The sequence below is a fragment of the Actinomadura sp. 6N118 genome, assembly GCF_044326415.1.
Taxonomy (GTDB): domain Bacteria; phylum Actinomycetota; class Actinomycetes; order Streptosporangiales; family Streptosporangiaceae; genus Spirillospora.
In genome coordinates this window covers 54,768-285,453 of record NZ_JBIRAZ010000002.1, presented here as the reverse complement: position 1 = coordinate 285,453, position 230,686 = coordinate 54,768, and the positions used below count along the sequence as shown (strand labels likewise).

Annotated in this window: 180 protein-coding genes and 2 tRNA genes (2 of these 182 only partly in view); 76 read left to right on the top strand and 106 right to left on the bottom strand. The window is 69.8% G+C overall.

Annotation, left to right across the window (positions count from 1 at the left end):
• Positions 1-682, top strand: partial view of a type VII secretion protein EccE gene (locus ACH34W_RS05095; RefSeq protein ID WP_395959519.1) — the 3' portion only. It extends 1,040 nt beyond the left edge of the window; only the last 682 of its 1,722 coding nucleotides appear in the window; its start codon lies beyond the left edge, outside the window; the stop codon is at positions 680-682.
• A gap of 54 nt (positions 683-736) precedes the next feature.
• Here ACH34W_RS05095 and ACH34W_RS05090 read toward each other — a convergent pair whose 3' ends face one another.
• The 18 genes from ACH34W_RS05090 to ACH34W_RS05005 form a co-directional block, all read right to left on the bottom strand.
• The gene (locus ACH34W_RS05090) at positions 737-1,078 is read right to left on the bottom strand and encodes a hypothetical protein (protein WP_395959518.1); all 342 of its coding nucleotides are present in this window, start codon (positions 1,076-1,078) and stop codon (positions 737-739) included.
• 22 nt (positions 1,079-1,100) lie between these two features.
• Positions 1,101-1,574 carry a YbaB/EbfC family nucleoid-associated protein gene (locus ACH34W_RS05085; RefSeq protein ID WP_395959517.1) on the bottom strand — a complete coding sequence of 158 codons (474 nt, stop codon included), beginning with the start codon at positions 1,572-1,574 and terminating at the stop codon, positions 1,101-1,103.
• A 10-nt stretch (positions 1,575-1,584) separates the two neighbouring features.
• On the bottom strand, positions 1,585-3,030 hold the full coding sequence (locus tag ACH34W_RS05080; protein ID WP_395959516.1) for a hypothetical protein: 1,446 nt from the start codon (positions 3,028-3,030) through the stop codon (positions 1,585-1,587).
• 26 nt (positions 3,031-3,056) lie between these two features.
• Entirely contained in the window at positions 3,057-4,835 is a 1,779-nt protein-coding gene (locus ACH34W_RS05075; protein WP_395959515.1) for a hypothetical protein, read from the bottom strand.
• Between the two features lie 31 nt (positions 4,836-4,866).
• Entirely contained in the window at positions 4,867-5,232 is a 366-nt protein-coding gene (locus tag ACH34W_RS05070) for a hypothetical protein (RefSeq protein ID WP_395959514.1), read from the bottom strand.
• 125 nt (positions 5,233-5,357) lie between these two features.
• The gene (locus tag ACH34W_RS05065; RefSeq protein ID WP_395959513.1) at positions 5,358-5,672 is read right to left on the bottom strand and encodes a WXG100 family type VII secretion target; all 315 of its coding nucleotides are present in this window, start codon (positions 5,670-5,672) and stop codon (positions 5,358-5,360) included.
• A 33-nt stretch (positions 5,673-5,705) separates the two neighbouring features.
• Positions 5,706-6,038: a WXG100 family type VII secretion target gene (locus ACH34W_RS05060; protein ID WP_395959512.1), complete on the bottom strand. Its 333-nt coding sequence runs from the start codon at positions 6,036-6,038 to the stop codon at positions 5,706-5,708.
• A gap of 85 nt (positions 6,039-6,123) precedes the next feature.
• Positions 6,124-31,401 carry a hypothetical protein gene (locus ACH34W_RS05055; protein ID WP_395959511.1) on the bottom strand — a complete coding sequence of 8,426 codons (25,278 nt, stop codon included), beginning with the start codon at positions 31,399-31,401 and terminating at the stop codon, positions 6,124-6,126.
• Positions 31,401-32,633, bottom strand: coding sequence for a hypothetical protein (locus tag ACH34W_RS05050; protein WP_395959510.1), 1,233 nt, complete (start codon positions 32,631-32,633; stop codon positions 31,401-31,403). Before ACH34W_RS05050 ends, ACH34W_RS05055 begins: the two co-directional genes overlap by 1 nt.
• A 98-nt stretch (positions 32,634-32,731) precedes the next feature.
• Positions 32,732-33,751, bottom strand: a complete 1,020-nt coding sequence (locus tag ACH34W_RS05045; protein WP_395959509.1) for an asparaginase — start codon at positions 33,749-33,751, stop codon at positions 32,732-32,734.
• A gap of 114 nt (positions 33,752-33,865) precedes the next feature.
• The gene (locus tag ACH34W_RS05040) at positions 33,866-35,998 is read right to left on the bottom strand and encodes a bifunctional polysaccharide deacetylase/glycosyltransferase family 2 protein (RefSeq protein WP_395959508.1); all 2,133 of its coding nucleotides are present in this window, start codon (positions 35,996-35,998) and stop codon (positions 33,866-33,868) included.
• Positions 35,999-36,024: 26 nt separating this feature from the next.
• Complete coding sequence (locus ACH34W_RS05035; RefSeq protein WP_395959507.1) at positions 36,025-36,264, bottom strand: hypothetical protein; 240 nt, start codon at positions 36,262-36,264, stop codon at positions 36,025-36,027.
• Positions 36,261-37,862, bottom strand: a complete 1,602-nt coding sequence (locus ACH34W_RS05030) for a LysM peptidoglycan-binding domain-containing protein (RefSeq protein ID WP_395959506.1) — start codon at positions 37,860-37,862, stop codon at positions 36,261-36,263. The genes ACH34W_RS05035 and ACH34W_RS05030 overlap by 4 nt, the downstream gene beginning before the upstream one ends.
• Positions 37,863-37,973: 111 nt before the next feature.
• Positions 37,974-41,303, bottom strand: coding sequence for a right-handed parallel beta-helix repeat-containing protein (locus ACH34W_RS05025; protein WP_395959505.1), 3,330 nt, complete (start codon positions 41,301-41,303; stop codon positions 37,974-37,976).
• Between the two features lie 106 nt (positions 41,304-41,409).
• The gene (locus ACH34W_RS05020) at positions 41,410-42,636 is read right to left on the bottom strand and encodes a S8 family serine peptidase (protein WP_395959504.1); all 1,227 of its coding nucleotides are present in this window, start codon (positions 42,634-42,636) and stop codon (positions 41,410-41,412) included.
• 14 nt (positions 42,637-42,650) lie between these two features.
• On the bottom strand, positions 42,651-45,185 hold the full coding sequence (locus ACH34W_RS05015; RefSeq protein ID WP_395959503.1) for a hypothetical protein: 2,535 nt from the start codon (positions 45,183-45,185) through the stop codon (positions 42,651-42,653).
• Entirely contained in the window at positions 45,182-46,222 is a 1,041-nt protein-coding gene (locus ACH34W_RS05010; protein WP_395959502.1) for a hypothetical protein, read from the bottom strand. The genes ACH34W_RS05015 and ACH34W_RS05010 overlap by 4 nt, the downstream gene beginning before the upstream one ends.
• Positions 46,223-46,352: 130 nt before the next feature.
• Entirely contained in the window at positions 46,353-46,583 is a 231-nt protein-coding gene (locus ACH34W_RS05005) for a hypothetical protein (RefSeq protein WP_395959501.1), read from the bottom strand.
• A 357-nt stretch (positions 46,584-46,940) separates the two neighbouring features.
• On the opposite strand from ACH34W_RS05005, the gene ACH34W_RS05000 reads away from it, so the two are divergent.
• On the top strand, positions 46,941-47,729 hold the full coding sequence (locus ACH34W_RS05000) for a polysaccharide deacetylase family protein (RefSeq protein ID WP_395959500.1): 789 nt from the start codon (positions 46,941-46,943) through the stop codon (positions 47,727-47,729).
• Positions 47,730-47,777: 48 nt separating this feature from the next.
• On the opposite strand, the gene eccCa is transcribed toward ACH34W_RS05000, so the two are convergent.
• Positions 47,778-51,743, bottom strand: coding sequence for a type VII secretion protein EccCa (eccCa, locus tag ACH34W_RS04995; protein ID WP_395959499.1), 3,966 nt, complete (start codon positions 51,741-51,743; stop codon positions 47,778-47,780).
• Positions 51,744-51,896: 153 nt separating this feature from the next.
• Between eccCa and eccD the strand changes: the two genes are divergently transcribed.
• Both eccD and eccB read left to right on the top strand, forming a co-directional pair.
• The gene (gene eccD / locus ACH34W_RS04990) at positions 51,897-53,288 is read left to right on the top strand and encodes a type VII secretion integral membrane protein EccD (protein ID WP_395959498.1); all 1,392 of its coding nucleotides are present in this window, start codon (positions 51,897-51,899) and stop codon (positions 53,286-53,288) included.
• Positions 53,289-53,291: 3 nt separating this feature from the next.
• Positions 53,292-54,710, top strand: coding sequence for a type VII secretion protein EccB (gene eccB / locus ACH34W_RS04985; RefSeq protein ID WP_395959497.1), 1,419 nt, complete (start codon positions 53,292-53,294; stop codon positions 54,708-54,710).
• 138 nt (positions 54,711-54,848) lie between these two features.
• Here eccB and ACH34W_RS04980 read toward each other — a convergent pair whose 3' ends face one another.
• The gene (locus ACH34W_RS04980) at positions 54,849-55,925 is read right to left on the bottom strand and encodes a CHRD domain-containing protein (protein WP_395959496.1); all 1,077 of its coding nucleotides are present in this window, start codon (positions 55,923-55,925) and stop codon (positions 54,849-54,851) included.
• Positions 55,926-56,106: 181 nt separating this feature from the next.
• Between ACH34W_RS04980 and ACH34W_RS04975 the strand changes: the two genes are divergently transcribed.
• Together ACH34W_RS04975 and ACH34W_RS04970 are read left to right on the top strand one after the other, a co-directional pair.
• A complete protein-coding gene (locus tag ACH34W_RS04975; protein ID WP_395959495.1) occupies positions 56,107-56,574 on the top strand; it encodes a hypothetical protein in 468 nt (155 codons plus the stop codon).
• 119 nt (positions 56,575-56,693) lie between these two features.
• On the top strand, positions 56,694-57,413 hold the full coding sequence (locus ACH34W_RS04970) for a C40 family peptidase (RefSeq protein ID WP_395959494.1): 720 nt from the start codon (positions 56,694-56,696) through the stop codon (positions 57,411-57,413).
• A gap of 58 nt (positions 57,414-57,471) precedes the next feature.
• Here ACH34W_RS04970 and ACH34W_RS04965 read toward each other — a convergent pair whose 3' ends face one another.
• From ACH34W_RS04965 to ACH34W_RS04955, 3 genes are read right to left on the bottom strand one after another with little or no spacing between them, the layout of a single operon-like run.
• Positions 57,472-58,131, bottom strand: a complete 660-nt coding sequence (locus tag ACH34W_RS04965; RefSeq protein WP_395959493.1) for a hypothetical protein — start codon at positions 58,129-58,131, stop codon at positions 57,472-57,474.
• Positions 58,132-58,170: 39 nt separating this feature from the next.
• Complete coding sequence (locus ACH34W_RS04960; RefSeq protein WP_395959492.1) at positions 58,171-59,139, bottom strand: DUF1996 domain-containing protein; 969 nt, start codon at positions 59,137-59,139, stop codon at positions 58,171-58,173.
• 58 nt (positions 59,140-59,197) lie between these two features.
• Positions 59,198-59,587 carry a hypothetical protein gene (locus tag ACH34W_RS04955; protein ID WP_395959491.1) on the bottom strand — a complete coding sequence of 130 codons (390 nt, stop codon included), beginning with the start codon at positions 59,585-59,587 and terminating at the stop codon, positions 59,198-59,200.
• A 271-nt stretch (positions 59,588-59,858) separates the two neighbouring features.
• On the opposite strand from ACH34W_RS04955, the gene ACH34W_RS04950 reads away from it, so the two are divergent.
• Positions 59,859-61,328 (top strand): amino acid permease, encoded by a 1,470-nt coding sequence (locus ACH34W_RS04950; RefSeq protein ID WP_395959490.1) that lies wholly within the window; start codon positions 59,859-59,861, stop codon positions 61,326-61,328.
• Positions 61,329-61,469: 141 nt separating this feature from the next.
• Here the strand turns inward: ACH34W_RS04950 and ACH34W_RS04945 are convergent.
• A tRNA-Ile gene (locus ACH34W_RS04945) sits at positions 61,470-61,543 on the bottom strand.
• Positions 61,544-61,714: 171 nt separating this feature from the next.
• Here ACH34W_RS04945 and ACH34W_RS04940 point away from each other — a divergent pair.
• The 6 genes from ACH34W_RS04940 (at position 61,715) to ACH34W_RS04915 (ending at position 69,588) form a co-directional block, all read left to right on the top strand.
• Positions 61,715-62,428, top strand: coding sequence for an LppX_LprAFG lipoprotein (locus tag ACH34W_RS04940; RefSeq protein WP_395959489.1), 714 nt, complete (start codon positions 61,715-61,717; stop codon positions 62,426-62,428).
• Between the two features lie 3 nt (positions 62,429-62,431).
• Positions 62,432-63,961, top strand: coding sequence for an MFS transporter (locus ACH34W_RS04935; RefSeq protein WP_395959488.1), 1,530 nt, complete (start codon positions 62,432-62,434; stop codon positions 63,959-63,961).
• 87 nt (positions 63,962-64,048) lie between these two features.
• Positions 64,049-65,428 (top strand): wax ester/triacylglycerol synthase family O-acyltransferase, encoded by a 1,380-nt coding sequence (locus ACH34W_RS04930; RefSeq protein WP_395959487.1) that lies wholly within the window; start codon positions 64,049-64,051, stop codon positions 65,426-65,428.
• 366 nt (positions 65,429-65,794) lie between these two features.
• Positions 65,795-67,237 carry a wax ester/triacylglycerol synthase family O-acyltransferase gene (locus ACH34W_RS04925; RefSeq protein WP_395959486.1) on the top strand — a complete coding sequence of 481 codons (1,443 nt, stop codon included), beginning with the start codon at positions 65,795-65,797 and terminating at the stop codon, positions 67,235-67,237.
• Between the two features lie 131 nt (positions 67,238-67,368).
• A complete protein-coding gene (locus ACH34W_RS04920) occupies positions 67,369-67,983 on the top strand; it encodes a hypothetical protein (protein ID WP_395959485.1) in 615 nt (204 codons plus the stop codon).
• 159 nt (positions 67,984-68,142) lie between these two features.
• On the top strand, positions 68,143-69,588 hold the full coding sequence (locus ACH34W_RS04915) for a flavin-containing monooxygenase (protein WP_395959484.1): 1,446 nt from the start codon (positions 68,143-68,145) through the stop codon (positions 69,586-69,588).
• Positions 69,589-69,626: 38 nt separating this feature from the next.
• Here ACH34W_RS04915 and ACH34W_RS04910 read toward each other — a convergent pair whose 3' ends face one another.
• The 3 genes from ACH34W_RS04910 to ACH34W_RS04900 are packed head-to-tail and all read right to left on the bottom strand — an operon-like array spanning position 69,627 to position 72,606.
• Positions 69,627-70,463 carry an ABC transporter ATP-binding protein gene (locus tag ACH34W_RS04910; protein ID WP_395959483.1) on the bottom strand — a complete coding sequence of 279 codons (837 nt, stop codon included), beginning with the start codon at positions 70,461-70,463 and terminating at the stop codon, positions 69,627-69,629.
• Positions 70,460-71,557, bottom strand: coding sequence for a FecCD family ABC transporter permease (locus tag ACH34W_RS04905; RefSeq protein WP_395959482.1), 1,098 nt, complete (start codon positions 71,555-71,557; stop codon positions 70,460-70,462). The genes ACH34W_RS04910 and ACH34W_RS04905 overlap by 4 nt, the downstream gene beginning before the upstream one ends.
• Positions 71,554-72,606, bottom strand: a complete 1,053-nt coding sequence (locus ACH34W_RS04900; RefSeq protein WP_395959481.1) for a FecCD family ABC transporter permease — start codon at positions 72,604-72,606, stop codon at positions 71,554-71,556. The genes ACH34W_RS04905 and ACH34W_RS04900 overlap by 4 nt, the downstream gene beginning before the upstream one ends.
• Positions 72,607-72,734: 128 nt before the next feature.
• Between ACH34W_RS04900 and ACH34W_RS04895 the strand changes: the two genes are divergently transcribed.
• The gene (locus ACH34W_RS04895) at positions 72,735-73,775 is read left to right on the top strand and encodes an ABC transporter substrate-binding protein (RefSeq protein WP_395959480.1); all 1,041 of its coding nucleotides are present in this window, start codon (positions 72,735-72,737) and stop codon (positions 73,773-73,775) included.
• Positions 73,775-74,629: a siderophore-interacting protein gene (locus ACH34W_RS04890; protein ID WP_395959479.1), complete on the top strand. Its 855-nt coding sequence runs from the start codon at positions 73,775-73,777 to the stop codon at positions 74,627-74,629. The genes ACH34W_RS04895 and ACH34W_RS04890 overlap by 1 nt, the downstream gene beginning before the upstream one ends.
• A 14-nt stretch (positions 74,630-74,643) precedes the next feature.
• On the opposite strand, the gene ACH34W_RS04885 is transcribed toward ACH34W_RS04890, so the two are convergent.
• Positions 74,644-75,708, bottom strand: a complete 1,065-nt coding sequence (locus ACH34W_RS04885; RefSeq protein WP_395959478.1) for a DUF6528 family protein — start codon at positions 75,706-75,708, stop codon at positions 74,644-74,646.
• Positions 75,709-75,983: 275 nt separating this feature from the next.
• Positions 75,984-76,505 (bottom strand): pyridoxamine 5'-phosphate oxidase family protein, encoded by a 522-nt coding sequence (locus ACH34W_RS04880; RefSeq protein ID WP_395959477.1) that lies wholly within the window; start codon positions 76,503-76,505, stop codon positions 75,984-75,986.
• Between the two features lie 99 nt (positions 76,506-76,604).
• Between ACH34W_RS04880 and ACH34W_RS04875 the strand changes: the two genes are divergently transcribed.
• Together ACH34W_RS04875 and ACH34W_RS04870 are read left to right on the top strand one after the other, a co-directional pair.
• Positions 76,605-77,252, top strand: coding sequence for a sterol desaturase family protein (locus ACH34W_RS04875; protein ID WP_395959476.1), 648 nt, complete (start codon positions 76,605-76,607; stop codon positions 77,250-77,252).
• Between the two features lie 233 nt (positions 77,253-77,485).
• Positions 77,486-78,478 (top strand): hypothetical protein, encoded by a 993-nt coding sequence (locus tag ACH34W_RS04870; RefSeq protein ID WP_395959475.1) that lies wholly within the window; start codon positions 77,486-77,488, stop codon positions 78,476-78,478.
• A gap of 44 nt (positions 78,479-78,522) precedes the next feature.
• On the opposite strand, the gene ACH34W_RS04865 is transcribed toward ACH34W_RS04870, so the two are convergent.
• Positions 78,523-78,595, bottom strand: a tRNA-Asn gene (locus tag ACH34W_RS04865).
• A 138-nt stretch (positions 78,596-78,733) separates the two neighbouring features.
• On the opposite strand from ACH34W_RS04865, the gene ACH34W_RS04860 reads away from it, so the two are divergent.
• A complete protein-coding gene (locus ACH34W_RS04860; protein ID WP_395959474.1) occupies positions 78,734-79,027 on the top strand; it encodes a YtxH domain-containing protein in 294 nt (97 codons plus the stop codon).
• Here the strand turns inward: ACH34W_RS04860 and ACH34W_RS04855 are convergent.
• From ACH34W_RS04855 to ACH34W_RS04805, 11 genes are all read right to left on the bottom strand, one after another.
• Positions 79,024-79,479: a hypothetical protein gene (locus ACH34W_RS04855; RefSeq protein WP_395959473.1), complete on the bottom strand. Its 456-nt coding sequence runs from the start codon at positions 79,477-79,479 to the stop codon at positions 79,024-79,026. The two genes, ACH34W_RS04860 and ACH34W_RS04855, sit on opposite strands and share 4 nt — an antisense overlap.
• A gap of 17 nt (positions 79,480-79,496) precedes the next feature.
• A complete protein-coding gene (locus tag ACH34W_RS04850; protein ID WP_395959472.1) occupies positions 79,497-80,816 on the bottom strand; it encodes an MGH1-like glycoside hydrolase domain-containing protein in 1,320 nt (439 codons plus the stop codon).
• A 38-nt stretch (positions 80,817-80,854) separates the two neighbouring features.
• The gene (locus tag ACH34W_RS04845; RefSeq protein WP_395959471.1) at positions 80,855-81,856 is read right to left on the bottom strand and encodes a TIGR03617 family F420-dependent LLM class oxidoreductase; all 1,002 of its coding nucleotides are present in this window, start codon (positions 81,854-81,856) and stop codon (positions 80,855-80,857) included.
• A gap of 120 nt (positions 81,857-81,976) precedes the next feature.
• Entirely contained in the window at positions 81,977-82,825 is an 849-nt protein-coding gene (locus tag ACH34W_RS04840; RefSeq protein ID WP_395959470.1) for an HAD family hydrolase, read from the bottom strand.
• Positions 82,822-83,970, bottom strand: coding sequence for a cysteine protease StiP family protein (locus tag ACH34W_RS04835; RefSeq protein ID WP_395959469.1), 1,149 nt, complete (start codon positions 83,968-83,970; stop codon positions 82,822-82,824). Before ACH34W_RS04835 ends, ACH34W_RS04840 begins: the two co-directional genes overlap by 4 nt.
• A complete protein-coding gene (locus ACH34W_RS04830; RefSeq protein ID WP_395959468.1) occupies positions 83,967-85,487 on the bottom strand; it encodes a phosphoribosyltransferase family protein in 1,521 nt (506 codons plus the stop codon). The genes ACH34W_RS04835 and ACH34W_RS04830 overlap by 4 nt, the downstream gene beginning before the upstream one ends.
• 50 nt (positions 85,488-85,537) lie before the next feature.
• Complete coding sequence (locus tag ACH34W_RS04825; protein WP_395959467.1) at positions 85,538-86,695, bottom strand: HpcH/HpaI aldolase/citrate lyase family protein; 1,158 nt, start codon at positions 86,693-86,695, stop codon at positions 85,538-85,540.
• A gap of 201 nt (positions 86,696-86,896) precedes the next feature.
• Positions 86,897-87,478 carry a TerD family protein gene (locus ACH34W_RS04820; RefSeq protein ID WP_395959466.1) on the bottom strand — a complete coding sequence of 194 codons (582 nt, stop codon included), beginning with the start codon at positions 87,476-87,478 and terminating at the stop codon, positions 86,897-86,899.
• A 93-nt stretch (positions 87,479-87,571) separates the two neighbouring features.
• Positions 87,572-88,657: a DUF475 domain-containing protein gene (locus ACH34W_RS04815; RefSeq protein ID WP_395959465.1), complete on the bottom strand. Its 1,086-nt coding sequence runs from the start codon at positions 88,655-88,657 to the stop codon at positions 87,572-87,574.
• 80 nt (positions 88,658-88,737) lie between these two features.
• Positions 88,738-89,316, bottom strand: coding sequence for a TerD family protein (locus ACH34W_RS04810; RefSeq protein WP_395959464.1), 579 nt, complete (start codon positions 89,314-89,316; stop codon positions 88,738-88,740).
• A gap of 40 nt (positions 89,317-89,356) precedes the next feature.
• Positions 89,357-89,932, bottom strand: coding sequence for a TerD family protein (locus ACH34W_RS04805; RefSeq protein WP_395959463.1), 576 nt, complete (start codon positions 89,930-89,932; stop codon positions 89,357-89,359).
• A gap of 277 nt (positions 89,933-90,209) precedes the next feature.
• On the opposite strand from ACH34W_RS04805, the gene ACH34W_RS04800 reads away from it, so the two are divergent.
• Positions 90,210-91,469, top strand: a complete 1,260-nt coding sequence (locus tag ACH34W_RS04800) for a molecular chaperone DnaJ (RefSeq protein WP_395959462.1) — start codon at positions 90,210-90,212, stop codon at positions 91,467-91,469.
• A gap of 114 nt (positions 91,470-91,583) precedes the next feature.
• On the opposite strand, the gene ACH34W_RS04795 is transcribed toward ACH34W_RS04800, so the two are convergent.
• From ACH34W_RS04795 to ACH34W_RS04765, 7 genes are all read right to left on the bottom strand, one after another.
• Positions 91,584-92,039 (bottom strand): YbjQ family protein, encoded by a 456-nt coding sequence (locus ACH34W_RS04795; protein WP_395959461.1) that lies wholly within the window; start codon positions 92,037-92,039, stop codon positions 91,584-91,586.
• Between the two features lie 37 nt (positions 92,040-92,076).
• Entirely contained in the window at positions 92,077-92,466 is a 390-nt protein-coding gene (locus ACH34W_RS04790) for a hypothetical protein (RefSeq protein WP_395959460.1), read from the bottom strand.
• A 134-nt stretch (positions 92,467-92,600) separates the two neighbouring features.
• Positions 92,601-93,746 (bottom strand): RNA polymerase sigma factor RpoD, encoded by a 1,146-nt coding sequence (gene rpoD / locus ACH34W_RS04785; RefSeq protein ID WP_395960046.1) that lies wholly within the window; start codon positions 93,744-93,746, stop codon positions 92,601-92,603.
• Between the two features lie 71 nt (positions 93,747-93,817).
• Positions 93,818-95,701: a DNA primase gene (gene dnaG, locus ACH34W_RS04780; RefSeq protein ID WP_395959459.1), complete on the bottom strand. Its 1,884-nt coding sequence runs from the start codon at positions 95,699-95,701 to the stop codon at positions 93,818-93,820.
• A 177-nt stretch (positions 95,702-95,878) separates the two neighbouring features.
• Complete coding sequence (locus ACH34W_RS04775) at positions 95,879-97,414, bottom strand: M20/M25/M40 family metallo-hydrolase (protein WP_395959458.1); 1,536 nt, start codon at positions 97,412-97,414, stop codon at positions 95,879-95,881.
• Positions 97,415-97,443: 29 nt separating this feature from the next.
• Entirely contained in the window at positions 97,444-98,091 is a 648-nt protein-coding gene (locus ACH34W_RS04770) for a Rid family hydrolase (protein ID WP_395959457.1), read from the bottom strand.
• A 116-nt stretch (positions 98,092-98,207) separates the two neighbouring features.
• Positions 98,208-99,815 carry a flavin monoamine oxidase family protein gene (locus ACH34W_RS04765; protein ID WP_395959456.1) on the bottom strand — a complete coding sequence of 536 codons (1,608 nt, stop codon included), beginning with the start codon at positions 99,813-99,815 and terminating at the stop codon, positions 98,208-98,210.
• Between the two features lie 210 nt (positions 99,816-100,025).
• Here ACH34W_RS04765 and ACH34W_RS04760 point away from each other — a divergent pair, with 210 nt between their 5' ends.
• The 6 genes from ACH34W_RS04760 to ACH34W_RS04735 are packed head-to-tail and all read left to right on the top strand — an operon-like array spanning position 100,026 to position 104,629.
• A complete protein-coding gene (locus tag ACH34W_RS04760) occupies positions 100,026-100,328 on the top strand; it encodes an urease subunit gamma (protein ID WP_395959455.1) in 303 nt (100 codons plus the stop codon).
• Positions 100,329-100,363: 35 nt separating this feature from the next.
• Complete coding sequence (locus ACH34W_RS04755; RefSeq protein WP_395960045.1) at positions 100,364-100,675, top strand: urease subunit beta; 312 nt, start codon at positions 100,364-100,366, stop codon at positions 100,673-100,675.
• A complete protein-coding gene (locus ACH34W_RS04750; protein WP_395959454.1) occupies positions 100,668-102,437 on the top strand; it encodes an urease subunit alpha in 1,770 nt (589 codons plus the stop codon). The genes ACH34W_RS04755 and ACH34W_RS04750 overlap by 8 nt, the downstream gene beginning before the upstream one ends.
• Complete coding sequence (locus tag ACH34W_RS04745) at positions 102,437-103,123, top strand: urease accessory protein UreF (RefSeq protein ID WP_395959453.1); 687 nt, start codon at positions 102,437-102,439, stop codon at positions 103,121-103,123. The genes ACH34W_RS04750 and ACH34W_RS04745 overlap by 1 nt, the downstream gene beginning before the upstream one ends.
• A 43-nt stretch (positions 103,124-103,166) precedes the next feature.
• The gene (ureG, locus tag ACH34W_RS04740; RefSeq protein WP_395959452.1) at positions 103,167-103,865 is read left to right on the top strand and encodes an urease accessory protein UreG; all 699 of its coding nucleotides are present in this window, start codon (positions 103,167-103,169) and stop codon (positions 103,863-103,865) included.
• Complete coding sequence (locus tag ACH34W_RS04735; protein ID WP_395959451.1) at positions 103,862-104,629, top strand: urease accessory protein UreD; 768 nt, start codon at positions 103,862-103,864, stop codon at positions 104,627-104,629. Before ureG ends, ACH34W_RS04735 begins: the two co-directional genes overlap by 4 nt.
• On the opposite strand, the gene ACH34W_RS04730 is transcribed toward ACH34W_RS04735, so the two are convergent.
• The gene (locus ACH34W_RS04730; protein ID WP_395959450.1) at positions 104,554-105,267 is read right to left on the bottom strand and encodes a class I SAM-dependent methyltransferase; all 714 of its coding nucleotides are present in this window, start codon (positions 105,265-105,267) and stop codon (positions 104,554-104,556) included. The genes ACH34W_RS04735 and ACH34W_RS04730 overlap by 76 nt on opposite strands.
• A gap of 133 nt (positions 105,268-105,400) precedes the next feature.
• On the opposite strand from ACH34W_RS04730, the gene ACH34W_RS04725 reads away from it, so the two are divergent.
• Positions 105,401-106,651 (top strand): ABC transporter ATP-binding protein, encoded by a 1,251-nt coding sequence (locus ACH34W_RS04725; protein ID WP_395959449.1) that lies wholly within the window; start codon positions 105,401-105,403, stop codon positions 106,649-106,651.
• Between the two features lie 134 nt (positions 106,652-106,785).
• On the opposite strand, the gene ACH34W_RS04720 is transcribed toward ACH34W_RS04725, so the two are convergent.
• The gene (locus ACH34W_RS04720; protein ID WP_395959448.1) at positions 106,786-107,145 is read right to left on the bottom strand and encodes a MerR family transcriptional regulator; all 360 of its coding nucleotides are present in this window, start codon (positions 107,143-107,145) and stop codon (positions 106,786-106,788) included.
• A gap of 109 nt (positions 107,146-107,254) precedes the next feature.
• Here ACH34W_RS04720 and ACH34W_RS04715 point away from each other — a divergent pair, with 109 nt between their 5' ends.
• Positions 107,255-108,667 (top strand): MFS transporter, encoded by a 1,413-nt coding sequence (locus ACH34W_RS04715; RefSeq protein ID WP_395959447.1) that lies wholly within the window; start codon positions 107,255-107,257, stop codon positions 108,665-108,667.
• 175 nt (positions 108,668-108,842) lie between these two features.
• Here the strand turns inward: ACH34W_RS04715 and ACH34W_RS04710 are convergent, their stop codons facing one another.
• Together ACH34W_RS04710 and ACH34W_RS04705 are read right to left on the bottom strand one after the other, a co-directional pair.
• Positions 108,843-109,700 carry an SDR family NAD(P)-dependent oxidoreductase gene (locus tag ACH34W_RS04710; RefSeq protein ID WP_395959446.1) on the bottom strand — a complete coding sequence of 286 codons (858 nt, stop codon included), beginning with the start codon at positions 109,698-109,700 and terminating at the stop codon, positions 108,843-108,845.
• The gene (locus ACH34W_RS04705; protein ID WP_395959445.1) at positions 109,697-110,260 is read right to left on the bottom strand and encodes a nuclear transport factor 2 family protein; all 564 of its coding nucleotides are present in this window, start codon (positions 110,258-110,260) and stop codon (positions 109,697-109,699) included. The genes ACH34W_RS04710 and ACH34W_RS04705 overlap by 4 nt, the downstream gene beginning before the upstream one ends.
• Positions 110,261-110,346: 86 nt before the next feature.
• On the opposite strand from ACH34W_RS04705, the gene ACH34W_RS04700 reads away from it, so the two are divergent.
• The 3 genes from ACH34W_RS04700 (at position 110,347) to ACH34W_RS04690 (ending at position 113,164) form a co-directional block, all read left to right on the top strand.
• A complete protein-coding gene (locus ACH34W_RS04700; RefSeq protein ID WP_395960044.1) occupies positions 110,347-111,243 on the top strand; it encodes a LysR family transcriptional regulator in 897 nt (298 codons plus the stop codon).
• 95 nt (positions 111,244-111,338) lie between these two features.
• Positions 111,339-112,250, top strand: coding sequence for an aldo/keto reductase (locus ACH34W_RS04695; RefSeq protein ID WP_395959444.1), 912 nt, complete (start codon positions 111,339-111,341; stop codon positions 112,248-112,250).
• Between the two features lie 41 nt (positions 112,251-112,291).
• Complete coding sequence (locus ACH34W_RS04690; RefSeq protein WP_395959443.1) at positions 112,292-113,164, top strand: LLM class F420-dependent oxidoreductase; 873 nt, start codon at positions 112,292-112,294, stop codon at positions 113,162-113,164.
• 72 nt (positions 113,165-113,236) lie between these two features.
• Here ACH34W_RS04690 and ACH34W_RS04685 read toward each other — a convergent pair whose 3' ends face one another.
• A complete protein-coding gene (locus tag ACH34W_RS04685) occupies positions 113,237-113,962 on the bottom strand; it encodes a DUF4389 domain-containing protein (protein ID WP_395959442.1) in 726 nt (241 codons plus the stop codon).
• A gap of 164 nt (positions 113,963-114,126) precedes the next feature.
• Between ACH34W_RS04685 and ACH34W_RS04680 the strand changes: the two genes are divergently transcribed.
• Positions 114,127-115,422 (top strand): alpha/beta fold hydrolase, encoded by a 1,296-nt coding sequence (locus ACH34W_RS04680; RefSeq protein ID WP_395959441.1) that lies wholly within the window; start codon positions 114,127-114,129, stop codon positions 115,420-115,422.
• A gap of 96 nt (positions 115,423-115,518) precedes the next feature.
• Here ACH34W_RS04680 and ACH34W_RS04675 read toward each other — a convergent pair whose 3' ends face one another.
• Positions 115,519-116,184, bottom strand: coding sequence for a DUF305 domain-containing protein (locus ACH34W_RS04675; protein ID WP_395959440.1), 666 nt, complete (start codon positions 116,182-116,184; stop codon positions 115,519-115,521).
• Positions 116,185-116,408: 224 nt separating this feature from the next.
• Here ACH34W_RS04675 and ACH34W_RS04670 point away from each other — a divergent pair, with 224 nt between their 5' ends.
• Complete coding sequence (locus ACH34W_RS04670) at positions 116,409-117,797, top strand: LVIVD repeat-containing protein (protein ID WP_395960043.1); 1,389 nt, start codon at positions 116,409-116,411, stop codon at positions 117,795-117,797.
• A 300-nt stretch (positions 117,798-118,097) separates the two neighbouring features.
• On the opposite strand, the gene ACH34W_RS04665 is transcribed toward ACH34W_RS04670, so the two are convergent.
• From ACH34W_RS04665 to ppdK, 5 genes are all read right to left on the bottom strand, one after another.
• Positions 118,098-118,520 carry a GtrA family protein gene (locus ACH34W_RS04665; RefSeq protein ID WP_395959439.1) on the bottom strand — a complete coding sequence of 141 codons (423 nt, stop codon included), beginning with the start codon at positions 118,518-118,520 and terminating at the stop codon, positions 118,098-118,100.
• A 125-nt stretch (positions 118,521-118,645) separates the two neighbouring features.
• The gene (locus ACH34W_RS04660; RefSeq protein ID WP_395959438.1) at positions 118,646-119,869 is read right to left on the bottom strand and encodes an NAD(P)/FAD-dependent oxidoreductase; all 1,224 of its coding nucleotides are present in this window, start codon (positions 119,867-119,869) and stop codon (positions 118,646-118,648) included.
• 183 nt (positions 119,870-120,052) lie between these two features.
• A complete protein-coding gene (locus ACH34W_RS04655; RefSeq protein WP_395959437.1) occupies positions 120,053-121,309 on the bottom strand; it encodes a deoxyguanosinetriphosphate triphosphohydrolase in 1,257 nt (418 codons plus the stop codon).
• 75 nt (positions 121,310-121,384) lie between these two features.
• Positions 121,385-122,140: a YdcF family protein gene (locus tag ACH34W_RS04650; protein WP_395959436.1), complete on the bottom strand. Its 756-nt coding sequence runs from the start codon at positions 122,138-122,140 to the stop codon at positions 121,385-121,387.
• Between the two features lie 182 nt (positions 122,141-122,322).
• Positions 122,323-125,013: a pyruvate, phosphate dikinase gene (ppdK, locus tag ACH34W_RS04645; protein WP_395959435.1), complete on the bottom strand. Its 2,691-nt coding sequence runs from the start codon at positions 125,011-125,013 to the stop codon at positions 122,323-122,325.
• Between the two features lie 268 nt (positions 125,014-125,281).
• On the opposite strand from ppdK, the gene ACH34W_RS04640 reads away from it, so the two are divergent.
• Positions 125,282-127,159, top strand: coding sequence for a glycoside hydrolase family 15 protein (locus ACH34W_RS04640; protein ID WP_395960042.1), 1,878 nt, complete (start codon positions 125,282-125,284; stop codon positions 127,157-127,159).
• 101 nt (positions 127,160-127,260) lie between these two features.
• Here the strand turns inward: ACH34W_RS04640 and secD are convergent, their stop codons facing one another.
• Together secD and ACH34W_RS04630 are read right to left on the bottom strand one after the other, a co-directional pair.
• Positions 127,261-129,543 carry a protein translocase subunit SecD gene (secD, locus tag ACH34W_RS04635; protein ID WP_395959434.1) on the bottom strand — a complete coding sequence of 761 codons (2,283 nt, stop codon included), beginning with the start codon at positions 129,541-129,543 and terminating at the stop codon, positions 127,261-127,263.
• Between the two features lie 26 nt (positions 129,544-129,569).
• Positions 129,570-129,992 carry a hypothetical protein gene (locus ACH34W_RS04630; RefSeq protein WP_395959433.1) on the bottom strand — a complete coding sequence of 141 codons (423 nt, stop codon included), beginning with the start codon at positions 129,990-129,992 and terminating at the stop codon, positions 129,570-129,572.
• 246 nt (positions 129,993-130,238) lie between these two features.
• On the opposite strand from ACH34W_RS04630, the gene ACH34W_RS04625 reads away from it, so the two are divergent.
• A complete protein-coding gene (locus ACH34W_RS04625; RefSeq protein WP_395959432.1) occupies positions 130,239-130,922 on the top strand; it encodes a hypothetical protein in 684 nt (227 codons plus the stop codon).
• A gap of 92 nt (positions 130,923-131,014) precedes the next feature.
• On the opposite strand, the gene ACH34W_RS04620 is transcribed toward ACH34W_RS04625, so the two are convergent.
• The 3 genes from ACH34W_RS04620 to ACH34W_RS04610 all read right to left on the bottom strand — a co-directional run bounded on the left by ACH34W_RS04620 (position 131,015) and on the right by ACH34W_RS04610 (position 134,399).
• Positions 131,015-132,403 carry a glycine--tRNA ligase gene (locus ACH34W_RS04620; protein WP_395959431.1) on the bottom strand — a complete coding sequence of 463 codons (1,389 nt, stop codon included), beginning with the start codon at positions 132,401-132,403 and terminating at the stop codon, positions 131,015-131,017.
• Positions 132,404-132,663: 260 nt separating this feature from the next.
• Entirely contained in the window at positions 132,664-134,001 is a 1,338-nt protein-coding gene (locus ACH34W_RS04615; protein WP_395959430.1) for a DUF1906 domain-containing protein, read from the bottom strand.
• Positions 134,002-134,087: 86 nt separating this feature from the next.
• Positions 134,088-134,399, bottom strand: a complete 312-nt coding sequence (locus ACH34W_RS04610) for an antibiotic biosynthesis monooxygenase family protein (RefSeq protein ID WP_395959429.1) — start codon at positions 134,397-134,399, stop codon at positions 134,088-134,090.
• A gap of 45 nt (positions 134,400-134,444) precedes the next feature.
• Here ACH34W_RS04610 and ACH34W_RS04605 point away from each other — a divergent pair, with 45 nt between their 5' ends.
• The 6 genes from ACH34W_RS04605 (at position 134,445) to ACH34W_RS04580 (ending at position 138,378) form a co-directional block, all read left to right on the top strand.
• On the top strand, positions 134,445-134,750 hold the full coding sequence (locus ACH34W_RS04605) for a DUF6703 family protein (RefSeq protein ID WP_395959428.1): 306 nt from the start codon (positions 134,445-134,447) through the stop codon (positions 134,748-134,750).
• A 43-nt stretch (positions 134,751-134,793) separates the two neighbouring features.
• Positions 134,794-135,765: a metal ABC transporter substrate-binding protein gene (locus ACH34W_RS04600; RefSeq protein ID WP_395959427.1), complete on the top strand. Its 972-nt coding sequence runs from the start codon at positions 134,794-134,796 to the stop codon at positions 135,763-135,765.
• The gene (locus tag ACH34W_RS04595; RefSeq protein WP_395959426.1) at positions 135,762-136,520 is read left to right on the top strand and encodes a metal ABC transporter ATP-binding protein; all 759 of its coding nucleotides are present in this window, start codon (positions 135,762-135,764) and stop codon (positions 136,518-136,520) included. The genes ACH34W_RS04600 and ACH34W_RS04595 overlap by 4 nt, the downstream gene beginning before the upstream one ends.
• A complete protein-coding gene (locus ACH34W_RS04590; protein ID WP_395959425.1) occupies positions 136,517-137,401 on the top strand; it encodes a metal ABC transporter permease in 885 nt (294 codons plus the stop codon). The genes ACH34W_RS04595 and ACH34W_RS04590 overlap by 4 nt, the downstream gene beginning before the upstream one ends.
• Positions 137,398-137,778 carry a Fur family transcriptional regulator gene (locus ACH34W_RS04585; RefSeq protein ID WP_395959424.1) on the top strand — a complete coding sequence of 127 codons (381 nt, stop codon included), beginning with the start codon at positions 137,398-137,400 and terminating at the stop codon, positions 137,776-137,778. The genes ACH34W_RS04590 and ACH34W_RS04585 overlap by 4 nt, the downstream gene beginning before the upstream one ends.
• Positions 137,779-137,952: 174 nt before the next feature.
• On the top strand, positions 137,953-138,378 hold the full coding sequence (locus ACH34W_RS04580; protein WP_395959423.1) for an OsmC family protein: 426 nt from the start codon (positions 137,953-137,955) through the stop codon (positions 138,376-138,378).
• Positions 138,379-138,446: 68 nt separating this feature from the next.
• Here the strand turns inward: ACH34W_RS04580 and ACH34W_RS04575 are convergent, their stop codons facing one another.
• Both ACH34W_RS04575 and recO read right to left on the bottom strand, forming a co-directional pair.
• On the bottom strand, positions 138,447-139,244 hold the full coding sequence (locus ACH34W_RS04575; protein WP_395959422.1) for an isoprenyl transferase: 798 nt from the start codon (positions 139,242-139,244) through the stop codon (positions 138,447-138,449).
• The gene (gene recO, locus ACH34W_RS04570) at positions 139,241-140,005 is read right to left on the bottom strand and encodes a DNA repair protein RecO (RefSeq protein ID WP_395959421.1); all 765 of its coding nucleotides are present in this window, start codon (positions 140,003-140,005) and stop codon (positions 139,241-139,243) included. Before recO ends, ACH34W_RS04575 begins: the two co-directional genes overlap by 4 nt.
• A gap of 129 nt (positions 140,006-140,134) precedes the next feature.
• Between recO and ACH34W_RS04565 the strand changes: the two genes are divergently transcribed.
• Both ACH34W_RS04565 and ACH34W_RS04560 read left to right on the top strand, forming a co-directional pair.
• Positions 140,135-141,163: a M4 family metallopeptidase gene (locus ACH34W_RS04565; protein WP_395959420.1), complete on the top strand. Its 1,029-nt coding sequence runs from the start codon at positions 140,135-140,137 to the stop codon at positions 141,161-141,163.
• Between the two features lie 21 nt (positions 141,164-141,184).
• Positions 141,185-141,439: a protealysin inhibitor emfourin gene (locus ACH34W_RS04560; RefSeq protein ID WP_395959419.1), complete on the top strand. Its 255-nt coding sequence runs from the start codon at positions 141,185-141,187 to the stop codon at positions 141,437-141,439.
• Positions 141,440-141,789: 350 nt separating this feature from the next.
• On the opposite strand, the gene leuA is transcribed toward ACH34W_RS04560, so the two are convergent.
• The 3 genes from leuA to ACH34W_RS04545 all read right to left on the bottom strand — a co-directional run bounded on the left by leuA (position 141,790) and on the right by ACH34W_RS04545 (position 145,194).
• On the bottom strand, positions 141,790-143,496 hold the full coding sequence (gene leuA / locus ACH34W_RS04555; protein ID WP_395959418.1) for a 2-isopropylmalate synthase: 1,707 nt from the start codon (positions 143,494-143,496) through the stop codon (positions 141,790-141,792).
• A 289-nt stretch (positions 143,497-143,785) separates the two neighbouring features.
• Positions 143,786-144,586, bottom strand: coding sequence for a dimethylargininase (ddaH, locus tag ACH34W_RS04550; protein WP_395959417.1), 801 nt, complete (start codon positions 144,584-144,586; stop codon positions 143,786-143,788).
• Positions 144,583-145,194 carry a TerB family tellurite resistance protein gene (locus tag ACH34W_RS04545; protein WP_395959416.1) on the bottom strand — a complete coding sequence of 204 codons (612 nt, stop codon included), beginning with the start codon at positions 145,192-145,194 and terminating at the stop codon, positions 144,583-144,585. Before ACH34W_RS04545 ends, ddaH begins: the two co-directional genes overlap by 4 nt.
• A 120-nt stretch (positions 145,195-145,314) precedes the next feature.
• Here ACH34W_RS04545 and ACH34W_RS04540 point away from each other — a divergent pair, with 120 nt between their 5' ends.
• Positions 145,315-146,157, top strand: coding sequence for a hypothetical protein (locus ACH34W_RS04540; protein ID WP_395959415.1), 843 nt, complete (start codon positions 145,315-145,317; stop codon positions 146,155-146,157).
• Here the strand turns inward: ACH34W_RS04540 and era are convergent, their stop codons facing one another.
• The 3 genes from era to ACH34W_RS04525 form a co-directional block, all read right to left on the bottom strand.
• Positions 146,158-147,066, bottom strand: a complete 909-nt coding sequence (gene era / locus ACH34W_RS04535; protein WP_395959414.1) for a GTPase Era — start codon at positions 147,064-147,066, stop codon at positions 146,158-146,160.
• Between the two features lie 78 nt (positions 147,067-147,144).
• Positions 147,145-150,588 carry a BTAD domain-containing putative transcriptional regulator gene (locus ACH34W_RS04530; protein ID WP_395959413.1) on the bottom strand — a complete coding sequence of 1,148 codons (3,444 nt, stop codon included), beginning with the start codon at positions 150,586-150,588 and terminating at the stop codon, positions 147,145-147,147.
• Positions 150,589-150,694: 106 nt separating this feature from the next.
• On the bottom strand, positions 150,695-152,824 hold the full coding sequence (locus tag ACH34W_RS04525; RefSeq protein WP_395959412.1) for an MMPL family transporter: 2,130 nt from the start codon (positions 152,822-152,824) through the stop codon (positions 150,695-150,697).
• A gap of 119 nt (positions 152,825-152,943) precedes the next feature.
• On the opposite strand from ACH34W_RS04525, the gene ACH34W_RS04520 reads away from it, so the two are divergent.
• Positions 152,944-153,270 carry a cytidine deaminase gene (locus ACH34W_RS04520; RefSeq protein WP_395959411.1) on the top strand — a complete coding sequence of 109 codons (327 nt, stop codon included), beginning with the start codon at positions 152,944-152,946 and terminating at the stop codon, positions 153,268-153,270.
• Between the two features lie 15 nt (positions 153,271-153,285).
• Here the strand turns inward: ACH34W_RS04520 and ACH34W_RS04515 are convergent, their stop codons facing one another.
• The 5 genes from ACH34W_RS04515 to ACH34W_RS04495 all read right to left on the bottom strand — a co-directional run bounded on the left by ACH34W_RS04515 (position 153,286) and on the right by ACH34W_RS04495 (position 157,643).
• Complete coding sequence (locus tag ACH34W_RS04515) at positions 153,286-153,933, bottom strand: hypothetical protein (protein WP_395959410.1); 648 nt, start codon at positions 153,931-153,933, stop codon at positions 153,286-153,288.
• A gap of 81 nt (positions 153,934-154,014) precedes the next feature.
• Positions 154,015-155,295, bottom strand: a complete 1,281-nt coding sequence (locus tag ACH34W_RS04510) for a hemolysin family protein (protein WP_395960041.1) — start codon at positions 155,293-155,295, stop codon at positions 154,015-154,017.
• Positions 155,296-155,411: 116 nt separating this feature from the next.
• On the bottom strand, positions 155,412-155,888 hold the full coding sequence (gene ybeY, locus ACH34W_RS04505) for an rRNA maturation RNase YbeY (RefSeq protein ID WP_395959409.1): 477 nt from the start codon (positions 155,886-155,888) through the stop codon (positions 155,412-155,414).
• A gap of 165 nt (positions 155,889-156,053) precedes the next feature.
• Positions 156,054-157,127 carry a PhoH family protein gene (locus ACH34W_RS04500; RefSeq protein ID WP_395959408.1) on the bottom strand — a complete coding sequence of 358 codons (1,074 nt, stop codon included), beginning with the start codon at positions 157,125-157,127 and terminating at the stop codon, positions 156,054-156,056.
• Between the two features lie 171 nt (positions 157,128-157,298).
• The gene (locus tag ACH34W_RS04495; RefSeq protein ID WP_395959407.1) at positions 157,299-157,643 is read right to left on the bottom strand and encodes a histidine triad nucleotide-binding protein; all 345 of its coding nucleotides are present in this window, start codon (positions 157,641-157,643) and stop codon (positions 157,299-157,301) included.
• Positions 157,644-158,005: 362 nt separating this feature from the next.
• Here ACH34W_RS04495 and ACH34W_RS04490 point away from each other — a divergent pair, with 362 nt between their 5' ends.
• On the top strand, positions 158,006-158,548 hold the full coding sequence (locus tag ACH34W_RS04490) for a SigE family RNA polymerase sigma factor (protein ID WP_395959406.1): 543 nt from the start codon (positions 158,006-158,008) through the stop codon (positions 158,546-158,548).
• Positions 158,545-159,225: a hypothetical protein gene (locus ACH34W_RS04485; protein WP_395959405.1), complete on the top strand. Its 681-nt coding sequence runs from the start codon at positions 158,545-158,547 to the stop codon at positions 159,223-159,225. Before ACH34W_RS04490 ends, ACH34W_RS04485 begins: the two co-directional genes overlap by 4 nt.
• A gap of 116 nt (positions 159,226-159,341) precedes the next feature.
• Here ACH34W_RS04485 and ACH34W_RS04480 read toward each other — a convergent pair whose 3' ends face one another.
• The 3 genes from ACH34W_RS04480 to hrcA form a co-directional block, all read right to left on the bottom strand.
• The gene (locus ACH34W_RS04480; RefSeq protein ID WP_395959404.1) at positions 159,342-160,073 is read right to left on the bottom strand and encodes a 16S rRNA (uracil(1498)-N(3))-methyltransferase; all 732 of its coding nucleotides are present in this window, start codon (positions 160,071-160,073) and stop codon (positions 159,342-159,344) included.
• 99 nt (positions 160,074-160,172) lie between these two features.
• Entirely contained in the window at positions 160,173-161,306 is a 1,134-nt protein-coding gene (dnaJ, locus tag ACH34W_RS04475; RefSeq protein WP_395959403.1) for a molecular chaperone DnaJ, read from the bottom strand.
• Positions 161,307-162,320 (bottom strand): heat-inducible transcriptional repressor HrcA, encoded by a 1,014-nt coding sequence (hrcA, locus tag ACH34W_RS04470; RefSeq protein WP_395959402.1) that lies wholly within the window; start codon positions 162,318-162,320, stop codon positions 161,307-161,309. It lies immediately after the preceding gene.
• 158 nt (positions 162,321-162,478) lie between these two features.
• On the opposite strand from hrcA, the gene ACH34W_RS04465 reads away from it, so the two are divergent.
• Together ACH34W_RS04465 and ACH34W_RS04460 are read left to right on the top strand one after the other, a co-directional pair.
• Complete coding sequence (locus ACH34W_RS04465; protein WP_395959401.1) at positions 162,479-163,360, top strand: DUF3097 domain-containing protein; 882 nt, start codon at positions 162,479-162,481, stop codon at positions 163,358-163,360.
• A 40-nt stretch (positions 163,361-163,400) separates the two neighbouring features.
• Positions 163,401-164,135 (top strand): DUF4870 domain-containing protein, encoded by a 735-nt coding sequence (locus ACH34W_RS04460; RefSeq protein ID WP_395959400.1) that lies wholly within the window; start codon positions 163,401-163,403, stop codon positions 164,133-164,135.
• A gap of 16 nt (positions 164,136-164,151) precedes the next feature.
• On the opposite strand, the gene hemW is transcribed toward ACH34W_RS04460, so the two are convergent.
• Entirely contained in the window at positions 164,152-165,360 is a 1,209-nt protein-coding gene (gene hemW / locus ACH34W_RS04455; protein WP_395959399.1) for a radical SAM family heme chaperone HemW, read from the bottom strand.
• Positions 165,361-165,455: 95 nt separating this feature from the next.
• The gene (locus ACH34W_RS04450; protein ID WP_395959398.1) at positions 165,456-165,848 is read right to left on the bottom strand and encodes a hypothetical protein; all 393 of its coding nucleotides are present in this window, start codon (positions 165,846-165,848) and stop codon (positions 165,456-165,458) included.
• Positions 165,849-166,140: 292 nt separating this feature from the next.
• On the opposite strand from ACH34W_RS04450, the gene ACH34W_RS04445 reads away from it, so the two are divergent.
• From ACH34W_RS04445 to ACH34W_RS04435, 3 genes are all read left to right on the top strand, one after another.
• The gene (locus ACH34W_RS04445; protein WP_395959397.1) at positions 166,141-167,004 is read left to right on the top strand and encodes a hypothetical protein; all 864 of its coding nucleotides are present in this window, start codon (positions 166,141-166,143) and stop codon (positions 167,002-167,004) included.
• A gap of 70 nt (positions 167,005-167,074) precedes the next feature.
• Positions 167,075-168,529 carry a hypothetical protein gene (locus ACH34W_RS04440; protein WP_395959396.1) on the top strand — a complete coding sequence of 485 codons (1,455 nt, stop codon included), beginning with the start codon at positions 167,075-167,077 and terminating at the stop codon, positions 168,527-168,529.
• Positions 168,530-168,614: 85 nt separating this feature from the next.
• Positions 168,615-169,115, top strand: a complete 501-nt coding sequence (locus ACH34W_RS04435) for a DUF4870 domain-containing protein (protein ID WP_395959395.1) — start codon at positions 168,615-168,617, stop codon at positions 169,113-169,115.
• A gap of 84 nt (positions 169,116-169,199) precedes the next feature.
• Here the strand turns inward: ACH34W_RS04435 and ACH34W_RS04430 are convergent, their stop codons facing one another.
• Complete coding sequence (locus ACH34W_RS04430; RefSeq protein WP_395959394.1) at positions 169,200-169,958, bottom strand: Uma2 family endonuclease; 759 nt, start codon at positions 169,956-169,958, stop codon at positions 169,200-169,202.
• A gap of 91 nt (positions 169,959-170,049) precedes the next feature.
• Entirely contained in the window at positions 170,050-171,894 is a 1,845-nt protein-coding gene (gene lepA, locus ACH34W_RS04425; RefSeq protein WP_395959393.1) for a translation elongation factor 4, read from the bottom strand.
• 314 nt (positions 171,895-172,208) lie between these two features.
• Here lepA and rpsT point away from each other — a divergent pair, with 314 nt between their 5' ends.
• The 3 genes from rpsT to ACH34W_RS04410 all read left to right on the top strand — a co-directional run bounded on the left by rpsT (position 172,209) and on the right by ACH34W_RS04410 (position 173,563).
• A complete protein-coding gene (gene rpsT, locus ACH34W_RS04420; RefSeq protein ID WP_395959392.1) occupies positions 172,209-172,478 on the top strand; it encodes a 30S ribosomal protein S20 in 270 nt (89 codons plus the stop codon).
• 97 nt (positions 172,479-172,575) lie between these two features.
• Complete coding sequence (locus ACH34W_RS04415) at positions 172,576-173,124, top strand: RNA 2'-phosphotransferase (protein ID WP_395960040.1); 549 nt, start codon at positions 172,576-172,578, stop codon at positions 173,122-173,124.
• 13 nt (positions 173,125-173,137) lie between these two features.
• Entirely contained in the window at positions 173,138-173,563 is a 426-nt protein-coding gene (locus ACH34W_RS04410) for an SRPBCC family protein (RefSeq protein ID WP_395959391.1), read from the top strand.
• 322 nt (positions 173,564-173,885) lie between these two features.
• Here ACH34W_RS04410 and holA read toward each other — a convergent pair whose 3' ends face one another.
• Positions 173,886-174,845, bottom strand: coding sequence for a DNA polymerase III subunit delta (gene holA, locus ACH34W_RS04405; protein WP_395959390.1), 960 nt, complete (start codon positions 174,843-174,845; stop codon positions 173,886-173,888).
• A gap of 199 nt (positions 174,846-175,044) precedes the next feature.
• Positions 175,045-175,968 (bottom strand): LysR family transcriptional regulator, encoded by a 924-nt coding sequence (locus ACH34W_RS04400; RefSeq protein ID WP_395959389.1) that lies wholly within the window; start codon positions 175,966-175,968, stop codon positions 175,045-175,047.
• 123 nt (positions 175,969-176,091) lie between these two features.
• On the opposite strand from ACH34W_RS04400, the gene ACH34W_RS04395 reads away from it, so the two are divergent.
• Complete coding sequence (locus ACH34W_RS04395; protein ID WP_395959388.1) at positions 176,092-177,357, top strand: MFS transporter; 1,266 nt, start codon at positions 176,092-176,094, stop codon at positions 177,355-177,357.
• 281 nt (positions 177,358-177,638) lie between these two features.
• On the opposite strand, the gene ACH34W_RS04390 is transcribed toward ACH34W_RS04395, so the two are convergent.
• The 5 genes from ACH34W_RS04390 to hflX form a co-directional block, all read right to left on the bottom strand.
• Positions 177,639-179,714 (bottom strand): ComEC/Rec2 family competence protein, encoded by a 2,076-nt coding sequence (locus tag ACH34W_RS04390; protein WP_395959387.1) that lies wholly within the window; start codon positions 179,712-179,714, stop codon positions 177,639-177,641.
• A gap of 314 nt (positions 179,715-180,028) precedes the next feature.
• Positions 180,029-180,577: a helix-hairpin-helix domain-containing protein gene (locus ACH34W_RS04385; protein WP_395959386.1), complete on the bottom strand. Its 549-nt coding sequence runs from the start codon at positions 180,575-180,577 to the stop codon at positions 180,029-180,031.
• Between the two features lie 347 nt (positions 180,578-180,924).
• A complete protein-coding gene (locus ACH34W_RS04380; RefSeq protein WP_395959385.1) occupies positions 180,925-181,776 on the bottom strand; it encodes a DegV family protein in 852 nt (283 codons plus the stop codon).
• 58 nt (positions 181,777-181,834) lie between these two features.
• Complete coding sequence (gene hutI / locus ACH34W_RS04375; protein WP_151564577.1) at positions 181,835-183,049, bottom strand: imidazolonepropionase; 1,215 nt, start codon at positions 183,047-183,049, stop codon at positions 181,835-181,837.
• 1,069 nt (positions 183,050-184,118) lie between these two features.
• Complete coding sequence (gene hflX, locus ACH34W_RS04370) at positions 184,119-185,498, bottom strand: GTPase HflX (protein WP_395960039.1); 1,380 nt, start codon at positions 185,496-185,498, stop codon at positions 184,119-184,121.
• Positions 185,499-186,032: 534 nt separating this feature from the next.
• Here hflX and aceB point away from each other — a divergent pair.
• The 8 genes from aceB to ACH34W_RS04330 all read left to right on the top strand — a co-directional run bounded on the left by aceB (position 186,033) and on the right by ACH34W_RS04330 (position 197,611).
• Complete coding sequence (aceB, locus tag ACH34W_RS04365; protein WP_395959384.1) at positions 186,033-187,640, top strand: malate synthase A; 1,608 nt, start codon at positions 186,033-186,035, stop codon at positions 187,638-187,640.
• 105 nt (positions 187,641-187,745) lie between these two features.
• Positions 187,746-189,194 carry an FAD-linked oxidase C-terminal domain-containing protein gene (locus tag ACH34W_RS04360; protein ID WP_395959383.1) on the top strand — a complete coding sequence of 483 codons (1,449 nt, stop codon included), beginning with the start codon at positions 187,746-187,748 and terminating at the stop codon, positions 189,192-189,194.
• 25 nt (positions 189,195-189,219) lie between these two features.
• Positions 189,220-190,443, top strand: a complete 1,224-nt coding sequence (locus ACH34W_RS04355; protein WP_395959382.1) for an FAD-binding oxidoreductase — start codon at positions 189,220-189,222, stop codon at positions 190,441-190,443.
• Complete coding sequence (locus ACH34W_RS04350) at positions 190,443-191,792, top strand: heterodisulfide reductase-related iron-sulfur binding cluster (protein ID WP_395959381.1); 1,350 nt, start codon at positions 190,443-190,445, stop codon at positions 191,790-191,792. The genes ACH34W_RS04355 and ACH34W_RS04350 overlap by 1 nt, the downstream gene beginning before the upstream one ends.
• A 253-nt stretch (positions 191,793-192,045) precedes the next feature.
• Positions 192,046-192,768 (top strand): hypothetical protein, encoded by a 723-nt coding sequence (locus ACH34W_RS04345; RefSeq protein WP_395959380.1) that lies wholly within the window; start codon positions 192,046-192,048, stop codon positions 192,766-192,768.
• Positions 192,769-193,013: 245 nt separating this feature from the next.
• Positions 193,014-193,628 (top strand): TetR/AcrR family transcriptional regulator, encoded by a 615-nt coding sequence (locus tag ACH34W_RS04340; RefSeq protein ID WP_395959379.1) that lies wholly within the window; start codon positions 193,014-193,016, stop codon positions 193,626-193,628.
• Between the two features lie 410 nt (positions 193,629-194,038).
• Positions 194,039-195,994 carry a histidine kinase gene (locus ACH34W_RS04335; RefSeq protein WP_395959378.1) on the top strand — a complete coding sequence of 652 codons (1,956 nt, stop codon included), beginning with the start codon at positions 194,039-194,041 and terminating at the stop codon, positions 195,992-195,994.
• Positions 195,995-196,420: 426 nt separating this feature from the next.
• Complete coding sequence (locus tag ACH34W_RS04330) at positions 196,421-197,611, top strand: hypothetical protein (RefSeq protein ID WP_395959377.1); 1,191 nt, start codon at positions 196,421-196,423, stop codon at positions 197,609-197,611.
• An 18-nt stretch (positions 197,612-197,629) separates the two neighbouring features.
• On the opposite strand, the gene dapF is transcribed toward ACH34W_RS04330, so the two are convergent.
• Positions 197,630-198,478, bottom strand: coding sequence for a diaminopimelate epimerase (dapF, locus tag ACH34W_RS04325; protein ID WP_395959376.1), 849 nt, complete (start codon positions 198,476-198,478; stop codon positions 197,630-197,632).
• A 17-nt stretch (positions 198,479-198,495) separates the two neighbouring features.
• On the bottom strand, positions 198,496-199,407 hold the full coding sequence (miaA, locus tag ACH34W_RS04320) for a tRNA (adenosine(37)-N6)-dimethylallyltransferase MiaA (protein WP_395959375.1): 912 nt from the start codon (positions 199,405-199,407) through the stop codon (positions 198,496-198,498).
• 98 nt (positions 199,408-199,505) lie between these two features.
• Between miaA and ACH34W_RS04315 the strand changes: the two genes are divergently transcribed.
• Entirely contained in the window at positions 199,506-199,730 is a 225-nt protein-coding gene (locus ACH34W_RS04315; protein ID WP_395959374.1) for an antitoxin, read from the top strand.
• Positions 199,731-199,859: 129 nt separating this feature from the next.
• On the opposite strand, the gene miaB is transcribed toward ACH34W_RS04315, so the two are convergent.
• The gene (gene miaB / locus ACH34W_RS04310; RefSeq protein ID WP_395959373.1) at positions 199,860-201,392 is read right to left on the bottom strand and encodes a tRNA (N6-isopentenyl adenosine(37)-C2)-methylthiotransferase MiaB; all 1,533 of its coding nucleotides are present in this window, start codon (positions 201,390-201,392) and stop codon (positions 199,860-199,862) included.
• 388 nt (positions 201,393-201,780) lie between these two features.
• Between miaB and ACH34W_RS04305 the strand changes: the two genes are divergently transcribed.
• The 4 genes from ACH34W_RS04305 to ACH34W_RS04290 all read left to right on the top strand — a co-directional run bounded on the left by ACH34W_RS04305 (position 201,781) and on the right by ACH34W_RS04290 (position 205,127).
• The gene (locus tag ACH34W_RS04305; protein WP_395960038.1) at positions 201,781-202,503 is read left to right on the top strand and encodes an amino acid ABC transporter ATP-binding protein; all 723 of its coding nucleotides are present in this window, start codon (positions 201,781-201,783) and stop codon (positions 202,501-202,503) included.
• A 41-nt stretch (positions 202,504-202,544) separates the two neighbouring features.
• Positions 202,545-203,378, top strand: coding sequence for a glutamate ABC transporter substrate-binding protein (locus tag ACH34W_RS04300; RefSeq protein WP_395959372.1), 834 nt, complete (start codon positions 202,545-202,547; stop codon positions 203,376-203,378).
• A gap of 79 nt (positions 203,379-203,457) precedes the next feature.
• Positions 203,458-204,147, top strand: coding sequence for an amino acid ABC transporter permease (locus ACH34W_RS04295; protein ID WP_395959371.1), 690 nt, complete (start codon positions 203,458-203,460; stop codon positions 204,145-204,147).
• Positions 204,144-205,127, top strand: coding sequence for an amino acid ABC transporter permease (locus ACH34W_RS04290; RefSeq protein ID WP_395959370.1), 984 nt, complete (start codon positions 204,144-204,146; stop codon positions 205,125-205,127). Before ACH34W_RS04295 ends, ACH34W_RS04290 begins: the two co-directional genes overlap by 4 nt.
• Before the next feature lie 78 nt (positions 205,128-205,205).
• Here the strand turns inward: ACH34W_RS04290 and ACH34W_RS04285 are convergent, their stop codons facing one another.
• Entirely contained in the window at positions 205,206-205,655 is a 450-nt protein-coding gene (locus ACH34W_RS04285) for a hypothetical protein (RefSeq protein ID WP_395959369.1), read from the bottom strand.
• A 272-nt stretch (positions 205,656-205,927) separates the two neighbouring features.
• Between ACH34W_RS04285 and ACH34W_RS04280 the strand changes: the two genes are divergently transcribed.
• Both ACH34W_RS04280 and ACH34W_RS04275 read left to right on the top strand, forming a co-directional pair.
• Positions 205,928-206,971, top strand: a complete 1,044-nt coding sequence (locus ACH34W_RS04280) for an NAD(P)-binding domain-containing protein (RefSeq protein WP_395960037.1) — start codon at positions 205,928-205,930, stop codon at positions 206,969-206,971.
• 88 nt (positions 206,972-207,059) lie between these two features.
• A complete protein-coding gene (locus ACH34W_RS04275) occupies positions 207,060-209,021 on the top strand; it encodes a prolyl oligopeptidase family serine peptidase (RefSeq protein WP_395959368.1) in 1,962 nt (653 codons plus the stop codon).
• Positions 209,022-209,219: 198 nt separating this feature from the next.
• Here the strand turns inward: ACH34W_RS04275 and ACH34W_RS04270 are convergent, their stop codons facing one another.
• The 5 genes from ACH34W_RS04270 to recA all read right to left on the bottom strand — a co-directional run bounded on the left by ACH34W_RS04270 (position 209,220) and on the right by recA (position 215,309).
• Positions 209,220-210,143, bottom strand: a complete 924-nt coding sequence (locus tag ACH34W_RS04270) for a trypsin-like serine peptidase (protein WP_395959367.1) — start codon at positions 210,141-210,143, stop codon at positions 209,220-209,222.
• Between the two features lie 105 nt (positions 210,144-210,248).
• Positions 210,249-211,817: a ribonuclease Y gene (gene rny / locus ACH34W_RS04265; protein WP_395959366.1), complete on the bottom strand. Its 1,569-nt coding sequence runs from the start codon at positions 211,815-211,817 to the stop codon at positions 210,249-210,251.
• Positions 211,818-212,292: 475 nt separating this feature from the next.
• Complete coding sequence (locus tag ACH34W_RS04260; protein WP_395959365.1) at positions 212,293-213,147, bottom strand: NAD(P)H-binding protein; 855 nt, start codon at positions 213,145-213,147, stop codon at positions 212,293-212,295.
• 248 nt (positions 213,148-213,395) lie between these two features.
• Positions 213,396-214,007, bottom strand: a complete 612-nt coding sequence (gene recX / locus ACH34W_RS04255) for a recombination regulator RecX (RefSeq protein ID WP_395960036.1) — start codon at positions 214,005-214,007, stop codon at positions 213,396-213,398.
• Positions 214,008-214,184: 177 nt separating this feature from the next.
• Positions 214,185-215,309 carry a recombinase RecA gene (recA, locus tag ACH34W_RS04250; protein ID WP_395959364.1) on the bottom strand — a complete coding sequence of 375 codons (1,125 nt, stop codon included), beginning with the start codon at positions 215,307-215,309 and terminating at the stop codon, positions 214,185-214,187.
• A 272-nt stretch (positions 215,310-215,581) separates the two neighbouring features.
• On the opposite strand from recA, the gene ACH34W_RS04245 reads away from it, so the two are divergent.
• The 4 genes from ACH34W_RS04245 (at position 215,582) to ACH34W_RS04230 (ending at position 218,714) form a co-directional block, all read left to right on the top strand.
• A complete protein-coding gene (locus ACH34W_RS04245) occupies positions 215,582-216,439 on the top strand; it encodes an ATP-grasp domain-containing protein (protein WP_395959363.1) in 858 nt (285 codons plus the stop codon).
• A gap of 220 nt (positions 216,440-216,659) precedes the next feature.
• Positions 216,660-217,022: a hypothetical protein gene (locus tag ACH34W_RS04240; protein ID WP_395959362.1), complete on the top strand. Its 363-nt coding sequence runs from the start codon at positions 216,660-216,662 to the stop codon at positions 217,020-217,022.
• A 6-nt stretch (positions 217,023-217,028) separates the two neighbouring features.
• Positions 217,029-218,186 (top strand): glutathionylspermidine synthase family protein, encoded by a 1,158-nt coding sequence (locus ACH34W_RS04235; protein WP_395959361.1) that lies wholly within the window; start codon positions 217,029-217,031, stop codon positions 218,184-218,186.
• A 69-nt stretch (positions 218,187-218,255) separates the two neighbouring features.
• Complete coding sequence (locus tag ACH34W_RS04230; protein ID WP_395959360.1) at positions 218,256-218,714, top strand: DUF350 domain-containing protein; 459 nt, start codon at positions 218,256-218,258, stop codon at positions 218,712-218,714.
• Between the two features lie 65 nt (positions 218,715-218,779).
• Here the strand turns inward: ACH34W_RS04230 and ACH34W_RS04225 are convergent, their stop codons facing one another.
• Both ACH34W_RS04225 and ACH34W_RS04220 read right to left on the bottom strand, forming a co-directional pair.
• Positions 218,780-218,974 (bottom strand): DUF3046 domain-containing protein, encoded by a 195-nt coding sequence (locus ACH34W_RS04225; protein WP_395959359.1) that lies wholly within the window; start codon positions 218,972-218,974, stop codon positions 218,780-218,782.
• A gap of 9 nt (positions 218,975-218,983) precedes the next feature.
• Positions 218,984-220,243, bottom strand: coding sequence for an alpha/beta hydrolase fold domain-containing protein (locus tag ACH34W_RS04220; RefSeq protein WP_395959358.1), 1,260 nt, complete (start codon positions 220,241-220,243; stop codon positions 218,984-218,986).
• Positions 220,244-220,426: 183 nt separating this feature from the next.
• On the opposite strand from ACH34W_RS04220, the gene ACH34W_RS04215 reads away from it, so the two are divergent.
• Positions 220,427-225,232 (top strand): DEAD/DEAH box helicase, encoded by a 4,806-nt coding sequence (locus ACH34W_RS04215; RefSeq protein ID WP_395959357.1) that lies wholly within the window; start codon positions 220,427-220,429, stop codon positions 225,230-225,232.
• On the opposite strand, the gene ACH34W_RS04210 is transcribed toward ACH34W_RS04215, so the two are convergent.
• Positions 225,229-225,984, bottom strand: coding sequence for a hypothetical protein (locus tag ACH34W_RS04210; RefSeq protein WP_395959356.1), 756 nt, complete (start codon positions 225,982-225,984; stop codon positions 225,229-225,231). The two genes, ACH34W_RS04215 and ACH34W_RS04210, sit on opposite strands and share 4 nt — an antisense overlap.
• A 69-nt stretch (positions 225,985-226,053) precedes the next feature.
• Positions 226,054-226,974, bottom strand: coding sequence for a DMT family transporter (locus ACH34W_RS04205; RefSeq protein ID WP_395959355.1), 921 nt, complete (start codon positions 226,972-226,974; stop codon positions 226,054-226,056).
• 80 nt (positions 226,975-227,054) lie between these two features.
• Here ACH34W_RS04205 and ACH34W_RS04200 point away from each other — a divergent pair, with 80 nt between their 5' ends.
• Positions 227,055-227,627, top strand: coding sequence for a TetR/AcrR family transcriptional regulator (locus ACH34W_RS04200; RefSeq protein WP_395959354.1), 573 nt, complete (start codon positions 227,055-227,057; stop codon positions 227,625-227,627).
• 307 nt (positions 227,628-227,934) lie between these two features.
• Here ACH34W_RS04200 and secA2 read toward each other — a convergent pair whose 3' ends face one another.
• Together secA2 and ACH34W_RS04190 are read right to left on the bottom strand one after the other, a co-directional pair.
• The gene (gene secA2, locus ACH34W_RS04195) at positions 227,935-230,358 is read right to left on the bottom strand and encodes an accessory Sec system translocase SecA2 (protein ID WP_395959353.1); all 2,424 of its coding nucleotides are present in this window, start codon (positions 230,356-230,358) and stop codon (positions 227,935-227,937) included.
• Between the two features lie 113 nt (positions 230,359-230,471).
• A protein-coding gene (locus tag ACH34W_RS04190) for a hypothetical protein (protein WP_395959352.1) crosses the window boundary here: on the bottom strand, positions 230,472-230,686 show its 3' portion. The gene runs 466 nt beyond the window's last position; the window shows 215 of its 681 coding nt (coding positions 467-681); its start codon lies beyond the right edge, outside the window; its stop codon occupies positions 230,472-230,474.

Here is a 230,686-nt window from a genome sequence, read left to right as displayed (position 1 = left end):
CCGCGGCGTGCTCGCCACCCTGCCGCTCGCCCGCGAGCTGTCCGGCCCCGTCGTCTGGCGTGGCGCGCACCGCGCGGGCACCGAGCCCGGGACGGCGCTGCGCACCGTGGGCGGCGGCCTGCCGCTGGGGCGCGACGACACCGGCGGCGTCGTGCTGCTGCCGATGTTCCAGGAGGAGCCCCGGCATTTCACCGTCCTCGCGGACGCCCGGCTCGCCGGGGTGCTCGCGCTGCGGGCGCTGCGGTCCGGGGCCGGGGTGTGCGTCACGGCCGCCGACGACGCCGTGTGGTCGCGCGTCCAGCGGGGTGCGGGCCGTGCGGCCGAACGGCTGCATCTGACGCCCCCCGGCCAGGCCGGGCCGGCCGAAGGAACGTGCCTGCGCCCCTGGCTGGTCTTCACCGAGGGCGCGCCCGCCGCCGTGACGCCCCGGTCCTGGTGCTCGACGGTCGAGTTCCGCGCCGAGGGCGGCGCGGGCTCGCTCGGACCCAAGGACACCGCTGTGGTCCACCGCCCCGCCGGGAGCACGGTGGACGCGCTCGCCCAGGCGTTCCGGCTGCCCCGCCGCGCCGCGTTCGAGCTGCGCATGCTCCCGCCGAACGCGGTCGCCCTCGTCCGCCGGGGCGAGGTCCGGGTCGTCGATCTGGCACTGGCCGACAACGAGCGCGAACTTCTCGGGCTCTGATCCCCCGGACATGCGAATGCCCCGCGCGCCGAGCACGCGGGGCATTCGTTCGCGCTACTTCTTCTTCTTGGGGACGCCGGGCGCCGGGCCTCCAGGGGGCGGGCCTCCGGCCATGGCATCGGTGGACTCCCAGGCCGCGGCGGTCGCGCCCGCGTTGGTCGCCACCCGGCTGACCGCGCCGTTCAGGGCCGTCTCGGTCCCGATGATCGCGTCGCGCATCGTCACGTAGTTCGTCAACATCTGCTTGCCGAGTTCGTCCTCGCCGAAGGCGCCGAGGTAGGGACCGGTCAGCGACTCGTGTGAACCCGCCCGGTCGCCCAGGGCGTTGCTGTAGCGGCGCAACAGGTTGGAGACGCTTCGCATCTCGCCGAAATCGATGTCGAGGTTCTCGGGCATCGTGTCGTGGGCTCCCTTTCGGCTAATGGTCGTCCGGCCGGTGCCGGGCGAGGAAGGCGGCCAGGTCGAGGGTCTCGAACGGGTCGTCGGGGATCGCATCGATCACATTCGTGCCGCCCTTCAGCAACGCGTCCCAGTTCAGCCCGGCAGGGAGGGTGGGCACGATCGCATCATTGATCTTGCTCAGCGCACGGGTCCGCGCCTTCCCGACGGTCGTGACGATGATCTCCGCTAGCTCCTTGGACGACAGGCTGCGGTAGCCGTCGTCGTTGAACTTGAGGGCGACCAGTTCGCCCTGCGGGCCGACGGTGACCGACAGCATGCGGCGCTCCGCGCTGGCCGTGGTGGTGTTCTTCTCCAGCTGCTCGTGGAGCTCGCGCAGCTCGGTCAGGCGCCGGCCGAACTCGTCGACGAACTCCTCGACCATGTCCGGCAGGTCGGGGATGCCGGGCATCTGGTCCTTCTTCTTCTCTTCCGCGTTCTTCTCTTCTTCCATGGACGTCCTTTCAGCGGCCCAGCGTCGAGGCGCTGGAGTCGCTGCCCCAGACCGCCTCCTCGCCCTCGGTGTACTCGCGTTTGCGGTCGCGTTCGTTCTCGTCGTCGCCGTACGGGCTGCCGGCGAACGGGAGCATCCCCTCGCCGCCGGTCAGCCGATCACGCCGCGTGGGGTTGCCGGTGTCGTCGCCGAACGTGTCGGCCGGCAACATGCGGCTCTTGCCGTCCGGGCCCGTCGACATCAGCCCGTACGCGCCGCCCACCGGCGGCATCATCCCGGGCCCGAGCGGGGACCGTGGCGAGCCCGGGGCGGACGGCGTCTCCACCAGCGACGGGGAGGGCCGGTTCTGGCCGATCGGTGACAGCCCGCCGCCGAGGACCGAGGGGGCCAGCAACCCCGCGCCTCCGAAGGGAGAACCGTCGGCCGTGAGCGGCGGGTTGTTGATCGGGTCGCCCAGCACGCCGTTGCCGGCATCGGTGTTCAGCCCGCTGAGAATCGGGGCGGGGGCTCCCGCGTTCGGGTTCAGCTGGACGAACTGCGGCTGGTTCGCCGGGTCGTTCGCGGCATCGTTGAGCGCACCCGGCTCGGTGACCAGGTTGAAATCGTCGTTCGCCGGGACAATCGGCGCGATGTCGCCGGGCGGCACTGCCGCCTGCGGAAGGTCCTCAGGCGCGGGCACGCCCTCCCCCGGCGGCGGACCGTCGACCAGGTTCGGGGCGGCGGTCTCCGGCAGCGCGCCGGGCGGCGGCACGGTCTCGCCAGGCGGCGGAACGGCCCCAGGCGGCGGAACGTCGCCCTTCACCGGCGGGGCGGGCAGGTCGGCCGGGCTGGGGACGGGAGCGTCGCCCGGATCGGTCAGTGCGCCGCCCGCCGCGGTGTAGTCCCCGGCCAGCTTGCCGATGATCGCCCGCATCTCCTCGTTCAGCGCCTCGGTGATCGCGGGATACCGGTTGACGTCCACGATCGTGGTGCCGTTGGGTCCCGCGATGGACGGCGTCAGCGGCGGCACCCCGGGGTTCGGCCCGTTGCCCTCGTTGAAGGCGGTCGCGGCATTGTTGTAGGCGGTGACCTCGTTGTTGTAGGCGTCGACGGTGTCCTGGGCGGCGTTCGCCATGGCCTGTTTCACCGCCTCCTGCGCGTCGCGCAGGTCCTGGGCGGCCTTGTCGAGGGTCGTCTGGTAGGACGGCGGCCCTGCGAGCGTGTCGGCGAGGCCGACGACATGGGTCGCCAGCTCGGTGGTGAGGCCCACGAACGCGGTCGCGGCGGGCCCCTTCCACGAGCCTCCCGGCCCTGCGAGCGTGTCGGACCCGTCCTTCACGGTCCCGCCCGCGTCGTCGATGAGCTCCAAGGTGTAGTCGAAGTAGTCGCCGGCCCACTCCAGGCTCGTGGGGTCACCGGCATTGATGGCTTCCTGGATCTGCTGCCAGGTCCAGCCCGCGTAGTCGCCAGCAGGCATGGTCCACCTCCTCGGTCAAATGGTGGTCAACGGCCCAGGACACCCGCGCCGACCTCGGACTCGGCACCCCAGACCTCCTCTTCTTCGGTGAGCCACGTGGTGCGGTCGCGGTTCTGCTCGCCACCGGCGCCGCCCCCGCCGCCCATGCCTCCCATGCCGCCCATCGGCGGCGGGTACATGGGCTGCTGCCCGTTGCGGCCGGTCCCGCCGAACTCGGCGCCGCCCGCCTTGGGCGCGGGCGGGGCTCCGCCGACCAGCCGGTCGAGGTTGGGTGGCGGGGTGACGCCGAGGTTCTTGAGGCCGTTCGCCAGGTCCGGCTTGCTGAGGGGCGGCGCGGTGATCGGCGGAATGGTGAGCGGCTTGCCGTCCGGGCCGCGCAGAGGCTTGCCCGTCTGCGGGTCGATCAAGGTCCGGCCGTCCGGGCCGACCGTGAACGGCTTCCCGTCCGGGCCCAGGATCGGCTTTCCGGTCTTCGGGTCGATGATGGTCTTGCCGTCCGGGCCGATGACGCCGGCACCGGCCGGGGTCTGCACCACGGCGCCGGGGGTGGCCAGGCCGCGCTGCGCCTCCTCGGCGGCCCGCTGCGCCTCCTCCTGCTGCCGCTGGGCCTCCTCGGCCGCCTGTTGCTGGAGTTCCTGTTGCTCACGCTGCGCGGCGAGCTGTTCGTCCTGGAGTTGTTGCTGCTGCGCGGCCGCCGCCGCGGCGGCCTCCTCCTGCTGTTTCTGCGCGGCCTCCTGGGCCGCGGCCTGCTGGTCTTGGACCTTCTGCTGCTGCGCGGCGGCGTCCGCCTGCGCCTTCTGGCCGGCCTCCTGCTGCTCCTGCTGGGACTGCTTGGCGGCGGCCGCTGCTTCGGCCTGAGCGTCCTTCTGCGCCTGGGTCGCTTCCGCCTGGTTCTTCTTGGCCTCCTCCTGCTGATCCTGCTGGAACTTCGCCGTCTCCTCCTGGATCTTCTTCTGTTCCGCCTGCTGTTCGTCCTGGAACTTCTTCTGGTCCTCCTGCATCTCGTCCTGGTGCTTCTTCTGGCTTTCCTGGATCTCGTTCTGGTCGTCGAGGGTGGGTCCTCCGGGGGCACCGACGGGTGCGCCCGGCGGCGGCGCCGCCGGTTCCGGCATCTCGGTCATCGCCTTCTTGTAGCCCTCGGTGAGCTTGGCGAACTCCTTGCGGGCATCCGTCGTGTAAGCCCGGTCGATGTCCGGGTAGGCGGAGATGTGGACGATGGTCGTGCCGTTGACCTCGTGGAACGGCTTCTGAGTCGGAGTGACGACGATCGGGGGCGAGCCGTTGGCGTCGCCGGGGAGCGGCTGGATGTCATCGACCTTCGCCTTGTGCTCCAACTCCTGCTTGTAGCGGTCCAGGACCTTCTGAGCGTAGGTCCCGTCGAGCTGGTTGATCTGGTTGATCGTCGTCTGGAGCAGGGTCGCCATGTCATAGAGCGTCTGGGAGTACGAGGGCGGGCCCTCCAGCGGCTCGAGATGCCCCCGCACCGAGGCGTAGGTCTTCTTCGCGAGCTTCTTGAACGCGTCGGCCGCGTCACCCTTCCACGTCGGGTTGTCGATGCCGACCAGCTTCTCGATGCCGGCGTCCAGTTCGGTGGCCGCGTACCAGAGGCTGCTGTAGACCTCGTTGTAGTACCAGGCCGCATCGTTGAGGGACTGCGGATTGGAGGTGCCCGTCTGCGCGAAGGTCGCGGTCTCGAGGTCGGTGTTCACCGCTCCGGTGACCGCGATCTTGATCTCTCGCCAGTCCCAGCCGTTGTACTTGTCGTTGTCCGGGGGCGTGATCCCCATGTTGTCCGGTCCGGGCACGATCCCTCCGGTCGGTGCGTCGGTCGTCTGGTCAGCCGGGCAGCAGGGGGTCGATCTCCCCGACCAGTTCGTCGACCTTGTCGGCCAAGTTCTTATTGAGCTCTTCGGTGGTGGTGTAGTTCTTCACCATCGTTTCCAGTTCCTCGGCGAAGCGGCCGACCGCCAGCTTCAGGTCGGCCAGGTGCTGGGAGTAGACGATGGCCCGGCCCTTCTCGCCGAAGCCGATCAGGTCGCGCAGCGCGGTGGCGTCCTTGAAGTTCCCTGCCAGAACGTCGATCTTGTTCATGTAGCCGTGCGCGGTGGTCAGGTCGGGTTCGATGCCGCGCAGCACCTTGGCGAACTGGCTCAGCGCCTCCGGGGTCACCAGGATCTCGTCGTCGTTCTCGGGGGGAGGCATGACACTCCTTTCCAGGGGTGAGCGGCGTTTCCAGGGATGAGCGGCAGTTCCAGAGGAGAAGGGCCGGCGCGGACACCGCTCACCGCCCGCGCCGGCCCGGTCTCCTATCGCTGGTCCGCGAACGGTCAGCCGTAGACGTTCTGCCAGGACCGCTTGTTGTAGTCCTCGGTCATGTCCACGTTGTTGACCATGTTCCGGAGGGTCGAGGCGCCGGTCATCCCGGCGCTCTGCATCTCCACGGCGCAGCGGTTCCAGATCTCCTGCTGCGCGTCGTATTCCACGCGCTCGTTGCCGGACCAGTTCTCGCCACCCAGAAGGGCCTTGACCTGCTTGTCCATCGTGGTCAGGGTTTCGGCGATGTCCTTACCGCCCTTGTCCAGCTTCGCCATGATGTCGTCCATGGCGATGCGCGCCATGCGCATCCTGCCTTCGACCGGCATGTGTGCTCCTTTCGCTGATGTCTTCGGGGCCGGTCAGACCGGCAGGGTGACCGACTCGGCCGCGGCGGTGGCCGTCTCGGCGTGCGTGCTGTTGTCGAGCTCGCGCTGGTCGCTGGCGTCCTTGTTGCTGCCCATCACGATCTTGACGTTGATCAGCGCCTGGATGATCTTGTTGTACTTGGCGTCCCACGCGAGCATCGCGTTCAGGTGCTTGTTCGCGGCGCCGGACTCGAAGCTGGCACCCAGGTCCTCCAGCGCTTGCATCACGCTCGCGCGGATCCCGCCCAGCACATCGATGTGCTGGTCGATCGTGGTCGCCGCCTGCCCGAGTTTCTCGGAGTCGACGATCTTTGTATCGGCCGCCATCGTCACCACCTTTCATCTGAGACCCCCGCCGGGGCCAGGGAATATGTGCTCCCGCCCGTACCTACGCACCCTCAGGGGGGCGAGTTCACGCCGGTTGGGACCGGGTCGGGACCACCAGTCCCGGCGGATTCCCGAGCACCAGCACGACCACCCGCCCGGTCAGGTCCTCGTCCTCGCCGGGCGGGAAGACGAGGTCGCCGGAGGGCAACACGAAGGTGAGCGGGTAGTCCACCGCCAGCCCGGCCAGGACCAGCTCGCGGAAACCCGCGTCCAGCGCCCAGTCGCCGTGCACGGCGCGGTACTGACGCAGTGCCACGCGCAGCCGATCCGGCAGCGGCCGGGCCTGGTCGGGCAGCGCGAGGTGGATCTCCTGCGCGTTCACCGGCGCCTCGACTAGCCCGGACCCGTTGATCGCGTCCGCCAGGAGCTCCGCCAGCCCTTGTGGCTGCGGCCCGGTCCGCACCCCGACCGGTTGCAGGCCGGCGCTGTTGAGCACGTCCGCCTGCTGCGCGGTCAGCGCCATGCGCGGCAGGTTCGGCTGCGCCCCCAGGAACAGCCCGGGACGGTCCGCCGACTGGAACAACGAGATCGTGCCCGTTGCGCCGACCTGGCCGTGGGAGCGGCGGCCGCCGTCCGGGGTGTGGACGACCACGCGGGTGCCGAGGCGGGCGGCGAGCAGTTGCGGGATCAGCCCGGCGGTGGACGCGCTCCACCGGACGCCGGTGCGCAGTTCCTCCGTCGCCTGGTCGAGGTCGGTGGAGGTCAGCGACTCCACGTCCTCGCCGGTCAGATCGACGAGTCCGTTCGCCAGCCGGTCCCGGAACGTGTTCGCGTCCCCGCCGCGCCGGTCCGGCCCGATCCCCAGGGCCTCGAGCGCCCCCAGCAGTGCGTCGAAGTCGTTGTCGGGGACGTTCTGCGCGGGCACCGGATCGAGCCACTGGGTGCCCGCCCAGTACGCCTGCTCCGGAGTCAGGACGCCGGTCCAGTTGCCCGGACGGACCCCCTGGTCGGTGGTCTGCTCGGTCACGGCCTGCTGTTGCGGAGCTCCGCCGCCGTCCTGTGCCGGAGGCACCGGGGGCGGGTCCGGAGCGGGGGCCGGCGCCGCGACGTTGATCAGCGGGAGCGCGCCGGCCGGGGGGTTCGGCGGCCACAGGGCGACCGCGCCGTTCCCGAACGCGGCGGCCTGCTCGCGTTCCAGCCGGAGCGGGTCGGTGTCCGGGGTGAAGGGCGGCGGCCCGCCGTCGTTCCCGCCGGGCACCGGCGGGGCCGGCGCCCCCAGCAGCGCGTCGAGGCGCTCACGCAGTTCGAGCATGCTGCGCCGGATGCGCTCGTAGGAAGCGGCCTCGCCGTTGCGCACGTACGGGCTTTCCAGGATGACGCCGGTGAGATGGTAACCGGGACCGCCGTCGGCATGGCCCGCCTGGGTGAACGCGCGGAACACCAGCTCGGCCGCCTGCGCCGGGGTGTAGGGCTGCGGCTGACCACCGTCCACCGCCATCCCGATCCGGCCGTCGCGGAAGAACCCGACGACGACGCGGGTCGCTTCCGGGCGGGTCGGGTGCGGCGGGAGCCCGGCGTAGGCCGGGTCCGGCGGCAGCAGGTTGAGCATGCCGTTCTGGACCGGGGGCACCTGAAGGACCGACTGGTAGGTCTCCCAGCCGGGGACGTCCGGCCCGTTCGCCAACCCCTCGATCTTGGGCGCGTACACCACGCCGCGCGGCGGCGGCGCGCCGTCGCCCGGCGTCGGCAGCTCTGCGGCCAAGAGCTCGGCGAGCACCTGCCCGTACCGCTGAGAGCGCGGTGTGCGGCCGTCGTGCCCGGCCAGGTTGTCCACCCACAGCCGGATGGGTGCGCCCGGCCGCCGCCCCTTGGCGTTGGCCATTTCCAGCAGCCGCTCGGGCGGAATCATGCCGAGCCAGTCCGGGCCGCGCCCACCGGTCAGGGTGTTCTGCGTCACCGTGCCGAGCTCGGTGCCGAGCACCTGGTCGAGGTCGCCGCGCGCGACGATGGTGAACTCGTCCGGGTTGAACGGACCGTCGAGCGGCAGGGGGTTCGGCTGGTCCTCGTTGCGGATCTCGGCGCCGTTCCGGCCCGGAGTCCCGCCGGGGGGCGGCTCCAGCACCAGGCCGATCACCGGCCCGCCGGGATGCGCCCGGATCGGGGCGATCTCCAGGTCGGCGGCGGTGATCCGGGACAGCTCCCACTCGGTGCGGGCCTGCTCGACCATGGTGGTGCCGGAGACCGGCCCGTCGTCCCGGGTCATCGTCCCGGTCACCGAGTCGATCACATAGGCGTGGGCCGGCGGCGGCGGATCGAACACCTCGCCGTCGTTGCGCACCGGGAAGGTCTCGACCTCGGTCAGCCGTTCGTCCCCCGCACCGTCGTCCACCAGTGCGAACCGGGTGTCGGACGGCCCCGGGTCGGCGGACAGGCCCCACGGCTGGGGCGGCGGCGCGTTCCCGTCCATGGTCTCCACCGTCGCCAGCACGGGCAGGTCCGGGTCGTGCCGGTCCGGCGGCGGCGGTTCGATCTCGGTGACGTTCAGGACCGACACGTCTCTGAGCACGCCGTTCCAGCGGCCCTCGGCGACCAGCACCCGGCGGTTCAGGCTCTGCGCGACACGCCGCGCCCACTCGCGCAGCACGTTCAGCTCCTGCTCGTTGCGCGCGGGCTGCCTGGTCCACACCACGATCCGCAGCGGCTCGTCGCCGTTCAGCATCCCGAGCGAGGTCGTCGCACCCTCGATCACCGCCGGGGTGATCAGGGTGGTACCGGCGGCGGGCCGTCCCTGGACGGTGTCGTAGAAGAACACGGTCGGCGGGAACTCGCGGCCCCGGTCCTCGACGGTCTCCTTCATCTTCAGGTAAATCTCGTTGTCGGCGACGATGTCACGGGCCAGGCCGAGCACCAGGATCTTCGGGTCGTACTGCTGCATCGACAGCGTCGTCAGGTTGGTCAGCGTGCCGTTGGCCGTCTCGCCCAGGTACGACGGCGGCTGGTTTCCGGCCTGTGCGTCGGTGCGGGTGCCCAGCTCGTCGAGGTGAGCCGCTCCGTACTCCGGTGGGCCGTCGCCGCGCAGCAGCGGGCTGGGGCCGGTGATCGAGTGCCGGTACTCCTGCGGCAGGTTCCCCCCGTGGTAGCCCTCGTCGGGATGGACCCGCCGCCAGTGCGCGACGATCTCCCCGCTGGTCGCGTCGGCGGTCAGGGCCGAGCCGAAATAGACCACCGGCCGCCGGGTCTGGGTGTACACCCCGCGCGGCGGTTCGAGGATCACCATGGATCGCGGGTCCCGGATCGGCGCGGGAAGGTCGGTGGCCAGCCGCAGCGGGACCTCGGGCGGAACGCCGAGCCAGGTCAGCACGGATTCGAGCTGCTGGAGATGCAGTTCGGTCCACTCGCCCCGGAAGCCGTCGCGGGGCACCAGCAGGCGGCTCGGGGCCGACACCCGGTCCAGGCCGCCACCCTTGTTCCGGCCGACGTAGTCGGGTCTGACCAGGACGGTGACGATGTCGTCGCGGTGGCGTGTCACGCCGAGCGCGGCATGCCGGGCGGCGTCCTCCGGGGTGCCGATCAGCACAAGGTCACCGCGCAGGACGTGGATGTGCTCGCCGACCCGCAGCCGCACCCCGCCGACGACGAACACGCCGCCGTCGCGCGGCCGCGCCTGGATCGGGCCCGGCTCCCAGTTCTGGAAGACGGCGGGCAGACCGGGCGGCGGGCCGGGCGGTTGCGGGGGCTGCGCGGCCAGGTGCTCGTCGAGGGTGAGCGGGACCTGATGGGTGACGCGGGTGACCGCAACGGTCCCGTCCCCCCGCGGCGTGAAGATCGTCAGGCTGGCGGAGGTCAGGCCCCGTCCCTGGACGACGGCGGTGTTCTCCAGCAGGTAGGTGGTGCCGGTGCGCTGCTCGGCCAGTCCCTGGACCAGGGTCCGCACCCCGTTCCAGCGGTCCGCCGGGATCGGCTGGATCTGGTCCAGGACCAGCGCCAGCGGATCGTTCCGGAAGCCGGGAACCGAGTCGATCAGCTCGTTCATCCGCAGCCGCACGGCTCTCGCTTCGACGGGGACGCCGGTGTCGAAGGCGGTGCCGGTGAGCTTCAGGACGGCGGTGCGGGCGCCGCCACTGTCCGGGACGTTGGCGAGGAAGAACTCCTGCCCCGGCCAGTCACGGGAGGACGCGTGCACGACCGTCCGGCCGCGCACGGTCAGCCGGTTGGGGGGAGTGAGCGGCCGCGAGGCGTCCATCATCTCGGCGTAGGTGAACGCGTACTGCGCCTGGTCCATGAACTGCCGCATCTTCTGGACCACCCGGCGGTCGGCGGCCGTCGCCCCGAAGACGTGGAACTTCTCGACGGTCAGCCCGTCCTGGCGGGTGACCTCGCTCCCTTCGGCGAGCAGGACCAGCCCGCCGCCGCGCATCTGCTGGAACCGCCGCGCCCAGTCCCTGAGGCCGTGGTAGTCGTTGTCGAAGGCTCCGGTCATCAGGTCCATGACCAGGATGACCGGCAGGTCCCGGGGAATCATCAGCGCGTCGAGCGTCTGGAGCGTGACGCCGGGGACGTAGCGGGGATCGCCGTTCGCCTGCGCCATCACGAGCGTGATGGCCTCGCTCTCGTCCGGCAGGAGATTCAGCAGGTTCCGCGTCGCCGGCAGGTGCGCCTCCTGCCCGAACACGACCGTGTTGCCGCCGCCGGAAACCCACGGCGTGGGCAGCGGCGGGTTCACCGGCTGCTCGTACACATCCACCTGCGTGAAATGGTCCTCCACCGGCAGCAGGGTGCCGGTGCGCTGGTCGTGGACCAGGTCGTGCTCCCGCGGCTCGGTGACCGGCGTGCTCTCGATCTTGGGGCGGTGGCGGACGAAGCCGGGTGCGGCCAGCCGCCGGGTCCCGTTCACGACCACCGTGGTGGGCTGTCCGGTGGGCCGGTAGACACTGGCCCCCCACAGCGCCGCCAGCTCGTCGGCCAGGGCCCGCAGCCACCCGGCGTCCGGCGCCGAGCCGTCGTCCGCCAGCGGGAGCAGGACCAGCGGCCGCCGGTCGGCGTTCCGGTCGGTCACCTGGAGGTGCGCCTTGGTGATCAACTCGACCAGGGCGGGCGAGTCGAGCCCGCCGGCCAGTACGCCGTCTTGTGGTGTCCGCAGCCCGCCGCCCACCACCGGCACGGTGATGATCTGGGCGCCGGGGACGACGGTGCCGAGCAGCAGCGGTGCGGCGAACGCCAGCATCCGGTCAACGGTGTCGACGACGACCGACGACGACACGGTGTGCAGGTCCCGGCCCCAGACGAGCGTCTTGTCGTTGGGGAGCAGAAGCGACCTGGACACCGGCGGCTGGAGTTCCGGAGGCGTCTCGGTCCAGATCCGCCCCGGGTCGGTGCGCCGCCCGACGAACTTCGGGCGCTGGACGGCGATCCTCACCGTGGTGCCCAGCGCCGGATGAATCACCTTGCGTCCGGTCAGCTCCGCGATCTGCTTCATCTGCGCCTCGTACGCGGGGTACAGCGCCGGGTCGGCGGGCGCGGAGGTGAACCACAGCCCGTGCATCGGCTGCCGCCACCCCGCCTTGCTCGCGAACCGGACGATCTCCCACGGCTGCGCCGGGCGCGCCCGCCCGTACCTGTCGGCCAGACCGAGCCGCCCGTCCGGCAGCACCGGCAGGTCCAGGCCGAACGCCCCGGTGACGCCGACGAGATGGTGCTCGTAGACGGTGCCGTGGTCCCGGTACATCTCCACGGTCGGCGACGCCGCGCCGCGCGGCGCCCGTTCCCCGTTGAACCCGTCGAGCTCGTGCTCCTTCCAGATGACCATCATCGGCTCGTCCTCCGGCCAGAGCCGACCGAGGAAGTCGGCGCCCAGCCCGAGCGGGCTGTCGACAGCCGGGGACCCGGCGGTCACCGTGACCCAGTCGTCGCGGGTCTCGTTCCGGGTGAACGGGGAGTCGATCACCGTGAGCGAGCGGTCGAACAGATACGACAGCACCCCCCGGCGCGGGCTGCGCACCGGCACGCCGAGCTCCACGGAGTACCGCGTCATGACCAGCATCCACTCGTGCAGCCGCCCCGCGGGGATGGCCTCCGGCGGCACCAGCACCAGTTCCTTGCCAGTGCCGCCGTACCGGGTGGGGAACAGCGCGGCGATCTGGTCGTGCCCCATCCGCACCACCTGCCCGTCGGGCGCCCGGACGGTGAGCCCCCCGACGTCCCACCGTCCGGCCAGCCGCAGTACGAACGTGTGCGGCGATGGCCGGACGACCTGCATCGCGGTCAGGACCGTGGTGTACTCCTCAAGGCCCTCGATGAGCGAGATTCCGCCGCTGAACTCCACCACCGGGATCTCGCCGGACGGCCGCAGGTGACCCTGCGAGCCGTCGAAGAACCCGGTGGGGCCGTAGATCCGGTCTCCGTCCACGGGGCCGACGACGGCCGGGTGCGGCACCTGCCGCGGCAGGTACTGGATCAGCGGCGCCGGCCGCCCCGTGTCGCGGAACCGGGCGATCGGCCGCCCGTCCGGCTCGAGGGTGACCGCCGCGCCCAGCGGGGTCGTCCACACGTCGGCCTGGGTCAGCATCGCCAGCTGTTTGAGCTGCTCGCCGAACCGTTCGCCGTCGTCCGCCCAGACCATCGTCGGCTTGCGCGCGAAGTTCTCCCCGCCGACCTGAAGGGTGAGGCGGCGCTGCGCAACCTGCGCTGTGTAGAAGGCCTGGTCCAGCGGGAAGCTCTCGCCGGACGGCCCGGACGTCGCGAGGCTGCGCTCGCCGGTACGAGCCGTGTGCACCGACAGCCACATCTCGTAGACGTCGGTGGGATGGTTGCGGCGGGTGAACGCGGGGAGCAGTTCGACATAGCGCTGGAAGCCGACCGAGGCGATGCCGTTCGGCAGGTTGATGAAGGTCTGGTGGTAGTCGCCGTTCTGGTCCCGGTGAAGGGTCGAGACGACGCCGTTGTCCAGGTGGAGGAACTGGCCGCCGAATCCCTCCGGCCTGACGACCACCAGGCCGGTGCGCTGCTCCCCTGCCCCGTTGACGCGCGGATGGTTCCCCGGGCCGAGGGTGATCTGGCCGGGACTGAAGACCAGCGCGATGTCGGAGCCGGTGTCACGGCGGATCATGCCGACCTGGTTGATGAGCCGCTGGTGGGTGGGGGCGTCGCTGAGTCCGTGCCCGGCGATGATCACCTGCAGCGCGGCGGTGCCGTTCCACAGGCCGTTCATCACCTCACGGACCATGCGGGTGTTCGCGACCACCGCGCTGCCGTCCCCATGGGTGAGCGTCAGCATCCCCGCGGAGTCCAGGGTCGCGATCAGGACGGGCATCCCGGGGATCGTCCGGAGCTGTGGCAGCAGCGGGCCGACCTGGTTCGCCAGGTGCGGAGGCAGCGACATGACGACTCCGGCCGAGACCGTCCGCCCGTCCTGGACCACGGGCTGGGCGACGGTGCGTACGGCCGCCGGACCCTGGACCGGCAGCAGCCGCCCCTCCTGGGTGATCGTGTGCAGCAGGGCGTCGTTCGGCCGGGTGGTGAACAGCCGGATCGGCGGGTTGTTTCCGCCAGTGTGGTACTCGCCGGTGTCGGCGTCGCCGCGGGCGTCGCCCGGCTGAATCTGTGCCCAGACTGTCTTGTCCAGGGTCTGCTGGAAGGTCTGGATGTCGTCGTCGAGCCCGGCCCGGCTGTCCCCGTCGAGCGGCGTCAGCGGGTGCACGATGAGGTTAATCTCGCTGTCGGCGCCTTGGCCGCGCACCCAGCCCTGCTCCAGGGCGTAGTGGGCGAGTTCGGCGGCGTCCTTGTGCCACTGCTCCCCGGCGTCATGATCCCAGCCGACGAACCGGCCGTCCTGGTAGACGACCGTGAGAACGTCAAGGCGGGCGCGGTTCGCGCGCAGCGACGCGGCCTCCTGGAACGCGCGCACGTCCAACGGCGAGGTCGCGATCGCCTTCGCCCCGGTCGGCCCGAACGTGGCCCCGCCGCTGCGGGGGCGCAGCAGGCCGTCCTCGAGGAGATGCGGTGTGGGCATCTCCTGGGGCATGTTGGGCGGCCGGTACACCTGGTAGTCGGTGAACCGGCCGGTCCTCGGGTCGTACGGGCGCAGGTCCCACACCCAGCGGCCGGGCGAGCCGTCCTCCGACTCGGAGTCGGCGTCCGGGTCGGGCACCCAGACCCGGACCTGCCGCCATTCGGCTCCGACCGGCAGGGCGTAGACGATCTGCCGGGACAGCGTGGCGAGGTACTGCAGGTAGGTCGTGAGCTGCCGGCTCGGCACGGTGAGAACGCGGATCGGCACCGGCGCGGGGGTTCCGCCGAGCGCGTTGACGACGCTGCCCGTCGATCTCGGCACGGCCCCGTTCGGGGTCAGTTCGACCAGCGTGCCCATCTGCTCGGTCATCATGATCTCGATGAGGCCGCCATCGTGCCGCCCCTGCCGCAGGTAGTCGCGGATCGGCTGTTCGAACTCGGGCGTGGTGGAGCTGAGCAGTTGTTTCTGTTCCGACCACCGCATGCCTTCGTCGTTCAGGATGAGCCGGTCGTCCTGTCCGGTCAGCTGGGACACGGCGGGTTCGTCGCCGACCCGCGGGTAGGGGACGATCCGCCACTCGGTGATCGTGCCGTCGTCGCGGATCGCGACGGCGATGTCGGTGAGCGTCTCGAGGGCCAGCCCGCTCAGCACGGCGCGGACGGCAGGGAACTGCTCCGTGGTGACCCCCCGCACGAACGCCAGGTCCTGCCGCCGCCACCCGTTGGCCGTCAGCCATTCCCGGAAGGACCGCGGCCCGGCCGGGATCGTGATCTCCTCGTCGCCGACCCGGTAGGTCAGCGCGAGCACCACGCCGCCGTCGTCGCCATCCTGGGGAAGCACCTCCAGGTCGAACGGCAGGACCGACGCGGGCAGGTTGTCGAGCAGCACGTAGTGGTCGCGGTCGGTGTCCTCCTGCAGCGAGGCGAGAACGCCCTGGTCGCGCGCGGACACGGGCCCGTCCACCGGCATGAGCCGCCCGTCCGGGCCACTCCCGTACTGCGGGCGGGTCGCGTCGTCGAGGACGGCCGGACGGAGCCGCACCCGGCCGTCGAGGCCCACGACTTGGCGCATCGCGGTGCTGGCCGGGTCGGGCCGGCTGGTGTACCACGATCCCGGCCCGACGAGGTCGCCCCGCACGATGTGCATGAGGGTCACGTCCATCAGGAGGTTGGTCTCCAGGTCGAGTTCGGTGCGCGGGCCGAGCGTGTGCAGGGGGCGGCCGAAGAACACGGCGGTGCGGTCGAGGAAGTCGCGCCACAGCCGGTGCCGGGTCGCCCCCATCCGTGCGGTGAGGACCTGCACCTCGCCCCTCCGGCCCTGGAGGACGTGGTTGAGCACGGCGGCGAACCGCGCCGGGTCGGTCGCGCGGAACACGAACTCGTCGTTCCCAAGGTCGATGCGGACCTTGGCCTGTCCCTGGCGGGTCACGTCGACGTCCACGGTGAGCAGGCCGGGCTTGCGGGTGAGCCGCGACCAGTCCGAGAAGCTCTGCGGCGAGCCGCCGGGGTCGGGCAGCAGGCTGGCGCCGCTCGCGGTCTGCTCGAAGGCGACCTGCTGGACCTGCCAGTCATTCCGGACGGGCGGATCGTCGTCCTCGTCCTCACTCTCTGAGTCGGTGTCGGAGTCGTAGGACACCATCGCCGGAGCGTCGGGGGCGGGGGGCGTCGTCGCCCGCTCCACGCCGAGGCTCTGGCCGACGCTCTCCAAGGAGGTGCCGAGTGAGGCGGTCTCGTCGCCGTTCTCGAAGAGCTTGTACTGCTCGTCGGGGGTGATGAGGACGAGCGGCTTGGCGCGGCCCGGATCCAGGAACAGGCTCGCGGTGACCGCGTACGCCTCCTTGTTGGCGGGCAGGACACTGACCTTGCCGGGCGCGCCGACCACCCGGCCGCCGGTCTCGGCGCTGAGTGCGGACGCCAGCGACGGCGTGCCGCCCGGTCCGGGCGTGGCGCTGTAGCAGATCACCAGGAGCATGTTCGGGCCGAGCGCGGCGAGCGCCTTGGCGGCAGTCGCGGCGGGCACCAGTGTGCCGTTCACCCGCAGTCCGCCCGCCTGGCCCCGGCCGCCGACGATGGTCCAGCCGTCGAGGTGCGGAAGGCTCTGGATGCCCTCCACCAGCAGCGGGTCGTTCTCGTGGCCCGAGGTGATGTAGTGCTTGCCCGGCCCGAGGTCGAGCATCGCGTCCCGGACGTCGGCCTCGGTGCCGGTGACCGGGAGGACCGCGACGTCGTCGTAGTTCTGCATGTTGGACGACGACGCGTTGGCGTTGTCCGTGTTGCCGGTGCTGGTGTTGCCGGTGTTCGTGTTCGTGGTGGACGTCGTCACGGGCTGCGGTCCGGGGATCGGCACCGGGGTCAGCAGCGTCACGGTGAGCGGAGGTTGCCCCTCCAGCGGGGCGGCGAAGTAATAGTGCTCGTGCATCCGGACGATCGGCATCCGGTTCACGGCAAGGCTGTCGTAACCGGGGCCGAGGCTGCGGCGGTAGCGGGCCATCCACAGGTCCACCGGGATGCCGAACGCGTGGGAGAACAGCTCGATCACGGCGTCGGCGGTGTCGTTCCGCCACTCCCCGTCCCGCCGGATGGCCTCCACGTGCGCGTTCTGCCGGGCGTTCCGCACGCCGGTGGTCAGGTCGCCCGGCGGGTCGCCGGCCCGGCTCAGCACGAAGAACGGGGCCACCACCGGTGTGCCGCCCGTGTTCATCACCCGGAAGTCGGCCGCCAGGAAGTTCGCCAGGTGGTTGCGGATCCGCTGCACCGTCGGGGTCGCGCCCAGGACCTCCCGGAGGCGGGCGGTGACGTTCGCCGGGGTGCGCGGGTCGAGGGCGGTCTCGAAGAAGCAGTTGCCGGACAGCGCCATGGAGATCGCCTCGAGCCCGGCGTGTTTCAGCGCGGCCTTGAAGTGTTCGTCCATCAGCTCCGAGACCGTCGCGTCGAGCTGGAACTTCTCCGAGTCGCTGAGAACTCCGCCGGGACGCCACGACTTCTTGATGATCTGCGCCTTGGCGGTGTCGGCGTACTGCTTCGCTCGTTCCATGTAGCCGGGCGGGTACCCCCGGCGGTAGTCGCCGGGAATCAGCGGGTCAGCGCCGGTCGAGGTGAACAAGAACTTGTCCCGGAGCGAGCCGAACCTGCGGTCGCCGCCACCTACCTTGGCCTTGCCGAGGTCCAGCGTCTTGCTTTTGATCGGCTGGCGCTTGAGCGAGCCGAACAGCTCCACCGTGCTCTTGGGCAGCAGGGTGAGCGAGGGGCGGCTGAACACGTCGCTCGCGGTGAGGATCTTGTCGATGTCGATCTCGACGGAGTCGTCGTCGCTCTCGCTGACGTTGTCCTGCTGGCCCTTCCCCTTGACGTCCTCCTTGAGGTCCGCCTTGACGTCCTCCTTGTCGGGGTACGCGCCGACGCCCTCCTCTGGGCCGGGCGTCGTGTCCAGGTACGGGGAAACCTCCCCGGGCTCCTTCCACGTGCTGTTCACCAACGCGTCGGCGACCTTCTCCGGGACGCGCATCAGGATGCCGTAACCGCCCTTGCCGTCGCTGCCGGAGCCCGGCAGCGGCGGCGTGTAGGTGAGGTAGTCGGGCTTCCCGAACCAGCCGCCGCCGTCGAACATCATCCTGTAACGCGGCTTGAGGTTCAGCCACACCAGGTTCTCGCCGGTGGTCTTGGCGCCGCGCTGGACGCCGGTCTTGGTGCCCCGGTCGTTCTCGGTGGAGGTGTCGCGGAAGGTCGTGTCCAGCCCGAGAACGAAGCCCACACCATTGTTGCCGTTGGTGTCCCGGCCCCCCAGCTGGAAGTCCAGCACCGTGAACGGCGAGTGGTAGTGGATCCGGCTCCGCGAACCCTTGCTGCGCAGCGCCGACGACTCGGTGTCCAGCAGCCGGAGCATGACCTCGGGCGTGACCCGGTCCATCCGGGAGATCTCCAGGACGTCCACGCCGAAATGCAGGGTGGCGGAGTGGCCGCCGAACCGTCCCGGCACCCGGATGGGCAGGGAAAGGCCGTCCGGGCTCAGCCACTCGCCGTGGCGGCGGCCCAGCAGGTGGTTGCTGAACGCCGAGGTGAGCTGCCGGAACACATCGCCCCACGCCCTGAACCACGACTCGCCGCCGGGCGCGCCCATCAGGTCGCTGGCCAGGCCCTGGAGCACATCCAGGCCGGGCAGCCCGAACGTCTGCGCCTTGCCCAGCAGGTTCGGGGCGATCTGGAACCCGCCGTGCAGCGCGGCCATCGGCGTACCGCGCTTCAGCGTGACCGCCGGCGTGAGGCCCAGCGCGGCGAGCTGGCCATGGGTGAACGCCGCGGAGACCTTCCGATCGAGGATCGTCGGAAGCTGCCCGGCTGGCGCTGCCGGATCGGTCGGCACTGCCGGATCGGCCGGCACGGAGGGCTCAGGCTGTTCGTCCTTGCCCGACTGCTCCTGCTTGCCCAACTCGTCCTTGCCCAACTCGTCCTTGCCCGGCGACTCCTGCTTGGCGGGCTCGGGTGGGACGCTGCTGAGCGCCGAGGGATCGAGGTTGAGTTTGATCGCCTTCTTGATCTCGAACGGGTCGACGGTGATCCGGTCGGTGCTCTGGAACGCGCCCAGCGTCAGCATGTCGGCGACCACCCATGGCGCACGGCTCCACTCAAGCTCGGCGAACAGCTCGACGTCGAAGGCGAACGTGGTCACCTTGCCGTCCACGGTGTAGCCGCTGCGGGACTCGGCGGACTCCACGGCGGTGGTCGAGCGTTCGTCGCGGGTCACGTGGCCGTGGGTGAGGTTGAACAGCCAGTTGTTGGGGTCGCCGCCCTTCTGGCGATGGAGGTCGAGGTTGAGCCAGCCGCGTGCGGCGAGGTCGTGGCGCTTGCGGACCTCGGCGCCCTTCTCGCTGCTGTGAGCCGAGCGCGTGCCGAAGCCGCTGTAGGTCCGGTTGGCGGTCATGCCCAGGTACTCGGGGTTCTTCAGCCGTCCCTTCAGCACTACGCGGACCGAGCCGCTGCCCAGGAAGGGGACGAAGCCGCGGAGGGGGACCTCGAAGCTCTCGCCGCCGTCGAGCACGGAGATCGCGCCCGCGTCGGAGGAGATCGTGCTGAACTCGCCGTCGAGCTGCGCGGCGATGTGCTCGCCCCAGTGCCGGACGATCTGGTTGCGGATCTCCCACACCCAGGGGCTCAGGTCCGGCGGGTCGGCGACCGGGAACGGACCGAGCCCGAACTCGCCGGTCATCAGCCACTTCGGCGGGTGGAGCACCGGTTCGAGCACCCGGTGCGTTATCGGCGGCAGGGCTGCGGGCACCAGTCCGAGCAGCACCGCCTGCTCGCTGGTGAGCAGTCCCTGCCCGGTCCTGTTCAGCTTCATCCGGTGGCTCCGCGCACCGTCGTCGTGCCGCCGGTCGAGGGAGAGGTGGAAGCTCAGTTCAAGCCAGGTGTCCGTGAAGATCATGTTGGCGTCGGCGTCGGCCCAGTTGCGGGTCCGCACGCCGGAGATCTCCTCGGTGGTGGTGCGGTTGGTATCGCGCCGCCAGGTGTACTGCGGCTGCGGTTCGATGGTCAGCCGGTGGCGCAGGGTCCTGATCGGGAGCCGGACGCGCACGCCCGCCTCGCCGCCGCCTTGCTTCAGGCCGCCGTGGCCGAGGACGGTGGACTTGCCGTAGTCGTAGAACGGCCCGAACTCGGTGGCCCGGCCGGAGTTGACCGCGCGGACGACCTTGGCGCGCAACGTCACCGAGCCCTGGCTCGACCACTTCCCGGTGAGGGAGTCGACGCGGCCCGTCCAGACCGGCAGCCGGGTGCGCTGCAGGTCCCGGATCCGGGCGTCGACCATCCGCACCGCGTCGGCGAGCCGGGTCCGCTCGTACGCGCTGAGCCGGACGCCGAGCACGTCCTGGAACGCCTTTTCGATCTCGGGCCGGACTCCGCTCAGGTCCGGGTACAGCAGGGCCTGCGAGGGCCACTTCGGGCCGTCGTCGGTGTGTCTCCACTCCAGCTTCTCGCCAGGGTCCAGACCCATCGTGTCGTACGGGACCCTTACCATCTCACCGCCGCCGTTCTGGATCTCGCGGCGGGTGGCGTGGGTCGAGGTGATGTACGACGCGTGCCCGGCGACGGCGAACCCCCGGTCGGTCTGCAGCACCTCCCCGTACTTCATCTCTTCCGGCTGCGGGACGACGGACAGCGGGTCTTCCTGCACTGGGTCGATCTCGATGACGATGTCGTCCTGGACCTCGATGTCGTCCTGAATCCCGGTGTCGTCCTGAACCTCTTGGACCTCCTCCTGCTCCTCTCCCTGCTGCTGCTCCTCTCCCTGGAGGTCCTCGGGCTTCTGGGCGTGCTCCTTGGGGAACGCGCCGGGCAGGGTGGACAGGTCCACGTCGGCGGCCTCGTCCACGCTGAAGCTGACGTCGATCATGACGTCCTGGCCGAACTGCGCCAGGTCGTCGAGCGCGGCGGCCATGCCGGACCACACCGATGAGCCGGTGGTGATCGTGTCGCCCTTCCCCAGCCGGGCCTGGAGGATCGGCCGCAGGGTGAGCTTCTCGAGCGCCCCCGTATTCAACCAGCCCAGGCCGTAGGTGAACTGCCAGCCCCACCAGCTCGTCCAGGTCTGGGACGACTCGCCGGTCAGGTCGTGGGTGTAAGTGACGCCGAGATCCTGCTCCGACATCGGGAGCCGCCGGTCGAAGGTGCCCTCACCGATCGGCTGGGCGTGCAGGTGCACGTAGACCTGCCGGTCCCGGCCGAAGTGGTCCTTCCACTGCAGCGGGATCGTCAGGCCCTCCGCGCGCATCCGGGGCAGCGAGGTGATCAGGTTCTCGTGGTGGAACGCGCGCTCCAGCTTCCGCACGTTCGCCAGGGTCATCGGGTTCTGCTGCCGGTAGATCCCGCCCCGAGCCCGGTACTCGGCTGGCAGCACACCGGGAAACTGCCGGGTCAGCTGCTTCACGGTCTCGGTGTGCAGCAGCGGCGCGACGGTCTCGTCCAGTTCCTGGAAGCTGACCCAGCCCGGCCACTGCGTCTGCATCTGCTCGGACGGGAAGAGCTGTTCCTGCATCTTCGCCGGGTCGGGCGCACGCCCCTCGGGCAGCTCGGGGAGTTCGTCGTCGCGGAACCAGAGGCCGAGGTCGTCGTCGTAGGTTCGCAGGACGATCCCGCCCAGGCCGTCGCGCTCCTCGTTCTTGTTGTCGAGGTCGATGTAGACGGGCTTGTCGGCTCTCGGCACCTCGACCCGAGCGCGGGCCGCGAAGTGCACCAGCGCCGTCAGGTCGCCGTTGGTACGGACGCCCGTGAGGAACGAGGCCGACCCGGAGAACCCGGCCGAGGTGCGGTCGGCGCTGCGTTCGATCGACGGCGCGACGTACATCAGCAGCTGGAACTGGTCGCCGAGCCCGGTCTGCAGCCCGCCGAAGATCGGCGCGGGCGTGAGGCTGAACATCCGTGACTCGGTGACCGGGGTGTCGAGGTAGACGGTCGAGGTCTGGTCGAAGTCGCCGAACGAGAGGTCGTCGCCGCGCGAGATGAGCCGGGGGGTGGAGAACTCCAGAAAGATCTTGATGCTGTTCGGCCCGCCGTCCGGCGCGCCGAGCACCACCTCCCAGCCGCTCTTGGTCCGGGCGAGCGGGAACGCGCCCGCGATCTTCTGCACGCTGAGTTCGCGCCGGACGATGGCCGCCAGCTCCGATCCGGGTCTGGCCTTGAGCGCCTCCAGCACGCCCTGGAGCAGCTTGCGTCCGCCGTTGAAGGAATGCAGCCAGGTGGTGCGCGGCACCGGCACCACCTGCCCGGCCTCGTACCGGGTGCCATGGACGAGCGGGATGTGCCAGTTGCCCTTGTCGTCCCGCTGGGGCTTGGGATAGACGGCATGGCTGTCCTCCAGGTTGAGGTCCGGGCCGGTCGGGACGGGCGGGGCCAGTTCCCGCGCCACCCCGATCTGGACCCCGCCGGTGACGACCAGGCCACCGCCCGGTCCGACGGTGGTCTCCGGCTCGCCGGTTCCGGTGTCGTCCTCCGTCACCGTGATCACCACCGAGGACGGCGGTGGCGTCGACGTGGTGGGGCGGGCCTCCCCGACGAACCTGCCCATCACGATCCGGGCCTCTGCGAACACCTCGACATCGACGTCCAGGAGGTGCTGCCAGTAGGAGCTGCCCTTGACCGAGTGCTCCAGCTCCATGCCGAAGCCGGTCTGCCGCTTGCTCTCCCGGTCGTGGGGGTCGAGGGTGACCAGGCCGAGCCACGCGTCGTGCCCGGAGAGTTCCAGCGCCCCGAGACTCTTGCCCTCCGGCGCGTCGAGCGTGTACGCGATGGAGAGCGGCACCTGGATCTGTTTGGCGGAGGTACGCGCGGAACGCGACCCCTGGCTGACCGACAGGGTGTGCTTGGCCCGTTCGTTGATCGCGCCGCCCGCCTGCGTGCCGTTCCGCATGATCGCCCACAGCGTGACCTCGACCGGCCCGAGCCGCAACGTGACCTGCCCGCCCGCCAGGTCCATCCAATGGTCCCGCACCCAGTCCGCGGTGATCGTCTGGCGGAGCTGGTCGCCGTAGAGGCGGCGCACGAGCGCGGGCAGGGTGCGCAGCGCCTGGTCGGTGAACGCCTTCACCAGGTCGGGACGGACCTCCCGCACGAGATCGGGGCCGAGCCCGCCGCTCAGGTGCACCGGCACGGTGACCTGTGTCTTGGCCTCCCGCAAGCCGGGCTCCCAGGGCAGCATGTCCTGGTTGAGCCGGCGCAGTTTGCGGATCTGGTCGGCCTTGAGGATCAGGTTGCCGCGCAGCTCCACCAGCTCGTCGTACAGGTCCGCCGAGTACGGGGTGCCGTTGTCGCGGAGCCCGGTCAGGCGGGTGCGCAGCGGCCGGTAGAACTCCAGCAGCCGTTCCCGCGCGGCGCGGCGGACGCGGGGATGCCAGCCGGTGTAGGCGACGTCCAGCAGCGCCCGCTCGAACAGCCGGGTGAAGTGCTCGAGCTGCGCCTGCCAGTCGCCCTGTTCGATCGCGATCCGGGACCCGAGGATCAGGTCCCGGCTGGGCTGGTGGCCCACGTAAAGGGAGATGTTCTCGGCCGTCCCGATTCCGGAGGTGGCCGGCTCCGTGACCGTGCCCGTCTTGGCGGCGGCCTTACGTTCCTCCCGGATCGTCTCGCGGACCCGCTGCTGGTTCTCCGCCTCGGCGATGGCGTCGCGCACGTTCCGGTCGAGCCGGTCCAGGATCGTCCGCAGCTCGTCGGGGTTCCGCGACGGGGTCTCCCGCCAGTGCGCGATCTGTCCCATCACGGTGCGGAGCTGGGCGTTCAGCAGGCGGCGGTCGCGCGACCGTTTGAGGGCGTGCACGCGTTCGCGCAGCTCGAGCTCCGAGCGGACCACGTCGAGCAGGATCTTGTTGGGTTCCATCGCCCTGCCGACCGCGCCGACCGACTCGGCCAGCTCGTCAGCGAAGGTGAGGACACGGTCGTCGCCTATCTTCGGCAGGCCGTTGATGAGCCCGTTGGTCCGCTTGGCGAGCTCGGTGAGATCCCGGGTGTCGCTGGTGGCCTGTTTCAGCAGGGTGGGCGTGATCTTGGCCTTGGTCGCCTTCTCGACCAGCTCGATCCGGCTCTCGAGCACCTCGACGGCCTTGTTCCACTGGTCGATGTGCTCGTCGACCCGCTTACGGGTGTCGGCGATCCGCTTGATCCGGGCACGTTCTGCGGCGGCCATGTTGATCAGCATCTGCCCCGTGACGTGCCGGGTGGCCTCGAACGCGCGGTTCGACCAGTCCATGAGCTCCCGCACGCCGTCCAGGTCGAGCACCGGGTCGGCCTGGTCGCGCACCCGGCCGAGCAATTGCCGTACCGCGTCGGGGTTGAGCCTCCCGATCGGCCCGTTGCCCATGACCCGGGCGAGCTTCAATCCGGAGGCCAGTTCATCGAAGGTGAGCCGGCGGGTCGCGTCGGCGGTCATGCCCATCAGCTCGCGCAGTTCGAGCACGAAATCGAGCAGCGCGAGCCGTCGCGCCTGCGAGCCGCTCACCGAGAACGGCAGGCCGATCCGGCCCGCGAGGTCGTTCACCTCGCTCTTGGTCGCCGGGAGGACACCGGTGGCGGCGACCCCGTCGATGTCACGCAGCGCCAGACGGTCGTTGAAGGTGAAGGCCAGCATGCGTCCCGTGCCGAACAGCGACTCGGCCCTGACGAGCGTCTGGTTGAGGGTGGTGCCGTTCTCCCGGCGGAACGCGACCCGCTCGGCAGTGGTGTCAGGTTCCTCCCCCTCCCGGATCAGGTCGGCCTCGTTATTCAGCCACGCCTCGCGCAGCGCCTCGTACGTGACCGGGGTGCCCGGACGCTTGACCCCGCCCATGGGCAGCTGCACCAGGGTGCGCAAAGAGTCGTCGCTGGTGATCCAGTCGCGGCCGGTGCGCAGCCGCCGCCAGCCCGCGATGACCTCGCGCAGCTCACTCCGGACGACCCGGCCGCTTCGGGTGCGGTGCTCCCAGCGGCGGACCGCGTCCATCGTCTGCCGGACGGAGGTGATCTGCGCGAGTGTGGCGTTCCGGCCGTACAGGCGCTGTGCCAGGGACAGCACCTCGAACAGGTGTTTGCGCGCACCGGTCGTGAGCGTCAGCCCCACGGCCCCCTTGCGGATCAGGCCGCGCTGGTTCTCCACGCCGATCTGCTCGGCCAGCGGCCGCAGGTGCCGCTCGGTCGTCCGCCCCACGTTCAGGGTGTCCAGCAACCGCACGACGGAGGCGAACTGCTTGTCCGACGCCCAGGTGATGTTCGGGAACAACGCCTTGCCCCGCGTCGACGGCGACTGGACCATGGCGTTGGCGCCCGTGTTCTGCGGGACGTTGGCGCCTGTGTTCTGCGGGGCGTTGCCGTCGTTGTTCTGCGGGGCGTCCTCGGGACGGTCACCGAAACCGACCTCGTTCCCGGTGCTCGGGGACTCCACGCCCGGACGCGGCACGCGCACCGTGCCGAGCGCGCCGGCGACCTCCTGGATGTTGCGGCCCAGGTCGCGTGACAGGCCGTTCTCGTCGAACAGCAGGAACGGGGCGGCGGAGTCCGGCAGCTCGACGCGCTGTCCCGACGCGGTCTTCAGCGACGTGCGGCCGGGCGTCAGCTCCGAGCCGCCGGGCGTCCCCGACACGGTCACCGGTACCGCGACGACCTGTCCCTTCGTCGCCTTGGCGAGGGCCTCGGCCAGCACGTTCCCGGCGCTGTCGGGGGCGGCCGAGTAACAGATGACCAGGAACGTCCTGTCCCCGAGCCCTTTGAGGGCGCGGACCGCCTCGGCGGTGGAGAGCCGGCGGCCGTCCCGGACGATCCCGCCGGGCACGCCCTCCGCGCCGACATAGGTCCAGCCCGGCAGCTTGGGCAGCCCCGTGAGGACCTGCCGCATCCCGGTGTCGTGCCGTCCGTCGCCGGACGGCACGAGGAACCGGTCGGAGCGCAGCGCCACCAGGCCGTTCGGCGACTGGAACGGCGAGAAACGCGGGCCGGACGACCGGATCTCCGCGCCGTCGCCGCCGCGCACGGCGTGCCTGGGGTGGGTCATGCCGCGCGGCCCGAACTCTACGACCGTGTTCGGCTGCTGAGGGGTGTTCGGCTGCTGGGGGGTGGTCTGCACCCGCGACGGGATCTGCTCGGACTCGACCTTGGCGGCGGCGACGACGGTGTCGGGGTCCAGCTTCGCCGCGCCCGTGTTGGCGTCGTGCGCGGCGAACGTCGCGCTGGGCGACCACGCCGGCGGCGGGGTGATGCCCAGCGTGTCGCGGAGCCTGGTAGCGATCGCCATGCCCGCCGGGCCGTGCAGCGTTCCCGGCTCCGGGCCGTTCTTCAGCAGCGCGAGGCCGTCGACGCCGGGCAGCGTGATGAAGGCAGGCGCGGCGTCCTGCGCCTCCGCGCCGCCGAGCAGCGCGCCGATGACGACCTCGCCGCTCTCCGGGTGCACGCCCAGCTCGACCGTCATGGTGGAGCCCTCCACAGTGGGGAGTTCCAGCCGCGACACGACCCGGTACTCCGCCAGGCCCTGCGCCCAGCCGGAGCCCCGGGACATGCCGGACCCGTCGGCCCCCAGGATCGCGGCCTGGCCGATGACCCGCGTCCAGGAGAGGGTCGTGCCGAAGACGTCGTTGTCCTTGCCCTCGGCGGTCAGCCAGCCCGCCAGGTCCAAGCCCGTGTCCCGGCCGTTCACGGCGTGGAACGAGGTCATCCAGTCGGTGCGGAACTCCCGGGCGAGGTCGTCGCGGACCTCGTCGGTCAGGCCCGCCTCCCCGGCGGCCTGGTCGAGCGGGTCGTACGTCAGCGCGCCGTCGTGCAGCGCCTTCTCCAGCCCCGTCTCCTCGGCGAACCGGTTCGCGATGTCGTCGGCCAGCCGGGTGAACCGCGCGTCCCAGGCACGTTCCGCGACCGGAGCCGAGGCGGCGAACCGGCCTGGCGGGTCGGTCCACAGGAACGACCAGGCCCTGTCGTAGGCATGCCGCAGGTCACGTTCGAGGCGTTGCCGGACGCGGTCGGCACCCTCGGGTGACAGGCCCTGGGCGAGCGCCCGGTCCCTCGCCTGGACGATGGCCGGGGTGAGGCATTCGAGCTCGCGCTGCCAGCGGACCTCGTTGTCCAGCAGGTGGGGCAGCGCCTCGGTCAGCCGCTCGGCCGTGGGGGTCCAGTCCCGCTGGATGACCGACTCGATGGAGCGGCCGCCGCGCTCCTGGTGGAACGCGCGGTCATGCAGTTCGCGGACGGTCTCGGTGAAACGGAGCTGGAGCTGCTGGAGGCCGTTTTTGGTCAGCGGCGGGTTGCCGGGGTCGCTGACATAGGTCTCGTACGCCTTGCCGAAGGCGAGCGACAGGTCCGCGACCGACGTGTTGAGGTGGGCGTTGACCGTGAGTTCGTCGCGAACTGTGTCCAGCGCGCCGTCGAAGGACGCCCCCTCGGGCAGGCCGCGGACCGTCTCCTCGAACGTGCCGCGCAGGGCCTCGCGCTGTTCGGCGGTGACCATCGCATCCGGATGAGCCTCCTCCCACGCCGTCACCGTCGCCTCGTACTGGGTGAACGCCTCGTTGAGGCGCGCCTTCAGGGCCTGTTCCTCGGTGAGGATGGTCTCCGGGGAGATCCGCTCGATCTGGCCGGGCGTGGCGGCGTTCCCGATCTCGGTGTTCACGCGGTCCCGGACCTTGCCCGCGACGTCGTCCTCCACGTCGTTGAGCGCGGCGCTGACGTCCTCGTTCAGCTTGGCCGAGGCGGCATCGAGGGCGGCGCGCAGGTCGAGCCGGGCATCGAGCCCCGACAGCAGGTTCTCCTGCGCGGCGTCGAACGTGCTCCACGCCTCGACCAGGGCGGGGCCGGTCAGCTCGCCCCGGTCGAGGTTGAGCTCGGTGAACGCCTTCCTGGTATCGGCGGTCAGCTCGGCGCGGATCTTCGCGATACCGGTCTCGCCCAGCGGCGCCGGGTGCTCGCCCTGCCAGGTGGCCAGCTTCGCCTCGAACACGTCCAGGACCGTCCGGACCTCGGCGGCGAGCCGCTCGGCGGCGGTGATGCGGTTGCCGTAGCGGACGGTGAGCCGTTCCTGCTCCAGCTCCCATCCGTCGTGGCGCAGCTTCGCCTGGGCGCGGGTGGCCTCGAACAGGTTCGGCCCGGCCTGCTCCTGGGTCAGCCAGGACGTGACGTTCAGGTCCTCCAGGCCGCGGTTGAGGGCGTAGAGGTGGGCCCAGTCGCGGCGGAAGTCCTGCGCCAGGCGGGAGCGGGTGTCGTCGGAGAGGGTGCTGCCGCGTTCGATGCCGTCGAAGGTCAGCGCCGCGCCGCGCAGCGACGCCTGGAGGCCCGCCTCGCGGACGAACCGCTCGTGCAGGCCGGTGAACAGGTCGTTCAGCGGGCGGTCCTGCTCGAACGCGGCGCGCAGGTCGCTCATGAAGCGGGACCGGGCGAGACTCGCGTACTCGTCGGGGACGCCGATCAGCGCGTCCTCGATCTCGGGCGTGCGGCGGGCGGCCTCGGCCTCCCATCGGGCCTCGTGCGCCAGCCGCTGGGGCAGCGTGCCGGCGTCGCCGTCGGCGAGGTAGGCGTCTCGGACGTTCCGGACGCCGTCGGCCGAGATGGGAAGGTTGCCGGGGGCGTCCCGGTAGGCGTCGAGCGCCTGGTCGAACAGGGCGGGGTCCGGGTCAGCCTTGGGCTCGTCGGTGTCCGGTGTCTCGGCGGTGTTCGGTGTCTCGGCGGTCTCAGGCGTCTCCTGCGCGGCGATCGGGGTCGTGTCGAGTTCGACGTCCTTGAGGGTCTGGTCAAGACGGAGTTCGAACGCGGCGTCCGACCCGCGTGTCCGGTCGAGGGGGCCGAGCGCGTCGCGGAGCCGCCGCTCGAACCGGTCGACGATCTCCTTCGGGTGGCCTTCGGCGGTCTTCAGCCGGTCGGCGATGGCCTCCTCGATGCGGAAGCGCCGTTCGTACTGTTCCGTGAGCCGGTCATAGATCCGCTGTGTGCGGAGCTGGTCGCGGGCCTGCTGGAGGTCGCCGGGTGCCGCGGGGGCGCCCGTCGCGATGACCGGCTCGCCGGTACCTGTGAGCATGCCCGCGGCCGACTCCAGGCCGCGGGTGAGACCGTCCGACCAGACGACGTCGGCGGCGTGCCGGGTCTCCGGGGAGAGCGGGCCGCGGCGCAGGCCGGAGAACGTGTCGCGGTGAAGCCGCTCCAGGTTCTGGTTGAACGTGTCGCGGACGGCATCGAGGTCGACGTCGGGGAGCGGGCCCGGACCGGCCTTGTCGCGCCACTGCTGGATCAGGGCGTCGAACTTGGCGCCGGCGTCGGCGAGGCGTTCCGCTCGATCGACACGGTAGGCGAGCGACCGTTCCAGGGTCCGGTCCAGGGCGGTGGTGGCGTCGGTGAGCGACTGGCCGGGCGTGGTCGTGTGGACGTTCTGAAGCTCGGTGCGCAGCCCATCGCCGATCAGTGCGCCGATCTCCGGGGACAGCGGCGGGCCGCCGTTCAGCTGGCGGGTGGTGTCGAACTCGGCCAGCAGGTCCGGCAGCTTGGAGGTGAAGCGGTCGAGGTGAACGTCCAGGTCGGGCGGCGGGACCGGTGGCGGGGAGGTCCGGTGTTCCGGGGTCAAGGGCTGGGGCGCGGGTGGCGGGACCGTTTCCGGTCCGGGCTTGCCGAACGTCGTCAGCTCCCGGGACAGGCGGCCGCCCTGGGCACGTTCGATGCGTTCCAGGGTCTTCCGCATCGCCGTCAGGGTGGTGTCGCGGGGGGCGTTCCAGGTCGGGCTCCCGTCCCGCAGGACGCCATAGGTGTGGTCGACGACCCCGGCGATCTCGACGCGCATGCGGTGCCGGAGCGCCTGCACGACCGGGTCCGGCACCGGTGCGCCGGGGTGGCGGCCGAGCCGCCGGTCGATCGCCCGGTCCAGCGCCGCTTCCCCGGAACGCTGCTGGAACTCCAGTGTGGCGTGGTAGTCGAGCATCGCCTGGAGCTTGGACGCCAGGCCGTCAGCGGCCGACCGGAAGCCGGGGGCCATCGTCCGCAGCGCCATGTCGGAGAACCGGCCGTCGGCCAGCCCGCCCACCCGCCGTTCGAACTCGGTGAGGACCATCGTGTCGAACCGGTCCCGGATCGCGGCCATGGCATCGGCCGACAACGGGACCCCGTCCGGCGTCCACGCCCCGTCGAAGATCGTGTTGAACCGCTCCTCCAGGCCGAGGCCGCGCTGGATCTCCTGCGAGGTCAGCGGCGGCCCATCGGGGGTGAACGGGTCCCCGCCGCCGTTGCGCAGGCCGAGGTCGTCGGCGGAGTGCTCCAGCCGGTCGCGCAGCCCGGTCTCCCAGTCGGTGCTGTGCGCCGCGTCGTACAGGCCGTTGCCGAACGTGTCGCGGACCTTGCCCAGATCGTTCTGCACGCCCGGCTGGTCCTGCTGCCACTGCTCCACCAGGCCGTCCAGCAGGTGCTGTGCCTCCGACAGCCGCCCCGCCGCCGTCGCCTCCTGGTCGAGGCGCGTGGGCAGGGTGTCGGCGATGCCCGTGACGACGTTGTCGAGAACGTTGTAGACCTGGCTCTTCTTGAAGAACTGGCCGGTGGCGACCGCGTCGCGGGTCTCGTTGACGCGGGTGATCGTCTCGGTCCGCACCTGGTCGCGCAGGTGGTCCAGCACCGTGTCGCTGATCGGCGGGCGGCCCGCGCTCTCCAGGGCCAGCTGCTTGGCCCGGGCCAGCTCGTCGAATCGCTGGACGGTCTGGCCGACGGTGCTGTCGAAGACCGTCTGCGGATGGACGGTCCCGCCTGTCCCACCGGTCAGCGGGCTCGTGGTCACGATGGGCGTGGTCACGGTGGGCGTGGTCACGATGGGCGTGGTCACGGTGGGTGCGGGAGCCGGGGCGAGTGTGGTGTCGGGTGTTGGAGTAGGCGTGGGGGTGGGCGTCGTTTGGGTGGAGTTCAGGGCGGGCGCCGGGGCGGTCGGGGACGGCGGGGCGTCGCCGCCGGAAGGCGGAGACCCTCCGGCGGCGTCCGGCTGCGTGGCCGGGGGATCGAACGCGTCGCCGATGGGGCCCGTGATGGCGGGCGGGTCGAAGTCGGCCAGGTTCAGCGGCTTGGGCGCGCCCAGGTGCGAGGCTCCCGCGCCGAACGCGCCCATCGCGGCCCCTCCGGCGGTGCCGAACGGGGTGAGCTGGATCTTCTCGCCCATGCTGAGCGGGGTGACGATCTCGGTGGTGAAGCCCTCGATGCCGCCCGAGATCCCCTCCCCGATAATCTTGCCGAAGACGTTGTCGGCGGTCTTGGCGACGAGCGTGTTCATCCCTGCCCCCACGATCGGGCCGAGCAACCCGCCCCACGCGGCGCCGATCGCGTTGACCCGGGACATCTCCGCGTCCCACTGCTGCCGGTTGCCAGCCGCCTTCTGCGCGCCCTGCACGGCTGCGTCCACCAGCGCACCGGTGATCAGGTTGGTGACGACGGAGAGGATCAGCTCCTGCATGAACCGCCCGGCCGCGGTCTTGGCGATCGAGATGACGTTCGGGATCAGCGACAGGCTGAACCCGCCGGTCAGCTTCGCGGTGAGGAACAGGTAGCCGATGGTGAGCCAGGCCTGAGCGAACATCAGGACCGTGCTCAGCTTCATGTACTCCATCTGCAGAGCCCAGCCCTGCACCTGGGCTCCGAGATCGTCGTTCAGCTTCCCGACCCGGCGCATGTCCTCCAACATCGACTGGAGCGCCGTGCGGGCGTCCGCGGCGCCGTCGCCGCTGAACGCCGTGTCCAGGTGGGCCAGGGCGGCGGCCAGCCCGGAGATGTTCTGGTCGATGTCGCTCGCGATCAGCTTGTGGATCTGGTTGAGGAGGTAGATCCGGTCCTCGTTCCCGAGGGGGAACTCGCTGCCGCCGACGACGCCGAAGAAATCCGCGGTGCTCTTGTCGAGGTTGATGGCCATCAGCGCTCGGCGTTCTCCACCTCGATGGCGCCCTCCAGGTCGAGGTCGATGATCCCCGGTGCCGCGGGCTCGTCCGCCCCCGCCGACTCGTCCGGCTCGCCCGGCCCCTCTTCGAGCATGTCGAACGTCCAGATGGACGTGCCGGGCTCGGAGGGCTCGGTGAGCTCCTTCAGCGCACGGTGCATGCGAGGACCGTCCGGTGTGGGCGGGACGTAGTCGTGGGCGCGGATGTGCGCGACCAGGTCGTCCTCGGGGGCCAAGCCGTACTCGGCCAGGTAGTAGGCGAGGGCCTCGGTCCACACCCAGTGGCCGTCGGTGCGGAAGCTCATCGGGACCGCCGCCTTGCGCGACCGGTCCACCACGTCGTCCAGCCGCGCGGTGGTGATCATCAGTGGCTCGGCCGTGCGCAGGTAGGCGACCAGCCGGGCACGCTCGTCGATGTCCTCAACGCGCGGGTGGTCGTCCCGGTAACGCGGCCCGGTGGTGGAATCGACGTCGTCGAAAGTGGCCGCGACCCGTACCGCCGCGTCGTCGGCCGTGTGGATCAGCTCGCCGTGGCCGCGCGCGAGCCGCTGGTAGAGCGGTACGTCCCGGCCGAGCCTGTAGACCTCGGCGGACGGCTCGGTCTCCCCGGCGCCCAGCAGCGAGTTCTGCAGAGCGGACGCGGCGGCGGGCAGGTCGTGCGCGGGATCGGCGGACATCTCGGCGACGTACACCCTGCGGCTCGGCGGCCACGGCGCGCCGTCCGCCGGGATCCGCCACGCCCGCCACATGCCCGTCACGCCCTCGGTGCGCTCCGCCCAGGCGATGGCGGCGGCGTCCGCCTCCATTTCGTCCTGGACCTCGGGCTCGTCCTCGTCGCGTGGGAAACGTTCGCCACGGCGGGCCTCGAACAGGTACGGGGGGAACGTCTCGTACTCGCTGCGCTCGGCCTGCGCCAGGATCACCGGGTTCACCCCGGCCTCCTCCAGCAGTTCGGCGAGCAGCGCGACGTCGTCGTAGGTCAGCGCGATGCGCTGGTGCACGGCGGCGAACGCGACCGCCCGCGCCATCTCGCGTTCGCGGCCCTTGGCCAGCCAGTCCCTGGCCTGCACCAGCAGGGGACCCGGCGCGGTCGCCGCCAAGCGGAGCAGGAGTTCGTGGCACAGCTCGCGGCGGGAGACGGCCAGCGTCTCCTCCTGGGTGCCGGAGGCCGGCTCCTGCTCCGGGATCTCCATGGGCTCCGTCGGCATCGCTCCTCCTGTCGTCGTGGTCGGCAGGGGTTACGCGATCAACGAGGGGGCGGTTCATGAGCAGCCGGGACGGCCGCGGACGGCCGAGGAAGGGCGCGTTAGAGGAGGAGCCCGACCGTCGCGGCGCGGTTCACCATGGCCCCGGCGAGCCGTACTCCGCCGACGACCATGCCGCCGCCGAGTACCGGCGCGGAGAGGAAGGGCGCGAGCGTCGCGGTGTCGACTCCGGCGATGGCCAGCGCCGCCGCCGTGACGGGCATGCGGGCCCGGTCCGACCCGTCGGCGATCTTCACGCCGACGGCCCGGCCGTCCGGCAGCGCGGCGACCTGGACGGCCTCGAAGCCGTCCTTGACAATGAGCCCGGGCACCGCGCGGACCAGGTCGGCCACGTCCCGCCGGGTGCCCGCGAGCATGTCCGGGTACGCGCGCATCGCCTCGGCGAGCCGCGCCTCATGCGTCCCGGGCCTGGCGGTCGCGATGCGCGCCATCGCCCGGGTCAGCGCGACCAGTGAGACCGCGAACAGGGGCGCACCGCAGCCGTCCACCGTGACATGGGCCGGCCGTGTCCCGGTGAGGTCGGTGATGGCGGCCTCGATCCTGCTCTGCACCGGATGCCCCGCCGCCAGGTAGCCGGAGGTGGGCCAGTCGCGGTTGCGCGCCGTCCGCAACATCGCGGCGTGCTTGCCGGAACAGTTATGGGCGACCGGGGCCGGTTTCCGCCTGCCCGCGATCCAGTGGGCACGTTCCACCGGGTCGACCGGGAAGTCGGCCGGGTTGCGGAGATCGGCCAGGCTCAGCCCGGCCCCGCCGAGGATGCTCAGGACGCCGTCGAGGTGGCGCTTCTCGGCCGAGTGGCTCGCCGCGCTCAACGCCAGAAGCCCGCCGTGCAAGTCGAGCCCGGCGCGGAGCATGCCCACGGCCTGGAGCGGCTTGAGCGCCGACCGCGGGTAGAACGGCGCATCCGGGTCGCCGGCCACAAATTCCAGCCGTCCGTCGGCGTCCAGGACGACGACGGACCCATGGTGCACCGACTCGACGAGGGGTCCCCGCGTGACGTGGGCGAGAGGCACGTGCAACGGCCCGGACAAGTGGATCACTTGCGGCAACGCCTCGGTCATGATTCCCCTCTCCGCGGCACCGCCTGCATCGTCCAGAACGGGCCCCGGCAGCGGCAAGAGCAGGCGCCGAACACGCAAGGGATCGCCACCGGACGGACGATCCCTTGCGCGCCGTCATGGGGGTGACGCGGCGGAGGGTGACACGGTGGAGGGTGACGCGGTGGAGGGCGAACGCGGGTCGGAGATCCCGACGCGGTGCAGCTTGTGCCATCGCAACGGGACACCCAGCGCCACGTACAGCAGCGAGTGCAACGTCACCAGGAACATCACCTGCCGGTAGACCAGCTGCTGGACCGGAACCATCCAGAGCACCCGCAGCCGCTCCCCGTCCAGCCGGAACGCCACCAGCGAGGTGACCAGTTGCAGGGCGAGGAACACCGCGAACAACACCAGTGCACGCCAGGGCCGCAGGTGCAGCAGTTCGAACAGCACCAGTACGTCGGCCAGCGGTGACAGCAGCGGGACCACCAGATGGGTGAGCAGCAGGTACGGCATCCCGACCGTGCCGAACAGGGTGAACCGGCCCCGGCGGCCGAAGACGGCGCGATGTTTCCAGAGGGCCTGCAGCGTTCCGTAGCTCCACCGTAGGCGCTGCAGCCAGAACTGCCGCAGCCCGCTCGGCACCTCAGTCCAGGCCCGCGCCCGCTCGGCGTACACCAGCCGCCATCCGACCCGCCCCACGACGATGGTGAGGTCGGTGTCCTCGGCGAGGGTGTCGGCGGGCACGCCGCCCGCGTCCTCGATCGCCTTGCGGCGGTACGCGCCCACCGCGCCGGGCACGGTCGGCACGCAGCTCAGCAGGTCGTACATGCGGCGGTCCAGGCTGCACCCGGTGACGTACTCGATGTGCTGGCAGCGCCCGAGCAGCCCGCCCCGGTTGGCGACCTTGGCGTTCCCCGCGACCCCGCCGATGGCCGGGTCGGAGAACGGCTGCACCAGCTCGCGGACGGTGCTCGCCTCCACCACCGTGTCCCCGTCGACCAGCACGATCAGGTCGTGTGACGCGGCCCTGAGCCCGGCGTTGATCGCGGCGGGCTTCCCGGCGTTGCGCTGCCGCATCAACCGCACCCGGTGCGGCCCGCCCTCGGCGATCAGCTCCTCGACCACCTCGGCGGTTCGATCGGTCGAACCGTCGTCCAGGACGAGGATCTCCACCTCCGGATGGTCGGAGGCACGCAGCGACCTGATCGTCGAGGCGATGCCGACCTCTTCGTTGTAGGCGGGTACCACCACCGTCACGGGATCGCGCACCTCCGGGCCCCAGCCTCGCCGTACGCGCTTGTGGCGGACGGCCGTCACCAGCAACGCGATGACGCGCAGCAACGTGACGCCGAGCAGGACGGGATAGAGGACGGCGACCACGGCCACCAGCAAGTCCGCGACCCTGGCGGCCACGATCAGCGCGAGGCCGCCGGCCCGCCCCGCGTCCCAGCCCACCGGCGCGGCCGCGACCGGCTGCCCGGTGGCGGCGGACACCGTGGCGAACCGGAATCCGGCCGTGCTCAGCGCGTCGATGAGAGCGGGCAGCGCGGCGAGCGTCTGGGAACGGTCCCGTCCCCCGTCACGCAGCTTCACCACCAGCCCCGCACCGGACGTCGTCGCGGCGGCACCGGTGGTGAGGTTCCGCACGATCTGCGCGGCGGTGACGCCCGGCGCGGCGTCGGCGTCGCGGTCGGCGAGCACGACATGGTGGCCCGACCGGCCTGCGCGGCGGATCGCTTCGAGGTCGGCCGCGCTCAGCGCGGCGGTCGTGCTCGTCCCGGGCGGGCGCACCAGCGGCACCGTGCGACCGGTCGCGGCCCGCACCACGCGGTGCGCGGCGGCCAGTTCGGCGGTGGCGCGCCATGCGGGCACCGTGCCCAGCTCACCGCCGGTGAACGAGCCGATGCCGATCTCGTGCCCCTCGGCGGTCATGCGCCGCAGCAGGTCGGTGTGCCGGACGGCACGTGCCCCGACCGTGAAGAACGTGGCAGGCACCCCCTTGGCTCGCAACACGTCCAGGAGCTTCGGCGTCCAGGCGGGATCAGGCCCGCCGTCGAAGGTGAGCGCGACGGTGCCCGGTCTGGCCGGGATCGCGCGCGGCGGGACCCGCGTGGCGTCCAGCAGCGGGCCGAGGCGCCGGGCGGAGGCGCCCACCTCGGTAACGGCGGGCGGGGGAACGTCGGTCACCCGGCTGAGCGTCAGCTCCCGTACTCCGAGGACGGCGACCAGCAGCAGGGTCACCAGCCCGAGCGCGACCCAGGACACCGCCCCCGCACCGCGCCGGTGGGCGCTCACCGGCCCGGCGCGCTGAACACCAGGGTGTCCACCGCCGTGTCCGGAGCGGCCCCGGCGGCGAGCGCCGCCAGCGCTCCGGCCGCCGCGAGCATGGTCAGGGAGGCCAGCACCCGCACCGCGACGGCGCGGCGGCCGCGCGGGTCCACGAAGACGGCGGTCCGCGGGAGGTTCTCGGCGGACTCGTCGGACTCGTCGGCCCGCAGGTCGATGACCTGCGGTGGGTGTGGGGACGTCACGCGTGCGCCCCTTCGAGATCCGGGGTGGACCAGGCACGGGAGCCGCGGCCGGGAACGATGGTCAGTCGCCATCCGTCGCCGGTGCCACCGAGGCGAAGCGTGATGATGCGCGGACCGCCCGACGGGACGAGCTCGTCAGCGTGCCGCCCCTCCGGCAGGACGGCCACCACCAGATCGGTCTCGTCGTTGCCGACCGCCAGCGCGCTCAGCCCCGGTACCCGGCGCACCCGCGGGCCCTCGACCACGTCTGGGAGAACGTTGCCGACCAGGGCGACCGAGGCGTGCACGATATCGGTGGAGAGCTGGTAGACCAGCGCCTCCGCCAGGCGGCACGCGGCGTCCACGGGTCCCCGGATGCCGATCGTGCCCGGAGCGTTCGCGAGGTCGAGGAACAGGCAGCCCCGGGGTGCCGCGCCCACGCACACCACGACCTGCCCGTTGGGCACATCGTGCGGCAACGGGCGCCATGCGGTGGCGGACTGGTCCCCGTCCACGGCGAGTATGACCAGGTCGTCGCCGAACCCCACCTCGTACTCGTGCGTCCGCGGCCCCGTGGCGACCGGGCTCGCGACCGGGTTTGGCGGGCTCGCGGCAGGTGGGCCGGCGACGGGTGGGCTCACGGTGGGTGCGCTCGCGGCGGGTGGCCCGGCGAACGGGCCGAATCCTGGCGGCGCGGGCGGCATGTCAGGAACGTGCGGTGCCACGGGCCCCACAGGTGTCATGGGTGCCGCAGGTGTCATGGGTGCCGATGGCGCAGGTGGCGCCGGTGGCGCAGGGGTGGGCTTAGGAATCGGTGGCTCCTCCTCCTGCCCCAGCTCGGGCGGCCAGAAGCCGGTGACGTCCTCTTCGTCGTCGAAATCGTCCCCGCGCTTGTGGCGGCGGCGGAGAAAGCGTCGCTTCTTTTCCTCCGGCTCTTCGGTTTCAGGGCCCCAGAAGCTCTCGTCGGCGTTTCCTGGGTGCACCGTTTTCGGCGCTTCATATTCCGGAGCTTCATATTCCGGCGCTTCATATTCGAGTCCGGTGAATTCCTGCTCCTCCGGACGCCAATCATTCTCAGGCTCGGCGGTGGCACGTTTCTTCGCCCGCAGGAAGGTGATGCCGCCGACGAAGAACACGATCCCGACGAGCCCCCCGGCGGCGAGCGCGGGCGTGGTCACGCCGAATCCGCCCAAGCCGCCGGACCGCGGCTCCCCCGCGGCGGGTGCGGCCGGTGCGGCGGGCGCGCGCTGCCCCGGGCGCGGCAGCGGCCCGACCCGGACGCCGGGGCCCAAGGCGTCGGCGGGAAGCCGCAGGATCCAGCCGGGCCGGATGGTGGCCGGATCGGTCATCCGTCCGCCGCCGGGTTGCGGCCTGCCCTTGTTCAGCTCGAAGATCTCCTTCGCCCGGTCACCGTTGCGCAACGTGCGGCGGGCGATGTCGAACAGGAACTCCGGCTCCTGCCCGTCGCGCGGCTCGGCGACCACGTAGTACTTCACGTCCTCGGCCACGCCCGGCACGGCGATCGCCGTCGCCGGAGCGGCGGTCGTGACGGCCGCGGCCCCGGAGAACACCAGAGAGAAGAGCACCAGACCGAGCCGTGCCCATTGAATTTCCTTCATTCCCAACATCCTGAGCATCCTCCCGGCGCCGTCGAATTGACGGCCGTCGACCAATGCCTCTGCACTTCGGTGTACGACGAGTCGCGCGTGTTTCGTTCGATTTTCGGGCGATCAATCAGGCACGTCCTCGGCCAGGAGCACCCGAAGATCCTCCGGAGACGGATCGGCGATTCGGCTCGTCCGTGAGGCATGCCGGGCGACCATTTTCTCCAGCAGTTGGCGGCAATGGCGGCCGTTGCCGTGCGGCTCGTCGACCGGCAGCCGCACGTAGTGCCCGAGCAGGGCCCGCACGGTCTGCGGTGCGAGCTCGTAGCCGCTGGCCACCGCGTGCTGCTGGGTGATGGTGACCATCTCCTCGGCGCTGTAGTCGGGGAACTCGATGCGGTGGGTGAACCGTGATCCCAGGCCCGGGTTCGAGTCCAGGAAGCGCGCCATCCGGTCGGTGTATCCGGCGACGATGACGACGGTCTCGTCGCGGTGGTCCTCCATGAGCTTCACCAGCGTGTCCACGGCCTCGCGGCCGAAGTCGGCCTCGTCGGCGCCCTTGGGGGTGAGGGTGTAGGCCTCGTCGATGAACAACACCCCGCCGCGTGCCCGGCCGAACACGTCCGTGGTCTTGATCGCGGTCTCCCCGCGGTACTGGCCCACCAGGTCGGCGCGGGCGACCTCGATGACGTGCCCGCTGGTCAGCACGCCGAGCGCGGCGAGCAACTGCCCGTACAGCCGCGCGACCGTCGTCTTGCCGGTGCCGGGCGGGCCGGAGAAGACCAGGTGCCTGCTCATCGAGGGGGCCGGCAGCCCCGCGGCCCGGCGGCGCCGCGCGGTGGACAGCAGGTCCACCAGGCCGGTGACCTCCTGCTTGACCTGGGCGAGGCCGACCATGCCCGCCAGCCGTTCCAGCAGCGGCTCCAGGTCCGCGCCCTGCGCGCGGGCCTCCGCCGAGACGCCCGTTCCGGCGGCATCGCCGACGTCCTCGGCCAGCAGCCGGGTCAGGTCGCCGGGGCTGAGGTCGGTGGTCTCGGCCAGCCGCCGCGCCTGCCGGTCCACCATCTCCTCGAACGACTTGCGGGCGGCGCGCGCGTTGCCGAACGACTCGTCGCGGTTCATGCCGTCGAACCGGTCGAGCAGCAGCAGCCGCGCGTCCTCGTCCAGCTCGAACCGGTGTTTGTCGCACAGCGCCTCGACGATCGTCACCAGTTCCGCGCCGGAGTAGCTCTCGAACTCGACGGTCCGGCTGAACCGGGACGCCAGGCCGGGGTTGCTCTCCAGGAACCGCCGCATGTCGTGCGAGTATCCGGCGGCGACCACGACCAGGTCGTCGCGATGGTCCTCCATCAGCTTGACGAGGGTGTCGATCGCCTCGCGTCCGAAGTCCGGGCCGGAGCCGCCTGTGCCCTGGGCCGACAACGAGTAGGCCTCGTCGATGAACAGCACCCCGCCGAGCGCGCTCCGCACCACCTCGGTGGTCTTCAGCGCGGTGCCGCCGACGACCGCGGCGACCAGGTCCGCCCGGGCGACCTCCACGACATGTCCCTTCCGCAACATCCCCAGGGCCTTGAGGATCCGGCCGTACAGGCGGGCGACAGTGGTCTTGCCGGTGCCGGGCGCGCCCGCGAAGATCAAGTGGCGGCTCATGGGCGGCACAGGCAGGCCGATCTCCTCCCGCCGACGGGCCAGATTGATCAGGCTGATGAGGGTCGAGACCTCGCGCTTGACCCCCTCCAGGCCGACGAGCCCGGCCAGCTCTGCGCGGAGCGCGGCCAGCGTCTCGGGGTCGGTGTCGGTGCCGGCCGCCTCGGCGGCTTCGGCGGCCGGGGCGCCGCTCGCGACGGGCTCGGCTCCGGCCGACGCGGTGCCGTAGGCGTCCGGACGGCCGTTGCCCCTGCTGGTCAGCCGGTCCACGCTGAGCGTCGCCTCGGGCGAGGTCTGGCACAACCCGGAACCGGCGTTGTCGCGGACGGTGAGACCGGTGATCGTCACCCCGTCGGCCGCGTCCACCACGACGCCGTCCGCGTGGTTGTCGAACACCTCGGTCTCGGTGACCGCTCCCCGCGAACGCGGCCCGAACCGCAGGCCCGCGTCGTCGCAGTCGTGCACCCGGCAGCGGGTCAGCGCGGCCTCGCCCCCTTCGGCCACGACCAGCCCCGCCTTGGCCGACAGGTCGCACTCGCGCAGCTCGACCGCGCCGCCCTCGGCGACCTCGACGGCCGGGCCGCCGCCCCGGGTGAAGCTGGTCCCGCTCACCTGGGGACGGGCCCGCACGCCGACGACCATGCCGGTGCCCTCGTTCCCGCCGATCTCGCAGTCCTCGAACTGGCCCCGGCCACCGTCCACGACCACCACGCCGTGACCGCCGCAGCCGCGCACGGTGCTCCGCCGCACCATCGGGTTGGCGCCGCTCTTGATGCCGATGCCGTACGAGGCGCAGTCGTCCACAGCGAGCCGGACGAACTCACCACCGGAGTCGTCCAGCACCGCCACCGCCACGTCCGCGCTCTCGCGGACCCTGACGTCGCCGAAGTACGGCTCCGCACCGCCGTCCACCCAGATCGCGGCGCCGTCCGAGCCGGCCACCTCCAGATCCTCGAAGGTGCCGCGCGACCGGTCGGTGACGTGCACGCCGTGCCCGCCGGGGCGTTCGATCCGCAGCCCGCGCAGCGTGGGGTCGGTACCCGAGCCGAGCACCACCGCGTGCCCGCCCGTGGCGGTCAGCCGGCAGTCCTCCAGGACGGGCGCGCCACTGCTGGCGATGTACACCCCGATGTCGCCGGTGTCGTGGACGAAGCACCGGGTGATGACGGTGGCGCTCTGCTGTTCGAGGGCGATCGCGGGCCGGTCCGCCTCAGAGATGTCGCACTCCTCGACGCGGCCCCGGGCACTGCCCATCACGCAGACGCCGTTGCCGCGCGCGGAGCGCATCCGGCATCCGCGCACGGTGAGGTCGGTGCGGTCGCCGAGGACGACGGCGGAGCTGCCGACCTCCTCGATCAGCACGCGCTCCAGCAGGCCCCCGCCGGAGTCGATCGCGACGACGCCCGCGCCGCCGGGGTTGGTCACCCGGCAGTCCGCCATGCGCAGCTCGGCCTGCCCGCGCACCAGCACCGCTGTCCAGGACTCGCCGATGACCGTGCAGTCGCGCAGCGTCCCGGAGCCGATCGGCACGTCCACCGCCGGGTTCTCGGCCGAGCCGCGCAGGACGAGCCCCTCCAGCACGACACGTTCCGCCGCGACCACCACCGCGCTGCCGCCCTCGGGCCCCTCCAGCTCGACCGCGCCGAGCCCGCCGTCCGCGACGATCGTCACGCCGCGGCCCGCGACGACGGTCTCCCGGTACCGGCCCGGCGAGACCCGGACGACGCCGCCGTCGGGCGCCATGGCGACCGCCTCGGCGACGCTCGCGTAACAGTGCGGATGTTCCGGCGCGACGACCAGTACCGACATCAGCCCAACCCCACTCGGACGGCAGACGGGACAGACACGCCGGGGGTGGCGGATCTGAGGGGGAACACTCGGGAATACGCGGCTCGGGCGCCGCGGTTCACCGTCTTCACGATCGGCCGCCGGCGTCCCCGGCCCGCCAGCCGCGGCCGCGCCCGGCCCGGATGACGGCGGCGGACACGCCGACGACGAGCACCGCGCCGCAGACCAGCATGAGCATCAGCACGGCGTGGCGAGCCGCGCGTTCGTCCTTCAGCCGCTCTCCCGGCAGGCCGACCGCCGGAGGGGTTCCGCCTCGCTCGGCCGTTCCCGGGATGACCGCGCTCACCGCGTCACCCGGGTTGACCACGCCCCACCCCACCGCCGGATCGGGTCCGCCCGAGCTGGGACGGCTCGCGGTCGCGAACAGCCGTTGCCTGGCCGCGGTCGCGCTGAGGCCGCCGTGGTAGCCGCGCACGAGCGCGGCCGTGCCGGCGACGTAGGCCGCCGCGAACTCCGCGCCGGAGCCGGCCAGCTGCCCGGGGCCGCGCGTGCCGAGGCTCACCAGGTCCTGACCGGGCGCGGCGAGCTGGACGCGGATCCCGGACCGGCCGGCCCGTCCGCCGGTGGACACCGCGGTCCGCCCGGTGTCCACCGCGAGGCCGTCCCGGCCGGTGGCGGCGACCGTCAGCACCCCCGGATAGGCGGCAGGGTGGATCTCCGGCGGCGCGTCCGGGTCGAGCGCAGGTGTGCCGCTCCCGTCCGGGACGGGAGCGACGACCAGCACGTCCCGTGCGACCGCGCCCGCCACCGCCCGTGCCAGCCGAGCGTCGCCCGCCACCGGCGGCACCGCCACGGAGATGACCTTCGCACCGCCCGCGAGGGCGGCCTCGATCCCCGCCGCCAGCGTGGCGGCGGTCGCCTTCTCACCGTCCTTGACGACCTTGACGGGCAGGACGGTGGCGCCGGGCGCGACGCCCGCGAACGCGACGCCGGTGAGCGGCCGGGCCGCGACGAGGCCCGCGGCGAAGGTGCCCGTCCCGGCGCAGTCACGGTCCGCACGGCCCCCGCCCGGGGTGGACACGTCACGCCCGGGGAGCACGTTTCCCGCCAGCTGCGGTACCCGTCCGTCCACACCGGTTCCGAGGACGGCCACGACGATCCCGTCTCCGCGGCTGAGATTCCATGCCCGGTTCGCGGCGAGCGCTTCCTGTGCCCAGGGCGTCTCCTGGACCCGCTCGGTGGCCGGCTTGGCACATTTCACCCGGCGCGCGGAAGGCGAGGGGGCGGCCGCCACCGGGGGCGCCGCCACGATCAGGACGAGGGCGGCGACGACCGCGAACGCCACAGAACGCATGGCGAAGCCTCCTTTCAGGCGGCGCAGTAACAGCGGCCGGGCCCGGCCAGGCCGACGGCGATACCCGCCACCCTCGGCGCGTTCGCACCCGGCTCGTCGGGGTGTGCGGCGACGGCATCGCGAAGACGTTCCAGGAGTTCCTGGTCGATGGCGGTCAGGCCCTCGTCGGGGCGGACTCGCTCGTCGAGATGGACCACCCGCCCGCGCTCCCCCGCCGGGTCGACGGCGAGCACGGTGAAACGTGTCCCGGCCGCGAACACCACACCGCCGGGGTCCCCGTCGGTCAGCGGCCCGACCCGGCGCGCCGTACGGGACATGATCGAGAACAGGGTCGCCCCCGTTCGCGTAGGCGGCCTGCTGGTCGCGCGTATGAATCCCGGCTCCAGCAGCGTCAGCCCGGGCGCGTATGTCTCGGCCTCGGCGCCGGACACCTCGGCTGTGAAGTACACGGGCCCCCTGTCGGCCGCCAGGTACCGCAGGCCCGAGACGGCACACGCGGCCTCCGGACGGAGGTCCCCCAGCTCACCCGACCGCAGCGCGGCGTCGAGATCCGGCAGGTCACCGCTCAGATAGGCGCGCAACGCCGACAGGTCGATCGTGGCCGTGCTGCCCGGCTCGTCCGACAGGGCGCCGCGCAGCGCGGGACGCTCGGTGAGCAGCCTGCCCACGGCGGCAAGGTGCCGCTCGCAGGTCGTTCCGCCCGTGTCGCGAAAGCGGCGCCGTTCCTCTTCAGTGCTCCGGTACCCCCGGTGGATCTCCAGAACGATCCGTACCCACTCGGGCTCTGTCTCGGACGACGGCTCTTCCGGCACCGTCACCGGCACCTGAGCAATGGCCTGCGCGACCTCCGGCACACGGATCAACTGCATGTCGACCGAGGTCAACGGCGGCGGCACCGGAGGCGGGACGGTCACAGCCGTTTCCGTTGGCCGAAACGCCATGCTGCGCCCAGCGACATGCTCATCCTCCGGATGGGGCAGCACTGCCTCTTCCGCAGCGGCCCGCACCGGCTTAGGCGGGGGCGCAGGTGCCGGCGGGGGCATAGGTGCCGGCGCGGGCGCAGGTGATGACGCGGGCGCAGGTGCGGGCGCGGGTAGGCCGGCCGCAAGGAAACGGTTCGGGGGGAAGAGCGGGTGGCGTTCCGGGGCGAAATCGAGCCACTGCGCGGTGGGATGCTCGGTGGAAATGGACGCCGCGTGGTGGCCGGGCTCGTCGCCGGAGAAGGTGTTGGCCACCGTCACGCGGATGCCGAGCCGGTTGGCGAGCCACTGGCCGTAGGCGCGCGGGCCGCCCGCCGCGGCGCGGTGCATGATCAGACGGAACGTTCCGGTGAGCGGCTCGGGCAGCGACTCGATGATGCCTTCGAGAACGGCGCGATCGGCCGGGTTGGCGGCGTCCCCGTCCACGAAGAGGGTGGCACGTCCGGGATCGGGCGGGACGGCCGGGAGCAGGTGTTCGGTCGTGGGACCGGAGGGGCGGTGCAGTCTCAGCCCGGCGGGCACTTCCTCCAGGATCGCCGTTCCGGCGTAGCGCATCAGCATGGTCCGGACGGACGGCTGCCAGTCTGGGACGGGGTGCAGCGCACCGAGCGTCTCGGCGCCGCCCGAGGGGGTCAGCCTGAGCCAGGTGCCCAGTCCCCGGGCGCCCCAGGCCAGCAACGCGCCGGACTCGGGGTCCTGGAAGAGCGTGGTGTCAGGGGCGACGATCTCGATGCTGAGGCGGCGGCACAGGTCGGCCAGTCCGGCGCGGGCGCTGGGTGACATCGCGCCCGGCCAGGCGAGCCGGAGGCCCCGCGCGGCATCGGCGGGGAGCACCTCGACGAGAGCGCCGAGGGCCTCCAGCACGGCGCCCACATCGACGGCGGGCGCGACCGCGACCGTGAGACGGTCCGGGTCGGGCTGGAGGCCGCCGGCGCCGCGGAGGAAGTCCGCCGCGTCCGTGTCCGCCGGATACAACGTCAGTCCGGCGGCGACGCGGCCGACGACCAGCCCCGGAGCCCGTCCATGCAGCGGGATGGTGTCGCCGGCTCCGGCCAGCGCGGTGTCCCAGCGGGGGCTCGGGTAGATCGCCCCCATGGACTGGGGCCGGCGGCCGGGCAGGTAGCGGTGCCACTGCCAGTACACGCCGGGCTTGTTCTCGCTGAACCCCCAAGCGACCACGGAGTGCGGGTGGATCTTCAGCAGGCCGGACGTCGCCGCCAGGTCCAGCGAGTGCCGTTCGGCGAGCCGCTGGGCGGTCCGTGACCCGAGTTCGGGAAGCAGGAGCCGCACCGGGCGCAGGCCGCCGCCCAGGTCGGGACGGGCACGGGCGATCAGCGGCTCGACCGCCGCTCCGGCCGCCTCCAGCACCGACCGGCCGGATCCGTGCACGGCCAGCACCGGCCGGTCCGGGTCGTGCGGGACACGTTCGAGCTCCGCGCGCACGGCGGGGCCGGGCGGCCGGTCGTACACCACCAGCCCCGCGGGGATCGGGTCCGCCGTCCATCCGGACGGCAAGTGGGCGGCGACGCCGTCGGGGCGTCCGGCGGCCATGGCCATCGTGACGTTCACCTCCGAGCCTCGCCGGGCGGATCGGCGTCGACCGTCCAGTAGAGGGCGTCGAGCGCGCGGGACAGGGCGACGCCGTCGACGCGGCGGGGCCGGTAACCGGCGGCGCGGATGTGCTCGACCAGCGCCGGGGTGGGCCACAGGCCGTGCTCCCGGCAGTAGTAGGTGGTCATGTCGCTCCACACCCATGTGCCGTCGGTGCGGTAGCTCATGGGAACGACGCGGCCGCGTTCCCGCTCCACGACGTCGAGCATCAGCGTGGGCGTGAGCAGGACGGGTTCGCCCGCCTCCAGGTAGGCGACAAGCCGGTCACGTTCCTCGTCGGCCAGGTCGGCGTAGGGCTCGGCAAGGGTGGCCGGGTCGAGCGCGAATCCGTCAGCGACGGGAGCGACCCTGGGCCGGCCGTGCGGTTCCCGGGCCCATAGCAGTTCGCCGTTGGCGCGCGCAGACCGCTGGTAGGCGGGCAGCCATTCGCCGGTGTGATAGCTCTCCACCTGCGGCTGGACCTCCCTCGCGGCGGACAATCGGTCCTGCGTGCGGTGGGTGAGGCCGGGCAGGTCCACCGCGTCGTCGGCTTCGATGACGAAGACCCGGCGCGGCACCGGGAGCGTCTTCCCGGGAGGCGGGAGCCGCCATACGCGCCACAATCCGATCGCGCCCGGCTCCTCGCGCATCGCTTGGACCGCGGCGTACTCGGCGCGGTTTCCCGAACCGCCGGGCGGTCCCGGGGTGAAGACATGGCGCGGCATCGGGTCGGCGGGGTCGGCCGGGATGCGGGCCGACAGCGACCGCAGGCCCTCGTCGGTCATGGCCTGTTCCAGCATGGCCTGTTCCAGCCGCTCCCGGTCCTCGCGGGGCAGTCCGATCCCGGCCCGGAAGATCTCGCGGCTCACAGTGGCCGCTGTGGCCTGGAGACGGCCCTCGGCGAGCAACCATCGGGCGTGGGCGAGGGCACCGTCGGGCACCCGTCCGGCGATCCGCGCCAGCAGCCGGTGCCACGCGGCGCGCTCGGCCTGGAGCCGTTCCCATTCGCGGCTCATACGACCGCGTCCTCTGTGCGGGACATCGCATTCTCCTGAAATTTTTCGCCGTTATCTCTGCTCTGTTGCATATCTCTGCTCTGTTGCACGAGCGTGAGTACGCGCCGAGATCGGAATACCGAAAGGTTTCTCAAGCGGATTTCCCGTACGCGCCCTCGACCTCCCGCAGGGCCCAGCGCATGCGGCGCGTGTATTCCTCAGGATGATCGCCCGCCTCCTGCGCCACACGGCAGAGGCAGTCGGCCCCGTGCCGCCGGAGGGTCTGCTCGGCGACGCTGCGGACCTCGTTGGGGGTCGGTCGGTCCGATTCCTGGAGTGCCGAGGCGAACAGGGCGTCGGCCAGATCGGTCAGGGTAGGCATCGGGTCCTCCTCTGTTCTCTCTGTTGCACGATGAGAACGCGCCCGACGGATCGACGTTCATGAAAACGTTCATGAAAAAAGGTCCCTCCCGGCCACAGCGGAGGCAAGGAGGGACCTTCAATCCGGTTTCGACTCTAACCATTCGCGGGCGGCACCACCGCCCCCATCCGTTGCGTATGACGGCTGATTCCTTGCACGTGCGAGGTACGGGAAGCCGATCCATTCCACGGCGTCCGGGAAGTGAACCCGTCTCGGACGGGTCGCGTTTTCCGTGGAGTGATACCTCCATCTCCCCCCAGCGAACTGGCCGCGCGAAGTACGCGTCGCCGTCGGCTGTGCTTCATCGCCGTCGGCTCCGTGGCGGCGGCGTCCGTCACCGCCTCCGGGCTCCACACGCTCGAACCGGGCCCGAGCCCCGACCACAGGGCCGCCACGGCGGCCACCGCGCCTTCCTCGGTCCCGGTCCAGCGGCCGGCCGAGCCATCCGCCTCGCGGCCACCCACCGCGAGGCCCACCAAGAGGCCGCCCACGCCGCGTGCCGGGACACCCTCCAAGAAGCCCTCTACCACGCCCTCACGCGTCCCGAAGGGATGCTCGCGCGGCCGGATCGCGCTCACCTTCGACGACGGACCGGACGTCCAGACCCGGCAGGTGTTGCGGGTGCTGAAGAGGTTCGACGTCCGGGCGACCTTCTTCGTGACCGGCTCCAAGGCCACTGCCGACCCGGCGGCCATTCGCGCCATCCACCGTGAAGGGCACCACGTCCAGAACCACAGCTGGAGCCACCCCGACCTGACCGGTCTGTCCGCGGAGCAGATCCGGCGGGAGCTGATCGACACGCAGCGGGCCGTCGCCGCGGCGGGCGTGCCCGCGCCCGCGGTGTTCCGGCCTCCGTTCGGTGCGAGCAACGCGACCGTGGAGACCGAGGTCGAACGGCTCGGGCTGCGCACGCTCAGATGGTCGATCGACTCGTTCGACTGGCGTGGCGGGACACCGCAGGAGATAGCCGCGACCGTGCTCAAGGGGCTGCGCCGGGACGGCGTCGTCCTGATGCACGACGGCGTCCGCAACAGCGTCAACACCGCCCGGGCGCTGCCTCTCATCATCGACGGCCTGCAACGACGCGGCTTCTGCACCGCCGGCTGATCCACGCACAAGGCGAAGGCCCCCGGCGACGGGGGCCTTCGCCTTGTCTCACTCTCCGTCCACCGGCACCAGCGCGGTCTGGACGATCGAGACGGGCCTGCGGCGGCTGATGTACTGCGCGCGCCCGGGCGGAAGCTTCTGCGACTTCACATCGCCGAGGAACTTGCCCTCGTCACGCGGGGTGGACAGCAGCAGCGCCGGGGTGTTGATCTCCCAGAGCCGCCGGATCAGCGGGTCCATCATGCCGCGCACCGCGTTCGCCGAGGACCGCGCGACGATCACGTGCAGCCCGATCTCGGTGCCCAGCGGGAGCAGGTCGAGCAGCGGCTTGAGCGGGCTGTCGAACCCGCTGCCCACCAGGTCGTAGTCGTCGACCAGCAGGAAGAGACGCGGCCCGTGCCACCAGTCCCGGCGGGCCAGCCGCTCCGGTGTGACGTCCGCGCCGGGGACCCGTTGCTGCAACGACCCGACGATATCGCTGACGTGCTTCTCCAGGGCCATGGCCGATACCGCGTAGCCGAGCTTGCGCTCCTGCGGCACGACGTCGTAGAGGCCGCGCCGGAAGTCGGCCAGCATGATCCGCGCCTCGTCCACGCCGTAGTGCCGGTCCACGGCCCGCGCCACGAGCCGCAGGACGTTGGTCTTGCCGCTCTCCGGCTCGCCCCACACCATCAGGTGCGGCTGCTGTTCGAGGTCGTGCACGACCGGCGCGAGGTGGGTCTGGTCGATGCCGATCCCGATGCGCAGGTCGCCTTCGGGGGCGGGCATGTCGGCCACGGGCACCACGTCCGGCAACATCCGTACGGCGGGCGCGACCGGCCCGTGCCACTCGTCGGCGACGGCTTGCACTGTGCCGCGCAGCGCCTCGCCCAGATCGTCGCCGGAGTTGACGCCATCGATGCGCGGCACCGCCGCCAGGAACTGCAGTCCGTCGCGGGTGAGGCCGCGCCCGGGGATCGCCGGCACCCGGCCCGCCGCCTTGGCGTTCACCTCCGACTCGATCGCGTCGCCCAGGTGCAGCTCGTACCGGGTGCCCAGCAGGTCGCGCAGCCACGGCCGGATCTCCGACCAGCGGGTGGCGGCCACGACCAGGTGGATGCCGTACGACAGGCCCCGGTTGGCCAGGTCCGACAGCGCGCTCTCGATCTCCTCGAACTCCTGCCGGACGCTGAACCAGCCGTCCACGATGAGGAACACGTCGCCGCACGGGTCGGCGGCCGCCCACGGCTCGTCCCGGCGGCGCCGGAAGTCCTCCATGGACTCCACTCCGTGCTGGGTGAACAGCTGCTCGCGCAGCGCCAGCAGCGAGGTCATCTCGGCGATGGTGCGGATCACGCGGTCGCGGTCCAGGCGGGACGCGACGGTGCCGAGGTGCGGCAGCCCGGCCAGGGAGTTGAGCGCGCCGCCGCCGAAGTCCAGGCAGTAGAACTGGACCTCGCGCGGGGTGTGGGTGAGGGCGAGGCTCAGCACGAGCGTCCGGAGGAGCGTGCTCTTGCCGCTCTGCGGCGCGCCCGCGACGCCGATGTGCCCCTCTCCCCCGGCGAGGTCGGCGGTGAGCAGGTCGCGGACGCCGTCGTACGGTTTGTCCACGATGCCCAGCGGCACCGAGAGCCGTCCCCGGCCCGGCCAGCCCACCGTGGTGAGCCCGAGATCGGGGTCCGGCTCCAGCGCGGGCAGCAGCTCGTCGATCGTGGGCGGCTCGTCCAGCGGCGGCAGCCACACCTGGTGCGCGGGCGGGCCGGCGCCGCGGAGCCGGTCCAGCATCACCCGCATGAGCGTGTCCTTGCCCTCGTCGGCGGGCTGCCCCTCCGGCCGCTCGGGCTCCTCCTCCGCCGGCTGCTCCGGCGGCGGCAGGTAGGCGGTGCCGTAGGGGACGATCTGGCGCCGCACCGCCGCCGCCTCGCGCCGCACCCGCTCCCGCCCCTGGAAGGTGCCGGAGACGTAGGCGGCCTTGAAGCGGATCAGCCCCTCGGTGCCCGTCTTGAGGTAGCCGTTGCCGGGCGCGGACGGCAGCTCGTAGGCGTCGGGCACGCCGAGAACGCTGCGGCTCTCGGCCACCGAGAAGGTGCGCAGCCCGATCCGGTACGACAGGTGCGACTCCAGCTGGTGGATGCGGCCCTCGTCGAGGCGCTGGGAGGCCAGCAGCAGGTGCACGCCCAGCGACCGGCCGAGCCGGCCGATCATGATGAACAGATCCATCATCTCCCGGCGCGAGGACAACATCTCGCTGAACTCGTCCACCACCACGAACAGGGTCGGCAGCGGCGAGAGCGGCACGCCCGCCACCCGCGCCTTCTCGTAGTCGAGCAGGGACGCGTGCCCGGCCCTGCGCAGCAGTTCCTGCCTCCGCACCAAGTCGCCCTGCAGCGCGTCCTGCATGCGGTCCACCAGCGGCAGTTCGTCGGCCAGGTTGGTGATGACGGCGGAGGTGTGCGGCAGCTCGTCCAGTCCGAGGAAGGTCGCGCCGCCCTTGAAGTCGACGAGCACGAAGTTGAGCGTCTCGGACGAGTGCGTGGCGGCGAGCGCGAGCACCAGGGTCCGCAGCAGCTCGCTCTTGCCAGAGCCGGTCGCGCCGATCAGCATGCCGTGCGGGCCCATGCCGCCCTGTGCCGACTCCTTGATGTCCAGCTCGATCGGGGTGCCGTCCTGTGCGACGCCGATCGGCACCCGCAGCCGGTCCCATGGTGAACGGCCCGCCCAGATGGTGGCGGGGTCGAAGTCGCGGGGGGAGACGATGCCGAGCAGGGAGTGCAGGTCCAGGTTGACGGCCAGGGGGTCGTCGGCGGCGACGCCCTTGCCGAGGCGCCGCGGGGCGAGGACCTTGGCGAGCCCCCGCGCGCCGATCACGCTGAACGTGTCGGGGCGGCCGACCCCGGTGGGCACGTCCCGGCCGACTCGGTCGGCCCCGACCGACTCGATCCGCTCCTCGGTGACGTCCAGCCGGAGGGTGATCCGGTCGGCCTTCCAGGGCAGCGCGCCCGACAGGTCGAGCACCAGCACGTTGCGGAAGCCGGTGTCGGCGATCCGCGCGCCGGGCGGTGCCGACACGCCGTCGAGGACGATCACGGTGAACGGTTCGTCGTTCGAGGTTCGCGCGGCCGGGTCGAACTTGGGCCGGTCGGCGAAGCCCTCACCGAGCAGCCGCTCAAGTTCGGACCAGCCGTCGGTGACCAGTCGTGTCGGGCCCGCCGCGTCGACGTCGTCGGGATGGTGGACGTGCGGCAGCCACTTCACCCAGTCCCAGTCGGCACGCCGTTCGGCCGACGTGCACACCGCCACCCTCAGGTCCTCCGGCGAGTGGAAGGTGACCAGCTGCGCCAGCATCGCGCGCACCAACCCGTGCACGGCCTCGGCGTCGCCACGGAACAACACGCGCGCGAACGCCCGCAGGTAGACGGCGGTGGGCAGGTCCTGCAACGTGGTGTAGGCGCGGATGAACCGGCGCAGCGCGCTCGCGCAGAGCGGCTCCAGGTCCTCCACCGGCTTGCTCTGCGGCGGGCGCAGCCGCACGGCGAGCCGCTGCTCGCCGACGCCGATGCGGACCTCGCCGAAGTCCTCGTCGGTGGGACGCCGCTCCCACAGGCGGGTGGACAGCGCCACGGACCACAACGTCCTCGGCACCGGGTGCCGCCAGTGCACGGCGCGGATCTGCTGATCGGCGTTCTTGCGCACCTGGCGGCGGACCTGCGAGAGATAGCGCAGGTAGTCGCGGCGCTCGCCGTTCATCTTGTGCTTGCGTTCGCCGGAGTTGCGCAACGCCATGCCGATGAGCATGCCGACGCCCGCGATCGCCATCAGGCCCGCCGCGAGGTAGCCGATGATCTGGCCGCCCGGTCCGACGAACACCAGCATCATCACGCCGGACGCCAGCGCCATCGGCAGGTAGGTGACCGCGCTGATCCATCCGCCGCCCTGCGTCTCGGGGATCGCCGGGGGCTCCTGAAGGACGATCTCCCCGGCCGGCATGCCGGGACCCGATCGTTGCGGCGACCGCCGCACCGTCACCGTGCCCATTGTTCTCTGCCCATCGTTTCTCTGCCCATCGTTCTCCCTCACCACGGTTGAACTGGGGGTGCGAACACTCCGTAGGTCCGGAACGAACGCGCGACCCGTGCGGGCCGATCGGAATTACGGCCGACGCCCCGGGTCGGTTCGGAGGAGATCTACATGGCGAACATGACGAGTGAGACCTGCCGGATCACCGTGGTCGCACCGTCCGGCTGGATCGAGGTCGCGGTGCCGTCCGACGTTCCGGTGGCGGACCTGCTGCCGGTGCTGGTGCAGCAGGCCGGCGAGCACGCCGCCGAGGAGGGGCTCGAGCACTCCGGATGGGTGCTGCAACGGCTCGGCGACGAGGCGCTGGACGAGGACCTGACCCCGGCGGCGCTCGGCCTGCTGGACGGCGACACGTTGTATCTGCGGCCACGATCCGCGCGGATGCCGGTGCTGGAGTTCGACGACGTGGTGGACGGGGTGTCCACCGGCGTGCGGTCGCGGCCCAGCCGCTGGCGGGACACGACCACGCACTGGTTGTTCCTGGGACTGACCGGCGTGACGCTGGCGATGGCTCTGGCGGTGCTGATGTTGCCCGCGCCGCCGGCGCAGCGTACGGCCGGCGCGGTGGCGATCGAGATCGGGCTGCTGGCGGCGGCCGCGAGCATGTCGCGGGCGTTCGCCGACACCGCGGCCGGGGTCCTGCTCGGGGTCGCGGCGCTGCCGTTCGCGGCGCTCACCGGGATGCTGGGCGTACGGCTCGAAGCCGTGACCGGCGTCACCGGCGACCTGGCCGGGCCGGAGCTGGTCGCGATGTCGGCGTCGGTGGCGGGCGCGGCGTTCCTGGCGATGCTGGGGGTCGGCGCGGCCGGTCCGCTGTTCCTCACCGCGGGCAGCGTCGGTGTGGTGGGTGTGCTCGGCGGCGCGCTGGAAGTGGGGACCCGGCTGAACGGCACCCGTTCGGCCGCCGTCATCGTCACGATCCTGCTGCTACTCGCGCCGAGCGTGCCCACGACCTCGTTCCGGCTGGCGCGGATGCGGCTGCCGGTGCTGCCCCGCACCCCCGAGGAACTGCAACAGGACCTGGAGCCGATCGCCAGTTCGGCGCTTCTCGACCGCGCGGCGGTCGCCGACCACTACATGACCGGGCTGTTCTCCGGGATCGGCGCGGTCAGCGCCGTCTGCATGACGCTGCTGCTGCGGGAGAGCGGCTGGGAGACCGCGTGGATGCTCGGCGCGGTATGCGTCGCGCTGCTGCTCCGGTCGCGGGTGATGTCGGGGGCGTGGGCGCGGCTGACCGTGGTCGTCCCCGCGTGCTACGGCATCGGGCTGTACCTCGTGCACTGGACGGGCGACCGGCTCCACACGTTCCCGGCCGTCCTGGCGGTGCTGGTCGCGTTGACCGGGCTGCTGCTGGTCGGCGCGCAGCGCATGCCGGGCAAGCGGCTTCTGCCGTACTGGGGTCGCGCCGCCGACCTCGCCGAGTCCGCCGTCTCGATTGCCCTTCCCATCCTCATGCTCGCCGTGCTGCATGTGTACGGCTGGGCCCGTGCCTTCGGAGACTGATCGATGCAGAACAAACGCGACCAGGTCCAGTCCCACCTCTGCGTGGTGGGACGGCTGAACGCCGCGATCGTCAGCGGCGACCCCGACACCCCCGACCCGCCGATGAAGCGGATCACCAGCGGGACGATCATCGGCGGGGTCATCGGCGCGCTGGTGGTCGCCGGTTTCGGCATCTACGGGCTGATCCGGCCAGGAGGGTCCAAGGACTGGAAGGCCGAGGGCTCGCTCATCTCGGTGAAGGAGAGCTCGGCCCGCTACGTCTACCTCAAGGGCGCGCTGCACCCGGTGGTGAACGTGGCGTCCGGGCGGCTGATCTCGGGCCGGAACAACAAGGTGATCTCGGTGTCGGAGAAGACCCTGGCCGGCACCCCGCGCGGCCTGCCGGTCGGCATCCAGGGCGCGCCCGACGCGCTGCCCAAGAGCGACAAGCTGCTGGGGCGGGACTGGCTGGTGTGCGCCACGCCGCGCACCAGCGCGGCCGGGACGGTCACCGACCTGACCCTGGTCACGCTGAACGTCCCCGTCCCCGCCTCGGCCACCGGAGCCGACGAGGCCGTGCTCGTGCAGACGCGGAACGGCCAGAAGCACCTGCTGTGGAAGGGGCGCCGGTACCGCTTCGCCACCGCCGCGGGGCCGCTGTCGCTGGGGTACCGCGACACGGTGGCGTTCCGGGTCGCGGACCAGTGGATCAACATCCTGCCCGCCGGGAGCGACCTGGCTCCTCCGGCCGTCCCCGGCCGGGGCCGGCCAGGCCCGGTTCTCGGCGGGCGTGCGACCAGGCTGGGCCAGGTCTTCGTCACCGAGAACCCGGGCACCGCCAAGCAGTACTTCGTCCTCCTGGCGGACGGCCTGCACCAGGTCAGTGAAACCGTCGCCGACCTGCTGCTGGGCGACCCTGTCAGCACCGCCGCCTACGGCGGCGGGCCGGTCCGCGCGGTGCCGCTCGCCCCCGCGGCGGCCGCGGGCAGTCTCGCGAACGCGCCACTGGCAGGTGCGGATCTCCCCGGCGTACCCCCGGCCGTCCGGCAGCAGGGCGGGAACGACCGTCCGGTCTGCGCGTCGGGCAAGGCCGGATCCCCGCGCGGCGCGACCGTCCAGATCGTCGTGCCCGCGTCCGGCGCCCCGGCAGGTGGCGTCCCGGTCACCGACGCGGATCCGCGAACGGCCGCGAGCGTCCTCGTCCGGTCCGGGACCGGTGCGCTCGTCCAGTCGCTGCCCGCGCCCGGCAACCGCACCGGCACGCGCTACCTGATCACCGACGTCGGCGTGAAGTTCCCCGTCCCCTCCGACGACGACCTGGGCGCGCTCGGCTACGCGGGTGTGGCTCCGGTCCCGGTCCCCCCGGCCGTCCTGGAGTTGCTTCCCAGCGGGCCGCCGCTGAACCGGACCGCCGCCGCCCAGACCCAGATCACCCGGGCGTGAGGCGGGGCGGACGCCCCGCCGACCGGGCCGCCGCCGTGAGGGCATGAGCGCGGCCGTGAGGGCATGAGAAAGGGCCGGGTGCGGGAGAGGGGGTTCTCCGCACCCGGCCCTTTCGGCTCATGGGGTCGCTTCAGCGGGTCAGTTCAGCTGGCCCCGGACGGCACCGCCGGGGAACTCGGTGCTGTGCAGGTTGGCGTACCAGTTGCGCGGGTTGCCGGCGATGCCCTGGACGACCTTCGGGTCGGCGGGGGCGGAAACGCCGGACACCGCGACGATCGTGCTGGGCACCGGGGTGGTGAACAGGTTCACGGTGACCGGGCCGTTGGTGCCGAACCGGCCGCGGTGGATGTGCCCGAGAGACGGCGTGACGCCGACCCACGCCATGGAGAAGCGGACCTTGTCGGCGGTCACCGGCCTGACGAACGCGACCGCGCGGCCGTCCGGGTCGCCGACGGCGGGGCCGTCCTTGACGGGGACCTCCTGGTCGCCGGACATGAAGGCGCGCTGCCCGCCGGTCTTCAGCAGCTTCAGCACGTCGGCGCGCCTGCCCAGCGGGGAGAGCTGCGCGCGGATCGCGCCCTTCGGGTTCTCCTTGGTGTGCAGGTTGACGTACCAGTTGCCAGGGTTGAGGCGCAGGCCGTCGGCGATGGACGGGTCCGGCACGGTGACGGCGCCGGCCGCCTGGGTCACGGTTGCGGGCATCGCCGTGCCGAACAGCGCGACGGCGACGTCGCCGTTGACCCCCGCCTTGCCGCGGTGGATGTGGCCGAGGGTCGGCGCGGTGATGCCGTTCCAGTCCAGTGCGAACGTCACCCGGTTGCCCTGCACGCGGACGATCGCGGTGCCGCTGCCGTCGGCGTCTCCCGCGGACGCGGGGACCTCGTTCGCGCCCGACAGGCGGGCCACCAGGAACACGGGCTTGTTGACCGCCGCGCCCTGCACCCGCTGTTGACTGCGCTGCTGCGGAGCGGCGGGGACCTGCGGCTGCCGGGGCACGGCGGAGACCCGCGGCTGCAGCGGCGCGGTGGACGCGCTCGGCTGCGCGCCACCGTGACCCGTGCCGTGGCCTGCGTCGGGGGCCGGCGAGCCGGTCGCCGGGGTGGCTGTGGGGGTGGCCGTCGGGGTGGCCTGCTGGTCGTCCGCCTGCGCCGGGGCGGCGGCGAGAAGACTCAGCGTGACCGCCGCGACCGACAGAGAGGTGATGCTCGTGCGCATTACAACATCCTTTACGTGGGCTTTCTTCAAGTTTCTGAGCGGTGTCGACCCGGTGTACGAGGAGTTCTCAGAGAGCGGTTCAAGACCCGCGCCGCGAGAAAATAAATAAATTCGATTGAACCCTCCGCCGGGGCTCCTCGTGTAGCGGATCAGAACCCAAACGCTGACTTCAGGAGTTCTCATGCGCACACGTTTCGTTCTGCTCGGCGCGGCCGCCGCCATGGCCGGGCTCGCCGCCTGCGGGGGCGGGAACGGCGGCACGGCGGACAAGACGGCCCCCTCACCCGAACGGCCCGCGAGCATCAAGCTCAGCCAGACCGCACTGGGCTCGATCATCACCGACCAGTCCGGACGGACTCTCTACGCGTTCGTCAACGACAAGGCCGGCACGAGCTCCTGCTCGGGCGAGTGCGTCGCCACCTGGCCGGCGCTGGCGAGCAAGGGGAAGGTGACCGCGGACGGCGGCCTGAACGTGAGCCTGATGAAGCACACCCAGCGGTCTGAGGGCACGTTCCAGGCCACCTATGGCGACTGGCCGCTCTACTACTACGCCGGGGACTCAGGCCCCGGGGACCTCGACGGGCAGGGCGTGGACGGCGAATGGTTCACCGTCGGCGCCGACGGAAAACTCGTCAAGCGGGAAGCATGATCAGTTGCGTGAGAATATACCCCTCAGGAATGGCACATAAGTGAACCGCGTCACCCATTAGCGCGTTTCTCTCGATCGAAGGTCGTTCACCGTTCACCGACCATTCGATGGGAGCCGACGTGAGAAAACTGAGCAAGGGACTGGCCGTGGTGGCCGCGGGCGCGCCCGCCGCCGCCGTGGTCACGGTCTGTGGTGTGAGCGCCGTCGGAGCCGGCGCGGAGCAGCCGCCGCCGAATCCGGCGGCGGCTTCGTTCCGTCCCGTTTCGGAGGCCGCAGAGCCGCCCGCGCGCGCCGACGGCGCGGCGATGATCGGGCCCGGGGCCGAGCGGCCGGAGCCGGCGGCCAAGCCCCGGAAGCCAGCGGCCAAGCCCCGGAAGCCGGAGACACCGGAGCCAGGGACCGCCGCCCGCGCCAAGATCATCTCGTTCGCCAAGGCCCAGCTCGGCACGCCGTACTACTACGGTGGCACCTGCAAGGCCGCGAAGCGCTATGGCTCGGCGAGCAACTGCGACTGTTCCAGCCTCGCCCAGCAGGCCTACGCGGCCGCCGGGTTCACGCTCCCCCGCACATCCCAGCAACAATTCGCGTTCGGCGTGCGCATCGCGGCCGGGACCGAGCGCCCGGGCGACCTGGTCTACTTCAGCATGCGGGCGAGTGGTCCCACGCACATGGGCATCGTCCAGGACCCCGCGAAGGGCATGATGATCGTGGCCCCGCGCACCGGCGACGTGGTCAAGATGCAGAGTTACCGCCGTTACCCCGGCGGGCCGAAGGCGTTCACTCGTCCTTTCGCCCGCGCCGACTTCCGGGTCAAGCTCGCCGAGCTCACCCGGTCCTGACCCACCACAGACGAAAGAGCCGGGGCGCGTGCCCCGGCTCTTTCGCGTCGTGCGGTCGTCAGCCGGTCACGGCCGCGCCACCGTTCGCCTTCGTGCTATCAGGACGTATCGCGGACCATGCGCCGCCGACGCCCTGCCCCTTGGTGTCGCCGGGGCCGGTGTCCTTGGCGAAGCGGTACAGCGGCCAGCCGTTCAGCGTGGCCTGGCAGATGCCGTCCTTGCGCATGATCTGGCCGACCTGCGCCTTGTCCACGCCCTTGAGCACGAGGCTCTTGCGGAACACGACCGGCGGCCATTTCTCCGCACAGTCGCCCCCGCAGTTCGACATCGACGGTTTGGCAGTGTCGTTGTCGAAACGGTAGAGGGTAAAACCCCTGCCGTTCTGAACGATCTGGACGATCTGGCCGAGAACGGCGTCGTCGGCCGCAGTGAGCGTCAGCTTGCCCCGCCAGTTGGCGCGCTGCCGCGCACTGGACGGCGGCTGCCCGGCGGCAGGCCGCTCGGCACGGGACTGATCGGCCTGAGGTTGCTCTGTAGGGCGCGCCTCCGGGTTCTGCAACGCCTGCGGGGCCGGCTGGTCCTCCGGCCCCGTCGCGGCGACCGGGGCCTGCGCCGGGCCGGTGCTCTTGACCGGACCGGCGGCGCCACCGCACGCGGTGAGGAACGTGCTCGCGGCGACGACCGTACCGGCGATGAGGATTCCCCGGTTGATGTTCATTCCCCGGTTGATGTTCATTGACGGCCTTCCGGTCGTGCGTTAAGAGCAGTTCTGGCCTTCGTTGACGCAGTCGGTCGCCCGGCGCATGAGGCCGTCGGGCATGACGTTGATGAAGTCGCCGTGGTCGGTCTTGGGGCTGTGCTTCTCGGTCGGGAACGAGTCGAGCGCGAACAGCCGTCCCTGCGGGACCTTGTAGGTCAGCACGAACTCCAGGTGCGCGATCGGCTCCCGGTCGTCGTCACAGCGGCCGTCACGCCCGGGGAACACCACGTGCGAACGGTGGTCGGAGCTGTCGGTGTTCTCGCCGTCCCAGCAGCTCGGGAAGTCCAGGATCCGGGTCACCCGGCTGCCGGGCGGGCACAGCGGGTACTTGTCGGTCCGCCGGTTCTCGAAGCCGGAGCAGGTCCACTGCGGGCGCGCCTTGTCGTCGTCGCCGGACTCGGCCTTGGCGTCGCCGGTGATCATCCGGAGGAAGCGCGGCATCTCCCGGACACGCTCGGTGGTGTTGCCGGTGAAGCGCAACGTGACCGAGGCGGGGGTGAGCGGCTTGCCGACGTTGCCGTCGTCCTCGCTCTGGTCGGCCTGCGGGGTGTCGTCGCGTTCGCCGCGCAGCCGCAGCACCGGCCAGTAGTAACTGGACTTGTCGCCGTTATCGCAGGTGGTGTCGGCGCGCTCCAGGCTCTCGTCGTCGGAGTCACCGTCGGTGGACTCGTTGCCGACGTAGTCGTGCAGGTGCTGCGCGCCGTTCTTCACGCCGGGCGCGGCGATGACGTTGTCAGAGTTGTAGTGCTCGTTCTCGTTACGGCCGCACTCGGAGACGAACTGACCTCGTGAGCCGTCGTCGTCGAAGGCGGGCGCCTCGAAGTTCGGGCGTACGTCCTGGATCCGGACAAAGTCGTCGCGCTCCGGGCCGATGTCGTCGGGTTCGGCACTCGCCGTTCCCTGGCCGGCCAGGACGGTGACGAACGCGAGCGCGGGCGCGAACGCCGCCAGGCGGGTCTTCCTCATGACGTTTCCTTTCAGTTGTGGTGGGAGTTCGGTTGTGGGGGGTTCAGCCGTGGGGGGTTCAGTTGTGGTGGGAGTCGCCCATGCGCAGATCACCGCCGACCTTCACCTTCACCGGCGCCAGCGTCGTCGGCGTGCCGACGACCGCGAACCGCGAGCCGACCAGATAAGCGCCACCCCACTTGGTGGCCTCCTTCAGCCACGCGTCGCGGCCCTGGTCGGAGCCGAAGGTGACCATGGTGAAGCGGCCCTGCGGGGTACGGCAGGTGCCCTGCCGCAGGTCCTGCACGTTGCGCCGGCCGGTGATCGCCTGGCAGCCGATCTTGGCTGCCAGGCCGTCGAGGTCGGCGGGCGCCGCCGCGGGCGCGCCGGCGGGCGGCGTGTCCTTGCCGGACTCCTCAGCGCCACCCGGCGAGCAGGCCGCGGCCAGGCCGAGGGCGAGTGCGGCCACACCGGTACGGGCCGCGTGACGTGGGATTCTCCTGGGCCCTGAGCGGTGCATCGGGCTCCTCCGTTCTCGGACGTGTGCTGGGCGTGACGATGTGCCCGGAGCTACGCCCGGCCGGAGGGTCGAGTTCAGCCAGGGTTGGAGATTCCTCGGCGCGATCTAACATTCATTACAGAATCGAATTTTCGACAACGACTTGACACATGCATTACATCTCTCTGAGACTCACCGGCGTCGGCCGGAACGGGACGGCCCCGGCGAGAGGCGGTAGAGCGTGAACGACAACGATCTTCAAGCGACGGCGGAACCCCCGGGAACGACGGAGCCGCCGCCGATAGGGCCCGGAGGCGACACGCGCGACGTGCACGACGCGGGCGACGAGGGTTACCGCAAGTCCCTCGAGACCCGGCACGTGAACATGATCGCCATCGGCGGCGCCATCGGCACCGGGCTGTTTCTGGGCGCCGGTGGGCGGCTGGCCAGTGCCGGGCCGTCGCTCTTCATCGCCTACGCGGTCTGCGGTTTCTTCGTCTTCCTGGTGGTCCGGGCGCTGGGCGAACTGGTCCTGCACCGCCCGTCCTCCGGCGCGCACGTGTCGTACGCCCGCGAGTTCATGGGCGAGAAGGGCGCCTACGTCGCCGGCTGGATGCACTTCCTCAACTGGGCGACCACCGGGATCGTCGACATCACTGCGATCGCGGTCTACATCCACTACTGGGACATGTTCAGCGCCATACCGCAGTGGGTGCTCGCGCTGATCGCGCTGTCCGTGGTGATGGTGACGAACATGATCTCGGTCCGGCTCTTCGGCGAGCTGGAGTTCTGGTTCTCGGTCTTCAAGGTGACCGCGCTGGTGGCCTTCATGTTCATCGGCATCGCCCTGCTGGTCTCCGGCTCCGACGTCGGCGGACACCAGTCGGGGCCGATGTTGCCGCTCGACCACGGCGGGATCTTCCCGGCGGGGGCGATGGCGATGTTGCTGGTCGTGCAGGGCGTCGTGTTCGCGTACGCCGGAACGGAACTGGTCGGCGTCGCGGCGGGCGAGACCAAGGACCCGCAGCGCGTGGTGCCGAAGGCGGTCAACTCCATCATCTGGCGCATCGTGGTGTTCTACGTCGGCTCGATCGTCCTGCTGGCGATGTTGCTGCCGTGGACCGCCTACTCGGCCGACGAGAGCCCGTTCGTCACGGTGTTGTCGAAGGTCGGCGTCCCCGCCGCCGGCGACGTGATGAACCTGATCGTCATCACCGCCGCGCTGTCCAGCCTCAACTCCGGGCTCTACTCGACCGGCCGCATCCTCCGTTCCCTGGGCTCGGCCGGTTCGGCACCGAGGTTCACCACGGCGATGAGCCGGTCACAGGTCCCCTACGGCGGCATCCTCATGACAGGCGCGGTGTGCGTGCTGGGCGTCGGGCTGAACGCCTGGATGCCCAAGGACGCGTTCGAGATCGTGCTGAACCTGTCGGCGATCGCCATCCTCGCCACCTGGAGCCTGATCATGATCTGCCATCTGCTCTTCGTGCGCAGGGCCGACCAGGGCCTGCTCACCAGGCCGGCGTTCCGGCTTCCCGGTTCCCCGTTCACCGAGATCGCCACCTTGGCGTTCTTCGCCGGAGTCGTGGTGCTCATGGCGATGGACGACGAGGGCGCCGGCCAGCTCACCGTGATGGCCATCCCGGTGATCGCCCTCGCTCTGACCCTCGGCTGGTACGCGGTTCGCCGCCGGGTGACGGCACGCGGCTGACGTTCCCCCGAACCCGAGCGTTCCCCCGAACCCGAGGCCGCCCCGGCCCAACGACGTGCCAGGGCGGCCTCGCCACGGCCCCGGCGGGCGGGCCTTGGGACTGATGATCTGGGAGTTTCCCAGGTCGGAGACTGCGTTCTGTAGGGCGGGCGGGACTCGAACCCGCGACCCAGGGATTATGAGTCCCCTGCTCTGACCAGCTGAGCTACCGCCCCCTGAGCGGCCCGTGAATCGCTGTGACCAGGTGTGGGGCGCGCCGCGGGCCATGATAGCGGCGTGGTCTTTCCGGAGGCCACCGCGAAAACGGGCATCCGCCTCAGGGATGGCGGCGATGTCATACCTGGCGGCGAGTGACGTGGGCGGTGACCGGTCGGTAGGGTCCGCCTATGTCCAGTATCCCCGGCCGGATCGTCGCCCTCGTAATGGCCCTTTTCGCGCTGACGGCGGTCAGCGCGTGCTCGGGCGGAGACGACGAGCCAAGCAAGCCTGCCGCCAACCAGCCCGACGGGGCGCCCACCCTCAAGCAGGCCTCCACGGCGATGGCCGGTCTCAGCAGCGTGGCCTTCACCCTCGCCACCGAGGGCAAGCCGCCGATCATGGTCAAGAGCGGTGACCTCAAGCTGCTCAAGAGTGGCGACGCCGAGGGGACGCTGCAGATCACGCAGAGCGGCCAGGCGGTCGAGATGAAGATCGTCGCGCTGGGCGACAGCATCTACATCAAGGGCGTGACCGGCGGCTGGCGGCAGGTGCCCAAGACGATGGCGGCGGCGCTGTACGACCCGTCGGCGGTGCTCGATCCGAACCGGGGCATCTCCAAACTGCTCACGACCATGGCCAACCCCAAGGTCGAGGGCGCCGAGAAGGTGAACGGCAAGGACGCCGACCGGGTGCGGGCGACGCTGCCCAAGGACTCGCTCGGCGGCCTGATCCCCGGGATCACCTCCGACATCGACGGCCAGGTATGGATCACCAAGGCCGACCACCGGCTGGTGAAGGTCAAGGCGAACATCCCGCCGGTGGCGGGCGGCGGCGACAAGGGCTCTGTGATCATCAACTTCACCGAGTTCAACGCCCCGTACAAGTTCGCCGCGCCGAAGTAAGCCATGACCGACCGCAGGATCGCCATCGGCGTGGGTGGCACGGTCGTGCTGCTGGCCGCGCTGGACGCGTACGTCATCACCACGATCATCGTCACGGTCACCCAGGACCTCGGCATCCCGATCAACCGGCTGGAGCGGGTCACGCCGGTCCTGACCGGGTTCCTGCTGGGCTACGTCGCGGCGATGCCGCTGCTGGGCCAGCTGTCAGACCGGTTCGGGCGGCGTGCGGTGTTGCAGGCCTGCCTGGCGTTCTTCGCGCTGGGATCGGCCATCACGGCGTACGCGGGCGGCGTGCCGCTGCTGACGACGGGACGGGTGATCCAGGGCATTGCGGGCGGCGCGTTGCTGCCGGTGACCATGGCGCTGGCCGGTGACCTGTGGGAGGAGCGCCAGCGCCCGGTGGTGCTGGGCACGGTGGGCGCCGCGCAGGAGCTGGGCAGCGTGCTCGGCCCGCTGTACGGGGTCGGTGTCGCGGCGGCGTTCGACGACTGGCGCTGGATCTTCTGGATCAACCTGCCGCTGACGGCGGTGGCCATGATCGCGGTGCAGTTCTCGGTGCCGGGCGGGCGGTCGCGAGATGCAGCACACATCAACGCCGAGCGGGCCCGCGTGGACGTGGTGGGCGGGCTGCTGCTGGCGCTCGGCCTCGGGCTGCTGGTCGGGGGCCTCTATAACCCCGAGCCGGAGGAGTCGGCGCTGCCGCCGTGGGGTCTGCCGGTGGTCGGCGCGGGCCTCGTCGTGCTCGTGGGCTTCGTGGTGTGGGAGGCACGGTCGCGGACCAAGCTGCTCGATCTGACCGGGGTACGGCGCGGGCCGCTGTTCGCGACCTTGGGCGTGAGCCTGCTCTCCGGCGCGGCGCTGATGGTCACGCTGGTGGACGTGGTGCTGGTCGCGCAGACGCTGCTGGAGAAGGACTCGGTGGACGGCGCGCTTATGCTGACCCGGTTCCTGGTCGCGCTGCCGATCGCGGCGGTGGCGGGCGGCTATGTGGCCCGGCGGATCGGGGACCGCTGGCCGATGGTCGCCGGGATGGCGGTCGCCGCCGTGGGGTTCCTGCTGATCTCGGGCTGGCCCGCGGACTTGGAGAACGCCTCGTACGGGCCGATCCCCCGGATGGACGCCGACCTGGTCGTGACCGGGCTGGGGCTGGGGCTCGTCATCGCGCCGGTGTCGTCGGCCGTGTTGCGGTTCGTTCCGGCGGCGCAGCACGGGGTCGCCTCGGCGGCCGTCGTGGTGGCGCGGATGATGGGGATGTTGCTGGGGATCTCGGCGCTGTCGGCGTGGGGTTTCTACCGCTTCCGTTCGCTGACCGCCGACCTCCAGATGCCGCTGCCGTTCGACGAGGGCTTCAAGCAGAAGCTGACCGCCTACCAGGCTGCGCTGAAGGAGGCGCTGCGCACCCAGTACCAGGAGATGTTCTGGGTGACCGCCGCACTGTGCGTGCTCGGTGCCCTGCTGGCCCTCGCGGTGACCGTCCGGAACGAAGATCCCGAAAGCTCGAACTCCGCGCCCGACAAGCTCCTGACAGGATGATCACACCTGGTGTGCGGTTGAGAGGGACATCGACGGGAAGTCCCCTACGATCCCCTTCTCGCTCGCTGACGACGGGACGGTACTGGCATGGAGCGGCTGAGCGGCCTGGACGCTGGATTCTTCTTCGCCGAGTCGGAGAACACTCCCCTCCACATCGCGTCGGTGACGGTCTTCGAGGGACCGGCCCCGACCTACGGGGAGGTGATCCGGGCGGTCCTCGCCAAGCTCCCGCAGGTGCCGCGCTATCGCCAGCGCGTCCGGACCGTGCCGCTGCACCTCGGCCGTCCGATCTGGGTCGACGACCCGCATTTCAACATCCTCTACCACGTCCGCCACACCGCGGTCCCGGCTCCCGGCGAGCCCGAGCAGCTGCGCAACCTCGCCGGGCGGGTGCTGTCGCAACGGCTCGACACGGCCAAGCCGCTGTGGGAGATCTGGCTGGTCGAAGGCCTGTCGGAGGGCCGCTGGGCGCTCATCACCAAGGTGCACCACTGCGTGGTTGACGGGGTCGGCGGGGTGGACCTGATGACCACACTCTTCGACCTCTCCCCTGACGCCGAGCGGCCAGAGGCAGGTGAGCTGCCCGAGCCCGAGCCGCAGCCGTCCTCGATCGCACTGCTCGCCGATACCGCCCGCACCGCCGTCACCGAGCCGATGAAGCAGGTCGCCGCGATCCCGCAGGCGGCCAGGCGGCTGATGAGCACGAGCACCCTGCGCAGCCTCGGCATCGACGCGCCGACCGCGATCGGCCGGCTCGCGCAGTCCACCACCGGCTCGCTCAACGGCCCGATCGGCCCGCACCGCCGCTGGATGTGGATCCACGCTGATCTCGACGAGATCCGGGTGGTGCGCAAGACGTTCGGCGGCACCGTCAACGACGTGATCCTGACCGCGGTCGCCGGCGGGTTCCGCGAGTTGCTCGCCGCGCGAGGCGAGCTTGAGGACGGCACGCGGGTGCGCACGCTCGTCCCGGTGTCCGTGCGGGCGGAGGCGGAACGCGGCGAGCTCGCCAACAAGGTCTCCGGGGTGCTGGTCAACCTGCCGGCGGGCGAGGAGGACCCGCGCCGCCGCTTGTTCAAGGTCCGCAGCCAGATGAACGACGTGAAGCGCACCCACCAGGCGGCGGGCGGCGAGACGCTCGGCAAGCTCGCCGGGTTCGCGCCGACGCTCATGGCGCTGGGGTCGCGGTACGCCCTGAGCCACAGCCAGCCGCTCGTGCAGACCGTGGTGACGAACGTGCCCGGCCCGCCGTTCCCACTGTACGTGCTGGGACGCAAGCTCGTCGGGCTCTACCCGTTCGTTCCGCTGGCGGCGGGGCTGCGGGTCGGCATCGCGATCTTCTCGTACGAGGGGCGGCTCTCGTTCGGGCTCACCGGCGACTTCGACGGCATGGCGGACCTGGAGGTCCTCGCCAACGGCATCCGCGCCGCCCTTGACGAACTCGTCGACCTGGCCGCCGAGGGCTGACGTCCACGCACCCGTCGTTCACCCACCCTTCTACGAGACTGTTCACGCACCCGTGCACGCGCTCGTTCACAAACCCATGCTGGGACAATTGTCCGCATGTGGCCACACCGCGCCGGTAACGCCATCAACAACGACCGCATTCTTCACGCACCTGACACATGCGGCGGTTAGCGTGACGTGCCGACTTCCACTCGGAGAGAGCCGCCTTACCGGACAGCAGCACGCACCTGGATGACAACGGTCAGGTTGAGTCAGGGCATTTGTCAGAGTTCGCGTCACGGTGTTGGGTTGGATCGCCGCCCCCGACCCCCGAGCGTCACCCTTCCCCCGACCCGGCGGCAGAGAGACGGTGAGGCCGTGCATCGGATGAGCGGACTGGACGCCAGCTTCTACCTCCTGGAAGACGAGAACACCCCCCTGCACGTGGCATCGGTGATCGTGTTCGAGGGGCCCGTGCCCTCGTACGGCGATCTGATCCGGGCGATCGTCGCCAAGCTTCCGCTCGTGCCACGCTATCGCCAGCGCGTGCGCTCGGTTCCGTTGCACCTCGGCAGGCCCGTCTGGACCGACGACCCGCATTTCCAGGTGCTCTACCACGTCCGCCACACGGCCCTCCCCGCGCCGGGCAACGACGAGCAACTGCGGAACCTCGCGGGCCGCGTGCTCGCCCAGCGACTCGACCCCGACAAGCCGCTCTGGGAGATCTGGCTGGTGGAGGGGCTGACCGAGGGCCGCTGGGCGATGATCGCCAAGGTCCACCACTGCATGGTGGACGGGGTCGCCGGCATGGACCTGGCGACCGTGATGTTCGACATGTCCCCCGACTACGAGCCGCCGGGTGAACCCGAGGAGTGGGTGCCCGAGCCCGAGCCGTCCGCCCTGGCCCTGCTGCGCGACTCCGCCCAGCGCGCCGTGACCCAGCCGCTCGGCCTGACCCGCGACGTCGCGCGCAGCCTCGGCCTGCCCGCCACGCCGGGCCTCGACAGCGTGATCCGCGTGCTCGACGGCGGGCTCGGCCAGCTCAGCCCGCCCCGGCCGAGCCGCGAGCTGCGCGACTTCGCCCTCGGCCTCAGCCGTGCCACGGCGCGCTTCATCCACCCCTCCGCGGGGTCGCTCAACGGGCCGATCGGGCCGCACCGGCGCTGGTGCTGGCAGCAGATGGCGCTCGACGACGTCAAGAGGGTCCGCAAGGCCCTCGGCGGCACCGTCAACGACATCGTGCTGGCCACCGTCACCGCCGGATACCGCGACCTGCTGAACGCCCGGGGCGAGCTCACGTACGACACCTGCGTGCGGTCGGCAGTCCCGGTGTCGGTCCGTGCCAAGGACGAGGGGGGCGAGCTCAACAACCGCGTCGCCGCGGTCTTCGTCAACCTGCCGGTCGGCGTCGACGACCCGCTCGAACGCCTGCGGCGCGTCCGCGAGCAGACCGACGACGTCAAGGGCAGCAACCAGGCCGCCGGGACGAAGGCGCTGAGCCGGCTGACCGACACGGCGGTGGCGCCCGCGTTGCTCTCGCTGGCCGCGCGCCTCCCGGTGCGATTGCACCAGGATCTCGTCCAGACCGTCACCACGAATGTGCCTGGCCCGAACTTCCCGCTGTACGTGATGGGCCGCAGGGTGCTGGAGATGCATCCGTATGTGCCACTGACCGGCGGTATCCGGGTGGCGACGGCGATCGTGTCCTACTGCGGGCAGCTCCACTTCGGCATCACGGGCGACTTCGACGCGATGCCCGATCTGGACGTTCTCTCCAAGGGCATGCTCGGCGGCTTCAACGAGCTGCTCGCAGAGGCCGCCAAGCGCTGACGCTCAACGCCCGCTCAGGAGGGGGTAAAAAGCCCCGCCGGGCCTGTGCTGATCACCCGTCTCGGGAATATCCTGGGAAAGAGTGGCTAAAGGCCTCTTACCGGGAGCGCGCTCCCCGGGGAGGTGACGAGATGCGCAGGCCCGGCGCCCGTTACGGATGCTCGCCCATGCGGCGGCTATGGCGACGGCTGGGGCTGGAACGCAACGACCTTCGCCGTCGAATAGATCGTGTCCAGCGGCTGGCGGCGCTGGGACTCCTCGCCCTCTTCCTGCTGGTCACGCCGCCCGCCGCAGCCTGGTGCGCGAACTGGTCGTACGACTCGGGCATGCGGGCGGAACGCGCCGAGCAGGCGGAGCGCCGGCAGGTCCGCGCGACGATCGTGTCGACCGGCGGAGTCGGCACCACGGGCGACCGCTACGTCCATGAGACCGTGCAGGCCAGGTGGACCGGCCCTGACGGCAGGGCGCACACCGGCTCGTTGCCGAGTTGGAAGGGCGCCAAGCCCGGCGCGACGAAGCTGGTCTGGGTCGACGACAAGGGCGCGATCGCGATCCGGCCACGACCGCACAGCCGGACGGTCACCGATGCCGCCTACGCCGCGTTCGCCGCCACCACCGCCGTGGGCATCCCCATCCTGGCCGTGTACGGCCTGCTCCGGCGACGCTTCGACCGCGTCCGCGACGCCCAGTGGGAAGCCGCCTGGACCCGCATGGACACCGACGCAGGCCACAACCGCCCCTCCTAAAAGGGCCCTGTCCGACACGGCCCTGTCCGACACGGCCCTGTCTGACGCCGCCCCGTCGACGCGGCCCTGTCGAACCCGCCCCGTCTGACGCAGCCTTGTCGACTCGCCCGGTTCGACGAGTCCTTTTCGGCCGCGCGGTGTCAGTGTTTACTTATTCGCATGGCTGATCCGCGGGTGGTCATCGTCGGGGCGGGCATGTCGGGGCTCTGCATGGCGATCGCACTCAGGCAGGCGGGCGTCCACGACTTCACGATCTACGAGAAGGCCGGCGCGGTGGGCGGGACCTGGCGGGACAACACCTATCCCGGGCTGACCTGCGACGTGCCGTCCCGCTTCTACCAGTTCTCGTTCGCCACCAACCCCGACTGGACGCACCTCTACTCCCCCGGCGCGGAGATCTGGGCGTACCTCGACCGAATCGCCGACCGTTACGGCGTCCGCGAGCACATCGTCTTCGGTGCCGAGGTCACCGCCGCCCGCCACACCGGTGAACGCTGGCAGATCGAGACCTCGACCGGGGTCCGGGACGAGGCCGACTTCCTGGTGACCGCGACCGGCGTGCTCCACCATCCGCGAATCCCCCGCATTCCCGGGCTCGACACGTTCAAGGGGGCGGCCTTCCACTCCGCCCGCTGGGACCACGGCGTCCCGCTCCAGAGCCGCCGGATCGCCGTGATCGGCACCGGCTCGACGGGCGTGCAGATCACCACCGACCTCGCGGGGACGGCGAGCCGCCTGCTGCTCTTCCAGCGCACCGCCCAGTGGATCCTGCCCGCGCGCAACCGGCCGTACGGACGCCTCACCAGGGCCGCGCACCGCCGGCTGCCCGTGCTCGACCGCCTCGGTTACCGCTGGCACGAGTTCGTCATCAGCAAGGTCCTGTCCGAGGCCATCATCAGGCCCGGCTGGCAGCGCAACGTGATCGGCGCACTCTGCCGCCGCAATCTGGAGAAGGTCGCCGACCCCGAACTGCGCCGCAAGCTGACCCCGCCGGACCAGCCGATGTGCAAGCGCCTCATCGCGTCCGGCGGCTTCTACGACGCGGTTCAGCGCGATGACGTCGAGCTGGTCACCGACGCGATCTCGCACGTCGAACCGCACGGCATCGTGACCGGGGACGGCCGCCTGCACGAGATCGACGTCCTCGTCCTGGCGACGGGCTTCGACGCCCACGCGTACGTCCGGCCGATGGAGCTGGTCGCGCCCGACGGGCGGACTCTGGACGAAGCCTGGCAGGACGGTCCGCACGCATACCGCACCGTGGCCATGCCGGGCTTCCCCAACCTCTTCTTCCTGATGGGTCCGCACAGCCCGATCGGCAACTACTCCCTGGTCGCGATCGCCGAGGCCCAGGCCGCCTACATCACCGGCTGGATCCGCCGTCACCGCGCCGGGCTCGTCACCGCCATGGCACCCAAACCCGAGGCCACCGCCGCCTACAACGAGGCCATGCGCAAGGCCCTCCCCCGGACGATCTGGACCAGCGGCTGCTCCAGCTGGTACCTCGGCAAGGACGGTCTCCCCGAGCTCTGGCCCTGGACCCCACGCGAACACGCCCACATGCTCGCCAAGCCGGCCTTCGCCGAGTTCGATACCAGGACCTAGCCGGGAGGACCTCTGGCGCCGACGGGCTCAGGCCGTGGTCAGGCTTGGACGCGGGCTCGGGGGGCCGCGGGGACCACCAGCGGCGTGCCGGTCTCCGGGCAGTCGATGACGCGGCATGGCAGGCCGAAGACGTTCTCCACCAGCGCCGCCGTGACGATGTCGTTCGGGTCGCCCTCTGCGACGATCCGCCCCTCCCGCATGGCGATGAGGTGCGTGGCGTACCGGGCGGCGTGGTTCAGCTCGTGGAGCACGGCAACGACGGTGCGGCCCTCCTCGTGCAGCCGCGCGCACAGGTCGAGGATCTCGATCTGGTGGGCGATGTCGAGATAGGTGGTCGGCTCGTCCAGGAGCAGCAGCGGGGTCTGCTGCGCGAGCGCCATCGCGATCCAGACGCGCTGGCGCTGCCCGCCCGACAGCTCGTCCACGTAACGGTCGGCGAGGTCGGCGACGCCGGTGGCCTCCATCGACTCCAGGACGACCCGCTCATCCTCCCGCGACCACTGCCGCAGCAGGCCCTGGTGCGGATAGCGACCGCGCGCCACCAGGTCGGCGACCGTGATCCCATCGGGGGCGATCGACGACTGCGGCAACAATCCGAGCGTGCGGGCCAGCTTCTTGGCGGGCCACGCGCCGATGCGTTCACCGTCCAGGACCACCGATCCCGCGGCCGGCTTGAGGATCCGGGCGAGAGCGCGCAGCAGCGTCGACTTGCCGCACGCGTTCGGTCCGACGATCACCGTGAACGAGCCGTCCGGCACCGCGACGTCGAGGTCTTCGGCGATGACCCTCTTGTCGTAGGCCAATGTGAGGCCTTCGCCGATCAGCCGCGCGTCCCGCGGAGTCGCCCCGTGTTTCCTGCCGGTCCCCTGCGTCATATCCGCCCCGTCTTGCGTTCAGTGGCCAGCAGCCACACCAGGTATCCGCCGCCGAGCAGGCCGGTCACCACGCCGACCGGGAGCTGGTGGCCGGGAAAGAGCCGCTGCCCGGCGAAGTCGGCGGCGACGAGCATCGCCGCGCCCAGGCACGCGGCGGGCAGCAGATTGGGGCCGGGCGTGCGGGTGAGCCGCCGGGCGAGCTGCGGCGCGGTGAGGGCCACGAAGTTGACCGGCCCCGCCGCGGCCGCCGCGAACGCGGCGAGCAGCACCGCCGCCGCGAGGAGCACGAGCCGGACCCGTTCGATCCGTACACCCAGGCCGTGCGCGGCGTCGTCGCCCATCTCCAGCATCCGCAGCTGACGGCCGCAGCCGATCATGACCAGCGGCATCAGCACCGCGAGCGCGATCAGCACCGGCGTCGCGTCCGCCCAGTCGCGGCCGTCCAGGCTGCCGGTGAGCCAGAGCACCGCCCGTGCCGCCTCGGTGAGCTCGGCCTTGGTGATGAGGTAGCCGTTCACGCCGGTCAGGATCGCGGCGACGCCGATGCCGACCAGGATCAGCCGCTGCCCGTGCGTGCCGCGCCGCCCGGTGAGCATGAGGATCAGCAGGCCGGTGACCACGCCGCCCGCGACGGCGCCGCCCGCAGCCGCCAGGCTCCCGGCGCCGAACAGCACGATCGCGGTGAGCACGCCGGTTGCGGCGCCCTGGGTGAAGCCCAGCAGGTCGGGGCTGCCGAGCGGGTTGCGCGAGAGCGACTGGAAGATGGCCCCTGCCATGCCGAGCGCGGCACCCACGGCCAGGCCGGTGACGGCCCGGGGCAGGCGCACCTCGTTGACGATGAACGAGTCGGCCGGGTGGCCGTTTCCGAGGAGCGTACGGACGACCTGCCCCGGGCTCAGCTGGAAGTCGCCGCTGCCGATGACGAGCACGGCGACGCCGAACGCGACGAGCAGGCACGCAGCCGTGACGACGATGGCTCGCGGCTGGAAGCGCAGCGAAAGGCCGCCGGGGGTGCGGACGAGCCCCGAGCGGAAGGTCTGCTTCGCGACGCCTTTCACCGGGGCCTTCACCGGGCCGTTCGCGAGGCCCTTCACGACGACACCGTCCTGCGGCGCCGGACGAAGTAGAGGAAGAACGGGCCGCCGAGCACGACCGTGACGACACCGACCTGCACCTCGGAGGGTCGCGCGATGACACGGCCGATGACGTCCGCGCCCAACATCAGCGCGGGTGACAGCAACGCGCAGTAAGGGAGCATCCAGCGCAGGTCAGGCCCGGTCAGGGCACGGACGAGATGCGGCACCATCAGCCCGACGAACACGATCGGCCCGCAGGCCGCGGTCGCCGCGCCGCACAGCAGCGTCACGGCGACGATCGCGGCCGCGCGGGTGCGGGCCGGGTCGGCGCCGAGCGCGCGGGCGGAGTCGTCGCCCATCGCCACCGCGTTGAGCGGCCGCGCGAGCACCAGCGACAGGACGAGCCCGGCGACGACGAACGGCAGGACACGTTCGACGGTGTCGGGGTGAGCGGTGGCCAGCGAGCCGACCGTCCAGAAGCGCATCCTGTCCAGGGCTGCGGTGTCGAGCAACATCACCGCGTTCACGTAGGAGAACAGCGCGGCGTTGAGGGCCGCGCCCGCGAGGGCGAGCCTGGCCGGCGTGGCGGTGCGCCCGCCGCCGATCGCGTAGACGGCGACCGAGACGGCCGCGGCCCCCGCGAACGCGAACCACACGTACCCGAGGAACGAACTCAGCCCGAGGAACGAGATCGCCGAGACGACGGCCGCCGCCGCGCCCGCGTTGATGCCGAGCAGTCCCGGGTCGCCGAGCGGGTTGCGGGTGGCCGACTGCATCACGGCACCGGAGAGGCCGAGCGCGGCTCCGACGAGGAGCCCGAGCAGGGTGCGCGGGAGCCGCATCTCGTGCACGACCGTGTAGCCGGGTGAACCGCTGTCGACGAGTCCCTGCCACACCTCGTTCAGCGAGAGCGGCTTGGCGCCGACAGCAAGGCTGAGCGCGAGGACGGCGAGGAGGGCGAGCAGCGCGCCGAGGAGTCCGGCGGTGCGTGCCGCGTAGCGACTGCTGCCCTTCGGCGGCCGGTCGGCGGGCGCGCCTGGTGGCGGAGGGGCTTTCGTAAGGGTCACCTGCGGGGGCTTTCGGACAGGCCGGGGGAGGCGGATCCACCGGGACTGGACAACTTGTTAGGTTAGGTTAACCTAAGTCCCCGAATCGGGCGATCAGTGACCCCGCACGCATTGGAGCTTAAAACACGATGTCAGACAGCCGAGCCATCCAGTTCTCTCGCCGGGGCTTCCTCGCCGCGGGTGGCGCCACCGCTCTCGGGGCGCTCCTGACCGCGTGCGGCGGTGACGACGGCTCGGGCTCTGCCAAGGCGAGTGGCGGCGGTGCCTGGACGTTCACCGACGACCGCAAGAAACCGGTCTCCCTGCCCGCCAAGCCCACGCGCATCGTCGCCTACGTCGGCGCTGCGGCGATCCTCCAGGACTACGGGGTGGCCGACCGGGTCAAGGGCGTGTTCGGCCCGACCAAGCTCAAGGACGGCAGCCGCGACCCGCAGGCCGGCGAGCTCGACGTGAACAAGGTCACGATCATCGGCAACGCGTACGGCGAGTTCAACATCGAGAAGTACGCCTCGTTGCGTCCGGAAGTCCTCGTCGGCCACATGTTCGTCGCCAACGACATCTTCTACGTGCCGCCGGAGAGCAAGGACAAGATCCTCGGCCTCGCACCGCAGGTCGCCATCTCCACCGGCGCCCTCCCGCTGCCCACGCCCATCGAGCGCTATGCCCAGCTGGCCGCGTCACTCGGCGCCGACCTCAACTCCGCGCAGGTCACCGCCGCCAAGACCCGCTTCGAGAAGGCCGCCGAGAGCGTCCGCCAGGCCGCCAAGGCTGCGGCCGCTCGCGCCGGCGGTCTCAAGGTGCTGGCGTGCTCGGCCAGCCCGGACCTGTTCTACGCGTCCAACCCGGGCAAGAACAGCGACCTCATGTACTTCAAGGAACTCGGCGTCGACATCATCGTCCCGAACAAGCTCGACAAGGACGACTACTTCGAGGGCCTCAGCTGGGAGAACGCCGACAAGTACAAGGCCGATCTGCTGCTGCTCGACAGCCGTACGCAGGCCCTCCAGCCCAAGGACCTCGGTTCCAAGCCCTCCTGGAAGGACCTCCCTGCGGTCAAGGCGAACCAGGTCCTGCCCTGGCAGCCCGAGCCCCGGTTCTCGTACGCGGGCTGCGCGCCGATCCTCGAAGAGCTCGCCAAGACTCTGCAGACCGTGAAGAAGGTCTCCTGATGGCGGCGGCTGCAGCGCCGTTCCGGTTCTTCGATCTGAGTGTCGTGCGGACCGAACGGCTCACCCCGAACATGATGCGCGTCGTCCTCGGCGCTGATGACGGCTTCGTCTCGGGTGGACGTGACCAGCGCTTCAAGCTCTTCCTGCCACATCCCGGGCAGGACGTTCCCCTGGTGCCCCGGAGCGAGGACTGGTTCGCCGAGTGGCGGGCCCTCGACCCGGGCGTGCGGGGTGTCATGCGTACGTACACCGTCCGAAGCCGGCACGAGGGAGAGGTGGTCGTCGACTTCGCGCTGCACGGCGGCGGGCAGGACGACGGCGGGGGCGCGGGCGGGGGCGACGGCCCGGCCGCGCGTTGGGCCGTCGCCGCGCGGCCAGGTGACCGCCTCGTCGTGCTGGGCCCGACGGTGCCCGACAACGGCGGCGTGGAGTTCGAGCCGCCAGCCGGGACGGACTGGTTCCTGCTCGCGGGCGACACCACGGCACTGCCTGCGATCGGCGGGATCCTCGACTGGCTCCCGGCGGGCGCCCGCGCCAAGGTCTGGATCGAGATCCCGCACCCGGACGACCGCCAGGACCTGCCCACGGTGGCCGACGCCGAGATCACCTGGTTGCCGGCCGGCGGCCTGCTCGACGCGGTACGGAGTGCCGATCTCCCCGAGGACGGCACGCCGTACGCCTGGATCGCGGGTGAGGCGGGCACGATCCGCGCCCTGCGCCGCCATCTGGTGAACGAGCGCGGCTACGACCGCAAGCGCGTGGAGTTCATGGGTTACTGGCGCAGGGGCTCCGACGAGGAACAACTCCTCGCCGAAGCCCTCACCGGCCAGGACCCGCACACGTCCGAAGACTGAGGCGCTGGCAGCGCTCACTGGTAGCGAGGAGCGAACCAGCGGGCCTTGTAGAACTGCGCGCCGGTGAGCGTCCGAGTGGCGTTCCAGGAATTGCGGCCGAAGAACTCCGCGGTGTCGGTACACCAGGTCGTCGCGCAGCCCTTCATGGGTCGCGTGAGCAGCACCTGCCTGGTGAACGGGTTGTCGCCCACGGCCTTGACGATGGGCAGGTTCACGCTGGACGCATAGCGGTAGTCGGTCTCGAACGTGCCGTGGCGCTTGTCGAACTGGTAGACGCCGTAGTTGGTCGTGATCCAGAGACGCCCTCGGTCGGCGTACACCGGCGCCAGGTCGTGGCCGCCCTGCGTGGGCAGTGCCACACGCCGTATCTCACTCAAGGTGGGTGTGCTCGCCGTGCCGCCGACCTTCAACTCCACGAGGTCGTCGTCACCGATCGCCCACAGCACCTTGCGCCGCGGGTCCCACAGCACGCCGTGGCCGCCCTTCAGCTTGAACTCTGTGTACGTGGTGTCCGCTGGTCCCTGCGAGGCGGCGTAGACCCGCACCCACCCGCCGGTGCTGGCGGCCGCGGCGATGTTGCCGTCGGGCAGCAGTTCCGCGGCGTGGACGTTGCTCGGCCGCCCGGCGTCGACCGCCCAGAGCCGCTCGCCCGAGGGGAACTCGACCGCGCCGATGTAGCCCCATGAGTCTCCGGCGAGCACGTAGGCCTTGTGCCCCGCCGTACGGACCCGCACGTCCGAGACCGCTCCCCACCCTGCCAGCACGTCCCCGAACCCGGCCTCGGCGGTCGGCGCCCACGACCACTTCACCGCACGGGGATCAGCTGTCCAGTCGCGCCGCCCGGCGTCCAGCACCCAGATCTTGTGCGCGCCCTGGTCGCCCCCGACGACCCAGCCCCACGCGGTACCGCTGGCCTTGGCGGGCGGCGTCGCGAGCTTCGACACCAGGTGGCGCGGCAGCGGGTCGGTCTGCGGCCCGGGCGGCGGCGTCGGAACGGCATGTGCAGGTGCTTGGAACGCGGTGGCGAGGACTCCGGCAGTGGCGGCGAGGAAGAGCCCGCGGAATGCTCTGCGCAGCATGGGACCTCCTGAGGGGAGCGAAGGATGCGCGAGGAGCCTCCATGGAGCACAAAGCCCTCAGGCGACCAGCAGGCGTCCAAAAGATGATCACCCGGCGTATGCGTTCTGGCCCCCGAACGAGGACACGCTATTGGACCACCGGACGTGGACACCGCCAACCGGCGAATTGCCAGGTTCTTGGCGCGGCTGCTGTATTGCCGGAATGCGCATGCGCAGTTCGGAGCCGATTCCGCAACGCGGGCGGACGCGTACGCCATGTCCGCCCGCGCGAGCCGTCACCGGTCCCGGCCTGTGAACGTCCACCGGGTGGCTCCGTACGGCTCAGCCGTGGCGACCCCGAAGGCCGCATCGAGCGAGAAGTGATACACGTGCCAAGGCGGCGGCCCTGCGCTAGGCGCACTGTACGGCGCGGTGAGCCCCACCCCGTCCGACTCCGCAGGCCATCCTCCTGCCGCGTACCGTTCCGCCACACGCTCCAGCAAGACCGGATCCTCGACCCGCGACGCCGTACCCTCAAGCACGAGGTCGAGCCCCTTCACCCGCATCGACACCGTGCACGCCGGATTGGCCGCCAGGTTGCGCGCCTTCCGCGCACCGGGGCCGCTGGTGAAGTAGAGCTCACCATCCAGCCACAACATCCCGACGCCCGCTGAGTGCGGCCGCCCGTCCGGCCGGGTCGTTCCCAGGAACACCGGTGTCTCCGCCGATGGCAGGCCCTCCACCATCGCGTCCCGTGCCCTGCTCCACGGCAGCACCGCGTCCCCGTAGATGTCCAGGTTCTTTGTCTCGACGTCCATCTCCACACCTTCCTCTCAAATCTGCAGACCGGCCATCACCGCGAAACTCATCGGTGACTACACTGGATCAGTGGCTCATCCACTGATCCAGGAGGCTCAATGAACAAGACCCAAGAGTTCCGGCGCAGCGACCTGACCCTGGGCGAGGCCGCGCGCCTCTTCATGAGCTACCCCAACGCCAAGATGCTGCTGCCGATCACCGCCGCGGCCATCGCCACCCGCCTAGCCCTGGGCAAATTCACCAAGCGCGACACCGCGACCCTCGTCACGACAGTCGCCATCGAGCCGTTCGTCGAATGGCTGATCCACGTGAACGTCCTGCACCTTGGCCCCCGCACGTTCCGCGGCAAGTCCTACGAACTGCCTTCATCCAAGAAGCACCGGCTGCATCACAGGGACCCGCGCAACCCCGAAATCCTCTTCATACCGGCCCTGCCCCCAACACTCCTGGGCCTGGCCGCCGCCAACTGGGCGATCCTCCGCAACCCCCGCCGCACCCTCACAGGCATAGCGACATCGTTCACCCTCCTGACGGCCTACGAGTGGACCCATTTCCTGATCCACTCCGCCTACACCCCGAAATCAACCCTCTACAAGAAGCTCCGCCGCACCCACCAGCTTCACCACTTCCGCAACGAGAACTACTGGTACGGCATCATCACGCCGATCTCCGACAAGGCCCTAGGCACCTACCCCGCCAAGGAAGAAGTCCCGCCCTCCCCCACCGTGAAAACCCTGGGAGTCTGAGGCCCGCACCAACAACAAGATCATGCCCGCTCCCACATGGGGCGCGAGATCAGGCCTCGAACCAGTTGCAGCAACTCGTCGCGTTCGGGAATGGCACCTGAGGATGATCTTGCTTCCCTCGCGCAGGGGAAACGATCGTCGGCGGTTCCCACCGTGGGGGGTCCCGCACTGTCGCCGGCTCCGGAAGGCTCGGCCGGTGTTGGGATCGGCTGGCGCGGAGAGTGTGGATACAGGTGACGGCAGGGCTTTCGGCGGCGAGCGTGGGTGCGCGCTGGAGCGTGATACGCAGGCTCGCTGGCTATGCCGCGGCGCTCAGCATGGCGCTCTACCTGGTGGTCAAGGTCGTCTGGGTCGTCGCGGCCCTGCTCGGGCACGCTCCGGATGACTTCGGCACCGCCGACTGGGTGGTGCTGAACGCCGTCACCGTGGTGATGGCGGTGACCGGAGTCGCGCTGGGGCTGGCGCTCGCCCAGCGATGGGGACGTCGGCTGCCCGCCGTACCGGTGATCTTCTTTTCCTGGGTGGGGGCGGGCTTCCTGGTCCCGATGCTTCCGTACGCGCTGATCAGGAGTGTTCTCGGCGCGTCCGGGGCCGACCCGGGGAGCGACGGCTCGGATGCGGCTCCGCGCTGGGAGACGGTCTTTATCACCATCGGCTTCGCCGGAATGGCCGTGGGCCTGGCCGTGGCCCTGCCGATCTACCTGAGGGAGAGATGGCCGCAGGCCTTCCTCGGCCGAGTCGGGGACGGCCAGGCTCAGCCATCACCGCTGGTCACCGCAGCGCTGGTCGTGGCCGGCGGGCTGGCCCTGCTCTGGTCTCACTGGGCGCTGGGCGGGACACTGGGCCTCGACCCGACACGCGATCGCTGGGATCTCAACGGGCGGCTGCTGAACGCGAGTTCGGGACTGTGGGCCCTGCTCGCCGTCTGGAGCATCTGGGTGCTCACCCGCCGTCGGCCACGCCGACTGCGATTGTGGATCCCGACGGCGCTGGCCTTCGGGGCTTCAGGCTCGCTGTTCGCGTGGAGCGCCTGGAAGTTGCCAATGGTGATCCTCCAGCCCGGAGGCTTTATCACCGCTGAATACACACTGGTCGCAGTCGTTCAGCATGCCCTGAGCATCGGCGTGGGCCTGGCGCTCATGGCCGTCCTGCTGCGCTCCACCTCGACGGCCGACACCACGGCGCCGGGTTGGCTGCCTGGAACGCAGAAGGCCCCTGCTCCGTGATCGGAGTGGGGGCCTGAGCTTTGCCTTTGCGGGCGTGAGAGAAGCTCCCGCGATTGGACTCGAACCAATAACCTGCCGGTTAACAGCCGGCTGCTCTGCCGATTGAGCTACGCGGGATTGGCGCTCGCCAGGGGTCTTGCGCCCTGCCAGCGGGTCTAGATTAGCGCATCCGGGGACCTGTTCGTGCCGGTGTGACTGGCCACACGGTTCCTGGGTATGTCTGGCAGCACGATTCCGCACCACTGGGGGGTGGGCATGAAGCGCCGCGCAATGTTCGTCGCGGGTGCCGTCGTCGGCTATGTCTTCGGGACTCGGGCCGGGCGCGAGAGGTACGAGCAGATCAAGCGGACCTCGCGCAAGCTCGCTGAGAACCCGACTGTCCAGGAGACGGCCGGGGTGCTGCGCGCCAAGGGCGAGGAGCTCGCTGGGGCGGCCAAGGTGAAGGGCGGCGAGCTTGCCGACAAGGCGGGGCACGCCGTCACCAACAAGCTGCACAAGGATTCCGAGCCGGCTGAGTTCGAGGATCCGCGGCGGGAACCGGTCAGTTAGAGGCCGGTCTGGCGGCGCAGGTCTTCCAGGAGCTGCTCGGCCTGGGCCCGGAGGCCCGGGTCAGCCGGGTCGAGGCCTGCGTCGAAGACGAACGTCCAGCGGATGTCGCCGCCCGTGGCCGGGCGGCGACCGGCGATCCGGACGCTGCCGCCGTGGGGCAGTTTGGCCTGGTGGCTGACCGCGATCGTGGCGGTGACGCGTTCGCGGACGGTCTCGGGGACCGAGCCCGGGGCGGTGAGGCCGACGTGGTGCTCGGCGGTGGCCGTTTTGACGTGGAGGTGTCCGTTCTTCCAGGACGCCTGGTCGATGCGGTCCCAGGGAATGCGCAGGAAGCCGCCCTCGATCTTGGGGATGTGGAGGGCCGTCGTGGTGGCGACGACGTGCGAGCCGCCGCGGGTGGGGGCGTGGGTGAGGACGCGTTCACGGCGTTCGAGATCGACGGGCGGGCGCATGCTCCGAGCGTAGGCGATCAGGCGGCGCGGGGGGCACGGCGGGCGCCGAGAAGATCGAGCACGAGGGCGGCCGACCAGCTGTAGTCGTGGCTGCCCCGGCCGGTGCCGTCGAACGGGTCGAAGTACTCGCGGAAACCTGATTGGCGGACCAGGCGGAGTGTGGACCCGTAGAGGAGGTCCGCAATGACGGTCAGGTCGTGGCCGAGGGCGCCGTACCAGAGCAGCCAGTTGGTGCAGATCCACGTCGGGCCGCGCCAGTAGCCGCCTCGGTCGAAGGACGGCGCCTGGATGTCGCACGACGGGACCGGATAGCCCGCGGCACCCGCGAAGCGCGCTGAGAGCAGGAGATCGACCAGGTTGCGGATCACAGGGTGCGGCAGGTCGGGGTCCAGGAGGGGGCCGAAGGACGACACGGTGACGACCGGGAGCAGGCGGTCGTCGCGGAGGTCGCGGGCGCGGAAGCAGCCGGTGTCGCGGTCCCAGAGGCGGTCCAGGAGGCCGCAGTGGATGCGCTGGGCCGCCTCGCGGTGGGGGGCGGCGTCGGCGTCGATGATCGTCGCGATCTCGGCGAGGGCGTGGGTGGAGGCCAGGTAGGTGGCGTTGACCAGGGGGTCCTGGACGGCGAACGGGTGGTCGTCGCGGAGATACTCATCCTGGTAGCCGGCGTCGCGGAGCAGGGTCACGAGCCACACGTAGCGGTCGTAGTCCTCGCCGGTGGGAAGGTTGCGCGGGAGCCTGCTGGGGGCGTAGCCGGTGGGCGGGAGCTGGAGGGCGCCGAGGGGCCTGTCCCAGGCGGGGCTGTTGTCGAGGCCGGACTCCCAGGGGTGGCAGATGGCCATGAGCCCGCTGCCGTCGAGGTCGCGGGCCTCGGCGAGATAGCGGTGCTGAGCGGCCAGTTTGGGATAGATGTGGGCGAGGAAGTCGCGGCTGCGCTCGGCGTCGGAGGCACATTCATGGAGGCGGAGGGCGGCCAGGGCGTGCAGGGGCGGGTGTGTGAGGCCCGAGGTGTGAGTGTTGCGGGGAGCGGCGGGGTGCTGGTGAGAACGCCACACGTCGGGGCCGGGGAAGTAGGCGAGCCTTGACTGGTCGGTGTTGAAGACGATGTGCGGCACGAGGCCGGTCCCCCACTGGCCACGGAAGAGGGACGTCAGTTCGTGCTCGGCGCGGTCCCGTCGGTGCCGGGCCAGGCCCATGCAGATGAACGCGGAGTCCCAGCTCCACTGGTGCGGGTAGAGGCCTGGGGACGGAACGGTCGCCGCCCCGGTCCAGTTGGCGTCGAGGACCCGTGCCGCGGCTTGCCACAGCACGCTTTCGTCGCCGGTCAGACGGGGACTCATAACCTGAGGGTGACCTCTCGCTCGCGTTCTGGCCACCCCTAGGAGGGGACCGGTTCACAGGTGATCTCGTGGATGCGGGCGACGAGGCCTGCCCAGGTGCCCGGATCCTGATGGAACGGTCCCATCAGGGTGACCCGGCGGCAGAGGGCTCCATAGCGCCGGACGAGGAGTTCGGGGATCTCCGTCAGCTCCCCGCGTACGGCGACCTCGCTGATCAGCTCGTCGTCGATGAGGCCGGGCATCTCCCGCCAGCGGCCCTGCCGGGCGAGCATCGCGAGCTCGTCCTGCAGGCCGGCGCGTCCCGCCGATTCCAGGACGCGCCGGTACGCGGGGCTCGCGCCGTAAAGGGCGATCGTCTCCCGGGCCTGCCGTTCCGAGCGTTCGTACGCCTCGTCGGTGGCGCCGGTGACGAGGAAGGCCGGGGCGATCACCTCGATGTCCTCCCAGGACCGGCCGGAGAGGCGCAGCCCGCGTTCCAGCGCCGGAACGGTGGTCTCGCGGAGGTGCCCGGCGGTGGTGAAGCCGTGCAGGATCAGCCCGTCGGCGAGCTCGCCCGCGAGCTGGGTCATGCGCGGCCCCACCCCGGCGAGGTAGATCTTGGGTGGGCCGTACGGATGCGGCGGCGGCGTGAACCACGTCTCGTTCTGCCGCGTCTCGTTCTGCCATGATCGCCAGATGCCGCGGATCGTGCTGATCAGCTCCTGCATGTGCGGCACCGGCGGCTGGAAGGACATGCCGTACCGCCGCGCGGGCCTCGCCCTGATCTGTGCTCCGAGCCCGAGCATGAACCGCCCGCGCGAGTACTCCTGCAGGTCGTTGGCGAGATGGGCGAGCGTCATCGGGCTGCGGGCGAGGGCCGCCGCGATGGACGTGCCCAGCCCGAGCCGGGTGGTGTGCTCGGCCGCCCGCCCGAGCGGCAGGAACGGATCATGACAGGACTCGGCGGTGTAGAGGGAGTCGAACCCGATGTCCTCAGCCAGCCGGGCGAGCGCGGAGATCTGCCGGAGCTCCGGGCCCCCCACAGCGACGTCGACCTTCATGCCGCGCCTCCGGGTGGTCGCGCACCGTGGATTACCGCGATTGTGACGTCAGAAAGCGGCTACGACGACCCCTTATTCGCTGTCGCTTCTCTTCGTTGAGATCGGCTGGTACGTGATTGTTCACGCCTCTGTGACCGTCTCTGTGACGGGGCCTGTCAGCGGCTCTGTCTCGGTGGTGCGGTCGAGCAGCCAGCCGACGATCTCCTCACCGGCGGCGATGCCCCGGGCGGCGGTCACGGTGGTACGGGGCGAACTCCAGCCGGTGTCGTGCAGCTCGCCGTGCGCAGGCCGGATCGCGGCGTCGGCGAATTCGAGGAGTTCGATGTCCAGGAGCGAGTCCCCGGCCGCGAGCGTCAGTTCGGCGCCGGTCCGGCGGGCCACCTCCGCCGCCGCGTCGGCCTTGGTGAGGGTCTCCGGCAAGCAGTAGACCTTGCGTCCCTGGAGCGAGGTGCGCCAGCCGCGTTCGGCGCACCAGCCGGTCAGCTCGGCGATCCAGCCGGCCGGGAGCGCCGCCCGGTCGACGACCGTGTAGGCGAAGAGATCAGCGGCGGTACGCAGCTTCAGCACGAAGTCGCCGCCCACCCGGACGAGGTGGTCGTGCACCTCGTCGAGTCCCGCGCGGCCTTCGGCGACGCGTGCGCGTACCTGCGCGGACCATTCGCGGTCGTCGACGCCGTCCACGAGAATGTGGCCGCCGTTGGCGCAGATCGCGTACTCCGGCGGCTTTTCCAGGAGGTGCACCCGCGCGTACTGCTCGGGCGTGCGCGTCGTCGTCGGCACGAGGGTGGCGGTGCCCGCGAGCAGTTCCAGCCCGCGCGCGGCCGTCTCGGTGACGAACGAGAGGGGCGCGGCCTGGTAGAGCTCCACGCACAGCAGCCGGGGCAGCGCCGCGTCGGGCCCCGCCAGCCCCATCGCCGCGGCCGAGTAGATCAACGTGCGATCGAGGTCCGAGCAGACCAGCAGGGTCACTGAACGGCTCCCTTTCCGAAGCTGGGGTGGATCAGGCCGACGCAGGCGTACGGGAGCGCGCCCGGCTCCACCTCCAGCACCGGGACGCCGCGTTCGGCGGCGAGCAGGCGGATGTGTCTCAGGTCGTCACCCGCGTCGGCGCGGGCCAGGACCTTCCACGGAACGCGGCGCAGCAGCACCCGGGTGGTCTCTCCCACTCCGGGCTTGATCAGGTTGAGGTCGGCGATGCCGTGCTCCCGGCCGACCCGGCGCACCGCCTCCCAGCCCGACCAGTCCGGCGTACGGTCGGCGGCGAGCAGATCGGGTGCGTCCTTGGCCACCTGCTCGGCGACAGCCCCGAAGCGCGCGCAGATCGTGTCAAGGAACAGCTCCGACACGTCAGAGTCCGCCAGCTCGGCGTAGAACTTCGCTCCATGGAAGTCATCGGGGCCGATCAGCCGGTCGTTCAGGACCGTACGGCTGACCAGCCCGGAGACCGTCGAGTTGAGGCAGGCCGACGGGATCAGGAAGTCGTCGCGGGTCCCGTAAAGCGGAGTGCACCGGGCCGGGTCGGCCAGCACCGCGAGCTGGTCGGAGAAGCGCTCGCCGGGGTGGGCGGCGGCGTGCTCGTCCAGCGCCGCGGTGAGCTCCCGGGTGATGGCGCCCTTGCCGGTCCATCCGTCCACGAACATCACGGTCGCCGGGTCGTGATGCGCGGCGAGATAGCGCAGCGCCACGGCGTCGATGCCCCGTCCGCGCACGATGCTGACCGCGTAGTGCGGCAGGTCGAGCCCATGCGCGAACCGCGCCCAGCGCCGAACGAGCACCCCGACCGGCGTTCCGGCGCGCGCGAGCGAGGCCAGCACGGTGTCCGGGCCGCGCTCGGCGAGGATCAGCTCGGAGATCAGGCCGACCGCGTACGCGAGCCGCTCGGCCGACGCGTCGAGGGCGGCGCGGAAGAGCCGCTGGTACGCCTCACCCGGCTGGTATTCGACCGGCAGGGACTCGGCGTAGTGGGCCCGCCCGGCCTGGATCGCGGCCTCGCGTTCCTCGGTGGGCGCTTCCAGCCGTACGTGCGACAAGTCCTTCAGCAGCCAAGCGACATCGGCAGGTGCGTAACTGCCGAAGTCAGGCCCGTACAGCGGAGCAGGCAGCACGCCGGTCACAGCTTCCCCTTCCGCAGGGCGGGAATCACGACGACGGACACCGGCGCCAAGGCGCTCAGCTCCGCCAACAGCCCGTCTCTCAGCGCCGCCGTGTCAGCGACGTCGTCGATGACGAGCACGATCGCGTCGAACGCGTCACCAGCGAGCTCAGCGCCATCATCGAGCTCAGCGTCACGAACGAACTCGGCGTCACCAACGAGCTCGGCGTCACCGACGAACCCTGCGTCAGCATCGAATCCCGCAGCGACGTTGTAGGCATACCTCTCCCCTGGCCCATCCGCCGGGTTGTCGTGTGCAGGGAACGCCAGCCGCCTCCGGATCGCATAGCCCGGATCGTCCACGGCGAGCACCGGCGAACGTGTGGTCGTCGAGTACCGCACTGCGACGTCCGGAAGGGCGTCCGCGAGCGCCTCAGCCAGCCGCAGCGGGGCGTACATCAGCTCCTCGAAGCCGAGCACCAGCACGCGCCCGCACCCCGCCAGCGCCGGAACGAGGCGCGCCGCCATGTCGGGCAGTCTCTTCTCCAGAAGCTGCCGATGCTCGGGCGTGAATCCGTGCCGTCCGCCGTCAGGCAGACGCGCTGGCCATTCGACATCGACTCGCGTCACCGGCCGCATCTCCTGCCGGCGGGCCGGCTGCTCGCCGCGAGCGGCTTCAAGCTCGGCGACGACGGTCTGACCGGATTCCAGAATCCCGTCAGGAAGCTCGACCCGGCCGCTCGCGAGGGCAACGGCATCGATGCGCACGCCGAGCTCGGCAGCAAGCTCGCGCGTGCGTGCCCTGTCTTCGTCGTCGCGCAGGTCCACCAGCGCCGCGACCACGTAGTGACGCCGCGGCCGTACGGCATGGAGCGCACGGATCGTGTTGAGCACCGTGCGGCCGGTCGAAAACTCGTCGTCCACCAGCACCATCGGCACCTCGGCCCCGGCCGCCGCGGGATCGGCCGGGAGCAGGAGGTGGCTGGTGGCGTGGCTGTGCTCCTCCTCGAAGCCGCCGTACGTCGCGAAGCCGTCGACCAAGCGCCGTGTGGAGTGCAGGTAGTAGGCCCCGCCGAGCGCGTCGGCCACTGAGTGCCCGAGGGCGGTCGCGGTCTCGGCGTATCCGAGCACCACCGCGTCCACCGGGGTACGCGGCGTCCGCATCCGATCCCGCAACGCGGCGGCAGCGCCCGGACGTCCCTTGAGCGCCTCCGCGAGCAGCCCACCAAGTCCGATCGATCCACCCGCCTCACTCAGGCCGCCCGGCTCGCCCAAGCCGTCCGGGCTGCCCAAGCCATCCGGCTCGCTCAGACCATCCGGCTGCTGCTCGTTCAGCCGGGCCCTCACCAGGTCGCCCAGCAGCAGCCCCGACCCGTACACCAGCCGCGGGTCGGTCGGGACGTGCTTGCCGAGCACCGCCGACACCAGCAGATGCGCCCGCTTCGGATTACGCCGCACCGCCAGGCCCAGCAGATCGCTCAGGCCGACCCCGGCTGGGCGTTCACCGTCGACCAGGCGTACGTCCAACCGGCGCGACACCCACGCTCCAGCCCAGGTCTCAGCGTCGGTCCGGCGCTCAGTACCGGCGCTCACCGGCCACCCGCCGCGTCAAGGAGCTCGACGAACGTGACGTCCTCGGCCGCCACTCCGAAAACGTGGGCGCGGAGCATGAGGCGCTCGGCCCAGGCTCGGTGCGGCCCGGCCTCGTTCATCTTGTTGGCGTACGAGCTCGCCATCGCACCGCCCCCTGCCACGCCAAGGATGTCGGCGGCGTCGCAGTACTCCTCGTGGGTGACCACAGAGAGCGCGTGCACGGCCGCCACATGGCTGGGATGGATCACGGTCTTGCCGGTGAGGCCGTTCGCCTTGTCGAGGTGGACCTCGCGGATCAGCCCGTCGAGGTCGGAGGTGATCAGCCGCTGGCGCAGCGGTGCGGCCCGCTGGGCCTCGAACGGCGACTGCCGCAGCTGGGGCTTGAACATGCGCTCACCGGCCGAGAAGTACTCCCAGACAGGACCGGTGACCACGAAGCCGGTGCCGTCGGCGCGGCCGAGGATGTTGACGACGTCGGCGATCACACCGGCCACCGGCTGGATGTCGTAGATCGTCAGGTCCGGCGGCCGGCGCAGCCCGTACGCGGCGGACATGTCGGTGGCGCCCAGCCGCACGGCGAGAATGCGTTCCCGGTGCTTGGCCAGCAGCAGCGCCACGTCCTGGAGCAGCTCGCCGCGCGTCTCGCGGTAGACCGCCTCGCGGCTCTCGATCACGGGCATGGCCAGCAGGCGCCGGCCGGTGCGTTCGGCGGTCTCGCCGAGCGCGTCCAGGAAGGCCTCGCCGTTCACGGCGGTGAACTTCGGCAGCACGAATCCGCTGATCAGCTCCACGGCGTCGCCGAGCCGTGTGGCCAGGTCGCCGATCTGCTCGGGGGTACGGACCCGGACGAACAGGAGCGGCGCCTCGGCTCCGGCCGCGTGCAGGCGGCGCAGGTGCTCGACGGCGTTGGCCTCGGCGACGACGACGTCGGCGTCCCCGATCGAGTCCTCCAGGCAGATGACCATGCTGGTCACACCGCGCCGGTGGGCCTTGGTGACGTCGTCGGCGAGGGTGGGACGGGTGGCCGGGCTGTAGAGGGTGGCGCCCAGCGCGACTGCCAGCACCTCGGGGTCGGCGTGCCGGTCGAAGCGGCGAGGCTGCCGGTAGAACAGGTGCTTTCGGTCCGCGGTGTCGATGTGGTCAAAATGCCGCATGCACGCTGGGTCCTTCCCCATCGTCGGGCCCGCACGCGGGCACGATATCCAGGGTATGTGGTGGTACGCGGGTATTCGGTCATACGAAAAACACCGACGAACACCACATGATGCCCGTCGGTGCTTTTCCGCCGCAGTTTGTAAAGCCCGGCCTACGGTCGGCCTACAGGTGCGCAGGCATACCGCAGGCCTACCGCAGGCCTACAGGTGCGGGGTCACCGCCGGAACGAGATGCTGGACCGTCCGGCCGGTGGCGATGGCACCGATCGCGGTCATCGACCAGCCCTGGCCGTCCCGCGACACCTTGGCCATGATCTGGGCGTTGTGCTGGCCTGAGCCGCTCAGGTCGTAACGTGCCAGCTCCTGGCCTGTCCCCTCGTCCACCAGGCGGCAGAACGCGTTTTCGATCTGCGAGAAGTCCTGCCCGGTGAACGAGTTGACGGTGAACACCAGCTGGGTGATGTTGCCCGGCAGGCTCTGCAGGTCGACGTTGATCACCTCGTCGTCGCCCTCACCCTCGCCGGTGAGGTTGTCGCCGGTGTGCAGCACCGAGCCGTCCTTGCTTCGCAGCTGGCGGAACCACACCGTGTCGGCGAGGTTGCCGCTGGCGTCGAAGAGCAGGCAGGACGCGTCAAGGTCGATCGACTGGGCCTTGCCCTTCTTGCCGAACAGGCCCTTCTTGGCGATCGCGTCCCAGCCCAGCCCCATCTTGACACGCGTGAGAGTGCCCCCGCCGGGCTTGGCAAGGGAGACCTTCTGCCCCTTCTGCAGTGAGATCGACATCATCCGCTCCTTTGGTGATGAGTTGGGTCACACGCGGGGTCTTGGCTCGGGGGGCTCTGTGGGGACTGAATTCAAGGTGATGTGTCTGGTGGGTCACACTCCGGTGGAGTGCAGTTGCTTGTCGGGGGCCGCTTCGTCCCCGGCGTCGCCGTTGCGGTTGCGGATCAGGGAGCTGATGAACGCGGCGATGATCAGACCCGCACCGAGCCCGCCGGTGATCGCCTCGGGCACATGGTGGCCGATGCTGATCAGCATGCAGACCGCCAGCGCGCCGATCGCCCACATCGCGCCGTGCTCCAGGTAGACGTACTCGTGCAGCGTGCCCTTGCGCACCAGGTAGACCGTCAGCGACCGGATGTACATCGCGCCGATGCCCAGGCCCAGGGCGATGATGATCAGGTTGGTGCTGATCGCGAACGCGCCGATCACGCCGTCGAAGGAGAACGAGGCGTCGAGTACCTCAAGGTAGAGGAACAGGAAGAACGCGGCCTTGCCGGTGGCCACGACCAGCCCGTTGGGCCCCTTCTTGACGTCCTCGTCGTCCTCGTCGAGATCCCCCGCGCCCTCGAAGAGCTCGCCGAGCCCGTTCACCAGGATATAGGTGATCATGCCGAGCACGCCGGCGATCATCACCTCGCCGGGGTTGTCGGCGAAGTAGCCGCCGGCCAGGGCCAGCGCGGTGCCCGCGATGACGACCGCGAGCTGGTCGAGCTTGCCGATCCGCGCCAGCGGACGCTCGAGCCAGGCCAGCCACTGGTGGTCGTGCTCCTGGAACACGAAGTCGAGGAAGAGCATCAGCAGGAACATCCCGCCGAACGCGGCGATCATCGGGTAGGCGGACTCGAGGGCGTGCGCGTAGGCCTTCTCGTCGTTCAGCGCCAGGTCGAAGGCCTCGAACGGGCTCATCCCGGCGGTGATCGCGACAATGGCCAGGGGGAACACCAGCCGCATGCCGAACACCGCGATCGCGATGCCGATCGTCAGGAAGATCTTCTGCCAGAACACTGACATGCGTTCGAGCACCTTGGCGTTGACCACGGCGTTGTCGAACGAGAGCGAGATCTCCAGGACGGCCAGGATGGCGACCAGGGCGAGTCCGGTAAGCCCGTCGTACAGGAAGGCGGTGAGCAGGCCGGCGGCGGTGACACCGAAGGACCACCCGAAGGTGCGAAGAATCATGAATGCGTTTCTGCTAGGCGGGGTGACTGGCGCTGATCGGCATGGGCCATCGGCGGTGCTGATCGACGCTGATCAGCTGATCAACCGACGTTGACGCCGAAGTCCATGGCGATACCGGCCAGACCTGAAGCGTACCCTTGGCCGACAGCGCGGAACTTCCACTCCCCGCTGCGCCGGTAGAGCTCGCCGAAGACCATGGCGGTCTCGGTGGAGGCGTCCTCGGTCAGGTCGAATCGCGCGAGTTCGTTGTTGTCGGCCCGGTTGACGATGCGGATGAAGGCGTTGCGCACCTGGCCGAAGCTCTGGCCGCGGTTGTCGGCGTCGTAGATCGACACTGGGAAGACGACCCGTTCGCACTCGGCGGGCAGCTTGACCAGGTCGACGTTGACGACCTCGTCGTCGCCCTCGCCCTCCCCGGTCAGGTTGTCGCCGGTGTGCTCGACCGAGCCGTCCGGGCTGCGCAGGTTGTTGAAGAACACGAAGTGCTGGTCGGAGAGGACCTTGCCGCTGCTGTTCAGCAGCAGCGCCGAGGCGTCCAGGTCGAAGTCGGCGCCGGTGGTGGCGCGCACGTCCCAGCCGAGCCCCACCGAGACGGCGGTGAGGTCGGGGGCGGCCTTCGTCAGCGAGACGTTGCCGCCCTTGGCAAGCGATACTCCCATGATCGCGCTGCTCCTTGGCTCTCTCTGATCTCGGGGGCGCTCAGAGGTTGACGCCGAAGTCCGTCGCGATACCGGCCAGACCCGAGGCGTACCCCTGTCCGACGGCTCGGAACTTCCACTCGGCACCGTTGCGGTAGAGCTCGCCGAAGACCATCGCCGTCTCGGTGGAGGCGTCCTCGGTGAGGTCGTACCGGGCGAGCTCGGCGTTGTCGGCCTGGTTGACCACGCGGATGAACGCGTTGCGGACCTGGCCGAAGTTCTGGCTCCGGGTGTCGGCGTCATAGATGGACACGGCGAACGCGACGCGTTCGGCCTGCGGCGGCATGACGCCGAAGTTGACCTTGATCTGCTCGTCGTCGCCCTCACCCGCGCCGGTGGTGTTGTCACCGGTGTGCTCGACGCCGCCGTCCGGCGTGCGGAGGTTGTTGAAGAACACGAAGTGCTGGTCCGAGACGATCTTGCCGCTGTTGTCCAGGACCATCGCGGACGCGTCGAGGTCGAAGTCGGTGCCGGTCGTGGTGCGCAGGTCCCAGCCGAGACCCACGGTCACCGCGGTCAGCCCCGGGGCTTGCTTGGTGAGGGAGACGTTGCCGCCCTTGCTGAGACTGACACCCACAGTGCCTCCAAGATCGCTCGCTGCATGACGGCGCCTCGCGACGCCTCGCAATAAAGACGCTGGAAGTGATGCTATCCGTTCCCTATGGACCGATCTGCTCTACACAGACCGATCTCACCTGTCTGCTATCACCTGCACTGACCTGATCCCACCTGCACCGAACGACCCGACCCTCGGAGAAAGGGTGATGCGATACACATTGCCCGGCCTGTAGTGGTGAACTCAGCGGTCGGCCTGAGCGAGACTAGAGCGAGCAAGGCGTGAAAGGGAGGCAGCGTTGCGGGGACCGGGCGATCAGCGCCGTCGTGGCCGGGGGTCCGGACGCGAGGCGGAGACGCGCGCCGCGGCCGTCGAGGCCAAGCAGGACGCGGCCACGGCCTTCTATGACATGGACCAGGCGCAGAAGTACATCGACGGCCGGGTCACGGTGCTGACCGATCTCGATCAGGTCGCCGGCGCCGCCGCCCGCAGGGACTTCGACCGGCTGAACAACACCGCCGACGCCGCGTCCATCGGCTACATCGACATCGTGGACGCCCATGACCTGGACTCCCCCGACCGTTCGGTGGCCGAGTACGACGCCGCCCGCCGCGCCTTCCTGGCCGTCGGCGACCGGCTTCGCAAGATCACGGACGATCTCAACCGCTTCGCCGAGCGGCTGGTGCCCCAGATGGCGCGGCTGGAGACGGCACTCGACCAGCTGCCGCCCCGGCTGGCCGCCGCTCGCGACGCTGTCGCCGCCGCCGAAGCCGCCATCGCGACAGCCCAGAAGGCGGGCATGGACGCGTCGGATCCGGAGGCGGAGCTCGCCAAGGCCAAGGAGGGGCTGGCGTTGCTCGGCTCTCAGGGGCTCGGCGGGCTCGGGCTGTCCGGCGCGATGGACAAGGCCGACGAGGTGGCCCGGATCGCCGCGCGCGCCCAGGAGGCGGCCGAAGAGCTGCCGCGCCTGGGCGAGAAGGTGCGCAACTCGGTGGCCTCGGTCCGCACGCGCGTGGACGTGGTGGCGAGGCGCGTCGAGTCCGTACGGCAGGCGATGAAAAAGCTGCTCGTCGGCTATTCGCAGGCGTGCTGGCAGGACCTCAAGGGCGCGCCGGAGGCCATCGAGGACGGTGTGACGCGTGCCCGTGAGCGGCTGAACGAGGCGTCCGCGCTGCTGTCCCAGAACGAGTGGAAGAGGGCGCAGCAGGCCCTGACCGCAGCCCGCACCGAGCTGAACGCGGCAGACCGCCGGGCCGGCCAGGTCACCGGGCGGGTGACGCAGCTGGACGCCGCCCGCACCGACCCGACGGCGCCCGCCGAGGCGGCCCGGTTCGTCGTCCGTGACGCGCAGAAGCTTGCGATCGCCCAGCCTGGCGGGCCCGCGCCGCAGCACGCGCGGGTGCTGGACGGCCTCGTCGAACGGCTCGAAGCGGCCCCCAAACGGCTGACGGGCTCGCACCCCGACTACTGGTCGTACCTCCAGGAGCTGGAGGCCATCAAGACCGCCGCGGGCGACGTCGTGGCCCGCATCCGCGCCGAACGCGCCGCGGGCCCCTGAACCTGCTCCTGGGATGGGACCTGCTCTTGGGGTTGGATCCTGCTCCTGGGGTTGGATCCGGCTTCCAGCTTCTTAGACCTTGGTCGCTCCGCCCTGGGCAGACCGGCGGACCGCTCAGCGGGGGCGGTCGTGGAGCCCGATCGTCAGGTTGCGCGCTGCCATCGGCGGGCCGCCCGGCTGCGGGGCACCTTGGCCGCTCTGGCCGCTGTGCTGCGGCATGGTGCCGGACTGCGGCTGGGCGGCGACGGACTTCACCGCTTCTGCCCACACGGCGGTGCCGTACGCACAGACCTCGTGCCCTCCCCCGGACAGCTGCGCGGTGTCGAAACACATGGCCACGACGGCGTTGGCGCCCTTGCGATGGGCCTCCTGGGCGAGCCGGTCCACGGCCTCCCGCCGGGTCGCCGCCAGGCCCACGGCCGGCTGCTCGCCCGTCACACGGAACGTCGCACTACTCGAGGACTGCCCTGACGGGAGTCCCTGATCGGTCTGGACGGCCACCCCGAGGACCTCGCCGAGAACGGAACGAATCTCGTACCCGGCCAGTCCGTCAGTCGTCACGATCAGCATGCTCCCAAGGTAATGGAACGACGCCGGAAATGTGCCGTCAGAACCCTTCTGGCACTTCTTCCACCGCGCTGACCCCGGAACCGGGCTTCGACTCCCACTCCCACGTCTCGTCCAGCCGCAGCCGTCCGTCGGGCAGGGTCGAGATGGCGGACACGCAGTGCCCGTTGTTGGTCTCGCCGTCGACGTTGAGCTGGCTGTAGCGGAAGTCGAGCATGTCGCCCGTACGGGTGCCGACGAGATGACCTCGCCGGATCGCGCCGCCCGCGTACTCGGCCCAGATCTCGCCGTCGCTCTCGTGGTACGTGAAGAGCGTCTCGGGCACGATCTCGCCCCCGACCACGTCAGCGACGGCACGGAACCGCCGTCCGTCGATCGACGGTGTCCGCTGTGGCACCCGTCCTGCCGCCTGAGGTGAGTCTGAGGTCATAGGCGGCAGCCTATGCACATGACGACGGAGCCCGATCATGGCCGCCTGCCGGAAACGGCTCTCCGCCGTGATCACACGACCGGGGGTGGCGATCGGGCGATCACGGCGGAGAGCCGCTGTGCTGATCCGTGCTGTCAGTCCAGATACTCCCTGAGCATCTGGGCGCGGGATGGGTGACGCAGTTTGGCCAGGGTCTTGGATTCGATCTGGCGGATGCGTTCGCGTGTCACGCCGAACTCGCGGCCGACTTCTTCGAGAGTCCGCGGATGCCCGTCGGTCAGGCCGAAGCGCAGCTGGATGATGCGCTGCTCCCGATCGGACAACGTTCCCAGGATGTCCTCGAGCTGGTCCTGAAGCAGGATGAACGCCGCGGCCTCGATCGGCACGACGGCGTCCGCGTCCTCGATGAAGTCACCCAGGTCGGAGTCTTCCTCTCCGATGGGCGACTGCAAGGACACCGGCTCTTGGGCTATCCGCTGGATCTCCACGACCCGGACGGGCGAGAGCCCCATCTCCAGGCCGATCTCTTCGGGTATCGGTTCCCGGCCGAGGTCCTGGTGGAGCTGGCGCTGCACCCGGACCAGCTTGTTGATGGTCTCCACCATGTGCACCGGAATGCGGATCGTCCGGGCCTGGTCGGCGATCGCTCTCGTGATCGCCTGGCGGATCCACCAGGTGGCGTACGTCGAGAACTTGAATCCCTTGGTGTAGTCGAATTTCTCGACTGCGCGGATGAGTCCGAGATTCCCCTCCTGGATGAGATCGAGGAAGAGCATTCCTCGCCCCACGTACCGTTTGGCGATCGACACCACCAGGCGCAGGTTGGCCTCGATCAGGCGTTGCTTCGCCCGCACTCCATCGCGGGCGAGCAGTTCGAGGTCGAGTTGTTCCATCCGGGAGAGGATGGCGGTGTGCGCCAGCTTCTCCTCGGCGAACAATCCCGCCTCAATCGATTTCGCTAGTTCGACTTCATCTTCTGCCGTGAGAAGCGGTACGCGACCGATTTCTCTCAGATAGATCCTGACCAGGTCGCTCGTCGGCGCCCGCTTGCCGAGGTCTCCCTCGTCCGCTCGCGTGACGTCCTCGGTCTCCTGTTGAGACTCGAGGACCTCTACCCCCTGCTCTGCGAGCATCCGGACGACACGTTCCAAGGAATCGTCCGGCAAGTCGGAGCGATCGAGTGCAGCAGCGACATCATCGACGGTCACACCGCCGCGTTCTCTGCCACGTGCGACTAGGTCTGCCACCTGATCAACCGATGGCGCCTCGCTAGGCAGCACCGAAGGGCCCACGGGGACAGTCTGCGTCAATCAGGCCCTAGATCACAGGACCCATTTTGCGGTCTCTTGACTTACTGGGACCCAAGCCCGCGCTCGCGCAACTCCCGTCTCTGCTGCTCAAGCGCAACAAGATCGCCGAAGAGCTTGTTGTACTCCTCGGCCTGCTCGACCGGATTCAGCCGTCCGAGTTTAGATTTCACGTCGGCGATCATGCGTGTGAGCTGGCGTTCCTGAATTCGGGCGAGCAACTCAATCGCATAACGGTCATCCGATTCCTGTGCGGACCGTGTCGGTTCCACCGCAAGTTGGGTGATAAGCCCTTTGACCTGGTCATTTGGCGCGTGCTCATGGAGGAGCGCGACCCATTCGGCCGCCCCTGCCACCACAACGACCCCACCAGCCGCAGCGATGACCTCCCGGACGGCGGCATGCGGCGGCGCGATGAACGCGTCCGCAGGCACCCCGTCGAAGACCGGCCCGAGCAGCGACGGGCGCTGCACCGCGATCTTCAGAAGCTCCCGCTCACGCTGCACGTCGGGGTCGTTCGGGTCATAGGCGGGTCGCTCGGCCGCCGCGCTGTTGCCCCCGGCCTCCCCGCCGGGCCGCCCGTTGCGCTTCCCGTGCTCCCGTGCCGCCAGCTCGCGCACCCGCCGCATCACGAACTGCTCGTCCATGATGCCGAGCCACCGGTCGAGGCTGACCGCGTACATCTGCCGCAGCGCCCGGTCCTTGATCTTCGCGACGACCGGCGCCGCCGCGTCCAGCGCGGCCAGGCGCCCTTCGGCGGTGTCGAGGTTGTGCTGGGAGATGGCGCTGCGCACGGCGAACTCGAACAGCGGCTGCCGCGAGGCCACCAGATCTCTGACGGCCGCATCCCCATGGCGGATCCGCAGGTCACAGGGGTCAAGCCCGTCCGCCTGCACGGCCACGAACGTCTGCGTCACGAACTTCTGCTCGTCCGCGAACGCCCGCAGCGCCGCCTTCTGCCCGGCCGAGTCCCCGTCGAACGTGAAGATCACTTCACCCCGGAACTCGTCCTGATCCATCAGCAGCCGCCGGAGGATCTTGATGTGGTCGTCCCCGAAGGACGTCCCGCAGGTGGCGATGGCGGTCGGGATCCCGCTCAGATGGCAGGCCATCACATCCGTGTAGCCCTCGACGACCACGGCCTGCCGCCGCCGCGCGATCTCCTTCTTGGCCAGATCCGCCCCGTACAGCACCGAGCTCTTGTGGAAGATCGGCGACTCGGGCGTGTTGAGGTATTTCGGCCCGTCGTCATCCTCGTAGAGCTTCCGCGCGCCGAATCCGATCACGTCCCCGCTCAGATCCCGGATCGGCCACATCAGCCGCCCGCGGAAGCGGTCCATCGGCCCCCGCCGGCCCTCCTTGGCCAGGCCGCCCGCGATCAGCTCCTTGTCGGCGAAGCCGCGCCCGCGCAGATGCCGGACCAGCCCCTCCCACTCCCGGGGGGCGAACCCCACCCCGAAGTGAGCCGCGTCCGACGCCTCGAATCCCCGCTCCGACAGGAACTTCCGGCCGATGATCGCCTCTGCCCCGTTGAGCTGCTCGGCGTAGAACTCCGCCGCCGCCTTGTGCGCCTCGACCAGCCGGGCCCGCTGCCCGCCGTCCTGCCGGGGCGTGAACCCGCCCTCCTCGTACCGCAGCTGGATCCCGGCCTTGGCCGCGAGCCGTTCCACCGCCTCCGAGAACGGCAGATGATCGATCTCCTGGATGAACTTGATGACATCGCCGCCGACGCCGCACCCGAAGCAGAAGTAGAGATTCCGCGCGGGAGTCACGTTGAACGACGGCGACTTCTCATCATGGAACGGGCACAGCCCCTTGAGGTTGCCCCCGCCCGCACTCCGAAGCTGGAGGTACTCGCCGATGACCTCGGCGATGGGTGATCGCTCCCGTACGAGCGCGATGTCCTCATTACGAATGCGGCCTGCCACGGCGGCGAGTCTAATGTCGCCCCACGACATCCGGCGCATCACACCAGAACACGTATCCCCCGCTCACTGCCCGTGGTCGGGGGTCGGCCCCTGCGTGTCGGCCCCTGCGTGAGGGGCGCTGGCCCCTCACACAGGGGCCAGCGCCCCTCACACAGGGCCCCCTCATACTGCGCCTCATCAAACCCTGAAGCGTTCGAAGAGGCGGTACATGAAGTCGGTGCCCTGGCTGAGGGCCGCCACGGAGATCCGTTCGTCGTTGCCGTGCATGCCGATGAGCTGGTCGTTGTCCAGGACGTACGGGTAGACGCCGTAGCCGGGGACGCCGCGGGACGTCCACGGCGACAGGCTCGTCCCTGCTTCGAACAGGGCCGGGGCGAAGGTGGCCTGCGGGTAGGTCGCGCCCGCCGCGTCCTTGATCGCGGTGAAGAGCGGGCTGTCGATGGATGAGGGCGGCTTGGCGAACGTCTCGTCCAGGCGTTTGAGGGCGGCCTCCTCGGTCTCGCCGGCCGCGCCGATCAGCTTGACCTGGACGTCGCGGTCGGCGAGGAGGCGGCGGACCTGGGCCAGGAAGTCGCGCGGACGCTGGCCGCCGGGGACACCCCGGCAGTTGATGCGGACGGTCGCCGAGGACGGGATGACGTTCTCCTTGTAGCCCGCGTCCTCGATCACGAACGCGTGGGTCGTACGGAGGAGGGCGCGGTGCAGCCAGGGGTAGGAGCTGCGCTTGACGACGAGGGCGGCGGCCCGTTCGCGGGAGGGGCCGGACTTGGCGTTGAGGAGCAGTTCGATGGCGCGCTTGAACGGGCGGTCATCGGTGGCGCGGGCAAGGGCCGCGAAGTATTCGCGGGTCACCGGGGTGAGCGTGACGGGGGCCAGCCAGCTGTCGAGTTCGGCGATCGCGCGGGAGAGCTTGGCGATGGCCGAGTCGGGGTTGGGTTTGGAGCTGTGGGTCGCGGTGCCGTCGGCCACCAGGTCGAGGTTGAAGTAGACCTTGTCCTGGCGGGTGACGGTGATGAGCATCGGGCTCTTCTGGTCCTTCTGGGCGAGGAACCAGCCGCCCTCGGTGAGCACCATGCCCGCGTCGATCTTGTTCCAGTGGTTCTCGGCGAGCCAGCGGGAGCCGTACGGGCCCGCTTCCTCGTCGGTGTCGGTGAGGACGATGATGTCGCGGTCGAAGCGGCCCTTCTCGTTGAGATGGCGGAGCAGGGCGGCGATGAACGCGGCGTTGGCGCCCTTCATGTCCAGCGCGCCGCGGCCGTAGATCTCGCCGTCCTTGACCACGCCCGCGAACGGGTCGACGGTCCATTTCGAACGTTCCACCGGGACGACGTCGGAGTGACCGAGCAGCAGCAGCGGCGGGGCGCTCGTCGTGCCGCGGATGCGCGCGATCAGGTGGACGTTGTCCTTCTTCGGAGTCGGGATGATCTCGGCGGCGACGTCGGCGGACTCCCACATGGCCTTGAGCATCTCGGCGTGCGGGCGGGTGACGCCGCCCTCGCCGAAGTTCTGGGTGTCGAACGCGAGCATCTTCTTCAGGAGGGCTAGGGGGTCGAGGTCGGCGGGAGCGATGGCGGGTGCGGTGCGGGCGATGGCGGAGCCGCCGCCGATGGCGAGGCCACCCGCGATGAGGGCGGCCCCGGCACCGGTGCGCCCGAGGAACGCGCGGCGGCTGAGTGCGGCGAGGTTGGGAGAGGACGGGGGGAGCTCGGACATGGATCTCCTTGTCTCCAGGGCGGGCGCGATCACCGGTGCCGGAAGGCGGCGACCACCTCCACTTCGACGAGCCAGCCGGGCACGGGAAGGTTCTCGATCTCGATGGTCACGCGGGACGGCCGGGCCGGGTTGACGAGCATCGGCGGTGCCGGGGCGGCGCTGCCGAGGGGAACGTCGATCGTCTTGCCGGTCGCCAGGTCGGTGTTGGCGAAGAACTGGCGGTACGCGCGGTTCCACCCGGCGAAGTCGGCGGCTGCCGCGCCGGGCGGGTTCGACAGGTACGCCCGCATCGAGATCACGTCCTTCGGGGTGAGGCCCTGCACCTTCAGGTTGTCGGTGATCTGCTTCAAGACATTGATCGCTTGCGCCTCGGTTGTCGAGACCCCGGGTGGCAGTGTGCCTCCTGGGAAGTCGATGTACCGCTCGGGAGTGCCGGCGGGCGCGGCCGGATTGGCGTCCTTGGGGCCGAGACCGCTGGAGGTGTACGTGGCGACCAGGGCGCCGACGGCGACGCCGTTGGCGATGGAGGGGTTGGTCTGGCCGGGCGGCAACGCCGGGCGGACCTCGGTGAGCCTGGGCGGCCGGACGGGCTTGTCGGGTGCGGCCGAGGCGGCTCCCCCTGCGGCGAGGAGGGCGGCGCAGGCGACGCCGCCGACGAGAGTCCTTCGCGCGGTCATCAGCATCATCGTTCGGTGGACCCTTCGTTGCGTGCTTCGGTCATCCCTGCGTGCTTCGGCCATGCGTGCTTGCTTCGGTCATCCGTGCTTGCTTCGGTCATGCGTGCGTGCTTCGGTCATCCCTTGAGCACGCGTTGGTGGAGGTCCGTGACCACCTTGCGGGCCGACTCGAACGAGCCGTGCTGCCAGGCGATCTCGTAGCTGAGCCAGTCGCCGGCGTAGTAGACGTTGCCCTGCGGCGCGCAGAGGAGCTTGTACTCGGCGCCGCGGCTGGGCCAGGAGATCCAGCCGCCTTCGATGTGCGGCTGGCGGATCCACGCGATGGAGGCCGAGGCCGAGATCGCCTGGCGGTACTTGTCGCCATGGATCTTGGCACCCATGTCGAGGGCGCGGCTGAGCCGTCCGGCGTGGTCGAGCTTGGCGTAGGTGTCGGCGTTGGCGCCGAAGTTGTAGTACCCGACGAGCAGGCCACGCCGCCCGTGGTAGCCCGCCGACGGGTACCAGATCGTGGAGATGTCGAGGTCGGTGTTGGTGATGCCGCCGTAGATGTTGTCGTCGCGTTCCCACCAGCGGCTGCGGTACTCCAGCCCGATCTTCCCGGTGGACACCGCGATCGGGGTCTTCAGCGCCGCCTGGACCGGCGCGCCCAGGTTGTGCGGGATCTTCGCCAGGATCTGCGGCGGCAGCGTGGCGACGCAGAAATCGGCTTCGATCTTCCTGGTGCGGCCGTCCCGCTCGTACTCCACCGCCACGCCGGACGCCAGGTTGGTGATCTTGCTGACCTTGGCGCCGGTGCGGATCCGCCCGTGCCCGACGGCCTTGGCCAGCGCCCGCGGAATGGCGTCCATGCCGCCGACCGGCTGGAACATCAACATCGCCTGGCTGTAACCGAATTCGAACGAGAAATACCGCCCCACCCCGCTGGTGAACACGTCGCTCAGCGAGGGCGGCGGCCCGAGGAGCGTGCCCGCCGTCTCCGCTGCGCCCGGATCGATCGAGTACCCGCGCCGGTCGCCACCTGTGTAGGCGAAGCCATTGGCCTTGCTGCCAATGGCCCCGAACCCCGACAGGAATGACAGCAACCGCTCCTTGTCGGTGGAGGTGAGCCGCTGGTCGAGCGCCCCCTGGTCGGTCGCCTTAGCCAGCAGCTCGGAGATGTAACCGAATACATCGGCCTTGGCGGTACGCCACTTGACCGGGGCCTTCATCCCGGACGACTCGTTGTAGAGGTAGGCCTCCGCGTTGGAGTTGGTGAAGACCTCCAGCGGGACACCGAGCTCGCGGCAGTAGTCCATGGTGGTCATCCATTGCGCGATGCGTGCGGGACCCGCGTTCATGTAGGTGTCGCCGTTGAAACCGATGCGCTGAGTGGCGCCGCCGATCTCCGTGAGCCGGTCACCGCCGCGCAGCGTGCGATTGCGGCCGCCCACCCGGTCCTGGGCTTCCAGGACCGTTACCTGGTAGCCCGCCTTGCCCAGCTCGTACGCGGCGGCAAGCCCGGCGACCCCGGCACCGAGCACCACGACCTTCGCGGCGGCGCGTCCGCGCAGCCGGAAGTCGGAGGCCTGCGGAGGCTGGAAGGGGACCTTCGTCGTGGCTTCGGCGCTCGGGGCCAGGCCCAGCGCGCCCATGGTGGCGAACATCGCGCCCGCCCCGCCCGTTGCCCCGACCCTCGTGAGGAAGCCGCGTCTGCTGACGTCCTCGAATTCTGCCGATATCGGCACGGAACACCTCCAAGATCTCTCAGAGGGAGTCTTGGATCGTTCCGTTTCGGCGAATGCTCCGGTTTGTAATAGCGAGGTTTCCGGATGCCATTGCCGGGGTGTGAGCCGGATATGACGGGCGTGTTTCGGACGACACAGACTTGTGAATTGGCTGTTAAAGCACAGGCGGAGCCGTTCCGCCGCCGCTCGTGCCACGGTTAGCGTGCACGTGTGCTGATCACCCCACACGAGCAGGAACGCCTGCTGATCCACGTGGCCGCGCAGGTCGCTCGGGACCGGCAGGCACGCGGACTGCGGCTCAACCATCCCGAGGCGACCGCCATCATCGCGGTGCACATCCTGGAGGGCGCCCGCGACGGACGCACCGTGGCCGAGCTCATGGAATCGGGCCGCACCGTGCTCACCCGTGACGACGTCATGGAGGGCATCCCCGAGATGCTCGACTCCGTCCAGATCGAGGCGACCTTCCCTGACGGCACCAAGCTCGTCACTGTGCACAGGCCGATCCCATGAGCGGGGAGAACGGGGGGTCGTCCCCCCAGGAAGGCATCGTTCCCGGTGAGATCATTCCGGGGCCTGAGCCTGTCGAGCTCAACCCTGGCCGCCCGCGCGTCGCCGTCACCGTGGTCAACACCGGCGACCGGCCCGTGCAGGTCGGCTCGCACTACCACTTCGCCGCGGCGAACCCGGCCCTCGACTTCGACCGCGAGGCCGCCTGGGGCCGTCGTCTCGACGTGCCCGCCGGTACGGCCGTGCGGTTCGAGCCCGGCATGACCCGCGAGGTCTCCCTCGTACCCCTGGCCGGGCATCGCGTCGTCCCCGGCCTGCGCCTGGAGAAGGCAGGACCCCTCGATGGTTGATCCCACGCTGCCTGATCCCGCCCTGTCTGATCGCACGACGCTGTCTCGGGCCCGTTACGCCGAGCTGTACGGTCCGACCGCCGGTGACCGGGTGCGGCTCGCCGACACCGACCTGCTGATCGAGGTGACCGAGGACCGCAGCCGCGGTCCGGCGGGCGCGGGCGACGAGGCGGTGTTCGGCGGCGGCAAGGTGATCCGCGAGTCGATGGGCCAGGCCCGGACGACGCGTGCTGAGGGCGCGCTCGACCTCGTCATCACCGGCGCGGTCGTGCTCGATCACTGGGGCGTCATCAAGGCGGACGTCGGGATCCGCGACGGCCGCGTCGTGGCGCTCGGCAAGGCAGGCAATCCCGACACCATGGACGGTGTCCATCCCGACCTGGTCATCGGCCCGTCCACGGAGGTCCTCGCCGGGAACGGCAAGATCCTCACCGCGGGCGCCGTCGACTCCCACGTTCACCTGATCTGCCCGCAACTGATCGAGGAGGCGCTCGGCGCGGGCGTGACCACGCTCGTCGGCGGCGGCACCGGCCCGGCGGAGGGCACCAAGGCCACGACCGTGACCGGTGCCTGGTACCTGCATCGCATGCTGGAGGCGCTCGACACCTGGCCGGTGAACGTGGCGCTGCTCGGCAAGGGCAACACCGTCAGCGAGGACGCGCTCCGGGAGCAACTGCGCGCCGGGGCGTCCGGTTTCAAGCTGCATGAGGACTGGGGCACGACGCCCGCCGCCATCGACGCGTGCCTGCGCGTCTGCGAGGAGTCGGGCGTCCAGGCGGCGCTGCACTCCGACACCCTGAACGAGGCGGGGTACGTCGAGTCCACGCTGGAGGCCATTGGCGGCCGCGGCATCCACGCGTACCACACCGAGGGCGCGGGTGGCGGCCACGCACCGGACATCATCACCGTCGCAGCGCACCCGAACGTGCTGCCGTCGTCCACCAACCCGACGCGCCCGCACACGGTCAACACCCTCGACGAGCACCTCGACATGCTGATGGTGTGCCATCACCTCAACCCGTCGGTGCCGGAGGACCTGGCGTTCGCCGAGTCGCGGATCCGCCCGACGACGATGGCGGCCGAGGACATCCTGCACGACCTCGGCGCGATCTCGATCATCGGCTCGGACTCGCAGGCCATGGGCCGCATCGGCGAGACCGTCATCCGCACCTGGCAGACCGCCCACACCATGAAGAAGCGCCGTGGCGCGCTCCCCGGCGACGGCAGTCCCAGCAGCCCGGCCGACAACCTGCGCGCCCGTCGCTATGTCGCCAAGTACACGATCAACCCGGCGATCGCGCACGGTCTCGACGACCAGGTCGGCTCCGTCGAACCCGGCAAGCTGGCCGATCTCGTCTTGTGGGATCCGGCGTTCTTCGGCGTGCGCCCGCAGGTGGTGCTGAAGGGCGGCATGATCGCGTGGGCCGCGATGGGCGACGCCAACGCCTCCATCCCCACCCCGCAGCCCGTACTCCCCCGGCCGATGTTCGGCGCGGCGCCCGCCGTCGCCGCCGCGACGTCCGTTCACTTCGTGTCGCAGGCCGCCTTGGACGACGATCTGGCTTCGCGCGTCGATGTACGGCGCCGTCTCGTTCCGGTCAAGAACACGCGCCGCGTCACCAAGGCGGACATGCCGCTGAACGACGCCCTACCGCACATCGAAGTCGATCCGGATACGTTCACCGTCTCCATCGACGGCGACGAGGTGGAGCCCGCACCTGCCACGGAGCTGCCGATGGCCCAGCGCTACTTCCTGTTCTAGTGGACGCACGGCTGCTGCTGCTCGCGGACTCCCGGCTCCCCGCCGGGGGGCATGCGCATTCGGGTGGCCTGGAGGCCGCCGTCACCGCCGGCGCAGTCAAGGACGTCGCTGGGCTTGCCGACTTCCTGCGCGGCCGCCTCGCGACGTCCGGGCTGGTCAACGCCGCACTGGCGGCGGCGGCCTGCGCACACGCCCACACGCACACCCAAACCCCCGCTGACGCCCAAGCCTGGGAACGGCTCAATGCGGAGGCTGACGCCCGTACGCCGTCACTGGCTCAACGCCAAGCGTCCTGCGCCCAAGGCCGTTCCCTGTTGCGTGCCGCACGTACGACCTGGCCGCACCCTGCGCTTGAGGCGCTCGCCGCAGCAGTACGCAAGCCGCACCACCCGATCGTGCTCGGCGCCTCAGCCGCAGCAGGCAACGGTACGCCGCACCAAGCGGCCACCATCACCGCCTACGGCGCCATCACCGGCCCCGCGTCCGCCGCCGTACGACTGCTCGGCCTCGATCCCCTCGCCGTACACCGGGCCCTGGCCGAACTAGCCCCCGACGTGGACACGATCGCCACCGAAGCCGCCGCCGCGCCGGACGACTGGACGGCGCTTCCGGCCCCCTCCGCCCCCATCCTTGACCTCTATGCGGAGCTCCACATGAGCGCGGACCTGCGCCTCTTCGAATCCTGACTGCTCCGAACCCTGACTGCTCCGAACCCCCAGGAGGCGCTCAATGGGAGCGAACCATGACCACGACCCGCACACCGCCGCACCCGCGCACGGCCGTGCCCTGCGGCTGGGCATCGGCGGCCCGGTCGGCAGCGGCAAGACCGCGCTGACCGCAGCCCTGTGCCGCACACTGCGCGACGAGCTCGACCTCGCCGTCGTGACCAACGACATCTACACCACCGAGGACGCTGATTTCCTGCGGCGCAACGCGGTGTTGTCGGACGACCGGATCACGGCCGTACGCACCGGATGCTGCCCGCACACCGCCATCCGCGACGACATCTCCGCCAACCTGGACGCCGTGGAGGCGCTGGAGGAACACCACCCGGGCCTGGACCTCATCATCGTGGAGAGCGGCGGCGACAACCTGACGGCCCTCTTCAGCCAGGGACTCGCGGACCGGCAGATCTTCGTGCTGGACGTGGCGGGCGGTGACGACGTGCCGCGCAAGGGCGGCCTCGGCGTGGCGGCGGCCGATCTGCTGGTCATCAACAAGACCGACCTGGCCCCGCTGGTCGGCAGCGACCTGGACATGATGGCCCGTGACTCGTCCCGGGTCCGCGATGGCAGGCCCGTGGCGTTCACGTCCCTGCGCGAGCAACCTGGCGCCCCCGAAGTAGCGGACTGGGTGCGCTCCGTCCTGCACGAGGCCCGCCACCACAACCACGAAACCGGCCATCACAACCACGCGGCGGCCTCATGAGCCGTGGGTACGTCGCCCGCGCCGCCGCGTCCGTGGAACGGGACGTGGGCGGCCGGACGCGCCTGACCAGGCTGCGTTCCGACGGCCCGCTCGCACTACGCGAGACCGCAGAGGCGCTCTACCTGGTGGGGGCGGCCGCCGGTCCGCTAGGCGGCGACGACTTCGAACTGACGCTGGAAATCGGGCCGGATGCGCGCCTGGCGATACGTTCAGTCGCCACCACGCTCGCGTTGCCCGGCGATGGCGAATCCCGGGTGACCGTACGGGCCACGGTCGCCGCAGGTGGCCATCTCGACTTCGCCCCAGAGCCGACCGTGGCCGCCGCCGGCTGCCACCACCGCTCCATCGCCGCCATCGAACTCGCCGAGGGCGCAACGCTGCGTTGGTATGAGGAACTCATCCTGGGCCGCCATTTGGAGCTCCCCGGCAAACACACCAGCCGCTTCGACGTGACCCTCGGCGGCGCCCCACTCCTTCGCCACGAGCTACGTCTGGACGACCCAGCCGTCTTCGGCAGCCGCTCCGTAGTCGGCGGCGCCAAAGCAATCGGCAGCGTTCTGCTAGTCGCCCCCAACCTCTCCCGCGAGCCGCACACCGCCGAAGGCCTGGCCGTTCTCCCGCTCGCCAAACCTGGCGTCCTCATCACGGCCGTGGCCGACAATTCCGCCGTGCTCCGCCGCCGCCTCGCTCAGGGGGAGGAACTGGCCGGATCCGGAATGAGCCGGAACGCGATGAACGCGGGCGTCTCCTCCAGCTCGGCGTAATCGTCCGGATAACGCGTGGCCATCTCCGCGTCCGGCCGCGGCTCCAGAAGCTCGTCCACCAGAAACCCCGCAGCCCGAAACTCCGCGAACATGGCCGTCAACGGCCGCCGCCATACCCGCACCGGCCAGTCGTTCTTCGGGCTCAGCGACACCTCGACCGCGCCGACCGCGAAGTACGAGCCGCCGAACTCCTGCCAGTCCGCGATCGGGTGATGAGTCGAGAGGATGGCCGCCCCGCCCGGCCTCAGCACCCGCCGGAACTCCCTGAGCATCGCCACCCGGTCGTCCACATAGTGCAGCGCGAGCGCCAGCACCACGAGATCGACCGAGCCGTCCCCGAGCCAGTGCAGCGGCTCGGTGAGATCGTGAACGCGCAGGTCCCGGTCCGTGCCGAGCCGTTCCCGCGCGAGCTCCACCAGCGTCGGGCTCTGGTCGAACGCGATGACCCGGGCGCCGCGCCGCCGCAGTTCCGACGCGTACAACCCGGGCCCGCAAGCCGCGTCCAGCACGGTGAGCCCGCTCACGTCGCCCGCCAGTCCCAGTACCGCCGGCCGGTCGTAGAAGGCGTTGTACGGGCTGTCCACCGCGTGGTCGGCATACTCCGCGGCGAACGGTTCGTAAATGGGTCTGTCAGACACTCTCCTCACTCTGCCATGAATGATCAACATTGAAACCCCTGGCAAACATGTACAAAACGGCCCCTGGACAAACGACCACGTGCACGATGGGATCAGCAGGATGTAATCCCCGTCACAACCCAGGGGGATCCGGATGGACGTTGTGCTCGACGGCGTGAACAAGATCTACCCCGGTGGCCTCCACGCGGTGCACGACCTCCGCCTGCGCATCGAGGACGGGGAACTGTTCGTCCTGCTGGGCCCGTCCGGCTGCGGCAAGTCCACGGTGCTGCGCATGATCGCGGGCTTGGAGGAGCTCACCTCAGGAGACCTGTGGCTGGGCGGCTCCGTGGCGAACGGACTCTCCCCCCGCGAGCGCAACGTGGCAATGGTCTTCCAGAACGGCGCGCTCTACCCGCATCGCAGCGTCCGCGGCAACATGATGTTCCCGCTGGAGATCACCAGGGACGATCCAGATGAGGCACGTTCCAAGGTCCGCGAACTGGCCCGCGCCCTGGGCCTGGACAGCATGCTCGAGCGGCTGCCCGGCACCCTGTCCGGCGGCCAGCGCCAGCGCGTGGCCATGGGCCGCGCCCTGATCCGCGAGCCCGCCCTCTTCCTCATGGACGAGCCCCTCTCAAGCCTGGACGCCGGCCTGCGCGCCGAACTCCGCGTAGAGATCGCCGCCCTTGTCCGCTCGACCGGCGCGACCACCGTCTACGTGACGCACGACCAGGTCGAGGCCATGACGATGGCCGACCGCATCGCCGTCCTCCGCGAAGGTGTCCTCGAGGACGTGGGCACCCCCGAGCAGATCTACCACGACCCCGCCACGGTCTTCGTCGCCGCGTTCCTCAGCTCTCCGCCCATCAACCTCCTGCGCGCAACGGCCTGGGCCGTCCAAGACCAGGGCGTGGTTCTGGACCTAGGCCCCCAGCGCCTGACACTCCCCTGGGAAGACCCCCGCGCAACAGCCCTCATCAGCCACCACGGCGCCCCCGTGACCATCGGACTCCGCGCCGACGCCCTCACCCAGACAACCGCCGAACCCACCGGCCAAGAACTGGTCGGCCATGTCCGGACACTCGAATTCCACGGCCACGAATGGCTGGCCTACGCCGAGGCAGGCATCCCCTCCGTGGATCCGGCGGAGTTCACCCAACGCCCCGTACAGCCCCCAGCCCCAATCCAGCCCTCCCGAATCCGCGCCATGTTCGGCCGCTCCACCCCCGAGCCCGAACCCGAGCCTGAGCGCACTGGCCATCACCGCCGCACAGACCTCATCTTCCGCATCACCACCGGCCCCCGCCCAAACCGTGGCGACGACGTCCGCCTGGCCGTCGATCTGGACCGCCTGCTGGTCTTCGACAGCACGGGCCGCCGAGTCGACCCGATAGCCCGCTGACAAGGGAGATCTGATCGGGGTCATTGCTGGCGAGCGCCTGGAAGGCGTTCTGGATGATGTTGTGGCCCATGAACCCACTGTCACCGTCACCGCGTGCCGGTGTCTTGCACAAATGTTCCGGGGATCAACCGTGATCAGATGACGTTCCGGTAGTAGCCGATCTTCCACTGGATGTGCTCTTGTTGCGTCTTCAGCACGGCGATCTGTTCCTCGACCCGCCGGTCGTGGGCCTCCAGCAGCTCGACCCGCTCCTTGAAGGTCTCCTCGCCGCCGCGTAGCAGCTCTGAGAATCGCAACATCTCCGCGATCGGCATGCCGGTCTCTCGCAGGCAGCGGAGCATGTGCAGCCAGGCGAGATCGTCATCGGTGAACACCCGCCGTCCGGCTGCGTTCCGCGCGATGTCCGACAGCAGGCCGATCTTCTCGTAGTAGCGCAGTGTGTCGATGCTGAAGCCGCTCTTCTCAGCGGTCTCACCCGGGGAGTAGAAGCTCACGCCCCCAGCATTCCACCTTGAGTGCACTCCAGGTCAATGCACCTGCCGATGAATCGGCGCTGGGTCGCGCCTCTCTATTAGAGACGGTCCGATTCGGAAAGGCGTTGACATGAATGACGTTCGCAGACCGCGTGCGGTCTGGACACTGGTGCTGGCTCCCCTGGGGGTGTTCCTCACCTCGCTCGACATCGTGGTGGTCGCGACGGCCCTGCCGGTGCTGCGCGTCGAGCTGAACGCGAGCCTGGCCGACCTCGAATGGACGATCAACGCCTACAACCTGGTGTTCGCCTGCCTGATGTTGTCCGGCGCGGCGTTGGGCGACAGGTTCGGGCGGCGGCGGATGTTCGTGGCAGGGCTGACGGTGTTCAGTCTGGCGTCGGCCGCCGCCGCGATGTCCTCGAACGCCGAGGCGCTCATCGTGGCGCGGGTGGTCCAAGGGGTGGGGGCGGCGGTCATCCTGCCGCTGACGCTTGTTCTCATCATCGAGGCGTTCCCCGAGGGCAAGCGGGGTGCGGCCATCGGGATCTGGGGCGCGGTCGCCGGACTCGGGGTCGCGGCGGGCCCGGTGGTGGGCGGCGCGATCACCGAGGGCCTGTCGTGGCAGTGGATCTTCTGGGTGAACGTGCCGGTGGGGCTGGCGGCGGCGGGGCTGTCGACCTTCCTGCTGAGGGAGAGCCGCGGTCCGCGTCCGCAGTTGGACCTGGTCGGTCTCGTGCTGGCCGGGGTAGGGGTCTTCGCGTTGACATGGGCGCCTGTGCGCGCTCCGTTGGTGGGCTGGGGCAGCGTGGAAGTGATCGGCGCGCTGGTGGCCGGTGTGGTGTTCCTGGGGGCGTTTCTATGGTGGGAAGCCCGCACTCCGTATCCGATGGTGCCGCTGCACTACTTCCGGGCGCGTGGCTTCGCCACGTCCAACGTGGTTGCGTTCCTCCAGCAGATCTCGCTGATCGGATCGCTGTTCATCATCGCGCAGCTCTTCCAGGTCGGCATGGGCTATTCACCGTGGGAGGCGGGCCTGCGCATCCTGGTCTGGAACGGCACACTGATGCTCACCGCGCCGCTGGCGGGTGCGCTCGCGGATCGCTTCGGCAACCGGCCGTTCATGGCGCTGGGCATGGTGATGCAGGCGGTTGGACTGGCATGGCTCGCGGCTGTCGTGGAGCCGGGTGTGAGTTATGTCAGTCTGGTGGCGCCGCTGATCGTCGCGGGTGTGGGCATCTCCGCCGTGATGCCGACTGTCGCCAACGCCGTGACCGCGTCCGTGCCGCTGGAGGACACCGGGGTGGCGGCGGGCGTCAACAGCGCGTTGCGCGAGCTCGGCAGCGTCTTCGGTGTGGCGATCATCGCGCTGGTCTTCGCCGGCCAGGGCGGCTACTCGTCGCCGGGGGCGTTCATCGACGGGTTCGTCCCGGCGATGTGGGCCGCCGCGGGCATCGCACTCGTCGGTGTTCTGCCCGCGGTGCTCTCGCCGTCCAGGGTCACGCCGGGCGTGTCTGCTCCCGTTCGCGAACGAGTTCTGTCGTGACCGGGTGGAGGCGCTCGGCGGCCGGCGGGACGTGAAAAAGGTAACGGGAGCGATCATTCTTCGGTGATCGAGAGGAGTTCGGCGGCGAGCATCCGCTGCTGGTGATGCTGAGCCAGGCGCCGTACGAGGAGACACGCGGCCTCGTCCAGCGCCTGGTCAGCGTCCTGGCGTCGGATCAGCCGGTCAGGTAGCCGCCGGAGGCGTCGAGGTCGGTGCCGATGACGGCGCTCGCCTCGTCGGAGGCGAGCCACATGATGACGCTCGCCATCTCCTCGGGCCGCACGATCCGTTTGATGGGATACCCCTGGGCGATCTGCTCGTAGGTCATGCCGAACGCCTTGGCCGCGCGTTCCAGCATCGGGGTGTCGACCGCGCCCGGCGCGAGCGCGTTGATCCGGATGTTCTTACCGGCGTACTCCAGCGCCGCGACCTTGGTGAGCGAGGCGACGGCGTGCTTGCTGGCGTTGTACGGGGCGATGGTCGCGAAGCCGACCTCCGCCGAGATCGACGCGGTGTTGACGATGACGCCGCGTCCGCGCCGGAGCATGTGCGGCAGCTCGTGCTTCATGCACAGGAAGACGCCGCGCGCGTTCGTGCGCCATACCGTGTCGAAGTCCTCCGCCGACTGCTCGTGGAGCGGCGCGGCCCGCGGCGTCTCGATGCCGGCGTTGTTGACGGCGATGTCGATCCCGCCGTACCGCTTCACACACGCGGCAACGAGCATCGACACCTCGGACTCGATCCCCACGTCCGTGCGGTGGAACGTCGCCTCACCGCCTGCGGCCCGGATCTCCCGTTCGTTCTGGCGGCCCAGCGCGGCACGGCGGCCACAGAAGAAGACCCGGGCGCCTTCGCGTGCCAGCGCGAACGCGGTGGCCTTGCCGATGCCCGATGTCGCGCCGGTCAGCAGGACGGTCTTGCCTTCGAAGCGCCGTCCGCGAGCCTCTGCCGCCGCGTTCGGCGCGCTCACCATGCCCAATCCCAGGACTCCCGCGCCGGTCGCCAGGACGCTGCGTCTGCTGGGCGGCGTCATCGGGAGCTCCGGGCAAGCCGCTTGGGGATCGGGGCGAGCGGGTAGACGCGCCAGAAGTACGCGTCGGCGGCGTGCTGGTCACCCGGGTAGTTGACCGCCTCGACGATGCGCCCGTTCTTGATCCGGAAGGCGAGGGCCCACACCTGGTCGAGCCCCTCCGGTGTCGTGCTCCATCCCCGGTGCAGGTCCACGACCCAGTCCCCGTCCGCCGCCAGGAAGATGGGTTCGGCCTTCATCCCTGCACGGCCGAGTTGCTCGAAGAACGCGATGACCTCGTTCACCCCCCGCTTCGTGCCGGCTAGCGGATGGTGACCTGGGATCGTCCACGCGATGTCGGGCGCGAAGAAACGTTCGCGCATGGCGGCCGTGTCCCCGGCGGCGTACGCGGCGTAGTAGTTGCGGATCAGCGTCACATGAGGGTGCTCGCGGCCGGTGGCGGAGGCCGCCGCCGGGGTGGCGGAGCCAAGGGTCGCGGAACCAAGGGCGGCGGAGCCAAGGGTGACGGCGGCTGCGGAGAGGCCACCGGCGCGAAGCAAGGTGGCACGAGAAATGTCGGACATGCACTTAAGGCAACTAGGCTGCTTCAGCGAAGTCCAAGACCTGCACCTATGCACTAAACGCATGGCTATCGGAGGCCTCGTTGGACGTGGACACGCGTACGCTGCGGTACTTCGTCGTGCTCGCCGACCAGCTCAACTTCACCCGCGCCGCCGAGCGGCTCTTCGTGTCCCAGCCGTCGCTCAGCCGCCGCATCCGGCAGCTCGAAGCCGACCTGCGCACGCCCCTCTTCGAGCGCACCGGCCGCGAAGTCCTCCTGACCCCGGCAGGCGAGGCGTTCCTCCCAGCGGCTCGGCAGCTGATCGCCGACTGGCAGACGGCGCAGCGGACGGCGCGTGTAGTGGCGGCCGCCCGGTCCAGGATCCTGCGTGTGGGCTTCGAGGCCTCCGGCGCCGGAACGCTGGGCACCCGCGCTTACGCCGAATTCATGAAGCGGCACCCGGACGCCTCCGTCGAGCCCAAACGTTTCGACTGGGGCGGCGAGGTGACGGCCCTGCACGAGGGACTGGTGGACGTGGCGTTCGTGTGGTTCCCAGCCGAGACGGCGGGGCTGCACGTCGAGGTCGTACGCGTCGAACGGCGCTGGGCAGGGCTCGCGGCCGGGCATCCGCTGGCCGGCCGGGACACCGTCTCCATCCACGACCTCGCAGCCGAGCCGATCGTGTGGACCCGGCAGGCACCCCGTGACTGGGTGGACTGGTGGGCGGTGAACCCGCGCCCCGACGGCGGCGAGCCCATCTGGGGCCCGGAGAACGACAACGTGGAGGAGATGCTGGAACACGTCGCCTCCGGCACGGCGATCTGCATCGGCCCCGAGTCGATGAGCTCCCACTACAGCCGCCCCGACCTGGTCTGGCGGCCGATCCTCGACATCCCGCCCCTGCGCATCGCGCTCTGCAGGCCGATGACCACCACCAACCCGCTCGTGGCCGACTTCGCCACCCTCGTGCGCGACCTGGCGCGAGAAGGAAATCCAGAGATCTGACCGGGCCGTCTCGTACCCGTGATCCGGCTCATTGCTCGACCTGGAGCGCGCTTTGCTTGACCTAGAGCGCGCTCCAGATTGCAGAGTGATAACCCATGAACATCGCTCTCGGCACCATCCCGTTCGGCACCACCCTCGACGACACCGCCTCGTTCGCCATCCTCGACCGTTTCCACGAGGCGGGCGGCAGCATGATCGACACCGCGAACTGTTACTCCTTCTGGCTCGATGGAGCCGTCGGCGGCGAGAGCGAGACGGTCATCGGCCGCTGGCTGGCCGCACGCGGCGTGCGCAAGGACATCGTCCTGGGGACCAAGGCCGGGGCGCAGCCGAGGACCCCCGGCACCGGGCTGGAGAACGCGGAGGGCCTGTCGGCCAAGTCGATCCGGGCCGCGGCGGAGGGCAGCCTGCGGCGGCTCGGCACCGACCACATCGACGTCTACTGGGCGCATATCGAAGACCGGACCGTGCCCCTCGAAGAGACGATGGGCGCGTTCGGCGAACTGGTCGCGAACGGCAGCGTCGGTCGCCTCGGGGTCAGCAACCACGCGGTATGGCGCGTCGAGCGGGCCCGGGCGCTGGGCCGCCCGACCTACACCGAGCTCCAGTACCGCTACTCCTACCTGCTCCCCCGGCCCGGCACGCCGTTCGACGAGAGCGGCCACTACCACGCCAACAGCGAGCTCTTCGACTACGCGCACGCCGAAGGCCTGACCATGTGGGCGTACACCTCGCTGATCAGCGGCGGCTACACGCGCACCGACAAGCCGCTGCACGAGGCGTACGACCACCCGGGCACCACCCGCCGCCTCGCCGCGCTGAACGCCGTGGCGGACGAGCTCGGCGCCACCCCCAACCAGGTCGTGCTCGCCTGGCTGATGGGCGGCGACCACCCGATCACGCCCATCATCGGCGTGAGCTCCCTCGCCCAGCTCGACGAACTGCTGCCCGCCGCCGACCTCAAACTGGACGACGAGCTACGCGAACGGCTCGACACGGCCGGATGAAGCTTGACCTGGAGTGCACTCCAGGAAGCAGAGTGGACACCATGCGCATCGGACTTCAGATTCCCAGCTTCACCTTCTCCGGCGGCCCGGAGCGGATCGGCCCAGAGTTCGGCCGGATCGCCCGCGAGGCCGACCAGGGTGGGCTCCACTCGCTCTGGGTGATGGACCACTTCTTCCAGATCACGATGGTCGGCCCCGCCGAGGAGCCGATGCTGGAGGGCTACAGCGCCCTGTCGTACGCGGCGGGCATCACCGAGCGGATCACGCTCGGCACCATGGTCACCGGGGTCACCTACCGGCACCCGGGCGTCCTGGTGAAGACCGTGACGACGCTGGACGTGCTGTCGGGCGGCCGCGCCTGGCTGGGCATCGGCGCCGCCTGGAACGACGAGGAGTCGCGCGGGCTCGGCATCGCGTTCCCGCCGACCGCCGAGCGGTTCGAACGCCTCGAGGAGACCCTCCGGATCGCCAAGCAGATGTGGGCGGGCGACGAGAAGCCGTTCGAAGGCGAGCACTACCAGCTCGAACGGCCGCTCAACTCGCCTCAGTCGGTCCGCCGCCCGCACCCGCCGATCCTGATCGGCGGCACCGGGGAGAAGAAGACGCTGCGGTTCGTGGCCAAGTACGCCGACGCCTGCAACATCTTCGACTCCGACGAGCTGCCCCACAAGCTCAACGTGCTGCGCGAGCACTGCGAACGCGAGGGGCGCGACTACGCCGAGATCGAGAAGACCTCGCTGACGTTCATTCCGGGCGAGAAGCCGTCCGTCGACCAGGCCGTCGAATCGATCGGCCGCCTCGCCGAGCAGGGCGTCGACCACGTCATCTTCTCGCAGATGGCCGGGCAGGACCTGGCCGGCACCCTGGCCGCCGCCCTCTCTCAGACCGAGAAGATCACTCCCGCCGGCCGCTGACCGCACACGGCCGGGCGGCCGGATTCCCAGGCCGCCCGGCCGCGTGACAGGGAATCGCCATGGGACACCGGATCACATGGCGGCGACCTGGACGACGTACTGGGTAATCAGGCTGACCACGCCCAGGACGACGAAGATGATGAGCAGCACGCGCCCGTTCGGGCCGAGCATCAGCGGCCGCGTGGGCGACACCCGCGGCTCGTCGAGGCCCTCGTCGCCGAAGAGGCGCTTTGGGTACGCCGACGTGAGCAACATCGAGTACGCGTTGTAGCGCACCATGTAGCGCTGGACCGCCGCGGTCGCCTCGAAGAGCGCCGGCGGCGCGTGCCCGCTGATCAGGACGGCCAGCCAGATGACGAACGACGCCGCCGCCCAGCCCGCGGAGACGACCTGGGACACGATGGCCGCCGGGATGACGAGGATGAACCGGAAGAACACCGCGACCCGGTTGAGCGGTCCCGGCCGGAGCTCGATGCGGACCGGATAGTCCGGCGCGTTCATGGCGAACGGCGGATAGTCGTCCAACAGCAGGTAGCCGTACGACGTCACCCGCGTCCACCAGGCGAGATAGCCACCGAGGAACCGTGCGATCCCATCCGGGAGGCGGCCCAGGAAGAGCGCGGCGAACCAGCCGGCGATCAAAACGAAGAACGCCGCGATGCTCAGGAGGATCAGCACGATCACATGCGGGATCACCAGGATGATCCGCAACGCCACCGTCCAGCGCGCCTGCTCGGATGGGCCGTCGATGTCCAGGGCGGGCAGGAACTCTGTGCCGCCCGCGGAGGTTGTCGCCATGGCGTTCTCCCTGCTGTCCTGGAGGAGGTGGCTGTGCCGGAGAAGGTGCCCGGGAGCGTACATCCGTACACACGGGGTCACGAACGGCCGCGTCCGGCAGCGGCCAGCGCGCGTCCGCTTCCGGCCTCCGCCGTTCTGCCCCGGGCTTCCAGCAGAATCGGATCATGAGCTCCTTCCGCCACCCGGGCACCGTCCTGACCGACCGCCGCTTCGCCGTCCCGCTGGACCACGGTGATCCCGGCGGCCCGCAGATCGAGGTGTTCGCGCGGGAAGTCGTCGCCGCGGACAAGGCCGAGCGGACGGATCTGCCGTGGCTGCTGTTCCTGCAGGGCGGGCCAGGCAACCGCTCACCCCGCCCGATAGGCAGGGAGAGCTGGCTCGACCGCGCGCTGGACGACTACCGCGTGCTGCTGCTGGACCAGCGCGGTACGGGGCGTTCAACCCCGGCGCATCGGCGCTCCCTTGCCCGGATAGGCGACGCCGCGGCGCAGGCCCGGTATCTGACGCACTTCCGTGCCGACTCGATCGTGCTGGACGCCGAGCTGATCCGGCGGGAGCTGGTCGGGGACGCACCGTGGAGCGTGCTGGGACAGAGCTTCGGAGGCTTCTGCGCGACCACCTACCTGTCGTTCGCGCCGGAAGGTCTCCGCGAGGTGTTCATCACCGGCGGGTTGCCGGGCCTCCAGGCCACAGCCGACGACGTCTACCGTGCCGCCTATCCGCGGGTGGCCGCCAAGAACCGCGAGCACCACGCCCGCTACCCCGGCGACGCCGCGGTCGCGGCGCGGATCGCGAGCCACCTGCGCGACCATGACGAGCGGCTGCCCGGCGGCGCGCGGCTGACCGCCCCGGCGTTCCAGTCCCTCGGGCTGATGCTCGGCGCCGGGTCGGGTGGCCACCAGCTCCACTACCTGCTGGAGGACGCCTTCGAAGAGGGCGCTGAGGACGGCGCTGAAGGCCCCGAGCTCACCGACACGTTCCTGGCCCAGATCGAAAGGCATCTCAGCTTCACCTCGGCACCGCTTTACGCGCTCCTGCACGAGCCGAGCTACGCACAGGGGCGCGCGACCCGCTGGGCCGCCGAGCGGGTCCGCGCCGAGTTCCCCGAGTTCGGGACCGGCGAACGGCCGCTGCTGTTCACCGGCGAGATGATCTACCCCTGGATGTTCGAGAACGATCCGTCGCTGCGCCCGCTGCGCGAGACGGCGGACCTGCTCGCCGAGCACGACTCGTGGCCGGTGCTGTACGACGCGGCCCGGCTGCGCGGCAACGACGTCCCGGTCGCAGCCGCCGTCTACCACGACGACATGTACGTCGACCACGGCATGTCGATGGAGACGGCGGCGACGATCCGCGGGCTGCGCACCTGGGTGACGAACGAGTACGGGCACGACGGCCTGCGGGTCAGCGACGGCCGTGTGCTCGACCGGCTGATCGCCCTGGTCCGCGGCACCGCCTGAGCGCCCCGCCTCGGCCTGAGCACCCTCGACCCGGTTTGAGCCCCTCGGCCACGGCCGGAGCACCCTCGACCCGATCGCGGTGGCAATGGCCCGGATTCATCCCTCCTGCAGGTCCTTCATGCGGTTGATTTCGGCCAGCTGGGTGGACTGGACGTCCCGTGCCATCTGCTGCACGGTCACGTTGGTGCCCCTGTCCAGGACGTCCTTGACCATCGTCAGCGCACCCTGGTGGTGGACGATCATCAGCTGCAGGTAGAGCTTGTCGAACGCCGCGCCCTTCGCCTCCCGCAACTGCGTCATCTGTTCCGGCGTCGCCATGCCCGGCATGCCCGCGTGCGGGTCCTTCTTGCCCCCATGACCGCCGTGCCCGCCACCGGTGCCCGTGCCCGCGGTCGACTTGCCGACGCTCTTCAGCCACGACTGCATGACCGAGATCTCGCCCGCCTGTCCCTTGTCGATGCGGTCGGCCAGCGACTTCACCTTGGCGCTGGACGCCTGACCGGGCGCGAGCACCGACATCTCCACCGCCTGCTGGTGGTGCGGGATCATCATCTGGACGAACCGGACCTCCTGCTCCGTGGGCGGCTTGGCCGGGGAAGGCCCGACGACGACGGTCTTGTTGGGCTCCCCGGGACGCCCGGGCTGCAGCACCGTGGCCTTCGGACCGGCGTCCGGCTTCTTGTCGTCGCCCCCACTGCACCCAGCCAGGCCACAGGCGGCCAACGCCATTGCCGTCGCCACCACCGCGATCCGCTGTCGCATCAACGATCCTCCAAGCTGCTCAGATAGCCGGACCGTATCCAGTGAAGGTCACGCGGCAAAAGGGTCTTAGATCTCGAGATGCTCACAGATACCCCCAGGGCTGGTCAAAAGCCCGGGCAGCGCCCATACTCCGATGATCAAGGACATATCAACGGGGGCTAGTACGTGTGAAGGAGTCTAGGGTGGCGCTAGTCGTCAAACGCAGGACCAGACGCAGGGCAGTGATGGGCAGCCTTGCGGCCTTGGTCGTGGCGGTCTCCACCGCGCTCGTCGCTCCGGCGACTGCGGCCTCGGCCGACATCCCGGGCCGGGACGAGATCGCCAAGAGCCCGAACATGCACCATCTGGCGAACATTCCCAAGCAGGGCCCGCTGGCCCCGGAGACGGCCTACGGCTCCGACTGGGCCTTCAAGGGCAAGTACGCCTACGGCGGCAACTACGAGGGCTTCACGGTCTACGACATCAGCAGGCCGGCCAAGCCCAAGGTCGTCACGGTCGTCCACTGCCCGGGTTCACAGAACGACGTCTCGATCGCCGGGAACCTGCTGTTCCTGTCGACCGACTCGTCGCGCAGCGATGACTCGTGCAAGAGCACGCCCAAGCCCGTGACGGACAAGTCCGCGTGGGAGGGCATCAAGATCTTCGACATCAGCAACCCGGCGGCCCCGGCGTACGTCAAGGCCATCGAGACCAAGTGCGGCTCGCACACCAACACGATGGTCCCCGGCAAGCGCGGCACCGCGTACATCTACGTGTCGTCGTACAACCCGGACTCGACCTACCCGGACTGCCAGCCGCCGCACGACCTGATCTCGATCATCAAGGTGCCGCTGAAGAAGCCGGCCGACGCCACTCTGATCAAGGAGCCGGTGCTCTTCCCGGACGGCGGCAACCCCGGTGACAACCTGCCGTACCCCGAGGGCACCCGCGCGACCAGCGGCTGCCACGACCTCACCGCCTACCCGGACAAGGACCTCATGGCCGGGGCGTGCATGGGCGACGGCGTGCTGTTCGACATCAGCAACCCGGAGAACCCGCGCACGATCAACAGCGTGCGCGACGACAAGAACTTCGCGTTCTGGCACTCGGCGACGTTCAACAACCGCGCCAACAAGGTCGTCTTCACCGATGAGCTCGGCGGTGGCTCCGCTGCCACCTGCAACGCCACCATCGGCATGGAGAAGGGCGCCAACGCCATCTACGACATCGTCGGCAAGGGCGACAAGCGCAAGCTGCGCTTCCGCAGCTACTACAAGATCCCGCGCGCCAACACCGACACCGAGAACTGCGTCGCCCACAACGGCAGCCTGATCCCGGTGAAGGGCAAGGACATCATGGTGCAGGCCTGGTACCAGGGCGGCATCTCGGTGTGGGACTTCACCGACTCGCGCAAGCCGAAGGAGATCGGCTTCTTCGAGCGTGGCCCGCTGTACGACGACAAGCTGGTCCTCGCGGGCTCATGGTCGGCGTACTACTACAACGGCTACATCTACTCCAATGACATCCAGAAGGGTCTGGACGTCATCGACATCAGGGACAGGCGTACCGACAAGGGCAAGCGTGTATGGCTCTCCGAGCTGAACACGCAGACCCAGCCGGACTACTTCGACTGATCCTGACGTTCGGCACGATGCACCTTCTGTGACGGGCATCACCTGTGAAGGGCCCCCGGCGGTCTCACCGCCGGGGGTTCTTTCATGTCCCGGGCCCTTCAACGTCCTAGGGCCCTCTTCACGTCCCCGCGAGCCCGTATGCCCGCTGTGCCCGTGGGCTTGGCTTGTCCGGGTTGAGCACGCGGCGGACGGGGGCGATGCGGCCGTCGGCGATCTCCAAGGTACGCGCGGTGCGCGGCCACCGTGATCAGTTAGGCCGACAGCTCGTGGATCTCGTGCAGTGACTCCTGGAGCGGCGGGTCAGGCGGCTGCCGGGGTGAAGACCCATTTGCGGTACGACCAGTAGCGGAACGCGGAGCCCAGGGCGAGGCCGACCAGAAGCGCGATGTTGTAGGAGATCCCGCCGGTGAAGCCGAGCGTGTAGACGGTGAAGCCGGTGATCAGCACCTGGATCGACATCCCGACGCCGTTCAGCGAAAAGAAGATCACGACCTCGCGGCCCGAACCGTCGCTGTCGCGCGTACGGAACGTCCAGAAGCGGTTGGCGAGGTAGGAGAACAACGTCGAGGCCATGGTCGGCACGACCACGCTGGTCAGCGGGCTGCCGCCGAGCCAGTGCCGGAGCAGGTTGGCGCCGCCGATGGTGATCACCGTGCCGACGAACCCCACGAACCCGAAGCTCAACAGCTCACGCAGGAACGTGCGGTGTGCGGTGGCGGTCACGACCGATTTGCTCGGTCTTGACCGCTGTATGGTGCTCACTCGCCCAGACCTTACCTGAGCGCTATATATGTCCAGGCCACGTAGGCCAAATTGAGATCAAGCTCGCGCCGGTACGGACGGCGCTGTCAGACCTCGGTCAAGGGGACCTTGGCGTCGGTGAGCCGGTCCCGGTCGACCTCCCGGCCCGCGCGGATCAGCGCCTGGATGTCGTCGGTCACGTCCCAGACGTTGACGTTCATGCCGGCCACGACCCGGCCGCCCGCGAGCCAGAAGGCGATGAACTCCATCCCCTCGCGATCGCCCCGGAAGACCACCTCGTCGTACTCGCCCGGCGCGGACGTCCCGGCCATCTCCATGCCCATGTCGTACTGGTCGCTGAAGAAGTAGGGGATCTTGTCGTACGAGACGTCGCGGCCCAGCATCGCGCGGGCGGCGGCCGGACCGCCGTCCAGGGCGTTCGCCCAGTGCTCCACCCGGATCCGGCGGCCGAGCAGCGGGTGATACGCCGCCGCGACGTCGCCCGCCGCGAAGATGTCGGGGTCGGACGTGCGCATCGACTCGTCGACGAGGATGCCGTCGGAGACGTCGAGGCCGGCCTCCTCCGCCAGTGCCATGTTGGGCTTCACGCCGATGCCCACGATCACCACGTCCGCCGGGATCTCGGCGCCGCCCGAGGTGACCACGGCCGACACCTGACCGGCGCCCCAGAATCCGGCGACGCCTTGGTCCAGGCGCAGGTCGACGCCGTGCTCACGGTGCAGCCCGGCGAAGATCTCGCCGACCTCGGGACCCACGACGCCGTGCAGCGGGGTCGGCTCCGGTTCGATGAGGGTCACGTCGTTGCGGTACGTCCGGGCGGCCGCGGCGGTCTCCAGGCCGATCCAGCCCGCCCCGGCCACCACGACGCGGCGCCCGCCGTGCGCGATGGCCTCCCGCAGCTGCGCCGAGTCGCCCATCGACCGCAGGTAGTGGATGCCCTGCAACTTCGAGCCCGGGACGTCCAGATGGCGCGGCGAGGCGCCGGTGGTCAGCAGCAGGCGGTCGTAGCCGACCGGCTCCCCGCTGACGGGCCACACCTGTTTGGCGGCACGGTCGATGCGGCCGGCCGCCGTGCCGAGCCGCAGCTCCACATCGTGCTTCTCGTACCAGTCGGCCGGATGGACGTGCGCCTTGTCCCGCGGCTCTTGGCCCAGCAGGAAACCCTTGGACAGAGGCGGCCGTTCGTAGGGACGTTCGATCTCCTCCCCCATGAGCACGATCCGTCCCCCGAAGCCCTCCTCCCGCAGGGTCTCCGCCGCTTTGGCTCCGGCCAGGCTCGCGCCGACGATGACGAACGTCTCCTCGGGCATGGCGACCTCCAGTCGCTGGGCACCGCGTCGTTCTTGCTATCCCTACAGCGCCCTTCCCAAGGAGACAAGGGGGCACACACGGCTTGATCAGTCTCTGCCCGCAACGGCCCGTGCCCGATCGGTTCTAGTCCGATCAGCCGAGCCCGTGCCGGATCAGACCGTGCCCGATCAGCCCGTGCCCGATCAGGCCTGGCCTGCCAGGCGCCGGTAGCGGGCGACCGCCGAGGCGTCGGTGAGGGAGGCGATCTGGTCGACGACGGCGCGCAGCCGGCCCGCGTCGTCGCCGGCCTCCAGATGGGCGCTGCGGAAGGCCGGGTCGAGCGTGCCGGGCGCGCCGCGCTGAATCAGCTCGGCCAGCTCGACGAGCAGGTCCCGCTGCCTGGCCCGCCGTTCCTCATGGCTGATCCATACGTAGTGCGCCGTGACGCCCTTGAGCAGCGCGCACTCAAGGCGCTGGGCACGCGGCACGATCAGGTCGGCGGCGTAACGGGTCAGCGGCCGGTCGCCGTACCGCGCCCGGGTGGCGTCCTCGGTGGCCAGGCAGAACCGGCCGATCAGCGTGCTGGTGAGGTTCTTCAGAGCGGCCAGCGAACGCGGCGTGCCGTCGTAGCGGTCGGGCCAGTACGGCTCCGCCAGCAACGCGGCGAACCGTTCTTCCAGCTCGGCCAGGTCGGCGTCGTCGCAGTAGAGCTTGATCGCGGTGGCGGCCACCAGCCGCCGCTCGGCCGGGTCGGCCAGCCGGACGAAGTCGATATGCCCGGCGACCAGCGCGTCCTCCAGATCGTGCACGGAGTAGGCGACGTCGTCGCTCCAGTCCATCACCTGCGCCTCGAAGCAGGTCTGCCTGTCGACCACGCCCTCCCGTACCCAGCGGGCCACGTCGGCGTCGTCCTCGTACACCCCGAACTTGCCGTTCACGGCCTCGGACTGGGGCCAGGGGTACTTCATGGAGGCGTCGAGCGCGGCGCGGGTGAGGTTGAGCCCGACGCTCCGCCCGTGGAGGGGCGGCCCGTCCTGGGCGAACGACTTCGGCTCCAGCCTGGTCAGGACGCGCAGGCTCTGCGCGTTGCCCTCGAAACCGCCACAGTCACGCGCGACCACGTCCAGGGCCGTCTCGCCGTTGTGGCCGAACGGCGGATGCCCGATGTCGTGCGAGAGGCACGCGGCCTCGACCAGATCCGGATCACAGCCGAACGACTTGCCCAGCTCGCGCCCCACCTGGGCGCACTCCAGGGAATGCGTGAGCCGCGTGCGCAGGCTCTGCACGTTGTCCGCCGTCGCGTCCGAGCCGGGCGAGGCCACCTGGGTCTTGGCCGCCAGCCGCCGCAGGGCGGCACTGTGCAGCACACGTGCGCGGTCACGCTCGAACGCCGTGCGGTCACGCCGTTTGGCGGGCTCAGGAGCCCATCGCTCCCGGTCGTGGTCTGTGTAGTCCTTCATCGATCACCGGAATCCCTCGTTCATCACCAGGGTATGCGGGCCTCGTGACATCCCGGTTGAACCCGGAGGCCGCCATCATGACGGGTCGGGCGGCGTGCTGCCCTTGATGGTCTCGCTCGGCGGCTTCCAGCTCTTGCCGAGCAGCACGTAGGACAGGTAGCCGCCGGTCTCCCGCACGATGTACTGCATCTGCGTGTCGCGGGTCTGCACGCTCGGGCCGCTGCGCGTCGGCGAGGCCGCCGCCTTGATCCCGTTGTCCTCGGCCATGCGCTTGGAGCGCAGGCCGTGCCATGGATCGGTGACGATCACGCCCGAGTCCAGGTTGAGCCTCTTGAACTCCCGGCCGAGCGCCTTCATGCTCTGCAGCGTGTCCCGGCCCTCGGCGACCGCGATCACCCGGTCGGCGGGCATCCCGCCCTTCTCGATCAGCCAGCGGCGCCCGGACCCGGCTTCGGTGAAGTTGTCGCTTGGCTGCTTGCCGCCGACGGTGACGATGCGCGGCGCGACCCCGGCGCGGTAGAGGTCCAAGGCGTGCTGCAGCCGCCACCTCAGCGTCGGGGACGGCACGCCGTTGTACTGGGCGGCGCCGAGCACGATGATCGCGTCCGACTTGGGGCGTTCGTCCTGGCGGGCCTGGTACCAGACCCGCCAGCCCACCGCGAGCGGCGTGAGCACCGCGATCGCGATCAGGCCGAGGACCACGCTCATCGTCAGGACGAACCAGCGCGGCCGCGGCTTGCGCCCCCGCTCGGCCTTCTCCGGAAGATCGTCCGCGCGCTTCTCGGACTCCTCCGGGCGCTCGGTATCCGGCACATCCACTTCCAACGTCATCGCATCCGACACGTTAGTTAGATGGTCCGGCGCGCGTCATAGGTTCACAAGTGCTCGCGGGAGAACCTTGACTCGTGGCGTACCTCACGCTGTGATCAATCACCACGCTCTCACAGCGTGAAGCCATCCCACAGCCCCCACCCAGCCACCCTTCCAACGGAAAAGCTCCGCTTTACCGATTCTCAGCGAGTGTCGTCGCCGTTCGACTCGATCGCGGCTCGGGCCGCCTCCAGGCGGGCGACCGGGATGCGGAACGGCGAGCAGGACACGTAGTCGAGCCCGACCTCGTGGCAGAAGTGCACCGAGTCGGGGTCACCGCCGTGCTCGCCGCAGATGCCGAGCTTCAGCCCCGGCCGGGTCGCGCGGCCCTCCTCGGCGGCGATCCGCACCAGGCGGCCGACGCCGTCGCGGTCGAGGGTCTCGAACGGCGAGACCCCGAAGATGCCGAGCTCCAGGTAGCGGGAGAAGAAGGCCGCCTCGACGTCGTCGCGGGAGAAGCCCCAGGTCGTCTGGGTGAGGTCGTTGGTGCCGAAGGAGAAGAACTCGGCCGCCTCGGCGATCTGCCCGGCCGACAGCGCCGCCCGCGGCAGCTCGATCATCGTGCCGATCAGGGCGTGCACGTCGATCCCGGAGGCCTCTTTGACCTCGGCAAGGATCCGCAGCGCGTCCTCGCGGACGGCCTCCAGTTCCTGGACGGCGCCGACCAATGGGATCATGATCTCGGGGTGCGGATCACCGCCGGCCCTGATCCGTTCGGCCGCCGCCTCGGCGATCGCCCTCACCTGCATTGAGAAGAGGCCAGGAATCACCAAACCCAGCCGCACGCCGCGGAGTCCAAGCATAGGGTTCTGCTCGTGCAGCCGGTGAACGGCCTCGAGCAGCCTTCGGTCCTGGGGGTCCACCTTGTCGCCGGCGAGGGCCACCTTGACCGAGAGCTCGGTGAGGTCAGGGAGGAATTCGTGCAGCGGCGGATCGATGAGCCGGATCGTGACCGGCAGGCCGTCCATCGCAGCGAAGATGCCCTCGAAGTCCTGTTTCTGCAGGGGCTCGAGGGCGTCCAGCGCCGCCTGCCGTTCATCGGGCGTCTCCGCCAAAATCAGCTTCTCGACGAGCAGGCGCCGGTCTCCCAGGAACATGTGCTCGGTCCGGCAAAGGCCGATGCCCTGCGCGCCGAAGCGGCGAGCCCGCGCGGAGTCCTCGGGGTTGTCGGCGTTGGCCCGGACCTTGAGCCGGGCACGCCCGTCGGCATGCTTCATGATCCGGTGTACGGACTGCACGAGCTCGCCGCCGTCTGCGGCCCTCAGCTCGCCCTCGAAGTAGCGCACGACCGGCGAGTCCTCGACCGGCACCTCGCCGAGGAAGACCTCGCCGGAGCTGCCGTCGATCGAGATGACGTCGCCCTCGCTGACCTTCACACCGCCCGGCGCGGTGAACGAACGGGCCTTGACGTCGACGTCGAGCTCCTCGGCGCCGCAGACGCAGGTCTTGCCCATGCCGCGGGCGACGACGGCCGCGTGCGAGGTCTTGCCGCCGCGCGAGGTCAGCACGCCCTGGGCGGCGACCATGCCGGACAGGTCGTCGGGGTTGGTCTCGCGGCGGACGAGGATGACGTCCTCGCCCTGCGCGGCGAGCTCGACGGCCCGTGCGGAGGTGAAGACGACCTTGCCCACGGCGGCGCCGGGCGAGGCGTTCATGCCCTTGGTGAGCTTCTTGGTCTCCTTGGCGGCGGCGCTGTCGAAGCGCGGGAACATCAGCTGCGCGAGCTGGTCGCCGGTGACCCGCCGGGCGGACTCGTCGGCGTCGATGAGCCCCTGGTCGATCAGCTGGCAGGCGATGCGGAACGCCGCGGCGGCGGTCCGCTTGCCCACCCGGGTCTGGAGCATCCAGAGCTTGCCGCGCTCGATCGTGAACTCGATGTCGCACATGTCGCGGTAGTGGTTCTCCAGCGTCTCCATGATGTCGAGCAGCTGGTCGTACGAGGTCTTGTCGATCTTTTCGAGCTCGACCAGCGGCACGGTGTTGCGGATGCCGGCGACCACGTCCTCGCCCTGCGCGTTCTGCAGGTAGTCGCCGTAGATGCCCTGCTGCCCGGACGCGGGGTCGCGGGTGAACGCGACGCCGGTGCCCGAGTCCATGCCCAGGTTGCCGAACACCATGGAGCAGATGTTGACCGCGGTGCCGAGATCGACCGGGATGCGTTCCTGGCGGCGGTAGAGGATCGCGCGGTCGGCGTTCCACGAGTCGAACACGGCCATCGTGGCCAGGTTCATCTGCTCGCGCGGGTCGGTCGGGAACTCCCGGCCCGCGTGCTCGCGCACGATGCCCTTGTAGGTGCCGACCAGGTCGCGGAAGTCGCCGGCGTCGAGATCGACGTCGTCCTTGGTGCCCTTGCGCTCCTTGGCCGCCTCCAGCGCCTCCTCGAAGAGGTCGCCGTCGATGTCGAGCACGGTCTTGCCGAACATCTGGATCAGGCGCCGGTAGGAGTCCCACGCGAAGCGCTCGTCCCCCGCCTGGGCGGCCAGGCCGTGGACGGACTCGTCGTTCAGGCCGATGTTGAGGACCGTCTCCATCATGCCCGGCATGCTGAACTTGGCTCCGGAACGTACGCTGACGAGAAGCGGGTCGCCGGCCTGCCCCAGGCGTTTGCCCATGGTGCTCTCGAGCGCGGTCAGATGGGTGTCGATCTCGGCCTCGAGGCCGTCGGGAAGCGTCCCGTGCTCGAGGTAGTACCTGCAGGCCTCCGTTGTGATCGTGAACCCAGGCGGCACTGGCAGGCCGAGATTGGTCATCTCGGCCAGGTTGGCGCCTTTGCCACCCAGCAGATCCTTGAGGTCCTTGTTTCCCTCAGTGAAGTCATAGACGAACTTCGGCACGAGGAGCTCCTTTACGCTCCGGTTCAACCACAGCACAGGGCGAGCGCTATGCCCTGTTTGCGGGACTGTACCCGCGAAGCCGGCTCTTGCTCGTCGCCCCGGCTGCCGCGGCACGTTTTCGCAGGTCAGAGGCGATTTAGTGGTCTATTCCAATGCGGACATTCCAGACAAGTCACGTCGGAAACCGCCCTGACACCGCGCCGCGGGATGGCGCACCCATTGCGATGGAGAGGGAATGATGGATCAAGGAGGTGAGGTTGTGAGGCCGATGGTCGCCGGAGGCCGGGCGGGAGATCCGTTCGCTCCTATCGCCGATTACGGATTTCTGTCCGACTGTGAGACGACCGCGCTGGTGGCGCCGAGCGGGAACATCGAGTGGATGTGCCTGCCGAAGATGGACTCGCCCAGCGTGTTCGGGTCGATCCTCGACCGGGACGCGGGATACTTCCGCGTCGGCCCGGCGGGGGTGGAGGTGCCCGCGGCCCAGCGCTACATCCCCGGCACCATGGTGATGGAGACCACCTGGTGGACCCACGGTGGCTGGCTGGTGGTGACTGACGCCCTGCTGATGGGCCCCTGGCACCACGAGACGGAACGATCCCACACGCATCGGCGCGCCCCCACGGACTATGACGCCGACCACGTCCTGCTGCGCATGGTGCGGTGCGTGAACGGCCAGGTCCAGGTGCGGCTCGACTGCATGCCGGTGTTCGACTACGGCCGGGCCCCCGCCCAGTGGGAGCACACCGGTGCCGGCTACCACGAGGCCGTCGCACGCGGCAACGGAGTGTCGCTCCGCCTGACCACGGACATGAACGTGGGTTTCGAAGGCTCGCTCGCCACCTCCCGCACGCTCCTCAAGCAGGGCGAAGCCCGCTTCGTCGCCCTCTCCTGGAGCGAGCACGAGCCGCCGCACACCTACGAGGACGCGCACGAACGCCTCGTCTGGACGGTGCACCACTGGCAGCACTGGCTCGACCGGGGCCGTTTCCCCGACCACCCCTGGCGGAGCCACCTCCAGCGCAGCGCCCTCACCCTCAAGGGCCTGACCTTCGCCCCGTCCGGCGCGGTCGCCGCCGCGGCCACGACCTCCCTGCCGGAGACCCCCGGGGGCGACCGCAACTGGGACTATCGCTACACGTGGATCCGCGACTCCACGATGGCGCTGTGGGCGTTCTACACGCTCGGCTATGACTGGGAAGCCAACGACTTCTTCTACTTCATCACCGACGTCGCCGAGGCCGCCGAGGGCAAGCTCCAGATCATGTACGGCCTCGACGGCCGCGAGGAACTCCCCGAGTCCACGCTCGACCACCTGTCGGGCTACGACAACGCCAAGCCGGTCCGCATCGGCAACGAGGCCTACATGCAGGCCCAGCACGACGTGTGGGGCGCCATCATCGGCTCCATCTACCTGTTCGTGCGCAAGCGGGACCGCCTGGACGACCGGCTGTGGAAGATCGTCGTCAAGCAGGTGGAAGACGCGCTCGACAACTGGCAGCAGCCCGACTGCGGCATGTGGGAGGTGCGCGGCGAGCCGCAGCACTTCACCTCGTCCAAGGTGTTCTGCTGGGTGGCGGCCGAACGCGGCGCCCGCCTCGCCCGCATCCGCGGCGACAGCGAGAGGGCCCAGCGCTGGCAGGCGGCGGCCGACGAGATCCACGCCGACGTCCTGGCCAACGCCCTGGACGAACGCGGGGTCTTCACCGCCCACTACGGTGCCTCGACCCTCGACGCCTCGGCTCTGCTGATCCCGCTCCTCGGCTTCCTGCCCGCCGACGACAAGCGGGTCCGCGAGACGGTCCTCGCCATCGCCGACGAGCTGTCGGAGGACGACCTGGTCCTGCGCTACCGGGCCACCGAGACCGACGACGGCTTCGAGTCCGAGGAGGGCACGTTCACCATCTGCTCGTTCTGGCTGGTGAGCTCCCTCGTCATGATCGGTGAGCTCGAACGGGCCAAGGCGCTCTGCGAGAAGCTTCTCTCGTACGCCAGCCCGCTTCAGCTGTACGCGGAGGAGATCGACCCGCACAGCGGGCGGCACCTGGGCAACTTCCCGCAGGCCTTCACCCACCTGGCCCTCATCAACGCGGTCATGCAGGTGATCCAGGCCGAGGCCGACCAGAACCCACCCCCGCTCGCCTGAGAGCACCGCCGTGGCCGGGATCCCCGGCCACGGCGAGCCGCGCCAAGCCGGAGCTTGGCGCGGCCCGGCCTGATCAGATGACGGCGCTCAGATGACGGCGCTCAGATGACGGCGCCGGATTCGCCGGGTTGGCGGGTGGGGCGCTTGAGCGTCTTCGCACGCGGCGTGGGGGCCTTGACGAAGCGCTCGAACTCGATGGCCAGCGGTGTCGCGGTGAAGACGCTGGAGTACGTGCCGATGCCGATGCCCACCAGCAGGGCGAGGGCGAAGTCGGTCAGCGAATCACCGCCGAGGAAGGCCAGAGCCGCCAGGATGAAGATGGCTCCCATGCCTGTGTTGACCGTGCGGGGCACGGTCTGGAGGGCACCGCGGTTGGCGACGCCGGCGAAGCGGGCCTTGGGCTGCTCGCCCCAGAGTTCGCGGATGCGGTCGAAGACCACGACGGCGTCGTTGACGGAGTAGCCGATGACGGTGAGGAGCGCGGCGAGGAAGACGCCGTCGATGGGTTTGCCGAGCCAGGCGAAGACGCCCGTCACGATGATCACGTCGTGGAACATCGCGAGGACGGCGCCCGCGCCGAAGCTCCAGCGGAACCGGATGGCCAGATAGGCCAACTGGACGAGGAGGGCGACGCCGAGGGCGATGAGGGCCTTCTTGCGGAGCTCGTCGCCGAGGCTGGGGCCGATCAGCTCGTCGCGTTGTTTGGTCGTCTGGCCGCCCTTCTCCGCAAGGGCGCTCTGGATCTCGTTGACCTCGGCGTTGCTGAGGTTCTCCGTACGGACGGAGATGTCGTCCTTGCCGGAGGTCTGCACGACGGCGCGGGGGAAGCCCGCGTCGGCCACGGCTGAACGTGCCTCGTCGATGTCCAGGGTCTTGCTCGTGGAGTACTCGACCAGGCGGCCTCCGGTGAACTCGACGCCGTAGTTGAGCCCCTTGGAGAAGATCCCCGTGATGGCCACGATGACGGCGAGCGCGGACAGCGCGAGCCAGAGCTTGCGGCGCTTCATCAGGTCGGGGTTGCGGCGGTCCAGCCACTTGCGGAGCCGCCCGGTGGAGCCGAGGCCGGTGAGGCCGGGACGGTTGGCGATGAACTTGCGGCTGAGGGCGGCATCGGTGAGGACGCGGCTCAGCAACATCGCCGAGATCAGCGAGCCCAGAACACCGATGGTGAGGGTCACACCGAAGCCCTTCACGGGGCCGGAGGCCAGGAAGAACAGCAGCGTGCCGGCCAGCAGCGTGGTGATGTTGGAGTCGGCGATGGCCGACCAGGCCTTGTTGAAGCCGGTGATCAGCGCGCTGCGCACGCCGCGTTTGGGTGTCGCCTCGTACTCTTCGCGGGCTCGTTCGAACGCGAGGACGTTGGCGTCGATCGCCATGCCGATCGCGAGGACGAAGCCCGCCAGGCCCGGCAGGGTGAGGGTGGCCCCCATCATGACGAGCGCCGCGTACGAGATCAGCGCGTAACAGGCCAGCGCGATGGTCGCCAGCGCCCCGACGAGGCGGTAGACGGCGATGATGAACAGGCCGGTCAGGAGCACGCCGATGACGGCGGCCTTGGCGCTGGCGTCGATGGCCTCGTCGCCCAGGGTGGGGCCGACCACTCGCTGCTCGATGGTCTTCACCGGGACGGGCAGCGAACCGCCCTGGACGAGCGCGGCCAGGTCCTTGGCCTCGTCCGCGCTGAAGTTGCCGGTGATCTGCGTCGAGCCGCCGGCGATGCCGACGTTGCAGGGCACGTCCTCGACGACGCCTGGCGAGGAGATCACCTTGCCGTCCAGCATGATGGCGATGCGCCGCTCGTCGCCGGCGGCGCAGGCGGCCTTGGCGGTGACCTGCTGCCAGGCCTTGCCGCCGCCGTTGCGGAAGTCGATCGTGACGTACCAGCCGGTGCCGTTCTGGGTGTCGATCGACGCGTCGGCCGAGCCGATGCCGTCGCCGGTCAGCGCGGCCGGGCCGATCAGGATCGGCTGGCCCTGCTCGTCGGCGATGGCCTGCTCGCCCTTCGCGGGCTTGCCGCTGTTGGCGCGGACGGGGTGGGCGGTGAGCTGGGCCGTCTTGCCGATCACCTCGGCGGCCCGGGTGGGGTCCTGGACGTCGGGCAGCTCGACGATGATCCGCCGCTCCCCGGACCGGGTGATCGACGATTCGGCCACACCGAGCGCGTCGACGCGGCGGTGCAGCACCTCCTTGGCGCGGTCGGTGTTCTCCCTCGTCGCCTTGGCGTTGGGAGAGTCCTGGGTCTCGAGAACGATCTGGGTGCCGCCGCGCAGGTCGAGGCCGAGGCGGGCTGGTTTGGACAGGGCGAAGTACAGCGATGCGGCGAGCACGGCGAATGCCAAGATCGCCCGCACCACGTTGGCGCGAGTCACAGTGAAGCCTTCCATGAGGTCTGCTGGGAAAATTCGTCAGATCACATGGAAGGCGGCGGGGCACGCCCGCGCGGCAGGCCGCCCGGAGCGGCCTCGGCAGACTCGGGCCGCTCGGCCGGACGGCCCGTGAGGACGCTGGACGGCCGTACGTCGATGCCGGGCGGCAGGACGGCGGGGACGGGTGCCGGAGCGGGCGCGGCGGCGATCTGCCGCGCCGAGGCCGAGATGGCCGCCGTGTCGGAGCGGACGGGACAGGGCTTGGAGCTCTTGCCCCGGCTCGCCAGACTCGCCGGGCCGGGCTGGGCGGTGGCGCCCGCCCGCACCCCGATGCCGGACGCGCCGGACGCCGGTGCCGCGCCGGGCAGGACCACGAAGCCCAGGACGCCCAGCGCGATGAGGAGCAGCCGGGCGGCCCGGCCACGATCTTCACATGCCGGCGCGGAGGATCGCTGAGCGTCGCTCACGCGCGTCCTCCATCCCCGCCGGTGGGCAACGGCCGCCGGGATACGGCCGTCGAATCCACGCCACGCTACCGGACCGCCCGGCCACCTTGATCCGTTTCGGCCAGAGGAGGCCTGGGACCGCCACCTCGGAAAACGCGAAGGTGTCTCAATCCGGCCATACCAAGGTCTCCACAAAGCATTGCAGAGGAAGTAAAAGACGAATTACTTTCACGATGCCCACCCCCGAACCGGACAAGGGAGTTTCCGGTGGCACGCATCAGACAGACCGTCACGGTCGGCATCGCGGCACTCGCCGTCGTCGCCGTCGCCGCCCCGCCAGCATCCGCCGTCACCACGACCATCCGTAAGGGCTCGGCCACCGCCGACGCCTACTCCGGCAACGTGCGCGCCTCGCTCCTCGGCGAGGCCACCGTGACCACCTCCATCGGCAGCGGCAGCTGCAACCAGTCGACGATGACGGGTTCGATCGAATCCAGCGGCGCGAACCTCAGCATCTCGGGCGTCACGTTCAACACCAACGGCGGCCCGTGCAGCGGCAGTGTGTCCTCCACCATCACCCCGGAGAACCTCCCGTGGGGCGGCGGCAACGTCACCTGGGACTCCGCCAACACCGGTGGCCGGGACGCCAGCGTCCTCATCTCCAACTTCAGGATCAAGGCCGTCGTGGACCTCCTCGGCGGCATCACCTGCTACTTCGGTGGCAACCTGACCGCCAACGGGTTCAACGGCGACAACGCCTCCCGGCCGGTGGCCACCAACAACCAGGCCCAGGTCGGCGTCGCGAACGCCACCGTCAACCGGCTGTCGGGCGGCAACATCTTCTGCCCGTCGACCGCGACGGTCAACGCCACCTACCAGCTCCTCGGTGAGACCACCCCCGGATCCGGCACGTACGACCAGTCCCTCTACGTGACCGGCACAAACCCCTGATCCATCTCCCGCCAGCTCCCCCACCATCAGAAGCGAACGGCCGCGTGACCACCACAAGGTGATCACGCGGCCGTCCTGGGGCCTGCGGCCTGTCAGCAGCCGATGAGCTGGGCGGCCAGGAAGGACTCCACCTGGCCGATCGCGATGCGCTCCTGGCTCATGGTGTCGCGCTCGCGCACGGTCACCGCGTCGTCTTCGAGGGTGTCGAAGTCGACGGTGACGCAGAACGGCGTGCCGATCTCGTCCTGGCGGCGGTAGCGGCGGCCGATGGCCCCCGCGTCGTCGAAGTCGACGTTCCAGTTCCGGCGCAGCTGGGCGGCAAGGTCGCGGGCCTTCGGCGACAGGTCCGCGTTGCGCGACAGTGGCAGCACCGCGACCTTGACCGGGGCCAGCCGGCGGTCGAGCCGCATGACCGTGCGCTTCTCGAGCTTGCCCTTGGCGTTGGGCGCCTCATCCTCGGCGTAGGCGTCCATCATGAACGTCAGCGTGCAGCGGTCGACACCGGCCGCCGGCTCGATCACGTACGGGACGAAGCGATCGCCGGCCTCCTGGTCGAAGAACGACAGGTCGGCGCCCGAGGCCTTGGAGTGCGTCGACAGGTCGAAGTCGGTGCGGTTGGCGATGCCCTCCAGCTCACCCCACTCGCTGCCGACGAAGTCGAAGCGGTATTCCACGTCCACGGTGCGCTTGGAGTAGTGCGAGAGCTTGTCCTGCGGGTGCTCGAAGAGCCGCAGGTTCTCCTTGTTGATGCCCAGGTCGACGTACCACTGCAGGCGCTCGTCGATCCAGTACTGGTGCCACTCCTCGTCGGTGCCGGGCTTGACGAAGAACTCCATCTCCATCTGCTCGAACTCGCGCGTCCGGAAGATGAAGTTGCCGGGCGTGATCTCGTTGCGGAACGACTTGCCGATCTGGCCGATGCCGAACGGGACCTTGCGGCGGGCCGACTGCTCGACGTTCTTGTAGTTGATGAAGATGCCCTGCGCCGTCTCGGGCCGCAGGTAGGCCAGGCCGGACTCGTCCTCGACCGGGCCGAGGTAGGTCTTGAGCAGCCCGTTGAACATCCGCGGCTCGGTGAACGAGCCCTTCACGCCGCAGTTGGGGCAGGCGATGTCGGCGAGGCCGTTGGCCGGCGGCTTGCTGTGCTTCTCCTCGTACGCCTCTTCGAGGTGGTCGGCGCGGAAGCGCTTGTGGCACGACTGGCACTCGGTCAGCGGGTCGACGAACGCCTGGACGTGACCGCTGGCCTCCCAGACCTCCCGGGCGAGGATGACGCAGGAGTCGAGGCCGACGACGTCGTCCCGGCCCTGCACGATCGACTTCCACCACTGGCGCTTGACGTTGTTCTTGAGCTCGACGCCCAGCGGCCCGTAGTCCCAGGAGGCACGCAGACCGCCGTAGATCTCACTCGACGGGTAGACCAGACCCCGCCGTTTGGCGAGGTTGACGATCGTATCCATCACGTCGGAACGGCGTGCCATGAGCGTTCTCCATCCGGCTGGCAGTCGGCGGGATTATTCGTACGCCCCGCGCGCCGCCGCCTCGATCAGCTGACGGGCGGCGCGGTGAAAAGGCGAGATGTGATCCCCGGTGTTATGACGCCCCCGAACGCCTCGACCGCGACGGTGCGCCGGCGCTCCAAGAGCGTTTCTGAGTCTAGGGCACCGCCGCCACCTCCCGAACGTCAACCCAGTGGATCCGATCGGGTACTCAAAGTGACGGGTGTGCGTCTCGGCGACCGTCAGTAGACGCGGCCGTCCACGATGTTGCTGTCGATGTTCAGCGCGATGCCGCCGTGCCTCTCCCTGTGGCTGCCCCGGTACTGCTTGATCCGGCGGTGCGGGTGCCACCAGTGGTCGCGGAGGTATGGGGTGGCATACGGGTTGGGCTTTCCGTCCCACTGCGCGAACCAGATCGCCGTCGGCCTGGTGATCCCGGTCGCCCGGCCAAGATCGCGTCCACCCGATGCGGCGCTGCTGTAGACGCCGGAGACGTACTCCCGGTCGGCCACGCCACGCGACCAGGCATCCAGGAAGTTCAGCACGGCCCGGCGGCACCTGGCCTTGCCGCGGTACGCCTCCATGTCGAAGTAGATCGGCATACCTCGCGGGATGCCGAGCGCCCTGGCCCGCGCGACGGCGGCTGCGGCGGCCCGGCGGCCCTCCGCGGCGGCGGCCTTGGCCTTGAAATGCACGCGGAAGCTGTCCCTGTTACAGGGCGCCTGCTTCCCGACGTACGTGGGGATCAGCCGGTAGCCCATACGGCGGACGGCGCGGATCCACGACCTGGTGAGGTTGGGCTGGGAGCATCCGCGCGACGCGCCGCCGATGTAGATGTTGGCGACGCTGTACGAGCGGCGCCAGGCAGCCATGGCCCGCCTTGAAGGCGCCGTGCAGGTGTCGAAGCCCCTCCCCTTGGCCCACGATTCACCGTGCTCGGTGAGGATCGTGACCGTGGACTCGTCCTGCGCGGTGCCGCCCTCGTGGGTGCTGGGAGGTGGTTCCGCGATCCATTCCGTCGTCAGCCGGATCGAACGGATGACGGCCTGCAACTCTCTCGTGCCCCCGCCGTACACGCCGGTGACCGACGCCCCCGCCTCGCGCAGATCGACCCGCACCTGATGATCGGCGTTCTCCCTGATGGTGAAGCGGGCCAGTTTTCCGGCCCGCACCTCTGCCGCCCGTCGCCGCTGCTCGGCCTCGGAAGCCCCAGACAACCCGAAGGCCCCAAAGCCCCTGGCAGTCCCGGAGGCGCCGGAGGCGCCGTCGAGCGGCTCGATGTGCAGCGTCTCCGCGCCGCCGATCAGCCGCGCCGGGCAGTCAGGCTGCGGACCGGGCCTGCCGAGGTAGATCGCGGGACGGTCGTGCCGTACGCACCGGGTGGGGTCGAGGTCGAGCCGATGCACCTCCCAGCCGGCCGGCACCGGGACCCGCACACCGCGGTATTCGGCCAGGCGGGCCCCGTTCAGCGCGGTGGCCGGGACGGCCGGGGGCCGCGCGGTGGCCGGTTGGAGGCCGGTGACGAGGGCGGCGACAGCCGCCGCCCCGAGCAGTCCACTGAATACGACCGCATGCCGCATCACAACTCCCCCGTGTTGTGCGCCCTGCCCGTGCGCCCTGCCCGTCAGCGGCAGTGATCACCAACCTGGAGAGAGATGAAACGGCTTCAGAGGCGTTCTTTCCCGGAGTCTGCCGTTCGTTGACTGACGACCTCGTAGGCGCCGGGTTCGTCCACCGCCATCGCGGCCAACGGGATGAAGACCAGGCGCACCTCGTACGCGCCGAGCGCCCGCCGGTAGTACCCGGCGCCGTCCCACTCGGTGATGAGGGCCCAGAGATCGGGCTCGTCGACCGTGCGGGCCAGCCGTCCCGACACGTAACCCGGGCTCGCCGCGAGGGCGTCGAGCACGGAGTTCATCTGCGTGGTGAAGCCGTCGGCCTCCTGGCTCGGCACGCGGTACCGGGTGATTGCGATCATCCGGCCATCCTTCCAGCCGCGCGGAGAGCGGCTACGTTTAGGCCCGTGAACACTGAGAGCGAAACCCCGGGAATGCGCGCCACCGTGGAGCGGTTGAGTGCGAAGCCGGTGGTGTTCTTGCACACACTCCCTCGCTGGGTGCTGCTCGTCGCGGTCTTCGCGCTGCTGGTGGTCGGAATGTGGGGGAACGGCTGGGTCGGCGCGGCGGGATTGCTCGTCCTGCTGGCGTTTCTGACCTGGTTCGCCTACCTCAACTGGCCCGCGCTGGACACCTCGGGACGGGCTTTGCGGGTCGTCGCCATGGGGCTTTTGGCGGCCTTCGCGGTGGGTCACGTGGTAGGCGGCTTCTAGGTCGGTTTTGACAACCGTTTTCATCTTCGTACACACTTGTGGGGTGTTCACCTCCCCGAAGTCTCTCCGCGCCCTCTCGCTGCCGGCGCTGGCCGCCGCTGCGCTGTTCGGTCTCACCGCCTGCGGCGGCGCCGACTCGGACGGAACCACCACCAGTGGCTCCGGCGGCGGCTCCGGCAAGACCAAGATCGTCGCGTCGTTCTACCCGATGGCCTGGCTGGCCGAGAAGGTCGGCGGCGGCCACGTGTCCGTCGAGACGCTGACCAAGCCGGGCGCCGAGCCGCACGACCTGGAGCTGACGGCACGGCAGGTCGCCGACGTCCAGAAGGCCGACTTCGCGGTGTACGTGAAGGGCGTCCAGCCCGCCATGGACGACGCCGTCGCCAAGCACGCCAAGGACAAGTCCCTGGACGCCGTGAGCGTGGTCAAGACGCTGCCCGCCGCCCCGGAGGACGAGCACGAGGCGGAGGGCAAGGAGCACGAGGGCGAGGAGCTCACGTACGACCCGCACGTCTGGCTCGACCCGAACCGCATGGCCACGATCGCCACCACGCTGGGCGACCGCCTCGCGGCCGCCGACTCCGGCCACGCCGCCGACTACAAGGCGAACGCGAAGGCGCTCGCCGGCCAGCTCGCCGTGCTCGACCAGAGCTACAGCCAGGGCCTCAACGGTGCCAAGGGCAAGACGATCGTGACCGCGCACGCCGCGTTCGGCTACCTGGCCAACCGGTACGGCCTCAAGCAGGTCCCGATCGCCGGAGTCGACCCGACCAGCGAGCCGTCGCCCAAGCGCGTCGCCGAGCTCACCCACGAGGTGCGCGAAGCCGGCGCCACCACGATCTTCACCGAGACGCTCGTGAGCCCGAAGGTCGCCGAGAGCCTGGCCCGCGAGGCCAAAGTGAAGACGGCCGTCCTTGACCCGATCGAGGGTATCGCCGAGGGTTCCTCGGACGACTATATGTCGATCATGAAGAAGAACCTCGAGACCCTCCGCACCGCCCTGGGAGTCACATGAAGGGCAGCAACACCATAGGCACGGCGCACAGCGGCTCGGCCGCGCAGTCCGCGCCCTTCGAGATGACCGGCGGTCACGTCCGGCTCGAAGGGCGCGAAGTGCTGCGCGGCATCGACCTGAGCGTCGAGCCCGGCGACGTCCTCGCCGTCATGGGGCCGAACGGGTCGGGCAAGTCCACCCTGATCAAGGCCCTGCTCGGGCTGATCCCGCTGTCGGCAGGCCGCACCGAGATCTTCGGTGCGGTCCCGGCCCGTTTCAGGGAATGGAAGCGGATCGGGTACGTGCCGCAGCGGCTCCCCATGGGCGGCGGCGTGCCGGCGACCGTGCGCGAGGTCGTGGCGTCGGGGCGGGTGGCACGGCAGTCCCGCTGGCGGCCGACCTCCGCCGCCGACCGCGCCGCTGTGGACAGCGCGCTGGAGGCGGTCGGCCTGTCCGACCGCGCCCGTGACTCCGCGCATCTGCTGTCGGGCGGGCAGCAGCAGCGGGTGCTCATCGCCCGCGCGCTGGCCGGCGAGCCCGAGGTGTTCGTGATGGACGAGCCCACTGCGGGCGTGGACGCCGCAAGCCAGGCCGCCTTGGCGCGAACACTGCGCAACCTGACCACCGCCGGCCGTACGGTGGTCCTCGTAACGCACGAGCTGGGTCCGCTGGAGCCCCTCATCACGCGGAGCATCGTGCTCGAACACGGCCGCATTGCGAACGAAAGCGCATCCTTCGCTGCGCACCTGAGAACACAGACTGGAACTCCTGCGTGACCGAAATGCTGCAGTACGACTTCATGCGCATCGCCCTTGTGATGGCGGTGCTGATCGGGCTGACCGCGCCCGCGGTCGGCACGTTCATCGTGCAGCGCAAGCTCTCCCTGCTCGGGGACGGCATCGGGCACATCGCGCTGACCGGTATCGGCCTGGGCCTGCTCACCGGCAACTCGCCGATCCTGGGCGCCCTCCTCGTCTCCGTGCTCGGCGCGGTCGCCATCGAGGTGCTGCGCGCGCGCAGCCGCAGCGGCGCCGACGTGGCGCTCGCGCTGCTGTTCTACGGCGGCCTTGCGGGCGGCGTGCTGCTCACGAACGGCCAGGACGGCGGCAGCAGCTTGCAGTCGTACCTCTTCGGATCCATCAGCAGCGTGTCGGCGACCGACCTGTACGTGGTGGCCGGGCTGGCCGTGGCAGTGCTCGGCATCGTGGCGTTCTTCGGGCGGGAGTTGTTCCTGCTCTGCCAGGACGAGGACGTGGCCCGGGCAGCGGGCCTGCCTGTCCGCTTCCTCAGCATCCTGATCGCCGCGACCGCCGCCGTCACTGTGGTCATTTCCATGCGCGCCATCGGGCTGCTGCTCGTCAGCGCGCTGATGGTCGTGCCCGTGGCGGCGGCCCAGCAGCTCACACGGGGATTCAAGAGCACGATGCTCGTGGCGATGGGCGTCGGTGTACTGTCGGCTGTGTCCGGCCTGGTCGGCTCGTTCGAGTACGATCTCCCGCCGGGGCCCTCGATCGTGTTGCTGGCTCTGGCGGTGTTCGTCGTCGCGACGATCGGAGGTACGGTCCTGCGGCGGAGACGTACCCGTACGGTTCCGGCGACCGCCGATCGACCGGCCCGGACCAGCGTGGAAGCCGAGGCGGAGGTGCTTGGGGGATGACTGCCCGTCGTAACGCGGTGCGGCAGGCGCTGGCCGGCTGCGACAACTTCCGCAGCGCCCAGGACATCTACGCCGACCTGCGCGCGGACGGCTCCAAGATCGGTCTGACCACCGTCTACCGGGCGCTGCAGGCGCTGAGCGACTCCGGTGAGGTCGACGTGCTCCGCACGGACGAGGGTGAGGCCGTCTACCGCGCCTGCCGCACCGAGGAACACCACCACCATCTGGTCTGCCGCGCCTGCGGCCGTACGGTCGAGGTCGAGGGTCCGGCCGTGGAGAAGTGGGCCGACGCGATCGGGGCCGAGCACGGCTTCGTCGAGATCACCCACACCGTCGAAGTCTTCGGCACCTGCTCGAACTGTGCCGCTCTGTCATAGGCTTCGCAGCCTCGGCGGCCTCGCCTGGCGGCTCGGCCACCGAACTACGAAGCGGCGAGCGCGACATCGCTTCGCGATCTCTCGTGAAGCTTCGCCTTCGGCTCGCTTCACGACCCGTTAGCGCGCTCGCGTGCGGATTGCTGTTACCGGTGGGTAATGAGCAAGGATCGTTGCATGGCTACGACACGTACCGCGAACGCGCATTGGGAAGGGCCGCTGATGGGCGGCCAGGGCAAGGTCTCCTTGGACTCGTCCAACGTCGGCGAGTTCGAAGTCAGCTGGCCGTCGCGGGCCGAAGAGGCGAACGGCAAGACGAGCCCCGAGGAGCTCATCGCCGCGGCGCACTCCACCTGCTTCTCGATGGCGCTCTCCCACGGCCTCGCCGGGGCGGGCACCCCGCCGGAGAAGGTCGACACGAAGGCCGACGTGACCTTCCAGCCGGGCGAGGGCATCACCGGCATCCACCTGACGGTCCGCGCCAGCGTGCCGGGCCTCTCGGCGGCCGACTTCGAGAAGGCGGCGCAGAACGCCAAGGAGAACTGCCCCGTCAGCAAGGCCCTTGCGGGCACCAAGATCACCCTCGACGCAGCGCTCGCCTGACGGCTGTTCAGCCCGCCTGACAACGACACTCGCCCCGCGCCCGCTCCAGCAGGCGCGGGGCGATCGGGCTAGCGTGCGGCTGAAGGTTCGGCTGGATTCGGGGCTGCACCGCCGTAGCGACGGTCACGGCTGGCGTAGACCTCGCAGGCGTGCCAGAGATGGCGCCGGTCGAAGTCGGGCCACAGCGTGTCGAGGAAGACCATCTCCGCGTACGCCGACTGCCAGAGCAGGAAGTTGGAGATCCGCTGCTCCCCCGACGAACGCAGGAAGAGGTCGACGTCGGGGATCCCCGGCTCGTCGAGGTACCGCGCGAAGACCTTCTCCGTGATCTTGTCGGGGTTGAGCCTGCCGGCCTTGACGTCCCGGGCGATGGCCGCGGCGGCGTCGGCGATCTCGGCCCGGCCGCCGTAGTTGACGCAGAACTGCAGGGTGAGGACGTCGTTGTGGCGCGTCATCTCCTCCGCGTCCTCGAGCTCCTTGATGACACTTCGCCACAACTTCGGCCGCCGGCCCGCCCAGCGGACCCGCACGCCCATCGAGTGCAGCTGGTCGCGGCGGCGCCGGATCACGTCCCGGTTGAAGCCCATGAGGAAACGCACCTCGTCGGGCGAGCGCTTCCAGTTCTCGGTGGAGAAGGCGTAGGCCGACAGGTTGGGGATGCCCAGCTCGATCGCGCCCATGATCACGTCGAAGAGGGAGTCCTCCCCCATCTTGTGCCCCTCGGTGCGCGGCAGCCCGCGTTCCTTGGCCCAGCGCCCGTTGCCGTCCATGACAATGGCGACGTGCCGGGGCACCAGGTCGGCCGGGATCGCGGGCGGGCGGGCGCCGCCGGGGTGCGGATACGGCGGCTGAACGGCCCTCTTCAAGCTCTCTCCCTGATCGAACTCGTTCCCTCGCCGGATCGCTCCACATGCCGGAGCGACCGGATGCCGTGCTCCAGGTGCCACTGCAGGTAGGCCGCCACGAGGCCGCTGCACTCTACCCGGTGGCGCGGCTCGCTCCCGTCGGCGTACTCCCAGTCGCCGCGGAGCAAGGCCAGCATCAGCCCGAACGTCGGCGGTGCCGGGGTCGCGGCCCCCGGCTGGCGGCACCGGGCGCAGACCGCCCCGCCCGCCGCGATCGCGAAGCCGCGCAGCTGCCCGCGGTCGCCGCAGCGGCTGCACTCGTCGAGCGCCGGAGCCCAGCCCGCCACCGACAACGACCGCAGCAGGAACGCGTCCAGCACGAGCCGCGGATCGTGATCGCGCTCCACCAGCGTGCGCAGCGCGCCCACCAGCAGCAGGAACTGCCGCAGCGCGGGCTCCCGTTCCTCGGCGGTGAGCTTCTCCGCGGTCTCCAGCATCGCCGTGCCCGCCGTGTACCGGGGATAGTCGGTGACCAGCTGCTCGCCGTACGGGCGCAGGGTCTCGGCCTGGGTGATCAGGTCGAGCGAACGCCGCTCGTACAGCTGCAGATCCACATGGGTGAACGGCTCCAGCCGTGCCCCGAACCGCGACTTGGTCTTGCGGACGCCCTTGGCGGCGGCGCGGATGCGGCCCGTGCGCCGGGTCAGCACCGTGATGATGCGGTCGGCCTCGCCCAGCTTCTGGGTGCGCAGCACGATGCCTTCATCACGGTAGAGCGTCACCTGCCCATTCTCCCGCACTTCTGGACACGGGCCGTCCATCGCTGTCCATCACCGTCCGTGACCGCATCCGGTCGCAATGAAGTCGGGAAAGTTGTGGCCTGAATCACAACAGCCTGGCAGCGTTGTTCCATGAGATGCACCATCGTCCCCCCGCACATGCTGGAGCGGGTCGTCCACGACGCCGAAGACCCGGCCCTCCGTGACATCGCGCGACGTACCCTCGCGCTCAGCGCGGCCATGCGCAGCGAACGCCGCACGCTTCCGGTCGAGCCGCCCTCGCCCACCGAGGACTTCGTCCCCAACAGGACCATCGCCGACGCGCAGAACCAAGAGGTCCTGCCCGGCGAGACGGTGCGCGCCGAGGGCGCGGCCGCCACGGGCGACAAGATCGTGGACCAGGCGTACGACTGGCTCGGCGTCACCTTCGACTTCTTCGAGGCCGCCTACCGGCGCAACTCGATCGACGCGGCGGGGCTACCGATGATCTCGACGGTGCACTACGGCCGCGACTACGACAACGCCTTCTGGAACGGCGATCAGATGGTCTACGGCGACGGCGACGGGGTGCTGTTCAACGCGTTCACCGGGCCGCTCGACGTCACCGGGCACGAGCTGGTGCACGGCATCACGCAGTACACCGCCAACCTGGAGTACTACAGCCAGTCCGGCGCCCTCAACGAGTCGGTCTCCGACGTGTTCGGGGCGCTGATCAAGCAGTGGCACCTCGGGCAGACCGCCGACCAGGCCGACTGGCTCATCGGCGAGGGCCTGCTCGCCGAGGGCGTCAACGGCAAGGCGCTGCGGTCGATGAAGGAGCCCGGGACCGCGTACGACGACCCCCGGCTCGGCAAGGACCCGCAGCCCGGGCACATGGACGACTACGTCGACACCTACCGCGACAACGGCGGCGTCCACATCAACTCGGGGATCCCCAACCGCGCGTTCTACCTGGCGTCCGTCGCGATCGGCGGCAACGCCTGGGAGAAGACCGGCCGCGTCTGGTACGACACGCTCACCGGCGGCACGATCAAGACGGACGAGGACTTCGCCGGCTTCGCCGCCGCGACCATCGCCGTCGCGACCGGGCTGTACGGAGCCGACGGGGCCGAGGCCCGCGCGGTGAAAGAGGCGTGGGCGGGGGTAGGCGTCCAGGCGTGACGAACGACCCGAGGTGACAGCGTGAGGGTGAAAGTGATCCGCAGCGGCGGTTTCGCGGGCATCGAGAAGCGCGGCGAGTCCGACACCGCGAGCGATCCGATGCTGCGCCGGCTGGTGGACCGGGTCGACCTGGGCGCCGTTCCGCCGCCCGGCCGCATCCCCGATCAGTTCCTGTACGACATCGACATCGACGGTGACACCGCCACCGTCGGAGAGGCGCAGCTGAACGGCCCGCTCCGGGAGCTGGTCCACCATGTCCTGGGCCGCCCGTCCTGAACCGCTGGGCGCACATAAATGAGCGGAGCCCTTGCCGTGAGGTCGTCACGGCAAGGGCCCGCACCAACGATCACACGCATGGTTCACAGCGTTGTGACCGGGCTTGCATCCCCTCGGCCCGCTGAGGCGAGGGAAGTTTTCTCAGCAGCTTCAGCCGTCACGCGATCGCGTTAACTGAGCTGGAGCGAGCCGCAGGCGAAGCTTCACGCGAAGATCGCGAAGCGATGCCGCGATCCCTCCCGCTACACCCCCCGCCCAGCCGCCCTTTCAATGGACAAGCTTCGCTTGGCCGCTGCTTTTGCGGTTCGGGGTCCGAACCGCCAGGCGAGGACCTCGAGGCCGCGAAAGCCTTAAGCAGAGCGCGCTACGCGGTTGACGGCCGACAGCATGGCCTTGAGGGAGGCGGTGACGATGTTGCCGTCGATGCCGACGCCCCAGACGGTCGTGCCGTTCACGTCGCACTCGACGTAGGCGGCCGCGCGGGCGTCGCCGCCGGCGCTCAGGGCGTGCTCGCTGTAGTCGAGCACCCGGACGTCGATCCCGACGCCGGCGAGGGCCTCCTCGAACGCCGAGACCGGGCCGTTGCCGACGCCCTGGATCTCGCGGATCTCGCCGTCGAGCCGGATGTCGCAGTCGAGCGCGTCCTTCTCGTCCACCCGGGACGTCGTGCGGTGCGCGAGCAGGCCCACCCGGGGCCCGCTGACCAGGAACTCCTTCTCGAAGATCTCCCACATGAGCTCGGCCGAGACCTCGCCGCCCTCGTCGTCGGTGTGCTGCTGCACCACCCGTGAGAACTCGATCTGCAGCCGGCGCGGCAGCTCCAGCGCGTGCTCGGTCTTCATGATGTACGTGACGCCGCCCTTGCCGGACTGGCTGTTGACCCGGATCACGGCCTCGTACGAGCGGCCGACGTCCTTGGGGTCGATGGGCAGGTAGGGAACGGCCCAGGTGAAGTCGTCCACCGGCACGCCCGCCGCGTCGGCGTCGCGCTTGAGGTGGTCGAAGCCCTTGTTGATGGCGTCCTGGTGCGAGCCCGAGAACGCGGTGTAGACCAGGTCGCCGCCGTACGGGTGACGCTCGTGGACCGGCAGCTGGTTGCAGTACTCGACCGTCCGCCGGATCTCGTCGATGTCCGAGAAGTCGATCTGCGGGTCGACGCCCTGGGTGAAGAGGTTCAGCCCGAGCGTCACCAGGCAGACGTTGCCGGTGCGCTCGCCGTTGCCGAACAGGCACCCCTCGATGCGGTCGGCCCCGGCCATGTAGCCCAGCTCGGCCGCCGCGACCGCCGTCCCGCGGTCGTTGTGCGGGTGCAGCGACAGGATGACCGAGTCGCGGTAGGCCAGCTTGCGGTTCATCCATTCGATCTGGTCGGCGTAGACGTTGGGCGTGGCCATCTCGACCGTCGCCGGCAGGTTGACGATCGTCTTCCGCTCCGGCGTGGGCTGCCACACGTCGTTGACGGCGTTGCAGATCTCGACCGCGTACTCCAGCTCGGTCCCGGTGAAGGACTCCGGCGAGTACTGGAAGAAGATCTGGGTCTCGCCCATGTCGTCGGCGAGCTTCTTGCACAGCTTGGCGCCCTCGACCGCGATGGCGGTGATGCCGTCCTTGTCCTGCCCGAACACCACGCGCCGCTGTAGCGTGCTGGTGGAGTTGTAGAGGTGGACGATGGCCTGCTTGGCGCCCCGTACCGCCTCGAAGGTCCGCTCGATCAGCTCGGGCCGCGCCTGGGTCAGCACCTGGATCACCACGTCGCCGGGGATCCGGTCCTCTTCGATGATCTGCCGCACGAAGTCGAAGTCGGTCTGGCTGGCCGCCGGGAACCCGACCTCGATCTCCTTGTAGCCCATCCGTACCAGCAGCTCGAACATCTGGAGCTTGCGGTGCGCGTCCATCGGGTCGATCAGGGCCTGGTTGCCGTCCCGCAGGTCCACCGCGCACCATCGCGGCGCCTCGGTGATCACCTTGTCCGGCCAGGTCCGGTCCGTGAGCTTGATCGCCTCGAACGGCTGATAACGCGCGAAGGGCATGCCGGAAGATTGCTGTTGCGGATACATGTGGTGAGTTCCCTCTGCTCAAGTCCTGCGGCCGACGTCCACGTCGCAGCGTTTGCCGTGCACGGAGATGGCCCGCAGCGAGGGAGTCGACCTGTTACAGGCCCCCGCTGCGGCCGCTAAGGAGGAGCAGCTCACGCAACACGCTGGCAAAGCTAACAGATTCCATCCGTGTTACGGAAACACCGTCCGCCATTTGAGACGCAGCAACAAATCCCCCTAATCAGGGCATCAACGCCACGAACGCCCCCGCCCATTCCCGGGCGAGGACGTTCAAAGTGCCTGGTCAGCGTCAGCGGACAAGAACGGAGAGGCAGGTGACGCAGCCCTCCAGGGCCTCGAACTCGCCGATGTCGACGGCGGTCACGCGCAGGCCGTCCGCGGCGAGCCGTTCGGCGGTACGAGGCGCGGCGGCCGACAGCAGGACGTGGTCAGGGCTCAGCACGACCACGTGCGCCCCGGCGGGCTCCGGCGCGACCCGTACGCTCGGCAGGACCGAGGTGTCCACCATCTCGGGCACCCCGATCAGGGTGCCGTCGGGCAGCGCGGTCATCGCGGACTTCAGATGCAGGCACCCGTCGATGTCGACCGGCACCACGCGCCGCCCGCCGAGGAGGTGGGCGAGCTGGCAGATGCCCTCCTCGTTCGTCCGGGTACCGCGGCCCACGTAGACGGTGTCACCGGCCTGCAGCACGTCGCCGCCGTCGAGTGTGCCGGGCCCCTTGATGTGCTCGATCCGGAGGCCGAGCTCGCTGACCGCCTGCTCGGCCGCCGCCGCCTCGCCCCGGCGTTCGGGGGCGCCCGAACGGCCCACGACCGCGAGATCGCCGCACACCACGACGGCGTCCTCGACGAACACCGCGTCGGGATGGTCGTCGTCGGGAGCCACCGCGCGGACCTGCCAGCCCGCCGCCCGCAGCGCCGAGACGTACGCGGCGTGCTGCCTCGCGGCCAGCGCGACGTCCACCGGACGCCGCTCCAGATGCGTGAGAAGTCCCTTGGCAAGCCGCGGGCCGGGGGGCCGTACCAGGGCGGTGCCCGCCGGCGAGCCGGGGTGCTGCGGCCCCGCGAACGACCCCGGCAGCGGGGTCACCGGGCCGCGCCCTCGGTCGTCACGATGACCCCGAGCGCGTGCGCGGGGGACATGCCGAGCAGCTGCGCGACGCGGTGCAGGGTCTGGCGCTCGTTATCGGTGAGCGGCCCGTCGGCCAGGCCGACCCGGACGGCCTGTGACAGGAACCACTCCTTGGCCTCGACCGCGAGCTGGGCGCCCGCCTGCGCGACCTCCTCCTCCAGGAACTCCACCCGGAGCTGAAGGTCCGCGGCCACGTCGTCCGCGCCGTAGCGCGACTCGCCGTAACCCCGGACGACCTCGATGACACGGCCGCGCGCCGCCTCGTCGGAAGGGTCACCGGCCCGCAGGACCAGAGTGGCTGCGGCGCGCATGCCGGCGGGCAGCGCGGCGGCCATCTGCTGGGCGGTGGGGGCACGAAGGACCGACACACTGAAACGGGTACGGCAGGTACGGCATTCGACGGCCTCACCGATCCGGTTGAGCGGGATCACCGGCAGGAAGAACAGCGTGAACCACCGCCGCCCGATCCGCCGCCGGTACGCCCGGTCACCGCCGCACTGCGGGCAGTGGAACGATCCCTCACTAACCGTACGGAAGAACACCGACAGGCCGAAAATTAGCAACACCGGGATCTCCTCCCATTACGGACTCCTCCAAAGTACCGATCCCCGGCTCGTGACGCGGCCGACCCGCCGAGTCCCCGCGACGCTAAAGATCACTGTCGCCGCGCCCCTTACTCTGGGTCCATGAGTGGTGACCAGGGCCCGGATGCCCACGCCTCGCGCCCGCGGCCCGAATTCCTGCCACCGGCCGACGAGTATCCGCCGCCCGTTCACCCAGCTGCGGACGAGGCACCCGGAGGGCCGCCCGCACCCGCCACCCCGCCCCCCGGCTCAGGCTCCGCCGGCACGTGGTGGAACATCCTGGTGATCTGCGCCGCGTCGGCCCTGCTGGTCGCGGCGTTCCTGCCGTGGATCCGGGCGCGGGTCGTCGTGAACGCCTTCGGCCAGACCCTCACCCACGACCTCGGCGAGAGAGCGGGCATCGACGCCGACAGCATGGTGCTGGCCCTCCCGGTGCTCGCCCTCACCGCCGTCGGCATGGCGCTCTGGGGCATCGCCGCCCGCGACACCCGGATCTCGACCCTCACCGTCGTCCCGGGCGCTCTGGCTCTGCTGGTGTGCATGCTCTTCCTGCTGCGGCTGGACGACGCCAGACAGGACCTGGGGAGCGAGTCGACGTTGCTGCCGTACGACGTCACCCCGGCCTACGGGTGGTACGTGTCGGTCGCGGCCGCCCTGTTCGTCCTGGGCTCCAGCCTGGTGCGGCCCCTGATCGGACGCGGCCGGACGAGCGGCGGCCGAACGAGCGAGGGCCAGGAGCCGCAACAGAACGATTCCGCTCTGCAGCCGCACGCAGACCAGTCGCACGTGGACCAGTCGTACGTGGACCAGTCGTACGCGGAACCCGCATACGATGCCCGCGCCTACGCGGACTCGTACGAGACATACGAGACCTACGAGACGCAGGACGAGGACCCGAAGTCCCCGAAGAAGCCGGATCTCGACCCCGGCCCGCCACCCGCCTGATCAGTCGTAGAAACCCAGCCTGCGCAGGTGCTTGGGGTCGCGCTGCCATTCCTTGAGCACGCTGACCCTGAGATCGAGATAGACCTTCGTGCCGAGCAGCGCCTCGATGTGCTTGCGGGCCTGGGACCCGACCTCGCGCAGGCGGCTGCCCTTGTGGCCGATGATGATGCCCTTCTGGCTGGACCGTTCGACATAGAGGTGCGCGTGGACGTCCATGAAGTCGTCGCGGCCCTCCCGCGGCGCCATCTCGTCCACGACCACGGCGATCGAGTGCGGCAGCTCGTCGCGGACGCCCTCCAGCGCGGCCTCCCGGATCAGCTCGGCGACCAGCACCTGCTCGGGCTCGTCGGTCAGGTCGCCTTCGGGGTAGAGCGGCATGCCCTCCGGCAGGTGCTGGATCAGCAGATCGCCGACCAGGTCCACCTGGAAGCCGTCCGCGGCCGAGCACGGCACGATGTCGGCGAAATCACCGAGTTGCCCGACCGCCACGAGCTGCTCGGCCACCCGCTCGGGCGGGGTCAGGTCGGTCTTGGTGACGATCGCCACGATCGGGGTCTTCTTGATCCCGGCCAGCTCGCGGGCGATGTACTTGTCGCCCGGGCCGACCTTCTCGTCCGCCGGGACGCAGAACCCGATCACGTCGACCTCGGTCAGGGTCGAGCGCACCAGGCTGTCCAGCCGTTCGCCGAGCAGGGTGCGCGGCTTGTGCAGGCCCGGCGTGTCGACGACGATCAGCTGGGCGTCGGGGCGGTGCACGATGCCCCGGATGGCCCGGCGGGTGGTCTGCGGCCGGTTGCTGGTGATCGCCACCTTGGTGCCGACGAGGGCGTTCATGAGGGTCGACTTGCCGACATTGGGCCGCCCGATGAAGCAGGCGAACCCGGACCGGAAACCTTCGTTCGTCGTCACGCCGCCAATTGTCGCAGGCGAAAACGGCTGCTCTGTTGATCGGACGACGCCGGAGACCGAGCGAGACCCGGGTGGTGGCTAGGCGGCGGAGTGGCCTAGGGCCGCCAGCGCGGTACGGGCCGCCGCTGCCCAGTGTTGCGCGCCGACACGTTCGGCGACCTCGGCCGCGCGCCGGTAGTGGCCCGCCGCCGGTCCGGGACGGCCGAGGAAGACCGCCAGGTCACCGAGGATGTGCGCGACCGGCCCGATGCTCGCGACGGCGCAGGAGCCGCCGCTCACGTGACCTTCGTACGGCAGCAGTGCCTCGTAGGTCTCGGCGGCCAGATCTCGCTCGTCCAGGGCGATGGCCCGCTGGCCACGGATCGCCATCACCAGGTCGAAGAAGAAGTCCGGCCGCACCGGACCGGCGTCCGCCACGATCCGGCGGGCCTCCGCGGAGCGCCCCGCCCCGATCAGGGCCAGCGCGTAGAGGTCGGCGACGCCCTCGACATGCGGCCACTTCTGCCAGATCCATCGTGCGGACTCGACGAGCTCGCCGGCACGGCCTTGCGTGAGCCGGACGCAGAAGATCCCGAGCATTTCCGTTCCGCGCTCGCTGCTCCAGATGCCGGTCCGGCTGATGGCATCGCCCACCCCGGCGTACGCGCGTTCGGCGGCTTCGGGCCGGGCGGCGAAGACATGTTCGACCGCCTCGTACCAGCTCGCGATCAGGCCCAGCAGCGGCAGGCCGTACTGTTCCGCCAGCCGTTGCCCCACCTGCAAATGTTCGCGGGCCGCGGCCAGGTCGAGGGAGGCGATCGAGGCCATCTGCCGCTGCAGATGGCCCAGAACCTGGTAGAGGCCGAGCTCGTGGGCCGTCGCGAGCTCCAGGATCTCGGCGGAGATGCGGCGGCGTTCGGCCAGGTCGTCCGCGGTCCGGAAGGCGTTGAGGAAACGGCCGTTGAGGGCGACCACCAGCAGATCGGGGCGGCCGAGGCGGCGGGCCCGGCGGACCGCCTCGATCGAGGCCTCGGCGCCGCGCGGGTCCGGGTCGCCCTCCAGCTCGATCGCCACCGAGGTGAGGAGCCGGATGCGCAGTTCCTCGTCGTCGTCGCCGAGACCCGCCAGAGCCGCTTCTGCGGCGTCGACGGCGTCCTGATCCACGGCTCCGTACACGTGGCTGGTCCACAACGTGGGGACGTCGTAGCTCACGATGATCCGGCCCAGGAGGCGTACGTCGCCGAACGCCCGGGCCTCGGCCATCGCGCGCCACCGCCGTTCCCGTGCCGCGACCACCAGCCCGGCCAGCGCGGACGCGTGGATCGCTGCCACCTCCGTCTCCAGGAGGTCGCGCATGGATTCCGGGCCCTGCGCTCGAAGGAGATCCGCCGCCTGGACGAGGAGTTCGGCGGCGGTCCCGTGGGCGAACCTGGCTTCGGCGGCCTTGGCCGCCAGCCGGGCATAGCGGGCGGCCTTGGCGGGATCGTCTCCGGCGGCGAGGAAGTGGTGGGCGAGCGCGGCGATCTCGTCGGGACGCCGCCGTTCCTGCGCGGCCGCCACCCGGCCGTGGATGCGGGTGCGGCGGATCCGCGACAGCTCGTCGTAGAGGGTGTCGCGGATCAGGGCGTGCCCGAACCGGATCCGCCCGGCCGCCGGTTCGACGATCAGCCCGCCGGCCAGCCCGGCCTCGACCGCCTCGATCACCGCGTCCTCGTCGCCGCCCGAGATCTCGGTCAGGACCGCGAGGTCGACGTCCCGGCCGACGACGGCCGCGTTCCGCAGGATGGACTGGGCGTCCTCGGGCAGCCGGGCGATGTGCCTGCGCAGCACGTCCCCCACCCCGGCGGGGATGCCGCGGGTGGCCGCCGACGGCCCCTCGACGTCCAGCAGCCGGGCGGTCTCGCGGGTGAAGAACGGGTTGCCGCCGGTGCGTTCGGCGATCCCGGCGACGTCCGCCTCACCGACCTCGGTGACGCACACGTCCCGGACGAGCATGGCCACTTCGTCGGAAGCGAGCCCGGCGAGTTCGATGCGCAGCGGCTCCTGCCGGGCCAGCGCGGCCAGGGCGGCGGCCAGCCGGTCGGAGGTCTCCGTCTGCCGGAAGGTTGCGACCATGAGTACAGGCCTGCTGCGTAGCCGCGCTGGAAGTCCGGTGAGAAGGGCCAGGGTCTCGTCGTCGGCCCAGTGCAGGTCATCCAGGACGAGCAGCAACGGAGCCTTGTCAGAGAGCGCGCCCAGGTAGCCGGCCACGGCCAGATGCAGCCGGAAGCGGCCCGTGGTGGCATCCGCTCCGAGTCCCGTCACCGCGTCGCCGAGCAACGGCCCGAGAGTCCGGGCGAGCTCGGCCTCCGGCGGGTCGACCGCGGCCAGCTCCCGGAGCAGCTCAGCCCAGGGCCAGGCGGCCGGGGCACCACCGGTCTCCGGCGCGCTGCCCCAGGCGCAGGTCCAGCCATCGCCGCCCAGCGTGTCGCCGAACCGTTCGATGAGGGACGTCTTGCCCATTCCGGCCTCGCCGCTGACCAGGGCCACCGTGCATCTGCCTGCGGCTGAGTCCTGCGCGGCCGTGGCGAGCCGCTCCAGCTCGTCCGCCCGGCCGACGAAGAGCGTGCCCGCCGGTGTTTCCCCTGCCGGTTCTGGCACAAGGCGCAGAACGGGCGGCGCCGTCTTGAACGGCATCGTCTCGGGCGGCGTCGTCCTGGGTTGTGTTGTCCTGAGGGGCGTCGGCGGGATGGGCGTTTGCGGTCTTGGCGCCGGTTGCGGGTCGAGCTCCGGCGCTTGGGCGAGGATGTCGGCCTCAAGGCGCCTCAGGGCCGGGCCGGGATCGACCCCTAGTTCGTCGGCCAGGGTCTTGCGGGCGCGGCGCAGTGCTCCGAGGGCGTCGCCTTGTCGGCCGGCCCTGTAGAGGGCCAGGGCCAGCAGCCGCCAGGCCTCCTCGCGCAGGGGATTGGCGGACGCGTGCGCCTCCAGGTCGGGCACCGCCTCGATGGCGGCGGCGAGACGGAGCATCGCCTCGGCGCGGCGTTCGACGGCCAGGCGATGCCGTTCGTCCAGCCGCCCGGCCTCGGTGACGGCCCAGGACAGCTCGGCGAACTCGGCGTACGCAGGCCCGCGCCACTCCCCCAGCGCCGCCTCGGCCCGCAGCCGCGCCGTCGCCGGGTCGTCCGCGGCGAGGAGCTCGCCGGCCTCGTCCACCAGCGTGTCGAAGCGCCAGGCGTCCACATTCGCGGTGGGCAGCCGCAGCGCGTACCCGGGTGGCGAGGTGACCAGCACCTCGGCGGGAGTACGCGGCGGACGGCCGGGTTCGAGGGCGCGGCGCAGGTGGGAGACGAACGACTGGAGGCCGGCCGCCGCGCGCGGCGGCGCCTCACCGGGCCACAGCTCGTCGATCAGGCGGTCGGCCGGGACCATCTGCCCGTGGGCGGCTGCCAGCCGTGCCAGGACCGCACGCTGGCGCGGCCCGCCAAGATCGGCGGGTGCCCCGTTGACGGATGCCACGAACGGGCCGAGCACCCGGATCGCCGCCCCCATCGCGCCTCCCGCCATGTACGGCAGCCTAAACCGCCTCTGGCCAGAGGCCAGAGGCGGTCGGGGTTCAACGGGCGCGGGTCACCCGCGCGGCCCTCAGACCTGCACGATCAGATCTGCGTGATCAGACCTGCACGGTCTCGCGGTCCGATTCGGCGGTGGGGGCGGGCTCGCCGCCGTGCATGTCGATCTTCGGGATGATCCGGTCGAGCGGCCCGGGCAGCCACCAGTTGGCGCGGCCCAAGAGGGCCATCGTGGCGGGCACGAGGACGAGGCGTACGACCGTCGCGTCCAGGGCCACCGCGACCGCCAGCCCCACTCCCATCTGCTTGATGACCAGGCCGGGGTCGAGCGCGAAGCCGAGGAACACCGCGACCATGATCAACGCCGCGCTGGAGATCACCCGGCCGGTCGCCGCCAGGCCCGTCGCGACCGAGCCGCGGGCGTCGCCGGTGCGCAGCCACTCCTCCCGTACGCGGGACAGCAGGAACACCTCGTAGTCCATCGAGACGCCGAACAGCACCGCGAACATCAGCAGCAGGATGAAGCTGGAGACCGGCACGCTGTGCGGCAGCCCGAGGAGTTCCGCGCCCCAGCCCCACTGGAAGACCGCCACCAGCACTCCGTACGCGGCGCCGATCGACAGCAGGTTCATGGCGGCGGCCTTGAGCGGCGCCAGCAACGATCTGAAGACGATCATCAGCATGATGAAGGAGGTGGCCACGACCACGCCGATGACCGGCCACAACCGGTCGGACAGGACGCGGCTGAGGTCGACGTAGACCGCCGTGTACCCGGTGACCTCCGCGCCGTCCGGCAGCGCGCCGGCCCTGATCCGGTCGACGAGCCCGGTGACGCGCTCGTCCTGCGGCCCGTACTCCGGTGTCACCGCGACCACGGCGGCGCTCTTGTCCGGCGAGAACTGCGGCGGCGCGACGGCCACGACGCCGTCGGTCTTCGCCAGCTTGTCACTCAGCGCGGGCAGGGTGCCCTGGTCGACCTTCTTGAGGTCGGCTGTCACGAGCAGCGGGGCGTTCACTCCCGGCCCGTACGACTCGGCGATCAGGTCGTACGCCCGTCGCACGGTGTTGGAGGTCGGCTCGCTGCTGGCGTCGCTGGGCCAGGTGCGCATGCCCAGGGCGGGACCCGCCAGCGTCAGCATCAGCACCAGCGCGGCCAGGAGCCACGCCCATGGCCGGCGCGCCACGTGATCGGCCCACCGCCGTACGCGCGGCGACTCGATCTTCAGCTGCGCGCCTTCCGCACGGTCCCGCTTGCGCAGCACCCGGCGACCGGCCAGGCCCAGGACGGCGGGCAGCAACGTCACGGCGCTCGCCACGGTCGCCGCCACCACGATCCCGGTGGCGAAGCCCATCGTGATGAACACCGGGATCCGCGACAGCACCAGCCCGCACAGCGCCAGCAGCACGGTGAAGCCCGCGAAGATCACCGACTGGCCCGCCGTCGCGGTGGCCCGGCCGATCGACTCCGGCACGTCGAGCCCCTGCGCCAGGCCCTCCCGGTGCCGCGTCAGGATGAACAGCGCGTAGTCGATCCCGACGCCCAGCCCGACCATGATCGCCAGTGTCGGCGCGGTGTTGGCCACGTCCGTGAACGCCGCCAGGATCGTGATCCCGGAGACCCCGACGCCGAGCCCGGTCAGCGCCACCACCAGCGGCAGCCCCGCCGCCACGACCGAGCCGAACGCGAGCAGCAGGATCACCAGCGCCGCCACGATCCCGACCGCCTCGGCGATCCCGCCGGGAGCCGTCACGTTCTCCGGCACCTGCCCGCCGAACTCCACCGTGTGCCCGGAGGACGCCAGCCCCTCGGTGGCGTCCTCCAGGTGCCCGAGCGTCTCCTTCGGCGTGAGATCGGTGACCGGCACGTCGTACCGCACCGTCAGCAGCACCGTCGCGCCGTCCCTGCTGGGCGGGACGGTCTCCACGGCGGTCACGTGCGGGAGCCGCTTCAGCCGTTCCGCCGCCGCCGCGACGTCGGCCTCGGCGAGCTTGCCCGAGTCGGCGTGCACCACGACACGGGCGTCCGCCCCCGCCACGGCCGGGAACCGTTCCCTCAAGAGATCCGTGGCCTCCTGCGACCCCGTGCCCTTCAGCGTGTAGTCGTCGTGCAAAGCGCCGCCCGCGACGCCGGAGACCCCGGCCACCGCGCCGACGAGCAGTACCCATACCAGGACGAAACGCCAAGGCCGCAACGCTGCGGCCCTCCCCAGGCGGTAAAGCAAACGAGACATCGTTCCCTCGCAAAAGCGTCTTCCATTGAGGTCACGAGCCTCGCCCGCCGCTCTTGCCGCCCACTTGCCAGCGACTTGCGACCGGCGCCGACCTTGAGAGACGCCCTAGGCTTGTCCCCGTGAACGACGAGGACAAAAAGATCATCACGCTGGCGCGGGCCGCCCGTGCCCGCACGGGCGCGGCCGAGGGCGCGGCGGTCCGGGACGAGACCGGCCGGACCTACTCCGCCACCAGCGTCGACCTGCCGGCATTGAAGCTGACCGCCCTCCAGGTGGCGATCGCCATGGCGGTCTCCAGCGGAGCCGAGGAGCTGGAGGCCGCCGCGCTGGTCACGGCCGACGCGAGCGCCCGCGACTCCGACGTGGCCGCCGTACGCGACCTGGGCCCCAAGGTCCCCGTCTTCGTGGCCGCCCCGGACGGTTCCCTGAAGACAACCCTCGCCTGACATCGCCTGACTCCGTCAGGGCGGGCCCGGCGCGGCGCGGACGGCGCGGAGCTTCTCCAGGGCTTTGATCGCGACCCGCTCGGTGAGGCGCGACATGCCCGACCCTGCGGCGTCCACCACAAGGAGATCGTTGCCAACTGCAGCCATGACCACGCTCAGGCCGAAGCGTCCGCGCACTTCGGCGTAGTGGACGGCGAGCGCGTTGCGGAGGGCCTTGACCTTACGGGTGTCGACCCGGCGCAGGCGGATGTCGCCCTCGGCCGTCTCGACCTCGATCCGCGGGCACCTGACGATCGCCCTGCGCATCTCGGCCACATGCCGCGCGGCCCGGCCGGACGGCAGCCGGAAGAGGTGCTCAGCCAGGCTGACGACGGGGCTGGCGCGATAGAACGCGGCGTGCGCCTCCGGGGCGTCCTCGACACCCCGGATGTCGCGCGGAGTCTGGACGTCGGCGAGCTGGAGCAGGCGCGCACAATCGGGATCGACGGGCTCCATGCCCTCGAAGACCCGTTGATTGTCCGCGGTCAGAAATCCTGTGGGCATCTCGGCACCGGATAACACGGCGCCCGACATGTTCACCGCCACGGGCTTCGACGACGAAGCCTCCGCCCCGCACCCCGCCAGCAAGGTGGCGAGCAGGGCTCCGCCCACGATGCGCCACATGAGATCCCCCCGAATCTCTCAGCGCAAGATCATTCCCAGCGAGACGCCTATCTAACCCCTGATGTCGGACTTGCGGTGTGATTACTCCACAGATGTCCGATGCTCTTGGAGGCGGCGCACGAGGACCGTGCCGATCCGGTTGCGCCGCCCGGCGATGCTCTCGGCAGTCAGCGCCAGCCCGGCCACCTCGGCGGTGGAGCCCTCGATGGGCACCCGGCCCAGTGCGTGCGCCAGCAGGCCGCCGACCGTCTCGACCTCCTCGACGTCGATCTCCACGTCGAAGAGCTCGCCCAGATCCTCCACCGGCAGCCGGGCCGTCACCCGGGCTGTGTCCTTGTCCTCGTCCAGCCAGTCCACCGGCGGCGTCTCGACGTCGTACTCGTCGGCGATCTCACCCACGATCTCCTCGAGGATGTCCTCGATGGTGACCAGGCCGGCGGTGCCCCCGTACTCGTCGATCACGATCGCCACGTGCGTCTGCCGGGCCTGCATCTCCCGCAGCAGCTCGTCGATCGGCTTGCTGTCGGGCACATACGTGGCGGAGCGCATCACCGACTCGACCTTCTCCACCGACTCGCCCTCGCGGTGCTCATGGCTGCGCCGGACGATGTCCTTGAGGTAGGCGATCCCGACCACGTCGTCCTCGTTCTCGCCCACTACGGGAATCCGCGAGAAACCACTGCGCAACGCCAGCGACATCGCCTGCCGCAACGTCTTGCCACGTTCGATGAACACGATGTCGGTGCGCGGCACCATGACCTCGCGCACGAGCGTGTCGCCCAGCTCGAAGACCGAGTGGATCATCTCTCGCTCGTCCGGCTCGATCAGGCTGCGCTGTTCGGCGAGGTCGACGAGATCCCTGAGCTCCGCCTCCGTGGCGAACGGCCCCTCGCGGAAGCCCCGCCCCGGCGTCAACGCGTTCCCCAGCAAAATCAGCAGCTTGGGCAACGGCCCGAAGATCCTCGTCACCGGATGCATGACGGCCGCCCCGGCCAGCGCGATCCGGTCGGCATGCTGCAACCCCAGCGTGCGGGGCCCGACCCCGACCACCACGTAGCTCACCACGATCATGATTGCCGCCGCGGTCACGTAGGCGCGCCACGTCTCGTCCAGCCACGAAATGCACAGATCGGCCACGAGCACCGTCGCGACCAGCTCACAGCTGATCCGGAGCAGCAGGACCATGTTGAGGTACCGCGCGGGGTCGGCCACCACCTCGGCGAGCCGCTGCGCGCCCCGCCGGCCCTCCCGGACCAGCTCCTCGACCCGGACCCGGGACACCCGCGCCAGCGCCGCCTCGGTACCCGCCAGGAGCCCGGCCAGGATCACCAGTCCCGCCGCCAGGGTGAGCAACCACCCCATCTGTGCGTTCACCGTCCTCCAGCCCCCACCCAACCGCCTTTCAACGGTCGAGCTCCGCTCGGCTCATCATGCTCCAGCCCCTACCTGGCAGTTCGCTCCAGAAGACGCAGAAGATCTCATTGCTGTCTGCGTTTCTCCTGCCAGGCGCTCAGCAGCTCGGCCTGCAGGCCGAACATCTCCTTGTGCTCGTCGGGCTCGGCGTGGTCGTACCCGAGCAGATGCAGGATCCCATGCGTGCACAGGAGCTCAAGCTCGTCCTGCGTGCCGTGCCCGGCCTGGGCGCCCTGCCGCTCGGCCACCGCCGGGCAGAGCACCACGTCACCGAGCAGTCCGGGATCGGTCTCGTCGTCATCGGTGCCGCCCGACATCGGACCCGGACGCAGCTCGTCCATGGGGAACGCCAGAACGTCGGTCGGACCGGGCTCCCCCATCCACTTCTCGTGGAGCTCGCTCATCGCCGCCTCGTCCACCAGCAGCAGCGACAGCTCGGCGAGCGGGTGAACCCGCATGCCGTCCAGCGCATGCCGGGCCAGATCGACGAGACTCTTCTCGTCGACCTCGACGCCCGACTCGTTCAACACCTCGATGCTCATCAGAATCCTGTCCCATGCAGGGCCGAGCCGGTCCGTCGCGGGCCCGGGCCGACAAGATCATCCCAGCGCCCTCAAGCCTTTCCACAGCCTACCGACCCACCCGAAACCTCAGCGACCACGGTCGGCTGACCGTGGTCGCTGGGAAACCTGCTCGCCGGGGGACTGTCAGCGGCCTCGCTTGCGGGAGCCGCCGCGGCCGGCGGCGCCCTTGATCTCGGAGACCCGGTCGCCCTTGCCCTGACGGGCTATCTCGTCGAAGCGGCTGTAGGCCTCGACGATGTCGGTCACCAGCTTGTGGCGGACGACGTCATGGCTGTTGAGGTGGCAGAAGTGGATGTCGCCGACGCCCTCCAGGATGTCCTGGACGACCCGCAGTCCGCTCAGGTGACCGTTCGGCAGGTCGACCTGCGTGACGTCGCCGGTCACCACGACCTTGGAGCCGAAGCCCAGGCGGGTGAGGAACATCTTCATCTGCTCGGGCGAGGTGTTTTGTGCCTCGTCGAGGATGATGAACGAGTCGTTCAACGTCCGGCCACGCATGTACGCCAGGGGCGCCACCTCGATGGTGCCGGCCGCCATCAGGCGCGGGATCGAGTCGGGGTCGACCATGTCGTGCAGCGCGTCGTACAACGGCCGCAGGTAGGGGTCGATCTTCTCGTACAGGGTGCCGGGCAGGAAGCCCAGACGCTCTCCGGCCTCGACCGCGGGGCGGGTGAGGATGATGCGGTTGACCTGCTTGTCCTGCAGCGCCCTGACCGCCTTGGCCATCGCCAGGTAGGTCTTGCCGGTGCCGGCCGGGCCGATGCCGAACACGATCGTGTGCTTGTCGATCGCGTCGACGTACCGCTTCTGGTTGAGGGTCTTGGGCCTGATCGTGCGGCCGCGGCTGGAGAGCACGTCGAGGGTCAGGACCTCGGCCGGGCGCTCATCGGATTCGTTGCGGAGCATGGCGAGGCTCCGCTCCACCGCGTCGGGGGTGAGCTGCGTGCCGCCCTTGAGGAGGTCGATGAGCTCGGCGATCAGCTGCGACACCAGATCGGTCTCGGCCTCGGCACCCGTCACGGTGATCTCGTTGCCGCGAACGTGGATGTCGGCGTGGAACGCGCGCTCGATGACGTGGAGCAACTCATCCCGTGAACCCAGCAAGCTCACCATGGAATGGTCGTCCGGCACCAGGATCTTGATCTGGGACGGCGAACCGGTGCGGCCGTCGCGTCCCGCGTGAGTTGATTGGGTCATCAGCCGGGCCTTGCGGCCTCTCCGACCTGCCTTCTGTCTGCTCCAGGTGTCCAGCGGTTGTCTCTTCCATGGTACTGGGCACCCACGACATCACGCCGCTGTATTTATGGTCGCCAAGGACCCTGCCCCGCCACCGGAACGGACGAGGCAACGCCAGGGGAACGCGGAACGTCAGCCGGGAGGCCAGTTGAGGCCACGGCCGCCCAGCACGTGGGCGTGCACGTGGAAGACGGTCTGGCCCGCCTGGGCGCCGGTGTTGAAGACGACGCGATAGCCGGTGTCGGCCACTTCCTCGTCGACCGCGACCTGGCCTGCCTCCTGGAGGATCTCCGCCAGCAAGTCGGGGTCGGCGGCCGCGAGGCCGGCGACGGTCGGGTGGTGCTCCCTGGGGATCACCAGCACATGCGTGGGCGCCTGCGGATTGATGTCACGGAACGCGATCGTCCGGGCGGACTCGCGAACGATCTTCGCGGGCACATCCCCGGAAACGATCTTGCAGAACAGGCAGTCCGTCATCTGTGTCCTCCCGTCGCCACCAACCCCAGCGAATCCTATCGGGGGCGATTTCGGCCATGGCCTGCGGACCTGGTTCCCGGGTAGTCTTTCGTTGATCAACCGAACGGCCGTTCGGGTCCACAGGCCGCCGTTCACTGGTTAAAGTGGCACACTCAGGCGTTCCCCCCGGCTCCCGAGCCGTGCTCCACACAGCCTCAGACCGGCCGGGGATCGCCCATCCACGCCGTACCGAAGGTGACCATCCGAATGGGTGGCCGGGGGACGGCAAAGGCGGCGGATAGGTGACTGAGGCAAGACAGAAGATGCCCTTTCGTAAACCGGACGAGGGTAAACCGGACGAGGAGGGTGCGCGTCCCACAGACGTGACCGAGACCCTCGTGGCCAGGGGCACTGCCGGGGCCGTGGCCGTAGCCTGGGACGCCGACCAGGCCGTGACCGCCCTCTACAGCGCCAATTACCGCTCACTGGTACGCCTTGCCGCGATGCTCGTACGGGACTCCGGGACGGCCGAAGAGGTCGTCCAGGACGCGTTCGTGGCCATGCACGGCGGCTGGCGCCGCCTGCGCGACCCGGACAAGGCGCTCTCGTATCTGCGTCAATCGGTGGTCAACCGGTCACGATCGGTGTTGCGGCACCGCGCCGTGGTCGAGAAGTACGCGCCCAAGGGCCTGCCCGACGCGCCCAGCGCGGAGGCCGGGGCCATCGGTGAACTCGAGCGCTCCGCGGTCATCGCCGCGCTGCACAAGCTGCCGAATCGTCAGCGTGAGGCGCTGGTCCTGCGCTACTACGCCGATCTGTCCGAAGCCGAGATCGCCCACGCCATGGGCATCAGTCGCGGCGCTGTGAAAAGTCATACGGCGCGCGGCATGACCGCGCTACGTAACGTCCTGGAGCAATTCTCATGACCGATCCCCACGAAGAGCACGGCGAGATCCTGCGCCGCGCCCTTAACGCGGAGGCGGACACGGTCACCCCATCCGCAGACGGTCTGGAGCGCATCCGGACCCGAATCGAGAACCGCCGTCAGCGGCGTTTCGGATGGGCTTGGTTCACCGAGAGCTGGGCACGCCCCGTACTGGCCGTCGGGGCGGCCGTCGCCATCGCGGGCATCGGCGTGTCCGCACCCCAGACGGTCAATCTGTTCACGTCGCCGGCGGGTCACAACGGCTCGTCCGCTGGTGGCAACGAGGCCCCCACGAGCAACCTCCCCAACGCTCAGGGGCAGCCGAACGGCTCCCAGACCAAGGGACCCCCGCCTCCCGCCAAGAACGGCAAGCCCGCCAGCTCGCAGAGCCCGACCCCGCCAAGCTCTTCCTCAACGTCCGCCTGCCAGCCCCCTGGCAGCGGTGACGGTGGTTCACCTCCACAGAGTGCCGCCACCCCGGCACCGGGCAGCACCGTGCCCAGCCAGCCGACCGCGACCGCGTGTCCGTCGACACCGCCGCCCGCCGCCCCGCCGCCCTCGTCGGAGCCGACGGACAAGCCCACCGACAAGCCGACCGAGGATCCACAGCCCTCGGTGACCCCGACCCCGACGGCCTCCGAGCAGTCGGCCAACGAGCCCTCCGACTCAACCCCCTGATCGGGACCACTGATCCGGGACCTCTGATCGAGACCCTCTGATCGAGAGGACCACAGGCGGCGCCGTCACAGGCCCTTGGACGGCGCCGCCGCTCCCTCGCGCGCACACGCCCGTGATCACCAGCGGCCGGTCGCGGCCAGGAGGACGGCGGCGGCGGCCACTCCTGCTGTGGAGGTGCGCAGGACCGTCGGGCCCAGGAGGGTCGGGCGGCCACCGGCGGCCGTGAATTGGTCCAGCTCTTCGTCACTGATGCCGCCCTCTGGGCCCACGATGAGGATGATCTCACCGGTCGTGGGCGGCTGGAGGTCACTGAGGGGGGACGTGGCCGTCTCGTGCAGGATCAGGGTGCTGGACGCGGCCTTGATCCGTTCGACCACCTGGGCGGTGGCGGCCAGATCGGTGATCTCGGGGAGCCAGGGGCGGCGGGCCTGCTTGGCGGCCTCGCGGGCGGTCGAACGCCAGCGGCCGAGCGCCTTGTCCCGCCGCTCGGGCTTCCACTGCGTGACGCAGCGAGAGGCCGCCCAGGGCACGATCTCGTCGACCCCCACCTCGGTCATGGTCTCGACCGCCAACTCGCCTCTGTCGCCCTTCGGGAGGGCTTGAACGACCACTAGGCGCGGCTCTGGGCGGGGATGGCGGTGGCGGGCGAGGACGTCGAGCGTCAGGGTCGCCTTGTCCGCGGCCGTCACGACGCACTCGGCCAGCAGCCCGGCGCCGTCGGTGAGGTCGACCCGTTCCCCGGCGCGCAGGCGCCGCACGGCCGCCGCATGCCTGCCCTCGGGGCCGTCGAGGACGACGCTCTCGCCGTTCAGGCGATCGGGCTCCACGAGGAACACCGGCGGGCTCATGCCTCATCCTCCCGTGAGAAAAACCCCCGCCGTGACCGGGTGCGGTCACGGCGGGGGGTCGCCGTGCAGGCCCTCCTGGTAGGACCGGACGGTCTCTCTTCAGTGCTGGTTGAACACGTCCCGCAGGCGCGAGAAGACGCCGCGCTGGCCCGGGGCGAACTTGCCCGGCGGGCGTTCCTCACCGCGCAGCGTGGCCAGGCGGCGCAGGAGCTCTTCCTGCTCCTCGTCGAGCTTGCCGGGCGTCTCCACGTTCACGTGGATCATCAGGTCGCCGCGCCCGCTCTCGTTCAGATGCCGCACACCGCGCCCGTAGAGGGTGATCACCTGGCCGGACTGCGTGCCGGGCTTGATGTCGACCTCTTCGGGGCCGTCGAGCGTCTCGATCGTGACGTTGGTGCCGAGGGCGGCCGCCGTCATCGGGATCTCGACGGTGCAGTGCAGGTCGTCGCCCTCACGTTCGAAGATCTGGTGCGGCTTCTCCACGATCTCCAGGAACAGGTCGCCGGGCGGGCCCCCGCCCGGCCCGACCTCGCCCTCACCGGCGAGCTGGATGTGGATGCCGTTCTCGACGCCCGCCGGGATCTTGACCTTGACCGTACGGCGCGTCCTGACCCGGCCGTCGCCCGAGCACTCGGGGCAGGGCGTGCGGATCACGCTGCCGTAGCCGCCGCACTGCGGGCAGGGGCGGGAGGTCATGACCTGGCCCAGGAACGAGCGCTGGACCTGCTGGACCTCGCCACGACCGTGACAGGTGTCACAGGTATCGGGATGGGTGCCGGGGGCACAGCCCGATCCGGTGCAGCTCGTGCAGACGACCGCGGTGTCGATCGACAACTCGCGCGTCGTGCCGAACGCGGTCTCCTGCAGGTCCAGCTCGACGCGCAGGGTCGCGTTGCGGCCGCGGCGGGCACGGCTGCGCGGCCCGCGGGACGTGGCCGTGCCGAAGAAGGCGTCCATGATGTCGCTGAACGGGAACCCGGCGCCGCCGAATCCCCCCGCGCCAGCGCCGCCGGCCGGGGCGAACGGATCTGCGCCCAGGTCGTACATCTCGCGCTTCTTCGGGTCGGAGAGCACCTCGTAGGCCTGGGTGATCTCTTTGAACTTCTCCTGCGTCTCCGGATCCGGGTTGACGTCAGGGTGCAGTTCGCGCGCGAGCCGGCGGTACGCCTTCTTGATCTCGTCCGCGCTCGCGTCGCGGCGGACCCCTAGGGTCGCGTAGTAGTCGTTGGCCACTTACGAACCCGCCAGGATCTGTCCGACGTAGCGTGCCACTGCCCGTACCGCTCCCATCGTGCTGGGGTAGTCCATACGTGTCGGCCCGAGCACTCCCAGCCGGGCCAGTGTCTGATCGCCGACTCCGTAGTCGGCGGCGACGACGGAGGTCGACCGGAGCCCCTCGTCGGGGTTCTCGGTCCCGATGCGCACCGTAAGACTAGAGGAATCACCGGTTTCCCCGAGCAACCGCATGAGGACCACCTGCTCTTCCAAGGCTTCCAGAACGTTGCGCAGGCTACGGGAGAAGTCGACTGCGGCCAGGTTGGCGGCCCCCGCGAACACGATCTTTTCGTCGTGTTTCTCGACGAGGGTCTCCAGCAGGACCGACAGGACCGCGGCCGCAAGCGGCCGGTCATCGGACGCGACCTTCTCGGGCAGGTCGGCCACCGCGACCGGGACCTCGCCCAGCCCGCAGCCGTCCAGACAGGTGTTGAGCAAGGCCCGCAGATGCCCGATCGACTCCTCGGAGACCTCGCCGTAGGTCTCGATGACCCGCTGTTCCACCCGGCCGGTGTTGGTGATCAGGACGAGGAGCAGGCGGCGCGAGGCGACCGGAACCAGCTCCACGTGCCGTACCGACGAACGGGTCAGCGAGGGGTATTGCACGACCGCGACCTGACGGGTCAGCTGGGCGAGCAGCCGGACGGTGCGGCCGACGACGTCGTCCAGGTCGTAAGCGCCGTTGAGGAACGTCTCGATGGCCCGGCGCTCGGCCGACGACAGCGGCTTGACCGTGGACAGACGGTCGACGAACAGCCGGTAGCCCTTGTCGGTCGGGATACGCCCCGCGCTGGTATGCGGCTGGGCGATGTAGCCCTGCTCCTCCAGAACGGCCATGTCGTTGCGGATCGTGGCCGAGGACACGCCGAGATTGTGCCGGTCCACCAAGGCCTTGGAGCCGACCGGCTCATTGGTGGAGACGTAGTCCTCGACTATGGCGCGCAAGACCTCGAGTTTGCGGTCGTCGAGCACGTGGTCACCTCCTTCGCCCCCGTACTGGCACTTGCCTGTGAGCGCCCTCTGTACTGGCACTCCACTGGCACTCCGTACTTTCGAGTGCCAATTGTACGGCCCGGAAGGGACGGTCAGGAGGGTGCCGGGATGGTCTCCAGTCACTAGAGTGCCGATCCGTGCAGAGCAAGGACTACGGTGACGACGTTCTCGCGGGCGACTGGCGACGCCCACGCAAAGGACAGATACCCGAGATTCCGGCTGAGATCGACCTGGTCGTGGAGGATCCCGGCAGTGGCTTCTGCGGTGCCGTGGTGAGCTGCGACAAATTCGGCGTGACGCTCGAAGACCGTTTCGGCAAGCGGCGCGTCTTCCCGCTGGCCAAGGCGGGCTTCCTGATCGACGGCAAGCCGGTGACCCTCGTCCGGCCGGCAGGGGTGACTGGGACTACCGGCGCGACAGGGGCGAGGGGCGTGACCGGGAGCGGGTCGGCGCGGTCGGCACGGTCGGCGCGATCGGCCTCGGGGTCGATCGCCGTCCCGGGGCTGCGGGCCAGGGTCGCCAAGGAGAGCCGCATCTATGTGGAGGGCGTGCACGACGCCGAGCTCGTCGAGAAGATCTGGGGCCATGACCTTCGGGTCGAGGGCATCGTGGTCGAGTATCTGGAAGGCATCGATGATCTTCCCGCCATCGTCGAGGAGTTCGGTCCCGGGCCGGAGCGCAAACTGGGCGTGCTCGTCGACCACCTCGTGACGGGCTCCAAGGAGAGCCGGATCGCCTCACAGGTCTCGTCCCCGCACGTGCTGATCACCGGGCATCCGTTCATCGACATCTGGGAAGCGGTCAAACCCGCGGCGGTGGGCATTCCCGGGTGGCCCCGGATCCCGCGCGGCGTACCCTGGAAGGAGGGGGTACTCGGCGCACTGGGCTGGGGGGACAACGTGGGGGAAGCTTGGAAGCGGATCCTGCGATCCGTGTCCACCTACACAGACCTGGAACCAGAACTCCTGGGCCGCGTCGAAGAATTGATCGACTTTGTGACGGTCCCCCAGAACCCCTGACAGCCCCCGCTGCAAGCCGGACCCCATTGAGGAGCAGGCGATGTCGTACGGGCCTCCGGAACAACCGGATCACGGACAGAACCAGCCGGGCTATGGGCAACAGCAGCCTGGATACGGGCAAGAGCAACCAGGTTCCGGCCAGCAGCCGGACTACGGGCAGCAGCCGGGCCGCGGCCAGCCAGGCTACGGGCAAGATACGCCTGGCTATGGCCAGCAGCCGGGCTACGGTGAGCAACCGGGCTACGGCCAGCCGGGGTACGGCCAGCAGCCGGGCTACGGTGAGCAACCGGGCTACGGCCAGCCGGGGTACGGCCAGCAGCCGGGGTACAGCCAGCAGCCAGGCTACGGCGAGCAGCCGGGATACGGACAGGTGCCCGGCTACGACCAGTCCTATGGCTACGGCGGCCAGGTCCAGGCGTACGGGCCGCAGGGGCACGGATACGGCGCACCGAGCTCCGACGACCGGACCTGGGGGCTCCTGTGCCACCTGGGCCAGTTCCTGCTCGGCTTCATCGCGCCGCTGCTGGTCTTCCTGATCAAGAAGGACGAGTCGCCATTCCTGCGCCACCACGGGGCCCAGGGGCTCAACTTCGCGATCACGCAGCTCGTCTACCTGATCATCAACTTCGTGCTGATCTTCGTGATCATCGGGATCCCGCTGCTCATCGCGCAGGGGATCGCCCAGATCGTCTTCCTGATCTTGGCGGCGGTCGCGGCCAACCGGGGCGAGTACTACCGGTTCCCGAAGTTCATGGCCTGGCCGATGATCAAGTAGGCCGGCCGAAGCCAGATCAGGTCAGGTCGCGGACGACGGCGTCGGCGAGCAGGCGGCCGCGCAAGGTGAGGACGGCGCGGCCACGCTCGTACGGCCCGGCCTCGATCAGGCCGTCGCCGATCGCGCGCCGTACCGCCGCGTCGTCGAGGAGCTCCACAGGGCAGCCCTCGGCCAGCCGCAGCTCCAGCATGATCCGTTCGATCTGGCGGTCGGCGGGGTCGAGGATCTCTCGCGCGTGCGCCGGGGTGACGTCCTCAGCCAGCCGCGACGCGTACGCGGCGGGGTGCTTGACGTTCCACCAGCGGGTGCCGCCGACATGGCTGTGCGCGCCGGGACCTACGCCCCACCAGTCGGCGCCGGTCCAGTAGAGCAGGTTGTGGCGGCAGGCAGCCGAGTCGCCGGTGGCCCAGTTGGAGATCTCGTACCAGCGCAGCCCGTGGGCGCCGAGCAGTTCCTCCGCCATCAGGTACCTGTCGGCCATCGCGTCGTCGTCGGGGCTGGCGAGCTCGCCGCGCCGCACCTGGGCGGCCAGGCGGGTGCCCTCCTCGACGATCAGCGCGTACGCGGACACGTGATCGGGCTCGATCGCCAGCGCGGCCTCCAGCGAGGCCCGCCAGTCGTCGTCGCTCTCCCCCGGCGTTCCATAGATCAGATCCAGGTTGACGTGCTCGAAGCCCGCCTGCCGCGTCCACTCGACGACCTGCGGCACACGTCCAGGCGTGTGGGTCCGGTCGAGCGTCGCCAGCACATGCTCCCTGGCGCTCTGCATGCCGTACGAAACGCGCGTGAACCCGGCCTCTCGCAGCTTGCCCAAATAGGCCTCGTCCACGGACTCGGGATTGGCCTCCGTCGTGACCTCCGCGCCCGGTGCCAGCCCGAACTCGGCGTCGATCGCGGCGAGCACGCGTCCCAGGTCGTCGGGTGAGAGCAGCGTCGGCGTCCCCCCGCCCACGAACACGGTCTCGACCGGCAGCGCGGTCTCCCCCATCACCCGCCGCGCCATCCGCACCTCGCGGATCGCGGTGTCGGCGTAGGACTCCCTGCTCGCACCCGGCCCCAACTCGGTGGCGGTGTAGGTGTTGAAGTCGCAATAGCCGCAGCGCGTCACGCAGAACGGCACATGGACGTAGAAGGCGAACGGCCGGGAACCGAGGCCGGTCAGAGCGCTGCGGGGCAGGGTTCCGTCGGCCGGTACGGGGTCGCCATCGGGCAGGGTCGCGGGCACCCTCCAAGTCTGCCCTGCCCACACCCCTGGTCCAGCCGCCCGCGACCGGCCCAGGCATCAGGCTGCGGGCTGCGGGCTGCGGGCTGCGGGCTGGATCAGGCTTGGCGGAGCTTGGCGCGGAGCCAGGGCGGGATGTGCTCGTCGGTACGCGGGAAACGTTCGAGATCCAGGACGTACGCGGACGGAGTCAACGGCGGCGTGAAGTCCGGCTCGCCGTCATAGTCGAACTCGGCGCTCACCCGCCCCGACCGTTCCACCCTCAGGCGCGCGGTGAACCAGGCGCCCTTGCCCCGCACGTACATGGCCCGGCGCAGCTCGTCCATCTTGCCGATGGCCTGCCCCGGCGGCATGGCCGGACGCGCCGTCCCGAGCGAGTCGATGATCTCGAACGAGGCGCTGTCGATGCCCACGGTGGCGCGGAACTCGAATCCGAGCCGTTCCCAGCCGAACGGCGCGGCCGACCGCAGGGCCCGCACCGCGCCGTTCACCGCTGCCCGCTCCTTCGGAGAACGCAGAACCTGCTCGGAGTGGGGCACGGTCGAACCTCCCGGACCTCGGTGACCCTTGCCGTCTGACCGTACCGACATATCAGCGCTGGTCGAGCAACCGCCGCCGTGTCGCGCGGAACGCCAGGTCAGAGCGCCAGGACAAGCCAGGACGATCACGGTCGTTCAGTACGGGCCACCGCGGCACCCGCCCAAATGGCGATCTTGCCCCCCTTCCGACCAGCCGCGGGGCGTCCGTACGACCGGAGCGCGCGAGCCCGGATAGGGTCACCTGGTGCGGAATAAGGGGGCAATCAAGTTCGGGCGGGTGCCCATCCGGGTGCTGCTCCGCGGCGAGCCTGGCGGCTGGCACTACGTGATCGCCGAGAAGGACGGGGCCGAGGAACGCGTCGACGTGCGCGGACCGGGCGTGCGCTGGGAGGGCGGCCACCCAGAACCCGCCTGGTGGCGGCGCAGGCTGGACGAGACCGCCCAGGGCCTCCGTGAGCATCTCGGCCGCAGCCTGAGCGACCGGACGTTCCTCGAACTCGGCCTGGAAGCCGACATCTCGTGGTTCGAGGTCGAGGCGCCGGTCGCATGGGAGGGCCTGGTGACCCTGCGGGATCCCGATCCGGCGCGGTTCCCGGGCAAGGTGCCTCCATACGTCGTCACGCTCGAACCCGGCAACGGCGCCGTCCTGCCGGACGCTCATCTGCGCTTCTCCACGCACGCGGCCGATGCCTGGGCGACGCTCGCCACCGTCGCCGAACAGTGCGGAACGCAGCCGCCCAAGGCCCAGTTCCTGTGCGGCTGGGCCGACCACCGCAGCATCTGGGTCGGGCGCGGGCGGCTCGCCGTCTCGACCGAACGCCACGACGGCCGCGGCGGCGAGCTGGTCGGCGAGATCTACGGCGAACGGGTGACGCGCTGGGGCGGCAACCCCGAACTGCGCTTCCGGCTCGACGGCATCGACCTGCTCAACGAGCCCGCCGACGACGTGATCGCGCTGTTCCGGGACCTCGGGCACGAGGTGACCGAGCGGGGCCGCATGTCGCATCTGCCCGCACTCGGTCTCAGGCTCTATCGGCCGGAGGGCCAGCCGGGGCAGGGCCTGTTCACCGGCGTCTCGATCCAAGCCCCCTGGCGCCACCGGCGCTGAACGATCCTGACACCCACGAGGGACCGGTTCTTCACCGGACCGCAATCAGGGCTCTCTAGATTCCCTGATCATGAGAAGCCGCGCTCGCTCCGCCGCCTTCGGTCTGACCGGCGCCCTCGTCGGCGCACCCCTCGTTCTCGTGCCCGCCACCGCCTCCTCGGCCGCCGGCGCCCCCTCAGCCGCCACCGCCTCCTCGGCCGCCGCCGCGACCACCATCACCGTGAACCGCGGTGGCCCGGCACGCACGCTGACGTTCAGCGCCGACCGCGCCGGCGAAGCCGTGATCTCGTTCACCGCCGCCGCGCCCGGCGTCTCCTGGGCGCGCAAGGGCGCCGAGTCCGCGGTGGTGGCGATCTCGGTGGACGGGCGGCACGTTACCGACCTCGTCGTCCCCTCCGCGGATCCGATCCCGCGCAGCCTCGGCCTGGGTCCCGTACGGCCCGGCAAGCACAAGGTCACGCTCAAATTCGCGAAGGGCAGCGCCTCGTCCGCACGCCGCGTCGCCCTCGCCCGGCCGACCGTACGGCTGCCTCAGGCCGACCAGCTCGCCCTCCGCCACGCGCCCGTCATCATCGGCCGCACGGGCTGGCCGTTCGGCGACCCGTACCAGAACGCCAAGACCGACCTGCCTTTGATCGCCTGGCATGACTCGAGCCCCGCCAAGACGCCCGGACACCGGATCATCGAGTACTCGGCCGTGTGGAGCAACGAGGACGGCGGCACCGACAGCCCTGCCCTCATGGCCCGCTGGGGCCGTACGACCGACATCGAGTGGGTGTACCGGGTCGAGGTGGACGCGTCCGGCCGCCGCGTCGCCGGCACCGGCGTCTACCAGGGGCCGCAACACCTGACGCTGAAGTTCACCGGCCGCTACGAAGGCGACCACCCCGTTCTGCAGACGTGCACGTCGAACAACAACATGTGCGATGTCATCATGCCGAAGGCGCCGCTCCGCTTCCTCCTCGACGCGTCCCGCACCAAGCCCGCCGCCCGTGCCCGCGAAGTCGTCATGGACCGCGAGCCATGGACGTACCGGATCATGTCCCAGGAGATGCTCCGCGAGGGCAAGATCGAGAAGCCCTCCGACCCCGCCACGAAGGCGGTCGGCGACCTGCGCACGTACCTCTTCGTCGAGCTCGCCAAGCACACCGGCGCCCCCACGGGCAGCGGCTCGGCTCCCGGCGTGTCCCTCGGTGTACGGCTGAAGCGCGACCCGTCCAAGCTCTACCGTTCCGACCACGCCGAAGCGTCCTGGTCCATCGAACGCGACGGCCCCGCCGCGACAACGATCGAACTCCCCCAGGGCACGACCGTCGCCGACATCGAGTCCATCGAGGCCATCCGCCGCCCGGTGGGCTTCGGCGACAACGGGGCCCCGGCCACGGTCACCTCCATCAACCGTGGTTTCTTCCTGCGCAGCGCCTATCTCCCACAGCGCTCGGCGATCTCCTGGGCCGGCTCGATCACGCTCACGGCCCAGTCCCCCACCGCGATCCTCTGGCGTGACGCCGCTCTCTCCAATTAACTCGTGGAACCTGCGAACCTCGCGTGCGTCGAAGTAGTCATACACTTCGCCTAGAGCTCTTGCAGACTCTGAGAGGACACGCCTCATGGCCTACGGGCCTCCCCCGTCACCCGGCCAAGGTCAGCAGCCGGGACAGCCTGGATGGCAGCAGCAAGGCCAGCAGGCCTGGCAGCAGCAACCGCAGCCGTCCGCGTGGCAGCAACAACCGCCCCCGTCACAGGGCCGCAACACCGCCCAGATGCCGGGGAGCTTCGGCCAGGTGAGCCACGACGAGAAGAGCTGGGCCCTCATGGCGTACGTGGGCCAGTTCCTGATCGGCGTGATCGCGCCCGCCATCGCGTTCTTCGGCAAGGGCCGGTCACCGTTCGTCCGCCGGCACGCCGCGCAGGGCCTCAACATGGGCCTCGCCGCGATCGCCGTGTGGCTGGTCGGCGGCCTGCTCTCCCTCGCCGTCGAGGTGATGATCTGGGTCCCGCTCGGCTTCACCGCCGTGACCATGTTCTACCTGGTGTACGGGGCGCGCGCCGCCAACCGGGGCGAGTACCGTCGCGTCCCCGCACCGGTAGCCTGGCCGATCTTCAAATAACCCGCGAAGCTCCCGGCCGCCCGGCCACCTATCCGCCCGGCCGCTGATGACTCGCGGCACGCTCTCGTGCGGCGACTCGGTCGTTCAGCTGGCTTGGGAGTCTTCGGGGATGCCGGGGCCGGGGAGGACGGTCAGCGTTCCGGGTTCGCCGGGCGGCTGGTCCAGGCGGATGACCCGGCCGGGGTAGGCACGCTCGGCGATCGCGACGTCGCGTTCGTCCCAGGCGCCGTAGAAGACGGGGCATCCGTCCCACAGCTCCACCTTCTCGGCGCCCGTCGGCCAGCGTCCGAAGGCGTCGATCAGGATGGGCTCCTCGCAGTGCGGCAGATCCGGGCCGGTGCGATGATCTTGGTTGGGCATGTGGATCCCCTTTCTCGGGGCGGGCGGCCGGGGCAACCGGTCGAAGATCTGGTCAGGGGCGAGCTCGATCGCGAAGGGCCGGGTGATCGTGCAGGTCCGCCCCCAGGTGACGCGCGCCTCCTCGGCGTACCGCCCGTCATCGCTCAGCTCGAACACCTGCAGCTCGGGCTCGTCGCCCTTGAGGTCGACCACCCAGTAGGACGGGACCGCGAACCGCTCGTACATGTCCTTCTTGGCACCGAGGTCGACCTCGCGCGACGCGTCGGAGGTCACCTCGATGGCCAGGAGCGGCGCGCCCTCGATGTACCGGCCATCCCCCGCGTCCTGCTCCTTGCGGAAGACCAGCAGATCCGAGCGCAGCCACGTGTTGTCGGCCAGCCGTGGCCCCGACCCGGTACGGGACGCCTGCTCGGCCGTCTCCGCCAGCCCGATCGGGACCACCAGGTCGGAAACGAGAACCTGATGCAGCAACGTATGGGTCACAACGCCCAGTGTCCTCGTGGGGACAGCGCGTCACCACCGCTTTGCGATATCGAGACCGTTTACTGGAACGCGATCCCGCTCTTTGCGCGTGCTACTTCTTGGGCTTGTCGGTGGAGGTCTCGCCGGTGGAGAGAGCGGCGACGAAGGCTTCCTGCGGGACGTCGACGCGGCCGATCGTCTTCATCCGCTTCTTGCCTTCCTTCTGCCTCTCCAGCAGCTTGCGCTTACGGGAGATGTCACCGCCGTAGCACTTGGCGAGCACGTCCTTGCGGATGGCGCGGATGTTCTCGCGGGCGATGATGCGGGCGCCGATGGCCGCCTGGATGGGGACCTCGTACTGCTGCCGCGGGATGAGCTCCTTGAGCTTGGAGGTCATCATCAGCCCGTACTCGCGCGCCTTCTCCTTGTGCACGATCTGGCTGAACGCGTCGACCGACTCGCCCTGCAGCAGGATGTCGACCTTGACCAGGTCGGACTCCTGTTCGTCGGTGGGCTCGTAGTCCAGCGACGCGTAACCCCGCGTCCGCGACTTCAGCTGGTCGAAGAAGTCGAAGATGATCTCTGCCAGCGGCAGGGTGTAGCGGATCTCGACGCGGTCCTCGGACAGGTAGTCCATGCCCTGCAGTACCCCGCGCCGCCCCTGGCACAGCTCCATGATCGTGCCGATGAACTCGGACGGGGCCAGCAGCGTCGCCTTGACGATCGGCTCGTACACGTTGCCGATCTTGCCCTCGGGGAACTCGCTGGGGTTGGTGACGACGTGCTCGGTGCCGTCCTCCATCACCACGCGGTAGATGACGTTGGGCGCGGTCGAGATGAGCGTCAGGTTGAACTCGCGCTCCAGCCGTTCCCGGACGATCTCCATGTGCAGCAGGCCCAGGAAGCCGCAGCGGAAGCCGAAGCCCAGCGCCGCCGACGTCTCCGGCTCGTAGATCAGCGCGGCGTCGTTGAGGCGCAGCTTGTCGAGGGCGTCGCGCAGCTCCGGGTACTGGTCGCCGTCCATCGGGTAGAGGCCCGAGAACACCATCGGCTTGGGGTCCTGGTAGCCGCCGAGCGACTCCGGCGCCGGCCGCGAGGCCACGGTGACCGTGTCGCCGACCCGCGCCTGCCGGACGTCCTTCACACCGGTGATCAGGTAGCCGACCTCGCCGACGCCGAGGCCCGCGACGGGCTTGGGCTCCGGCGAGATGACGCCGACCTCGAGGGTCTCGTGGGCCGAGCCGGTCGACATCATCAGGCTCTTCTCCCGCCGGGAGAGGTGACCGTCGATGATCCGGATGTAGGTGACCACACCGCGGTAGGTGTCGTACACCGAGTCGAAGATCAGCGCCCGCGCCGGGCCATCCGGGTCGCCCACCGGGCCCGGCACCGTCTCGACGATCTTGTTGAGCAGCTCGGGCACGCCCTCGCCGGTCTTGCCGGAGACCCGCAGGACATCTTCCGGCTCGCAGCCGATGATGCTCGCCAGCTCCGCGGCGTACTTCTCCGGCTGGGCCGCCGGCAGGTCGATCTTGTTGAGCACCGGGATGATGTGCAGGTCGGCCTCGAGCGCCATGTAGAGGTTGGCGAGCGTCTGCGCCTCGATGCCCTGCGCCGCGTCCACGAGCAGCACCGCGCCCTCGCACGCCGCGAGCGAACGGGACACCTCGTACGAGAAGTCCACGTGCCCGGGCGTGTCGATCAGGTTGAGCACGTAGTCGACGCCGTCGCCCCCCGTCCAGGGCAGCCGCACCGCCTGGCTCTTGATCGTGATGCCGCGTTCCCGCTCGATGTCCATGCGGTCGAGATACTGAGCGCGCATCTGGCGCTCCTCGACCACGCCGGTGAGCTGCAGCATGCGGTCCGCGAGCGTCGACTTGCCATGGTCGATGTGCGCGATGATGCAGAAGTTCCGGATGATCGCGGGATCGGTCTTGTTGGGCTCAGGCGCTGGCACCGGGGTCCGTTTCGCAAACTCAGAGGTCAGGGATCGTCAAGTGACGATGGCAGGGCAGATCTTGCCGTATCCCATAGTCCCATGTCCTCGGGCATGCTCCGTTCACACGGTCACATCGCCCGCGAGGCCGTACATTGGAGTCGCGCGCAGGCCCCACGCCCGCTGGTTTTGGGTGGAGCGCTGGGATTGGTAGGCTGTGCGACTGCGTGTGGCGTTGCGTCGTGCCGTGGGGCACCGCGGCCGCCGCCGGTGCCGGTCCCTGCCGGTGAACGCAACCCATGTAACCAACGACTTTCAAGTTGAGGCTCTTCGACGTGGCGAACATCAAGTCCCAGATCAAGCGGAACAAGCAGAACGAGAAGGCTCGTCTGCGCAACAAGGCCGTCAAGTCCGAGCTGAAGACGGTGATCCGCAAGTTCCGCGAGGCCGCCGAGGCGGGCAACGTCGACCAGGCGATCACTGCCCAGCGCACCGCGGCCCGCAAGCTCGACATCGCGGTCAGCAAGGGCGTCATCCACAAGAACCAGGCCGCCAACCGCAAGTCGGCGATCGCCAAGCAGGCCGCCGCCCTTCAGGCCAAGTAAGACCCGGCGTCCTCACAGAACGCCGTGGCCCCAGTCGGGCCGCGGCGTTTTCGTGCTGCCCGCAGGCGCGTGATCGTCGTACGGTGGCCAGGTGACCATGGACGACCGGCGGATCGTGAAGATCTCCAAGTATCTGGCCAAGCACCTGCGCCACCGGCCGGAGCGGATCGACCTCACCCTGGACGCGGCCGGTTGGGTGAACGTCGACGAACTACTCGCGGCCGCCGCCCGCCACAACTTCCCGATCACCCGCGCCGAGCTCGAGCACGTGGTCGCGAACAACGACAAACGCCGGTACGCGTTCGACGACACCGGCGAACGCATCCGCGCCAGCCAGGGCCATTCCGTCGAGGTCGAACTCGACCTGCCGGTGACATCGCCACCCGCCGTCCTCTACCACGGCACCGTGGGCGCCTCCCTCGCCGCGATCCGCCAGGAAGGTCTGCGTCCCATGGCCCGGCACGCCGTGCACCTCTCCCCCGACCGCGAGACCGCCACCCGCGTGGGCGCCCGCCGCGGCCGCCCGGTCGTCCTGGTGGTCGACTCCGCCCGCATGGCCGCAGACGGCCACGAGTTCCGGGTCAGTGCCAACGGCGTCTGGCTGGTCGACTCCGTCCCACCCGCCTACCTCATGATCCCCGGCTGATCCGGAGCACGAGATGCACCACGAAGTCACCATCGACATCAACGCGCCTGCGGAGACCGTCTGGCGTCTCCTGGAAGACGTCGAACGCTGGCCCGAGTGGACCGCTTCGATCGACCGCGTGGAACGGCTCACCGACGGCCCGTTCGGCGAAGGCAGTAAGGCCCGCGTCCACCAGCCCAAACTCCCCGCCGCCATCTGGACCGTCACCGATTTCGCCCCGGGCCGCTCGTTCACCTGGATGGCACGCACCCCCGGCCTGACCACAGTGGCCTCGCACGACATCACCCCGAACCCCAACGGCACAGTGAACGTCCGCCTAAGCCTGGACCAAACCGGCCCCCTGGCGTTCCTGATCGCCCTCCTGGCAGGCCGCCGCTCCCGCCGCTACGTAGCAATGGAAGCCGCGGGCCTGAAACGCAAGGCCGAGTCCCAGCAGTAACCCAACGGCATCCCGATAAGCCGTATGCCCGAGGGCCACCGCGGCGCCGACTGACGCCCCATCCTGCGATCAGCGCAAGTCGCGGCACGGCTGGCAACCATGACGTCCTTCTGGGCAGGCCCGAGGGTCACCTGGAGTACGACGAGTCCCGATCAGCGGCTGGTCCCACAGACAGCGCCACCGGGTAGTCATAGCCACGCCGTGACGGCACCCGTCCAGTCATGAAGTCCGGCCATGATCGAGTCGGCGCCACGCAACAGAGTGGCAGCCTTTCACGTCCCGCAGTCGCATGATGGAGCCGGACACCGGCCGCACATTTGCCTCAGCGGACGGCTCGGGCGGCGACGATGTCGCTGACGGCTTTCTCCAAGGCGTACGCGGGATCGGCGGCGCCGCCTTTGACCTGGAGGTCGGCCTCGGCGACGGCGCCCAGTGCCCGCGCGACGCCCTCACCCGACCAACCGCGAAGCTGCCTCTGAACACGGTCGATCTTCCAGGGCGGCATGCCGAGTTCCTTGGCCAGCGCCGCGCCTCGGGCCCCTCGTGGGGCGCCGCCGACCTTCGCCAGTCCCCGCACCCCCTGCGCCAGAGCACTGACGATCAGCACGGGCGCGACGCCCGTCGCCAGGGCCCAGCGGAGCTGCTCGAGTGCGTCGGCGAGCTGTCCCTCGATCGCCTTGTCGGCCACGCTGAAGCCGCTGACCTCAGCCCGGCCGCGGTAGTAGCGTGCGACCGCGGCGTCGTCGATCTTCCCGCCGGCGTCGGCCACGAGCTGGCTGCATGCCCCGGCCAGCTCGCGCAGGTCGTTCCCCACGGCATCAAGCAGGTTGCGCGCACCGTCAGCGGAGATCTTCCCGCCATGCCGTCGGATCTCGTTGCGGACGAAGTCGATCCGCTCACCCATCTTGGTGATCTTCGGACAGGCGATCTTGCGGGCCCCGGCCTTGGCGAGCCCGTCCGCCAGCGCCTTGCCCTTGGCGCCGCCCGCATGGACCGCGACCAGCGCGACGTCCTCAGCCGGATTCTTGACGTACGCGAGGACCTCGGCCGCCAGATCCTTGCCCAGATCCTGGGAGGACCGCAGGACGAGCACCTTGCTGCCCCCGAACAAGGAGGGGGAGGTCAGCTCGGCCAGCCGCCCCGTCTCCAGCCCGCCCGGCGCGAGGTCGATCACCTCGACCTCAGGATCGGCCGAACGGGCGGTGGCGACCACGTCGCCGACCGCACGGTCCACGAGCAGTTCTTCGTCACCGACGATGAGCGTGATGGGTTCAGCTGGCACCCCAGCAGCATGCCACGCCCGGCCCCAAGCTCCGTCCCGGAACCCGCCATCCCCTGAAGACGGTGCCCCACCCCCCTGCCCGACCACGTAGCCCAACATCCCTCCCCCAGTCCCCCACACAATCGTTCACGCGATGGTCATGGCACGCCCGGCGCCCAGGCCGTATGTACCTGAGGCCGTCATGCAGCCCTCGGCCTGGTCACTGGCGCGATGAATGTGCCCAGTTGGGGGTCCAGGTTTCGGGTCCGGGCCGGGCGGAGCCGAGGTGATCGCGGAGTGCGGCGAGTGCGGGGTGTGGGTTGTCAGCACGCCAGATCAGGCAGTGCGGATAGGCCGGTGTCGGTTTGTGAAGGGCGATGCGCCGCAGTCCGTAGTCAGCGGGCCAGGCGAATCGGGTCTGCTCGCCGACGAAGGTGGCCAGCCTCGAGGAGTCGGCGATCGTGTCGAGGAGGGGGTCGATGCCGAAGTTGGGGCCGGTCGTCTCGATGGTGAGCCCGAACTCGGCGGCGAGGTCGTCGTAGAACGTGGCCCACTCGGTGCCGGAGACGATGCCGGGCATCCAGATCCGGTGCTCTGCGAGCTGGGCGGGTGTGACCGCGTGGGCGGAGGCGAGCTCGTGGTCAGGTCCGGTGACGAGCTGAAGGGATTCGTTGAAGACCAGGGCCGCTTCGATGCCATCGGGAAGCCGCCGGGTGACGGCGCGGAAGGACGCGTCGATCATGCCGGACTGGAGGGCGCCGATGGCCGCGTCCGCGTCGAAGAGGGTCACGACATCGAGGTCGATATCGGGATGCGCGCCGTGGAAGCCGCGGAGCAGACCTGCCGGCGCGAGCCGCCGGCCGATCACGTCGACCCGCAGCGCCCGGCGGCCCAGCCGGACGGAGGCGGCCGCCCGCTCTTCGGCGTGGAGGAGTTCACGGGCGTGGGGATGGAACGCCTGCCCGTCGATGGTCAGCTGGGCTCCACGGGCTGTGCGGGTGAACAGCCGTACACCGAGATCCTTCTCCAGCGCGGCGATGCGTTTGGAGACCGCCTGCTGAGTGATCGACAGGTCGGCCGCTGCTTGCTGGAACTGGCCCGCGTTCGCGACGGCCACAAAGGTACGCACGGCGTCGAGGTCCACAAATAGACCTTAGCGATACAACGTCTGGTTGTGACTCACCCCTAAATCAGTTGTTTGATCCCACCGCGCCTGCTCACTACGGTCTTGATGGTCAACGCGGGGTTGTAAAGGAGAACACTGAACATGAGGTCGCTGGGCCGGGAGTTCCGGTGGCTCTGGACGGCCTACGCGGTCAGCACGTTCGGCACACGGCTCGCGTTCGACGCGTTTCCCCTGATCGCGATTTTCGTCCTGCATGCCGAGCCGGTCGAGGTGTCGGTGCTGGCGGCTGCCGGACTCGCGGCCGGCGCAGTGATCGCGGTGCCGCTCGGTCCCTGGGTGGAGTTCCGCCGCAAGCGGCCGGTGATGGTCGCAATGGATCTGATCCGGTTCGTGGCCATGATGAGCGTTCCCACCGCGTTCGCGCTCGGCTGGCTCACGTTCGCACAACTCCTGGTCGTGTCGGTCATCGTCGCCGCCTCCGACATCGCGTTCAGGGCGGCGAGCGGCGCATGCCTGAAGGCGCTCGTGCGTCCCGAGGATCTCCTGGTCGCGAACGGACGGTTCGAGTCGACGACCTGGACCGCCACCGTGCTCGGACCGCCGCTCGGAGGGGCCGCGATCGGGCTCTTCGGCCCGATGGCGACCGTGGTGGCCAACGCGGTCAGCTACCTGCTCTCGGCAGTGGGAATCCGTGCGATCGGCGGCAACGAGCCGCGGCCCGTACGAACCGGCGCGCCACGGCTCCGAGCCGCCGACCTGCTCGAAGGATGGCGCCACATCCTGACCCACGCCACCCTGCGCCCGCTGTTCTTCAACGCCCTCCTGGTCAACGGCCTGATCATGGCGACCTCGCCGCTGCTGGTGTCCCTCATGCTCGGCCCCCTCGGGTTCGCCCCCTGGCAATATGGGCTGGCGTTCGCAGCGCCCTGCGTCGGCGGTCTCATTGGCTCGCGCCTGGCCCACCGACTCGTCGCGCGGTTCGGGCAGCACAAGGTGATGCTCACCGCCGGAACGCTGCGCGCGTGCTGGTTGCTCGGCCTGGCCTTCATCCATCCCGGCATCACCGGTCTGGCGCTCGTCATCGTCATCGAACTCGGCTTGATCACCTGCATGGGCGTGTTCAACCCGGTGCTCGCCACGGCCCGTCTCGAACAAACCGCAACCGACCGTGTCGCCCGTACCTTGGCAGCCTGGACGGTCACGAGCAACGCCACCATCGCGGCCATGACCGCCCTCTGGGGCCTCCTGGCCAGCATCACCACGCCCCGCACCGCGATCGCGGCAGCCGGCCTCCTGATCCTGGCGACTCCCCTCCTACTCCCCCGCCACCCCCCAAAGCAGACCCCGGACCCAATCCTGCAAGCAGACACCCTCGGCTCCCAGGAGCCGGTTACACCCAAGCCATAAAGGCACGTTCCCAGAGCAGAAGTCCGCCCCAATGGCAGCCGCCCCGGCCGGGCGCCTTGCCTGCCCTGTTTCGGAGTCCACTGTGTGGCGGTGAGTCGCGATCCGTGAGTGGCGGGGTTGCCGGGGAAGGTCATCGACACCGAACCAATCGATCACATGACGGGGCGGCTGCAGCGCCCTGGCCGCCTTACTATGACCCCAACCGGCACGCCATGGAATGCCGCATTGCCTTACGCCACCGCGCCTCTTCGACAAGCTCAGCCGTCTGCCGACTGAGGCGGTCATCGGCGGGTGACAACTGACACGCCTCCCATTGCCCGCAGCAAGGCCACGTCGCCGCTCTGGTCAGTGCGGTAGATGCGGGTGCGCGTGTGTCGTAGGAGGGTGAGGGTGGCGGGCGCCGGGTGTCCGTAGTCGTTGTCCTTGCCGACCGAGATGACCGAGATCGCGGCGTGGGCGGCGGCCATGAAGGCCGGGTCCTGACGGCGTGACCCGTGATGGGCGACCTTGAGAACGTTCACTGGCGGAACGTTCGTCGCCAAGGCCTGCTGCGCCTCGGTCTCGATGTCGCCCGCGAGCAGGGCGCTGAAGCCCGGGCGCCGAGCCACCAGCACGATGCTGGCGTTGTTGATCGTGGTCCCGTCGTCGTCCGATGACAGTCGCGGTCCCTCTGGCGGCGCGAGCACGGACAGGTGGAGGTCGCCGATGGTCCACTGCTGGCCGGGTACGGCCGCCCTGACCTGCAGGCCACCGAGCAGGCGCGACTCCTTGCCCGAACTGCGGGACGTGGTCAGCACCATGTCGACCCTCCGGCCACGTCTGACTCCGCCGACCCCGTCCACGTGATCCGCGTGGGGATGAGTGAGGATCAGCATCGGCACGCCACGGACGCCGAGCCGTCGCAGGCATCCGTCCATCAGGTGGGGTTCCGGCCCGGCGTCCACCACGACCGCTCGTTCACCACCGGCTGCGAGGACCAGTCCGTCACCCTGACCCACGTCGCAAACGATCAGCGCCCACCCGCTGGGCGGCCATCCCGGAGCCGTCACCCGCAATGCGAGGACGGCGGCGAGGACGCCGACCATCACGGCGGCTCCGATCAGGCGCGCCGGCCGCCACCGCAGGATCACGAATGCTGCGGCACCTGCCAATAACAGAGTGAACGCACCCAGCGCGCCTCCAGTCCAGGCAACTGTCGCGTATGGCAGATCGGCCGCCGTACGTGCGATCCAGATGATCCAGCCCACAGCAAGGCCCGCAGGCCACACGACCAGCCGCGCCAGGGACAACTCCGCGAACGCGACCACCGCTGCGAGTGCGCCGAGCAACGTCGCGGGTGCCACCGCCGGGGCCGCGAGCAGGTTCGCCACGATCGACACGACCCCCAGCTCACCCGAGAGCATCACCAGCAGCGGTGCGACGGCGAACTGCGCGGCGGCCGCGACCGCCAGGGCGTCGGCCAACGGACCGGGCATCCGGCGACGGAGATGCCTCCGCCAGGGTGGCGCGAGTACGAGCAGTCCGGCCGTCGCGACCACAGAGAGCGCGAACCCGTACGAACGGGCCAGCGACGGGTCGATCAGCACCAGCAGAAGCACCGCCGCACACAGCGCGGGCAGACCCTGCTTTTCGCGGCCGCTCAACAGCGCGATCAGCCCGATCGCCCCCATCACCGCAGCTCGCAGGACACTGGGCTCAGGCCGCGCGACGAGCACGAACGCGACCACGGCGACGGCAGCGGCGAACGGAGCCCAGCGCCGCCCCAATCCCAGCAACCGGCACAACCCCAGCACGGCGCCGATGACGATCGCGAGATTCGCGCCTGAGACCACGAGCAAGTGTGAGAGACCCGCCGTCCGGAAGTCCTCGGCCAGCCCTGTGTCCAGCCGCGACGTATCGCCGACCACCATGCCCGGCAGCACGCTCCGCTGATCGTCGGGCAACCCCTCGACCGCCAGGCGTAACTTGACCCGTACCTCCTCCGCCGCCCGTTGGACCCTCGACGGCGGCCCCAACACCTGCGGTGGGCCTCGTACGACCGCAGCCGCTGCCAGCAGCTCACCGTGCCGGGGAACGGTCAACCGAGCGGTCAGCCGCACCCGCTGGCTCGGCACCAGCCCCGACCACCGCCGGTCCGCCGCGATCAACAACACCGGCACCCGAACCCGAGTCCGCTGCACCACTTCCGCCCGCGCACGCACCAGCAAGACCTGACGCGCCGCTGCCCCAGTGGCCTGCGGCTCCCCCGTCACCACCGCCTCAAGCGACACCACGCGCTCTGCGCGCGCCATCTCCCGTACCGGCCCCGTCTCCACCGCCGCAACCCGCATCCCCACACCGGCCGCCGAAGCCGCCACGCAGGCCAACACCACCCCCACAAACGCCCGCCGAACCTTCACCGCCCTCAATAAACGAATGCGGCGGCCCGACTCCCAGACCCACCAGAAGCTCTGCCTTCGCCGACCACGCCGTGTGATGCGGCATGCCAGGCTCGCCGCTCGCCGCCAGCAGCGGGTCAGGAGCAGGATCGCGGCAACTCCAGCAATGGCAGCGGAGCCGTACGCCACGACTGGCGGAATTCCGATCGCAAGTGCCGATGACAACCACACGGCCAGCGCGGGAGGAAGGAGCCGCAAGTCGTGCCTGGGTCCTTCTTCCTCCTCTTGCGGAGTCATACGCGGACCATGGGCTTGAGCTCGGAGAAGCGGCGTGAGCCGATCCCGGAGACTTCCTGGAGCTGGTCGACTGAACGGAAGGAGCCGTGTTGGCTGCGGTAGTCCACGATCCGCTGGGCCAGTACCGGGCCGACGCCGGGCAGGTCGTCCAGTTGCGCAACGGTCGCGGCGTTGAGATCTAGCGGTGTCCCTGGGGCCCCGGGCGTCGGCCCTCCGGATATGGCAGGAGCGGCGGCCGTCGGTGGAGGGATGCCGACTGGGATCTGCTCGCCGTCGACGAGCTTGCGGGCCAGGTTGAGGGAGTCCGTCCGGGCTCCTGGTCGTACGCCACCGGCCGCTTTGATCGCGTCCGCCACCCGCGTGCCGGTCGGCAAGGTGACTACACCGGGACGTCGCACCTTGCCGGAGACGTGAACGATGACGCGGGCGGCGGGCGACGTCACGCCGGCGACGGCAAGCGACGGGCTGGGGACGGCCTCAGTCGTCGGCTCCGGGCGAGGACGTGCCATCCAGAGGTAGACACCGGCGACGAGGGCCGCGATCACACCGAGCAGGGCGAGCGCGCGGGCGCCCGGGAGGCCTGGGTCGAGTCGATCACGCAGCGGCGGCTCAGGGGCTTCAGGGCCTGAACGTAAGGACGCGGCAGGAAGAGCGCCGCCTCCGAATGAGCTTGGCGGGCCGCTCCCTCCCTGCCTGGGCGAGCGCAACCGTTCGATCAGCTCGTACAGCCTGTCAGTGGGACTACTGAACCTCATGCGTCACGAAGCTAGGCACTCACCGTGACCAGCGATAGACCCAGAGCAAATTGTGGATAACTCCATGACCCTCGCCAAGCTCAGCAGCCGGACGGCCGCACCTTCTCCGGCGACCGGATGGGCTCGGCAAGGGCCGTTCAGCCGAGTTGGGGAGCCACCACAACGCCGATCATGCCCGGGCCCACGTGCGCTCCGATGACCGGTCCGGCCTCGCCTACATAGACATCCTCGACGTTGGGAATGCGCTCCCGCAGGCGGGCCGCCAGGGCTTCCGCGCGAGGGGCGGCGGAGACATGCTGAACGCCGAGGTCGACGACGTGATGTTCGCCGGCGGCCTCGACCGCCAGCTCTTCGAGGCGAGACAGGGCCCGAGAAGACGTCCGGACCTTTTCCAGCGGCTCGATCTTGCCGCCGACGATGTTGAGCAGCGGCTTGACCATGAGCGCCGAGCCGAGCAGTGTCGCGGCGGCACCGATGCGGCCGCCGCGGCGAAGGTGTTCGAGCGTGTCAACGTAGAAGAGCGAGCGGGAGAGTTCGGCGCGGCGGAGAGCGACCGTCACGACCTCGTCCGTGTCGGCGCCGCCGAGCGCGGCAGCGGCGGCGGAGAGGGCGGTGAGGCCGAGCCCCAGTCCGATGGTGCCGGAGTCGATGACTCGTACGGGCACAGGCGCATCTTCGGCTGCGAGCCGTGCCGCTTCGACGGTGCCCGACATCGCCGCAGACAGATGCACCGAGACGATGGAGTTCGCCCCCGCTCCGGCGCAGGCCTTGAAGGCGTGCGCGAAACGTTCAGGAGACGGCCGGGACGTGGTGACCGGATGCCACTCCTTGAGCGCCTGAGCCGCCTCGGCGGGGGTGATGTCACCTTCGTCCCGCACGGTCCCGCCGATGGCGATCTGCAGCGGAACGACGGTGAGCTCATGCCGTTCGGCAAGGCCAGGGGGTAGGTAGGAGGTGGAGTCCGTGACAACCGCGACGGCGCTTCCCATGGAGCGAGGTTATCCCCTTGCGGAGGAAGGCGAATTATCACCAGGTAACGATCGTTTTTCAGGGCTGGACGGGGACCCCGCCTCGCCAGACCCGGAGGGCGCGGAGTCCGAAGGCCCAGGCGAAGGCACCCTCGTGGTCGGCGTCCCAGAGGACGATGTCGGCGAGCATGCCCGGGGCGAGGGAGCCGCGGTCGCCGACGCGGAGGGCGGCGGCTCCGCCGAGAGTGGCGGCGCGGAGGGCCTCGGTGACGCTGAGGCCGAACATCGCCACGGAGAGACCGATGACGAGCGGCATCGAGGTGATGCCGCACTGGCCCGGGTTGTGGTCGGTGCCGAGGGCGACGGTCACGCCGCGGTCGAGCATGGCGCGGACCGGGGCCGGCGGGCGGGCGCTGTTGAGGGCGCTGCCCGGGCAGACGGTGGCGGTGACCCCGGCGTGCGCGAGTGCCTTGATGTCGTCGTCGTTGGCCTGGGTGAGCAGGTCGGCGGAGGCGCAGCCGACCTCGGCGGCGACCTGCGCGGCGCCGACGCGTTCGTTGGCGCAGGCGTGCATGCGGGCCTTGAGGCCGGCACGCTTGCCGGTCAGGAGCAGCGCGCGGGCCTCTTCTGCGGTGAAGTGCCCCTCGTCGCAGTAGACGTCGATCGAGTCGGCGCCGGCCGCGGCGGCGTCGCCCGCCCAGAGGCGGACGGCCTCGATGTAGTCGCGGCGGCGGCCGAAGAACTCCGGCGGCAGGATGTGCGCCGCGAGGAACGTGGCGTGGATGCGCGGCATGGAGGGCTCACCCTCGAGCGAACGCAGCATCCGGATGTCGGCCAGCTCGCCGTCACGGGTGAGGTGGTAGCCCGTCTTGGCCTCGACGGTGGTGGTACCGGCGAGGATCCACTGGCGGAGGCGTTCGCGGACGGCGTTGCACAGGGTCCACGGGTCGGTGCCGCGCGTCACGGTGACGGTGGAGTTGACGCCGCCGCCGGCCGCGGCGATCGCCGAGTGGGAGGAGCCGCTCGTGCGCATGGCGAGCTCGGCCCAGCGGTTACCCGCGTAGACGGGGTGCGAGTGGGCGTCGATGAGGCCGGGGGTGACCAGGCCGCCGCCGAGGTTTTCCACGTGGTCGACATCGACGATGTCATCGATGATGCCGGGGACGCTCTGCGGAAGATCCGACGCGGGCCCCGCCCAGACGATCCTGTCGTCGTGGATGAGCACGGCGGCGTTGCTGCAGACGTCGGTGCCCGTCCAGAGCCTGCCGATGTTCGTCAACAGCCGTACCGTCATAGGGTCACCGACCTGAATGGATCAACGCGCCGGTCGGCACAGGACCGGACGCCGTGGCGAGATGGGGCGGGCCACCTGCTCGCGACCATGAACGCAGACATGCCATGCAGAGGGCCACCTGCTCTCGATCCGAACGCCGACTGGGTGCCGACGAACTCACCACTGGGGGAATGGGTGATCGATTGATCACCTTGAGCAACGAGACCGGAGATATCGGTTTCGTCACGGTAGTGCACTGGAGGCCCGACCGACAACCTCTGGCCAACAAACGCACCCATCTCGGAAAGGGTTCCGGGAACCCGCCGCTCACCAGGCCGCGAGGGGCCCTCGTTCGCGCAGGTCACCAGACGTGGACAACCAGACAAAGTACGCAGATCCCTTAGTAATCCAAGAAGTATTCGGCCACTGCCCCTCTCCTCCGACGCCCTGTCCTTAGTCCTACGACCGTACGGACTCTCGCAGAGGCGTCAAGCGGAATTGAGAAGCTGTCACCGTAAGGCGACCACCATTAAGGTTTCGGCCGACAATCCACCCGTCAAAGGCGCGACCCACCCGCTCGGCCAATGACCCCCGGCCAACATGCTAACGCCCGCTGCCACCCGCCAAACGCATGAGACACGAGGCGACGCACCGCCGCCGGCCACCGAGCCGGCAGCAGAACGAGGTGCACGCGCCAGGCTCGGCCCCACCCTCACCAGGGAGGAAGCAAAGCCTGACTGGGGCACCCACCTGCGACTCCGCGCGTGGTCCACGAGCGGGCCGCCTCGGTTTGACACGGACGACTCGTGGTTTCCCCGCCGCACCCTAAAAGGGAACAGAAGGCAAAACAGGCTGTTGTCGCTTGGATGGCTAAGCCTCCACACAAGTGCACGCGGACCGGAATTCGGACGAGACCGATGGAACCGGTCTCGCCCGCAGGTCACCGGACCGATGGACTCGGTCCGGCAGGGAGGCGCACGACGCCTGGGTGCGGATGGGACCAGCGGCCTCATCCGACCCGCTAGGACCCTATGGCCTCGTTCGGATGCATCACACCACTCCGGAGAGTGATGTTAGAACGGTGCAAAGGTTAGGACGTTGTGACTGTTTGCTCCACGTACCGTTCGAGGTCTCCGGCCAGGTCAGCGGGTACGCGCGCGTGGAGGACGGTGCCTTCGGCGACGTGGTCCTGCTTGATGACCTCGCCGCGCTCGTGCACCTGGGCCACCAGGTCACCGCGGTCGTACGGGACGACGACGTGGAACTCGCGCTCCAGGCCCGGCAGGTCACGCTCGATGAGCGCGCGGAGCTCCTCCATGCCCTGGCCCGTACGGGCGGAGACGACGACGCTGTGCGGCTCACGGCGCTGGAGGCGGGCCAGCGTGAGGTCGTCGGCGGCGTCGGCCTTGTTGATGACCACGATCTCGGGGATCGAGTCGGCGCCGATCTCGCGGAGGACGACGCGTACCGCCTCGAGCTGGGCCTCGGGGTCGGCGTCGGACCCGTCGACCACGTGCAGGATCAGCCCGGCGTCGGTGACCTCTTCCAGCGTCGAACGGAACGCCTCGACGAGCTGGTGCGGAAGGTGCCGCACGAACCCCACGGTGTCGGCCAGGGTGTAGGCGCGGCCGCTCGGGGTCTCCGCACGCCGGACGGTCGGGTCGAGGGTGGCGAACAACGCGTTGTCCACCAGCACCCCGGCACCGGTCAGCCGGTTGAGCAGCGACGACTTGCCCGCGTTGGTGTAGCCGGCGATCGCCACGGCCGGGACCGCGTTGCGGCGCCGCTCGCCGCGCTTGGTGTCGCGGGACTTGGCCATCTCGGCGATCTGGCGGCGCAGCTTGGCCATGCGCGTACGGATCCGGCGCCGATCCAGCTCGATCTTGGTCTCACCGGGGCCGCGGCCGCCGATGCCGACGCCTCCGGCGGCCCGTCCGCCGACCTGGCGGGACAGGTTGCCACCCCAGCCGCGGAGGCGGGGAAGGAGGTAGTCGAGCTGAGCGAGCTCGACCTGGGCCTTGCCCTCGCGGCTCTTGGCGTGCTGGGCGAAGATGTCGAGGATCAGCGCGGTCCGGTCGATGACCTTGACCTGGACGATCTCTTCGAGGTGCCGCAGCTGGCTGGGCGCCAGCTCGCCGTCGCAGATGACGGTGTCGGCGCCGGTGGAGATGACGATGTCGCGCAGCTCGGCTGCCTTGCCGGAGCCGATGTACGTGGCGGCGTCGGGGCGGGTGCGGCGCTGGCTCAGGCCCTCGAGCACCTCCGAGCCCGCCGTCTCGGCGAGCAGCGCGAGCTCGCGGAGGGAGTTCTCCGCCTCGTCGGCGGTGCCTTCGGTCCAGACGCCCACCAGGACGACCCGTTCGAGCCGCAGAGCCCGGTATTCGACCTCGGTGACGTCGGTCAGTTCGGTGGAGAGCCCGGCGACGCGGCGCAGGGCGCGCCGGTCCTCAAGGTCGAGGTCGCCGGTCATCGGCTCGCCGTCGAAGTCGGTGAGGTCAGTGAATTCGTCGAACTCGGCGTCGCCGTCGAGGCCGCCGGCGACGTTCGAACCCTCGAAGCTCTCGATCTCGTCCCGCTCGATCTCGTTGCGGATCTTGGTCTCCTGGTCTGCGAAGAAAACGTGAGTCATATGTCTTGTTCAACACCGCCGCGCGGGTGCGTCTTCCCTCACATCCCGGCGATCGTCTCACGGCCACGACCACACGGACAGTTGATTATCACCCCGCCACTCGGGGATACCCAGCCCACCCGGGGATACCCAGCCACCCGGAGCTACCCCGGGGGCTACGGGGATACCCCGGGAGCTACACGGCCCACCCGGAGTTCCCACCCGACGAACCTCATCCCCTCGCCATCGGCAGGGTGCGCTTAGGACTGGGACGGGTAAGTCGGCAGGTCGTAGGTCTTGCGGGCTTGGCCACCCGCTTTGACCTGCTCCCATACCGGCGAGTAGCGTTCTCCACACAACAGAAGCAGAATTTCACTATACGAAAGGGCAGGGCAGATGGCTGCACTCGAAGGCGTGGAGGTCACCGGCCCCATCAACGCGCGGTACGACGAGATCCTGACGCCCGAGGCGCTCAGCCTGGTCGCCACGCTGCAGCGCGAGCTCGGCACCCGGCGCAAGGAGCTTCTGCAGGCCCGCGCCGACCGGCAGGCGCGCCTGTCCGCGGGCGGCACCCTGGACTTCCTGCCGGAGACCGCCGAGATCCGCGCCGACGAGACCTGGCGGGTGGCCACTCCGGCACCGGGCCTGGAGGATCGCCGCGTGGAGATCACCGGGCCGACCGACCGGAAGATGACGATCAACGCGCTCAACTCCGGCGCCAAGGTGTGGCTGGCCGACTTCGAGGACGCCAACACCCCGCTCTGGGACAACATGATCGAGGGCCAGCTCAACCTGCGCGACGCCCTCGACCGCACGATCGACTTCACCGACCCCAAGTCCGGCAAGTCCTACGCGCTCAAGGCCGACGACGAACTGGCCACCATCGTGGTCCGGCCCCGCGGCTGGCACATGGAGGAGAAGCACCTCCTGGTGGACGGCGAGCCCGTGTCAGGGTCGTTGTTCGACTTCGCCCTGTACTTCTTCCACAGCGCGCGCCGCCAGCTGGCGAAGGGCAAGGGCCCGTACTACTACCTGCCCAAGATGGAGAGCCACCTCGAGGCACGGCTCTGGAACGACGCGTTCAACATCGCCCAGGACACCCTGGAGGTCCCGCGCGGCACCATCCGCGCCACCGTGCTGATCGAGACCATCCCGGCCGCGTTCGAGATGGAGGAGATCCTCTACGAGCTCCGCGACCACTCCGCCGGCCTGAACGCGGGCCGCTGGGACTACCTCTTCTCGGTCATCAAGAAGTTCCGGGACCGCGGCGCCGACTTCGTCCTGCCCGAGCGGAACGCGATCACCATGACCGCCCCCTTCATGCGCGCGTACACCGAGCTGCTGGTGCGCACCTGCCACAAGCGCGGCGCCCACGCGATCGGCGGCATGGCCGCGTTCATCCCGTCCCGCAAGGACGAGGAGGTCAACAAGATCGCGCTGGAGAAGGTCACGGCGGACAAGACCCGCGAGTCGAACGACGGTTTCGACGGCTCCTGGGTCGCGCACCCCGACCTCGTCCCGGTGTGCCGTGAGGTCTTCGACGGCGTGCTCGGCGACAAGCCCAACCAGCGCGACCGGCTCCGCGAGGACGTCCGGGTCTCGGCCGCCGACCTGCTCAACGTGTCCGCGACGCCGGGCGACATCACCGAGACGGGCCTGCGCGGCAACGTCGACGTGGCGCTTCGCTACCTGGCGACTTGGCTGAACGGGTCGGGCGCGGTGGCGATCCACAACCTGATGGAGGACGCCGCCACGGCGGAGATCTCTCGTTCCCAGGTGTGGCAGTGGATCTACAACGGCATCTCCACGAAGGAGGGCCAGAAGATCACCAAGGAATGGGTCGAGCAGATCCTGGACGAGGAGGTCGCCAAGATCCGCGAGGAACTGGGCGACGCGTACAACGAGCCGCGTTTCAACGAGGCCGTGACGCTCTTCAAGGACGTCACGCTCGCGGACGAGTACAAAGAGTTCCTGACCACTCCCGCGTACGTCCACTTCCCGTAGGCGGCATCTTCCCGTAGGCGGCATCCGGGTGATCTTGCAGTCGTTCGTCTCGGGGGAGGAAGCTGAAAGGGCGAGGGCTCAAAGGGCGAGGGGAGGTGGGCGGGGATGGAAACGACACTCCCTGCGCTCGCGGGGCGCCTGGCAGGGGTGCTCGGCGACGAGGCGGTCATCACCGATCCGGTGCGGTTGCGGACCTACGAGTGCGATGGCCTGACCAACCATCGCGCCATGCCCGCGATCGTCGTGCTGCCCGAGAACGCCGAGCAGATCGCGGCGGTCGTACGGGAGTGCGCTGCGGCGGGCATCCCGTACGTGGCGCGCGGTTCGGGCACCGGGCTGTCGGGCGGCGCGCTCCCCCGGACGGACGGCGTGCTGATCGTCACGTCCCGGATGCGCCGCATCCTGGAGATCGACATTCCGAACCAGCGCGCCGTCGTCGAGCCCGGCGTGATCAATCTCGATGTGACCCGCGCCGTCCGTCCGTACGGCTACTACTTCGCACCTGACCCCTCCAGCCAGCAGATCTGCTCGGTCGGGGGCAACGTGGCGGAGAACTCCGGCGGCGCCCACTGCCTCAAGTACGGCTTCACAGCCCACCACGTCCTCGCCTGCGAGATCGTGACGCCCGACGGCGAACTGGTCACCCTGGCCGCGGGCGACCCCGGCTATGACCTCCTGGGCGCGTTCGTCGGCTCTGAGGGCACGCTCGGCATCGCGACCAAGATCACGGTCCGGCTGACGCGCGTACCCGAGACCGTGCAGACGCTCCTCGCCGCCTACGACTCGATCGAGGCCGGCGGCAAGGCCGTCTCGGCCATCATCGGCGCGGGCGTCGTGCCGGCGGCGATCGAGATGATGGACGCGCTGTCCATCGAGGCCGCCGAGGCATCGGTCGCGTGCGGCTACCCGCCCGGCGCCGGAGCCGTCCTCATCGTCGAACTCGACGGCCCCGAGCCCGAGGTCGCGGCCCAGTTCGCCGAGGTCGAACGGCTGTGCCGCGAGGCCGGCGCGTTCGAGATCCGCATCGCCGCCGACGACGCCGCGCGGGCACTGATCTGGAAGGGCCGTAAATCCGCGTTCGCCGCCGTAGGCAGGATCAGCCCCGCCTACATCGTCCAGGACGGCGTGATTCCCCGTACGGCGCTCCCCCAGGTCCTCGCCAGCATCGACGCGCTCTCGGCAGAGTCGGGTGTACGCGTCGCCAACGTTTTCCATGCGGGCGACGGCAATCTGCATCCCCTCGTTCTCTTCGACGACGCCGAGCCAGGCGCGGCTGAACGCGCCGAAGAGGTCTCCGGCAGGATCCTCGATCTCTGCATCGAGCACGGCGGCTCCATCACGGGCGAGCACGGGGTCGGCGTCGACAAGGCGCGTTACATGCCGCGCATGTTCAGCGAGGCCGACCTCGACACAATGCAGATGGTGCGCTGCGGCTTCGACCCCGCCGGTCTGTGCAACCCGGGCAAGGTGTTCCCGACACCCCGCCTCTGCGGCGAGGTGCCGGGCGTGCGGAAGGGCCCGCACCCGTACGAAGGAAAGGCGGACATCTTCTGATGGGCGGCCGAAAGGCGGACATCTGATGGGCGGCCCTCTGGACGCGCTGGCGAAGGTCTGCGGTGACGTACGGCCGGGAGAGCCCGAGGAAGGCGTCCTCGGCGTAGCCCCGCGTTTCGTGGCCGCGCCCGCGACGGTGGCCGAGGCCGCCGAGGTCATGCGGGTCGCGGCCGAGCAGGGGCTCGCCGTCATCCCCCGGGGCGGCGAGACGCGCCTCGACTGGGGCCTGCCGCCGGATCGCTGCGATCTGCTCCTCGACACGTCGCGGCTGGACCGCGTCATCGAACACACCGCCGGTGACCTGGTTGTCAAGGCCGAAGCCGGGCTCACGACGGAGCGGCTCGCCGAGGTCCTGGCCGAACGCGGCCAGCGCCTGTCGCTCGACGCGCCCCTCCCCGGCTCCACGGTCGGCGGAACGATCGCCACCGGCGCCGCCGGTCCCCTCCGGCTGCTGTACGGATCGCCCCGCGACCTGGTCATCGGCCTCACCATCGTGCGGGCGGACGGCCAGATCGCACGTTCGGGCGGCAAGGTCGTCAAGAACGTGGCGGGATACGACCTAGGGCGGCTCTTCGCTGGGTCGTACGGAACGCTGGGCCTCATCGTCGAGGCCGCCTTCCGGCTGCACCCGGTGCCCTCTGCCCACGCCTACATCACGGCCCCCGTCCCAGACGCCGCCAAGGCTCACGAGGCTGTCCAAGCCGTACTGCACTCCCCCGTCGTCCCGAGCGCCCTCGAATGCGAGGCTTCCCCAGAAGGCATCACGCTGGGCGTCCTCCTGGAGGGCGTCCCAGAGGGCGTAGCGGCCCGTTCCACCCACGTGGCAAACCTCCTGGGACCCGACGCCAACATCAGCCAGGAGGCACCCGCCTGGTGGGGCACCTATCCCGACGGAACGACCCTCATCGAAGTAACCGCCCCTCCCTCTGCCTTGACGGAGGCGCCTGTGGCCGAGACTGGCGCGGCGTTGGCCGAGATGGGGGGTTGCCAGGTGCGGTGGTCGGCGTCTGGGAAGGGGTACGTGGGGTTGACGGCGGATGCAGGTGAGGTAGCTGAAGTGCTGACGCGCCTGCGTGCGACACTCGTCCGCCACCGGGGCGGTGCCGTCGTGCGGTATGCGCCTGAAGGTGTTCGCACGGCTGACGATGTGTGGGGGCCTGTGCCTGCGTTGACGTTGATGCGCCGGGTGAAGGACCAGTTCGATCCGGAGCACCGGCTGTCCCCTGGCCGCTTTGTGGGAGGAATCTGATGACCACACCCCAGGACCTCCCCGAGCCGGTCGTTGGATCGCCCGGGGCCACGCCGCCGGACCTGCTCGGTGGAGGTGAGCTCCCCAATCTGCTCGGGGACTGCGTGCACTGCGGGTTCTGCTTGCCCACGTGCCCCACGTACGTGCTGTGGGGCGAGGAGATGGACTCACCGCGCGGGCGCATCCATCTGATGCAGCAGCACGCGGAGGGCACGCCGCTGAGCGGGCCGATGGTCGAGCACTTCGACCGGTGCCTGGGCTGCATGGCGTGCGTGACGGCGTGCCCGTCCGGTGTCCAGTACGACCGGTTGATCGAGCTGACCCGGGCCGAGGTGGAACGCGAGCATCCCCGTTCGGCCAAGGAGCGCCTTATCCGCGAGGTGGTCTTCAAGCTCTTCCCGTACCCCGCTCGCCTCCGGGCCCTGCGCGGCCCGCTCCGCGCTTACCAGAAGACGGGGCTCGACCGGCTTGTCCGCCGCAGCGGCGTCCTGGACCGTCTCTCGCCCGCCCTTGCCGCCATGGAACGGCTCGCGCCGCCTCTCGGCCCGGCACCACGCCTCCCCGAACGCGTCGCGGCACGCGGCGGGCGGCGCGCGACGGTCGGGATGCTGACCGGATGCGTGCAACGGGAGTTCTTCCCGGGTGTGAACGCGGCGACCGCTCGCGTTCTGGCCATGGAGGGCTGCGACGTCATCATCCCCAAGAGCCAGGGGTGCTGCGGAGCCCTATCCCTGCACTCCGGCCGTGACGACGAGGCACGCGACTTCGCGCGCCGGACGATCGTGGCGTTCGAGGCCGTGGACGTGATCGTGGTGAACGCGGCGGGCTGCGGGTCGGCGATGAAGGAGTACGAGAGGCTGCTGGCGGACGATCCCACGTGGGCGGGCCGGGCGGAGGCGCTGTCGGTCAAGACGAAGGACCTGGCCGAATTCCTCGTCGAGATCGGTCCGCGAGCTGAACGGCGGCCAGTTCCGGCCACGGTCGCGTATCACGACGCCTGTCACCTCTCGCATGCCCAGGGTGTGCGCAGCCAGCCACGCGCCCTGCTCACCGGCATCCCGGAGCTGACCGTCCGGGAGATCGCCGACCCTGAGGTGTGCTGTGGTTCGGCCGGTACGTACAACATCTTCCAGCCGGAGGCCGCCGCCGAGCTCGGTGACCGCAAAGCCATGTCCGTAAGGGCCACAGAGGCCGAATTGCTCGTCGCCGCCAACCCCGGCTGCTCCATGCAGATCGCCACCGCGCTCGCCCGGCAGGGCACGCGGATCTCCGTCGCGCACACGGCCGAGGTGTTGGACGCGTCACTCCGTGGCCTCGGCGCCGGACCCCTCCTCAGGCGATCTTCGTAGCGAACTGACTGCCTTTTCCGTCTAATCACCCTTGGTAATGCCCCGCCACGACCATTCCGAATGCCCTGCTATGGTGACTGCCCCCGGGGCAGGGAGCGCCTATCGGGCCTGGTCTGGTGGGTCCGGAGCGCTCGAGCCCGCAGGCAGGTCCAATGATGCTCCCGCCTGTGCTATAGGCAGGCCCGACGACGCGCCTGAGCTTCATGAAGCTGGGCCCGAGGACTGTGCTGGAGAGCCCGAGGAGCACGACACCATGTCCAACAGCTACCACTCCCACCGCCGCCGGAAGAAGAGCAGCGCGGGCAAGGTCGGCTTGGCCGGCGCACTCACGGGTGCGGCCGGCATAGCGGCCGTGGCAGCCGGGATCCTCGTCATCCGCCCCGTTCTGAGTCCCGGCGACGACGGGGCCGCTGACAGGCCGCCGGCTCTCTCCAGCCAGGGCAACGCTCCAGGGGCGACACCCGCGCCCAAGGTCGGTCCGGCGCTCAGCATCACCACTCCCGAGGGCTACGCCTACAGCCTCGCCGCCGCCAAGACGGGCGTGGACTCCAAACCGCTGAGCGACAGCACCCCGGCCCCGGCCGGCTCAACCTACGCGTACGCCGAGTACGTCATCACCAACACGCAGAAGCGCCCGGTCCTGCTGGACTTCCCCGCTGACATCTTCCTGCCGCGCGGGGAAGTGCCCAGAGCGGCACAGGAGCGCTGCATGCCGCAGGCAGGCGTCCCTCAACACATGTGCACGCTTCCCAACCGCAGCAAGGTGACGGCACGCCTGAACGGCTCGCAGGCGCCCATCGAGGACGCTGGCGACACGCTCATCCCCGTGGGCGCCTCGTACCTCGTCCGGGTCGCCACCGACCTGTCCGTGAGCGAGAGCCTCGATACCCAGGACATCAAGCTGTACGTGTGGAACGCCCGCTACACCAGCGACCGCAAGGGCATCGAACTGGCGTTCCCCGCCGGCGCCGGCTGACCTGCGGTGTAGGCGCCGGTTCGGACCTGCGGTGTGGGCACCGGTTCGGATCTGTGTTGTAGGCGCCGGTTCGGATCTGCGGTGTGGGCGCCGGTTCGAATCTGCGTTGTAGGCACCGGCTGGCCTGCGCTGTAAGCGCCGGCTCGGACCTGCACGGGGATCCAGGTCCGAGCCGACTTCACCCCCTGGTGGCGGTACGGCGCGGCGGATTTGTGGAGAACGAATACTCGTTTTATATTTTGGTCATGCCACGAGTCAGCGAAGAGCACCTGGAACGCCGCCGCGCGCAGATCCTTGACGCCGCCCGGGCCTGCTTCATCCGCAAGGGCTTCCACGAGACGTCCATGCAGGACATCTTCGCCGAATCCGGCCTCTCCGCCGGGGCCGTCTACCGATACTTCAAGAGCAAGACCGAGATCATCGAGGCCCTGGCCTCCGGCACCATCGGCAGTCTGGCAGTCTACGTCGCCGCGGTCCTCGAAGAGGACCCCGTCCCGACCCTGGACGACGCCGTCGGCCGCCTGACCGAACAGATCGTCACCATGGTCGGCCCCGGAGAAAACCTCCGCCTCGCCCCCCAGGCCTGGGCCCTCGCTATGTACGACGAACAATTCGGCACCTACGTCCGCGACCGGATGACCGCGGTCCGCACACTCTGGATCGCGTACGTGGGCCGCCTGCGCGACGCCGGGATGGTCCCGCCCGACACCGACTGCACCGCCGCCGGCAAAGCCCTCTTCGCCATGCTGCCGGGCTTCGTGCTCCAATACCTCCTCGTGGGGGACGTCACTCCGGATGACTTCCGCCGAGGGCTCCGCTCGCTGGCCGCCTCCACCACGCTGACCCCCAATCCCGCCTAACCGGGTTTTACCCAGCCAGGGGCCAACTCAGAGCTGCCAACTCACAGCTGTATGACGTGGTGGGCTCTGCATTACCAACGTCCAGCTATTTTGAGACGTGGTACGGGACGTGAGCGTGAACTGACGTCCAGTTCCCACCAGAGCGCAGCGGTCGCCTGGGGGAGCTCCGGCGAAGACTCGGATGGTGCAGGTTGGCGCACTGTGTGGCTAGAGTCACGTCGACGTACGAGCATCCCGCGCATGACGATCTCCCCCTTTTTGCAGCCCCCGCGTGACCCCGGTTACACGCTGGTGACGAGGCAAGTCTCCACTCCGCGCAGTCCCGTTGTCCTGAGACGGCCGCCCCTGCGCCCGCAGGACATGACCCGGAAGCTTTACCATTCCATTACTTTTTGACTCGGGGAGCGTGGATGCTCACGGTGAGGCACGACGAGCGGGCCGCCGCCCGGGGTGGGCTCTTGCTCGCTCTGACGGCGGTACTGGTCGTGTTCGCCTCACTGCTGCTCGGCCTGGACATACCCGAGCGCCGGCGGATGGTCTGGTGGCATCCGGAGATCGTGATCGCGCTCTTCTGGACGCCCGTCGCCGCGTTCCTGCTGCGGCATCGCCCCGGGCTCCGGGTGGGCTGGGTGATGCTCGTGGCGGGGTTCAGCGCGTCGGTGTACGTGCTGTCCCTCAATCTCGGACCCTGGCTCGACGAGCACGGCTGGATCGGGGCCGGGTTCTTCCTCTGGCTCAGCCACTGGCTGTGGGCGATCGACACGTTCATCCTCACCCTCGTCCTGCCGCTGATCTTCCCGGACGGGCGGCTGGTCTCCCGCCACTTCCGGCCGGTGCTGGCGCTGGCCTGCGCGATTCCGCTGATCGTCTGCGTGCACCTGACGGTCGACCCGGAGGCGCGGCGCTTCCACCACGGCGTCTCGGTCTATCCGCTGCAGGACGTCCCGTGGCCCATCAGCACGGTGATCGTCGGCACGCTCCTGCTGAGCATGGTGTCGATGGTCGTCCGATTCGTGAAGTCGCCGCCCGACGTACGGCGGCAGATCGGCTGGGTCATCTACCCGGGCGTCCTCGGACAGGCGATCATCTGGGTCGGCGAGGTCACCCCGATCGGCGACCCGATCCGCAACACCACGATCGCGGCGGTCCCGATCTGCATCGCGATCGCCATCACCCGGTACCGGTTGTACGACATCGACGTCGTCATCAACCGCACCCTCGTGTACGCCGGCCTCGTCATCGTGATCACGGGCGTCTACTTCGCGCTGGTCGGAGCGACCAGCCTGCTCGTCGCCGACCATGGGTCGCTGGCCGGGCTCGCCGGCGCGATCGCGGCGGGGGCGGTCTTCGAACCCGCGCGGCGGCGGCTCCAGCGCGCGGTCGACCGCCTCCTGCACGGTGAACGCGACCCGTACCGGCTCGCCGACGGGATCAACCGGCGTCTTCAGGCCGCCTCCGACCCCGCCGCCGCGCTGGCCGTGGCCGCCGAGGCCGTACGGGAGGCGCTGCGCGCGAACGGCGTCATCATCGAGGTGCTCGACCGGGACGGCCGCGCGGTCACCGCGGACAGCGGCAAGATGGAAGAGCGCCCCGAGGTGATCCCCCTCGTCTGGCACGGTGAGCCCGTCGGGCGCCTGATCTTCTCCCGCCGCCGCACGCCCGATCTCCGCCTCGCCTCGATCCTGGCCTGCAACCTCGCCGAGCTGGCGAACGCGGCGCGGCTGGCCGCCGACGTGCAGCGCTCCCGTGAACGCATCCTGCGTACCCGCGAAGAGGAACGCCGCCGTCTGCGCCGCGACCTGCATGACGGCCTGGGCCCGACGCTGGCCAGCCTGGCGATGACCGTGGACGCGGCACGCATCACCCTCAAACGCGACCCGGAAGCCGTGGACGCCCTTCTGGAAGACCTCCGCTCCACCATGGGTCGCACGATCGGCGACATCCGCGACCTCGTCTACGACCTGCGCCCGCCTGCGCTGGACGACCTCGGGCTTGCAGGTGCCATCCGCGCACTGGGCGGTGTGGTCTCCACGGAGGACGGCCCCCGCGTCGACGTCCACGTTGAAGGCGACCTGTCCAGCCTCCCCGCCGCCGCCGAGGTCGCCGCCTACCGCATCGTCCAAGAGGCCCTCACGAACGTGCACAGACACGCCAAGGCCCGCGCTGCCGTCGTGCATCTCAACATGAACGGCGACCTCCACGTCACCGTCGGAGACGACGGCGTGGGCCTTCCCCCGGACGTCCGTTCCGGCATCGGCATGTCCTCGATGCGCGAACGCGCCGCAGAACTGGGCGGCTCCTGCTCAGTGGGCCCGGCCCCTAACGGCGGCACCGTAGTCAGTGCCCGCCTCCCAATCCCCCCGTGACCCGCGCCAGAGCGCGTACAAGGGAATCCTTTACCGCCGTGATCCCGCAGGGGTAACAGCGGAAGCGGGACCACGGCGGAAGAGGATGCACCCCTCATGCATGAGGGCCGGTGACCGCCCCCCGCCAAGAAGGTCGCCACCGGCCCCCGGGCTCCGCTGCGGTGCCGGGGCTCCCATCCCGGACCCGTGCGGGCCTTTCCACCAGGAGGTGTGCAAGACCGAAGTTAAGCCCCGCAGGGTCCCGCCAGTGAGGGACATCTGTCCCGGTCTTTCCGGGACGAACGTGCACAACCCCTCTGGCCTCTATAAATACCGATCAGTTTTCCTCAGTTGATGACAAAAGCCGCAACACCTCCTGACTATGCCAGCAGATGGTGGCATAGTTAATCGCGGTTTGATCGTCCCTCCGCGCACCGAGGAGTCATCGTGTCCGCACAGCACATCGTGTCCTCGCTCGCCGACCCCATCACTCGACGTCGCGCCCTCACACTCGCCCTGGCGGCCGGAGCCGGCTCCGCGCTTGGCGGAACCGCGCTTGGCGGAACCGCATCCGCCTCCGCCACGACACAGGCGGCGCCACCCACGGGCCAGTGGAACGACGTGCCGATCCCCTCCGACACCGCCCCGCAGCTGTTCGGCGTGGCGGCGCCCACGCCGCACCACGCGTTCGCGTTCGGGCAGCACTCATGGCAAGACAAAGAAGTCACGACCGCACTGCACTGGAACGGCCGGGAATGGCTCCACAAGGACGTTCCGCCGATCAAGTGGACCTGGTACCTGGACGTGGCCGCGGCGAGCCCCTACGGCGCCTGGGTAGTCGGGCTCACGCACCGCGAGCAACTTCCGGTCGGGCTTTACTGGAACGGGTTCCGCTGGCGGGAGGCGCCGCTTCCCAGGACAGGCACCGGAGGCATCTCGTCGCCCCCAGCGGTCAGCGCCGAGCCGGGCGGCACCGCGTGGGCCGTTCTCTCCGAGGGCCCCGCGGCCGGCCAGTCCTCCGTACTGCGCTTCGAACACGGCGCCTGGGTGCGCAAGGCGTCCCCCACGCTGCCGGAAGGCTCCCAGCTGGTCACCATCGCCGTACGTTCGCCTTGGGACGTGTGGGTGGGAGCAGCGGGACCTTCCTCGGGCGGCGAATCGTTCACCTTCCATTGGGACGGGAGGAGCTGGACCAGGCAGAGCATGCCCGGCTCGACCGTGCCCTCCTGGGGATCGATGGACATCTTGCCGGTCTCGCGCAATGAGGTCTGGGCGTACGTCGGCGGAGGGTCGAGCCAGCAGCAACTCTTCCGGCTGGACGGTGATGTGTGGACGAAGGCGACGAGCGTTCCGCGGTACGGGATGTTCCCGATGCCGTACGGGGGCTCGCTCGTATCCGACCGGAACGGCGGCGTATGGCTCCCCGCGCTCGGCGAGAGCGTGGGAAGCGGCCGGACCGGTTACCTGCACTGGAACGGGACGGAGTGGGGCAGGCTGCTCGGCCCCATGCGCGACACGAGCATCGGCTTCGTAGAGGCCCAGGACATGGTCGCCATCCCGGGCACCCGCTCGATGTGGGCGGTCGGGGTCCAAGGCACCGGCGTGAAACCCTTCATCGAACGTTTCGACCCCCGCTGATCCCGCGACAGGCGCGGGTCAGGTGGCTGTGAGCCAGTCTTGGCGGATCTCGCCCTCGGCCACCAGGACGGCCGGGCCCTTGAGGTAGCTGGTCTGTCCGTCGAAGGTGACAGTGAGACGGCCGCCCAGGACGTCGACGATCCACTCGCCCTGCGGGAGCTTGCCATCGACCGGGGCTGCGGAGCCGAGCGCCGCCGCCGCTGCGACCGCCACCGTGCCGGTGCCGCAGGAACGGGTCTCGCCCGAGCCGCGCTCGTAGACCCGCATCTCCAGGTGGTTGTCCCCCACCGGCCGGAAGAACTCGACGTTGACCCCCTCAGGGAAGGCCTCGGGGTCGAAGTCCGGTGCGCGGGTCAGGTCGAGCGTGGCGACCGGCTCGTCGATGCGGCAGGCCAGATGCGGGTTGCCCATGGAGACGCGCTCTCCCGCGTACGGGCGTCCGTCGACAGCGGCTTCACCGGCGCCCTGGTGGACGGGCGGTCCCATGTCCGCGCTCACGTCGCCGCTCACGCCCACCGTCACGCGTCGCAGTCCGGCGCGGGTGGCCAGATTCCACTCTCCGGGCGCCGCGAGGCCCGCGTCGACCAGATACCGGGCGAACACGCGCACGCCGTTGCCGCACATCTCCGCGATGCCGCCGTCGGCGTTCCAGTAGTCCAAGAACCACTCGGCGTCTCCGGCCAAGGCCTCCGCGGCAGGGTCACCGGCGGTCTTCGTCCGTACGACGCGCAACACCCCGTCCGCCCCGATGCCCGCGCGCCGGTCGCAGAGGCGGGCGACGATCCCAGGGGTCAGTTCGAGCCCGCCGTCGGCATCCGGCAAGATCACGAAGTCGTTCTCGGTCCCGTGGCCCTTGAGGAAGCGCATCTCCCGATCGTATTGGCTCAGGTCGCCGGTCGCGTCAGGGCCAAGGCCTGATCAAGGAGGTCGGGCGCGTCGTACGGCAGCCAGTGGACCCGCGGATCGCGTCTGAACCACGACTCCTGGCGCCGCGCGAAACGCCTCGTGGCCCGGACCGTCTCCTCCTTCGCCTGATCCTCCGTCCACTCCCCCGCCAAGTACCGCAACACCTGGGCATATCCGAGGGCCCGCCCGGCGGTGAGACCGTCCCGGAGCCCCTCTCGTTCAAGCTTGCGCACCTCGTCCACCAGCCCGGCCTCCCACATCCGCGCCACGCGCAGCGCGATGCGCTCGTCCAGTTCGGGGCGCGGCACGGTGAGTCCGATCTGCACGGCGTCGTACCGGTAGCGGTGTTCGGGCATGGTGGCGGTGAAGGGGCGTCCCGTGATCTCGATGACCTCCAGTGCGCGGACGATACGCCGCCCGTTGCTCGGCAGGATCGCCTCCGCGGCCTTGGGGTCGCTGCGCTGCAGCCGTTCGTGCAGAACGCCGGAGCCCACCGCCGCCAACTCCTCCTCCAGCCGCGCCCGTACGGCCGGATCTGTGCCCGGAAACTCCAGATGATCGAGCGCGGCGCGTACGTACAGTCCTGAACCCCCGACCAGCACGGGAATCCGGCCGCGACCGTGGATCTCGCCGATCACCTCGGCGCTGAGCCGCTGGAATTCGGCGACGCTGGCGGCCACCGTCACGTCCCAGAGGTCGAGCAGATGGTGCGGGACGCCGCGCATCTCGGCCGGGGTGAGCTTCGCGGTGCCGATGTCCATGCCCCGGTAGAACTGCATCGAGTCGGCGTTGACCGCCTCGGCGCCCAGGCGCAGCGCGAGGTCCACGGCGAGATCGGACTTGCCGGCGGCGGTCGGCCCTACGACGGCGATGACGTTTGGTGAGGTCACAGGCTTAATTCTGGCAACGAATTGGGTAGGGGTCGGGGCGTACGGGCGTCGTACGGGAGCCGGACGATGCCGTGGGACGAGGGATCGGGGGGAAGTAGATGTCCATCGTCGACAAGGTTAAGGAAATGCTCGGCGGCCACGGCGACAAGGCCAAGGGCGCGGTCGGCAAGGCCGGTGACATGGTCGACAAGAAGACAGGCGGCAAGTACGCCGACAAGGTCGACACGGCACAAGACAAGGCCACGGAGTACATCGACGGTACGAAGCCGAAGGACACCGGCACGCCACCGCCAACGGGCCCCGGTACTCCGCCCAGGGCCTGACCAGGACAGCCTCGCGGACCGCCCGGCCGTCGCGGACCGCCCGGCCACCGCGGATCGCGTGCTCCCGGCGGTCGCGCGGCGGCGTTGTGGCGGCGCAGGTTGTGGCAGCGCAAGTCGTGGCAGCGCAACCTATGGGTGGGCGGAGCAGGCGGATGTGGCCTGCGGTGCGGGAGCCGGGCGACCGATGGACGGCATGCCCAACGTGACGCCCTTGGGACGACCCTGGCGGGCCTCCCACGCGTCACCGGCGCGGGTGCGGCGGATGGACTGCGCGGGCTTGTCGGCCACCAGGTGATGCGGCGCCGCGTACGTCACCTCGACCGTGACCATGTCACCCGGCCGAACCGGCTCGTCCGGCGCCTGGAAGTGCACCAGGCGGTTGTCGGGCGCACGTCCGGACAGGCGCCGCGTGGCGCCGTCCTTACGGCCCTCGCCCTCGGCGACCAGGACCTCCAGGGTCCGGCCGAGCTGCTTCTTGTTCTCGGCCCAGGAGATCTCCTCCTGGAGGGCGACCAGCCGCTCGTACCGCTCCTGCACGATCGCCTTGGGGATCTGGCCGTCCATGGTGGCGGCCGGCGTGCCGGGGCGTTTGGAGTACTGGAACGTGAACGCCGACGAGAACCGCGCCTCCCGTACGACGTGGAGGGTCTGCTCGAAGTCCTCCTCGGTCTCCCCCGGGAAGCCCACGATGATGTCGGTGGTGATCGCCGCCTCCGGGATCGCTGCGCGGACCTTCTCGATGATCCCGAGGTACCGCTCCTGGCGGTACGAGCGGCGCATGGCCTTGAGCACCTGGTCAGACCCCGACTGCAGGGGCATGTGCAGCGACGGCATCACGTTCGGCGTCTCGGCCATGGCGGCGATCACGTCGTCGGTGAAGTCCTTGGGGTGCGGCGAGGTGAAGCGCACCCGTTCGAGCCCCTCGATGTCGCCGCAGGCACGCAGCAGCCCGGCGAACGCCGACTGGCCGCCCGCTGTCATCTCGCGGACCTCTTCCGGCGCTGTGGCGAGCGAGCCGAAGCCCGAGCCATAGGCGTTGACGTTCTGCCCGAGAAGGGTGATCTCGTGGACGCCGTCCGCGACCAGGGCCTCGATCTCGGCCAGGATCTCGCCCGGCCGGCGGTCCTTCTCCTTGCCGCGCAGCGACGGCACGATGCAGAACGTGCAGGTGTTGTTGCAGCCGACGGAGATCGACACCCACGCGGCGTACGGCGACTCGCGGCGGGTCGGAAGCGTCGAGGGGAAGGTCACCAGGGACTCTTCGATCTCGACCTGCGCCTCCTCCTGAATGCGAGCACGTTCCAGGAGCACCGGCAGGGAGCCGATGTTGTGGGTGCCGAAGACCACGTCAACCCAGGGCGCCCGTTTGACGATCGTGTCGCGGTCCTTCTGGGCCAGGCAGCCGCCGACGGCGATCTGCATGCCCGGGTGGCCGTCCTTGACGGGCCGCAGGTGGCCGAGGTTGCCGTAGAGCCGGTTGTCCGCGTTCTCCCGTACGGCACAGGTGTTGAACACGACGACATCGGGCTCTGCGTCCTCGGCGCGGACATAGCCGGCGTTCTCGAGGAGGCCCGACAGCCGCTCCGAGTCGTGGACGTTCATCTGGCACCCGTAGGTACGGATCTCGTACGTGCGGGGGCCGATCTCCATAGGCGCACTCATGACAGTCACCAAGCGTACGCGGCAAGGCAGGGTCCCCGCGCGAGTCGATCAGGAGTCATCGAGGGAAACGATCATGAATTCGGCGGCCAATATCGATCATGAGTTGACCGGCCGTCACCCGGCGTGACCATTGATCACTGAGTGATAACAACGTGATCACCATCTGAGACAACCCCGTGACCAGGACGGTGGCCGCGGGCGCCCGCCGTGTGCGCCGAACGTGCCGCCGACGTGGGGATTCGTGATCGGATCGGTACCGCTCCGAGGGTTTTTCATTGCTAATGATGACGTAAAGTCCGGGCCCATGACGGACAGCGGAGTTGGGCCTGAGCTGAGCAAGGACGACAGCGGGGCCCAGGATGACATCCCGGGCGGCGGCCCCCTCGTCGTGCTCGAGAGCGTCAACAAGCACTTCGGTGAATTGCACGTTCTCAAGGACATCAATCTCACGATCCAGCGCGGTGAGGTCGTCGTCGTGATCGGCCCCTCGGGCGGTGGCAAGTCGACCCTCTGCCGGTCGATCAACCGCCTGGAGCCCATCGACGACGGCACGATCCTGGTCGACGGGAAGAAGCTGCCCGAGGAGGGCAAGGACCTCGCCCGGCTCCGCGCGGACGTCGGCATGGTGTTCCAGTCGTTCAACCTGTTCGCCCACAAGACGATCCTGGAGAACGTCACGCTCGGGCCGATCAAGGTCCGCAAGATGGGCAAGCAGGAGGCCGAGAAGTACGCGATGGAGCTTCTGGAGCGGGTCGGCATCGCCAACCAGGCCCAGAAGTACCCCGCCCAGCTCTCCGGCGGCCAGCAGCAGCGCGCCGCGATCGCCCGCGCGCTGGCAATGAAGCCCAAGGTGATGCTGTTCGACGAGCCCACCTCGGCCCTTGACCCGGAAATGGTCAAGGAAGTGCTCGACGTCATGACCGGCCTGGCACACGATGGAATGACCATGATCGTGGTCACCCACGAGATGGGCTTCGCCCGCCGGGCCGCGCAGAAGGTCGTGTTCATGGCGGACGGCCAGATCGTCGAGGAGAGCACTCCCGACGAGTTCTTCACCAACGCGCGCACCGAGCGCGCGAAGGACTTCCTTTCCAAGATCCTCACGCACTGAGCCGCTGGGGCTCCGTCAGGGAAGAAGAGGTAGACACAAGCATGCGCGTTCGCAACTACGGGGTCGCATTCGCGGCCGTCGCCGCTGTGTCAATGGTGGCGACCGGGTGCAGCGAGAAGAAGGACAGCACCATCGATGGCAAGAAGGAACTCGTCGTCGGTGTGAAGGCCGACCAGCCGGGCCTCGGCCTGCAGAAGGGCTCCGGCTTCGAGGGCTTCGACGTCGACGTCGCCAACTACATCGGCAAGAAGATCGGCGCCACCAAGGTCACCTTCAAGGAGGCCCGCTCGGCGAACCGTGAGTCCTTCCTGGCCAACAGCACGGTCGACATGATCGTCGCGACGTACTCGATCACCGAGGCGCGCAAGCCCAAGGTGACCTTCGGCGGCCCGTACATCGTCACCCACCAGGACATCATGGTCCGCGGGAACGACAACTCGATCAAGACGATGGCCGACCTCAAGGGCAAGAAGCTCTGCCAGGTCGCGGGCTCCAACTCCTGGAAGAACATCACCGAGGGCACCAACCTCAAGAAGGAGAAGGCGGCCGCCGAGCTCGTTCCGGCACAGGCCTACCTGGAGTGCATCCAGAAGCTCAAGACCAATGCCGTGGACGCTGTCTCCACCGACGCCACCATCCTCGCCGGCTACGCGCTCGCCGAGGGTGACAAGGTCAAGGTCGTCAACGCCCCGTTCACCGATGAGAAGTACGGCATCGGTATCAAGAAGGGCGACACCAAGGGCTGCGAGGCCGTCAACAAGGCCATCACGGAGATGTACTCGGACGGCACGGCCAAGCAGCTGTGGGAGAAGTGGTTCGGTCCCGCGAAGCTGCCGTTCGACGCCAAGCAGCCGCCCGCCGAGGGTTGCTCCTGATCCAGCATCCGCCTTCGACGTGTCCGCACGCCGGTGAGTCCTGTCGGGCTCACCGGCGTCGGCTAAAGGACCTCACGTAATGAACTGGGACGTTCTCATCGACTTCAGCCCGTTCGCCAAGGACGGCGACGTGGTGCTGAAGGGGTTCTGGGCGACCATCCGGCTGTCGCTGATGACCGGGGTGCTGTCCCTGATCCTCGGCACAATCCTGGTTGCCATGCGGGTGTCGCCCACCCCGGTGCTCCGCGGTGCAGGCACTTTCTATGTCAACACCCTCCGGAACACCCCGCTGACCCTCATCCTCGTCTTCGTCAGCCTGGGGCTCAGCGACACGCTCAGGATCCGCATCTCCGAGACCACGAGCCTGAATGCCTACTGGCTGGCGGTCTTCGGCCTGTCGGCCTATACGGCGGCCTTCGTCTGCGAGGCGCTGCGCTCGGGCATCAACACTGTCCCGATGGGCCAGGCCGAGGCCGCCCGGGCCATCGGGCTGACGTTCACCCAGTCCTTGCGGATGATCATCCTGCCGCAGGCCTTCCGGTCAGTCATCGCACCGCTGGGCAGTGTCATGATCGCCATGATCAAGAACACCACTGTGGTGCTCGTCGCGGGCTACATCGAGTCGGCCGGGGTAATGAAGCAAATGTTCGATGACCACGGAGCCACCTTGCCGGTCTTCCTGGGCTTTGCGGCCGGGTTCATGATCCTCACACTGCCCGCCGGTCTCTTCGTGAGCTGGCTCAGCAAGCGGCTGGCGGTGGCCCGATGAGCGCCGTCACCGAGGCCGCCCCGCGCAAGACCCCCAAGGCGGCGAAGGCGAAAGAAGCCTCCGTCCTCTTCGACGCGCCCGGCCCGAAGGCCCGGCTACGCAACAACATCCTCACCTTCGTCGGCGCCGTCGTGCTGCTCGGGATCGTGTACGTGATCCTGGCCAGACTCGCCGACGCCGACCAGTTCCAGGGCAAGCTCTGGGAACCATTCATCAAGTGGTCAACCTGGACCGACTTCATCTTCCCGGGCCTGTGGGGCACGCTGAAGGCCGCGCTCGTCGGCGCGGTCCTGGCCCTGCTCTTCGGAGTGATCTTCGGCCTGGGGCGACTGTCGGACCACTGGTGGCTCCGCGTTCCCAGCGCGTCGATCGTCGAGTTCTTCCGCGCCATCCCGTTGCTGCTGCTGATCTTCTTCGTGTTCTCTGGTCCATCCACGATCGCCAACGGACTGAACCGCGAATTTCCTCAGGTCAGCGCATTCGCCGCGGTCGTCATCGGGCTGACTCTCTACAACGGCGCGGTGCTCGCCGAGATCTTCCGTTCGGGCATCCTGTCGCTGCCAAAGGGCCAGACCGAGGCGGCCTACGCCATCGGGCTGCGCAAGAACGGCGTCATGCGGCTCATCCTGGTCCCGCAGGCCACCACCGCGATGATGCCGGCCATCGTCAGCCAGCTGGTGGTCCTGCTCAAGGACTCCGCGCTGGGCTGGATCATCGCCTACCCGGACCTGCTCAACCAGGGCTTCCGCATCCTGCCGAACAACTTCAACAACCTGATCCCGGCGGCCATCGTCATCACGATGGTCTACATCGCGATCAACATGGCGCTGAGTTACGTGGCCAACAGGCTGGAGCGCCGGTCCCGGCGTAGCAAGAAGACCAGCGCCCCCGCCATGGGCGCCGGTGGCCCCGCCCCCGCCCCGGGCATGTCCGTCACCGGACAAGCCACCGGGGAGGCTGGCGCCGCTGGTGGCATCTGACCTCCACACCGCCGTGCAAACAGAGAGGGCGCCACCGGATTCCGGTGGCGCCCTCTCTGTTTGCACTCAGCGGCTGCTCTAGTTATCAGACCACTGCTGCACGTACATGCGGTGCAGTTTGTCGTAGTTCCGATTGCAGTAGACCGGGCCTGAGACGCTGTAGCCGCCTACGATCGTCCCTCGCTTGATGTAGAGCCTGTCGTTGAGCGCCCGGCACTCGACGACGATCCTGTGGTTCCACATGATGCGATTGGGACGGCAGTCGGAGAATCCTCCCCTGAGCTTTCCGCTCCAGTGCTTCTTCGGCTTTGCTTTGTACGCCTTGCACTTCGCGACGCGCAGGGCACCTTGCCGAACTTCGGCGACTGATGTGATCGCGGCCGTCGTAGGCTTTGCGGGGCTTGTGGGCTGCGCGAGGGCGGCAGCGGTCTTTGCGGGGGCCTCCGCAGCGTTGGCCGAGGCGGGCGCCGCCAAGGCCACGGCGGACGCAGCGATGGCAAGTGTGACTGCTCCACGCGTGAGAATCATGTGATCCCCTCTTTTCCTTCTCGTCGATCTCGAGCGATGGGAATACCAAAACAGGGGCCCGTCTCAGCAATGTCGTCGCGCCGTCTCCGCGCCGTCTCCGAAACGTCTCCCCGAGATAGGTCTGGACGTTCGGCGGGGCTGGCCGTGACGGACGGCGGGCTTCCACGCGGCCATGTGAGCAGCGTGCGTGGCGGCCCTGCGGTGGAGTTGACGGAGCCCGGCCGGGAATCCTCGCGCGGTTGAAGGGGTTCTGGGATGACGTGACTCGGGACGTGGATGTGGTGGTGGTCGGGGCTGGGCAGGCCGGGTTGTCTGCTGGGTACTTTTTGCGGCGGAGCGGGCTTGACTTCGTGATGTTGGATCATGCGCCGCGGGCTGGTGGGGCTTGGCAGTTTCGGTGGCCGACGTTGACGTTGGGGACGGCGCACAACATCCATGACCTGCCGGGGATGCCGTTGGAGGACCGTGATCCGGAACGGCCGGCGTCCGAGGTCGTGTCGGAATACTTCGCGCGGTATGAGCGGGAGTTTGGGCTTGATGTGCGGCGGCCCGTTGATGTGACCGCGGTGCGGGATGCCGGTGGGCGGTTGGTGGTGGAGAGCTCTGAGGGCGTTCATGCGGCGCGGGCGTTGATCAACGCTACGGGGACGTGGGATCGGCCGTTCTGGCCGTTCATGCGGGGCATGGGGAGCTTCCGGGGGCGGCACATGCATACGGTTGACTATCGGGGGCCTGATGAGTTTGCCGGGTTGCGGGTGCTGGTCGTGGGCGGGGGCGCTTCGGGGACGCAGGCGTTGATGGAGATCGCGCCGTTGGCGGCGGAGACCACGTGGGTGACGCGGCGGGAGCCTGTGTGGGTGGACGGGCCGTTCGACGGGCACGCGGCGGTGGCCAGGGTCGAGGAACGGGTGCGGCAGGGGTTGCCGCCTGGGAGCGTCGTGAGCGCGACCGGGTTGCTGTTGACCGAGGAGGTACGGGCCGCGAGGGCCCGTGGGGTGCTGGACCGCAGGCCGATGTTCGAGCGGGTGGTCCCTGAGGGGGTCGAATGGGCGGACGGAAGCAGGTTGGGGGTGGACGTCATTGTGTGGGCCACCGGGTTCCGGGCGGCTCTCGATCATCTGGCGCCGCTGCGGCTGCGGGGGGCCGGCGGGGGCATCCGGATGGACGGGACGCGGGTGGCGGACGATCCCCGGATCCACCTTCTGGGGTACGGGCCGTCCGCGAGCACGATCGGGGCGAACCGGGCGGGACGGGCCGCCGTACGCGAGATCAAGTCCCTGCTGAGGGCCACCGTCCCGGAGGCGGTCGGCGCCTGAAGACCTCCCCGTTGAGCGGCGTGTATCTTTCCGAATTCAACTCCTCGTTCATCGCCCAACCGATCCCCGTATGCGGGACGATTCGCATATGACCGCTCGTGTGACCCTTCCCTACGGCTCCTGGCCCTCCCCCATCTCCGCCGCCGATGTCGCTCGTGCCCGGCGCCGGCTCAGTTTTCCCACCGTTCACAACAGCGATGTGTGGTGGCAGGAGACGAGACCTGAGGAGGGCGGGCGAACCACGGTCATCCATCTCCAGGGCGGTCACCGCACCGAGCTTCTCCAGACCCCGTGGGACGCGCGGACACGTGTGCACGAATACGGCGGGCGGTCATACCTGCCGGTCCGCACCGGCAACGGTCACGCGATCGTGTTCTCCAACTACGAGGACCAGCGGCTGCACCGGCTCGACCCGGGTGATGCCAAGCCGCGTCCGCTGACGCCGGAGCCGGCGTTGCCGGGCGGGCTCCGCTACGCGGACTACGTACTGTCGCCGGACGCGACCGAGGTCTGGTGCGTCTGCGAGGGCCACACCCCGGACGGGATCCGCCGCGCGATCGTCGCCGTGCCGCTGGACGGGAGCGGCGCCGAGGACGCGGGGGTCATCCGTGAGCTGGTCAGCGGCGCGCACTTCTACGCGAGCCCCGCGCCGTCGCCCTCGGGCGGTCACCTCGCCTGGGTGCAGTGGAGCCACCCGCGCATGCCCTGGGACGGCACCGAGGTACGCGTCGCCGTCATCGAGGAGGGCAAGGCCGTCGCACCCCGCACGGTCAAGGGCGGTCTCACGGAGTCGGTGGTCGCGCCGCTGTGGCGGGACAACAGCAGCCTGTACGTGATCTCCGACTGGCCCGGTTGGTGGAACATCTACCAGGTCGGGCTGTACGGGGAGTCGCCGCAGGCGCTGTATCCGGCCGAGGAGGAGTTCGCCGGGCCTCTCTGGCAGCTCGGCGGCATGCCGTACGCGCTGCTGGAGGACGGGCGCCTCGCGGTCCTGCACGGTGAAGGTGACCAGCGCCTGGGCATCTACGACCCGGAGACGCTGGAGCTCATCGATCTGGAGGTGCCGTACGACGACTGGCAGCTGGCGCTCTCGGCGCACGGCACCACGGTCGTCGGCATCGCCGGTGGCGCCACCGTGCCCTCGTCGGTCGTCCGCATCGACACCACCACGGGCCGGGTCGAGGGTCTGCGGCGCGAGGTGGCCGAAGTCCCCGACGCCGCCTATCTGCCGAAGCCACGCAGTGAGCAGCTGGAGGGGCCGTTCGGACGGCCCGTGCACGCGCACATCTACCCGCCCTCCAACCCCGATGCCGCGGCACCCGAAAACGAGCTTCCGCCGTACGTGGTCTTCGTGCACGGCGGGCCGACGTCTCGTTCGTCCAAAGTGCTCAGCTTGGAACGCGCCTTCTTCACCAGTCGCGGCATCGGCGTCGTCGATGTCAACTACGGCGGCTCGACTGGCTATGGCCGCGCCTACCGTGAACGTCTGCGGCGTCAATGGGGCGTCGTGGACGTGGAGGACGCCATCGCCGCCGCACAGGCACTCATCGACGGCGGCATAGCCGACCCTGGACGCCTGGCCATCCGAGGCGGCAGCGCAGGCGGCTGGACGACCCTGGCCGCCGTGACCCAGACCGACCTCTTCAAGGCCGCGACGTCGTACTACGGCATCAGCGACCTGCAGAGCTTCGTCTCGTCCACGCACGACTTCGAGTCGCAGTATCTCTTCGGGCTCATCGGCCCCCTGCCCGGATACGAGCGGGCGTACGAGGAGCGTTCGCCGCTCAACCACGCCGAGCGTACGGCGTGCCCCGTCCTGCTCCTCCAGGGTCTGGACGACCCGGTCGTACCCCCAGACCAGTCGGAACGCTTCGCCGCCGCATTGGCCGGCGAGAAGACCCCTTACGCCTACATGACGTTCGAGGGCGAATCCCATGGCTTCCGCCGCGCCGAGACCACCATCACCTGCCTGGAGTCAGAGCTCGCCTTCTACGGCCAGACTCTCGGCTTCCGGCCGAAGGGCGTAAACCCCATCGACCTCAGCAACTGACGGAGAGACCAGCACCTCCGGCCATAACGACCAACCACCATGTGAGCGCCGACGACGAACCCGTCGGCGCTCATGCCCTATGTGCTCATGCCTTATGTCCCACGCCCCGCGGCCACATGCACCGGTGGGTCGGCGGCCGGCGGCCGGAGCAGGCGTCGATGTGGTTCTGGCGGGCATCTAAGGGCCCAGGTAACCAGCTCAGGCGTTCTTGTCGGCCCAGGAACGAAGGTTGTAGACGTCCTTGTCGAAGTACGGCGAGTACGAGATGTAGTGGACGTTGCCGCCGCCCTGGTAGCCGCCGATGACTCCGTTGATGGAGCCGGTCCGGGTACGGGTGTTGTAGTTCAGCAGCCAGGGGCTGCCACTCGTACCGCCGTGGAAGCCTGAGCAGTCCATCCGCAGCTGGAAGCGGGAGTGCTTGCGCGTCGTGGTGATGCAGTAGATCGGCCGGTCGCGGCGGTCCCAGACGATGCGCGGGTAGCCAGCCACGTTCACCTTGCGCCCGGCGCCCTTGTTGATCGCGAGGCTGTTGCCGCCCACGACGTTCTCGATCTTCCGTCCGGCGCGCGGGTTGAGGGCGATGATGCCGAAGTCCAGGTCGGCGTCGCCGTAGCGGATCCAGCGCTGCGTGACGACGAGCCTCTTGGCCGTCCACGTCCCGTACGGCCGCTTGCCGCGGTCGTACTTCGGCACGAACGCGATCTTGGTCGCGTACCGTCCGCCCTTGCCGCCGTGGATACAGTGCGCGGCCGTCATCAGCAGTCTCTTGGAGTAGCTCTTGACAACGCTCGCGGTGCAGTAGTGGTCGCCCCGCCCGTTGTTGAAGAACAGCGCACCGATCGAGGGCACGCCCCCGAACGCCTTCGACTTGGCGGCCAGCGTGGTCGCCTGCCCGCTCGCACCGTCCTTCGCCCCCACCGGTGTGGCCTTGGCCAGCCGCTGCGGGGTCCAGTACCGCTCCGTCGCGGTCGCGTCCGCAGCGCTGATCTCAACGCTTGAGACGGTCTCGACGGTCCGGGTCTCCGGCTCCTGCTGCGCGTACGCCACCGCCCCGGCACCAGCCGCGACGACCCCTGTGGACGCAACGACCGCAGCCGTCACCCGCTTCCGACCCTTCAGCATTTGCCAGAAACTACCGACTCTTCCGCCCCGCCACAACGCGAACGATCACTCTGGTCCCAGCATGTGACCGTCTCCGACTCTCCGCATCCGTCCGGCGACGGCCGGTCAGCGGGCGAACTCGATGGCGCGGGACTCGCGGACGACGGTGACGCGGATCTGGCCCGGATAGGTGAGCTCGTCCTCGACCTGCTTGGCGATGTCGCGGGCGATCACCTGGGCCTGGATGTCGTCGACGGCGTCGGGCTTGACCATGACGCGGATCTCGCGGCCAGCCTGCATGGCGAAGACCTTCTCCACGCCCTCGTGCTTGTCGCGGGCGATCTCCTCGAGCCGTTCCAAGCGCTTGACGTACGCCTCCAGCGACTCGCGGCGGGCCCCGGGACGGCTGCCGCTGATCGCGTCGGCGGCCTGGGTGAGGACGGCTTCGACGGTACGGACCTCGACCTCGTTGTGGTGGGCCTCGATGGCGTGCACCACGTCCTCGTGCTCGCCGTACCGCCGGGCGATCTCCGCGCCGATGAGCGCGTGACTGCCCTCGACCTCGTGTGTGAGGGCCTTGCCGATGTCGTGCAGCAGGGTGCAGCGCTTGGCCTGCTCGACCGGCAGACGCAGCTCGCTGGCCATGATCCCGGCGATGTGCGCCGACTCGATGAGGTGCTTGAGCACGTTCTGCCCGTACGACGTCCGGTAGCGCAGCTGGCCGAGCAGGGCGATGAGCTCGGGGTGCATGTCGGCGACCCCCAGCTCGACGAGCGCGTCCTCGCCGGCCCGTACGCACAGCTGCTCGACGTCGCTCTTGCTCCGCTCGTAGATCTCCTCGATCCGCTGTGGATGGATGCGGCCGTCAAGGACGAGCTTCTCCAGCGTCAGGCGCCCGACCTCGCGCCGGACCGGGTCGAAACAGCTGAGCAGCACCGCCTCGGGCGTGTCGTCGATGATCAGGTTCACACCGGTCGTCGTCTCGAACGCGCGGATGTTGCGGCCCTCACGGCCGATGATCCGGCCCTTCATCTCGTCGCCGGGCAGGTGCAGCACGGAGACGACCGACTCGGCCGTCTGCTCGCTCGCCACCCGCTGGATGGCCAGCGTCACGATCTTGCGCGCCCGTTTCTCGCCTTCTGCCCGAGCGGAGTTCTCGATCTCCCGCGTGATCGGGATGGCCTCGCGCTTCGCCTGGTTCTCGATGGCGCCGACGAGCTCGGTCTTGGCCTGCTCGGCCGTCAGCCCGGCCACTTGTTCGAGCGCGTGGCGGCGTTCCTCTTCGGCCTTGCTGAGCTCTTCCTTGCGGGACTCCAGCGTGCGCTTGCCTTCAGCGAGCTTGGCCCCCCACTCCTCGAGCCGGCGAACCTCGCCGTCCAGGCGTTGCTCCCGTTCGGCCAGCCTGGTCTCGCGGCGTTCGAGGTCCTCACGCAGCGATCGGATGTCCTCACGGAGGGCGCGGGCCTCTTCGTCCAGCTCGGCCCGCTGCGTCTGGACGAGCTGGTGGGCCTGCGTCTCGGCCTTGCCGAGGATCTCCTCGGCGTCCGTCTTGGCGGCGGCGCGGATCTCGTCCGCCTCCTGCCGTACCTGGGACAGCTCGTCCTCGATCGCCTTCCCGGACGGGCGGCGCAGGACCAGTATGACGAGAGCGACCAGGGTCACCAGCAGTGCGGCACCCAGCAGGACGCTCTCCATGGGGCTGCCCCTTCCTCGCCCGTGGGCCCCATCGGGGATTGGAGCCCTGTTGTGCGAGGATTTACCCGCGTCACAGCCGATATGGGTACACGACACCGCCCGGACGCCCTGTCATCGGGGCCCGAGAAAGTCGGACGTCGTGATCCTTTATACCTCTCAACTGCCTGAACGTGCTCAGTCGTATGGCAATCCGCTGGGCGCGGAGTAACTCCTCACTGCCGTAACGGTAAGCGGCACAGAGGTAATGAGCAAGCAAACCCTAGGCATTCCGGACTAACCGAACGTGCCCGTGACGAGTTGCTTACCGTCCTCCGACCTGCCGGAAGAGCCGTTCACCTGCCCCGTCACCCTCCACGCCCGAGTAAGAAAGAGTCAGATCCTTGTCAGGACCTCCGTCATTCACCCCGGCGTGTCGAACCCTTCGCCGAAAAGGAGCGGGCCCGCTTCCTCTGGCGGAAGCGGGCCCGCCGGTGGTTCAAGCAGCCTCCCAGACGCCCGTCTTGGCCGCCTCGCGAACGAACTCGGAGAAGTCGCGGGGCTCTCGACCTAGCGCCCGCTTGATCCCATCGGTCTGGTAGGCGTTGCGCCCATCCAGCACGGTCGTGAAGAGGTACATCAGGAACTCCACCACGTCATCGGGAACGCCCTGCTCCTTGGCGCCGGCGGCGTAGTCCTCCGCGCTGATCTGGACAAACGGGATCTCGCGCCCGGTCGCTTCGGCGATCTCCTGAACCGCCTGGGCGAACGTGAGCAGCCGTGGCCCGGTCACCTCGTACACCTCCCCCACATGGCCGTCCTCGGTGAGCGCCGCCACCGCCACGTCGGCGATGTCGTCGACGTCCACGAACGGCTCGCGCACATCACCGGCCGGAAGCGCGACCTCACCGGCCAGCAGGGGCTCGATCAGGAAGCTCTCATTGAAATTCTGGGAGAACCACGCCGCCCGCACGATGGTCCATTCCAACCCGGACTCGCGCACCAGCCCCTCGCAGACCTGGGCCTCCTCCTCACCTCGCCCCGACAGCAACACCAGCCGCCGCACCCCGGCAGCGACCGCCGCCTCGGTGAAGGCCTTGATGTCGTCCGTCGCCCCCGGCACCGCCAGGTCCGGCGCGTAGCTGACGTACACCGAGGTGACCCCGTCCAGGGCCGCCGCCCAGCCGTCCCGGCCCTGCCAGGAGAACGCCGGGCTGGCCGACCGCGACCCGACCCGCACCGGCACTCCCCGCGCTGCAAGCCGCTCGGCCACCCGCCGTCCGGTCTTCCCCGTGCCTCCCAGCACCAGTGTCAGGTTGTCGTTACCGTTCTGGATGTTCGCGTTGTTCGCCATACCCCTCAGTCAACCGATGCCCGACCTGCCCCAACATGGCCGAGAGACTCGCCCGCATACGCCAGAGTCCAACGGGCGTGGCTCAACCCCTAGGGGTCGGGTCACCCCAGGGGTTGGGTCACCCCAGGGGTTGGGTCAGTCCCAGAGGGTTTGATCAGCCCCTGTGGATGGATCAGTCCCAGAGGCTAGATCAGCCCCCAGGAGGTTAGGTCGGCCCCCAGGGGATGGGTCAGTCCTGGGGAGTTGGATCAGTCCCAGGGGGTTGGCTCGGGGAGGTCTTCCAGGTCGGCGCCCTCTTCGGCTAGGGCTTCTTTGACGACTCGGTAGGCGAGGCCGGGTGAATAGCCTTTGCGGGCGAGCATGCCGACCAGGCGGCGGGTGCGTTTGGCGGGGTCCAGGCCTTGGGTCGAGGCGACCTTGCGGGCTATGAGCTCGCGGGCGGTGCGTTCCTCCTGCTCGGGGTCGAGCGCCTCCACAGCGTCCTGGACGGTCTCGTTGTCGACGCCGCGCTGGCGCAGCTCGGCGGCCAGGGCTCGCTTGGCCAGGCCGCGGCCGGTGTGGCGGGACTGCACCCAGGCTTGGGCGAACGCCTCGTCGTCGATCAGGCCGACGTCGGTGAAGCGGCCGAGGACGTTTTCGGTGACGTCGTCCGGGATGTTTTTGCGGTGCAAGGCGTCGGCGAGCTGGGCACGGGTCCTGGGTGCCGTGGCCAGCTTGCGGAGGCAGATCTCGCGGGCGACCGCCTCAAGGTCGGCCGGTGGGGCATCTGCGGCGGGACTGTCCTCGGCCGGGGCGTCGGGGCCCCACCGCCGTCTGCGTCGCCCGCTCATGCCGATCCTCGCGGGAGCCGTACGGACGATCCAGGCTCCACAGGAGCGGCGGCGCCATCGGGGAAGGACCGAACACCGGTCTGTCGGTGCCGGAAAAGGCGCCGCCGCCCTACATACGAGATCATTCCTCAACCTTCGTCAAGAGTCACCCTGAATGGCGGATTCTCCGTCAGAACTCGCCATGTCACGTGATGATCCCGGTCTGGTTCAGGCGTCGCCGGGCTTCGGGGTCTTGGTGCTCTTGCGGCCGGTGGTCGCGGTCGCGGCGGCGGCAGGTTTGGTCGCTGCGGCGGCGGGCTTGGCGGCCTCGGTGGTCTCCGGGGCCTCCTTGTCGACCTTGGGGCCGACGCCCAGCTTCTCCTTGATCTTCTTCTCGATCTCGTCGGCCATGTCCGGGTTGGCCTTGAGGAAGTTGCGGGCGTTCTCCTTGCCCTGGCCGAGCTGGTCGCCCTCGTAGGTGTACCAGGCGCCGGACTTGCGGACGAAGCCGTGCTCGACGCCCAGGTCGATCAGGCCGCCCTCCTTGCTGATGCCCTGGCCGTAGAGAAGGTCGAAGTCGGCGACGCGGAAGGGCGGAGCCATCTTGTTCTTGACGACCTTGACGCGGACGCGGTTGCCGACCGCCTCGGTGCCGTCCTTGAGGGTCTCGATGCGACGGACGTCGAGGCGGACGGAGGCGTAGAACTTCAGCGCCCGGCCACCGGTGGTCGTCTCGGGCGAGCCGAACATGACACCGATCTTCTCGCGGAGCTGGTTGATGAAGACGGCGGTGGTCTGGGTCTGGTTGATGGCGCCGGTCATCTTGCGGAGCGCCTGGGACATCAGCCGGGCCTGGAGGCCGACGTGGCTGTCGCCCATCTCCCCTTCGATCTCGGCCCGGGGTACGAGCGCGGCAACCGAGTCGATGACGACGATGTCGATCGCGCCGGAGCGAATCAGCATGTCGGTGATCTCAAGCGCCTGCTCGCCTGTGTCGGGCTGGGAGACCAGGAGCGCGTCGATGTCGACGCCGAGGGACCTGGCGTACTCGGGGTCGAGCGCGTGCTCGGCGTCCACGAACGCCGCGATGCCACCGGCACGCTGGATGCTGGCGACGGCGTGCAGCGCGATCGAGGTCTTGCCCGAGCCTTCCGGCCCGTACACCTCGACGACGCGGCCACGCGGCAGGCCGCCGATGCCGAGCGCGATGTCAAGGGAGATCGAGCCGGTGGGAATCACCTCGACCGGCGCCCGTGCCTCGTCTCCCATCCGCATGACCGAGCCCTTGCCGAACTGCCGCTCGATCTGGGTCAGTGCGGTCTCGAGAGCCTTCTCCCGGTCGTTCGCTGCCATGGTCGTCCCTCTGTCCTGTGTGTCGTCGCCGGCCTGCCGGCTCTCGCCCGGCACGCGGCCCTCGCGGACCGCTGCTCGATGTCGTAGGCGACGTTACGGGGAGCCACCGACAGTTTCGAGACTCAGACGGAGCTGTGGATAACGTCGCATGCGCACGACAGCTTACCGAACACTCGTTCGATCATGTGGGCGCGATCCGATTTGGGCTGGAATCTCCGTGCACACCGGGGCCTGGAAGCCGTACGCTGGCGCCGTCCACGGAGGGTTGCACCATGACGCTGACCGTTCTCTTCTGCGTCGATCCGCTCCACCCCCGGCGCGTTGATCCCCACTTCTCCCGCGAGGCCGCCGCCGTGCGGGACCACTATGGCGAAATCGCCTTGATCAATCACGATTCGTTGCAGCAGGGTCACGTGGATGCGGCGATCCGCGCCGTCCCCGGCGACCTGGGCCCGGTCTGGTACCGCGGCTGGATGATGACCAGCGAGGAGTACGCGACGCTGGCGGCTGCCCTCAAACAACGCGGCACCATCCTTCTCACGCACCCGGAGGACTACCAGCGCGCGCACGAGCTGCCAGGGTGGCACGACACGTTCGCCGGACTCACTCCGTCCAGCGTGTGGCGCCCTCTCTCCCCGCTGGAAGACCCAGGTGACCTCAGTGAGCTCGTACGAGCTCTCCCGGCTGGGCCGGCCGTGGTGAAGGACTATGTGAAGTCACGCAAGCACGAGTGGGACGAGGCTTGTTTCGTCCCGGACGTTCACAACCTCCCGCAGCTCCGCACGGTCGTGTCGAAGATGGTTGCGCTACAGGACCAGTTCCTGGCCGGTGGTCTCGTCATCCGGGAGTACGAGAACTACAACGGCGGTGAAGCCCGCGTGTGGTGGGTCGACGGAGAGCCCGCGCTCATTGGGCCCCACCCGGACAGCCCAGAGGTGGAGCCCGAGCCGGACGTCGACGCCGTGGCCCCGGCCGTGCGCTCCCTGGGTTGCCGCTTCATCACGACCGACCTCGCCCGCCGCACCGACGGCGAGTGGCGCGTCGTGGAAGTGGGCGACGGCCAGGTGAGCGATCTCCCCACCACAGTCGACCCCATGGACCTCTACGCCCACCTCCCAGTCCCCGACTGACCTTCCTGCAACAGCGCGCCTTGTGACGGAACCGGAATGCATGAACCTTCCGTCTCACTACGCATCGCCCCTAGGCTTTGGGCACTGTGATGCCGGATCGCTTGCAGATGCGGGGTCCGTTCCAGCTGTCCGGAACCTTCGGGGTGCCTGCAGTCTCTTTCGAAAGGCGTGTTTACCCTTGCCTCCACAGGAGTCCCGGCGTCGGCTCAGTTCCCGCGCGGTGAAAATCGGGATGGTGAGCGCGCTGTCCCTTTCGGTGGTGTCGTGCTCGTCCGATGACGACGACGCCATCACCGCATACTGCGTCACAGAGGACGATGGCTTCTCCACTGGGACTCCGGCGCCTTTTCCTACTGAGGGCCCAGACGGTTTCAAGGTGGTCGATGAGGACAACTGTGACACCCCGGATTCCACCAGGAGTTCTCACGCCAGCTACTTCTGGTACTACGGCGGTGTCCGTCAGAGCGGGCGGGTCAGCGCCGGCAGAATGACCATGCCCAGCGGTACGAACATCAAGTCCGCGGAAGGCAAGACGATCCGCAGCGGCTTCGGCAGCTCGTCCAGCGGCAGCTCTGGCGGCTGAACGACGATGCGACGCGAACGTTCAACACCGCGTGCCGACTGGGGCCAGAAGGTGGAGTCCCAGGGACTGGCTTTCCACCGGACCGCACACCCGGAACACCTGCCGCGCCCCTACTGGGACGAGTCGGTGCACTACGTCTTTGAGATGGACGAGGTACTGGCCCTGGAGGAGGTCGTCGAGGAGCTCCACAAGATGTGCCTCCAGGCCGTGGAACATGTGGTCACCACTGGCCGCTACAACGTTCTCGGCATCCCGGACTGGGTGGCGCCTCTGATCGAGGAGTCATGGCGGCGCGGCGACCCGCATCTGTACGGGCGGTTCGACCTGCGGTACGACGGCACCGGCCCGGCCAAGCTGCTGGAGTACAACGCCGACACCCCGACTGCCCTGGTCGAGAGTTCCATCGTTCAGTGGTACTGGCTGCAGGACGTCTACCCGGACGATGACCAGTGGAACTCCATCCACGAGCGCCTGGTAGCGCGTTGGAAGGAGATCCTCTCCGGCCTTCCGGACGGCCCGACCCACTTTGCCTGGACCAAGGGCGACGAGACCGGCGAAGAAGTCATGACGATCGCCTACATGCAGGAAACCGCGGAAGAGGCGGGCCTACCCGGCGTGGCGATCGCCATGGAGGACGTCGGCTGGAACCCTGCGCGTCAACGGTTTGTGGATCTGGACGAGAAGGAGATCCACGCGCTCTGCAAGCTCTATCCGTGGGAATGGATCGTTGCCGAGCCCTTCGGCCGCCACATCCCGGACGCACCCACCGCCTGGATCGAGCCCATATGGAAGATGGTGCTCTCCAACAAGGCGCTCCTGGTGCTCCTATGGGAACTCTTCCCCGGCCACCCGAACCTCCTGCCTACCTACCTCAACACGCCCTCGACGCTCACCTCGTACGTGCAGAAGCCGCTCCTGGGACGCGAGGGAGCGAGCATGCGGATCGTGACGCCTGACGGGGCGGAGACCCGCACCGAAGGCAAGTACGGCGCGGAGGGCTTCGTCTTCCAGGAGTTCTGCCCGCTGCCCGATTTCGACGGGGAGCATCCGGTGCTCGGCGCGTGGGTGGTTCACGACGAGTCCGCCGGGCTCGGCATCCGCGAGACCTCAGGCCTCATCACCGACGACACCTCGTCGTTCGTCCCACACCGCATCCCTCTGTAACCACATCCCTCTGCAACGGACGCCGGCGCACGCTTTCCTCTGGCGAACGCTTCCCCTCTAAGGAGACCCATGACCACGGCCGCTAACGACGACAGCCTCGCCCAGATACTGCTGGAGGGCAGCGGGGCACTCCTGGCGTACGCGGCGGTCGGCCTGCTGTTGTTCATCGTCGGCTTCTACATGACCGACCTGGCGACGCCCGGCCGCCTCATCACCGTCATCCGCGAGCACCGCAACCCCAACGCCACCCTGCTCGCCACGGCCTCGACCGTCGGTGTGGGCCTCATCGTCTCGGTGTCCATCTACGCCTCCCATGGCGATCTCCTGGAGGGCCTCAGCCGGACGCTTGTCTTCGGCGGCGTGGGCATCATCGCCATGACCGTCGCCACCCAGATCTTCGACCGCGTGGTGGGCATCAGCATCAAGCAGCTCGCCGACGACGCGGAGGACAAACTCGAGCCCGCCGCCATCCTCCTCGCCGTCGCCAACCTGATGATCGGCGTCGTCACCGCCGTCGCCACCTACTGACCGAACCCATCAGCACTGACCCAAGCCAACAGCACTGACCGAAGGCCAATAGCGGCGATCTGCGGTCAGTGAAGGCGTGCTGGGACGTCGAAGGTGGCGACCACGGCAGCCCAGACCTTCTTCGCGGGCTCCCCGTCCGCCAGGGCCTGTTCGATGGTGCGACCCCCCAGGGCGGCTATGACGTAGTCCTTGGCCACGCTCGACGCGTAAGCCTCGCCGAACTGCTGATTCATCCGATCCCAGAAAACTGTGAGCCGCACCGGACCACGCTATCCGACGGACTCCGACACCTCGTCCGGGACGGACGGCCGACCGGCGCCTTCGAGATATTGCCGGTGCAGACCGGTCAGATAGCGCTCCACGCCCTCGACCACCCGCGCCGTACGGTACGAGGGGAAGACGTCGAAGGCGTGTTGGCCGCCCTTCATCTCGGCATAGATGACGGGCGATTCCGAGACGTCGCGGAGCTTGTCCACGAAACGCCTCGCCTCTGCCACTGGGATCAGGGAGTCGTGGCTTCCATGGATGACGAAGAACGGCGGCGCGTCAGAGCGCAGGTAATTCACGGGGGATGCCTTGGCGAAGGCATCCGGCTCCTCCGTAAAGGAACGCTTCACCAGCATGCGTTCAACCAACCGCGTCGCCCCCATAGGGACGGGCCACGGTCCCGGCTCGACGAAGTCGTACACCCCATAGAACGGGACGGCCCCACGCACGCTGGTGTCCACGTTTTCAATGCCCGGCTGGAACTCCGGCACGTTCGCGCTGAGGGCCACCATCGCCGTCAGGTGCCCGCCCGCCGAACCACCCGTCACGCACAGAAAGTCTGGATCGGCCCCATAGGACTCGGCGTTCTCGCGATACCAGGCGATGAAGTGCTTGAGGTCGACGAGGTGCTCTGGCCAAGTGGCCCGTGGGCTGAGGCGGTAGTTGACGTTGAAGCCCACCCATCCCTGGACGGCCAGGTGATTGAGCAGGGGAAGCCCTTGTTCCCGCTTGTCCCCGATGACCCAGCCGCCGCCATGGATCTGCATCAGCCCTGGCCGCAGATGCCCGTTCTCAGCAGGTCGGTAGACATCCAGTTTGAGCCGCAGTCGCCCTTCCTCCCGGTAGACGACGTTGCGTTCGACCTTTACTCCCCGCCTCGGTATGAAACAGAGCGGCGGCAGGACGAGGTGTGAACGCGGATACCGCGGCGCATCGTCCGGGTCCAGGTCCAGGGGCACCCCGGAGTCTCGCAAGGTCACGATCGTCTTCCGCGCCGCGATGATTGTCGCCGCGGTGCCCGCCGCTGCTGCGAGACCTGCGATCAGGCCCGTCCAACCCAGCCATCCCTCGAGCCCTCCGGACGCCACCAGAATCCCCAGCCCCGTGACCTCCGCGACCAGCAGATGCGGCGCCAACTCGATGGTCAGCCACCCGGCGAAGAAGCTCGGCACCAACGTCGTTATGTGACGCCGGCGCGGGCGGTGGGCGTTCACTGCGAGCAGAAGGGAGAACAGTCCGAAGGCCAGCAGGACGTACGTCATGAAGGCTCCTCGCCCTCACGCGAGGTCCCTTCGGGAGGGCCTCGCTGCTTGCGGATGCAATCGCCTCCAGGATCCACCAAACAAGTACTTGCTTACAACTCCGGCCGCCCATGCCGCTCCGCCGCACTGGTGTGACGACGACCACGCTGCGGTTTTGTCGGAGGCACAAGGCAGGATGGAGGGATGAGCGGTGACGTGCTGGAACGCTTCTCCCCGGCCACGCGTGCGTGGTTCACCGGGGCCTTCGCCGCGCCGACGACAGCGCAGGCGGGAGCGTGGGAGTCGATCTCAGGCGGCGACAACACCCTTGTGGTGGCGCCGACCGGCTCCGGCAAGACCCTGGCAGCTTTCCTGTGGTCGCTGGACCGCCTCGGCGCCTCGCCCGCGCCCGACCCCAAGCAGCGCTGCCGGGTCCTGTACGTGTCGCCGCTCAAGGCCCTGGCCGTCGACGTCGAACGCAACCTCCGGGCCCCGCTCACAGGCATCCGGCAGGCCTCACGCCGCCTCGGCCTGCCGGAGCCCGACGTACGGGTCGGCATCCGTTCCGGTGACACCCCCGCCGACGAGCGCCGCCGTCTGGCCACCAAGCCGCCGGACATCCTGATCACCACGCCGGAGTCGCTGTTCCTGATCCTCACCTCGCAGGCCCGCGAGTCGCTCCGCGGCGTCGAGACGGTGATCGTGGACGAGGTGCACGCGGTCGCGGGCACCAAACGCGGCGCGCACCTGGCGATCTCCCTCGAACGCCTCGACGCCCTTCTCGAACGGCCCGCCCAGCGCATCGGCCTTTCGGCGACCGTCCGGCCCGTCGGCGAGGTCGCGGCCTTCCTCGGCGGCCCCAAACCCGCGAAGGTCGTCCAACCGCCCTCCGACAAGGTCTTCGACCTCGACATCGTCGTACCCGTCGAGGACATGGGCGAGATCTCACACTTCGTCGACCAGGGTGGCGAGGCCGACCCGCGCCAGAGGTCGATCTGGCCGCACGTGGAAGACAGGCTGCTGGACCTGATCCAGGCCCACCGTTCCACCCTGGTCTTCGCCAACTCGCGACGCCTGGCCGAACGCCTCTGCGGCCGCCTCAACGAGCTCGCCTACGAACGCGCCGTCGCCAGCACCACAGAAACGTCCGCCGCCAGCAACGCGGAAGGCGATGCCTCAGTGGAGGGCGACGGTCCAAGGCGCATCAGCCAAGAGGACATCGAGCGCGCCCTCCAAGCTCGCGCCTCCGGACACACCACAGACAGCCCACCAGGCACCAACACAGCGCCCGCCATAGGACCGCCTAGGCGCAGCCCGGCGGAGATGATGGCTCAGGCAGGTGCGGCGCGCGGCGTTCCGGCAGAGATCGCTCGGGCGCACCACGGTTCGGTCTCCAAGGAGGAACGGGCAGGCATCGAGGACGCGCTCAAGCAGGGCCGTCTGCCCGCCGTGGTGGCCACCTCCAGCCTGGAGCTGGGCATCGACATGGGCGCGGTCGATCTGGTCGTCCAGGTCGAGTCGCCGCCCTCCGTCGCCAGCGGCCTGCAGCGCGTAGGCCGGGCCGGGCACCAGGTCGGCGCGGTCTCCAAGGGCGTCATCTTCCCCAAGTACCGAGGCGACCTGGTGCAGACCGCGGTCGTCGCCGAACGCATGCGCGGCGGCGAGATCGAGGCGCTCCGCTATCCGCGCAACCCGCTCGACGTGCTCGCCCAGCAGATCGTCGCGATGGTGGCGATGGACGAGTGGACGGTCGACGACCTCGACACCATGGTCAAGCGTGCCGCCCCATACGCCACCCTGCCCCGTTCCGCACTCGAAGCCACTCTCGACATGCTCGCGGGCCGCTATCCGAGCGATGAGTTCGGCGAGCTGCGGCCACGCCTGGTCTGGGACCGCGTCACCGGCGTCCTGCGCGACCGGCCGGGAGCCCAGCGCCTCGCCGTGACCAGCGGCGGGACGATTCCCGACCGCGGCCTCTTCGGCGTCTTCCTCGTCGGCGAAAAGGCCTCCCGCGTCGGCGAGCTCGACGAGGAGATGGTGTACGAGTCGCGTGTCGGCGATGTCTTCGTCCTGGGCGCGAGCTCCTGGCGGATCGAGGACATCACACCCGACCGCGTCCTCGTCTCGCCCGCGCCCGGCCAGCCGGGCAAACTCCCGTTCTGGCACGGCGACGCACTCGGCCGCCCCGTCGAGCTCGGCAAGGCGCTCGGCGCGTTCACCCGCGAGCTGGTCAAGCTCCCGGCCGAAACCGCCCTTCACCGCGTCACCGCCTCGGGTCTCGACGAGTGGGCGGCCGCCAACCTGGTCTCCTACCTGAGCGAGCAGCGTGAGGCCACCGGGCATGTGCCGGACGACCGCACCCTCGTCGTCGAACGGTTCAGGGACGAGCTGGGCGACTGGCGCCTGGTCGTGCACTCGCCCCTCGGCGCCCGCGTTCACGCGCCCTGGGCCCTGGCCATCGCCGGCCGCCTCCGGGAGCGGTACGGCGTTGACGCGCAGTCCATGCACGCCGACGACGGCATCGTGATCCGCATTCCCGACATGGACGAGCCGCCGAACCTCGACCTCGCCGTCTTCGACGCCGACGACATCGAACGCATCGTCGTCGACGAGCTGAGCGGCTCGGCCCTCTTCGCCGCCCGGTTCCGCGAGTGCGCGGCCCGTTCACTCCTCCTGCCGCGCCGCCGCCCCGACAAGCGCATGCCCCTGTGGCAGCAGCGACAGCGTGCCGCGCAGCTATTGGCCGTCGCCAGCAAATACCCCTCGTTCCCGATCGTCCTGGAAACGATGCGCGAGTGCCTGCAGGACGTGTTCGACGTGCCGGGCCTGGTCCAGCTCATGCGCGACATCTCCGGCCGCAAGGCGCGCCTGGTCGAGGTGGAGACGCCCGAGCCCTCCCCGTACGCGCGTTCGCTCCTCTTCCACTACGTGGGCGCGTTCATGTACGAGGGTGACTCGCCCCTGGCCGAACGCCGCGCCCAAGCCCTCGCGCTCGACTCGGCCCTCCTCGCCGAACTGCTGGGCCAGGCCGACCTGCGCGAGCTGCTCGATCCCGAGGTGGTCGCCGACACCGAACACGAGCTCCAGCGCATCGCGGCCGACCGCCAGGCCCGCGATATGGAGGGCATGGCCGACCTCCTCCGCGAGCTGGGGCCCCTGACAACCGCCGAAGCGATCCTCCGCACCGCCCCGGAAGCCGATCGCGCTGCCTCTGACCTTGAGCGCGCCGCGTCCGGATCCGACCGCCCCGACGCGGAGTTCTCGGACGGCGCGACCGTCCCCGACCCGAGGCCGGCCCGGTGGCTGGCCGAGCTGGAGCAGGAACGCCGCGCCATCAGGGTCCGGATCGCCGGCGAGGAACGCTGGGCGGCGATCGAGGACGCCGGACGGCTCCGCGACGCCCTCGGCGCGCCGCTGCCCGTCGGCATCCCCGAAACGTTCCTGGAGCCGGTGGGCGATCCGCTTGGCGACCTCATCTCTCGCTATGCCCGCACGCACGGGCCGTTCCGCGCGTCCTCCGCAGCATCCCGCTTCGGCCTGGGCACCGCCGTCGTCCTGGAGACGCTGCGCCGCCTCCGGGCAAACGGCCGCGTCGTCGAGGGCGAGTTCCTGCCGGTCGAGGCGGTCTCCGGCCCGCTCACCAGCGAGTGGTGCGACAACAACGTCCTGCGCATGTTGCGGCGCCGCTCCCTCGCGCGCCTGCGCGCCGAAGTCGAGCCCTCGCCACCCGAAGCACTCGGCCGGTTCCTGCCCACCTGGCACGGCATCACCGGCGGCTCCCGCCTGCGCGGCATCGACGCCCTGGTCCAGGCGATCGAACAACTCCAGGGCGCCGCAGTCCCCGCCTCGGCACTCGAATCCCTGATACTCCCGTCCCGCATCCCGGGATACTCCCCCGCCCAGTTGGACGAGCTGACCTCCGCAGGCGAAGTGGTCTGGGCGGGCCAGGGCGGCCTCCCCGGCGGCGACGGATGGGTCTCGCTCTACCTCGCCGACACCGCGCCGCTCCTCATGCCGGAGCCCGCCGAAATCAGCCTCACCCCCGCCCACCAGGCCATCCTCGACGCCCTCTCGGACGGCGGCGCACTCTTCTTCCGCACGCTCTCCGACCGGCTCAACGCCATCGAATCGATCAACGACCCCGACCTGGTCACCGCCCTCTGGGACCTCGTCTGGGCAGGCCACCTCACCAACGACACACTCGCGCCCCTCCGTGCCGCGCTCGGCTCCGGGCGCCCGGCCCACCGTGCCCGTGCCACCCGCCGCGGACGCCCCGTCCTGCCGTCCCGGACCGGCCCGCCCACGGTCGCCGGACGCTGGTGGCTCCTGCCCCAACGCGAACCAGCAGGCACCCGCCGCTCACACGCCCTCGCCGAGGCCCTCCTCGACCGCTACGGCATCGTGATCCGCGGCGCCGTCGCCGCCGAGCGCACACCGGGAGGCTTCGCGGCCGTCTACCCCGTCCTCCGCGCGTTCGAAGACAGTGGCCGCTGCCGCCGTGGCTATTTCGTCGAAGGCCTGGGAGCCGCGCAGTTCGCACTCCCCGGTGCCGTCGACCGCCTCCGCTCGCTCCGCCCCACACCCCCGCCCGACCAATGGGAGCTGCCCCTCCCCGGCTCCAAAACGGCTCCCGACAGCCGAGCCCTGGTGCTGGCCGCCGCCGACCCGGCCAACCCCTACGGCGCCGCCCTGCCCTGGCCCGAACGTAAGGACGAGGTGGCCAGCGGCCACAAACCCGGCCGCAAGGCCGGCGCCCTGGTCGTCCTGACCGAAGGCCGCTTGGCCCTCTACGTCGAACGCGGCGGCAAGACCCTCCTCACCTGGAACGACGACCTCGAAGTCCTCCAACCCGCCGTAGACGCCCTCGCCCTGGCCGTCCGCGAAGGCGCCCTGGGCAAACTCACCGTCGAACGAGCCGACGGCGAGTCCATCAACGACTCCCCCTTGGCCGCCGCCCTCGAAGCCGCCGGCTTCCATCCCACCCCAAGAGGCCTCCGCCTCCGCGCCTAGCCCCCAAACAGAGTCATGGCCTTTGTTGTCATGGCCTTTGTCTTGATGTCACTTTCGGGGTCCTGGTGATCGCGTTCCTCCTGACGTGGCGCGTTCTGCATTGGCCTGCGCCTGGACAGGATGGTGAACGTGGCGAGCAATCCCCCACCGATCAGGAACGCGGGTCCCAGCGGAACGAGGAAACCGAAGCGCAGGCCCATCGAGACCGTGGCGTCCACGTTGGGCTTGCCGTCCATGCGCATGACGACGACGGACCAGGCGCCCTGAGTCTTGTCCCACTTCATGGTGCGCGTGCCGGTTCCGGCGGATGATGCCACCCAGAACGTGCGGCTCGTGGGAGGAGCAGGGCGTGCGGCCCCGCTCACGCGTTTGAAGTTCGCCTGGAACGGCTTCAGCTTTGCTGAGACGAAGTCGTCGTACGCGCTGCCCCGCAGATATCTCTCGACCTCTTCCTTGGGCCCGATCCCTACGAACAGTGGGACGTTCGGGTCGGCGGGGGCAGCCACGATGCGCACGCGGGCGACTTCGCCGATGTCGGGCGACGGGTTGGCGGCGTGCGCCGAGGAGGAGCCGACGTCGATCTCGTCGGTCTTCAGCGCCGTAGCGGTCGTGGTGAAGCGATGCTCGGACGTGCTGAAGTAGCCGCCTTCGTCCGCCTGCAGTGAGGCCAGTGCGACGAAGCCGAGGCCGACCGGCAGGAGCACTGCCGCTCCCAGCGGAGCGAGCAGCCGTACGGGTCGCGACGCGGTCATGATCCACTCCCTTGGATGTTTTGTAACACACTCGTGCCATAAACAAAATAGCACGAGTGTGTTACAAAACTAGGGACCGGATCCGGCCATCACGTTGGCGGTGGATTTTGAGGGGTGGGAGCGAGTTGGAGGTTTGGCTCGGATCAGGAGTACGGCCAGGGCGCAGACTCCCACTCCGGCCAGGGACAGCGGAGTCATGGTCGTGCCGAACATCAGCCATGACCAGGCCATCGTTGCCGGAGGCGTCAGATAGAGGAGGCCAGAGACGCGGGCTACGCCGGTACGGGCCAAGTTGATCCAGTAGAGGCCGTAACCACCGAACATCGCCGCCACGACCAGGATGGCGATCGCGATCCAGAACGTGGCGTCGGCGGGTGGTGTGAGCGTCCCGGTCGCGGTGGCCAGTGCACTGAAGAGCAGCGCGCTGATACCTGCCTGGATGGTGAGGGCGTCGATGAGGGTCGCCCGTGGCCGGGTGCGGCGTTCGATGAGGGTGGCCGCGACCAGGGAGAGCATCGCCGCGACCGGGAGCAGGTACGCGGGAAGCGGAGCGCGGGATATACCGAGATCGGCACTGACCACCAAGGCCACGCCGGCGAGGCCGATCACGAAGCCGGCGATCTGGCGCCTGCTGACCGACTCACCCAAGAGGGGCACGGCCAGCGTCACCGCGACGATGGGCTGGAGTGCGCAGATCAGGGCAGTCGTTCCCGAGGAGACCCCGTGCTCCACGGCGGCGAACACCCCGTACAGATAGCCGACCTGGCCGAGGCCGCCGATGACCAGGTGCAGGGCGAGTTCGCGCGGCGGAACGCGGCGGCGGCGCCAGAGCATCCAGAGGGCCAGCACGGCGAACGCGATGATGAAGCGCCAGGCGAGCAGGGAGGACGCTGCGGCGGTGCGGGTACCGAGCTCGGCGCCGATGAAGCCCGAACTCCACGCGATCACGAAGCCCGCGGCGAGCAGGAGATCGATGCGGCGGTCTGACATGGGTCTCCTTAGGTATACATACCGGTATACCTACTGTAGCTATACCGGTATGTATACTTGACGTATACAGAGGAGGCCTCATGCCGACCGTCAGCAGACCACTCACGCCCGCTGGTAGACGGGTGCTCGATGTAGCCAGCGAACTCTTCTATGAACGGGGCATTGGCGCCGTAGGCATGGAGTTGATCGCCGCCGAGGCGGGCGTCACCAAGAAGACCGTGTACGACCGGTTCGGGTCGAAGGAGGCACTCGTTCTCGCCTACCTGCGCGCTCGAGATGAACGCTGGCGCGCCTACCTGACCAGCCGTATCGAGAACGCCGGCGGCGCTCGCGAGCGCATCCTCGCCACGTTCGACGCACTCGGCGACTGGCTGCGCACCGAGAGCGCCCGGGGCTGCGCGATGGTGAACGCCCTCGCCGAACTACCCGACCACGCCCACCCGGGCCATCGCGCCGCCGCCGATCAGAAGGCATGGCTTCGCACCCTCTACGCCGAGCTTGCACGCGAGGCCGGCGTGAACGAGTCCTTGGCAGACAAGCTCATGATCCTCCATGAGGGCGCCGTCGTGACGTTCAGCGTCGCCGGCCAGCAGAACGCCGCCGCCCTCGCCCGCGAAGCGGCAGACGCCCTGCTCCCCCACCCCGCCACTTAGGGCGAGATCTTGTGTGTGCTCCCCCGCCACGGCACGCTCAGCTGCCCTGCCACGGTCTGCTCGCCTGCCACGCTCAGCTTCCCCGCCACGCTCAGCTTCCCTGCCACGATCCGCTGCCCCGGCCACGCTCAGCTCGCCCGCCACGGTCCACTGCCCAGCCACGGTCCGCTCCCCGGCCCCGCTCAGCTCGCCTGCCACGGTCGCTGGCCTGCCACGATGTGCTGACCTGCCACGCTCAGCTGGCCTGCCACGCTCAGCTGACCTGCCACGCTCAGCTGACCTGCCACGGTCTGCTGACCTGCTGCGGTCAGGGGCGGCGGGACTTGCGGCGGAACATGGCGATCAGGCCGCGGAGGGCGCGTTCGTCCAGGGAGCCGAACGGGTTGTCGTGGACCAGGTAGGTCCAGGTCGCGGAGGGCCGTTGCAGGCCCGCGGCGGTCAGGTCGATGCCGTCCGGGGTGGCGGTGAGGGTCTCGAACGTGTCGACGGCTCGTTCGACGGCGCGGCCCAGGAGCTTCTTGCCTGCGGGGACGGCCTCCCGGTTGAACTCGGCCAGCGGGTCCAGGCCGCGGCCGAGTGAGCGCAGGTGGATGCCCTCGCGCAGGTCGGCCAGATAGGCGAGGTGCTCGGTCCAGCAGCGGTCGAGGTGGAAGAGGGCGACCTGGCGTGCGGCTTCGGCGACCGCCTCCTCGCCCGCGATCTTGACGAGCTCGGCGTGGTGGGCGGTGCGGCGTTCGGCCATGAGGCGGTCGGCGTGGTCGCCGCGCAGCAGCTGGCTGCGCTCGGCGAGGACCGCACGGCGCTGGAGGCCGATCAGCTGGTTGTAACGCCAGGTGTTGCGGTGGATCTCCACCTCGACGCCTTCCGCGACGCGCTGTGCGTGGCCGACGATCCATTGGGCGTTCTTGTCATCGAGACGGCCATCGGACGCGGGCGTGGCGTTGGACTCCTCGTCGGGGGCGTACTGCGTGACCAGGTCGTCCTCAAGGCTGGTGAAGAACACCGAGCCGCCGGGGTCGCCCTGACGGCCCGCGCGGCCGCGCAGCTGATCGTCCAGGCGGCTGCTGTGGTAGCGGCCTGTGCCGATCACCAGGAGCCCACCCAGCTCGACCACGCGTTCGGCGTCGGTCTCGGAGGTTCCGCCCAGGCGGATGTCGGTGCCGCGGCCGGCCATCTGGGTCGAGACGGTGATCGCTCCCGCCACGCCCGCCTCGGCGATGATGGCGGCCTCTTCGGCGTCGTTCTTGGCGTTGAGGACGACGCAGGTCAGGCCCGCGCGTTCGAGACGGCGCGCGAGGCGTTCTGACTCCGCGACGTCCAGCGTCCCGACGAGAACGGGGCGGCCGGTGGCGTGCGCGCCGGCGATCTCCTCGGTGATCGCCACTTCCTTGTCGGTGAACGTGGCGTACAGCCGGTCGGGTTCGTCGACGCGGACGCAGGGCCGGTTCGGCGGGATCACCGCGATCTCCAGGCCGTAGAACTCGCGCAGCTGCCCCGCGACCGCGAGCGCCGTACCCGTCATCCCGCAGCGGGTCGGATAACGGCCGATGAGCTCCTGAACGGTGATCGAGTCGAGGATCTCGCCGCTCGCGGAGGTCTCCAGGGCCTCCTTGGCCTCCACGGCGGCCTGCAGCCCGTCCGGCCAGCGCTGGAGCAGGGCCACCCGGCCGCGCGAGGAGCTGATCAACTTCACGGCGCCCTCGCGGACGATGTAGTCGACGTCGCGTTGGAGCAGCACCTGGGCGTGCAGCGCGACGTTGACCGCGACGAGCGTGTCGGTGTTGCCGGGCGAGTAGAGGTCGATCCCGCCCAGCTCCCGTTCCACCGCGCGGGCTCCGGCCGAGGTCAGCTGGACGTTGCGGCCCTCCTCGTCGGTCGCGTAGTGCTGGCCCGGCCGCAGGCGCCTCACCAGGTCGGCGTACACGGGATCGGCCGGGTCGTGTTCGGACGCGCCCGCCAGAACGAGGGGCACCATCGCCTCGTCGACCAGGACCGAATCGGCCTCGTCGATCAGTACGACCTCGGGCTCGGGCAGGACCAGCTCGTCCGTGGTCGTGGCCAGCCTGTCCCGCAGAAGATCGAAGCCGACCTCGCTCACCGGCGCGTACGTGACGTCGGCGGCATAGGCCTTCCGGCGCTCCTCAGGAGTGGAGGACTGGCCGACCCAGCCGACGGAGACGCCCAGGAGCTCGTAGAGCGGGCCCATCCACTCGGCGTCCCGGCGCGCCAGGTAGTCGTTGACCGACATCACGTGCACACGCCTGCCGCGCAACGCATGCCCGGCGGCGGCCAACGCACCGGCAAGGGTCTTGCCCTCGCCCGTGGCCATCTCGACGATGTGACCGGACAGCAGGCCGAGCGTGCCGAGGAGTTGCACGTCGAACGGCCGTTCCCCCAACGCCCGCCGTGCCGCCTCCCGGCCGGCCGCGCACAACTCCGCGAGATCGAACTCCTCACCCACGTCAGTGGCGCGCCGGGTCTCCGCGCCAAGACCAGCCTCGGGGGTGCGGCGGGGCTCCGCAGTGCGGTCGGGGTCATCGCGGTCAGGCTCATCGTGGCTTTGGAGATGGGCGGGGCGGAGGGCAAGGGCGGCGGCGGTCAGCTCTGCGTCAGAGAGATCGCGGAGTCGGGCTTCTCGTGTAGAGGCCTCGGTGACCAGGGCGCGATAGGGCGCCAGATCGATGGTCCCGGGCTTCTGCACCAGGCGCCGGAACCGGTCACGCAGCGCCATGACGAGCTTCTCCGATCTCTTGGGTCACGATGAGCCAAACGGGCGGCCGCATCTTCTCGTTCCCCATGATGATCGCAGGTCGAGCGTCGTCCGCGCGTCTCCGGCGGTACGGGTCAGGCCCCTTCGACCACGCGTACCTGAGTGACGACCCGGCAGCCCTCCGGGAGGGCGTCGAAGGTCGGATAGTTGTCGTTCCCCAGCTCCAGACCGGCCAGGGTCTTCCGGCACCGCTCATCGGCTTGGACGACCTGGACGAGGTAGGGATCGCCCCGTCCGCCCCATTCGGTGCCGATGCCGGTGGACTGGATCTCCCACTGCCCGTCGTCGA

Excerpts from the sequence above, each read along its gene's own strand:
- ACH34W_RS05090 (WP_395959518.1), bottom strand. The coding sequence starts at position 1,078 with ATGCCCGAGAACCTCGACATCGATTTCGGCGAGATGCGAAGCGTCTCC.
- ACH34W_RS05085 (WP_395959517.1), bottom strand. The coding sequence starts at position 1,574 with ATGGAAGAAGAGAAGAACGCGGAAGAGAAGAAGAAGGACCAGATGCCC.
- ACH34W_RS05080 (WP_395959516.1), bottom strand. The coding sequence starts at position 3,030 with ATGCCTGCTGGCGACTACGCGGGCTGGACCTGGCAGCAGATCCAGGAA.
- ACH34W_RS05070 (WP_395959514.1), bottom strand. The coding sequence starts at position 5,232 with ATGCCTCCCCCCGAGAACGACGACGAGATCCTGGTGACCCCGGAGGCG.
- ACH34W_RS05065 (WP_395959513.1), bottom strand. The coding sequence starts at position 5,672 with ATGCCGGTCGAAGGCAGGATGCGCATGGCGCGCATCGCCATGGACGAC.
- ACH34W_RS05060 (WP_395959512.1), bottom strand. The coding sequence starts at position 6,038 with ATGGCGGCCGATACAAAGATCGTCGACTCCGAGAAACTCGGGCAGGCG.
- ACH34W_RS05055 (WP_395959511.1), bottom strand. The coding sequence starts at position 31,401 with ATGGCCATCAACCTCGACAAGAGCACCGCGGATTTCTTCGGCGTCGTC.
- ACH34W_RS05050 (WP_395959510.1), bottom strand. The coding sequence starts at position 32,633 with ATGCCGACGGAGCCCATGGAGATCCCGGAGCAGGAGCCGGCCTCCGGC.
- ACH34W_RS05045 (WP_395959509.1), bottom strand. The coding sequence starts at position 33,751 with ATGACCGAGGCGTTGCCGCAAGTGATCCACTTGTCCGGGCCGTTGCAC.
- ACH34W_RS05030 (WP_395959506.1), bottom strand. The coding sequence starts at position 37,862 with ATGAAGGAAATTCAATGGGCACGGCTCGGTCTGGTGCTCTTCTCTCTG.
- ACH34W_RS05025 (WP_395959505.1), bottom strand. The coding sequence starts at position 41,303 with ATGTCGGTACTGGTCGTCGCGCCGGAACATCCGCACTGTTACGCGAGC.
- ACH34W_RS05020 (WP_395959504.1), bottom strand. The coding sequence starts at position 42,636 with ATGCGTTCTGTGGCGTTCGCGGTCGTCGCCGCCCTCGTCCTGATCGTG.
- ACH34W_RS05010 (WP_395959502.1), bottom strand. The coding sequence starts at position 46,222 with ATGAGCCGCGAATGGGAACGGCTCCAGGCCGAGCGCGCCGCGTGGCAC.
- ACH34W_RS05005 (WP_395959501.1), bottom strand. The coding sequence starts at position 46,583 with ATGCCTACCCTGACCGATCTGGCCGACGCCCTGTTCGCCTCGGCACTC.
- eccCa (WP_395959499.1), bottom strand. The coding sequence starts at position 51,743 with ATGGGCACGGTGACGGTGCGGCGGTCGCCGCAACGATCGGGTCCCGGC.
- eccD (WP_395959498.1), top strand. The coding sequence starts at position 51,897 with ATGGCGAACATGACGAGTGAGACCTGCCGGATCACCGTGGTCGCACCG.
- eccB (WP_395959497.1), top strand. The coding sequence starts at position 53,292 with ATGCAGAACAAACGCGACCAGGTCCAGTCCCACCTCTGCGTGGTGGGA.
- ACH34W_RS04980 (WP_395959496.1), bottom strand. The coding sequence starts at position 55,925 with ATGCGCACGAGCATCACCTCTCTGTCGGTCGCGGCGGTCACGCTGAGT.
- ACH34W_RS04975 (WP_395959495.1), top strand. The coding sequence starts at position 56,107 with ATGCGCACACGTTTCGTTCTGCTCGGCGCGGCCGCCGCCATGGCCGGG.
- ACH34W_RS04965 (WP_395959493.1), bottom strand. The coding sequence starts at position 58,131 with ATGAACATCAACCGGGGAATCCTCATCGCCGGTACGGTCGTCGCCGCG.
- ACH34W_RS04960 (WP_395959492.1), bottom strand. The coding sequence starts at position 59,139 with ATGAGGAAGACCCGCCTGGCGGCGTTCGCGCCCGCGCTCGCGTTCGTC.
- ACH34W_RS04940 (WP_395959489.1), top strand. The coding sequence starts at position 61,715 with ATGTCCAGTATCCCCGGCCGGATCGTCGCCCTCGTAATGGCCCTTTTC.
- ACH34W_RS04935 (WP_395959488.1), top strand. The coding sequence starts at position 62,432 with ATGACCGACCGCAGGATCGCCATCGGCGTGGGTGGCACGGTCGTGCTG.
- ACH34W_RS04930 (WP_395959487.1), top strand. The coding sequence starts at position 64,049 with ATGGAGCGGCTGAGCGGCCTGGACGCTGGATTCTTCTTCGCCGAGTCG.
- ACH34W_RS04925 (WP_395959486.1), top strand. The coding sequence starts at position 65,795 with ATGAGCGGACTGGACGCCAGCTTCTACCTCCTGGAAGACGAGAACACC.
- ACH34W_RS04920 (WP_395959485.1), top strand. The coding sequence starts at position 67,369 with ATGCGCAGGCCCGGCGCCCGTTACGGATGCTCGCCCATGCGGCGGCTA.
- ACH34W_RS04915 (WP_395959484.1), top strand. The coding sequence starts at position 68,143 with ATGGCTGATCCGCGGGTGGTCATCGTCGGGGCGGGCATGTCGGGGCTC.
- ACH34W_RS04910 (WP_395959483.1), bottom strand. The coding sequence starts at position 70,463 with ATGACGCAGGGGACCGGCAGGAAACACGGGGCGACTCCGCGGGACGCG.
- ACH34W_RS04895 (WP_395959480.1), top strand. The coding sequence starts at position 72,735 with ATGTCAGACAGCCGAGCCATCCAGTTCTCTCGCCGGGGCTTCCTCGCC.
- ACH34W_RS04890 (WP_395959479.1), top strand. The coding sequence starts at position 73,775 with ATGGCGGCGGCTGCAGCGCCGTTCCGGTTCTTCGATCTGAGTGTCGTG.
- ACH34W_RS04885 (WP_395959478.1), bottom strand. The coding sequence starts at position 75,708 with ATGCTGCGCAGAGCATTCCGCGGGCTCTTCCTCGCCGCCACTGCCGGA.
- ACH34W_RS04880 (WP_395959477.1), bottom strand. The coding sequence starts at position 76,505 with ATGGACGTCGAGACAAAGAACCTGGACATCTACGGGGACGCGGTGCTG.
- ACH34W_RS04875 (WP_395959476.1), top strand. The coding sequence starts at position 76,605 with ATGAACAAGACCCAAGAGTTCCGGCGCAGCGACCTGACCCTGGGCGAG.
- ACH34W_RS04860 (WP_395959474.1), top strand. The coding sequence starts at position 78,734 with ATGAAGCGCCGCGCAATGTTCGTCGCGGGTGCCGTCGTCGGCTATGTC.
- ACH34W_RS04855 (WP_395959473.1), bottom strand. The coding sequence starts at position 79,479 with ATGCGCCCGCCCGTCGATCTCGAACGCCGTGAACGCGTCCTCACCCAC.
- ACH34W_RS04850 (WP_395959472.1), bottom strand. The coding sequence starts at position 80,816 with ATGAGTCCCCGTCTGACCGGCGACGAAAGCGTGCTGTGGCAAGCCGCG.
- ACH34W_RS04845 (WP_395959471.1), bottom strand. The coding sequence starts at position 81,856 with ATGAAGGTCGACGTCGCTGTGGGGGGCCCGGAGCTCCGGCAGATCTCC.
- ACH34W_RS04825 (WP_395959467.1), bottom strand. The coding sequence starts at position 86,695 with ATGCGGCATTTTGACCACATCGACACCGCGGACCGAAAGCACCTGTTC.
- ACH34W_RS04820 (WP_395959466.1), bottom strand. The coding sequence starts at position 87,478 with ATGTCGATCTCACTGCAGAAGGGGCAGAAGGTCTCCCTTGCCAAGCCC.
- ACH34W_RS04815 (WP_395959465.1), bottom strand. The coding sequence starts at position 88,657 with ATGATTCTTCGCACCTTCGGGTGGTCCTTCGGTGTCACCGCCGCCGGC.
- ACH34W_RS04810 (WP_395959464.1), bottom strand. The coding sequence starts at position 89,316 with ATGGGAGTATCGCTTGCCAAGGGCGGCAACGTCTCGCTGACGAAGGCC.
- ACH34W_RS04795 (WP_395959461.1), bottom strand. The coding sequence starts at position 92,039 with ATGCTGATCGTGACGACTGACGGACTGGCCGGGTACGAGATTCGTTCC.
- ACH34W_RS04790 (WP_395959460.1), bottom strand. The coding sequence starts at position 92,466 with ATGACCTCAGACTCACCTCAGGCGGCAGGACGGGTGCCACAGCGGACA.
- ACH34W_RS04775 (WP_395959458.1), bottom strand. The coding sequence starts at position 97,414 with ATGTCCGAGCTCCCCCCGTCCTCTCCCAACCTCGCCGCACTCAGCCGC.
- ACH34W_RS04770 (WP_395959457.1), bottom strand. The coding sequence starts at position 98,091 with ATGACCGCGCGAAGGACTCTCGTCGGCGGCGTCGCCTGCGCCGCCCTC.
- ACH34W_RS04750 (WP_395959454.1), top strand. The coding sequence starts at position 100,668 with ATGGTTGATCCCACGCTGCCTGATCCCGCCCTGTCTGATCGCACGACG.
- ureG (WP_395959452.1), top strand. The coding sequence starts at position 103,167 with ATGGGAGCGAACCATGACCACGACCCGCACACCGCCGCACCCGCGCAC.
- ACH34W_RS04735 (WP_395959451.1), top strand. The coding sequence starts at position 103,862 with ATGAGCCGTGGGTACGTCGCCCGCGCCGCCGCGTCCGTGGAACGGGAC.
- ACH34W_RS04725 (WP_395959449.1), top strand. The coding sequence starts at position 105,401 with ATGGACGTTGTGCTCGACGGCGTGAACAAGATCTACCCCGGTGGCCTC.
- ACH34W_RS04715 (WP_395959447.1), top strand. The coding sequence starts at position 107,255 with ATGAATGACGTTCGCAGACCGCGTGCGGTCTGGACACTGGTGCTGGCT.
- ACH34W_RS04710 (WP_395959446.1), bottom strand. The coding sequence starts at position 109,700 with ATGACGCCGCCCAGCAGACGCAGCGTCCTGGCGACCGGCGCGGGAGTC.
- ACH34W_RS04705 (WP_395959445.1), bottom strand. The coding sequence starts at position 110,260 with ATGTCCGACATTTCTCGTGCCACCTTGCTTCGCGCCGGTGGCCTCTCC.
- ACH34W_RS04695 (WP_395959444.1), top strand. The coding sequence starts at position 111,339 with ATGAACATCGCTCTCGGCACCATCCCGTTCGGCACCACCCTCGACGAC.
- ACH34W_RS04690 (WP_395959443.1), top strand. The coding sequence starts at position 112,292 with ATGCGCATCGGACTTCAGATTCCCAGCTTCACCTTCTCCGGCGGCCCG.
- ACH34W_RS04685 (WP_395959442.1), bottom strand. The coding sequence starts at position 113,962 with ATGGCGACAACCTCCGCGGGCGGCACAGAGTTCCTGCCCGCCCTGGAC.
- ACH34W_RS04680 (WP_395959441.1), top strand. The coding sequence starts at position 114,127 with ATGAGCTCCTTCCGCCACCCGGGCACCGTCCTGACCGACCGCCGCTTC.
- ACH34W_RS04675 (WP_395959440.1), bottom strand. The coding sequence starts at position 116,184 with ATGCGACAGCGGATCGCGGTGGTGGCGACGGCAATGGCGTTGGCCGCC.
- ACH34W_RS04670 (WP_395960043.1), top strand. The coding sequence starts at position 116,409 with ATGGGCAGCCTTGCGGCCTTGGTCGTGGCGGTCTCCACCGCGCTCGTC.
- ACH34W_RS04660 (WP_395959438.1), bottom strand. The coding sequence starts at position 119,869 with ATGCCCGAGGAGACGTTCGTCATCGTCGGCGCGAGCCTGGCCGGAGCC.
- ACH34W_RS04655 (WP_395959437.1), bottom strand. The coding sequence starts at position 121,309 with ATGAAGGACTACACAGACCACGACCGGGAGCGATGGGCTCCTGAGCCC.
- ACH34W_RS04650 (WP_395959436.1), bottom strand. The coding sequence starts at position 122,140 with ATGACGTTGGAAGTGGATGTGCCGGATACCGAGCGCCCGGAGGAGTCC.
- ACH34W_RS04640 (WP_395960042.1), top strand. The coding sequence starts at position 125,282 with ATGGTCGCCGGAGGCCGGGCGGGAGATCCGTTCGCTCCTATCGCCGAT.
- secD (WP_395959434.1), bottom strand. The coding sequence starts at position 129,543 with ATGGAAGGCTTCACTGTGACTCGCGCCAACGTGGTGCGGGCGATCTTG.
- ACH34W_RS04620 (WP_395959431.1), bottom strand. The coding sequence starts at position 132,403 with ATGGCACGCCGTTCCGACGTGATGGATACGATCGTCAACCTCGCCAAA.
- ACH34W_RS04615 (WP_395959430.1), bottom strand. The coding sequence starts at position 134,001 with ATGCGGCATGCGGTCGTATTCAGTGGACTGCTCGGGGCGGCGGCTGTC.
- ACH34W_RS04610 (WP_395959429.1), bottom strand. The coding sequence starts at position 134,399 with ATGATCGCAATCACCCGGTACCGCGTGCCGAGCCAGGAGGCCGACGGC.
- ACH34W_RS04595 (WP_395959426.1), top strand. The coding sequence starts at position 135,762 with ATGAAGGGCAGCAACACCATAGGCACGGCGCACAGCGGCTCGGCCGCG.
- ACH34W_RS04585 (WP_395959424.1), top strand. The coding sequence starts at position 137,398 with ATGACTGCCCGTCGTAACGCGGTGCGGCAGGCGCTGGCCGGCTGCGAC.
- ACH34W_RS04580 (WP_395959423.1), top strand. The coding sequence starts at position 137,953 with ATGGCTACGACACGTACCGCGAACGCGCATTGGGAAGGGCCGCTGATG.
- ACH34W_RS04565 (WP_395959420.1), top strand. The coding sequence starts at position 140,135 with ATGAGATGCACCATCGTCCCCCCGCACATGCTGGAGCGGGTCGTCCAC.
- leuA (WP_395959418.1), bottom strand. The coding sequence starts at position 143,496 with ATGTATCCGCAACAGCAATCTTCCGGCATGCCCTTCGCGCGTTATCAG.
- ACH34W_RS04540 (WP_395959415.1), top strand. The coding sequence starts at position 145,315 with ATGAGTGGTGACCAGGGCCCGGATGCCCACGCCTCGCGCCCGCGGCCC.
- ACH34W_RS04530 (WP_395959413.1), bottom strand. The coding sequence starts at position 150,588 with ATGGCGGGAGGCGCGATGGGGGCGGCGATCCGGGTGCTCGGCCCGTTC.
- ACH34W_RS04525 (WP_395959412.1), bottom strand. The coding sequence starts at position 152,824 with ATGTCTCGTTTGCTTTACCGCCTGGGGAGGGCCGCAGCGTTGCGGCCT.
- ACH34W_RS04515 (WP_395959410.1), bottom strand. The coding sequence starts at position 153,933 with ATGTGGCGCATCGTGGGCGGAGCCCTGCTCGCCACCTTGCTGGCGGGG.
- ACH34W_RS04510 (WP_395960041.1), bottom strand. The coding sequence starts at position 155,295 with ATGGGGTGGTTGCTCACCCTGGCGGCGGGACTGGTGATCCTGGCCGGG.
- ybeY (WP_395959409.1), bottom strand. The coding sequence starts at position 155,888 with ATGAGCATCGAGGTGTTGAACGAGTCGGGCGTCGAGGTCGACGAGAAG.
- ACH34W_RS04500 (WP_395959408.1), bottom strand. The coding sequence starts at position 157,127 with ATGACCCAATCAACTCACGCGGGACGCGACGGCCGCACCGGTTCGCCG.
- ACH34W_RS04495 (WP_395959407.1), bottom strand. The coding sequence starts at position 157,643 with ATGACGGACTGCCTGTTCTGCAAGATCGTTTCCGGGGATGTGCCCGCG.
- ACH34W_RS04485 (WP_395959405.1), top strand. The coding sequence starts at position 158,545 with ATGACCGATCCCCACGAAGAGCACGGCGAGATCCTGCGCCGCGCCCTT.
- ACH34W_RS04480 (WP_395959404.1), bottom strand. The coding sequence starts at position 160,073 with ATGAGCCCGCCGGTGTTCCTCGTGGAGCCCGATCGCCTGAACGGCGAG.
- ACH34W_RS04460 (WP_395959400.1), top strand. The coding sequence starts at position 163,401 with ATGTCGTACGGGCCTCCGGAACAACCGGATCACGGACAGAACCAGCCG.
- ACH34W_RS04440 (WP_395959396.1), top strand. The coding sequence starts at position 167,075 with ATGAGAAGCCGCGCTCGCTCCGCCGCCTTCGGTCTGACCGGCGCCCTC.
- ACH34W_RS04435 (WP_395959395.1), top strand. The coding sequence starts at position 168,615 with ATGGCCTACGGGCCTCCCCCGTCACCCGGCCAAGGTCAGCAGCCGGGA.
- ACH34W_RS04415 (WP_395960040.1), top strand. The coding sequence starts at position 172,576 with ATGGACGACCGGCGGATCGTGAAGATCTCCAAGTATCTGGCCAAGCAC.
- ACH34W_RS04410 (WP_395959391.1), top strand. The coding sequence starts at position 173,138 with ATGCACCACGAAGTCACCATCGACATCAACGCGCCTGCGGAGACCGTC.
- ACH34W_RS04395 (WP_395959388.1), top strand. The coding sequence starts at position 176,092 with ATGAGGTCGCTGGGCCGGGAGTTCCGGTGGCTCTGGACGGCCTACGCG.
- ACH34W_RS04380 (WP_395959385.1), bottom strand. The coding sequence starts at position 181,776 with ATGGGAAGCGCCGTCGCGGTTGTCACGGACTCCACCTCCTACCTACCC.
- hutI (WP_151564577.1), bottom strand. The coding sequence starts at position 183,049 with ATGACGGTACGGCTGTTGACGAACATCGGCAGGCTCTGGACGGGCACC.
- hflX (WP_395960039.1), bottom strand. The coding sequence starts at position 185,498 with ATGACCGGCGACCTCGACCTTGAGGACCGGCGCGCCCTGCGCCGCGTC.
- aceB (WP_395959384.1), top strand. The coding sequence starts at position 186,033 with ATGGCTGCACTCGAAGGCGTGGAGGTCACCGGCCCCATCAACGCGCGG.
- ACH34W_RS04360 (WP_395959383.1), top strand. The coding sequence starts at position 187,746 with ATGGAAACGACACTCCCTGCGCTCGCGGGGCGCCTGGCAGGGGTGCTC.
- ACH34W_RS04355 (WP_395959382.1), top strand. The coding sequence starts at position 189,220 with ATGGGCGGCCCTCTGGACGCGCTGGCGAAGGTCTGCGGTGACGTACGG.
- ACH34W_RS04350 (WP_395959381.1), top strand. The coding sequence starts at position 190,443 with ATGACCACACCCCAGGACCTCCCCGAGCCGGTCGTTGGATCGCCCGGG.
- ACH34W_RS04345 (WP_395959380.1), top strand. The coding sequence starts at position 192,046 with ATGTCCAACAGCTACCACTCCCACCGCCGCCGGAAGAAGAGCAGCGCG.
- ACH34W_RS04340 (WP_395959379.1), top strand. The coding sequence starts at position 193,014 with ATGCCACGAGTCAGCGAAGAGCACCTGGAACGCCGCCGCGCGCAGATC.
- ACH34W_RS04335 (WP_395959378.1), top strand. The coding sequence starts at position 194,039 with ATGCTCACGGTGAGGCACGACGAGCGGGCCGCCGCCCGGGGTGGGCTC.
- dapF (WP_395959376.1), bottom strand. The coding sequence starts at position 198,478 with ATGCGCTTCCTCAAGGGCCACGGGACCGAGAACGACTTCGTGATCTTG.
- ACH34W_RS04315 (WP_395959374.1), top strand. The coding sequence starts at position 199,506 with ATGTCCATCGTCGACAAGGTTAAGGAAATGCTCGGCGGCCACGGCGAC.
- miaB (WP_395959373.1), bottom strand. The coding sequence starts at position 201,392 with ATGAGTGCGCCTATGGAGATCGGCCCCCGCACGTACGAGATCCGTACC.
- ACH34W_RS04300 (WP_395959372.1), top strand. The coding sequence starts at position 202,545 with ATGCGCGTTCGCAACTACGGGGTCGCATTCGCGGCCGTCGCCGCTGTG.
- ACH34W_RS04295 (WP_395959371.1), top strand. The coding sequence starts at position 203,458 with ATGAACTGGGACGTTCTCATCGACTTCAGCCCGTTCGCCAAGGACGGC.
- ACH34W_RS04290 (WP_395959370.1), top strand. The coding sequence starts at position 204,144 with ATGAGCGCCGTCACCGAGGCCGCCCCGCGCAAGACCCCCAAGGCGGCG.
- ACH34W_RS04285 (WP_395959369.1), bottom strand. The coding sequence starts at position 205,655 with ATGATTCTCACGCGTGGAGCAGTCACACTTGCCATCGCTGCGTCCGCC.
- ACH34W_RS04275 (WP_395959368.1), top strand. The coding sequence starts at position 207,060 with ATGACCGCTCGTGTGACCCTTCCCTACGGCTCCTGGCCCTCCCCCATC.
- ACH34W_RS04270 (WP_395959367.1), bottom strand. The coding sequence starts at position 210,143 with ATGCTGAAGGGTCGGAAGCGGGTGACGGCTGCGGTCGTTGCGTCCACA.
- rny (WP_395959366.1), bottom strand. The coding sequence starts at position 211,817 with ATGGAGAGCGTCCTGCTGGGTGCCGCACTGCTGGTGACCCTGGTCGCT.
- ACH34W_RS04260 (WP_395959365.1), bottom strand. The coding sequence starts at position 213,147 with ATGGCGAACAACGCGAACATCCAGAACGGTAACGACAACCTGACACTG.
- recA (WP_395959364.1), bottom strand. The coding sequence starts at position 215,309 with ATGGCAGCGAACGACCGGGAGAAGGCTCTCGAGACCGCACTGACCCAG.
- ACH34W_RS04245 (WP_395959363.1), top strand. The coding sequence starts at position 215,582 with ATGACGCTGACCGTTCTCTTCTGCGTCGATCCGCTCCACCCCCGGCGC.
- ACH34W_RS04235 (WP_395959361.1), top strand. The coding sequence starts at position 217,029 with ATGCGACGCGAACGTTCAACACCGCGTGCCGACTGGGGCCAGAAGGTG.
- ACH34W_RS04230 (WP_395959360.1), top strand. The coding sequence starts at position 218,256 with ATGACCACGGCCGCTAACGACGACAGCCTCGCCCAGATACTGCTGGAG.
- ACH34W_RS04220 (WP_395959358.1), bottom strand. The coding sequence starts at position 220,243 with ATGACGTACGTCCTGCTGGCCTTCGGACTGTTCTCCCTTCTGCTCGCA.
- ACH34W_RS04215 (WP_395959357.1), top strand. The coding sequence starts at position 220,427 with ATGAGCGGTGACGTGCTGGAACGCTTCTCCCCGGCCACGCGTGCGTGG.
- ACH34W_RS04210 (WP_395959356.1), bottom strand. The coding sequence starts at position 225,984 with ATGACCGCGTCGCGACCCGTACGGCTGCTCGCTCCGCTGGGAGCGGCA.
- ACH34W_RS04205 (WP_395959355.1), bottom strand. The coding sequence starts at position 226,974 with ATGTCAGACCGCCGCATCGATCTCCTGCTCGCCGCGGGCTTCGTGATC.
- ACH34W_RS04200 (WP_395959354.1), top strand. The coding sequence starts at position 227,055 with ATGCCGACCGTCAGCAGACCACTCACGCCCGCTGGTAGACGGGTGCTC.
- secA2 (WP_395959353.1), bottom strand. The coding sequence starts at position 230,358 with ATGGCGCTGCGTGACCGGTTCCGGCGCCTGGTGCAGAAGCCCGGGACC.